Source organism: Streptomyces vulcanius, assembly GCF_042653945.1.
Taxonomy (GTDB): domain Bacteria; phylum Actinomycetota; class Actinomycetes; order Streptomycetales; family Streptomycetaceae; genus Streptomyces; species Streptomyces mangrovi.
Genome location: NZ_JBHSFK010000001.1, coordinates 221,917 through 452,602, shown reverse-complemented (window position 1 = coordinate 452,602; position 230,686 = coordinate 221,917). Strand labels below are relative to the sequence as shown.

The following is a 230,686-nucleotide window of genomic DNA, read 5'->3' as shown; positions in this document are numbered from 1 at the left end:
CTCGACGCCGGACAGGGCGGCGCCGAGCCCCGAGAGGTCCGGGCAGGCCACGGGGTCGATCAGCGCGGTCCCGGCGCCCTCGCGGCGCAGCTGGACCAGATAGGCCCGCTGTCCGTAGCGGTAGCCGGAGGCACGCTCGGCGTCGACGGCGACCGGGCCGCGGCCGGCCGCGAAGGCGGCGATCACCGCGGCGAGGGAGGCTTCGTCGGCGACCACCGGCGGAATGCCCTCGCGCGGTTCGAGCAGCGGTGTGGGCTCGGGTACGGGCTCGGGTGTGGGCTCAAGCTCAGGTGTCGGCGCCCCGGGAACAGCAGAAGCAGTTGATCCGCCGTCGTCCGGAGGGGCGCCTCCGGTGGTTCGCAGTGAACTGGCTGCTGCGGTTTCTTGGGCGTCGGTCACCTGTCAAGGGTATCCGTGTATGGACGACACCCGCCGACGGAACGTTCCGTCGGCGGGTGCGCCAGGGGCGTAAACCAGTCACGCAGGTCAGGCCGATTGACGCGGACCGGGCAACCGGTTTCTCGAAGGGTTCATCGAAGGGTTCGGCGGACTCGGGAGATTGAGGGGATCGTGGGGTGATTCAGCGGATTTGGCGGATCCGGCGGATTCAGCAGATTGGGCGGATCCGGCGGATTCAGTGGATGATGCCGGTCCGCAGGGCGACGGCGACCATGCCGGCGCGGTCTCCGGTGCCGAGCTTGCGGGCGATGCGGGCGAGGTGGCTCTTGACGGTCAGCGCGGACAGGCCCATCGAGACGCCGATCGCCTTGTTGGACTGGCCTTCGGCGACGAGCCGCAGCACCTCGACCTCGCGGCCGGAGAGCTCGCGGTAGCCGCCCGGGTGGCTCGGGGCACCCGGGGGGCGGCGGTGGAGACGGGCGGCGGCGGCGCCGATGGGGGCGGCGCCGGGGCGGGTGGGGAGCCCGACGTTGGTGCGGGTGCCGGTGACGACGTAGCCCTTGACACCGCCTGCGAGGGCGTTGCGGACGGCGCCGATGTCGTCGGCCGCGGAGAGGGCGAGGCCGTTGGGCCAGCCCGCGGCGCGGGTCTCCGACAGGAGGGTGAGGCCGGAGCCGTCGGGGAGATGGACGTCGGCGACGCAGATGTCGCGGGGGTTGCCGATGCGGGGACGAGCCTCCGCGATGGACGAGGCCTCGATGACATCGCGCACACCGAGCGCCCATAGATGGCGGGTGACGGTGGAACGCACGCGCGGGTCGGCCACGACCACCATGGCGGTGGGCTTGTTCGGGCGGTAGGCGACCAGGCTTGCGGGCTGCTCGAGGAGAACGGACACCAGGCCTCCTGGGTGCGGGGCGGGGGGCCGGTTCGAGGGGCTCGTGGGGAAGAAGCCGGGACGAACCGTGCTTTGAAGGTCACAGTCGTCTTCGGCAGCGGGTCGGTGGTCCTTTAGAAAATGATCACGATCTAGTGAGTAACATTACGTGCAATTCGGACACGCGATCGATCATCCGAAGATCGAATCGGTTTGGGTGGGTGCGGTACGGGATCGAAAGTGGCCGTATCGACAAAGAGATGGTCAATGTGGACGGCCGAATGGGTTGGACGGCTTGCCCGACCGGCGGGTTGTGAGCTGTGAGCTGTGAGCTGTGAGCTGTCGGTTGTCGACTGTCGGTTGTCCGCTCAGCGCGACTGCGGCCCGCGGCGCTGCGGCAGCGTCACCACCGAGGCGTCCCCTGGGCCGGCCGGCGGCAGCCCCGCCACCTGCGCCAGCAGGTCGCACCAGGACGCCAGGTGCGCCCCCGTGTCCGGCACCCCGCCCAGCCCCTCACGGGGCGTCCAGGAGGCCCGGATCTCGATCTGCGAGGCCGCGGGGCGCTCGGCGAGACCGCCGAAGTAGTGAGAGCTCGCCCGGGTGACCGTGCCGCTCGGTTCGCCGTACGTCAGTCCGCGCGCCTGGAGCGCACCGGTCAGCCAGGACCAGCACACCTCCGGCAGCAGCGGGTCGGCCGCCATCTCCGGCTCCAGCTCGGCCCGGATCAGGGTCACCAGCCGGAAGGTGCCGCGCCAGGCGTCGTGCCCGGCCGGGTCGTGCAGCAGCACCAGCCGGCCGTCGGCGAGATCCTGCTCGCCGTCCACGACCGCCGCTTCCAGGGCGTACGCGAAGGGGGCGAGCCGTTTGGGGGCCGGCACCGGCTCGATCTCGATCTGCGGCCTCAGCCGCGCGGTCCTCAGCGCGTCGACGGCGGACCGGAAGGGCAGCGGTACCGGCGGTGCCGACCCGCCCGCATCCCGCTCCCCCTCGTTCGCCTCGTCCATCCCGCCAGTGCCGTCCGACAGTCGTCCCTGAGCCGCAGCCATGCGGGGAAGATTAAGGGGAACGGGCCGCTCGCGCAGGGCAAGACACCCGCGCGGGCCCACCGGGCAACTGCGCGCTGGGCGAACACCCGCCCCCGACAGGCCCGCAGAACCCCCAGAACCCCCAGAACCTCCACCGCTCCCCCCCCCCGTGCGCCCAGGCTCCGCAACCCCCGCCGGCCTCCCGGACCTCGGCCGTGCCCCGGGCCCCACGCCCCCACTGGTCCACCGCCCCAGGGCGCCACCGACCCCCAGGCCCCCTCCGGAGCCCGGCGGCGTGGAGGGGCGACTGCGCGCGCTGGGTGAACAGCCAGCCGACGCCAACAGGGCCCCGCAGGGCCCCAGAACCTCTGCCCCTGGCGGGCCTGCCCCCTGCGCGTCCGGCTCCGCAACCCCCGCCGGCCTCCAGACCGCCCCCAACCTCCAGGCCCCCCGCCACCCCCAGGCCCCCCGCCACCCCCAGGCCTCCACCGGCTCAGGCCTCCACCGGCTCAGGCCTCCACCGGCTCAGGCTCCCGCCGGTCCCAGGCACCCACCGCACCCCCGGCCCCCCACCGCGCCACCCAGGCCCCGGAGTCCGGGGGATTCGGGGCGTGGGAGACTGGGGCTTGTGAGTGCGAACGAGGGGCCTGCGGGCCGGCAGCCGACAGCGACGTACGACAGTGCCTTTCTGAAGGCGTGCAGGCGGGAACCCGTGCCGCACACGCCGGTGTGGTTCATGCGACAGGCCGGCCGCTCCCTGCCGGAGTACCGCAAGGTCCGCGAGGGCATCCCGATGCTCGAGTCCTGTACGCGCCCCGAACTGGTCACCGAGATCACCCTCCAGCCGGTCCGCCGGCACGACGTGGACGCGGCGATCTACTACAGCGACATCGTCGTCCCGCTCAAGGCGATCGGCGTCGACCTCGACATCAAGCCCGGCGTCGGCCCGGTCGTCGAGAAGCCGATCCGCACCCGCGCCGACCTCGCCCAGCTCCGCGACCTCACCCCCGAGGACGTCTCCTACGTCACCGAGGCCATCGGCCTGCTGACCGCGGAACTCGGCGCCACCCCGCTCATCGGATTCGCGGGCGCGCCCTTCACCCTCGCGAGTTACCTCGTCGAGGGCGGCCCGTCACGCACGTACGAGAACGCCAAGGCGATGATGTTCGGCGACCCGGAACTCTGGGCCGACCTGCTCGACCGCCTCGCGGAGATCACCGCCGCCTTCCTGAAGGTCCAGATCGAGGCGGGCGCCAGCGCCGTCCAGCTGTTCGACTCCTGGGCCGGCGCCCTCGCCCCCGCGGACTACCGCCGCTCCGTCCTGCCCGCCTCCACGAAGGTCTTCGACGCCGTCGCCGGATACGGCGTTCCGCGCATCCACTTCGGCGTCGGCACCGGCGAGCTGCTGAAGCTCACGAGCGAGACCGGCGCGGACGTCATCGGCGTCGACTGGCGCGTCCCGCTCGACGAGGCCGTCCGCCGGATCGGCCCCGGCAAGGCGCTCCAGGGCAACCTCGACCCGACCGTCCTGTTCGCCGGCCCCGAGGCCGTGGAGGCCAAGACCCGCGAGGTCCTGGAGGCGGCCGCCGGGCTGGAGGGCCACGTCTTCAACCTCGGCCACGGCGTGATGCCGACCACCGACCCGGACGCCCTCACCCGCCTCGTCGAGTACGTCCACACCCGGACCGGCCGCTAGAACGGACGGAACGCGCTCACCACGTGTGCCGGGGCCGCGCCCGTCTGCCGAACAGCAGCCCGCGCGGCTCCGGAGGCGCGGGCGTGCCCGCCTTGAGGGGCCAGGCCAGCAGCATGCCCGCCAGGAAGCCGACGACGTGCGCCGCGTACGCCACCGTGCCCGCGTCGGCGGAGACGCCCTCGCCGGAGGAGTACACCGCCTGGAGCACGAACCAGAAGCCCAGCACCAGCCAGGCCGGCAGCCGCAACGGCAGGAAGATCAGGAAGGGCACCAGGACCCAGACCCTGGCCTTCGGATACAGCACCAGGTAGGCGCCCAGCACGCCCGCGATGGCCCCGGAGGCGCCGATCAGCGGGTCGGTGGAGTCGGCGTTCACCAGGGCGAAGCCGTACGACGCCGCATAGCCGCAGACGACGTAGAACAGCGCGAAGCGGACGTGGCCCATACGGTCCTCGATGTTGTTCCCGAAGATCAGCAGGAACAGCATGTTGCCCAGCAGGTGCAGCCAGCCGCCGTGCAGGAACATCGCGGTGAACACGCTCACCACCGGGTTCTTGTCGTACGTCGGCGGGCCCAGCTGACAGCCCGCTCCGCGCACCTCCCCGGTCGGGACCATCTGCGGCAGCTGATGATGGATCAACTCGCTGGGCACGGCCGCGAAGTGCTCCAGGAAGGCGTGCAGATGGCAGCTCTGGGCCAGAGCGCTGTCACCGGCCACCGAGCCGGACAGACCTGGCATGAACCAGAACACGAGAACGTTCGCCGCGATCAGCGTGTACGTGACGACAGGGGTACGGCGTACCGGGTTCACGTCATGGACGGGGATGACCACAAGGAATTAGTGCCCCCGATCCGTTCGGTGAATCGGTGAACGCCCTTCTGTGGCAGTGCGTATGAGTCGGCAACCGCCCGTGACCCGGGGAAGGCGGGTCACGGGGACGACGTGAGGACCAGACGATGAACGACCGAGTTTCCGCTCCGATGCACGCCACGCCGGACGGCGAGGCGGAGATCGCCCTTGTGGTGCGCATCCCCTGGGAGGACGTGGCACGACTCGGCCAGGAGGCCGGGCGGCTCGCCGCGCAGATGCAGCGGCCGGTAACGCTGGACGAGGCCGTCAGCCACCGGCTGCGGTCGCGGCCGGCGCCCGCCGCGCACGCGAAGCCGATGGAGCAGCCTGCGGCTGTTTCCGCCCTGCCGAGGCTCAGCGGGACTGCCTAGGAGCGTTGCGGAGTGCGGGTGAGCGGGGGGCTGGTCGCGCCCACGCGGCGGAGCCGCAGGTCGACACAGCCCCGCGCCCCCGGGTCAGCGACCGCGGCGCCTGCCTACAGGTTCCGCACCTTCGCCGCCGCCTTTCGTGCCGCGACCAGCACCGGGTCCCACACCGGCGAGAACGGCGGCGCGTAGCCCAGGTCCAGGGCCGTCATCTGTTCCACCGTCATTCCGGCCGTCAGGGCGACCGCCGCGATGTCGACCCTCTTGGCCGCGCCCTCCCGCCCGACGATCTGCACACCCAGCAGGCGGCCCGTGCGGCGCTCGGCGAGCATCTTCACCGTCATGGGGGAGGCGCCGGGGTAGTAGCCCGCGCGGCTGGTGGACTCGATGGTGACCGACTCGTAGCGCAGGCCCGCCCTGCGCGCGTCCTTCTCGCGCAGGCCCGTGCGGGCGATCTCCAGGTCGCACACCTTGCTCACGGCCGTCCCGACGACGCCCGGGAAGGTCGCGTACCCGCCGCCCACGTTCGCACCGATGACCTGGCCGTGCTTGTTGGCGTGCGTGCCCAGCGGAACGTACCGCTCCTGGCCCGAGACCAGGTCGAGGACCTCCACGCAGTCGCCGCCCGCCCAGATCTCCTCATGGCCGCGGACCCGCATCGCCAGGTCCGTGAGCAGCCCGCCGTGCCCGCCGAGCGGCAGCCCCGCGGCCCGCGCGAGGGCGGTCTCCGGGCGGACGCCGATGCCGAGGACCACCACGTCCGCCGGGTACTCGGTGTCCTTCGCGACCACCGCCCGCACCCGGCCGTCCTCGCCGGCGAGCAGCTCCGTGACCTCGACGTCGTTCACCATCGTGATGCCGAGGCCCGTCATGGCGTCATGGACCAGTCGGCCCATGTCCGGGTCCAGGGTCGACATCGGTTCGCCGCCCCGGTTGAGGACGGTCACCTCGTAGCCGCGGTTGATGAGCGCCTCGGCCATCTCCACGCCGATGTAGCCCGCCCCCACCACCACGGCCCGCCGCCCACGCGCGCGTGAGAGCGTGTCGAGCAGGGCCTGGCCGTCGTCCAGCGTCTGCACCCCGTGCACGCCCCGCGCGTCCATGCCCGGCATGTCGGGCCGCACCGGCCGCGCCCCGGTCGCGACGACGAGCTTGTCGTACGACGTCCAGTACGCCGACCCGGCCCCCGAATCGACGTCACGCGCGCGTACCCGCCGCCCGGCCACATCGATCTCCGTGACCTCGGTACGCAGCCGCAGGTCGATCCCGCGCGCCCGGTGCTCCTCTGGGGTGCGGGCGATCAGCTCGTCCGGGCCGGCGACGTCGCCGCCCACCCAGTACGGGATGCCGCACGCCGAGTACGACGTGAAGTGGCCGCGTTCGAAGGCCACGATCTCCAGTTCCCCGGGACCCCTCAGCCGGCGGGCCTGGGACGCCGCGGACATGCCCGCGGCGTCCCCGCCGATCACCACCAGTCGCTCCATGCTCATGCGAACACGCTACGGGGCAGCCGCATTTCAGTCCTGCTCGGGCTCGCCCGCAGGGGCCGTCCGGCGCCGCACCCGCAGCAGCCAGGCCAGGACGAGCACGACGGCCAGCGCGAGGAACGGCAGCACCGCGCCGAAGGCGACGGAGATCCAGCGCAGCATCGTCACGAACGCGTCCCAGCCGCCCGCCAGCGCGTCCATGAACCCCGGGTCGTCGTCCGCGGCCACTGCACGCTGGACCGGCTTCTCGGACAGGCTCAGCGTGACGGTCGCCAGGCCGGTGCGGTCCTTCAGGGACGCCTGCTGGGCGAGCAGCGCCTCCAGGTCGGCCTCCCGAGTGCTCAACTCGCCCTCCAGGGCGACCACGTCGCTCAGTCTGACGGCCCGGTCCATCAGCGCGCGGACCCGGGCGACGCTGGCCCGCTGCGACTTGATGCGGCTGTCGACGTCCACGACCTGGTCGGTGACGTCCTGGGCCTTCGCCGTGCGCTTCAGGAGCTTGCCCGCGCCCTGGAGGTCGGCGAGGACGTCGTCGTACCGCTCGACGGGTACGCGCAGGACGACCCGGGTGCGCTCGGTGCCGTCCTCGCCCCGGGTGGTGGTCTCGTCGCCGACGTAGCCGCCCGCGTTCTCGGTGGACGTACGGGCCTCGTCGAGGGCCTCCGGGACGTCCTTGACCTGAACGGTCAGGGAGGCGGTACGGATGATGTGGCCGGCGGTGGGGAGCTTCGGGGCGGAGGAGGAGGCCTTGGACCCGCTCGGGCCCGCGCCCTCCACGGCGCTGTCGGCGCTGTCGGCGCCGTCGGCCCGGCCGACGGCGGGCTTGCCATCGGCTTTGGAGGCCGAGTCCGCCGAGTCGGCGCCGCCGCATCCGGTGAGCGCGAGAGCGGCGGCGAGCAGGAGACCGGCCACGGTGTGGACCGGCCGTACGGAACGACGTCGTGTGCGCATGTGGGTGTCCCCCCGAGGGTCGTGACGACTGTCACTTCTTCGACGCCGGGGCGGTGCGGGACGTTTGACGCGGACGGTTCCGAAGCGGTCACGGTCGGGACTCGGCCGGGCCACACGCCCCCGGGCGGGGATGTCAGTGGGGTCTGAGAGAGTGGACGGCATGAGCGCAACGGGTGCGGGCACAGGGCATGTCGTCGTCATCGGGGCCGGCATCGCGGGGCTGGCCGCCGCCCACCGGCTGCTGGCGCGCGGCGCGAGAGTGACCGTCCTCGAGGCGTCCGGGCGGGTCGGCGGCAAGCTGCTGCCGGGTGACATCGCGGGTGTGCGCGTCGACTTCGGCGCCGAGTCGATGCTGGCCCGCCGCCCGGAGGCGGTCGCCCTCGCGCGTGAGGCGGGCCTCACCGATCGCCTCCGGTCGCCGGCCACCGCGACCGCCTCGATCTGGACCCGCGGCGCCCTGCGCCCCATGCCCAAGGGCCATGTCATGGGCGTCCCCGGCACCGCCGCCGCGCTGACCGGCGTCCTGTCCGAGGAGGGCCTCGCCCGTATCGAGCGGGATGCCGACCTGCCCCGCACCGAGGTCGGCGAGGACGTCGCGGTCGGTGAGTACGTGGCGGCCCGCCTGGGCCGCGAGGTCGTCGACCGCCTGGTCGAGCCGCTGCTCGGCGGGGTGTACGCCGGCGACGCCTACCGCATCTCGATGCGCTCGGCCGTCCCGCAGCTCTACCAGGCGGCCCGCACCCACACCTCGCTGACGGAGGCCGTCCGCGAGATCCAGGCGAAGGCCGCCGCCAACCAGCAGACCGGCCCGGTGTTCATGGGCATCGAGGGGGGCGTGGGCTCCCTGCCGCTCGCGGTCGCGGAGTCCGTCCGCGCGCGGGGCGGCGAGATCCACACGCGTGTGCCGGTGAGCGAGCTGCGGCGGGAGCCCTCGGGTGGCTGGCGGGTGACCGCCGGGGAGCGCGTCCTGTCCGCCGACGCCGTGGTCGTCGCCGTCCCCGCGCCCGTGGCGGCCGGGCTGCTGGCCGCCGAGGTACCGGCAGCCGCCGCCGAGCTGCGGGCCGTCGAGTACGCCTCGATGGCCCTGGTGACCCTGGCCTACCGCCGCTCCGGGACCGTCCTGCCCGACGGCAGCGGCTTCCTCGTCCCGCCTGTCGACGGCCGCACCATCAAGGCGTCCACGTTCGCCTCCCAGAAATGGGCCTGGATCGCCGACGAGGACCCCGATGTGATCGTCCTGCGCACCTCCGTCGGGCGGCACGGCGAGACGGAGATCCTCCAGAAGGACGACGCGGACCTCGTCGAGGTCTCCCGCCACGACCTGCGCGAGGCCACCGGACTCGACGCCGTGCCCCTGGAGACCCGCGTCACCCGCTGGACCGACGGCCTGCCCCAGTACCCGGTCGGCCACCACGCGCGCGTGGCCCGCGTCCGCGAGCATGTCGCCAAGCTCCCCGGGCTCGCCGTCTGCGGCGCCCAGTACGACGGCGTGGGCATCCCGGCCTGCATCGCGAGCGCGTACGCGGCGGTGGACCAGATCGGCGGCGACCCGCGCGCCGCGGCGTACCTCACGGCGAACCCGGTGCAGAGTCTGCACGGCGGAGCGGGAGAATGAGTCCCATGAGTGACGACGCCCCCACCACCGAGGCCGGCAGGATCCCGAACAAGGGCAAGCTGGCCAAGGACCTCAACGAGGTCATCCGCTACACGCTGTGGTCCGTCTTCAAGCTGAAGGACGTGCTCCCCGACGACGCCACGCGCGCGGGCCTCGCGGACGAGGTCCAGGAGCTGTTCGACCAGCTCGCCGCCAAGGACGTGACGATCCGCGGCACCTACGACGTGTCCGGGCTGCGCGCCGACGCCGATCTCATGATCTGGTGGCACGCCGAGACCGCCGACCAGCTCCAGGAGGCGTACAACCTCTTCCGCCGTACGAAGCTGGGCCGTGCCCTGGAGCCGGTCTGGTCGAACATGGCACTGCACCGCCCCGCCGAGTTCAACCGCTCGCACGTCCCGGCGTTCCTCGCCGACGAGACGCCGCGCAACTACGTCAGCGTCTACCCGTTCGTGCGCTCCTACGACTGGTACCTGCTGCCCGACGAGGACCGCCGACGCATGCTCGCCGACCACGGCAAGATGGCCCGCGGCTACCCGGACGTCCGCGCCAACACCGTCGCCTCGTTCTCGCTCGGCGACTACGAGTGGATCCTGGCCTTCGAGGCCGACGAGCTGTACCGCATCGTCGACCTCATGCGCCACCTGCGCGCCTCGGAGGCCCGCATGCACGTCCGCGAAGAGGTCCCGTTCTTCACGGGCCGCCGCAAGTCCGTGGCCGACCTGGTGGCAGGGTTGGCCTAGGTGGGACCCCCGCGTCCCCAAGGGGGCGCGGGGCTGTATTCGATGTGCGGCTCCGCCACGTGGGCGCGACCAGCCACAACGGCGCCGCAGTTCCCCACAACCTCACTTCTTCTTCTTGGCAGCGCCCGGCTCCGCATGCCCCGCACACGCGGCTCGCCGCACCGGTGTCCTGTCCTGCAACAGATACGCGTCCAGGTGCCCGTTGACGCACCGGTTCAGCCCCCCGGCGATGCCATGCGTCCCGGAGTCCCGCTCCGTCACCAGCACCGACCCGGACAACCGCCGCTGCAACTCCAGCGCCCCGTCATAAGGCGCGGCGGCGTCCCGCTCGGAGGCGAGGATCAGCGTCGGCGGCAGCTCACCGGTTCCGGCCCGCACATCGAGCGGCTGCTGACGCGGCGCGGTCCAGTACGCGCACGGCAGGTTCGCCCACACGTTGTCCCAGGTCTCGAACGGTGCCACGCGCGCGAGCCGGGTGTTGTCCCGGTCCCACACCTTCCAGTCCGTCGGCCAGGGCGCGTCGTTGCACTCCACGGCCGTGTAGACGGCGGCCGAGTTCTCCGCCTCCACCGCGGCCTCCTTGACCGGCCCGGCCTGCGCGATCAGCTGCCGAGGGTCGCCCGAGAGATAGTCCGACAGCGCCTGCGCCCGGTGCGGCCAGTAGTCGTCGTAGTACCCGGCCTGCAGGAACGCGCCCTGCAACTGCCCCGGACCGACCTTGCCGCCGGCCGGCTCCGCGGCCAGCCTGGCCCGCGCCCGTTCGTAGCTGCGCAGCACCTTCTCCGCCGTGTCGCCGAGGCCGTACACGTCGTCGTGCCGGGCGATCCACTCCCGGAAGTCCGCCCAGCGGCTCTCGAAGGCCACCGACTGGTCGAGGTTGTTGCGGTACCAGATCTTCGCCGGGTCCGGGTTCACCGCCGCGTCGAACACCATCCGGCGCACATGGGAGGGGAACAGCGTCGCGTACACGGCGCCGAAGTAGGTCCCGTACGAGGCCCCCATGAAGTTGAGCTTCTCCTCGCCCAGCGCGGCCCGCAGCACGTCCAGGTCCCGGGCGTTGTTGAGGGAGTTGTAGTGCCGCAGCGCGCCGCCCGCCCGCTTGGCACAGCCCCGCGCGTACGCCTTCGCCTCCGCGATCCGCTCCTTCTTGTACGACTCGGAGGGGTGCGTCGGCGCGGGGGAGGGGCCCTTGAAGAAACGTGCCGGGTCCTGGCAGGACAGCGGGGCCGAGCTGCCGACGCCGCGCGGGTCGTAGCCGACGAGGTCGTAGGCGGCGCCGATGCGCTTCCACTCGGGGACCAGGCCGATCAGCGGGAAGTGCAGGCCGGAGCCGCCCGGACCGCCGGGGTTGAAGACCAGCGCGCCCTTGCCGGGCACCCGGAGCTTGCTGTTGTGCGGGTCGCGGTGGGTGGCCTCGACCCGGCTGACGGTCAGCTCGATCTGCTTGCCGTTCGGCCGTGTGTAGTCGAGCGGGACCCTGACGGTGCCGCACTTCAGGCTGGCCGGCAGGTCCTCGGCGGCGGGGCACTTCCCGAAGTCCACGCCCCTCGCGGCGGCCCGCGCGGCGGCGAGCGCGACACCGGTGGGAGCGGCGGCGGCTCCCGGTGTGCCGCCCGCCGGGGCGGCGGTGAGGGTGGTCAGGAGCAGGGCTCCCGTGGCCGAGTAGAGGGCGGCGGCTCTCATTCGCGTGTCCCTTCGGTGCGCGGCGGCGACAAAAGGGATGTTTCGTTCGGTGGTGGGGTAAGGCAAGCACCGCTCGCGGGTGTCGGCGCCAATGCTTCCTGTGCGCCCCCTGCCGGCCGTACGCGCCGTGACGCGGTGGGGTCAGAAGTGCTCGTTCTCTTTCTCGTGCGCCTCGCGGTGGGCGAACGCCGCCCGCAGGTCCGGCTCACCGACCGCGCGGATGCCGAGCACGGCGACGGAGGTCAGGTACGACCGGTCGTCCCCCGGGCCGCCGGGACCCCCGGGGCCGCGGGTACGCCGGGCCAGGGCCCCCAGCAGCCGCTGCCCGGCCGGGGAGGCCCAGCGCGAGTACGGGTGCACCTCGACCCGCGCTATCGCCAGACAGCTCAGGGTGAGCGCGAGGGGCAGCGCGAACCACACCGCGACCAGGTCACGGGGCATGTCGCTGGCGTGGCCGGCCGGTACGGGCATCAGCAGCGCGACCGCGCCCACGGCCAGGACGAAAACGGCGGCGAGCCGCACCTGCCGTACCCCCGCCGCCACCGTCGTACGGGCCCCGTCGGGCACCGCGAGGCCCGCGCTGACCAGCCGGTCGGCGAGACCGCGCACCGCGTCCGCGGCCGCCGCGGCGGTCCGCACCGGCGCGATCCGGGACTGCCCCTCGGGCCCGATCGCCCCGATCACCGACTGCTCCATCTCGTCGCGCCCGCGCGGGTCGACGACGGTCGCCCAGCCGGTGCGGGCGAGCAGCAGCCGCCGCTGGCGCGCCATCGACACCATGGTCAGATCGGCGACCCGGCCGGGACCCCCGGACAGGAACGCGGCCTCGTACAGCGTGAGGCGATGTCCGTCGGCCGTGCTCTTTCCGGTCTCCTCTACGGCCGCGGCGCGCACGGCGGCCAGACACAGCCGTGTGCAGGTCGCGCCCGCGACGGCCCAGGCCAGCAGCAGGAGAAGCACCCAGAACATGACGTGTTTCTATGCCATGTACACGGGAATGCGCCATGCCCTTTCCACGATCCGGACGGAGCGTTGTCGGTCTGTGACGTTCCGCTTCAGCCCACGGTCGGCGGCGGGCTGGCCGCGGCGGACGGCAGCGTGTAGGTCGGGGACGGCGAGGGGGACAGCGGCACCACGGTCCCGGGGTCGCTCGTGGGGCCCGGCGGGCCGGGCGAGAAGGTCAGCGGCGGCGTGCTGGCCGCTGCCAGGTCCTGGGCCAGGGCGTCGAAATTGACGTACCCGGTGGCCTCCAGGATCTTGATGTGGTCCAGGACGGTGGTGTTGGCGTCGTCGGCGAGCGTGCGCACCAGCGAGTTGCGGGTGGCGGCCCGGACCTGCGCGACGAGGGAGAACACCCGGCCGTGCGCGAGCCGCAGGATGTTGGCGAACTTCACGTCGTACTGCACGCCCTGCGCCGCGCTCAGCTCCGCCAGCCAGCCCTGCTGCTGGTCGTTGGGCTCGTTCGGCAGGGCGAGGCCCAGCTTCGCCGCCACGTCGCGCACCTGTTGGTCCAGGAAGGTGTGCCCCTCGACCAGGTGCTGCCCGGCGGTCCGTACGGCCTGGGTCGTGCCCTTCTGCTCCGCCTGCTGACCGGCCGGCAGCTCCCACAGCCCGGCCAGCCGCACCTTCGTGATGAACTCGCGGTCCAGCGCGGACAGCGGCCCGTACCGCGTCGACACGGTCTCCGCGTTCAGCACGGCGACACCGGTCCCCGCGCGGTCGGCATACGACCACACCGGGAAGACCAGCGCCGCGAGGGTCGCCGCCAGGCCCGTGATGATGAGCCCGGTACCACTGAAAATACCTCTGCCCGGTACGGGCGGTCGCGGTCGCATGCTGCCTCCCGCGTCGGGGATGGGACTCGCATGCTACTGCGCCCGCTGCGTCAAGTTCCGTATGGGGGCGAAGGGTTGCATCCTGGGCATCAAGGACGAATGGGGGAGCCGTACGTGACGGCATAGCGGTCGCAACATGAATCAAACGGGCGGTGAACTGGCTTCATGGGGCACCGGTGTTAAACCGGGCACATTCCGGGGTGACCCGGGCTGTCGTCCTTATCGCCGAGCCAGTTGGAGTCCCCTGCGCAGCCAGTGCGGCCGGGGCCGTGGCGCGGGTCCGGAGCGGTCCAGCCACCAGCGGCGCAGCTCGCGGCGGGCCCGGCCCTCCTCCAACCGGCCGTCCAGGAGGAGGTGTTCGGCGAAGTCCAGGGCATCGCGACGGTAGCCACCGCGCATCGGGTGGTGCTGGGCGTACCCGAGGAACCCGGCCCGGTATCCGCCGCCGAGGATCAGCGGCAGCTCCGGCGCCACCTTCGCCACCACGTCCGCCCGCTTCGCCGCGAGCGAGCGCGCCTGCACACCCAGCCGCACCCGGTCGAACCCCTCCGGCACGGGCGTCCCCGCGACCAGCGCGGACAGCAACGAGGCCTGAGCGAGCCCGAGCCGCTGCCGGCTCTCACCGAGCCCTGCCGACTCCGGTTCCCTGACAGCCGGAGCGGGTTCGCCTCCCGCCGGGCCCGCGACGCCGGTCCCGGCGCTGGTGTCCCGCACCCGCGCCCCGGCAGTCACCGCCTCCCGTATCGCCCTCAACTCCCCCTCCAGCTCGGCCGGTTCGGGGAAGTTCTCGTCGCGTTCCAGGAGCACCCCGGGTGGGGACACCCGGGAGGTGAGGTCGGTCAGGATGTCGAGGACCGGGCGGGGGACGGGGTGGGCGTGGCTGTCGTGCCAGACGCCGTCCCGTTCGAAGCCGCCCGCGACATGGACGTAGGCGATGGCCTCCAGAGGCAGTTCGGCGAGCGCCTTCGCCGGGTCCTCACCACGGTTGACGTGGTTGGTGTGCAGGTTGGCGACGTCGATGAGGAGTCGTACGCCCGTCCGGTCGGCCAGCTCGTACAGGAACTGCCCCTCCGTCAGCTCCTCGCCGGGCCAGGCGATGAGCGCGGCGATGTTCTCCACGGCGAGCGGCACGGGCAGCGCCTCCTGCGCGATGCGCACATTGGCGCAGAGCACGTCGAGGGCGTCGCGGGTGCGCGGCACGGGCAGCAGATGCCCGGCCTCCAGACCCGGCGACGCGGTCAGCGCCCCGCCCGCGCGGACGAACGCGATGTGCTCGGTGACCAGCGGCGCGCCCAGCGCCTCCGCACGCTCGGCGAGGGCCGCCAGCCGGGCCTCGTCGGGCCGCTCCGCGCCGCCGAGGCCGAGCGAGACCCCGTGCGGGACGACCGTGACCCCCCGGTCGAGCAGCCGCAGCAGGGACTCGGGGAGATGGCCCGGGCAGGTGTTCTCCGCCACGACCTCGACCCAGTCGATGCCCGGCATCCGCTCCACGGCGTCCGCGATCTCCGGCCGCCAGCCGATGCCCGTTCCCAGTACCGTCGCCGTTCCTGGTCGTGTCATGGCCCCGCCTCCTCCGTGCCGTGCCCCCTCGGTGGTGTCGGGGGTATGACCCCGCCGCGTTCCCCCGAACCACCCGCCGCACACCTTCAGAGCAACATTTGAGGTTCGCGGCCGGGACGGCTCACCTCAGGGCGGGATGGTCCGCGACCACCGTGCAGCTGCCCGGCGCGATCTCGGTGAAGCCGGCGTCCCGCACCAACGGCAGCCCGCTCACCGTCAGCTCACGCCACCGCTCGGGCCCCGCCGTCCGAACGGCGAGCGGGAAACCGGCCTCGCGCCAGGCGGCCCGCTCCTCCTCCGACAGCTCCCACCAGGCCAGCTGGGCGCCGTGCCCGGCCTGCGCCATCGCCTTGCCCGCGGACATGTCGAGGTCGGGGTTGAGCCAGATCACCGGGGCCGTCGGATCGGCGCCGAGGGGCGGTTCCGGGTCGTCGAGGTCGGTGCCGGACACCTGGAGCCGCGCCAGGTCCTTCGGCCAGCCGTCCAGCGGGACGGGCGGGAAGACCCGTACCTCGGCCGTCTTGCCGGTGACCGTGACGCCGGGCAGCGCCTCCGCGCGCCGCCACTCGGCGCCCCGCGCCCGCCGCACCACCTTGCGGATCCGCGCGTCCTGCCAGTCCCGCATCACCTGCGCCCACTCCCCGTCCGCCACCGACCGCTCGTCGCTCAGCACGACGAGCACGGCTCGGGCGGCCGTCTCCAGGGCGTCGGTACGGGCGGGCGGTGCGGCCTTCTCCACCCGGACCACCAGGGGCAGCACGAACTGCGGCGCCTGGTCACGGGGGTTCGGCTCGGTCTGGAAGGGGCTCTCACTCACAGGCGCAGGCTACTGGACCCGCCCGGGAGGCCGGATCCCGCACGCCCCGCACCCGCGGTGGGAGAGGGTGGCCCCATGGAACGCGCGCTCCGTCTGACCGCGGTGGGCCGACGCTACGGCGTCCGCGGGCCCTGGGTTCTCCGCGACGTCCACCTGGACCTGCCGCCCGCCGCCCTCACCCGCGTCGAGGGCCCCAACGGCACCGGCAAGTCCACCCTGCTCCGCCTCCTGGCCCGCGTCGACGCCCCCACGGAGGGCACGGTCACCGGCCGCCCCCGCACCGCCTACGTCCCGGAGCGCTTCCCGTCGGCGCTCCCCTTCACCGCCCTCGACTACCTCACCCACCTCGGCACCGTCCACGGCCTGACCCGCAAAGCGGCACGACGCGCCGCGGGCGACCGGCTGGACCGCTTCGGCGCCGCGGCCCACGCCCTCACCCCTATGAGCAGCCTCTCCAAGGGCGGCAGCCAGAAGGTCGCCGTCGCCCAGGCGCTCCTCGCCGAACCGGAGCTGCTGATCCTGGACGAGGCCTGGACCGGCCTCGACACCGAGGCGCGCGCCGAACTGGAACGGGCCGTCGCCGAGCGCACCGCGGCCGGGTCGGCCGTCGTCTTCGTGGACCACGACCCCCGCCGTCTCGCCGGCGCGGCGGACGCCGTCCACACGGTCCGCGACGGCACCCTCCACCGCCGTACCGGGGAACCGGCCGTCGCCGACGGCCCGGGGGCGGACGGCCCCCGGACGGTCGTCGTGGTGCGCGGTCCGGCGCCGCTCCCGCCGGAGGCGCTGCGCCTCGCCACCGCCGAGGAGACGGCCGACGGCGCCCACCGCCTCACCGTCCGCGCCTCCCACTCCGACGTCGTGCTGCGCGCCCTTCTGTCCGCGCACCGGCCGTACCACGTGGTGAGCGTGAATCCCCTCGACGTGAACCCCGCCGACCCGGAAGGCCGCGGATGACCGCCAGGACTGCCCCGACGGTGCGCTACCAGACCGCGCTGCTCCTGCGCTCCCAGCGCTGGCTGCCGCCGTTCCTGCTGTACGCCGCGTTCCTCGGGATCGGGGTGCAGGGCGGCCAGCCGCTGCTGGACTCGCTGGGCTACTCGGCCGCCGCGCTGCTGCCGGTCGCCGCCTGGCTGGTGCGGATCTGCGTCGGCAACGAGCCCCCGGCGGCCCGTACCGTCGTCGCGGCGGCGGTCGGCCCCGCGCGGGCGCATCTGGCCTGCGTCCTCGTCGCACTGGGCACCGCCACGGTCTTCGGTACGGCGGCGACGGCGCTCGTCGGCTTCATCAGCGACCCCGTGGGCGCCGACCACCAGCGGCGCGTCCCCGTCCTCGCCGCCACCGCGGCCGGCCTGCTCGCCGCCCTGACCTGCGCCCTGCTCGGCACGGCCGTCGGCGTTCTCACCTCCCGGCCGGTGCTGCGCACGACCGGCCGGGCGGTCCCGGCGCTGCTCATCGCCGCCCTGCTGGCGCTGGTGGTGTCCGGTTCCCCGGCGCACGCGGCGGTCAGCGGCCTGGTCGGCGGCTCGCACTCGGCGACGGTGCGGCTGCCGGTCCTGCCCCTGGCCGCCGCCGCCCTCGTCACGGCCGCCGCGACGGCGGCGGCCTGCGCGCTCACCTCCCGCAGGTCACCCTGAACAGCAGGTCACCCTGAACAGGCGGTCCGCTGCGCCTCCTGCCACTCGCAGACCGGGCACAGCGTGATCCCCTTGTACGACTCCGGGTACTCCGTGGGCTTCCGGCACAGCACGCACTCGGCGTACGGCGGCCCCTCCGCCTTCGGCGGCTTCGTCGCGTCGATCAGACAGTACGAGTCCTCGCTCATACCTCCAGCGTACGAGCCTCAGCGCCGTCCGCCGGCGGCCCCGATCAGCTCCGACACCTTCACGAACCGGTAGCCCCGGCGGCGCAGTTCCGGTACGGCCTTGCGCACCGCCCGCTCGGTCGTCGGGGCGGCGCTGCGGGTGCAGTGCATGACGACGACCGACCCGGGCCGCACCCCGTCCAGCACCTCCTGGGCCACCGCGTCCGCGTCCGTGGCGAAGGCGTCCCCGCTCACCACGTCCCACTGCACCGCGGTCACCCCGAGGCCGCTCACCGCGCGCAGCGCCGCGCGGTCGTAACAGCCGCCGGGGAAGCGGAAGTACGGCATCGGATCCGGCACGCCCGCCCGGCGGAACGCCGTGTACGCCCGCTCCACGTCCGCCCGCATCCGGTCCTCGGGAAGGTCCGGCAGGCCGTAGCAGTCGCCGGTGAACGCGTAGTGGCTGTAGGAGTGGTTGGCCACCTCGAACCCCGGGTCGCGCCCGATCGAGCGAGCCTGGTCCGGGTACTGCTCCGCCCACCGCCCGGTCATGAACACGGTGGCCGGCACCTTCAGCTCGCGCAGCGCCGCGATCAGCCCCGGATTGTCGAAACGCTCACCGGACGCGGCCCGCGGCCCCTGGTCGGCGGTCATGTCGGCGTCGAAGGTGAGCGCGACCACCCTGCCGTCCGTACGGGCGCCGTTCTCGAAGACGGGGGTGAGCCCGGCGGGGCCCGGCGCGAGGGTCGGGGGCCGGGAGGGAGTGACGGACGGCGGGATCGAGGGCGACATGGAGACGGTCGGCCGGGAGGGCGCCCGAGTGGTGCCGCAGGCCGTGAGGGCGGCGCCGAGGGCACAGAGAGCGGCAAGACGACGTACGGAAATGATCACCGTACGAACGTAGAAGGTGAAGGAAGGGTTCTACGACGGTACGACCGCGTCCCTCCGGCGGGTCACCCGTCCGGGCCCTCCACCTGGGGCGGGGGCGGCTGTGGTGGGCCCTTCTCCGGCTGTGGGTCCTTCTCCGGCGGTGGGCCCTTCTCCGGCTGTGGGTCCTTCTCCGGCGGTGGGCCCTTCTCCGGCTGTGGGCCCTTCTCCAGGAAGCGCAGGAGTTCCACCGGGATCGGCAGGACCAGGGTGGAGTTCTTCTCGGCCGCCACCGCCATCACCGTCTGGAGCAGCCGGAGCTGGAGGGCGGAGGGGGTGGCCTCCATCTGCTGGGCCGCCTCGGCCAGCTTCTTCGACGCCTGGAGTTCGGCGTCCGCGTTGATGATGCGGGCGCGGCGCTCCCGGTCGGCCTCGGCCTGGCGGGCCATGGAGCGCTTCATCGTGTCCGGCAGGGACACGTCCTTGATCTCGACCCGGTCGATCTGCACACCCCAGCCCACGGCCGGGCTGTCGATCATCAGCTCCAGGCCCTGGTTGAGCTTCTCGCGGTTCGACAGCAGGTCGTCCAGCTCGCTCTTGCCGATGATCGACCGGAGCGAGGTCTGGGCCATCTGGGAGACCGCGAAACGGTAGTCCTCGACGTTGATCAGCGCCGCCGAGGGGTCCACGACCCGGAAGTAGACGACGGCGTCGACCCGGACCGTCACGTTGTCGCGGGTGATGCCCTCCTGGGCCGGGATGGGCATCGTCACGATCTGCATGTTGACCTTGCGCAGCCGGTCCACACCGGGGATCACCATGGTGAATCCCGGCGTTCGCACGGTCCCGCGCAGCCGGCCCAGCCTGAGGACCACCCCGCGCTCGTACTGCTTGACGACCCGCGCCGCCACCCCGACATACACGAGGCCGGCGGCGCCGACCCCCGCTGCCACGCCCAGCAGCTCCTGGAGCATGACGACCTCCTAGGAAAGAAAGCCGTGCCGTCTGCTCCTGCAACGATATGCCCGTCGCCCGGCCCGGGGCCACGTCCCGGACCCCGGGCCGGACGACGAGGCTCGCCGGCTAGGCGGTGACCTTCACCGGCTCCGTGCCGACCGCGCTGTGCCGTTCCACCCAGGTTTCCAGGGCCGTACGGCAGGCGTGGTCGAGGTGGTGCAGACCGGAGAGGTCCAGCTCCACCGGGCGGTCCTGCGGAAGGGACTCCAGACTGTCGAGGATCTTCGGCAGCTTCAGGAAGGTCGCGTTGCCCGACAGGTACGCCTGGATGGGACCCGCGCCCTTGTCGACGACCTCCAGCCTGAGGTGCGATGCCTCCCACGCCGTCTTCGCGACGGCGAGCGCCAGACCGACGAGGACGCCCTCGAACATGCTGACCGCGACGATCGACACGGCCGTGACGACCAGGATCAGCGCCTCGCCGCGGTGCTCGCGCCACAGGGACACGATCGAGCGGACCGGGACCAGCTTGGCGCCGGCGTGGACGAGGATGCCCGCGAGCGCCGGGATCGGGATGTAGGCCAGCACACCGGGCAGCAGTGCCGCGAACAGCAGCAGCCACACGCCGTGCAGCACCCGGGACGCCTTCGTCCGGGCGCCTGCCTGGACGTTGGCCGCGCTGCGCACGATCACCGCGGTCATCGGCAGCGCGCCGAGCAGCCCGCAGAGGGCGTTGCCCGCGCCCTGCGCGACGAGTTCCCTGTCGTACTCGGTGCGCGGACCGTCGTGCAGCCGGTCCACGGCCGCCGCGCTGAACAGGGACTCGGCGGACGCGATCAGGGTGAACGCGACGATCGTGCCGAGGAGTCCGATGTTCGCCAGCTCACCGAACGCGGACAGCGACGGCGGCTGGATCGAGCCGAGCAGGCCGTGCACCTCGACGGTGGCCACCGGCAGGTCGAGCAGCAGCGCGGCCAGGGTCGCCAGGCCCACCGCGGCGAGCGGTCCCGGCACGGTACGCACCTTCGCCGGCAGCCGCTTCCACAGCACCAGCACCGCCACGGTGCCGGCGCCGAGTGCGAGCGAGGCCGACGCGGCGCCGGACACCGCGTCCACGAGCGCCCCGGGCAGCCCGGCGATCTTCCCCAGGCCCGACTCCGGGGCCTTGGCGCCGAACATCGAGTACAGCTGACCGGCGATCAGGACCAGGCCGATTCCGGCCAGCATGCCCTCGACGACGGAGACCGAGATGGCCCGGAAGTAGCGGCCCAGCCTCAGGACGCCCATCGCGATCTGCAGGGCGCCGGTGGCGAGGACGATCACTCCGAGGGCGGGCAGGCCGAACTCCCGCACCGCCTCGAAGACCAGCACGGTCAGTCCGGCCGCCGGACCGGACACCTGCAGGGAACTGCCCCGCATGAGCCCGGTGACGAGGCCGCCGACGATGCCGGTGACGAGCCCGAGTTCGGCCGGCACGCCGGAGGCCACGGCCACGCCCACGCACAGCGGGAGCGCGACCAGGAAGACGACGAGCGAGGCGGCGAAGTCCTGCCTCAGGTGGGGATACTTGGCTATGCGCCGGGGGCCGCGGTCGGTCATCGGGGCGCTCACAGGGCTTCGAAGCCGTCGGTGGCCACGCGGTGTTCGAGCACCGCGCCCGTGTGCACCTCGTAGTACCAGCCGCGCACCCGCAGCCGGCCGTCCGCGAGCCGCTTCTCCACACAGGGGTAGGAGCGCAGCCGCAGCAGCTGGGCGAGGACGTGGTTCTGGACGGCGAGGGCGACCGTCGGATCGCTGGGGTCGGCGGCTCCCGGCTCGTCCGCGGCGTGCGCGAGCCAGTCGCGTACGGCGGGAACGGCGTCGAGGTCGTCGCCGCGCACCAGCGCGCCGACCGCGCCGCAGTGGGAGTGGCCGCAGACGACGATGTCGCTGACGCCGAGGACCTCCACCGCGTACTCGATGGTGGCCGCCTCGCCGGTGGGGCGGTCGGAGCCGTACGGGGGCACGATGTTGCCCGCGGTGCGCAGCTCGAAGAGCTCGCCGGGACGGGCGCCCGTGATCAGCGCGGGGACGACCCGCGAGTCGGAACAGGTGATGAACAGGACCTGTGGGGACTGGCCTTCGGCCAGCTTGGCGAACTCCTCAGGGCGCTGTCCGAACGTACGGGCGTTGTCGATGAGGGGCTGCATGACGTGGTGACTCCTCCTGGCGCGCTGTGGGGGCGCGTCGGACGTGCAAACACAGGACAGGTGGGGGAACTGCTGTTCTGTTCTGCTCACTCGGCGGTCGAGGAGCAGGGGAGAACTCTCAGCAGCGGAAGACCTGAAGTGCCGCCGGAGAGTGGGAGTGCGCTGTCGAGGGTCTCGACCCGTGGTCGTACGGTTCGGCCGGCCGGGCCGGCCGGTGTGTCGCGGCCGGGTCCAGCGCCAGCAGAGTGCGCTCGGGCTCCTGGGGAGCGGGGGCGGCGCAGAGGGCGGCGCGGTGGCGGTCGCGGGAGCGCAGTGGATCGGCGGGGCCGCCGGTGTGGTCGCAGCCGCGGATCACGACGAACTCGTCGCGTACGGGCTTGCCCGAGGGTTTGATTCCGGGCTGACCCTTGGCCTCGACCTGACGCATGGTGTGCGCGTGTGCGAAGGAAGACGTAGGTGCGAAGAACGGGAGGGCGAGCAGGACGGCGGCGAGGAGCGCGAGCGCGGTCTTGGCCGTCGTACCTCGGAACATGGGCCCCCTCCCGACAGTCCTCACCTCTAGTCCAGACCAACGATTGGTCAATGGCTGGTCAAGAAACACGGTAACCCTGCAAAGTTGTTTGCAGGGTTAACTGGACGTTGCCAAAAGAAGTGCGCCTCAAAAGCGTGGGTGATCTGGCGCGAACTAACTCTTGACGAGACGGCCGGCGTCACGGGCCAGCGCGGTGAGCCGGGAGATGGCCCGGAAGTACTTCTTGCGGTAGCCGCCGTTCAGCATCTCCTCGCTGAACAGCCGGTCGAAGGGGAGCCCGGCGGCCAGTACCGGGACCTCGCGGTCGTAGAGCCGGTCCGCCAGGACGACGAGCCGCAGGGCCGTCGACTGGTCGGGCACCGCCTGCACATCCGTCAGACAGACCGCCTTCAGGCCATCGGTGAGCGCTCCGTAGCGGCTGGGGTGGACCTTGGCGAGGTGCTCCAGCAGATGCGGGAAGTCGTCCAGCGAGGAACCCGGCGTGGCGTACGCCGCCTTCGTCACCGTCTCGTCGGAGTGCGGCGCCGGCGCCTGCGGAAGGCCGCGGTGGCGGTAGTCCTCGCCGTCGATGCGCAGCGCGCGGAAATGAGCCGACAGGCCCTGGATCTCGCGCAGGAAGTCGGCCGCGGCGAACCGGCCCTCACCGAGCTTGCCGGGCAGGGTGTTGGAGGTGGCGGCGAGTGCCACGCCGGCGTCGACCAGCTTGCCGAGCAGCGTGGACACCAGGACGGTGTCGCCGGGGTCGTCCAGCTCGAACTCGTCGATGCAGAGCAGCCGGTGGCCGGAGAGCGTGCGGACCGTCTGCTGGAAGCCCAGGGCGCCGACCAGATTGGTCAGCTCGACGAACGTGCCGAACGCCTTCAGCTCGGGCTCGGCCGGGGTGGCGTGCCACAGGGAGGCGAGCAGATGGGTCTTGCCGACGCCGTAGCCGCCGTCGAGGTAGACCCCGCGCGGCCCGGCCGGGACCCTGGCCGCCTTCGCCTTCCCGAACCCGAAGAACCCCCGCTTGGCGCCACCGACGGCATGCGCTCCGCCGAGCCCGCCCGCGAAGCCCGCCAGGACCCCGACGGCCTCGGTCTGGCTGGGCTGGTTCGGGTCCGGGAGGTACGTGCCGAAGCGGACGGAGTCGAAGCGCGGCGGCGGCACCATCTCGGCGACCAGCCGGTCCGCGGGGACGTACGGCTCACGGGCGCACAGGGACAGCGGGGCCGCGTCGGCTATCTCGTCGATACCGGCGGCGGGCGTGGAGGACGACACGGTTCCCCATGCTAATCGCCGTGCCAGACTGCCAGGCATGCGACGCCTGTTCCCTGTGACCGACCAGACACCGCCGAGTACCCCCGAAGGAGCGGCTCCGGGCGGGGACGCGCCGGGTGAGGACCACGAGTGGAGCCTCGGCGAACTGGCCGACGCCTACGCGTATCCCGAGGCCGGGGCGGGGGAGCCGCGGGCCTGGCTGCGGGCGAACATGGTGTCCACGCTCGACGGGGCCGCCCAGCACGACGGGCGGTCGCAGCCCATCTCCACCGCCACCGACATGCGGATCTTCGGCACCCTGCGGGCGCTCGCCGACGTGGTGGTCGTCGGTGCGGAAACGGTACGGCAGGAGGGATACCGCCCCGCACGCACGCGTGAGGAGTTCGCCGCGCGGCGGGAGGCCGCCGGACAGGGCCCCGCCCCGGCGATCGCGGTGGTCAGCGCGAGCCTCGCCCTGGACTTCTCGCTCCCGCTGTTCACCTCGCCCCTGGTGCCCACCCTGGTGCTCACCGGCGCCGCCGCCGCACCGGAGCGGATCGCCGCCGCCGAGAAGGCGGGTGCCCGGGTGCTGATCGCGGGGGACGGCGTCGGCGTGGAGCCCGCGCGGGCCGTACGGGAGCTCGCCGCGCTCGGCCACACCCGGCTGCTCACCGAGGGCGGCCCCCGGCTGCTGGGCCAGTTCATCGCCGCCGAGGTGCTGGACGAACTCTGTCTGACCGTCTCCCCGATGCTCACCGCGGGGGACGCGCAGCGGATCGCGGGCGGCCCGTCGGTCGCGGTCCCGCGGCGGTACGCCCTGGTGTCCCTGCTGGAGGAGGACGGGTTTCTCTTCGGCAGGTATGGGCGGCCCCGATGAGGGACAGATGAGGCACCGGGGTGCTGATCCGCATGGGTGTGCGACACCCCGAGCCCCCGAAAAGGCGGAATCTTCCGTTCCGGTTAGCTTGGGGTGGGCAGACTAGGACTCGCAGTTCCCGTGCTGGCACGGGGAAGGATGGTTTCCGCAGGAGAGCATGAGCGCAGGAGAGATGGGGCACTGGTGTTCACAAGCGTTCTGATGATCGAGAAAGCCCTTACGTCCGCCGACGTGGAGTTCGTCACCACCTTGCACGGGGACGAGCCGGTCTCCTTCCACGTGCTGCTGCAGCCGCGCGGCGACCAGGCGGACCGCCTGCTGCGCGCCATCGACGACGTGGCACTCGGGGAACTGGACGAGGCGGCCCGCGAGCGCGATACCCCGGAGGGGGAGGAGGCGAAGGGGTTCGGCGAGAGAGCTCTGGAGGTGTCCCTGGTGGCGCTGCACGCGGCCGGCAGCGAGGCGCGGGGCCGCCTCGTGGAGAACCATCCGCTGGACGCGCTGAAGGAACTGGTCGCCGAGACCGACGCGGACGAGGTGATCGTCCTGACCGATCCCCACTACGTGGAGGAGTTCTTCCACCGCGACTGGGCGTCCCGCGCCCGGCACAAGGTCGGCGTACCCGTGCTGAAGCTGTTCTCGCACAGCAAGGAGTAGGCGTTCGGCCGCTGTCGGACCCGCGCAATAAGGTGGAGCCGCACAGACCCTCGTACCGCACTCTGGGAGATCACGCATGGCACCCGGCCTTCCCACCGCCATGGACCGACCGCACTTCATCGGCATCGGCGGTGCCGGGATGTCCGGGATCGCGAAGATCCTCGCCCAGCGCGGCGCGAAGGTGGCCGGCAGCGACGCCAAGGAGTCCGAGACGGCCGCGGCGCTGCGCGCGCTCGGCGCCACCGTGCACATCGGGCACGCGGCGGAGCACCTAGCCGACGACGCGAGCTGTGTCGTCGTGTCCTCGGCGATCCGCGCGGACAACCCGGAACTGGCCCGCGCCGCCGAGCTGGGGATCCCCGTGGTGCACCGCTCCGACGCGCTCGCCGCGCTGATGGCGGGGCTGCGCCCGATCGCGGTCGCCGGCACGCACGGCAAGACCACCACCACGTCCATGCTGGCGGTCTCCCTGTCCGAGCTGGGCCTGCGCCCTTCCTACGCCATCGGCGGCGACCTGGACGTCCCCGGCTCCAACGCGCTGCACGGCGACGGCGAGATCTTCGTCGCCGAGGCGGACGAATCGGACCGCAGCTTCCACAAGTACGCCCCCGAGGTCGCGATCGTCCTCAACGTGGAACTCGACCACCACGCCAACTACGCGTCGATGGACGAGATCTACGAGTCCTTCGAGACCTTCGCCGGACGGATCGTGCCCGGCGGCACCCTGGTGATCTCCGCCGACCAGGAGGGCGCCCGCGAGCTGGCCCGGCGGCTCGAAGGCGTCCGGGTGATGACGTACGGCGAGGCCGAGGACGCCGACGTACGGGTGCTGTCGGTCGTACCGCAGGGCCTGAAGAGCCTGGTGAGCGTGGTGCTGGACGGACAGGAGCTCACCTTCACGGTCTCCGTGCCCGGCCGGCACTACGCGCTCAACGCCGTCGCCGCGCTGACCGCGGGCGCCGCCCTCGGCGTCCCGGCCGACGAGCTCGCCCCCGCCCTCGCCGCGTACACCGGCGTCAAGCGGCGCCTCCAGCTCAAGGGCGAGGCGGCCGGCGTCCAGGTGATCGACTCCTACGCCCACCACCCCACCGAGATGACGGCCGACCTGGAGGCCATGCGCGCGGCGGCCGGCGACGCCCGCATCCTCGTCGTCTTCCAGCCGCACCTGTTCTCCCGGACGCAGGAGCTCGGCAAGGAGATGGGCGCGTCCCTGGCCCTGGCCGACGCCTCCGTCGTCCTCGACATCTACCCGGCCCGCGAGGACCCGCTCCCGGGTGTGACGAGCGCGCTGATCGTCGACGCGGCACGGGCGGCGGGCGCGGACGTGACACCCGTGCACGACAAGGCCCGGGTGCCGGCCGTGGTCGCGGGAATGGCGAAGCCGGGTGATCTCGTTCTCACCATGGGCGCGGGTGACGTGACGGACCTGGGCCCGCTGATTCTGGACCGTCTTTCGCAGTAGCGTCTTTCGCAGTAAGGGGCTGAGGATCGTGTCGTACGACGTCGAGAAGCCGGACGAGCAGTGGCGGGCGGAGCTGACCCCGGCCGAGTACGCCGTGCTGCGGCAGGCCGGGACGGAACCGGCGTTCCGCGGTGAGTACACCGACACCAAGACCAGGGGCGTCTACTCCTGCCGCGCCTGCGGTGCCGAACTCTTCACCTCCGAGACCAAGTTCGAGTCGCACTGCGGCTGGCCGTCCTTCTACGACCCGAAGGACACCGACGCCGTCGAAATCATCGAGGACCGCTCGCACGGCATGGTCCGCACCGAGGTGCGCTGCGCCCGCTGCGGGTCCCACCTCGGGCATGTCTTCGCGGGCGAGGGCTACGCGACGCCGACCGACCAGCGGTACTGCATCAACTCGATCTCGCTGCGCCTGGAGCCCGGCGAGGAGTAGTCCCGGTCGTCCTCACCCCTGGGGGCCGTGAGTCGTCTTCGGGGCTGCTCCTCCGAGGCCGTCGAGCCGGCTCGCCACGTCGTCGGCCTCCCGGGCACCGATCCGCCGGAAGATCGCGAGAGATCCGCCGAGGTGCTCGCGGGCCGCGTCGGGTTCGCCGTCCTGGCGTGCGGTGTCGCCGAGCCCCAGCAGCGCGGCGGCCTCCTCCAGCGGGTTCTTGATCTCCCGCGCGATGCCCAGGGCCGTGCCGTGCGCGGCCCTGGCGGCGGCCGTGTCTCCCGCCGCGAGCTCCAGGCGCCCGAAGGCGTTCCACACGGCGGCGGTGCCCATGCGCTCGTCGAGCCGCTCGTTGACGTCGAGGGCTTCCCGCAGCCGGGCGCGGCCCTCGCCGAGCCGGCCGGTGGCCACCAGCACCTCGCCGGACTCCTTCAGCGCACAGGCCCGCCCGATGTCCTCGCCGATCTCCGTGTAGAGGGTGAGGGAGTCGTCGAAGGCCCGCGTCGCCTCGTCGTCGCGGCCGAGCCGGTGCAGCGCGACCGCGAGGTCGATGAGCAGTTCGGCCTCCAGGGAGCGGTCCGCCAGCCGGCGGGCGAGGCCGCGTGCCTCCTCCAGGCGCAGTACCGCTTCCTCGTGGTCGCCCCTGAGCCGGGACACACTGCCGAGCTTGGTCAGCGCCTGGGCCTCCACGAGGGCGTCTCCCAGGTCCCGGGCCATCGTCAGGGCCTGCCCCAGCGCCCACTCGGCGTCGTCGTAGCGGTCCATGAAGTACCAGGTGTTGCCCAGGTTCTTCAGGACCCTGATCCGGCTGTGCGGCCGGCCGAGTTCCTCGTAGATCCGCAGGGCGGCGCCGAGGCGTTGTTCGGCGTCCTCGTACCGGTCGCAGAAGTAGTCCAGGGTGCCCAGCTCGACCAGGACGCTCGCCTCGCCCTCGCGGTCGTCGACCGACCTGCTGAGCTCCAGGGCCTGGTGCAGGAGGGCCTCGGAGCTGTCGTAGGAGCCGGTGAGCCAGTCCACGGACGCCTTCTCCACGAGCGCGGCCACCGTCCCGGGGTCGTCCCCCAGGGCGGTCGACGCCCCGAGTGCCTCGTCGGCGCAGCGGGCGGCGGTCGGGTAGTCGCCGTGGTTGCGGTGGGCGGAGGCCAGTTCCAGAAGGGCTCGCGCCTCCGCGTGCCGGTCGTGCGTCGCCTGCGCGGCCCCGCGGGCCCGCCCGTGCAGCTCGGCCGCCACGTCCCAGGGGCCGGACAGCCTCAGGTGCCGGGTCATGGCGGTGGTCAGGGCGAGGAGGCGGGCCGGGTCCTCGGCGGACACCCGGAGGCAGGCCAGCAGATTGGCCCGCTCGTCGGACAGCCAGGTCAGCGCGTGCGAGCGGGCGTCCAGGTCGGGCAGGGGGCCGTCGTAGGCGGCGGCGTAGGCGGCGTCGGCCGGCCCCAGGAGGCGGTCGGCCATGAAGGCCGCGTCCTGGTAGTAGTCCAGCAGCCGGGGCAGGGACCGCCGCAGCGCGTCGGGGTCGACGGTGGCGACCAGGTCACGGACGTACTCGGCAATCAGGTCGTGCAGTTTGAACCGTCCGTAGACGTGCTCGTCCACCAGGTTGACGTCGAACAGGCCCTCCAGCTGACGCTTGGCCTCCCGCAGTGACGTCGCCGTGAGCGCGGCGTAGGCGTAGGCATCGGTGTCGGGCCCCGGATGCAGGCCGACCGCGCGGAAGAAGGCCTGCCGGTGGGACGACAGCGCACGGTAGGACAGTTCGAACGCGGCGGCGACGTGGTGGTTGCGGACGCGCAGGGACGCGAGCCGGTTCACGCCGTCGCGCAGTTCCCGCACGAGACGTTCGACCGTGAGGTTCCGCCGGGTGCGCAGCCGGCCGGCCACCAGATGGATCGCCAGCGGCAGATACCCGCACAGGGCGACCAGTTCACCGGTGGGACTGTCCTCGGACAGGTCCCGGCGCGCGGCGGCCCGGAGCATCCGCTCGGCGTCGTCGGGCGACAGCACGTCGAGCGCGATCGTGACCGGTGCCGGGCTCAGCCCGGACAGCCGGCGCCTGCTGGTGATCAGGACCAGACAGCCGGGTGCCTGCGGCAGCAGCGGCCCGACCTGGTGTTCGTCGGCGGCGTTGTCCAGGATCAGCAGTGCCGACTGGTCGGCCATCCGCCGCCGCCACATCGCCGACCGCTCCTCCTCGGACGCGGGAATGTCCCGGCCCGGGACGCCCACGGCCTTGAGCAGGGTCGCCAGCGCCTCGGACGGCGGCGTCGGAGCCTGGGTGGCGCTGTGGCCATGAAGGTCGATGAACAGCTGACCGTCCGGGAACCGGCCCGCCAGCCGGTGCGCGGCGTGCGTGACGAACGCCGACTTGCCCACGCCTGGCCGGCCGTCGATCGCGTGGACGGCGATCACGGTCGCGGCGCCGGCCGCCCGGGCCACGTGCGAGCGCAGTAACGCGAGTTCGTCGTCGCGGCCGGTGAACGTGTCGATGTCCCTGGGCAGTTGGTTGGCGGCCGGAGGCCTGCGCGCCGTGTCGGCGAGCGCTTCGAGGGCCGTGAACAGGCCGAGCAGATGGGTCCGGCGGCGCTTCTTCTCGTCCCGCGTGGCATCGAGGAACGCGAGGCAGTGCTCGACGTACCCGCTGATCAGCTGTCCGTCCGGAACGTCGGCCCACTCGCCCCGCTCGATCTGCGAGATCCGTCCGACCGACCTGCCGAGTTCCCTGCCGACGTCCGTCTGGGTCAGCCCGGCGTCCTTGCGCAGACGCGCCAGCTCCTGCCCCACCGCGAAGTGGTTGTCCTGTGCCACGGCTCCCCCGGGGTGTGGTCGCGCTGTTCGCCGGAAATTCCAGCGCGAAGCGGTGCGAAGACGTCCAACATACGGCCCTCAACTGGGCCAACGGGCCGGTTCCAGCGGCGAATTCAAGTGATCAAGAGGGATCGGCCCGACCGGTTCGATGCTGTCCCTGCCAGGAACTCAGGACCGTGGGAAGAGGAGCACGACCCGTGAAGGCGAGCGAAGAGCAGCGGCCCTTGTTGGTGAACACCACCTGGTCGCCCCTCCAGGGCGGCGTGCCGACCTGGAACCGAAGTCTGGCCATCGCGCTGGTCGAGGCCGGTTACCCGACCGCGTGCCTCGTCGAGCGGGCCACCGAGGCGGAACACGAGGACGCGCGCCGTCACGGAGTCACCTTGTTCACCGCTGCCCGGACCCCCGCGGGCCCGTCGCTCCTGCTGCCCGCGCGGCCCGTGCTCGATCTGGACCCGAACCTCGTCATCGGCCACGACCGCTTCAGCGGGCCGGCCGCGTGGGCCTACGCCCGGCACTTCGCGCACGCCCGGCTCGTCCACATCGTGCACACCGCGCCGCCCGAGATCGAGCCCTACAAGAACTCCGGCCGGGCCGGCCTGCTGATCGCGGAACGCGAGCAGATCACCCTGCGGATGGCCGCGAGCGCCGATGTCGTCGCCGCGGTCGGACCCCGGCTGCGCCGCTATGCCGCCGACCTGCTGTCCGACGAGAGCGGTCCCGGTCAGGTCCTGCGTCTCGACCCGGGGCTGACCGCCGCGGCGGATCCGGCGCCGGTGCGCAGGCCCCCGGCGAAACACCACGTCCTGGTGCTGGGCCGCACCGATGACGTCGTGCTCAAGGGCCTGGACATCGCCGCCCGCGCCGTGGCGGTCGTCGCCACCCGTGACAGCACGGTGGGCCTGCGGGTGCGCGGTGCCCCGCAGGAACAGTGCGACGCCCTGCACCGCAAGCTGGTCCGGCTCTCCGGCCTGGCCCGGGAACGCATCGACGTCCGCGCCTACACCGTCGACCCCGCCGAACTCCGCCGGGACCTGGTGCGCTCGGCCGTCTGTGTGATGCCCTCCCGGGCCGAGGGGCTCGGCCTGGTCGCGCTGGAGGCGATCGCCGCGGGGACGCCGGTCCTGGTGAGCGCCAAGAGCGGAGCCGCCGAGCTCCTGCTGGAGCTGCTGGGCCGCCTCGCCGAACCGATGATCGTGGACATCCACGACGACGGCCCCCGCGACGCCACCGCATGGGCCGCGGCCATCGAGCACATCCTGCGCGACCTGCCCGCCGCGCTCCGCTACGCGGGCCAGGTCCGCGAACTGCTGGCCGGCCGGCTGACGTGGGGCGACACGGTGGCCACGTTGATGCGCGCGCTGACGACCTCCCCCGCCACGACGCCGAGTTGAGGCGGGGAACTGCCGTGGCAGGGAGCGGTCAGCGGTTACAGCAGCTTGCGCTGGACCATCGCCGACAGCACCAGCGTCCCCGGCAGCAGGGGCAGCCAGACCGTCAGGGTGCGGTAGCCGATGACCGTCGCCGTGGCGAGGGAGAGCGGGGTGCCGTAGCCCGCCAGGGTGAGGACCAGGGCCGCGTCGACCGGGCCGATGCCGCCCGGCGCCGGGACGGCTCCCGCGGCGGTGCTGGCCGCCAGGAACGCGAACAGCAACTGCGGCCAGGACAGGGGCAGATCGAGCGCCTTCCCCACCGAGGCGACCACGCTCGCCTGGAGCAGCGGCGCAGCGGCGGCGCCCAGCCACAGGGGCAGGAACCGGGACGGGTGCGTGTGCAGATACCGCACGTCGGTGAGCGCCGCACGCACGGACTCCAGGACCGGGCCGCGAAACGCGCGCACCACGACGAGGACCGCCCCGGCAGCCGCCGGGATCAGGAGGATGCCGGCCGCGGCCACCAGCATCGTCCGGCTGTCCGGGACGAGCGCGGCCGGGCGTACGGCGCTGGGGGCGAGGAGCAGGAACGCGAGCACCACGGGGGGCTTCGCCAACGCCCTGACCAGGGAGTACAGCGCGATGGAGGCGGTGGCCCGGGGGAGCGCGACGCCCTGGCGCCGGAGGAAGCGGACGGTGACCGCGTGGGCGCCGATGCTGGCCGGCAGGACGTGGTTGGCGGCGCCGGCGGCCAGCTGGGAGGCCACCAGTTTCCCCGGCGGCAGCCGGTCCGGGACCGCGCCCTGGCGGACGCAGGCGGCGGCGACGCAGTTCAGGGCGACGAAGAGGAGGCCGGCCAGCAGCCACCAGGGATCGGCCTCGGCGAGGTGGACGGCGCCCTCGTGCACGGTGTCCCAGTCGACCGCCGCCCACACCGCGAGGTACAGCAGCGGGAGCAGGCTTATGGTGCGGCGGGCGGTGGTGGCCGAGACCAGCGGGCGGCGGGCGGCCACGGGTTGGGGCTGCGGCTGCGGCTGCGGCTGGGGGAGGGGCTGGGGGGGGGGAGGGGAGGCGGGGGTGTCGAGCGGCAGCAGGGTCACGGCGCACGTCGTCCTTCCGCGGCGCCTTGCCGGCGCCGTACAGGCCCTGGGCGGGGAGCGGTGAGCGGGGGCGGAACGGGGAGAGCGGGGAGGGGACGCGGGTGAGTTTCCCCTCCGGTGTGACGACGCGGTGTCCGGCAGCCGACGACGCGCGGGCGGAGTGGCGACCGCGGCGGGCTGAACTGTTGCGACGGGGTGAACTGTGAGAGTTCTGCCCGCAGCCGCCTCCACTCATCCCGTCCGGCCTCCCTGGCCCGGCCCCGCTCGTCCCCACGCCATCCCTGCCCACCCGGCAGGAAGCGGCTCCCGGCACTGCCATGCCGCTGACATCCCGGCGAATCCGCTCTCGGCGCCGACACCCGCCTGACATCCCGGCCAAGCCGCTGTTCCGCACCCGCGCGGTCCGGAAGGGCGCGCGGTCTGGAAGGGCGCGCGGTCTGGAAGGGCCGCCCGCCCGAGGCCCGCCTGTTGCGAAGGCCCGCTCGTCGCGGGGGTGCGCCTGTTCCGGAGGTCTGCCGGTGGCGAGGGCCGCCCGCCCGAGGTCCGCCTGTTGCGAAGGCCCGCCCGTCGCGAGGGCGCGCCGTCCCGAGGAACCGCCCGCTCCGAGGACCCGTCCCGAGGATCCGCCCGCTCCGAGGCCCCGTCCCGAGGATCCTTCCGCCCCGAGGACCCCGTCCCGACGTGCTCGGCCGCGGTGGGCCTACCCCGAAACCGGGCCCCGGGGCAGCGTCAGTGTGAACTCCGTCGCTCCCGGGCCCTCGCCCAGTCGTAGGGTGCCGCCGTGGGCGCGGGCCAGGGAGCGGGCCACCGAGAGGCCGAGGCCGCTGCCGCCGCGGTCGCGGCTGCGGGCCTTGTCGATGCGGTAGAAGCGGTCGAAGACCCGGTCGCGGTCGCCGGGCGGGATGCCGGGCCCCCGGTCGGCGACGCGGACGAGCGCCGTGGACGCGGAGACGGCCACCTCGACCGACACCGGAGTGCCGGGCGGCGTGTGCACGGCCGCGTTGGTGAGGAGGTTGTCCAGAACCTGCCGGATGCGGTGCGGGTCCATGCGCAGCGGTACGGCCGCCGGACCCGGGGTCACCGTGAGCGGATGCCCGGGGTGGCTCGCCCGGAACGCGTCGGCGGCCTGGCCGGCCAGTTCCACCAGGTCGGCCGCCTCCATCCGCAGCGGTGCCTCCACCTCCGCCGCGTCCAGGCGGGCGAGCAGCAGCAGGTCGTCGAGGAGGACGCCCATCCGGGCCGCCTCGGCGCGCAGCCGGGCCAGGTGCTTGTCGCGCTCCTCGGGGGCGTTGGCGGCGGCGTACTGGAAGAGGTCCGCGTAACCGCGTACCGACATCAGCGGGGTGCGCAGCTCGTGCGAGGCGTCCGCGACGAAGCGCCGCAGCCGCTGCTCGGCCTTGGCACGGACGGCGAGGGAGTCGTCGATGTGCTCCAGCATCGTGTTGAAGGCCGTGCGCAGCTCCTCCACCTCCGGGCCGCCGCCCGGGCGGTCCGCGCGCAGCGGGAGCCGGGAGGCCGACTCGGTCAGGTCGTGGGAGGTGATGCCGTGCGCGGTGTGCGCCATGTCGCTCAGCGGTTTCAGACCGCGCCGCAGCATCGCCCGCCCGAACACCACCAGGGCCAGCAGCGCCAGGCCGAAGGCGACGACCTGGACCGTGATCAGCCGGGTGACCGTGTTCTCGATGTCGTCCATGGGCGCGCCGCTGACCAGGACCACACCGGGTTCCACCTCGCAGGCGCGCAGCCGGTAGGCGCCCTCGCCCGAGAGGTGGTCGGTGCGCAGGACCTCGGTGCCGGCGACGGTCTGCGCCCTGGCCAGGGCCGTGAGGTCGTCGACGTCCTCGGGGATGTCGGCGGGGTCCTCGGGCTTGCGCAGCACGGGCTTGCCGCCGCGCACGTCGTACACGGCGTAGTACCAGCGGAAGTACTTCTTGCCGGTCAGCGTGCCGGAGTCCGCGATGCTCTTGGACTGGGCGACCTGGGCGAGCGCGAGCTGGTCGTTGAGCTGGGCGGACAGATAGTCCCGCATGTAGGTCGTCAGGGCCGTGCCGACGACGGCGAACACCACCAGGGCCAGCACGCCGAGGCCCAGCGCCAGCCGGGTGCCCAGCCGCATCCTGCGGTAGGTCCCCCGCAGCCGGCGGCTCACTCGGCTCACTCGGCCGCCTGCCGGATGACGTATCCGAAGCCTCGTACGGTCTGGATCAGCGGGTCGTCGCCGGTCGGCTCCAGCTTGCGGCGCAGCCGGCTGACCACCAGCTCCACGACGTTCGACCGGCCGCCGAACCCGTACTCCCACACATGATCGAGGATCTGCGCCTTGGTGAGCACGGTCGGTGACTTGCGCATCAGATAGCGCAGCACCTCGTACTCGGTCGGGGTGAGCGTGAGCAGCTTCCCGGCGCGGCGCACCTCCCGGGTGTCCTCGTCCATGGTGAGGTCCGCGACCCGCAGCACCGAGCGCTGGAAACCGGGGCCGGTGCTGCGCCGCAGCACGGTCCGCAGCCGAGCCATCAGCTCCTCCACGGCGAACGGCTTCACCAGGTAGTCGTCCCCGCCGCGGGTCAGCCCCGCCACCCGGTCGGCGACCCCGTCACGGGCCGTGAGGAACACCACGGGCACCATGGTCCCGGACTGCCGCAGCCGGTCCAGCACCCCGAAACCGTCGATGTCGGGCAGCATCAGGTCGAGCACCACGATGTCCGGATGGAAGTCGGCGGCGCGGCGCAGCGCCTCCTCACCGGAGTTCGCGGTGACCGCGTCCCAGCCCTCGTACTTGGCGACCGTCGCCACGAGATCGGCGATCGGCGGGTCGTCGTCCACGACGAGGAGGCGAACTTTTTCCACTCGCCCATAGTGCGTCACCCGGCTCCCGGCGCCAGACCCGCGTCTACTCCCGTGCACAGATCGATAAGCTCTTGAAAGTTGTACGACAGGAAATCGACAGCGCGGCACGGAGAAGCTCTGTGTTCTGAGGAACCGATCTAGGAGTTTCCGTCCGTGACGACCGTCCAATCGCCTCCCGTACCCCCCACGGCGATACGTCCCAAAGTAGTGGCCCGCACCGGCCTGTACGCCGTGCTGGCCGCGAACGCGGCCGTCGTGACCCTCTTCGCAGTCCAGGCGGGCTTCGCCTCCAACGCGCTCGTCGTGATCGGCCGCTTCGCCGGTCTGTACGGCGCGCTGCTCATGGCGTTCCAGCTGCTGCTGGTGGCCCGGCTGCCCTGGCTGGACCGCCGTATCGGCATGGACCGGCTGACCAACTGGCACCGCTGGACCGGCTTCGGCCTGCTGTGGACGCTGGTCGGACATGTGGTGTTCATCACCCTCGGTTATGCCGACTCCTCGTCCATGGACCCGGTCAGCCAGCTCGTCGACCTCGCCGAGACCGTCGAGGGCGTGCTGCGCGCAGCCGTCGCCCTGGTGCTGATCCTGGTCATCGGCGGCGTCTCCGCCCGCTGGGCCCGCCGCCGGCTCGCCTACGAGACCTGGCACTTCATCCACCTGTACACGTACGTCGCCGTGGTGCTGGCCTTCACCCACCAGGTCGCCGTCGGTACGACGTTCACCGCGTCCTCCGCCGCGACCGCCTACTGGTACGCGGTCTGGGGCGTCGCCCTCGGCTCGGTGGTCCTGGGCCGCATGGTGCTGCCGCTGTGGCGCAACTGGCGTCACCAGCTGCGCGTCGAGGCGGTCGTCCCCGAGTCGGACAACGTCGTGTCCGTCTACATCACCGGCCGTGACCTGGACCGGCTGCCCGCCCGGGCCGGCCAGTTCTTCCTGTGGCGGTTCCTCACCAAGGACCGCTGGTGGCAGGCGAATCCTTTCTCCCTGTCCGCCGCTCCCGACGGCACCCGGCTCCGTCTGACCGCCAAGGCGGCCGGCGACGGCTCGGCCGGCCTGCGTCACATCAAGCCCGGCACCCGTGTCTTCGCCGAGGGCCCCTACGGCGCCTTCACCGCGATGCACCGCACCCGCCCCGAGTCCCTGCTCATCGCCGGCGGCGTCGGCGTCACCCCCATCCGGGCACTCCTGGAGGAGATCCACGGCCACGCGGTCGTCGTCTACCGGGTCGGCGGCGAACGCGACGCCGTCCTCTACGACGAGCTGCGCGAACTGGCCGTCGCCAAGGGCGCCGAGCTGCACCTGGTGACCGGACCGCCGGTGCCGGACCGGCTGGCGCCGCGCGAACTGGCCGCCCTCGTGCCGGACATCGCCGAGCGGGACGTCTTCCTGTGCGGGCCGCCGCCGATGATGAACGCGGTGCTGGGCACCCTGAGCGAGCTGGACGTGCCCAAGCAGCAGATCCACTTCGAACGCTTCAGCCTGGCGGGATGAGAGAGACATGAAGCGAGCCATACCCGTCCTGGTCCTGAGCGTGGTGGGCCTGATCCCCGTCTGGCGCTACGAGCCCTCCACGGGCTCCACGTCCACCACGACGCCCGCCGCCGAGTCGACGACGCCTTCCACCTCCTCCTCCGGGACGAGCACGTTCACCGGTACGACCGTGAACACCGAGAAGGGCGACGTCCAGGTCCGGATCACCTACGACGGCGACAAGATCTCGGCCGTGAAGATGCTGAAGCAGCCGAACCATCCGCAGACGACGGCGGCGGTGCCGAAGCTGATCGCGGAGACGCTGGAGGCGCAGAGCGCGGACATCGACACGGTGTCCGGCGCGACCATCACGAGCGACGGCTACCGGGAGTCCCTCCAGGCGGCCATCGACCAGGAGGCGGCTGCCGCGTCGGCGTCCCCCTCGGCCAGTACGTCCCAGACGGTCGCCGGTTCCACCGTGAACACGGAGAAGGGCGACGTCCAGGTCCAGGTGACCTTCGACGGCGACAAGATCTCGGCCGTGAAGATGCTGAAGCAGCCCAACCATCCGCAGACGACGGCGGCGGTGCCGAAGCTGATCGCGGAGACGCTGGAGGCGCAGAGCGCGGACATCGACACGGTGTCCGGCGCGACCATCACGAGCGACGGCTACAAGGAGTCGCTCCAGGCCGCGATCGACGCGAAGGGCGCCTGACATGCACAGGGTCGAGCACGTCATGGGCTTCCCGGTGTCGCTGCGCATCGACGACGAGCGGGTCCCCGAGGGGGCCGCGGACGCCGTCTTCGCGTGGCTGCGGGAGGTGGACGAGCGGTTCAGTCCGTTCAAGTCCGGCAGCGAGGTGTCCCGGCTCGACCGGGGCGAGCTGTCGCTCGCCGAGGTCGGTACCGACCTCGCCGAGGTGCTCGACCTGTGCGAGGAGTACCGCGTCGCCACCGGCGGCGCCTTCGACGTACGGCTGCCCGGCCGGGGCCTGGACCCCTGCGCGGTCGTCAAGGGCTGGTCGGTGCAGCGGGCGGCGCGGCTGCTGACGGACGCCGGGCTGCGCCGGTTCTGCCTCAACGCCGGCGGCGACGTGGTCGTCTCCGGCGGACCCTGGCGGGTCGGCGTACGGCACCCCGAGTTCGCCGACAAGCTCTGCGCCGTCCTCGACCTCACCGACGCGGCGGTCGCCACCTCCGCCCGCTACGAGCGCGGCGACCACATCCTCGACGGCCGCACCGGCCGCCCGGCCACCGGGCTCACCAGCCTCACCGTCGTCGCCCCGACCCTCACCCTGGCGGACACGGTCGCCACCGCCGCGTTCGCGCTGGGCGCGGAGGGCGTGGAGTGGGCGGCGTCGCGGGCGGGCTGCGAGGTGTACGCCGTCGTCACGGGCGGCGGGGTCCTGCGCACGCCGGGCTTCCCGACGGCCGGGGCGGGGGCGGTGGCCGCGTAACCGGTTACCGCACACGACAGCACCCCCGGCCGCTCATGGCCGGGGGTGCTGTGCGTCGTCGTACGGTCAGCCGACGTCGGAGGCGTCCAGGCGGTACAGGCCGCTGTAGTCCGAGACGGCCGTGCCGTTCTTCTTCACCCAGGTGGAGATCTCGGAGTTCGAGGAGCCCTGACCGCTGTCGCTGATCACGATGTAGTGCAGCTTGCCCGCCTTCACCAGGCTCTTCAGCTTGGCGAGGGTCATCGCGTCGTCGCTGCCCGACCAGCCGCCCATGGAGATGACCGGCTGACCCGACTCCAGGATGATCGAGGACGCGGTCTGGTCGGTGGCGACCGCGACCAGCCAGGTGGCGCCGTCCTGGTTCTTCTCCAGATAGCTGATCATCGCGGAGCTGACCTGGGTGCCACCGCCCATGCCACCGCCGCCGCCCGTCTGCCCGCCGTCGGTCTCGGACGCGGTGCCGTTCTCGGACGCGGTGCCGTTCTCGGACGCGGTGCCGTTCTCGGAAGTGGTGCCGTTCTCGGACGTGGACTCGGAGCCGCTGCCCGACGGCGGCCGGCCCGTCGACTGGCCGTCGGAGGTGCTCGAGCTGCCGGAGGAGCTGCTCGTGCCCGGGCCGCCGTCACCGCTGGGCCGCTGGCCGCCGCCCATTCCGCCACCGCCGCCCATGCCGCCCATCCCACCGGTGCCGGGGCCGGCCGTCGGGTTGGTGCCGTTGGTGCTGGAGGTCGCCGCGGAGACCGAGTAGGCGGCCGGGCCGGCCAGCAGGGCGACGACCGCCGCGAGGGCCGCGACGCCCATCAGCCGGTGCCGCCGGGTGAACCGGCCGACCAGCAGACCGAGCACGGCGACCGCACCGGCGACCGCCACCAGGATCTCGGCGACTGTATACAGCATCCCGGATCCGGAGACCCGCTGGAGCAGGACGACCGCCCAGACCGCGCTCGCCGCGACGGCGGCCGGCAGCACCCAGCCCCACTTCGCCGCCGCACGCTCACGGAAGGCGCCGTACAGCATGACCCCGCCCGCGCCGGCCAGGGCCGCGATACCGGGGGCCATGGCGGTGACGTAGTACGGGTGGAAGGTGCCCTCGGCGAGGGCGAAGGTCAGGTAGTGCAGGACGAACCAGCCGCCCCAGAGCAGCAGGGCCGCCCGCTTCGCGTCGGTGCGCGGGGCCCGGCCGCGCAGGACCAGACCGCCGATCAGGGCGATCAGCGCGAACGGGATCAGCCAGGAGATCTGGCCGCCCATGATCTCGTTGAACATGCGGTACAGGCCCGCCTCGCCGCCGAAGCTCGCGCCGTTGCCGGCCGAGCCCACCGACGAACTCGCCCCGAAGATACGGCCGAAGCCGTTGTAGCCGATGACCAGGTCCCAGACCGTGTTGTCGGTCGAGCCGCCGATGTAGGGGCGGGAGGAGGCCGGGATCAGGTCGACGACCACCATCCACCAGGCGCTGGAGACGACCAGCGCGACCGTGCCGACGGCCAGGTTGCGGATACGGCGGCCGAGGGAGGCGTTCGCGGCCCACAAATAGACCAGGAAGAACACGGGCAGGACGACGTACGCCTGCATCATCTTGGTGTTGAACGCGAAGCCGATGGCGACCCCGGACCACACCAGCGGCATCGTGCGGCCGGTGCGCACGGCCTTCAGCAGCGCGGCGGCGCCCAGCAGCATCAGCAGGACGAGGATCGGGTCGGGGTTGGTGTCGCGGGTGATGGCGACCGTGATCGGGGTGAGGGTCAGGGTGAGCGCCGCGACCGTCGCCGCGACCACGCCGAAGTCGCGCTTCACCAGGCGGTACAGGAGCGCCACCGAGCCGACGCCGGTCGCGACCATCGGCAGCATCAACTGCCAGGTGCCGTAACCGAATACGCGGGCGGACAGGCCCATCACCCACAGGGCGAACGGTGGTTTGTCGACCGTGATGAAGCTGCCGGCGTCCAGCGCGCCGAAGAAGAACGCCTTCCAGCTCTTGGTGCCGGAGTAGACGGCCGCGTCGTAGAAGGTGTTCCCGGTGATGGAGGACAGGTTCCAGGCGTACAGGGCGGTGGCCAGGACGAGGATCGCCCACAGGGCCGGGCGGGCCCAGCGCGGGTCGTCCGGGGCGCCGGTGAACAGGCGCCGGACGAGGCCGCTCCTGGAGGGCGGCGCGGACCGGTGGCGGGGACCGTCCTCCTGGACGGCGGCGGGCGGCGGGGCGAGGGTCGTCATGACGCGTACTCCAGGTGAGCGGACGGGACGGCGACGGGGGCGAGGGCGGGGGCGGTGCGCGCGGCGGGCACCAGCGGGGTGCTTCTGCGGCGGGGGACGGCGGGGATCCGGGTGCGGCCGGTGAGGGTGGAACGGAGCATGCGGCCCATGCCCCGGAGGTCGTCGACGGCCGTGCGGACGATGTCGACCCGGCTGTCGGGGTCGTCGGTCCAGTCGACCGGCACCTCGTGGACGCGCAGCCTGTTGCGCTGCGCCAGGACCAGCAGTTCGGTGTCGAAGAACCAGGCGGTGTCCTCGATGTGCGGGGCCAGCGCCCGGAAGACGTCGGTGCGCACGGCCTTGAAACCGCACTGCGCGTCCGAGAAGCGGGCGCCGAGACCGGCTTTGAGCAGGAGGTTGTAGGAACGCGAGACGAACTCCCGCTTGGCGCCCCGGGTCACGGCCGACTGGTGGTGCAGCCGGGTGCCGATGGCGAGGTCGCTGTGGCCGGACAGCAGCGGGGCGACCAGCGGCAGGAACGCCTCCAGGCCGGTGGACAGGTCGACGTCCATGTACGCGACGACGTCGGCCGTGGAACGGGACCACACGTGGTTCAGGGCGCGTCCGCGGCCCTTCTCCTCCAGACGCCGGGCGTGGACGTGGGGGAGCCGCAGGGTCAGGCCGGTCGCCACGCTCCAGGTGGCGTCCGTGCTGGCGTTGTCCGCGACCGTGATGCGGAACGGGAACGGGAAGGACTCTTCGAGGTGTGCGTGGAGACGGCCGATGCTGTCGGCGAGGACGTGTGCCTCGTTGTACACCGGCACCACGATCTCGACCGACCGGCGCCGGACGCCTCCCGCGTTCGTTTCGTTCATGGCCCTGACGATCCGGGGCCTGTCTGGGGGATCCCTTAGCCGCTTCTGAGCGGAAAGTGAGAATCAGCGGACTCACAGGTCACGCACAGAGGTAACGGGGGAAGCACAGGTCGCGCCCGTCAAAACAGCCGCAACACGACCGGTCTAGACTCTTCCCGCAACGACCCGAACTCGCGCGGTCGAGAGCGGGCAGAAATTGCCAGACCCGAAGGGTATTCGGCGCTTTGATACGGATAGATTCAGTCACCAAGCGGTACCCGGACGGCACGGTGGCGGTCGACCGGCTGTCCCTGGACATACCGGACCGCGCGATCACCGTCCTGGTCGGCCCCTCGGGATGCGGCAAGACGACCACGCTGCGGATGATCAACCGGATGGTGGAGCTCAGCGAGGGCACTATCTCCATCGACGGCAAGGACACCCGGCAGGAGCCGGTCAACACCCTGCGCCGTTCCATGGGTTACGTCATCCAGAACGCCGGGCTCTTCCAGCACCGCACGATCATCGACAACATCGCCACCGTGCCCCGGCTGCTCGGCTGGAGCAAGGACAAGGCACGGGCGCGGGCACGGGAGCTGATGGAGCGCGTCGGGCTCGACGCCTCGCTCGCGAAGCGCTACCCCTACCAGCTCTCCGGCGGTCAGCAGCAGCGTGTCGGTGTGGCCCGCGCGCTCGCCTCCGACCCGCCCGTGCTGCTGATGGACGAGCCGTTCTCCGCCGTCGACCCCGTCGTCCGCAAGGGCCTCCAGGACGAACTCCTGCGCATCCAGGGCGAGTTGGGCAAGACCATCGTCTTCGTCACGCATGACATCGACGAGGCCGTCAAGCTCGGCACCATGGTCGCCGTACTGCGCACCGGCGGCAAGCTGGCCCAATTCGCGCCGCCCGCCGAGCTGTTGTCCGACCCCGCCGACGCGTTCGTCGAGGACTTCCTGGGCGCCGACCGCGGCATCCGGAGGCTTTCCTTCTTCTCCGCCGCCGGGCTCGACCTGCTCACCGCGCCGATCGTCGCCGTCGACGCCACCGCCGAGCAGATCGCCCGTGCCACCACCGGCACCCCGTACGTCCTCGTCACCGGCCTGGACGGCAAGCCGCTCGGCTGGAGCCCGCCGGAGGAGCTCACCGCGGGGAGCGTCGACACCGCCCGGCTCCTCCCGTACGGACGGCCGTTCGTGGCCGGCGAGGACTCGCTGCGCGCCGCCCTCGACTGCGCCGTACTGTCACCCACCGGCTGGGCCGTCGCCGTGGACGGCGAGGGCCGCGCCACCGGCGTCATCTCGCAGACCGCCATCGGCGAGGCGATCCGCGGCGCGCACGAGGCCGGTGCGGGCGCGAGCGGCGCGAGCGAGTCGAAGGCCCTTCGATGAACCGCTTCTTCGACATCCCCAGCGACCTCCAGCACGACTGGTTCGGTCTCATCGTGCTGCATCTGCGCGAGGCCCTGCTGCCGGTCCTGGGGGGCCTGGTGCTCGCACTGCCGATCGCCCAGCTGTGCGTGCGGCTGCGCTGGCTGTACCCGCCCGTGCTGTGGGTGACGACCGTGCTGTACGCCGTTCCGTCGCTCGCCTTCTTCGTCGTCCTCATCGACTACACCGGCCAGACCGAACTCACGGTGATGATCCCGCTCACCGTCTACAGCCTGGTCGTCCTGGTCCCGGCGATCGTCGACGGCGTGCGCTCGGTGCCGCAGGAGACGCTCGCCGCCGCGACCGCGATGGGCTTCGGACCCGTACGCCGTTACATCCAGGTCCAGTTGCCGATCGCGGTTCCCGCGATCATCGCCGGGCTGCGGGTGGCCACGGTCTCCAGCATCAGCCTGGTCAGCGTCGGCATGCTGATCGGCAACCAGGGCGCGCTCGGCAACCTGCTGCACGACGCGCAGATCTACAACCGACCGGAACTCGCCTGGAACTCCGTGATCACCACGGCGGTCCTGGCGGTCCTCCTGGACGCCTTGCTGGTCGGCGTGCGCCTCCTGCTGACCCCCTGGATGCCGAGCGGGTCGGGCACCACTCGTACCCGCAAGGAGGCCGCGGCCCGGTGAACGTCCTCAACTACGTCAACGACTTCTTCAGCGACAGCGCCCACTGGCAGGGCTACGACGGCATCCCCACCCGGCTCCTCGAACACCTCGGGTACTCCCTGGAGGCACTCGGCCTCGCCGCCCTGATCGGACTGCCGATCGGCCTGGTCACCGGGCACTACGGACGCGGCGGAAACGTCCTCTCCCTGATCGCCACCGCGGGCCGGGCGCTGCCCACCTTCGGCCTGCTGGTGCTCATCGTCATGATCGAGGGCTTCGGCCTGCTGCCCGTGATGATCCCGCTGGTCGTCCTCGCCGTCCCGCCGATCCTGGTCACCACCTACGAGGCGGTGCGCTCCGTCGACCCGTCCCCGGTGGACGCGGCGCGGGGCATCGGCATGGCGGAACCGAGGATCCTGCTCCAGGTGGAACTCCCGGTCGCACTCCCGCTGATCCTCGGCGGTCTGCGCTCGGCGGCCATCCAGATCGTCTCCACGGCCACCATCGCCGCGTACGTCGGCCTCGGCGGCCTCGGCCGCTACATCGTCGACGGCCTCTACCAGCGCAACTACGAGAAGGTCGTCGGCGGCGCCACCCTGGTCGCCCTCATGGCCCTCGCCACCCTCGGACTGTTCTGGGCGGCGGCCCGGGCGGCGGTGTCACCGGGGGTACGCCGCAGCAACTAGCCTGCCGCACCTACCGAGAAGGCCCTCCCGCGTCACGTGTCACATGACGCGGGAGGGCCTTCTCGTGTCACTTCTCCGTGCGGGCCAGCGCCTGTTCGAGGACGACCAGCAGCGCGTCCCGCACCGAGCCGCGCTCACGCGCGTCGAAGACCAGGACCGGGACACCCTCGGAGACGTCGAGGGCCCAGCGGACCTCCTCCAGCGTGTGCGCGACCGAACCGTCGAAGGCGTTCACGGCGACGGCGAACGGGATCTGCTTGTGCTCGAAGTAGTCGACGGCGGCGTAGCAGTCGTCGAGCCGGCGGGTGTCGACGATGACGAGACCGCCGACCGCGCCCTCCACGAGGTCGTCCCACATGAAACCGAAGCGCTCCTGCCCGGGCGTGCCGAACAGATACAGCTTCAGGGTCGGGTCGATGGTGATGCAGCCGAAGTCCATCGCGACCGTGGTGGTGGTCTTGCGCGGGGTGTGGCTGAGGTCGTCCACCCCCGCCGCGACCTCGGTGATGGCCGCCTCGGTGGTCAGCGGCTCGATCTCGGAGATCGAGCCGACGGCGGTGGTCTTGCCCACGCCGAAGCCGCCCGCGATCACCAGCTTCACCGGCAGCGGCGGGCGTACGGCGGCCTGCCCGGCCGGATGATGCCGGACGAGCGGTTCAGTCGGAGTCACGGAGTACCCCCCGGGAGTCGGGGATGGCCCTGAGGCCATCGATAACCCTGCGCAGGACGGACGCGTCATGGGTGACGCCGGAGTCGGGCACGTGCACCGACAACTGCCCCGCCGACCGCAGGTCCTCGGCGAGAACACGCACCACGTTGAGGTGCAGCCGCAGCCTGGCCGCGATCTCCGCGATGGACTGCGGCACCCGGCAGGCGGCGACGATGTCGTGCTGCTCGAACGCGAGCCGGTCGAGCGCGGCGAGCCCGCCGGTGGTGGCCACCAGCTGGGTCTCGACGGGCATCGTCCGGCCGGACGCGGTCTCGCCCGCGCCCGCGACCCTGCCGGCGGTCACCAGGAAGGGCCGGACGGCGGGTGCGGGGCTGACCGGGCCGGCCCGGACGAGGGGATCGTCCTCGTCGGCGCCGCTCGGGGTGCGGCCGTCCGCCATCGATGTTCGCTTCCTCTGCAGTCGCCGGCGGTCAGCGCGTCCTGGTGACGCCGACGCTGTTCTTCAGCTCCAGTACGAGCTGCGGACTCAGCGCGGCGCCGGCGCGGTTGGCGAACACCGTCATCTCGTAGGCGATGTTGCCCAGCTTGGCCTCCTTGTCGGTGACCACGCCGAGCACGGCGCCGCTGCCGATCGCGGAGACCAGCACATGGCCGCCCTCCAGATCGATGATGACCTTGTTCAGACCGCCCAGGCCGTAGTTGCCGGAGGCGCCCGCGGCCAGGCTGGTGATGCCGGACACGATGGCGGCCAGCCGCTCGGAGTCGGCGTGCTCACGCAGTTCCGACACGGCGATCAGCAGACCGTCGGAGGACACCGCGATGGCGTCCACGACGCCCGCCGTCTCGGTCGCGAAACGGTTGAGCAGCCACGTGAAGTCGGCTGCGGCGGTCCGCAGGTCGGTCGGCGTGGCGTCTGAGGTGGGGGTCTCACCTGTCGACGTGCTCACTGCTCGGCTCCTTCCGGAAGGTGGTTCTGGTGGTGCGGGGGGTTCCGGTGGTCGTCCGGGACCCGTCGGTCGTTACCGTCGTGCCGGTCGTGTCCGTCGAACTGGTCGTGCTGCTGCCCGCCGTTCCCGTCATGACGCTCACGCCGGTCGTACGGGGCGCTCGGACGATCGCCGGGGCTCGGGTGCTCGCCCGTGTCGAGATGGGCGCGTCGCACGGCCGCCTCGAACTCCTCGAGCTCGCTGCGCACCTCGTCCGCGTCGGCGGGCTTGGCGGGCTGCCGGGCGGCCTGGGCGGAGGCGTCCACGGTCGTCCGCAGCGTGGCTCCCCGGACCCGGCGCCGCAGCGGACGGGGACCGTCGTCGCCCGAGGCGAAAACAGCCGCCGGGCCGCCCGCGCGGGCGCCGGACGCGGTCTCTCCGACACGGGTACGCGGGACGGACGGCGCGGTACCGGGCTGTACGGTTCCGGGCCGCGCCGCTTCCGCGCCGGGCGCCGGAGCGGGGGTCGTGCGCGCCGGGGGCTGCGGTGCGCCGCCGGTGCGGCGGGGGAGCGTCGGGGGCTCGGGCGTACGGCTGTGGGCCGAACGCTCCGCCGCCGCGCGGTCGCCGTTCGCGGTGGACCCCGCAGCTCCGTAGCCGGTGTCCGCCGAGGCGCCGGCGGACGTGGCCGAGTGGTCCTGGGAGTGGTCATGGGAAGCGGCGACGATCGTACGGTCGTACGAAACCGTTTCCGAGCCTGTTCCCGAGCCCGTTGCCGCGCCGACCGCGTCCGCCGTCGCCGCCGGTACCGGTGCCGGCTCGTCGGGCTCGGCCCAGGACGGCTGGTCGCGGCGCGGCACCCGGCGGGGCAGCGAGGCGTCGTCCTCGGCCGTGCCCACCGGGACGGAGGACGCGCGGGAGGGACCGGCGGCCGGAGCCGACGGGGCGGGGAGCGGTCCACCGGCGGTGTGCGGGGCACCGGACGCCGCACCGATCCCGCTGAGGGTCAGCAGCAGCGTGGCCGGGATCCGCACCTCGGAGGTGACACCGCCGCCCGGTGTACGGGACAGGGTGACGTCGATGCGCCAGCGGCGGGCCAGCGCGCCGACCACGAACAGGCCGAGCACCTTCGTCGGGACCAGGTCGAGGCGTTCGCGGCGCACCAGGCGGGCGTTCTCCTCGGTGAGGCGCTCGGCGCTCATGCCCAGGCCGTGGTCGGAGACGGTGATCGACGCGCCGTCCGGGTCGGAGCCGACCCGGACCTCGACGGGGCTGCCCTCGGGCGAGAACGACACGGCGTTCTCGAGGAGTTCGGCGATCATCAGCGTCAGGTCGCCGATGATGTCGGGCTCGATCATGGTCTCGGTGCCGGCGTGCAGCCGTACCCGCTGGAAGCCCTCGATCTGGCCGAGCGCCGCGCGCACCACGTTGGTGAGTTCGGTCGGGCCGGAGTCCAGGACGGTCTCGCGGATGCCGGCCAGCAGCATCAGGCTGTCGGCGTTGCGGCGCAGCCGGACCGCGATGTGGTCGATGGAGTAGAGACGCGCGAGCAGCGCCGGGTCGGTCTCGCCGCGCTCCACCGCGTCGATCAACGCGAGCTGGCGGGTCGTCAGGTTGGAGACACGGCGGCCGACGTTGCCGAACATCTCGGCGACGTTGCGACGGCTGAGCACCTGGCGTTCCAGCAGCGCCGCCGCGGTGGTCTGCACGTTGTTGAACGCCTCGGCCAGCTCACCGATCTCGTCGTCCGCGGTGACCGGCAGCTCGCGCAGCCGGGGTGAACCGCTTTCCTCGGCGTCGTCGTCGGCGACCCGGGCGAGCTCGCGCCCGGCGATGTCGGCGACCTCCTGCGCGGCCCCGGTCAGCGCCAGCACCGGCCGGACCACGGAACGGCGCACCAGCACGGCGAACGTGATCCACATCGTGAAGCAGAACAGCGCCAGGCTGAGCAGCAGGACCGCGCGCCACTGCGCGCTGCGGGCGGCGTCGTCGGCCCGGTCGGCGATCTGGTCGATGAGCGAGGTGGTGATCTTCAGCCGGGTCTTCGCCTGCGCGCTGAAGTCGGGGTACGAGTCGAGCGCCTCGCGGAACGCGGCACGGATATCCGCCTGGGAGTCGGCCTGCAACGCGCTCGGGTCGACGGCCAGTTCGGCGTAGTACTGGCTGATGGCGGCCTGCGAGGTGTTGTGCTCGATACCGCCGAGCCGCTCGGACTGCGCGTCACTGGCGAACCGGTCGAAGCGCTCGGCCTGGTAGGTGAACAGCTCGTAGGAGCCGACCGCGCCGGTGAACTCGATGAGCGCGTTGCTGTCGCCGGTGCGGGCGGAGAACACGCCGGTCTCGTAGGCGCCGTGGGCGGCGTCGGCCCGCAGCAGCGAGTCGAGCAGGTTGCCGGTGAAGGTGCTGGCCAGCGAGGAGTTGCGGTCCAGGCCCAGTCCGTCGATGAGGGCCTTGGAGGCGCCGGTGTAGGCCGGGTCGATGTTGTCGGCGGGCAGATAGCCCTGCTCGATGGTCTCCCGCAGGCCGGTCAGGCCCTCGACCTCCCGCAGCGCCTGCGCCTCGGTGTCCGGCAGCCGGCCGCCGAACGCGTCGACCACCTTCTTGACCTGCGCGTCCACGGCGCGTTGCGTCTGCCGGTAGCCGTCGGTCGAGGGGGTGCCGCCGTCGAAGGACGCCTCGTGCCGCACCGAGAGCAGGATCGCCTGCTGGTGCTCGTCCTGGAGGTCGGCGACCAGCTTCGCCACCTGGGCGCTGTCACGCACCAGCTGGGCGGCCTCGCGGGCATTGTTCGACTCCTGCACCAGGTCGACGATCAGGTACGTCAGCAGCAGCGCGATGACCGACAGCGGGATACCGACGAGGATGTTCAGCTTGCGCTGGAAGGGCCATCGGTCGGCGAATCCCCGCAGCCCCCCGCGCGCGGAAGGCGGTGGCGGTGCCGGGGTTGCCGACCGGGCAGGCGCGTCCACTTGTTTCGTGGACACCGGGCCTCCTTCAAGGGGGTGTTGCGGGCGTGCCGCTGCACGCGTGTGGCCGAATGTGAACGAAACGGCACCTCGGCGGCCCCCGCACACCGCCGTGGCCGACGCCAACTCCGGCGACGATATCGCTTCTTTGATCGACCGGGCACGTTGCCCAGTGTCAAGAATCCATTACGAAGCGCCCGCGAAAACCCCAGGAAGCGCTTCCAAACAATGCACAAGTGACCATGAATCGAATCCAATCGGTAACAGGTCTGCACTTGACTGATGAAGAACCGGGTGGATTGGATCAGGCCATGGAGTTTCGGCGTCTCGCCGGCCGTACCGCGGCCTCGGACCGCCTCGGCAACCTCGGCGGACGACCCCGACGTCTCCACCACCTCGCTTCCACATCTCCACATCTCCACCTCGCCAGTTCCTCATCGCCCCCAGAGCTCGGAACGGAACAACGGAACCGTGACTTCCAACGCCCACAGCAGCAGGTCCAGGTCCCTCAGGAACACCGGTGCGGCGGTCGTCGCGCTCGCCGCGACGACCGCTCTGCTGGCGGGATGTTCCTCCTCCTCGGACGACAACTCCGACCCGCTCGCCGGAGACAAGGCGGACGGCGGCACCGTCGTCGTCGGCTCCAACAACTTCGCCGAGAGCATCCTGATCGCCGACATCTACGGCGAGGCCCTGAAGGCCAAGGGCATCAAGGTGTCCTACAAGCCCAACATCGGCAGCCGCGAGACCACGTACGGCCTGCTCAAGAACGGTTCCATCACCGTTCTGCCGGAGTACAACGGCTCGCTGCTCGCCTACCTCGACCCGAAGGCCGAGCAGAAGTCCCTCGCGACCGTGAACGCCGCCGCGAAGGCCAAGCTCGACTCCAAGCTGACGCTGCTGGAGTCGTCCCCGGCCGAGGACAAGGACTCCGTCACGGTCAACAAGGCGACCGCCGACAAGTACAAGCTCACCTCCGAGTCCTCCCTCGCCGACCTCAAGGACATCGCCAAGGACCTGGTCCTCGGCGGCTCGCCCGAGTTCCAGACCAGGCAGCAGGGCATGCTGGGCCTGAAGTCGGTGTACGGCCTGGACTTCAAGTCCTTCAAGGCGCTCGACGCCGGCGGCCCGCTGACCCAGGCCGCGCTGAAGCAGAACACCGTGCAGGCCGCGGACATCTTCACCACGGACCCGACGATCACCAAGGAGAAGTTCGTCGTCCTCCAGGACCCGGAGAACCTCTTCGGCTTCGCGAACGTGACGCCCCTCGTCTACAAGAGCGGGCTCTCCGAGGAGGGCGTCGCCGCGCTCAACGCGGTCTCCGCCAAGCTCGACACGACGACGCTCCTCGACCTGGACTCCCAGGTGCAGCTGGAGAGCAAGGACCCGCTGGACGTCGCCAAGGCCTGGCTGAAGTCGGCTGGCCTGGACTGACCCGCCCGCCCTCACCGTCGCCGGGCCGATCACGTCCGCCGACGGTGAGGCGGTGTCCGCCGGGCCCCTCCCGGACACGGCACCCGCATCAGGCGGCTCGTCCTGACCGCCACCCCCTCACCGTCGCCGGGCCGGCCGCGCCCGACGACGGTGAGTCTGTGTTCTCCGGGACCGTCCCGGGTACGGCACCCGCGCCACGCGGTCGTCCTGACCGCCGATGCCCATGACCGTCGTCGGGCTGATCGCGCCCGCCGACGCCGGGGCCGTGCCCGCGGTGGCCTCCGCACGCATCCCAGGAGCCTGGGCGCACCGCCCGGTGTTTCGCGCCCGGGGCGGCCCCACGGCGGCGGCGAGATGCCCGGCCGACGCGCAGCGCCCGGCGCCCGCCGCTCCGGACGCGTCCCCCCGGCCTTCTGGCCGCCCCCGGTGATCGACGAGGGCGGTGGCGGTTCAGTAGCCGACGTAGAACGTGGCGTCCTGGAGTTCCGTGGAGGTCGAGACCGGGTCGATGCGCAGGACGTAGTTCGAGTGCCGGATGTACCGGGTCGGGTTGTTGTACGACCGGAACGACGACCAGCCCGAGTCCGCCAGCCCCGCCGTACGGTAGAAGGTCGCGTCCGCCGCGAACGTCGACGTGCCGTCGTTGACGTCGAGTTGGAGCTGGTAGTTGTAGTGCCGCAGGTAGCGGGTCGGGTAGTTGACGGACTGGAAGGAGATCCCGGTGCTGTCGGCGAGGCCGGGGACCAGCTTCCACTCCGAGTCGGTGTACCGGTCGAACGGGTAGGTGTCGATGCGGCCGACGTAGTTGGCGTGCCGGACGTAACGGTCCGGGTAGTTGTACGACTTGAGCCGGTTCCAGGCCGGCGCACCCCAGTAGGCGACGAGGTTGCTGTACTGGGCCGAGGTGATCGTCGTGATGCCGCAGTGCTTGGAGTTGACCGGCTGGGTGTACGTCTTCTGGTCGAGCGCGGTCCAGGTGCCCGCGGAGAGGTCGGTGGACTGCCACGCGTAGAAGACGCCGTTCGGCGTGTACGTGTCCCCCCAGAGCCACCAGGTGCTGGAGGCAAGGGACTTGACCAGCGTCGGGGCCTCGGTGCCGCCGTGCGCGACGCCCGTCGTGAAGGGCGTGAAGCTGCCCGGGTCGAGCGAGGTGGACCGCGCGCCCACCAGCGTCTGGTCCTTCTTGAAGTAGAGGTAGTTGACGCCGTTCACGCCCACCGCCATGTCGCCGTCGATCACGTCGTAGCCGGGGTCGAAGAAGACCTGGGGGGCCGAGGCGGTGACGAAGTCGGTGGTGTAGTTCGCCATGATGACGTTGTGTCCGCTGTCGTTGACGGCGGAGTAGATCAGCGCGTACTGCCCCCGGCCCGCGTCCCAGAAGGCCTCCGGCGCCCAGCTGTGGGTGTTCATGTCGTGCAGCTTCAGCCGGTGGTACCCGGTGAACGTGCGCAGGTCGGTGGAGTTCCACACGTGCACGTACTGGCTGACGTACGACCAGTCGGTGCCCTTGAGGTCGGTGGCGAGCACCACGTACGTACCGTCCTGCTTGCGCAGGATGAACGGGTCGCGCAGCCCCAGCGCGCCCTCGGTCGGCGTGACCACCGGGTTGTTCTGGTTGAGCGGCATCCAGCGCAGCCCGTCCGTGCTCACGGCGAGATGGAGGCCGTAGTCGGTGCCCTCACCGAGGGAGGTCGACTCGGTGAAGTAGCCCATCACGTACGCCGAGTCGGCCGCGTGGGCCGCCGGGGTGCCGAGGGTCAGGGCCAGGGGGACGGCCGCCGCCGCGCCGAGGATCAGGCGGCGGGAGGGGTTGGGGGTCATGTGCTCTCCACGGGTGCGAGCGCGAGTGCGAGTGCGCGAGTACGAATACCTGCGGTCGATATTTCGAACCTGGTTCGATGAGCCGGTCAGAAAGTAGGGGCGCAGGAGGAACAGGTCAATCACTGGGACAGCCTTGGCGGGTTTCCGCCTTCCGGTTGTGTACGCCCCATGAAAAAATCCGGCGATTCCAGGAGAGAACCGGCCTAGTCTCGGTGGCTGTGAACAGAAGACACCGCAAGAAACTGACGAAACGCCTTTTCACGGCGGTGTACGACGACGACGGCGCCGGCGTCGACCGGCTGCTGCGGGCCGGGGCCGACCCGGCGGCCACCGACCGCGACGGCACAACTGCCCTGTACCTGGCCTCCGTTCAGGGCGCCGCCGGCATCGCCCGGCGCCTGCTCGCGGCCGGCGCCCCGCCCGACGCGGAGAGCGCGGGCCCCGGTGCCGAGGGAACTCCCCTGTGCGCGGCGGCCTGTTGGGGCCACACGGAGACGGTCCGCGCCCTGCTCGCCCACGGCGCCGACCCCGGCCTGAGGGAGGACCACGGAACCGGACGGACCCCGCTGGGCTGGGCCACCGACGGACCGCACCCCGAGACGGCCGCGGTACTGCGGGCGGCCGGAGCCCGCTGAGGGGTGTGTGCCGGCCAGTCAGGCGCAGCGCGCGGTCGCGGTCGGCGGTGAGGTCGAGCGTCCGGGGGAGCTGTGCGACGTACGCCCGGAAGCCGCGGTCGCGGGGGTGCAACTCCATGAGCCGCTCGATGACGAGACAGAACCCGCGCCACGGGTCTTCCTGCGCTCCCTCGGCGCGGAGCCGACGACCTACGGAACGGGGCTCGTCGAACGGGTCCGCGCGCCGGCACCCGACGGGGTGGACGCGGTGTTCGACTGCGCGGGAGGGGCGCTGCCCGATCTGATCGCCATCGCCGGGGACCCGGCGCGCGTGGTGACGATCGCCGGCTTCGGCGCGGCGGCCCACGGCGTGCACATCTCGTCCAGGAGTAGGAGACGGGAGCCTGCTACGGGGGCGGGACTCAGCGGGCCGGGCTGGGGCGGTGCCCGACGTCGGCGATCAGCCGGTCGAGCAGCGCGATCAGCACGTCCCGGCACGAGTCCCGCTCCCGCGCGTCGCACAGCAGCACGGGGACGTGCTCGGGCAGCGCCAGCGACTCCCTGATGTCCTCCGCGGGATAAGGGTGTTCACCGTGGAAACCGTTCACACCCACCACGAACGTGATCCGCCGGCGCTCGAAGAAGTCGATCGCCGCGAAGCTCGACTCAGGCCTGCGCACGTCGACCAGGACCACCGCTCCCAGCGCCCCGATCGCCAGGTCGTTCCACATGAACCAGAACCGCTGCTGACCGGGGGTGCCGAAGAGATACAGCACCAGGTCCTCGCCGATGGTGATCCGGCCGAAGTCGAGGGCCACGGTGGTGGACCGTTTCGCCTCGATGCCCCTCAGGTCGTCGACGTCCAGACCGGCGACGGTCAGCGGCTCCTCCGTGCGCAGCGGCGCGATCTCGCTGACCGCCCCGACCATGGTGGTCTTGCCGACGCCGAAGCCACCGGCGATGAGGATCTTCACCGTGTCGGGAGCCGCGACCGCCCCGGCGGTGGAATCAGATCCGGCCAAGGCCGTCCCTCACTTTCTGCAGCAGGTCCAGGTCCGCGGCGCCGGAGACGGGACGTGGCGGCCGGGCCGTGATCAGGCTCGCCTCCAGCAGGTCGCAGAGCATGATGACGACCACGCTCACCGGCAGGTCGAGATGGGCCGCGAGCTCCGCCACGGCCATCGGCCGGGCGCACAGCCGCAGGATCCGGCCGTGCTCGGGCTGCGGCCGAACGGCCCGCTCCGGCGGCGGGTCCACCGCGGTCACCGTCGTGATCAGGGTGAAGTCGGCGCGGCTGGGCCGCGTTCGTCCACCGGTCAGGGTGAACGGCCGGACAAGCCGGCCCGCCTCGTCGCCTCCGCTCACCTCACCCGCCGTGGCGCACAGCCGGACCGACGCCGGTCCGCGGTGCCGCGCTCAGGTGCTCGCCGATCTTCTTCACCAGCATGTTCATCTGGTACGCCACCACGCCGACGTCCGCGTTCGAGCCCGCCAGCACGACGAGGTGGGCCCCGGGGCCGGCCGACGTGAGGATCAGGAAACTGTTGGCCATCTCGATCAGCGCCTGGCGCACCGGGCCGCCCCGGAAGTCCATGCTGACGCCCTTGCTGAGGCTCATCAGGCCCGACGCGGTCGCCGCCAGCCGTTCGGCGTCCTCGCGCAGGAATCCGGTGGACTTGCTCACCACCAGTCCGTCCTCGGAGAGCACCACGGCCTGGTTCACGTCGGCGACCCGGTCCACGAGACCGGTGAGCAACTGGTCGAGCTGGGTGTTCGTGGCGGGGAGCGAGCTTGTCATCGCGGCTTCCTTCATGAGCGGTCGGCAGGGGGTGTCGGGGTCTGGGCGGCACCGGCGGCGGTCACGGGGGGCCGGGAGCCTGCGCGGCAGCCGTCTGAGCGGTGGACGGCTGCTCCGGGACGTCCGGAACATCCGGGACGTCGGGGACGGACGGGTCGGACGGGTCGGACGGCGGCGTGTCGTCGTCGCGTGCCCGCAGGGTGCCGCGCTGGAATCCGGCGAGGGAAGAGGCCGCGCGCTCCGCGCTGAAGTCGTCGGGGAAACCGTCTTCCTCCACGGGCCCGCACTCCTCGCGCAACTCGGCGGCGAGACTGGTCTGCGGCACCCGCCGGGGCAACGGGGTGAGACCACCGGCACGCGCCCGTCCGGTCCCGTTCCGAGGCGTTACCGCCACGGCCGCGGGCACCTGGCCATCCGCCTCGGCACCGTCACGGGCTTCACCCGCACCGCCGGGGTCGCGGGTCTCGTCGGCGTCGGCCGCGTCGGCAGCAGGGGTGCGTGCCGGGGCCGGCGCCGACGGACGTCGTACGGGGAGAGCGGGCCGTTCGGAGTCGGACCCGCCGGGTCCCGGGGACGGGGCGGCCGAGGCGGCGGCCGTCTCCCGTGCCGCGTCGGATGCCTGCCGCGCACCCTCCGCCGGCTCGGACGCCGGCACAGCCGTATCCGATATCCCGTCGGCGGTATCCCGCGGACCGTCGGCCGTATCCCGCAGGCGGTCCGCAGTATCTCGCGGACCGTCCGCCATCCCCCGTAGACCGTCCGCCGTCGCCCGCAGCACGTCGGACGTGACCTCCATCGGCGGCGGGGCGGCCGTGGGCCTCGGCCTGCCGGTGCGGGCGTTCTCCGGGGAGCCGGCGTCGGGTGCCTCCGGGACCACGATGTCGTGCGGGACCAGGACGATCGCGGTGGTGCCGCCGTACGGCGAGGAGCGCAGGGTCACGGCGATGCCGTGCCGCGTGGCGAGCCGGGCGATCACGAACATGCCGAGGCGCAGGTCGTCGGCGAGCGCCACCACGTCGAACTTCGACTCCACCGCCAACTGCGCGTTGAACGAGGCGTAGTCATCCTCGGACATGCCGAGCCCGCGGTCCTCGACCTCGATCGCGAGGCCCTTGGCCACGAGTGAGGCCCGTACCCCGACCGGGCTCGGCGCCGGCGAGTAGGCGGTGGCGTTGTCGATGAGCTCGGCCAGCAGATGGATCACGTCCGCCACGGCGGGCGGCGCGATGCACACCTCCTCCTCGGTGTGCACCTCCACCCGCCGGTACTCGGCGACCTCGCCGACGGCACTGCGCAGGATGTCGATCAGCGCCACCGGCTCGGACCAGCTGCGCCCCGGCCGGCCGCCGCTGATGATGACGAGGTTCTCCTCGTAGCGGCGCAACTGGCTTGCCGTGGAGTCGAGTTCGTACAGGCCGTTGAGGACGTCCGGGTCCTGGTGCCGGCGTTCCAGCGCGTCGAGCTTGCTCAGCTGGAGGTTGACCAGGTTCTGGCTCTGCCGGGCGATACCGAGGATGACCTTCTGGAAACCCCTTCGGGTGTCGGCGAGTTCGACCGCAGTGTGCACGGCGGTGCGCTGCGCCGTGTTGAACGCCGCGGCCACCTGGCCGAGTTCGTCACCGCCGTAGTCCAGCGGCGGAGTCGCCGAGTCCACGTCGACAGTCTCTCCCCGGTCGAGCCTCGCCACCACCTCCGGGAGCCTTTCGTGCGCGAGACTCAGTGTGGCCATCCGCAGTCCGTGCAGCCGCCGGGACAGCGAGCGGGTGATCCGCCAGGACATGCCCACGCACAGCAGCAGGGCGACCAGGCCGCCGGCACTCAGCACACCGGCCTTGAACAGCAGGCCCCGCGCGTCCTGCGCACTGCTGGTCAGCAGGGCCTCGGTCTGCTGCCGGATGAGCGCCGAGTACTGGTCGGAGACATCGACGAGCGCGGCCCGCCACTGCTTCTGCACGTCCGGCAGCGGGACGTCGCCGTTCCCGGTCTGGTTCGACCGCGCCGCGAGCACCTTGTCCTCGACGGCCTGAAGGTTCTGCCACTGGTAGCTCGTGAGGATCTTCTCGGTCTCCTCCTTCGCGCGGCCGGTGAGCGAGGGCACGATCTGGTCCTGCACCAGCCAGCGGCGGGTGTTCACCAGCTGGGCGAACGTCGCCCACGCCTTCTCGTCCATCCGTCCCTTGGGCCCCGCCAGCGTGAGGTGCAGATCCTCCTCGGAGACCAGTTCGGCCGCGTGCTCAAGGGAGACGAGCGGACCGGCCTGCGAGGTGAGGTCGCCGTCGTCGACCTGGGACAGCTCCTGGAAGCCGTGGATCTGGTCGTCGATGATCGAGGTGTACTGGTCCAGCGCCTGCGCGGCGGTGATGTCCGTGGGGTCGTCGACCTGGCCCCGGTAGTACTCCAGGCTGCCCACCGAGGCGACGACCGAGTAGAGCCGGTCCCGGACGCGGCCGGGGGCCTGCTGGATGTCGTCCGCCCGGCTGACCAGTTTGGCGACGGCCGCGTCGGTCTTCCCGCGCTGTGCGTCCAGCGCTGCCCGCGAGCCCTCGGGCCGCGAGGCCAGCCACACGGCCGACAGACTTCGCTCCTGCTGCAGCGCGAGTGTCGCCTCGGTACCCATCGCGCCGGTCGACCGGCTCAGTTCGGTCTGGGTGCGCAGCCGCAGCCCCTCCGAGAACATCTGGATCGTCGTCACGCCCCACATGGCGGCGAGGGTGACGCTGGGCACCAGTGCCAGCAGGATCAGGGAGAGACGGATCGAGCCGAGGCGGCGGGCACCTGTCCGTGGAGACATAGTCGTCCTTGGGCGGTCAACGGGGGGAAGGGGAGTGGGCGGATCAGGGGAACTGCCAGGTCAGCGGGTGCCGTTGGCGGCGAATCGGGCGATGTCGGCGACGTTGGTCTTCGTGACGAAGGCCGGACCCGTCAGGACGGGTGACACCCCGCCGCCGCTGATGTTGCCGTTGGTCTTGTAGAGCCAGAGCGAGTCCACGGCCAGATAGCCCTGGAGATAAGGCTGTTGGTCCACCGCGAACTGCACCTTGCCGTCGCGGACGGCCCCCACCAGGTCCTTGTTGAGGTCGAAGGTGGCGACCTTGGCCTTGCTGGCGGCCTGTCCGGCCGCCTTTACCGCCGCGAGCGCGAACTGCGCCCCGTTGGCGATGACTTCGTCGACGTCGGGCTCCTGCTGGAGGCGGGCCGTCACGACGGCGGTCATCGCGTCCATGTCCGTCCCGTCGACGTAGAGGATGTCGGTCTCGCCGGTGAACGTCTTCTTCACGCCCGCGCAGCGCGCCTCCAGGGCGATGTTGCCCCGCTCGTGGATGACGCACAGCGCGTGCTTCGCGCCGAGTTGGTCGAGCCGCTCGCCCACGGCGCGGCCGGCGACGCTCTCGTCCTGGCCGAAGTACTCCAGCAGGCCCGTCGACTGCCAGGCGTCGATGCCGGAGTTGAGGCCGACCACAGGTATGCCGGCCGCCTTGGCCTCCGCCACCGGAGCCTTCATCGCCGCCGGTTTGGCCAGGGTCAGCGCGATGCCGTCGACCCGTTCCCGGACCGCGTCCCGCACCAGCGAGACCTGCGCGGCGGCGTCGGCGTCGCTCGCGTAGCTCAGATCGACGCCGTCCTTCGCGGCTGCCGCCTCGGCGCCCTTGCGCACCAACTCCCAGAAGGCGTCACCCTTGGCGCCGTGGGTGACCAGAGCGATCTTGAGCGGGCCGCCCGAGCGGCCCGCGGTGCCCTTGTCCGAGCCGGACGCCGTGCCGCCGGAGCAGCCGACGAGCAGAAGGCAGCAGACGGTGGCCAGGGCCGTCAGGGCCGTGGGGACGGCCGGGCGCCCGGATCTGGGGGATCCGGGGGAGCCCGGGACGGGGAGGGGAGTGGTCATGGGGGGCTGCACCTCGCTGTGCGGCAGAGCAATCTTTGGCTCGGAGCCAACCGTGTGTGACCGCCGGTAGTCAAGTAAACAACCACATGGGGTGAGGCGCTGCTGCCGCATCGTGATGTGTGAGAGCGTCAAGGTAACGATCGGCCAAAATCCCTGACGACGGCTCAGGGCTTGCGTGCCACCGCTCCGTACATCGCGATGTCCTCGTCCCGGACCACCTCGGTGCCGGTGCCGTCGGGACGCCAGCGGTGGACCTGGACGATCCCGGGGTCGACGAGGTCGAGACCCGCGAAGAACTCCGCCGCCTCCGCGTGGGTACGCAGCCGCATCGGCATCCCCCGGGCCGCGTACTCCCGGGCCACCCGGCCCACCTCGTCGGGCGCGAATTCCGCGGTACCCACGGACATCGCCAGATAACTGCCCGGGGGCAGCGGGTCGAGGAGACGGCGGACGATGCCCACGGCGTCGTGCTCGTCCAGCAGGAAGTGGACGATCGCGATCACGGTGAGGGCGACCGGCCGGCCCAGGTCCAGCGTCCTGCGGAACTCGGGCGCGGCCAGGATCGCCGCCGGGTCACGCATGTCCGCCTCCAGGTACGCCGTGCGGCCCTCGTCCGTGCCGCCCAGCAGATTCCGCGAGAGCGAGAGGACGAGCGGGTCGTTGTCGACGTACACCACCCGTGCGTCGGGCGCCTCGGCCTGGACGATCTCGTGGATGTTGGGGGAGGTGGGGATGCCGCTGCCGATGTCGAGGAACTGGCGTATCCCGGCCTCCCGCGCGAGATGGCCCACCGCGCGGTTCATGAAGTCGCGGTTGGCGCGCATGTGGACGGGGAGCGCGGGCCACTCCCGCACCATCGCGTCGCCCGCCTCGCGGTCCGCCGGGAAGTTGTCCGTGCCGCCGATGATGTAGTCGTAGATCCGCGCGGAGTGTGCCGTCTCCGTATCGATGTTCAGCTCCATGGGCCCCAACTTTCCACCGCTGGGCGGTTGTTGAACCCCGAAGCGCTAATTCTTCACCAACAGCCGTCGCCGGTCCGGGTGTCCGTCCTCGCGGATGCCGGGCCGGCGGCCGGCGGCCGGCGGGCACCCGCGAGGACAGCCCCCGGGTCTCAGAGGTCGAACTCGTGCGGCGGCAGGTCGAGGGTGAAGCAGGCCTCGCGCACGACGCCCTGCTCGGTCTTGTCGAAGTCGCCGTCCGCGCCACCGATCACGATGCCGATCTGGATGACCGCCCGCGCCTCGGCCGGCTTCTTCTTCGCCTTGGCGATCTCCTGCAGCACGCTCACCTTGCCGAACTCGAAGTCGGTCGTGAGCTTGTTCAGGTTCTCCTCGAAACGGCGGCGCAGATCGTCGGCCGGGAAGTTCTTCAGCACCTCGTTGGTGGCGATCAGCTGCGCGACACGCTGCCGCTCGGCCGGGTCGATGGTGCCGTCCGCCGCCGCGACCAGGGCGCACATGGCCATGCTCGCGTCACGGAAGGCCCCGCTCTTCAGGTCGTTCTTCTTCGACTCCAACTGTGTCTGCATCGTCGACGCGGACTCCTTGATGCGGTCCCACAGGGCCATGCGCACTCCAGATGTAGTTGCTTCTACAGCAACGTAGAAACTATCGGGCCGACGGGGAAGTTCCCGCTCGGTTTCCGCGTCCTAGAATGAACCGCTTCCGCCGGACCGCGCAGAGGGGGGTAGGCCACCGTGGCGTTCGAGGATCCCTCCGCCGAGGTGCTCGCACACGCGGCCGAGACCTTCGGGCTGCTCGCCTCCCCGGCCCGGCTGCACATCGTGTGGGCGCTCGCCCAGGGCGAGAGCGACGTGAGCGGACTCGCCGAACGCGTCGGCGGCGCGCTCCCCGCCGTCAGCCAGCACCTCACCAAGCTCAAGCTGGCCGGCCTCGTCCGCTCCCGCCGCGAGGGCCGCCGACAGGTCTACTTCGTCGACGACCCCGACGTCGTCGATGTCGTACGCCTCGCCGTGGGCCGCCTGACCGACCGCGCCGACCGCCCGGGTGCCCGCCTCCGTGGTCTCTGACGGTGGCCCGGTCGACGGCTCTGACGACGGCTCGGCCGACGGCACGGCCCTGCAGGTGCTCCGCCGCCTGGAGAGCGGCCCGCGCGGCCTGACCGACGCCGAGGCGACCGCCCGGCTCACGGAAACCGGCGAGAACACGGTTCCGGAAGCCCGTCCGGCCTCCTGGCCCCGGCTCCTGCTGCGCGGACCGCGCGACCCCTTCACCGCCGTACTGCTCTGTCTCGGCCTCGTCTCCGCCCTCGTCGCCTCCTGGGGCACCGCCACCGTGATCCTCGCCCTCGTCGCGGTCAGCTGCGCGCTGCGCGCGAGCGGCGAGCACCGCGCCGGCCGCTCCCTGGCCGGGCTGCGCGAACTGGTCGCGGGCACGGCCACCGTGCTGCGCCGTACGTCCGACGGCACGCCGCCCCGGTCCCGCGAGATCCCGGTCGCCGACCTGGTGCCGGGCGACGTGATCCGGCTCGGCCCCGGCGACCTCGTCCCGGCGGACGTACGGCTGCTGCGCGCCCGCGGCCTCACCGTGCACCAGGCCGCCCTCACCGGGGAGTCGGCACCGGTGGCGAAGTCCGCCGCGGACCCCGTGGGCGGCTCCGGCGCCGAGTCCCCTCTCTGCTTCCAGGGCAGCGACGTCGCCTCGGGCAGCGCCACCGCCGTCGTCCTCGCCACCGGGGCGCGGACCCGCTTCGCCGTCGCGCTCGCCGGGCCGGTACGGCGGGGGCCGAGCGCCTTCGACCGGTCCGTGCACGGGATCTCCTGGGCGCTGATCCGGTTCATGCTGCTCACCCCGCCGCTCGTCCTCATGGCGAACGCCGCGCTGCGCGGCCGGGGTCTGGAGACCCTGCCCTTCGCCGTCGCGGTGGCCGTCGGCCTCACCCCCGAGATGCTCCCGGTGATCGTCACCACCTGTCTGGCCCGGGGCGCGGCCCTCCTCGCCCGCGACCACGGGGTGATCGTCCGGCGGCTGCCCGCCCTGCACGACCTCGGCGCGATCGATGTCCTCTGCGTCGACAAGACCGGCACTCTCACCCGGGACCGCCCGGTCGTCGACCGCTCCCTCGGCCCCGACGGCCGCGCCGGCCCCGAACCGCTGCGCTGGGCCGCCGTCAACGCCTGGTGGACCCTCCAACTCGCCGAACTCCCCGCACCGGACACCCTCGACGAGGCCCTGCTGGAGGCGGTGGCCGAGCCCGAGGCGTACGACGGTGTGGACGTCGTCCCGTTCGACGCCACCCGGCGCCTCTCCACCGCCGTGGTCCGAGGGCGCCGCCCCGGTACCCACGTCCTGGTCGTCAAGGGCGCCGTGGAGGACGTACTGGACCGGTGCGTCCTGGAGCCCGGCGAGCGGACCCGGCTGGACGCGCTCGCCGCCCGGGAGGCGGACGACGGGCTGCGGCTGCTGGCCGTGGCCACCGCCGAACTCCCCGCCCGCGCCCGCCCCTACACCCCCGCCGACGAACGCGGCCTCACCTTCCGCGGCCTGGTCGCCTTCCGCGACGCCCTCGCCCCGGACGCCGCCGAGGCCCTGAGCGGCCTCGCCGCCCGCGGCGTCGCCATCCGCGTCCTGACCGGCGACCACCCGGCCACGGCAACCCGCGCCTGCCACGAACTGGGCCTGACCCCACACCTGGCCCCGGACCTGCCCCCGGACCTGGAGCCGCGCCGGAATCGACACCGGGACCCGGGCCTGGACCCGCGCCCGGACCCGGGCGGCCCGGACCCGCGCCCGGATTCAGGCCGTCAGGCTGCCACCGCCACCGCCACCGCCACCGCCACCGCCACCGCCACCGCCACCGCCACCGTCCACGCCCGTTGCACCCCCGCCGACAAGGCACGTGTCGTCGCCGAGTTGCGGGCCGCCGGGCATACCGTCGGCTTTCTCGGGGACGGGGTCAACGACGCCCCCGCGCTGCGCGCCGCCGACGTGGGCATCGCGCCGCGCGCCGCCTGCGCCGTGGCCCGGGAGAGCGCCGATGTCGTCCTCGGCGAGAAGGACCTCGGCGCCGTCGGCCACGCGATCACCGCCGGCCGGTACAGCAGCGCCAACATCGCTTCCTACCTGCGCGTCACCCTCTCCTCCAACCTCGGCAACGTCCTGGCGATGCTCGCCGCAGGCCTGCTGCTGCCGTTCCTGCCGATGCTCCCGGCCCAGGTGCTCGTGCAGAACCTCTGCTTCGACGCCGCCCAGCTCGCCTTCGCGTACGACCGTCCCGGCGCCGCCGCGCTGCACCGTCCGACCGAGCTGCGACCGCGGGCGTTCCTGCGGTTCCTCACCGGTTTCGGGGCGCTCAACGCGGTCGCCGACCTCGCCACCTTCGCCGTTCTGGCGCTCGCGCTGAACGGCCCGGACGCCGTCGACGACCGGGCCGTCTTCCACTCGGCCTGGTTCACCGAGAACCTGCTGACCCAGGCCCTGGTGATGGTGCTGCTGCGCACCCGCCGCGGCGCCCCGGGGACCGGACCCGTCGCCCGGGCCGCCGCCCTCCTCGGCGCCGTGGGCCTGCTGCTGCCGCCGAGCCCGCTCGGCGCACGGCTCGGCATGACCGCGCTGGCGCCGCCCTACTACCTCCTGCTCACCGCCGTCCTCGCCCTTTACGCCCTGTCCCTCCGCCTGCTGACGCGCCGCCGCCGTCAGCCGTAGGCCAGGTTCGAGCAGGGGTTGTCGTCGGCCGAGCGTGCCCCGTCGGCGACCTCGGTGGGCAGCGCGGTCGGTGTCGCCGCCGCGGACGAGGTGGTGGACGCGGCCGTGTCGGCGTACGACTGCCCGAGGACGACGCTGATCCCGGCCGAGGTGACCAGCTCCAGCTCGGCGCCCGGGAACACCTTGGCGACCGTCTCCGCCCGGCTCTCCTCGCCCGCGCCGTACTCGACCAGCGTGGCCGTGTGGTCCTGGGCGGTCGCCGTCGCCGTACCGGTGACCGTGAAGCCGTCGGCGGTGAGCTCCGCCGCGCCGCGCGCGCCGAGGCCGGTGACGGTGGTGCCGTTGTAGACGGCGACGTCGACGCCCGCGCCGGAGACGGCGGCAGGGGTGCTCGAAGGGGAGGGCGAGGGGCCGGGAGAGGTGGTCTTCTTCCCGCTCGCGTTCTTGCCGTCGATCGTGCGGTCGGCCCTGAGCGCGGCGAACAACTCGTCGGCGTCGGGCTGCACGACTGCGACGCGCGCACCCTCGTAACGCCAGGGGAGCGTCACGAACTTCGTGTTGTGCAGGTCGATGTCCTTCAGCGACATCGCGAAGGAGATCAGCTTCTCGGCGGAGCCGAGGCCGGCGTCGACGGTCAGGGACCTCGTGGCGGCCTCGGCGAGCGGGAGCAGCTTCGTCGGTGTCAGGCCGTTGCTCTTGACCTCCTTCAACAGGCTTGCCACAAATGCCTGTTGGCGCTTGATACGGCCTATGTCGGAGCCGTCGCCGATGCCGTGCCGGATACGGACGTAGTCCAGTGCCTTCTTCCCGGAGACGGTCTGCTCGCCCTTCCTGAACAGCAGTTGGCCCCGGGTGGCGCGGCCCGGGCTGAGGTCCTTCTCGTAGATGTCGTTCGGCAGGCACACCTTCACCCCGCCGACCACCTGGGTGAGGGAGGCGAAACCCTTGAAGTCGACGACGACCGTGTGGTCGACGCGCATGCCGGTGAGTTTCTCGACGGTGTTCTGGGTGCACGCGGGGTTGCCCTTGTCGGTCGAGCCCACGGAGAACGCCGCGTTGAACATGGTGTCCTGCTGTGTCCCGGTCCAACTGCCGTTCGGCAGCTTGCAGGGCGGGATGGTGACCAGGGTGTCGCGCGGGATGGAGACGGCCAGGGCGTGCCGGTGGTCGGCGTAGACGTGCAGCAGGAACGTGGTGTCCGAGCGGCCGACCGCGTTCTTGTCGCCGCCGCCGAGGGCCGCGTTGCCGTCGGTGCGTGAGTCGGAGCCGATGACGAGAACGTTCTCGCCCTTCGAGGAGCCGGCCGCGGGCCGGTTGTCGGAGAGCCCGCCCGAGTCGAACGTCGTGATGCTGCCGTCGAGCCGCAGATAGAGCCAGCCCGCTCCGGCCGCCGCGAGCACCAGCAGGGACAGGCACAACGTGAACCCGAGGCGGATCCGGCGAGCGCGTCTGCGCCGGCGGTCGCGCGCGGTGGGACGCGGGCCGGTGCCTCTGCTCCCGTCCCCGCCGGCCGTGCCGCCCCTGGCGCGGCGCCTCGGGGGCGCTGCCCTGCGGTTGCTGGTGACGGTCATCGGCGGCCCCTCTTCGCATCGCGCCATGGGTTGTACAGTTGCGCAATGTAGCAACCATCGCTGATGGAGCCGATTGAGAGGTCGTGACCATGCTTCGCAACGGACTGGAGCCCTGGCACCTGCTGCTGGTGGGGCTCGTGGTCATCCTGGTGTTCGGCTCGAAGAAGCTGCCGGACACGGCACGCGCCCTCGGCAAGTCGATGCGCATCCTCAAGAGCGAGGCCAAGGCGATGAAGGAGGAGGGTGCCCCGGCCGCCCCGGCGGAGCCGCCCGCGCCCGCGGACTGACCCCCGCCCGCCGACAACCGGTGGGGCCGGGCGCCCCGCTCTTCGCGGGTCGTCCCGGCCCCACCGGTGTCGTTCGGCCGTGTCGGCCGTGTCTCAGGCGGGCTCGCCCGCTCCCGGCAGCGGGGGGCGCAGTGCCTCCGCCGCCCGGGCCGCCTTGCGCCGCTTACGGCGGCTCACCCGCGGGTCCTGGTCGGGCAGCCACCCGAAGGTCAGACAACTGCCCACGATGCCCAGCAGCAGGCCCACCATGAAGCCGCCGAGGTTCGAGGTGACCCAGGTGCCCAGGGAGAGCAGCACGGCGATCACCGAGTAGAACAGCCGCTGTCCCGGGTTGAAGAGGGTCAGCAGGCCGCAGACGATCATCAGGGTCGGCAGGAGGTAGCCCGCCAGACCCTGCATACCGATGTGCAGAATGACCGGAAGGGGTGCCTTCATGGTCACCAGGATCTCGGCGCCGCCCAGCGTGAGGAGCAGACCGCCCGGGAAGGGTCTGCGCCCCCGCCACGTGCGGAAGCTGCTCCGCCACCGTTGCGGCCGGTTCATCGCGGGCAGCCGCCGCTGCCGAACCGCATGTGCAGGTCGGGCAGCTTGAAGACGCCGGCGGTGGCAGCGTAGTTGTGCTGGTACAGGTTGTTGATGACGACCGTGTCGGCCTGTTGGCCGTAGACACCCTCAGGGCCCTTCACGCCGCCCTTGTTGAAGGTGCTGGCGTCGCCGCCGATCTCGATCCCGTGGAACTCGGCGTCACCCTTGATCACGTCGGAGTCGATGGCCAGGTGCTCCACGTGCACCGGCGTGCCCTCGCCACCGGCGGTGAGGACGAGCTGGATGCCGCCGAGGTCGACGCTCTGGCACATGTTGGTGATGTCGCCGTCTTTGACGATCGAGGTGACCACCAGGACACTGCCGTCGGTGTCGCCCTGGTTGGGGCTGCCCGGGATCATGTTGTCCAGGGCTCCGAACTGCTCGAAGCCGTCTCCGTCGAGCTTGTCGGCGGTGACCACGAACGGCATGCCGGAGATGGAGAACTGCACCCCCAGCGCGCCTTCGGCGGTCAGGACCGCCAGTGTGGCGGCGACCGCGGCGGCCGGCACCGCCATGACTGCGGCCCGGCGCAGCCGGACCCGGCCGCGTCTGCCTGAGGAACCGTTTTCCGGGTTCCCGGGTGTGTTGTCGGCGGACGACGTGACGTCCGGGGACGAGGCCATGTCTGCTCCCATGCGCTTGAAGTGGTGCGGGTCGGGCTTCAGTGGCGCGTTGTCCTGGCGCGGACAGCGGCTGCCGCGCACGCCTCCTCGCAACTCCCGGAAGCCGCGAGGGCTTTCTCGTTACGCAGCAGTAGCCGTCGAGGAAGTTACCGATGGTTACACCAACGGGTCAAGGGAGATGTGGAAAAACAGTGTTCATTATGTACCGCCTGTGGATCAAGTCCGCCGTGCAGTCCCCCGCATATATCTGTCATACCGTCAACTTGCGTGCGGTGTCTTGACGTTGACTGACGAGTAGGTCTAGAAATCTCCCTGGCTCAGCCCGGATCCGCGGCTCGGCCCGGATCCGTGGCGCCGGATCCGTAGCGCGGCGACCGCCGCGCTCCCGGACCTCCAAGTACACAACGGGCGCATCCGCCCGAGTCCGATCCCTCTTACGGCACCGGCACGGCCGCTTCCCCCCGCGGGCCGCGTCCGGTCGCCCCTTCCGTCCGGCCCGGCCGTAGTCACCTCCCAGTGCCTCCGGCCGGTCACCGGTCGGCTGCCGTTGTCGGTCCGTCACGTACGGAGAAGGCGTAACGGGCCGGCAGCGGCGGACGCCGCTCCCGCGTCGCCCCACGCCTGAACGGCACCTCTCGATCGATCGACTCCCCCGAAAAGCACTGCACTCACCTGCACTGCACATGAGAAAGAGGCACCCGCATGCGCATTCGCTCCCTCCTCGCCGTCGCCGGAACCGCCGTCGCCCTCACCCTCCCGGCGGTCACCCCGGCCTCCGCGGCCGGCGCGGTCCTGACCACCGCCAACGGCGACATCGCCGTCGGTGACGTCCTCAACGCGTCGCTGGCCAGCGGCACCACCGCCACGCTGTACTCCAGCGCGACCGGCACCAGCGGCCTCTCCTGCGCCACCTCGGCGTTCAGCGCCACGGTCACCGACAACCCGGCCGCGCCCGGCACCGCCACCGAGTCGCTCACCGCGCACTCGTTCAGCAGCTGCACCTCGAACGTCCTCGGCGTGACCGCCGTCACCAGCATCACCGTCAACAACCTGCCGTACACCACCGCGGTGGGCTCCGACGGCACCGTCACCGTGACCCCGGCGAGCGGTTCCACCATCCAGACCACGGTCGTGCTGCGCACCCTGCTGGGCAGCATCACCTGTGTCTACCAGGCCCCCAGCCTGTCCGGCACGGCCAGCAACACCGACAACAGCATCACCTTCACCAACCAGGCGTTCACCAGGACGTCCGGCTCGTCGCTCTGCTTCGCGGCCGGCTACTTCACCGCCAAGTACGCCCCGGTGACGGACGGCACCGACGCGGTCGTCGTCAACTAGTCAGCCCAGCCGGGTCAGTTCAGCAAGGCAGTTCAAGCAAGGCAGTTCAGCGCCTGCGCAGACGCAGCGCGAGGGCGGCGCCGCCGGTGAGCACCAACACCGCCGCGGCGCCGCCCGCCAGCATGGACGAGGACGGCCCGGAATCGGCCCCGGTGGCCTCGGCCACCGGGCTGCTCGCCGGAGTGGCCGCGGCGGAGGCCGACGGGGACGCCGGGGCGGTGGCGGGTGTCGGCTCGGCCGACGGGGAGGACGTCTCTCCCCTGCCCGTGCCCGTGCTGTTCGCCGTGCTCTCCTCCGTGATCTTCTCGGGCTCCTTCGTGGTGCCGCTGCCCGCCCCCGCCGCCTGCTTGGGCTCCGGGAACACCACGTCCGAGCACGAGTAGTAGGTGTCCGACGTACTGCTGTTCTGCCAGATCGTGTACAGCAGTTGACGGCCCGTCCGGTCGGCGGGCAGCTTCGCACTGAACCGGTAGGCGCCGTTCGTCAGCGCCGGGTCCTTCACCTCGGCGAACGGACGCTCCGGCAGCTCGCTCCAAGTGAGCGGCTTCGACGGGTCGTAGCCCGGTTTCGTCAGGAACAGCTTGAACGTGCCGGTGTGCGGGATCGTCGAGACGTACGTCATCCGCAGCGTCCCGCCCGGAGTCAGCCGGGTCGACGGCCAGTCGGCGCGGGCCAGGTCGAGGCCCTTGTAAGCGGCCAGGCCGCCGCTGCACAGCTTCCCGTCCGGGATCGTCTGCCGGTCCCGGCCGTTCACGTCGGCCACGCGCAGGTTGTCCCAGGCGGCGAAGGACGTCCCGTTGGCGGCGACGGCCGCCTTGCAGGCCGCGGACCCCGACTGGGCCCCCTCGGGCGAGCATCCGTACACCCGGCTCACCGGGTCCGTGGGCGCCCCGTGCGCCTGCGCGGGCGCCGCGGCCCACAGGCCCAGCAGGAACGGGCTCAGGGCGGCAGCCGCCAGACGGGCGGTGCGGTGTGCGGTCATCCGGGACATCGGGGACGTCTCCTCGGCCGGCGTGGGAACGGTCTGTCCGGTCCAGTACGGGAATCGCCCCCGGCGCGTTCAGCGCGCGACCGCGCGGCCGGTTCACGTCCCTCAACGGAGTCAAGGGTGGGTTTTCGGCCGGATCGAGGGTTTCCCCTGTATCCGGACAACCATTCCTTTGCCTATCGTTCCACCACAGCTGACCCACAGGTAACCCCTGGTGGAGTCGGCTTCCCCGCCTGGCCGGCCCTCGCGATGAACCCCCCGCCGCTTCGACGCCGAAGCGATTCGACCGCCGCTCCGCCCTGCCCGGAGCGAGCCACGAAAGGCACCCGCCCATGCGCACCTCGCCTGCTCTGCGGCGCAAGCTGATATCCGCCGCGGCAGTCTCCGCGGCGCTGCTCACCGCCGCGTCCACCGCCTCCGCCGTCGCCGCCGACTCCGCGGAAACCGTCTCCCCGGCCTCCGCCGTGCCCGCCGCCCAGACCGAGGCCGCGCCCGGCACCCCGGCCGAGCGGCTCATCGTCGGCTACAAGTCCGGTGCCACCGAGGCCACTTCGAACTCGGCCGCCGAGGCCGACGCCGCAGCCAAGGGCAAGGAGGCCGGCGAGGACGTCGACTTCCAGCGGCGCCTCGGCACCGGCGCCGCCCTGGTCGACCTGGGCGCGGACCTCACCAGGGCGGACGTCGCCGACGTCGTGGCGCACTACCAGGCGGACCCTCAGGTCGCCTACGTCGTCCCGGACCGCCTCAACAAGCCCAAGGCCGACCCGAACGACACCGAGTACGCCAAGCAGTGGGACCTCTACGAGTCCACCGCCGGCATGAACGTCCCGGGTGCCTGGACCACGTCGACCGGCACCGGTGTCACCGTCGCCGTCATCGACACCGGCTACGTCGCCCACACCGACCTCGCCGCGAACATCGTCGGCGGCTACGACTTCATCGCCGACACCGCCGTGTCGGTGGACGGCAACGGCCGTGACAGCAACCCGGCGGACCCGGGCGACTACTACGCCGCCAACGAGTGCGGCTCGGGCATCCCGGCCTCCAACTCCTCCTGGCACGGCACCCATGTGGCCGGCACCATCGCCGCCGTCACGAACAACAACAAGGGTGTCGCGGGCATCGCCTACGGCGCGAAGATCTCCCCGGTGCGCGTCCTCGGCAAGTGCGGCGGCTACGACTCCGACATCATCGACGCCATCACCTGGGCGTCCGGCGGCACCGTCTCCGGTGTGCCCGCCAACTCCAACGTCGCCAAGGTCATCAACATGAGCCTGGGCGGCGACGGCGCCTGCACCTCGGCCACCCAGAGCGCGATCACCGCGGCCGTGAACCGGGGCACGACCGTCGTCGTGGCCGCGGGCAACGAGAGCGACAACGTCGCGAACCACTCGCCGGGCAACTGCAGCAACGTCATCTCGGTCGCCGCGACCAACCGCGCAGGCGCCAAGGCGTCCTACTCCAACTACGGTTCCCTGGTGGACATCTCGGCGCCCGGCGGCCAGACCAGCACCGGCACCGCCAACGGCATCCTGTCCACGCTGAACTCCGGCACCAAGACGGCGTCCAGCGAGTCGTACGCCTACTACCAGGGCACCAGCATGGCCACCCCGCACATCGCGGGCCTGGTCGCGCTGATGAAGTCGGCGAACTCCGCGCTGACCCCGGCCCAGATCGAGTCGGCGATCAAGACCAACGCCCGTGCCCTGCCCGGCGCCTGCTCGGGCGGCTGCGGCGCGGGCCTGGCCGACGCGGCGAAGACCGTGGCGGCGGTGAGAGGTTCCGGCGGCGGATCGACCGGCGGCACCACCTTCTCCAGCACCACCGCGGTCGCCGTCCCGGACAACGGCGCGGCGATCGAGTCCTCCATCGCCGTCAGCGGCCGCAGCGGCAGCGCCCCGAGCGCCCTGGCGGTCGGCGTGAACATCACGCACACCTACCGCGGCGACCTGGTGATCGGCCTCGTCGCCCCCGACGGAACGGTCTACCCCCTGAAGGCCGCGAGCTCCTCCGACTCCGCGGACAACGTCAACACCACCTACACGGTGGACGCCTCCGGCGAGACCGCCAACGGCACCTGGAAGCTGCGCGTCCAGGACACGGCCGCGCAGGACACCGGCACCCTCAACAGCTGGCAGCTGACCTTCTGAGCGAACGGGCGGGCGGGCCGGCCGGTGTGGGTACACACCGGCCGGCCCGCCCGTTCCTCGTTCCCGGAATCAGGAGGCCGCCCGCTCCTCCAGTGAGGCCAGCACCCGCGCACCCCGGTCGGCCCGGGCGTCGAGGCCCGGCAGCAGTCCGGGCACCGCGATGCTCGGCAGGATGTGCGCCCACATCACCGCCAGCCGGTCGGCGAGGTCCGCGCGGTCCGTCAGCGCCCGGGACATCAACTGGATGCCGGTGAAGGACCCCACCAGCAGTTCCACCGTCTCCGAGGGCTTCACGGTCGGCAGCAGCTCGCCCCGGTCGCGGGCCAGTTCGAGCAGTCTGGTGAGCGCCTGCGCCCACTGCCGGAACGGCGCGCCGTGGTCGATGCCGGACGGCGTCTCCTGGTCCACCGCCAGCCGGACACTGCCTCTCAACAGGCTGTTGTACAGCAGCCGTTGGCCCACCACGAACGTCATGTCGACGATCTCCTGCAGCTTGCACGGCTGCGGCGGCACCGCGCCGAACGGGACCTGCTCGTCGAGCACCGCCCGGGCGAGGGCTTCCTTCGACGCGAAGTGGAAGTACAGGGCGCCCTTGGTGACTTCGGCGCGCTCCAGGACCATGGCGATGGTGGTCGACATGTAGCCGTGCTCGTCGAAGACCGCGCCGGCCGCCTCCAGGATCGCCCTGCGCGTCCTGATGGCGCGCTCCTGTTTTGCCATAAGAGCCCCTTAACGGCACCGAGTTGGCCGATTCCGCGATCGCCCCGCGGCTTCGGTCCGATCATAGGATGCCGTCGACTGATCTCATTGAAAACAAACCGGTCGCCTCGTACTCTAACGCTTACCGGAGCGGACGGTTCGCCGTCTGCCGTGGCCTTCGGGGGACCGTAGGGAGAGACATGACTCGACCTCGGCAGCTTGCCGACGCTCCGTCCTTCACCGCAACCGTGCCGTGCCAACTGGTGCATCGCGCGGCCGTCGCGGAGACCCTCCTCACCGGCTGGCGGAGCACCGGCGCCGACCGGTTCACCGTCTCGGCGCAATGGCCCAGGGCGCATGGATTACACGTGTCCCCGGACTGGTCCGCGTACGACCCGCTGCTGGTCGTGGAGACGATCCGGCAGGCGGGCACGCTCGTCTCGCACACCGAGTACGGAGTGCCCCTGGACCACCAGTTCGTCCTCCAGGAGTTCCAGGTCGGCACGGTCGCCGGGCAGTTGGCGGTCGGCCCGCTGCCCGCCGAGCCGGAGGTGGAACTGGTCTTCACCGACGTCCAGTACCGGGGCAGGCGCCTCGCCGGGGCCCGCTACACCGCGCGCGTGCTGCGGGACAGCGAGGTCGTGGGCGCCGCGGACGTCGCCTTCACCTGTGTCGCCGTGCCGGTCTACCGCAGGCTGCGCGGCGGCCGTACCGCCGGCGCGGTGACCGTCGTACCGCTCCCGCCCGGCCTCGCGCCGGAGGCCGTGGACCGCGCGCTGCCGACCGACGTGGTCCTCGCTCCGGCGGACGGGACGGGGCGCCGGCAGCTGCGAGTAGATACCGCACACCCCGTTTTCTTCGATCACCCGCTTGATCATGTGCCCGGCATGCTCCTGCTGGAGGCCGCCCGCCAGGCCGCCCGCCTCCGAAGACCCGACGGCCCGTCACCGGTGGCGTACCGCGCCGTCTTCCACCGGTACGCCGAGCTGGACGTACCCATCTGGATCGGGGCCACGGGCGAACCCGGATCCGATGTGCAAGTCGTGGGAACGCAGGGGGAGTCGACCGTCTTCGAATGCCTGGTGGGTACCGGCACACCGTGAGCTATTGTGTACGAGGGGTAAGAAACAAACGGCGTGACCTGTTCTTTACCGGCCCGGGAGAGTCCACTCGATGGCGAGGCAGTTACGCGCGGAGCAGACCCGCGCGACGATCATCACGGCCGCTGCCGATCTGTTCGACCAGCGGGGCTACGAGTCGACCAGCCTCAGTGAGATCGTCGAGCACGCCCGGGTCACCAAGGGCGCTCTCTACTTCCACTTCGCGGCCAAGGAGGATCTGGCCCACGCCATCATGGAGTTGCAGTCCCAGGCCTCGCGCCGGGTCGCGGTCGAGATCGACGACCGCGGCTACCCGGCGCTGGAAGCACTGATCCGCCTCACGTTCGGCCTCGCGCGGCTTTCGGTCGAGGGCCCGATCGCCCGCGCGGGGCTCCGGCTCGCCACCGGGGGAGTCCCGGTGAAACCGCCGCTGCGCCATCCCTTCGCGGAATGGCTGGAGTTGATGAGCCGTCGGCTCGTCGGCGCGGTCAGGGAGTCCGACATCCACTCGGACGTCGACATCGACGCCATCGCGCACTCGCTGGTGTGTTTCTTCGTCGGCACGCGCGTGGTGGGCCGCTCCCGCGAACCCGCGACCCGGCTCCCGCGCCGCATGGCCGAGATGTGGTACGTCCTCATCCGCGGTCTGGTCCCGGTCCCGCGCCGCCCCCGCTATCTGAGCCTGGCGGCCCGCCTGGAGCGGGAGATCATGATGGGCTGACCGGTACGGCGGTGGGAGAAGGGGTGCCTCGGGACCCGCGATACGGTGATCCGTATGCCCGACACCCCCGCCCCGCCGCCCGAGATCCTCGGCGACGAGCCCGGCTCGTTCCCCCGCAGTGTCCTCGCCGAACGGCACCCGGCGATCATCCGGCAGGTACGGGACGCCTTCCCCTACGACCCCGGAGTGCACCGCGCCCTGGACGCGCTGCTGGCGAGCTGCCTCGAGGGCGTACTGGAACCGCTTCCCGCGGACGCCCACGACGGGAGGCTCTGGCGGGCGTGGGGACTGGACGACTGGTCGGGCCGGCCCTGGTTCGACGCGCCGTGGCTGTGGTCGGAGAGCTACTTCTACCGCCGGCTCCTCGAAGCCGTCGGCTACTTCGGCCCCGGCCCCTGGCAGGGCATCGACCCCTTCCGCCCCTCCAAGCTCGCCGAGCTCGACGCGCCCGAGACCGGTGAGGAACTGGCCGTACTCGATCGCCTCGAAGCACGGCCGGCCGAGGAGCGGGCCCACGCCCTGCTGCACGGCTCGCTCTGGGGCAACCGCGCGGACCTCGGCTTCCGCCTCTCGGACGCAGACGCCGAGGAGCGGGCCGCCGTACCGGCACTGGTCGCCGACGACAGCGAGACGCTGTGGTCACTGCTGCCGGCCGCGGACAACGCCTCGTCGACCGTATGCATCGTCGCGGACAACGCCGGCCGCGAGCTGATCCCCGACCTCCTGCTCGCCGCCCACCTCCTCGCCCACGGCCGGGCCTCCCGGGTCGTCCTGTACGTGAAGCCGTACCCGTACTACGTCTCCGACGCCACGCCCGCCGACGTGGTCGACGCGCTCCGGAAGCTGACGGGCGCGCCGGGCGCCGCCGCCGGGTACGGGAGGCGGCTCTGGGCCGCGCTCGCCGACGGCACCCTCACGGTGCGCGTCCACCCCTTCGCCGCCGCCCCGCTGCCGTTCGAGCGGATGCCGGACGACCTGCGGACGGAGTTCGCCGCGGCGACCCTGACCCTCGTCAAGGGCGACCTCAACTACCGCCGTCTGGTGGGCGACCGGCGATGGCCCGCGACCACCCCCTTCGCCGACGTCACCGCCCACTTCCCCGGCCCGGTCGCGGCCCTGCGCACCCTCAAGTCCGAGGTCGTCGTCGGCCTGTCCGCGGACACCGAGGCCGCACTGGACGCCGCGGAGGGCCGGCGCTGGCGCACCGGCGGCACCCACGCGCTGATCCAGGTGCGGGGGTGAGCGCGGCAGCTCCTGGGCAAGTCCTCGTTTCGCGCCCGATTCACGCGATGGTGTGATCATGTGCGGCCGGGTGGATGGCCGTCCGAGGCCCCGGGTAGGGGCCCGGCCATGACTCAGCCGTTCGAACTCCCGCACTTCTACCTGCCGCACCCCGCGCGGCTGAACCCGCATGTCGAACAGGCGCGGGCCCACTCGACGGAGTGGGCGCGCGACATGGGCATGCTGGAGGGGTCCGGGATCTGGGACCAGGCCGATCTGGAGGCGCACGACTACGGCCTGCTCTGCGCCTACACTCACCCCGACTGCGACGGCCCCGCGCTGTCGCTGATCACCGACTGGTACGTGTGGGTGTTCTTCTTCGACGACCACTTCCTCGACATGTACAAGCGCACCCCCGACCGCGCCGCGGGCAAGGCCCATCTGGACCGCCTCCCGCTGTTCATGCCGCTGGACCTGGCGACGCCCGTGCCCGAACCGCTCAACCCGGTCGAGGCGGGCCTGCGGGACCTGTGGGCGCGCACCGTGCCGGCCATGTCGCAGGACTGGCGGCGCCGTTTCGCCGTGGCGACGGAACATCTGCTCAACGAGTCGATGTGGGAGCTGTCCAACATCGACGAGGGGCGGATCGCCAACCCCGTCGAGTACATCGAGATGCGCCGCAAGGTGGGCGGCGCCCCCTGGTCGGCGGGGCTCGTGGAGTACGCCACCGCCGAGGTCCCCGCGGCCGTCGCCGGCACGAGGCCGCTGCGGGTGCTGATGGAGACCTTCTCCGACGGCGTGCACCTGCGCAACGACCTGTTCTCCTACCAGCGCGAGGTCCAGGACGAGGGCGAGAACAGCAACGGCGTGCTCGTCCTGGAGACCTTCTTCGGCTGCACCACCCAGGAGGCCGCCGACACCGTCAACGACATCCTCACCTCCCGGCTGCACCAGTTCGAGCACACGGCGTTCACCGAGGTGCCCGCGCTGGCGGTCGAGAAGGGGCTGCGCCCGGACGAGGTGGCCGCCGTGGCCGCGTACACCAAGGGCCTGCAGGACTGGCAGTCCGGCGGCCACGAGTGGCACATGCGCTCCAGCCGCTACATGAACGACCGGGCCGTTTCCGTCGCCCCCTGGCAGAAGCTGACCGGCCCCGGCACCTCCGCCGCCGACGTGGTGGCACTGCTCGCCTCGGCCGCCGCCGAGCGTCTTCGCGGGTACGCGCACGTGCCCTTCCAGAAGGTCGGCCCGTCCCTGCTGCCCGACTTCCACATGCCCTTCGCCGTCGAGCTCTGCCCGCACCTGGAGGCGTCCAGGCCGCGGCTGACCGCCTGGATGCACGCCATGGGCATGCTGGAGGAGGGCGTCTGGGACGAGGACAGGCTCGCCGCGGCCGACCTCCCCCTCTGCTCCGCCGGCCTCGACCCGGACGCCACCCCCGAGGCCCTCGACCTCAGCGCCGCGTGGCTCGCCTGGGGCACCTACGGCGACGACTACTACCCGTTGTACTTCGGCGCCCGCCGCGACCTGGCCGCCGCCCGCGTCACCACGGCCCGGCTGTCGGCCTGCATGCCCGTGGACGGCGAGCCGGTGCCCCTCGTCCCCGTCAACGGCATGGAACGCGGCCTGATCGACCTGTGGGCCCGCACCACCACCGGTATGACCCCCGACCAGCGGCGCACCCTGCGCGCGGCGGTCGACAAGATGACCGAGGCCTGGGTGTGGGAGCTGTCCAACCAGCTCCAGAACCGGGTTCCCGACCCGATCGACTACCTGGAGATGCGCCGCGCCACCTTCGGCTCCGACCTCACCCTGAGCATGTGCCGGATGGGCGCGGGACCCGCGATCCCGCCCGAGATCTACCGCACCGGCCCCGTCCAGGCGCTGGAGAACGCCGCCATCGACTACGGCTGGCTCATCAACGACGTCTTCTCGTACCAGAAGGAGATCGAGTACGAGGGCGAGATGCACAACGCGATCCTCGTCGTGCAGACCTTCTTCGGCTGCGACTACCCGACCGCGCTCGGTATCGTCGACGACCTGATGACCCAGCGGATGCGGCAGTTCCAGCACATCGTGGCCCACGAGCTGCCCGTCCTCTACGACGACCTCGGCCTCTCCGCCGGTGCCCGCGAGGCCATGGGGCACTATGTGACCGACCTCCAGAACTGGATGGCGGGCATCCTGCACTGGCACCGCGAGGTCGACCGCTACAAGCCTGCCCACCTGGCCCGCCGCACCCACGGCTTCCTCCCGGACCGCGCCCCGGCCGCACCGGTCCGCGTCGCCTAGCGCGCCGCCACGGCGGACTCCGCCACGGCCCGCACCGGCTCCGGCACGTCCGTGCGCCGGCGCGGGCCGCCCAGGTCCCCGGGCAAACCGGCTCGCGCCGCCCGCGCCGTCCGGGCAGGATGCTCCCGTAGTCACCGTGAACTTCAGGTGGACAGTCAGAGAGGGAGACCCGGATGACCGGCACCGCGCCCGCGCCCTTCACCACCGACGACTACCGGGCCCGTATGGCACGGGCCGCGCGCGAGGCCGCCGACGCCGGACTCGCCGGACTCCTCGTGGCACCCGGCCCCGACCTGGTCTGGCTCACCGGCTACACACCCCCCGCGGCCACCGAACGGCTCACCCTGCTGGTCCTCGCCCCCGGCCGGGACCCCGTACTCGTCGTCCCGACCCTGGAGGCCCCCGACGCCGCCAAGGCCACCGGGGCCCCCGCCCTGACCCTGCGGGACTGGACCGACGGCAGGGACCCGTACGCGGTCACCGCCGGCCTTCTCGACACCGACGGGCGCTTCGGGGTCAGCGACAACGCCTGGGCGATGCACCTGCTGGGCCTCCAGCGGGCCCTGCCCGGCACCTCGTACGCCTCCCTCACCGAGGCCCTGCCCATGCTGCGGGCCGTCAAGGACGCGGCCGAACTGGAGCTGATGGCAGCCGCGGGAGCGGCGGCCGACCGGGCGTTCGAGGAGATCCGGAAGGTGCCCTTCGCCGGCCGCCGGGAGCGGGAGGTCGGCGCGGACCTCGCCGGCCTGCTGCGCCGGTTCGGGCACTCGCAGGTCGACTTCACCATCGTCGCCTCCGGGCCCAACGGCGCCAACCCGCACCACGAGGTCGGCGACCGCGTCATCGAACGCGGCGACATGGTCGTCCTCGACTTCGGCGGGCTCAAGGACGGCTACGGCTCCGACACCTCACGCACCGTGCACGTGGGCGAGCCCACCGACGAGGAGCGGCGGGTCCACGACCTGGTCCGCGCGGCCCAGGAGGCCGGCTTCCGGGCCGTACGGCCCGGCGTCGCCTGCCAGGAGGTCGACCGGGCCGCCCGCGCGGTCATCGCCGACGCCGGGTACGGCGAGTACTTCGTCCACCGCACCGGCCACGGCATCGGCGTCACCACGCACGAGCCGCCGTACATGATCGAGGGCGAGGAACAGCCCCTGGTGCCCGGAATGTGCTTCTCCGTGGAGCCCGGCGTGTACCTTCCCGGGCGGTTCGGGGTGCGTATCGAGGACATCGTCACCGTCACCGAGGACGGCGGCCGGCGCCTCAACGACACCACCCGCGAGCTGGTGACCGTGGACTGACTCCCCCGACCCGAACGGCAACGGCGCGACCATGACCCAGGCACCGACACCCACCGCGGACACCGTCCGCCGGATCGTCCGCGCGCTCCTCGAGCAGGGCGCCCCCGGCGGCCCGGGCCCCGATGTGCGGCCCGTCGCCGACGACGGCGGGCCCTGGACCTGGTGGGTCGGCACCCGCCATGTGCTGCGCCTCGCCCGCGACCGCGAGGCGGACCTGCGCCGGCGCCGCGAGCTGCGGCTGCGCGACCTCGTACGGCCGCATGTGCCGGTCGCCGTGCCGACCAGCGTGGCGCACGGCGAATGGTCGCCCGGGCTGGTCTACACCCTGGACGCCTTGGTGCCCGGCGGCACCGCCGAGGAGCACGACGTGTCGGCCGTCGGCGAGGCCGACCTCGCCGGACTGCTAGGCGGACTAAGGGAAGTGACGTCCCGTCAGGCCGAGACGCTCGGGGTGCCACGAGCCGCTCCGCGCTCCCTCGACGCGCTGCGCCGCATGGCCGTGGCGGCGGCACAACGTCTCGCCCGCGCCGACGAGTTCGACCCCCCTCGCCTCGACCAGCTCACCCCGCCCGGCGCGGTCCAACTCGCCGCGCAGCCCGCCATCGCCGTGCTCGTCCACCACCAACTCCGCGGCGAGCACCTGGTGGTGAGCGCCGACGGCCGGGTGCGCGGCGTCCTCGACTGGACGGACGCGGTGCTCGGGGACCCCGCCGAGGACATCGCCGGGCTCGCCCTCGCCGTCGGCTCCGGCGCCGCCGTCCGTGCCGCCACCCTCGCCGGCTACGGCGCCCGCCCCTGTCTGCGCGGCCTGTGGCTCGCCCGCTGCGACACCGTCGTCCACCTCGCGGACCGCCTCGAAGGCCACGGCACCGAGCCGCTGCCCCTCCTGCGCGACCGACTGCGCCGGGCCTGGGAGGCGATCCTGCTGGAACGGGTCACGGAGCTGCGAGAGGACGACCAGTAGCGCGTAGCGCGGGTCAGTCCTGTTCCAGCACCACGCACGACTCCGCGGGCACGCGCAGCAGGCCGTCCCCGCCCGGCGCCCGGACCGGCTCCCACGCCGCCAGGACCCGGGCCGGACGGGGGCCCAGCGGGATCGCCGCGGGCTCCTTGCCCAGGTTCACGGCCACCCGTACGTCCCCGCGCCGGAACGCCAGCCAGCGGGCCGAGGCGTCGTGGGCGACCTTGATGTCGGAGAGGTCGGGATCCGTGAGATCGGGCTGGCCGTGCCGCAGGGCGATCAGCTCGCGGTACCAGGCCAGCACGCGCGCGTGGGGCTCGCGTTCCGGCTCCGACCAGTCCAGGCAGGAGCGGTCGCGGGTCGCCGGGTCCTGCGGATCGGGTACGTCCTCCTCGGCCCAGCCGTGCGCCGCGAACTCCCGCCGTCTGCCCCGCCGTACGGCCTCGGCGAGCTCCGGGTCGGTGTGGTCGGTGAAGTACTGCCAGGGCGTGCCCGCCGCCCACTCCTCGCCCATGAACAGCATCGGCGTGAACGGCCCCGTGAGCGTCAGGGCCGCCGCGCAGGCGAGCAGCCCGGGGGAGAGGGCCGCCGCGAGGCGGTCGCCCTGGGCCCGGTTGCCGACCTGGTCGTGGGTCTGGGAGTAGCCGAGGAGGCGGTGCGCGGGCACCCGCGACCGGTCCAGCGCCCTTCCGTGGCGGCGGCCCCGGAAGGCCGAGTACGTGCCGTCGTGGAAGTAGCCGCCGGTGAGGGTCCTGGCGAGGGCGGCGAACGGGTCCCGCGCGAAGTCGGCGTAGTAGCCCTGGGACTCGCCGGTGAGCGCGGTGTGCAGGGCGTGGTGGAAGTCGTCGTTCCACTGCGCGTGCAGCCCGAGCCCGCCCTCCTTGCGGGACGTCACCAGGCGGGGGTCGTTGAGGTCCGCCTCGGCGATCAGGAACAGCGGCCGGCCCGTCTCCGCGGCGAGGGCGTCCACCGCCGCCGACAGCTCCTCCAGGAAGTGGTACGCGCGTGTGTCCGCCAGCTCGTGCACCGCGTCGAGCCGCAGCCCGTCCAGCCGGAAGTCCCGCAGCCACGCCAGCGCGCTGCCCACGAAGTACGCCCGCACCTCGTCCGAACCGGGCGCGTCCAGGTTCACGGCCGCACCCCACGGCGTGTGGTGGCGCTCCGTGAAGTACGGCCCGAACTCCGGCAGGTAGTTCCCGGACGGCCCCAGATGGTTGTGTACGACGTCCAGGACCACGCCGAGCCCCAGTTCGTGCGCCCGGTCCACGAACCGCTTCAGCGCCTCGGGCCCGCCGTACGGCTCGTGCACCGCCCACGGGCCGACCCCGTCGTACCCCCAGCCGTGCCGGCCCGGGAACGGACACAGCGGCATCAGCTCGACGTGCGTGACGCCGAGCCCGGCGAGATGCTCCAGGCGCCCGGCCGCCGCGTCCAGGGTGCCCTCGGGGGTGTAGGTGCCCACGTGCAGCTCGTACAGGACCGCCCCCGGCAGCGGCCGTCCCGGCCACGGCACGCGCCACGCGTACCGGCTCTGGTCGACGACCGCGCTCAACTCGTCGGGCCCTTCCGGCTGGCGGCGCGAGCGCGGGTCCGGGCGGACCGGGCCGTCGTCCACCGCGAAGCCGTACCGCGAACCGTCCGCGGCCTCCGCCTCGCCGGTCCACCACCCCGCCCGCCCCGGATCGCGCTCCAACGCGCGCGCGACGCCGTCGCACGTCAGCGTCACCCGCTCTGCCTGCGGTGCCCACACCTCGAACTGCACGGACGCGTCCCCTTCGTCTGCTCACCGTGAGGTAGCCCGACCATCGTGCTCCAAACGGGGGCCGGCCGCCTCGGAACACCCCCATCGTGCGGGGTGTCGTGGGCCACGCGCGCGGGGTGCGCGTCCCGGCCGTCCTGCCTTGGGCGTTTTCCCGTTTTCTGGACACCCGGGGTTCACTGACCGACAATCACCTGCGTGACGTCGTCATTCGAGTTCAACACGTACCCCGCGCGGCTCTCCGACGCGGAGCGCGACAAGGCGCTGAAGGTGCTCCGGGACGGCGTCGCCATGGGCCGCCTCTCGCACGACACCTTCGTACGCCGTATGGAACTCGCGCTCGTCGCCCGCCGCTCCGACGAACTGGTCGCGCTCACCGCCGACCTGCCCAAGGAGAGCCGCCTCTCCCGCGTGGTCTTCGGCACCGTCGAGGCCGTCTCCGGGTTCACGATCCGGCTGCGCCTGGCCTGGCAGGCCGAGCGGCTGCCCAAGCTGCTGCTGCCGCACCCCGGCACCGAACAGGTGCTGCGCATCGGCCGCGACCCGGCGAGCGGCCTGCGGCTGACCCACGAGAGCGTCTCGCGCGTCCACGCCGAACTCAGCCGCCAGGGCGGCATGTGGGTGCTGCGCGACCTCGGCTCCACCAACGGCACCACCGTCAACGGACGCCGTGTCACCGGCGCGGCCGTGGTCCGCGAGGGCGACCAGGTCGCCTTCGGGAGGATGGCGTTCCGCCTCTCGGCGAACTGAAGCCGCGCGGCACCCATGGGTCGCGGTGTTGACGTACCCCCGCACCATGACTCACTGTCGTACACCAGACACGCCCGGTGAACCGACGGCGCCGCCCTGTGGAGGTGTGCCCTGCCGCCCCTCCTGCGCTACCCGACCGTGGACGAACTCGCGGCCCGCGCCGCCACGCTCGCCGCCCGCCGACCCGGGGACGCCCGGCTGCGCCGCGTCGGGGAGTCCCGCGCGGGCACACCCATGTGGCTGCTCTCCGTCGGCCGGGGCGACCGCCAGGTGCTCGTCGTCGCCGGACCGCACGCCAACGAGCCCGTCGGCGGCGCCACCGTCCTCAGACTGGCCGAACGGCTCCTCGCCGACCCCCGGCTCACCGAGGGTGCCGACGCCACCTGGAACCTGCTGCTCTGCCTGGACCCCGACGGCCTGCGCCGCAACGAGGGCTGGCTGTCCGGCCCCTACAGCCTCGGGCGCTACTTCCGGCACTTCTTCCGGCCCGGCTTCCTGGAACAGCCCGAGTGGCTGCCCGACGGCGCGGCCGGTGCCGCGCTGCCGGAGACCCGGGCACTGCTCCGCCTCCAGGACGAACTGAAACCTTTCTTCCAGTGCTCGCTGCACGGCGTCGACGTCGGCGGCGGCTTCGTCGAACTCACCCGCGACCTGCCCGGCCTCGACCGCCGCATGGCCCACGCCGCCGCCCGGCTCGGCATCCCGCGCGAACTCGGGGCGTACGACACCCTCTACTGGCCGGGGCTCGGCCCCGCCGTCTACCGGATCCCGCCGCCGCACCCGCGCGACCTCGCCGCCGCCATCACCGAGGCCGCCGTCGAGTCCACCTGGTACCACCCGCACCGGCACGGCACCGTCACCGCGGTCGTCGAGGCGCCCATGTGGGGTGTCGCCGCCGTCGAGGACGGCTCCCCGCCCGCAGACCGGGACGGGGTGCTGCACGCCGTCAGCGACGCGCTGCGCCGCGACGGACAGGTGCTGGAACGTATCCTCGCCCGGGTCGGACCGCACACCGCGGACACCCCCGAGGCGGCCCGGCTGCTCGCGCCCGTCGACGACTACCTGCTGGTCTGCCCCGGCCTCGCCGACGCCTGGGACCCCGACACCGCCGACCCCGCCCGGCCGCTGCCGCCGCTCAGCACCGCCCATCTGACCGCCCTGCGCATCGCGGGCCGGCGCATCGCCGTGCGCACCGCGGGACTGCTGCACCAGCTCGTCACCGGAGCGGGACGCGACCCGGCCGGCGTACTGCCCGAGCTGGACGCGCTGATCGACGGCTGGTGCGCCGACTACCAGGACGACTGCCAGGCACGCTGGATCCCGGTGGCGCGCCAGGCCGAGTACCAGACGCGCGTGGTGCTCGCCGCGTTCGAACTCGCCGGGCGGCACGGGGTTTCCGCGCGATCGGGTGACTCGGACTGGGGGACCCAGGCCGCCGTGCCGATGCACCGGGAATGAACCACTTCCTCGCCACGTCCCTCCGCGCGGCCCGCGTCGCCGTCGCCACCGTCCTCCTCGCCGCCGCCGGCGCCGCCCCGGCCACGGCGCTCTCCCGGGACTCCTCGCTCCCCGGCAACTGGCTCCAGCTCACGCTCACCCATGGAACCTCCCAGTCCAGAGAAACCAACAGCACCCTGCTCCTCTGCGATCCGCCGCAGGGCCACTCCCGCGCCGTCGAGGCCTGCGCCGACCTCGCGCGGGCGGGCGGCGACGTGGGCGCGGTCCCGGGGAACCCGGGCGCGATCTGCGCGATGCTGTACGCCCCGGTGACCGCCCGCGCGGAGGGCCTGTGGAACGGCCGGTCCGTGCGGTACACCAGAACCTTCGCCAACGACTGCGAGCTGGCCGCGCTGACGGGCGCGGTGTTCGCCCTGGACGAGACGGAGGTCGAGGAGGTGCCGGAGATCCGGGGCTGAGCACGGGAAAGCCGCGTAGGACACGCGCGCGTGTCCTACGCCGACCCCTCGCGCGCGTGCAGGGCCGCCGCGACGACCGTGCGGGACTGGTGCTCGACCTGGTCCTCCAGGGGCACCCAGCGGGCGTGGAAGCGCTCGGCGAAGGCGTCGCTCCAGGTCTCCACGAGCTGCTCCAGACGCGGCGCCGCGTGGTCGTCGCTCTCCTGAAGGACCCGCCGCAGCATCGCCGCGGCCCGCAGCGGCAGCCGCCGGGCGAAGGCGTCCACACTGCCGACGTACGCCATCGTCGTGTCGGCCGGCGGGGTGTGCGTCCAGTCCGCGGCCAGCCCCGGCACCAGCTCCAGCGCCCACTTGGCCGCCCTCAGCAGGGGCCCGTCGACGCCTTCCAGCCGCGGCAGCGCCTCCGCCAGGACCCGCTGCACCTGCCCGGTGTCCCGCAGCAGCCGACCCGCCAGCCGCCGGATCTCCGCGGCCGGCGCGGGATGCGGGGCGGGATCGTCCACCAGGTCGCTCGCCCACATCGGCACCTCCACGACCGCGGTCAGACCGCCGTAGCGGTGCGCGTGGTACCAGGTGCTGTGCCGCGCGTCGTCGGGCATGCTCGGGTACGCCACCCCGGCCGCCGCGTCCGGCATCACATGCACGCCCGGCCCCGAGGACGGCCAGCCCGCCGCGTCCGAGGCGCCCGTCTCCACCGGGATGCGCAACTGCGCCGCGGACTTCCCGAACGGCTCGGCGAGCCCCGGGATGTCCTTCGTCAACTGCACCCAGCTGCCGCCCAGATCCGTGCCGTGCAGGGTCACCTGGAGGTAGGGCCGCAGCTCGTCGATGACCCGGGTCAGCGCCCGCGTCTCCGGCGGCAGCCGGTCGGGCGGCAGCACGGCGGGCGACCACTCCGGCTGCTCCGGGCCCGCGGGCCGGAAGAACCCCAGGTGGTACTCCAGCAGACTGCGCGGCGCCGGGGTGACGTGCAGACTCGCCCCGTCCGGGTCCGCGCACAGCAGGAAGTGCCACGAGGTGCCGCTGCGCAGAACCCGGTCCTGCAGCACCCGGTCGGCCAGCGCCAGCAGGGTCGAACCGCCCGTCGGCTCGTTGGCGTGGGCGCCCGCGACGACCAGCACGGCACGCCGCGCGTGTCCCACGGACAGCAGGTACAGGGGCCGTCCCGCGCGGGAGAGCCCCACCTGGCGCACCGCGCACAGACCGGGCCGGCGCGCGGCCAGCGCCCGGGCGAAGGAGTTCAGTTCGGTCACCGTCGGATAGCTCAGCACCGGCAGGAGACTCACCCCCGTCACTTCCGCCCGGCTTCGCCCTCCGCAGTACCCCACGGAGCCTCTGAACTGTCAAGAATCCCTCGGGGGAGGCTCCAGAAGCCCTTGAGGGGCGCTCGGAAGCGCACTCCGGCGGTACGGCCGTCCCCGCGCCCCCTACGCTCCGGGCACCGTCCCCGCCCGCTCCAGCAGCGCCACCGGCAACCGCGCGAACAGGTCCGCCACGCGCGCGTGCCCGGTGAACTCCCGCTCCGGAGCCAGTACGTCGCGCCAGGTGCCCGGCGGCAGCGGCAGCCGGGTGTCCCGCCAGCCCCCCGCCTCCGCCAGCCGCAGCGACAGACGCGTCACGGCCGTCACGACCTCGCCCGAGCGCGCGAACGCCAGACAGTGCCCGGCGGCCGGTCCCGCCGCCGTCAGCGGCTCGTACGTCGCCGCCGTCCCGAAGACCTCCGGTCGCCGACCGCGCAGCCGCAGCGCCGCCGCGGTCACCGCGCCCTTGTCGCCCGGATCGTCGGGCGGGAACCGTACGGGGCGCCGGTTGTCCGGGTCCACCAGCGCCCGGTACTCGGCCTCCGTGCCCTGGTAGACGTCGGGCACGCCCGGCATCGTCAGGTGCACCAGCGCGGTACCGAGCACATTGGCCCGCACCTGCGGCTGAAGCGCCTCCCGCAGCGCGGCCACCCGCTCGCCCGGCCCCCCGCACGGCCCCGCCGCCACGAACGCGGCCACCGCCTCCTCGTACGGCGGCTCCTGCTCGGTCCAGCTCGTGTACAGGCTCGCCTCGCGCGCGTGCTTCAGCAGCGCCTCCTGGACGCGCTCCGGGGCCGCCGGACCGAGCCCGAAGACCGTCTGCCAGGCGGCCCAGGCCAGCTGCCCGTCCGCCACTTCCTCCTCCGCGCACGTGACCTGCTCCAGGACGTCCGCCCAGCGGTCCGGGCACTCGGTGAGCACGGCCAGCGCGGCCCGTACGTCGGCGCTGCGCTTGGTGTCGTGCGTCGTCACGACCGTCCCGCCGGCCGGCCAGTCGCGCTGCACGCGCGCGCAGTACGCGTGGAACTCCTGCGGCGACACCCCCGGCCTGCCCGGCTCACCGCCCACCTCGGTCGCCGCGAGCAGCGGGACGTACCGGTAGAACGCCGTGTCCTCCACCGACTTGGCCCGCAGCGCGGACGCCGTCTGCGCGAACCGGACCCGGAACTCCACCTCCGCGGCACGTTCGCCCTCTCCGACCACCAGCCCCCGCACCACGTCCACCGCGCCGGCCTCCTCCGCCACCGCGAAGGCGCCGCGGGCCTCTTCCGCCGCCCGCTCGGTGACCAGGGCCGCCGCGTCGCCCGAGACGTACGGCCGGTAGACCTCCATGCGCACCAGGAGCTCCTCCAGGGCCGTGCGCAGCGCCCAGGGCGCCCGGTCGCGCAGGGCGGGGTCCGGGGACGTCGCGCAGGCCCGGGACGCCACCCGGACCAGCCGGTCCAGCTCGGTCGCCAGCTCGTGCGAGAGCACCCCGTACGCCGCCCGCCGCACGGTCGCCGCCCAGTCGCCCCCACGGTCCGTCTGCGGGGCCGCGAAGCGCCGGTAGAGGTCCAGGAGCTCCCGGGCGCCCGCGGGGTCCGTGAAGAGGCCGTCGACGCGGCGCAGGGCGTCGTAGCCCGTGGTCCCGGCGACGGGCCAGGAGGCCGGCAGCGGTTCCTCGTCCGCGAGGATCTTCTCCACGACCGTCCACCGGCCGCCGGTGGCCCCGTGCAGCCGCGCCAGGTACGCGTCGGGGTCGGCGAGCCCGTCGGGGTGGTCGACCCGCAGCCCGTCGAGCACGCCCTCGTTCAGCAGCCGCAGCACGGTGGCGTGCGTGGCCTCGAAGACCTCCGGGTCCTCCACCCGCACCCCGATCAGCTCCGAGATGCTGAAGAAGCGCCGGTAGTTCAGCTCGGTGCGGGCCAGCCGCCACCACACCGGCCGGTACCACTGGGCGTCGAGCAGCTTCGGCAGCGGCAGCCCCTCGGTGCCCCCGCGCAGCGGCAGGACATGGTCGTAGTAGCGCAGCACGTCACCGTCGACACGCAGGTGCTCCAGCTCCGTGCCGACGGGCCCGCCGAGCACCGGCACGAGCAGCTGTCCGCCGCCCGCCTCCCAGTCGATGTCGAACCAGCGCGCGTACGGCGACGCCGGCCCGTCCCGCAGCACCTCCCACAGGGCGCGGTTGTGGCGCGGGGCCATCGCCATGTGGTTCGGCACGATGTCCACGACCAGGCCGAGCCCGTGCTCCCGCGCGATGGCCGACAGCGCCCGCAGCCCCTCCTCGCCGCCCAGCTCCGCCCGTACGCGCGCGTGGTCGACGACGTCGTAGCCGTGCGGGGACCCCGGTACGGCCTCCAGGACCGGGGACAGATGCAGATGCGAGACCCCGAGCGAGGCCAGGTACGGCACGGCCGCACCCGCCGCCGCGAACGGGAACTCGGGCTGCAGCTGAAGCCGGTAGGTGGCCGTGGGCGGGACGGGAGCCGGGCGCGCAGGGGTCATGACCTCCTACGTACCCGCCCCGCCGCGTTAAGTCCCGCAACACGCGCTAGGCGGGCCTCTGCAGCACCGCCATGCTCCGGTCCACCAGGGTCAGCCGGTCGCCCGCCTGCACCTTGCGCCCCGCCCCCTGGGCCGTTGCCGCCGGGTCCGCGGTGTCCACGACCACCTGCCACTGCCGCCCGTGGTCGACCGGCACCACGAACTCCAGCGCTCTCGGCGAGGCGTTGAACATCAGCAGGAAGGAGTCGTCGCTGATCCGCTCCCCGCGCGGGCCGGGCTCCGAGATCGCGTTGCCGTTGAGGAACACCGACAACGCCGACGCCTGCGCCCGGTCCCAGTCCCGCTGGACCATCTCGCCGCCCTCGGGCGTGAACCAGACGATGTCCGACAGCTCGTCGTGGGTGCCCTCCACCGGCCGTCCGTGGAAGAAGCGGCGCCGCCGGAACACCGGGTGCTCCTTGCGCAGCCACACCAACGCGCGCGTGAAGTCCAGCAACTCGCTGCCGGCCTCCTCGGAGTCCGGCCAGCGGACCCAGGCCAGCTCGCTGTCCAGGCAGTACGCGTTGTTGTTGCCCTGCTGGGTGCGCCCGAACTCGTCCCCGTGGCTGATCATGGGAACGCCCTGGGACAGCATCAGGGTCGCCATGAAGTTGCGCATCTGGCGGGCCCGCAGCGCCAGCACGTCCGGGTCGTCGGTGTCGCCCTCCGCGCCGCAGTTCCACGACCGGTTGTGGCTCTCGCCGTCCCGGTTGTCCTCGCCGTTCGCCTCGTTGTGCTTGTCGTTGTACGAGACGAGGTCGTGCAGTGTGAAGCCGTCGTGGCAGGTCACGAAGTTGATCGAGGCGAGCGGCCGGCGGCCGTCGTCCTGGTAGAGGTCGGAGGAGCCGGTCAGCCGGGAGGCGAACTCCGCGAGCGTGCGCTGCTCGCCCCGCCACAGGTCGCGCACGGTGTCCCGGTACTTGCCGTTCCACTCCGTCCACAGCGGCGGGAAGTTGCCCACCTGGTAGCCGCCCTCGCCCACGTCCCACGGCTCGGCGATCAGCTTCACCTGGGAGACGACCGGATCCTGCTGCACCAGGTCGAAGAACGACGACAGCCGGTCCACCTCGTGGAACTGCCGGGCCAGCGTCGCCGCGAGATCGAAACGGAAGCCGTCCACATGCATCTCGGTCACCCAGTACCGCAGCGAGTCCATGATCATCTGGAGGACGTGCGGGGACCGCATGAGCAGCGAGTTCCCGGTTCCGGTGGTGTCCGTGTAGTAGCGGGCGTCCTCCGCCAGCCGGTAGTACTTCTCGTTGTCGATGCCCCGGAAGGACAGCGTCGGCCCCAGGTGGTTGCCCTCGGCCGTGTGGTTGTAGACCACGTCGAGGATCACCTCGATCCCCGCCTCGTGCAGCGCCCGCACCGCCGACTTGAACTCCAGCACCTGCTGCCCGCGGTCGCCCCAGGAGGCGTACGCGTTGTGCGGCGAGAAGAAACCGATCGTGTTGTAGCCCCAGTAGTTGTTCAGGCCCATGTCGACCAGCCGGTGGTCGTTGACGAACTGGTGCACCGGCATCAGCTCCAGCGCCGTCACCCCGAGCCCGGTCAGATGCTCGATCACCGCCGGGTGCGCGAGGGCCGCGTAGGTGCCGCGCAGCTCCTCCGGCAGCCCCGGATGGCGCATCGTGAGCCCCTTCACATGGGCCTCGTAGATCACCGTGCGGTGGTACTCGGTGCGCGGCAGCCGGTCGTCGCCCCAGTCGAAGTAGGGGTTCACCACGACCGACGTCATGGTGTGCGGCGCCGAGTCGAGGTCGTTGCGCTTGTCGGGGGAGCCGAAGGGATAGCCGTACACCTCCTCGCCCCAGCGGATCGCGCCGCTGACCGCCTTCGCGTACGGGTCCAGGAGCAGCTTCGCCGAATTGCAGCGCAGCCCGCGCGCGGGCTCGTACGGGCCGTGCGCGCGGAAGCCGTAGCGCTGCCCGGGCATGATGCCCGGCACGTACGCGTGCCGCACGAAACCGTCGCTCTCGCGCAGCTCCACCGCCGTCTCCGAGCCGTCGTCGTGCAGCAGACACAGCTCTACTCGGTCCGCGGCCTCCGTGAAGACCGCGAAGTTCGTGCCGGCGCCGTCGTACGTCGCACCGAGGGGATACGCCTCTCCAGGCCAGACCTGCATGAAACGACTCTTTCAGGTGTGCCGTCGCGCCGCAGGCGCCTTGACGTCGAGTCTCCCCGAAAGTGAGGGAACCACCTGTGACTTACATCCCTCTTACCAAACGACAGACGCACCGGCCGATATGCGGACCGTGCGGGACCACTGGGGCAAAGACACGTACTCCCGGGCAACAGGGGGAGTAGGGGGAAGATGTGCGCACGACAGTTCGGCGTCACCTGGGCAAGGTGGTGGCGGGTACGGGCATCGCGGTCGCCGCGACGGCCGTGATGATCGGGATCACCCTGCCGGGCACGGCCGGGGCGGACGACACGGGAGGCGGCAAGACCGGACAGGCCGGACAGACCACGGGGCAGGCGGCGGCCGACGGCCAGGGCGGCGCCGCCGTGCAGCCCGGAGTCGTCGAGCAGGCCCCGGACGAGGGCGAGAAGGGCACGGGCAGCGACCCGCTCACCGACGACGAGACGAAGCGCGCCGCGCGTGTCGCGCTCAGCCGGCAGATGTTCAGCGCCGGCAAGGACGTCGAGGGCGACCGCGGCCCGCAGCTCCTCGGTGTGGACCTCGCCGCGCCCGACGCGGACGAGGTGGACTCCTCCGACGCCCCCCGGCGCGCCGACGTGACGTACTACGACTACAAGAGCGACACGGTCGTCACCCGGACCGTCAACCTGGACACCGGCAAGGTCGAGAACACCGGCACCCAGCGCGGCGTACAGCCGCCGCTCAGCCGTGACGAACAGACCGAGGCGGCCCGGGTCCTCATCGCCGACCCGCTCGGCGCCGGTCTGAAGGCCGACTACAAGGACGCCACCGGCAGCGAGCTCACCTCCGCCGGCCAGTTGCAGCTCGCCAGCATGGTCTACCACTCGGTGCCCGGCGCCCAGCCCGCGGCGCTCGACAAGTGCGGCGAACACCGCTGCGTACGGCTGCTGCCGAAGGTGAAGAACGGTCCCTGGATCGACGCCCGGTCCCTGGTGATCGACCTCAGCGCCGGCACGGTCTCGAAGCTCCAGGGCTGAGCCCGCCCCCGTCCACCCTTCCCACCTCCTGCCGAGGAGTCATGCCCACATGCACGTGAACAGCCTCAGCCGTACCCGCAAGGGAGCGGCCGTCGGCCTGTCCCTCGCCGCGCTCGCCGCCGGGGCGACCGCCGGGGCCGGCCCCGCCGCCGCCCAGCCGAAGGCGGCCGCCGCCGCTGCCGCCGACTGCAGCGCGGCCTACCGCATCGAACAGAAGCTCTCCACCGGCACCACCTGGCGCATGTGCTGGCGCTACGAGGCCAAGTCCGGGCTCGTCCTGGAGAAGGTCAGCTACCAGCCGCCCGGCGAGGCCAAGCCGATCCGCGTCCTCACCAGCGCCAAGATCGCCCAGATCCACGTGCCCTACGACGACGGCAAGAACGAGTACAACGACGTCACCGACTACAACTTCGGCGGCGGCCTGCTGAACCTGGCACCCGCCGAGTGCCCCGGCGGCACCATCAAGACGGTGAAGGTCCCCGAGTCCTTCAACCCGAACCCGAACGTCAAGGGCCTGTGCACCACGACCCGTTCACGTGGCCACGCCTACCGCATGCAGGCCGACACGGGCAACAAGGTCTACCAGGCCCAGGGCAAGGACCTCCTCGTCTACACGGTCAACCAGGTCGGCTGGTACGAGTACATGACCGAGTGGCGTTTCTCCGACGACGGCACCATCAACATGAACGTCGGCGCCACCGGCAGCCTCTCGCCCTACGACTACGACGCCGGCGACGGCCGCGGCTGGCCCATAGGGAAGGGTGCCAAGGCCAAGGCCACCAGCCACAGCCACAACGTGTTCTGGCGGCTCGACTTCGGCCTGGACGCCAACTCCGGCAACAAGATCGAGCAGTACGACTCCGTGGTCAGCGCGCCCGCGAGCGGACAGCAGGGCCCGACGGCCAAGACCACCCGCACCGCCGTCACCAAGGAACTCGCGGGCGACGCGAAGAACATGCGCTGGTGGCGGGTCGTCAGCAAGACCGGCAAGAACAAGGACGGGCACGCGCGCAGCTACGAACTCGTCCCGGGCGCCACCACCAAGTACCCCGGACGCAGCTTCACCAAGCACGACGTCTACTTCACCGAGTACAACAAGTGCGAGATGTACGCCACCAACAACCCCCTCAACTGCGGTACGGGACACCCGAAGACCGTGGACAAGTGGGTCAACGGCCAGACCCTCAAGCACCCCGTGGCCTGGGTGAACGTGGGCTTCCACCACATCGCCCGCGACGAGGACCAGCAGCCCATGCCGGTCCACTGGCAGGGCTTCTCCATCGCCCCCAGGGACGTCACCGCGATGAACCCGCTCACCCCGCCCGCGCTCGCCAATCAGAACGGACGCCCGCCGGCCGACGGAAGTTGAGAACGACCTGTCCATCCGGCTGCACCACCTACCGCTCCCGGAGTACCCTTCCTTGATCGTTGGGACGGGGAGAGCTCGGGGGAGCGGAAGGCGGTACTTGGGTGGGCGCGGGAGGGCTGGAGCTGCCCCCTGGTGACGAGGGTCACGAGGGGAGCTCCACAGAGGTCCCGCCCGGAACGGTGTCCCTGGCCCGCCCGATGGAGACGAACTCCATCGGGCCGGAGCTGGACTGGGACGCCGACGCCTGGCGCGAGGTACGCACCCGCGCCCAGCGGGCCGGCCGGGCCTACATCTGGCTGAACCTGGTCGAACAGCGGCTGCGCGCCGTGGTCGCGGCCGTCCTGCGGCCCATCTACGAACCCGTCCACGGCGACGAATGGGTGGTCGCCGCGGCCGGCCCCGCCGGACAGGAGTGGGTCCAGCGCGCGGTCGCCGTCCGCGAAGTCAGCCGCCGCAAGGGCTACTTGCTCGACCCGGCCGACGACAACGTCATCTCCTTCCTCACCCTGCCCCAGCTGCGCGAGCTCATGGTGCAGCACTGGCCGTGCTTCGAGCCGTACCTCGACGACCGCCGCGACGTCGAACTCGCCCTGGACGAACTGGAGGTGACGCGCAACGTCGTCTCCCGCAACCGGGCCCTGTCCGAGACCGTCCTGGCCCAGGCCGAACGGGCCTCCGCACGCCTCCTGGAGATGCTCGGCACCGGCGGCGACGTGCCCTCCGCGCGCCGGCTGCCCGTCGACGCGGTCGAGGACCTCGTCGGCGACCGCTACGCCGACGTGGTGGCCGTCCACTCCGACCGGGTGCGGCTGCTGCGGCAGTTCCCCGCCGAGGACATCTTCGACGGCTCCCGCCGCATCGACGCCATCGGCATCGGCCTCAACCTGATCGTGCAGAACTTCTCCGGCCGCCGGCTGATCCGCCTCGCCGAGGCCGGCGCCCGTATCCGGCTGCTCTTCCTCAACCCCGCCTCCAGCGCCGTCAAGCGCCGCGAACGCGAACTCGGAATGAAACGGGGCGAACTGAGCCGCGCGGTGGAGATGAACATCCTCCACATGCGCCGCGTCCGCTCCCGGCTGCGCGACCCGGACGCCTTCCAGATCCAGGTGTACGACGAGACGCCCCGGTTCACCGCCTACCTCGTCGACGGCGACGGCACCGACGGCATCGCGGTGATCCAGTCGTATCTGCGGCGCATGCGCGGCATGGAGGCGCCGGTGCTGGTGCTGCGCGGCGGCCACCGGGTGGTCAAGCCGGGCGAGGTGGACGAAGCGGGGCTCTTCGCGGCATACCGTGAGGAGTTCGAGCTCGCCTGGGCGGATTCGCGGCCTGTGTCCTGAAGCGCCCGCACCCGGCATCCGGAGGGTGCTCCTCCGATTGTCAGTGGTGCATGCGAAGGTGGAGACCACTGGGGGAAAGCACCACCGAGAAGGGGGACCACCATGGCCTGGTACCGGGAGCTGCTGATCGGCTTCGACCTGGAGACGACCGGGACGGACCCGCGTGAGGCACGCATCGTCACAGGCGCCGTGATCGAGGTCAGGGACGGACAGGTCCTGGGACGCAAGGAGTGGCTGGCCGACCCGGGCGTGGAGATCCCCGCGGACGCCGTCGCCGTCCACGGGATCAGCAACGAACGGGCCACGGCCGAGGGCCACCCCGCCGACCGGGTCGCGGACGCCATCGCCGACGCCCTGACCGGCTACTGGAGCACCGGCGTCCCGGTCGTCGCCTACAACGCGGCCTTCGACCTCACCCTGCTCTCCGCCGAACTGCGCCGCCACGGCCTGCCCTCGCTGCGCGACCGCATGGGCGGCCAGGAGCCGGCGCCGGTCGTCGACCCGTACACCATCGACCGCTGGGCCGACCGCTACCGCCGCGGCAAGCGCAACCTGGAAGCGGTCTGCGCCGAGTACGGCGTCACGCTCGACTCCGCGCACGACGCCACCGCCGACGCCCTCGCCGCCGCCCGCCTCGCCCGCGCGATAGCGGTCCGCCATCCGAAGGTCGCCGGCCTCGGCCCGGCCGAGCTGCACCGCCGTCAGATCGAGTGGTACGCCGAATGGGCGGCGGACTTCCAGGACTTCCTGCGCCGCAAGGGCGAGACGGACGCGGTGGTGGACGGCGCCTGGCCGGTCCGGGAACCGGCGGACAGCCCCAGCCTGTAGAGCCTGTAGGACGGCGTCTTCAGAAGGGGTACCAGCGCACCGACGCGTCCCCGTCCCGCAGGGACGCCACGCGGCGCTCGAACTCCGCCAGCGCCTTCGGGTTCACGGGCGCGTGCTGGGCGACCCAGGCGCAGCTCGCGGTCTCCCGGGCCCCGCGCAGCACACCGCAGCCCTCCCACTCGCGCACGTCCCAGCCGTAGACCGCGGTGAAGGATTCGTAGGCGTCGGCGGGCAGGCCGTAGCGGTCGCGGGAGAGGGCCATCACCACCAGGTCGTGCTCACGCAGATCGGCGGAGACGGTCTCCAGGTCGACCAGGACCGGACCGTCGGGCCCGATGTGCACATTGCGCGGCAGCGCGTCACCGTGGATCGGGCCGGGCGGCAACCGGGGGACGAGCGCGGCGGCTGCCGTCGCGAAGCCGTCGCGGCGCTCGCGCAGAAACGCCGCGTCCGCCGGGTCGATCGCGTCGCCCGCGAGCCGCAGCCAGCGCTCCACCCCGGAGAGCAGGTCGCGCGGCGGCAGCCCGAAGGACGGCACCGGCAGGGCGTGCACCAGGCGCAGCAGTTCGGCCAGATCCCGGGGCTCGGCGGCCCGTACCGGATCGGGCAGCCGGTGCCACACCGTCACCGGGTGGCCCTCGACGAGCAGTGCCTCGGGCCCGGCCGCCCGCACCGCCGGGACCCCCGCCTCCACCAGCCAGGCGGCGACGGTCAGTTCGCGCCGCGCCCGGTCCAGGAGCGCGGCGTCGCGGCCCACCTTCACCACCAGGTCACCGGCGGCGAACACCGCGTTCTCGCCCAGGGAGAGAAGCCGCGCCTCCCCGGCCGGGCCGGGCAGCACCCCCGCCCCGGCCAGTACGTCCCGCGCCCTCGTCTCGTCCATCGCCCGCCTCCGCACCGCCGCCCCGGGATGGCGCAGGGATTCGGCCATCCGCCGGTCAGTCTCGCATTCGTCCAGGTGGCGCCGTGTGCGAGGGGCCTTGACGGGGCACACCGCCGTCACGACCATGACGGGTGCTCGCCGACCACGACGGGCGCGCCCGCGCCCCGGAGCCGCCGGTGGCCGCGCCGGGCCGCCCGGCACCGCCGCGGGAAAGGGGCCGTTCCGTGTCGCTGGCGACCGAGAGCAGACGGAGCGTCCGCCGCGCGTCCGGCGCCGGCCCACCGCGCCGCGCCCCCACCGGACACGGCGCGTGGTTCCTCGTCCTGCCCGCGCTGATCCCCGTGCTCGTCCTGAGCGTCGGCCCGCTGCTGTACGGGATCCTGCTGGCGTTCACCGACGCCCAGTCGGGCCGCACCGCACCCACCCGGTGGATCGGCGGCCTCAACTTCTCCGACCTGCTGCACGACACCCTGTTCCTGGAGTCGTTCCGGATCGGACTGGTCTGGGCGGTCGCCGTGACCGTCCCCCAGTTCCTGCTCGCCCTCGGCCTCGCCCTGCTCCTCGACCAGGACCTGCGGCTGCGCGGACTCGCCCGCGCCCTCGCGATCGTCCCCTGGGCGATGCCGGAGGTCGTGGTCGGCATCATGTGGCGGCTCGTCTACAACCCGGACGCCGGCATCCTCAACGAGACCCTGCGCGACCTCGGCCTCGGCGACGGCCGGGACTGGCTCGGCGGCCTCGCGACCGCCCTGCCCGCGGTGGTCGTGGTCGGCGTGTGGGCGGGCCTGCCGCAGACCACGGTCACCCTGCTCGCCGGCCTGCAGAACACCCCGCGCGAACTCCACGAGGCCGCCGCCGTCGACGGCGCGGGCGCCTGGCGCCGCTTCCGCACGGTCACCTGGCCCGCCCTCAGACCCGTCGCCCTCGCGATCACCGCCCTCAACTTCATCTGGAACCTCAACTCCTTCGCCCTGGTCTACGTCCTGACCAACGGCGGCCCCGGCGGACGCACCCGACTGCCCATGCTCTTCGCCTACGAAGAGGCCTTCCGCTACGGCCAGTTCGGCTACGCGGCGGCGATGGGCTGCGTGCTGGTCGCGGTGGTCTCCGTCTTCCTGGCCCTCTTCCTGGTGGGCCGCATCAAGGGAGGTTCCGTGGGCGGTTCCAAGCGAGGCTCCATGCGAGGTTCCGTGGGAGGTGACGACGCGTGAGAACCCGCCCCGCGGCCCGCGCCGCCCAGTACGCGGCCCTGCTGGCCTACCTGGTCTTCCTCGCCTTCCCCCTGCTCTGGCTGCTGTCCACCGCGTTCAAACCGCCCCGCGAACTGGCCGACCTGCACCCCACCTGGATCCCGCGCGACCCCACCCTCGCCAACTTCCGCCAGGCCTTCGACGAACAGCCCCTGCTCCGGGCGGGGTTCAACTCCCTGCTCGCCGCGCTCGCCGCCGCCCTGATCGCCGTGTGCGTCGCCACCCCGACCGCGTACGTCATGGCCCGGCACCGCACCCGCCTCGCCCGCGCCGCGTCCGGCTGGGTGGTGGTCAGCCAGGCGTTCCCCTTCGTGCTGGTGATCATCCCGCTGTTCCTGGTGCTGAAGAACCTGCGCCTGATCGACTCACTCGCCGGCCTGGTCATGGTGTACGTCGTGTGGGCGCTGCCGTTCGCTCTGTGGATGCTCGTCGGATACGTCCGTGCCGTCCCCGTCGAACTGGAGGAGGCGGCGGCGGTCGACGGCGCCGGACGGCTGCGCACCCTGGTCTCGGTGACCGCGCCGCTGCTCGCACCGGGGATCGCGGCGACGGCGATGTTCGCCTTCGTCACCGCGTGGAACGAGTTCTTCTTCGCGCTGGTGCTGCTGAAGACGCCGGAGAACCAGACACTGCCGGTCGTCCTGACCCACTTCATCGGCGCGGAGGGCGTCGCCGACCTCGGCCCGCTGGCCGCCGCCGCGTTCCTCGCCACGCTTCCCTCACTGCTCCTCTTCGTGGTCCTCCAGCGGCGGATCACGGGCGGACTGCTCGCCGGGGCGGTGAAGAGCTGATGCGCAAACTGGCTCTCCTCCTGTCCGTGCTCCTCCTGGCGGGCTGCTCGTCCGGCGGCGGTACCCGTGACGACGGCCGGATCACCCTCCGCTTCCAGTCCCTGGCCTGGCAGGAGGAGTCCGTCGCGGTCAACAAGGAACTGGTGAAGGAGTGGAACGCCACCCACCCGGGCGTCAAGGTCGAGTACGTACAGGGAAGTTGGGACAGCGTCCACGACCAGCTGCTCACCTCCTTCGAGGGCGGCGAGGCACCCGACATCATCCACGACGCCTCCGACGACCTCGCCGACTTCGCGTACGGCGGCTACCTCGCCGATCTGACCGACCTGCTGCCCGCCCGCCTCACGTCCGACATCCCGCGGCGCAGTTGGGACACGACGACGTTCGGCGGGGGTGTCTACGGCGTGCCCTTCCTCCAGGAACCGCGGGTGCTCGTCGCCAACGCGACCTGGCTGAAGCGGTCCGGGGTGCGCATCCCGACCCCCGAACACCCCTGGACATGGGCGGAGTTCGCCGCGGTCACCAAACAGCTCAGCGGCGACGGCAGGTACGGCGTCGCCTGGCCGCTGAAGGAGCCGGTCTCCGCCACGCTCAACCTCTCCCTCTCGGCGGGCGGCGGGCTCTTCCACCGGGGCGCGGACGGCAGGGTGACCGTCCGCTTCGAGGCCGGCGACGAGGTCGTACCGCGCACGATCCACGAGCAGGTCGGCAGAGACCGCAGCGCCTCGCCCACCACGCTCGGCAGCGGCGGCTCGGACACCCTGCCCGGCTTCTTCGGCGGCCGGTACGCGATGGTCCCGCTCGGCTTCTCCTACCGGCAGCAGATCGTCCAGCAGGCCCCGAAGGGCTTCGACTGGCAGGTGCTGCCCGCCCCGGCCGGCGCCGGCGGACTCGCCCAGGGCGTCAGCCCCCAGACCCTGTCCGTCGCCGAGGACAGCCCCCACAAGAAGGAGGCGGTCGCCTTCGTCGACCACCTGCTCCGGCCGCGGAACATGGTCCGGCTGGCGCTCGGCGACTGGATGCTGCCCACCGGCACGGCGGCCCTGAAGGACCCCGCCCTGCACACCGCGAAGGACGACTGGGCCACCGGCACCGCCCTCGCCGCCGAGTTGCGCCCGGCCCCCGCGCAGTCCGTCCGCGGCTACCCGGAGTGGAAGGACAAGGTGGCCACCCCCGCCTTCCAGGAGTACTACAGCGGCGCCATCGGCCTGGCCGAGCTGCGCACCCGCCTGGAACGGGACGGAAACCTGGTGCTGGCCCGCTACCAGCGCTGACCCGGTCACGTCTTAATCAGTTGAACGAGACGTCTCGTCTCGCTTACGGTCGGGGCATGACCAGTCGCGCGCACATCGCCATGTTCTCCATCGCCGCCCACGGCCATGTGAACCCCAGCCTGGAGGTGATCCGCGAACTCGTCGCGCGTGGACACCGCGTCACCTACGCCGTCCCGCCCGTCTTCGCCGAGAAGGTCGCCCGCACCGGCGCCGAGGTCAAGCCGTGGCACTCCACCCTGCCCTCGCCCGACGACGACCCCTCCGCCTGGGGCAGCACCCTCCTCGACAACGTGGAGCCCTTCCTCGCCGACGCGATCCAGGCGCTGCCCCAGCTGATCGAGGCCTACGACGGGGACGAACCCGACCTCGTCCTGCACGACATCACCTCCTACCCGGCCCGCGTCCTCGCCCACCGCTGGGGCGTCCCCGCGATCTCCCTCTCACCCAACCTCGTCGCCTGGGAGGGCTACGAGGAGGAGGTCGCCGAGCCCATGTGGGCGGAGCCCAGGGAAACACCCCGGGGGAAGGCCTACTACGCCCGTTTCCACGCCTGGCTGGAGGAGAACGGCATCACCCTGCACCCGGACCCCTTCGTCGGCCGGCCCGACCGCTCGATCGTCCTGATCCCCAGAGCCCTCCAGCCGCACGCCGACCGGGTCGACGACACGGTGTACAGCTTCGTCGGCGCCTGCCAGGGCGACCGCTCGGCCGAGGGGGAGTGGACCCGGCCCGCCGGTGCCGAGAAGGTCGTCCTCGTGTCGCTGGGCTCGTCCTTCACCAAGCAGCCCCGCTTCTACCGGGAGTGCGTCCGGGCCTTCGGTGAGCTGCCCGGCTGGCACACGGTGCTCCAGGTCGGCAGGCACGTGGGTGCCGACGAGCTGGGCGCCGTACCCGACAACGTCGAAGTGCGGTCCTGGGTACCGCAGTTGGCGATCCTGAAGCAGACCGACCTGTTCGTCACGCACGCCGGCGCCGGCGGCAGCCAGGAGGGGCTGGCCACGGCGACGCCGATGATCGCCGTACCGCAGGCCGTGGACCAGTTCGGCAACGCGGACATCCTGGCCGGACTCGGCGTCGCCCGGCGCCTGGACACGGAGGACGCGACCGCCGGAGCGCTGCGGGAGGCAGCCCTCGCGCTCGTCGACGATCCCGAGGTGGCCCGCCGACTCACCGCCCTCCAGGCGGACATGGCGAAGGAGGGCGGCACTCAGCGGGCAGCCGACCTGATCGAGGCCGAACTGCCCAAGTAGGGAGACAAGGTCGAGGGCCCGTTGACTCCCCCGGAAGTCAACGGGCCCTCGGTACAAGGCGGGTCAGACCCGCAGCGGCGCGCCCTCGTCGTTCTGTGCGGTCGCGGCCTTCGCCGGCGCGATCGCCTCCGGCGACTCGTCGTGCGTCATGTCCGGGAGCCAGCCGAGCCACTTCGGCAGGTACCAGTTGCGCTCACCGAGCAGCGCCATCACCGCCGGGAGCAGCACGCCCCGGATGATCGTCGCGTCGATCAGCACCGCGGCTGCCAGGCCCACGCCCATCTGCTTCATGGACTGCATGGACAGCGTCCCGAAGATCGCGAAGACGGCGACCATGATGACGGCGGCACTGGTCACGACACCGGCCGTGGTGACCACACCGTGCTTGACGGCCTCGTTCGTCGACAGGCCCCGCACGTGCGCCTCGCGGATCCGAGAGACCACGAACACGTGGTAGTCCATCGACAGGCCGAACAGGATCACGAAGAGGAACAGCGGCAGCCAGGTGACGATCGCGCCGACGCCCTCCGCGCCCACCAGTGAGGCGCCCCAGCCGTGCTGGAAGACGGCGACCAGGATGCCGTAGGCCGCGCCCACCGACAGCAGGTTGAGCACGATCGAGGTGATCGCGATCGTCAGCGAGCGGAACGACAGCAGCATCAGCAGGAAGGCGAACACCACCACGAAGGCGAAGACCGGGGCGACCGAGCCGAGCAACTGGTCGTTGAAGTCCTTGTTGCCCGCGACCTCACCGGTGATGGGCGCCTGGACCCCGTCGACCTTGCCGAGTGTCGCCGGCCGCACCTCGTCGCGCAGCTTCTCCAGGCTCGCGCCCGCCTTGTCCTGGTCGGAGCCGCCGACCAGCGGGACGTAGACGAAGGCGACGTTCTGCGCGTCGTGCAGCTTGATCTCGACCGGGCCGCGCGAGGCGCCCGAGCTGACGGCCTCCTCCTTGAACCGCTGCAACGCGTCGCGCACGTCGGAGGCGTTGATGTCGTCGGCCTTGACGACGACCGTGGCCGGCCCGGTACCGCCCGGGAAGGCCTCGTTGACCCGGTCGTACGTCTGCACGATGGGCAGCGAGTCGCCGAACTCCTGGTCCAGGGTGAGGTTCTGGGTCTTCATGCCGACCGCGGGCGCGGCGACGGCGAGCAGCGCGCCGGCCGCGACCAGCACGGAGACCCACGGCTTGGCGAGCACGCCCTTCAGGACCGCCGACCAGAACCGGCTGCCGTTGTCGCCGCTCTTCCGCCGCCTGTTCAGGAACGGGATACGGCCCTTCTCCACCCGGTGGCCGAGCAGCGACAGCAGCGCGGGGAGCACGGTCACCGAACCGACCATGGCGACCGCGACCACCATCAGGGAGGCCAGGCCCATCGCCTCGAAGGTGGCGAGCCCGGTGAACAGCATGCCCGCCATCGCCACGCACACGGTGACACCGGAGACGATCACGGCCCGGCCGCTGGTCGCGGCGGCGATCCGCAGAGCGGTCTCCGGGTCCCGGCCCGCCTCCCGCTCCTCGCGCTCACGGCGCAGGTAGAACAGGCAGTAGTCGACGCCCACGGCCAGTCCGACCAGCAGCATCACGGAGCTGGCGGTGTCGTCCATCGGCTGGAAGTGGCTGACGATCGCCATCAGACCCGTGGTCGCGATGATCGCGGTGAGCGCGAGCGCCACCGGCAGCAGCGCCGCCACCAGCGCGCCGAAGGCGATCAGCAGGATGCCCAGCGCCACCGGCACCGCGGAGAGCTCGGCCTGCTGGAAGTCGTCGCCGAACGCGTCGTCGTACTGCTTCATCATGCTGGCGCCGCCGATCTCCTCGATCCGCAGCGACGAGTGCTCCTTCTGCACCCCCTCGACGGCCTTCAGGACCGGTTCGACCCGCTCGCCGGCGGTGTCGGAGTCGCCGCGCATGTCGAACTGCACGAGCGCGCTGCGGCCGTCCCTGGAAATCGTCTTCGTGTCGTACGGCGAGGTCACGTCGGTGACCTTGCCGGTCCCCTCGACGGCCTTCACGACCGCGCCGACGGCGGCCCGGAACTCGGCGTCGGTGGCCTTGACCGAGCCGTCCTTCGCCTGGACGAGCACGGTCTCCCCGGCCGGCTCCTCGATCCCGGCGTCCTCGATGATCCTCGCGGCGGTGTGGGTCTCGCCCCCGAGCTGGTCGCTCTCCTTGACCTCGACCGTGCCCACCGCCGAGCCGATCCCCATGGCCAGGACGACGAACAGCACCCAGATGCCGACGGCGGCCCATCGATGGCGTGCGCTCCAGCCGCCGGCCCGGGCCGCCAGGCCCCGTACCCGCGTGTCTTGGTTCCCCATGACGGGCTTGCCCCCTACGTACCGCGGTGACAGCCCCCTGCCGCCACCTTCCTCTTCGAAGGTATGGGCGGCGTAAGCCGGTCTCGTCCTGCTCCCCGGTGAGGTCCGGGCGGCCCGACTCCTCCCCTCGGAGCGGTCCCGCCTCACCGCTGGGGAGGACGTGGCCCCTTACATCTATTCTGTGATCTAGGGGCGCCCTCTCGGGGTGGTGCCCCTCCACGCACGGCCGTCGTGCCCACCCCCACGGGGCACGACGGCCGCCTATGGTGATCGGATGACGACGAAGTACGCGGCCCTGCTGCGCGGCATCAACGTGGGCGGCAGCCGGAAGCTCCCGATGGCCGAGCTCCGCACCCTGCTCGAGGGGCTCGGACACGGCGACGTGCGCAGCTACCTGCAGAGCGGGCAGGCCGTCTTCTCCTGCGACCACGGCGACGAGGAGAGCCTCGGCGCCGAGCTCACCGCGGCGATCGAGAAGCAGTTCGGCTTCGCGGTCGATGTGATCGTGCGCGACCACGCCTACCTGAAAGCCGTCGCCGAGGACTGTCCGTTCCCGGCCGCCGACCTGGAGGCCAAGCAGCTCCACGTCACCTACTTCTCCGTGCCCGTCGAGGCCGGGCGCTACGCGGAGATCGACCGGGCCGCCTTCCTGCCGGAGGAGTTCCGGCTCGGCGACCGCGCGCTGTACCTGTACGCCCCGGACGGCCTCGGCCGCTCCAAGCTCGCCGAACTGCTGTCCCGGCCCCGGCTGAACCGGGGGCTAGTCGCCACCACGCGGAACTGGAACACCGTGGCCAAGCTGGTCGAGTTGACCGGGCCCTGAGCGGGGGCGCCACACGCGTGTGCGAGGCTCGGGGGATGCGCTACGTCATCATCGGGGCAGGGGCGGTCGGCGGCACCGTCGGAGGGCGGCTGGCCGAGTCCGGACAGGAGGTCGTCCTCGTCGCGCGCGGCGCGCACGGGGCGGCGCTCAGGGCGCGCGGGCTGCGGCTGCGGGTGCCGCAGGGCGAGCTGTCCTACCGCCTGCCCGTGGTGGCCGGACCGGACGAGCTGGGCGCGCTGCGCGCCGACGACGTCCTCGTGCTCGCCGTGAAGACACAGGACAGCGAGGCGGCCCTCGACATCTGGGGCCCGGCCCCGGTCGAGGGCGGCGGCACCGCCGCCGAGCGGCTGCCGCTGGTCTGCGCGCAGAACGGCGTGGAAGGCCCGCGCCTGGCGCTGCGCCGCTTCCGGCACGTGTACGCCGTCTGTGTCTGGCTGCCCTCCACCCATGTCGAACCCGGCGTCGTCTCCGCCGCCGGCGCCCCGCTCACCGGCATCCTCCACCTCGGCCGCTACCCCCACGGCACCGACGACACCGCCCGCCGGATCGCCGCCGACCTGGAGAAGGCGCACTTCGAGGCACCGGTCGTACCCGACGTGGCGCGCTGGCAGTACGCAAAGCTGCTGTCCAACCTGGGCAACGCGCTGGAAGCGGTGAGCGGACTGGGTGGCGATCCGCAGGCCGAGGCGCTCTTCCGGCGGGTCCGGGCGGAGGGCGAAGCCGTGCTCGACGCGGCCGGGATACCGTATACAGGCGCCGAGGAACAGCGGGCCGTACGCGGCGACAAGGTCACCCTCGTCCCCCTGGACGGTGTCACGCACGGCGGCGGCTCCTCCTGGCAGTCGCTGAGCCGGGGCGCCGGCACCATCGAGGCCGACTACCTCAACGGCGAGATCGCCCTCCTCGGCCGGCTGCACGGCGTACCGACCCCGCTGAACGAGCTGCTGCAACGGCTCGCCAACGAGTTCGCGCGAGAAGGGCGGGCGCCCGGATCCCTGCCGGTGGCCGAGTTGGAGCGGCTCGCCGACGCGGCTGTCGCGTTTGTTCAAGAGACCTGAGGGGCCGCTCCCTAGCGTGAGGGGCATGAGCCAGGAAACGTTCGAAACGACCGAGACACACCGCCACATGACCGAATGCGCCGCCGAGGCGTCACGCGTCGGGCGCGGTGTACCGGCGGCCCGGCTGGGCGACCCGACGCACTGCCCCGACTGGGACGTCCGCGCCCTGGTCAACCACTGGGTCCTGTACACCTCCCACGGCCTGGAGCACCGCGCCCTGCGCAAGCCGCTCCCGGACGAACTGACCGCCCGCGACTTCACCGCCGACCCCGACTGGGCCCAGGCGTACGCCGATCAGCTGGACCGTGCGGTCGCCGCCTGGGCGGACCCCGCGGTGTGGGAGGGCGAGGTCGACCTCGGCGGGGCCGCGATGCCGGCCGCCGAACTCGCCTCGATGATCGTCAAGGAGATGGCGGTGCACGGCTGGGACGTGGCCGTCTCCACGGGCCAGGAGTACCACGTCTCCGAGGGCGCGGCCCGACTCGTCCTCGACGTCGTCGAACGCCACGGCGACCTCTACCGGCAGTACGACGGTTTCGCCGCGCCCGTACCGGTGGGGGAGAACGCCACCGTGTTCGAGCGGGCGTTGGCGGCCAGCGGACGCAACCCGAAGCTCGGGAAGCAGGACTGACGGTACGTCAGTAGCGCATACGGGGGTTTCACACGGCCGCGAGCACCGGCATACGCGCCGCGTCGTACCGCTCCAGCAGCACCCGGGCCACCTCCGGCGCCGGACCCAGCACACCGGCCAGCACATCCGCCTCGGCCGCGCCCCGCGCGATGCGGTCCGGCAGGAAGCCCGGGGCCAGGACGTACGGCGCCACCGCGACCCGCGCACAGCCGAGAGCCCGCAGTTCCCGCACCGCGTCCTCGGTGCGCGGCAGGGCCGCCGAGGCGAACGCGGGCCGCACGGCCAACCAGCCGGTGCGCCGCCACTCCCGCGCGATGCCCGCGATCACCGCGGTCGCCTCCGGGTCCGTGGACCCCGCCGAGGCCAGCACGACCCCGGTCGAGGACCTGTCGCCGAACGTCAACCCCGCCTCGTACAAACGCCGTTCGAGCGCCGACACCAGCAGCGGCGACGGGCCCAGCACCTCCGCCTGCCGGATCCGCAGCCGCGGCGGCGCGTCCGCGAGAACCGCGGGGATGTCCGCCTTCGCGTGGAACGCCCGGGTCAGCAGCAGCGGCAGCGCCACGACGTCCCGCACACCCTGGGCCGCCAGTGACTCCAACACCCCGTGCACGGAGGGGACGTTGAAGTCCAGGAAGCCGGTCTCCACCCGCACCTCCGGCCGCAGCGACCGTACCCGGCGCACCAGCGCGCGCACGGTCGCGGCGTGCCGCGGATCGCGGCTGCCGTGGGCGATGACGAGAAGGACCGGCCGGTTGCGCATGGGCGTCAGCTCTTCACCAGCAGGCCGCGGCTGCGCAGCACCCACCGCTCCAGCGGACTGAAGATCAGCAGGTCGATCGCGATGCCGACGAACAGGATGAGCAGGATCGCCTCGAACACCATGGCCATGTCGCTGGCGGTGCGGCCGTTCTCCAGCAGCTGGCCGAGGCCGACGCCGAGGTCGGGGAACTGGGCGATGATCTCCGCGGCCATCAGCGAGCGCCACGAGAAGGCCCAGCCCTGCTTCAGACCCGCCACATAACCGGGCATGGCCGCCGGCAGCGTGACGTGCCAGATGCCCTTGAGGCCCGTCGCGCCCATCGTGCGGCCCGCGCGCAGAAACAGCGGCGGCACCTGGTCCACGCCGGACACCAGTCCGTTGGCGATGGAGGGAACCGCGCCGAGCAGGATCACCGCGTACATCATGGAGTTGTTCAGGCCCAGCCAGATCACGGCCGGCGGCACCCACGCCACCGACGGCAGCGACTGCAGACCGGACAGGATCGGGCCGATGGCCGCGCGCACGAACTTCACCCGCGCCACCAGCAGACCCAGCGGGGTGCCGATGAGCAGGGCGAAGAAGAAGCCCAGCAGACCGCGCGAGACACTGGTCCAGATGTAGCCGAGCAGATCGCCCTTCAGCCAGGCGTCCTGGAAAGCGCTCCCCACGGCGCCCGGCGAGGGCAGCTTCGTCGGGTCGTCGACGATCGGGTAGAGGATGAACCACACCACGAGGACCACCGCGAGCGCGATGATCGGCGGCAGGATCTTGTTGACGAAGGTGTGGCGGAACGGCGGACGGCCGGTGGCGGTCGTCTCCAGCGCGTCGAGGCCCGCCTCGACGCTCCCGGAGTCCTGAGCCGGTGTCGTCGTCTCAGTGCTGGCCATGACGGCGGATCTCCCCACGCAGTACATCGGTGATCTCAAGGGACAGTTCGGCCACGGGCGCGTCCTCGATCCGGCGCGGCTGCGGAATGCCGACCGTCCACTCCTGGGCGATCCGTCCCGGCCGGGACGAGAGCAGGATGACCCGCTGCGCGAGCCGCACCGCCTCGCGCACGTTGTGCGTGACGAAGAGGACGGAGACTCCGGTCTCCCCCCAGATGCGGGTCAGCTCGTCGTGCAGCACGTCCCGGGTGATGGCGTCGAGCGCCGAGAACGGCTCGTCCATCAACAGCAGGTTGCTCTCCTGGGCGAGCGCGCGGGCCAGCGCGGCGCGCTGCCGCATACCGCCGGACAGCTCGTGCACGCGCTTGCCGTGCGCGCCCTTCAGCCGGACCAGTTCGAGCAGCTCCTCGGCCTTGTCGCGCCGCTCGGGCTTGGGAACCCCCCTGAGTTTCAGGGCGAGTTCGATGTTCTTGCCCGCGGTCAGCCACGGGAACAGGGCGTGCTCCTGGAACATCAGGGCAGGCCGGCCCTCCGTGGTGATGGACCCGGCGCTGGGCTCGTCCAGCCCCGCCACCAGGTTCAGCAGTGTGGACTTGCCACAGCCCGAGGCCCCCAGGAGGGTGACGAACTCGCCCGGCGCGACATCGATGCTGATGTCGTCCAGGACGAGCTGCTGCCCGGCCGGGGTCGCGAAGGACTTCGAGACGTGCTCAAGCCGTGCCGCGTACTCGACCGACTCGGCGGCCTTGGCGAGAGTCGTGGCCATGGTCGTCACCTCCTGGGAACTAGTCGGGATCTACGTCAGCTGCCGAGACCGGCGTCGCTGACCGTGCTCTCGCCCTCGGCCTTGAGGACCTTGTTGAGGATCGTGAGGTCGTAGATGCCCTTCAGGTCGGGCTTCTCCAGCAGGCCGGCCTTGACCGCGTGCTCCGCCTCGGTGTTGAGGGTGGAGGCCAGCGGGTCGTTGATGAACTGGATCGACTTCCACGCCGGGTCCAGGACGGCCGCCGGCAGCGCCTTGCCGGAGTCCGCCTCCAGCTGCTTGTTCGCCGCCGCCTTCGCCTCGTCAGGGTTGGCGTTGATCCACTTGTTCGCCTCGACCGAGCCCTTCAGCACGGCCTCGACGACCTTCGGGTGCTCCTTGAGGAACTTCTGCGACACGATGATGTTCGTGATCACGAACTTCTTGTCGGGCCACAGCGTCGACTCGTCGAGCAGCACCTTGCCGCCCTCGGCGACCAGCTTCGACGCGGTCGGCTCCGGCACCCAGGCGCCGTCGATGGAGCCCGCCTTGTAGGCGTCCGGGGTGATCTTGTTGTCCGTACGGACGACCGTGACATCGCCCTTGCCGCTCTGCGCGTCGACCTTCCAGCCCTGGTCCGCGATCCAGTTGAGGAACGCCACGTCCTGCGTGTTGCCGAGCTGCGGCGTGGCGATCTTCTTGCCCTTGACGTCGGCGAGGGACTTGATCTTCTTCGGGTTGACGACCAGCTTCACACCGCCCGACGCCGAACCGCCGATGATCTTCAGGCTCTTGCCGTCGGACTTGGTGTAGCCGTTGACCGCAGGGGAGGGGCCGATCCAGCCGATGTCGATGGAGCCCGCGTTGAGCGCCTCGATCTCGGAGGGGCCCGCGTTGAAGGTCGCGTACGACGCCTTGGTGGCGCCCAGTGCCTTCTGGAAGATGCCCTGCTCACGGCCGACGAGCGCGGTCCCGTGGGTCAGGTTGCCGAAGTAGCCGATCTTGACGGTGTCGAGACCCTCGATCTTCTCGGATCCCGCGGCGACCTTCTCGTTGGCGTTGTCGTCCTTGGAGTCGGACCCGTAGCCGCAGGCGGCGAGCGTGAGCAGGGGAAGAGCAGCGACGACGGCTATGCCGCGGCGAAGGAGAGTGGAGCGGTTGGCAGGCACGGGAGGTGTTCCTCTCGTTGGCCCGGCGGTCACGGCCTTTCAGGTCGTGGCCGGGAAATCGGCAAAGGGTCTTCGTCGCTTCCGGGACGTCGGGTGGGGGGACAGGGCGCGCAGGCGGTGCGCGTACGTCACACCGCACATCGGGCCACCCCGCCCTGCCCGCTGCCGAGGGCGCCGCTGCCGACGCGGCCGCCCTCCTTCGCGAACGTGGAGTAGAAATCGGTTGGCGTCATTGCTCAGAAGTCCCAACTGTCGTCGTCGGACTCGTCCTTGACCGGCTCCGGGGAGGCGAACGACTCGCCGACCATGCCCGCGGTGAGCGTGGTGCCGTCGGCCGGGTCGATCAGGATGAACGAGCCCGTGCGGCGCGAGTCCGCGTAGGAGTCCACCGGAAGCGGTTCCGCCGTACGGATCTTCACCCGGCCGATGTCGTTGGCGACGAGCTGTCCCGGGTGCGGGTGCAGGGACAGGTCGTCGAGCGTGAGACGGGACGGTATGTCCTTGACGATCGCCTTGACCGTGCGGGTCCCGTGCTTGATCAGCACCCGGTGCCCGACCGTCAGCGGCGCGTCGGCGACATGGCAGACGGTCGCCTCCACGTCCTGGGTGGTCGCGGGCGCGTCCTTGGTCGGCACGATCAGGTCACCGCGCGAGACGTCGATGTCGTCCGTGAGCAGCACGGTCACCGACTGCGTCGTCCACGCCGCCTCGACCGGCTCGCCCAGCAGGTCGATCCCGGAGATCGTCGACGTACGCCCGGACGGCAGGACGGTCACCGCCTCACCGACGCGGAAGGTGCCGGCGGCGATCTGGCCCGCGTAGCCCCGGTAGTCCGGGTGCTCGGCGGTCTGCGGCCGGATCACGTACTGCACCGGCAGCCGCGCGTGGCAGTGCGCCAGGTCGTGACTCACGGGCACGGTTTCCAGGTGTTCCAGAACGGTCGGGCCGCCGTACCAGTCCATGTTCGCGGACGGCTCCACCACGTTGTCACCGGCGAGCGCCGAGATCGGGATCGCGGTGACCTCCGGGACGCCCAGCTCGAGCGCGTACGCCGTGAACTCCTCGGCGATCGCGGCGAACACCGACTCCCGGTACTCGACCAGGTCCATCTTGTTGACCGCGAGGACGACGTGCGGCACCCGCAGCAGGGCCGCGATGGCCGCGTGCCGGCGGGTCTGCTCGACGACACCGTTGCGCGCGTCGACCAGGATCACCGTCAGTTCGGCGGTGGAGGCGCCGGTGACCATGTTCCGCGTGTACTGCACATGCCCCGGGGTGTCGGCGAGGATGAACCGGCGGCGGGACGTGGCGAAGTAACGGTACGCCACGTCGATCGTGATGCCCTGCTCGCGTTCGGCCCGCAGGCCGTCCGTGAGGAGCGCGAGGTCCGGCGCCTCCTGGCCACGGCTCGCCGAGACGCGCTCCACGGCCTCCAGCTGGTCCGTGAGGATCGACTTGGAGTCGTGCAGCAGCCGCCCGACCAGGGTGGACTTGCCGTCGTCGACGGAACCGGCGGTGGCGAACCGCAGCAGGGTCGTGGCCGAGAGCTCCTCGGCGGTGATCGTGCTCATGCTTAGAAGTACCCCTCGCGCTTGCGGTCTTCCATCGCGGCCTCGGACATCTTGTCGTCGGCGCGGGTGGCGCCCCGCTCGGTGAGCCGGGAGGCGGCGATCTCGGTGATGACATCGGCGAGCGTCACCGCGTCGGAGTCGACCGCGCCGGTGCAGGACATGTCACCGACGGTCCGATACCTGACCTGGCGCTTCTCGACCGTCTCCCCGTCCTTCGGCCCGCCCCACTCGCCGGCCGTCAGCCACATCCCGCCCCGCTTGAACACTTCGCGCTCATGGGCGAAGTAGATCTCGGGCAGCTCGATTCCCTCACGGGCGATGTACTGCCAGATGTCGAGTTCGGTCCAGTTGGAGAGCGGGAAGACGCGGACGTGTTCGCCGGGTGCGTGGCGGCCGTTGTAGAGGTTCCACAGTTCGGGCCGCTGGCGGCGCGGGTCCCACTGGGAGAACTCGTCCCGGAGGGAGAACACGCGCTCTTTCGCCCGCGCCTTCTCCTCGTCGCGTCGTCCGCCGCCGAAGACGGCGTCGAACTTCTCGGCCTGGATCTTCTCGGTGAGCGGGAGGGTCTGGAGGGGGTTGCGGGTGCCGTCGGGGCGTTCGCGCAGCACACCGCGGTCGATGTAGTCCTGCACGGACGCGACGTGCAGGCGCAGTTGGTGCCGTTCGGCCGTGCGGTCGCGGTAGTCGATGACCTCGGGGAAGTTGTGCCCGGTGTCGACGTGCAGGAGCGAGAACGGTACCGACGCGGGCGCGAAGGCCTTGAGCGCCAGGTGCAGCATGACGATGGAGTCCTTGCCGCCGGAGAACAGGATCACCGGGTTCTCGAACTCGCCCGCGACCTCGCGGAAGATGTGCACCCCCTCGGACTCCAGCGCGTCCAGGTGGCTGAGGGTGTACGGACTCGCCGTGCCCTCCTGCGCCGTTGCGACGGTCGTCACACCAGTCCCCTCTCGCTGAGCAGGGCGTACAAGGACGCCGCGGACTCCTGCACGGTCTGGTTCTGCGACTCGATCCGCAGATCCGGCGACTCGGGTACCTCGTACGGGTCGTCGACACCCGTCAGCCCGGTCAGCTCACCCGCCGCCTGCTTGGCGTACAGGCCCTTGACGTCCCGGACCGAGCACACCTCGACCGGGGTCGCCACATGCACCTCCAGATACGCCGAACCACCCTCCTGGTGCCGCTTGCGCACCGCCTCCCGGCTGTCCGCGTACGGCGCGATCACCGGGACGAGCGCCTTCACACCGTTACGGGCGAGCAGCTCGGCGAGGAAACCGACGCGCTGCACATTGACGTGCCGGTCCTCGCGGCTGAAGCCGAGACCCGCCGAGATGAACTCGCGGATCTCGTCGCCGTCGAGCACCTCGACGCGGTGTCCCTCCGCGCGCAGCCGGCCGGCCAGCTCGTACGCGATGGTGGTCTTGCCGGCACTCGGCAGACCCGTGAGCCAGACGGTGGCTCCGGTGGTCACGTGGTTCTCCAATGTCGTGGGCGATGGGGGCGTGGTGCGCGGGGTGGGCGTCGTGGGCACGGTCATGGGGCTCAGCCGTGCAGTCCGCACTCGGTCTTGGCCCGCCCGGCCCAGCGGCCGGCGCGTGCGTCCTCGCCTTCGAGGACCCGACGGGTGCAGGGAGCGCAGCCGACGGACGCGTAACCGTCCATCAGCAGGGGGTTGGACAGTACGCCGTGCTCGGTGATGTACGCGTCGACGTCGTCCTGCGTCCAGCGGGCGATCGGCGAGATCTTGACCTTCTGCCGCTTCTCGTCCCAGCCGACGACCGGGGTGTTGGCCCGGGTGGGGGACTCGTCGCGCCGCAGGCCGGTGGCCCAGGCCCGGTACCCCTTGAGCCCCTCCTCCAACGGCTGCACCTTGCGCAGCTTGCAGCACAGGTCGGGGTCGCGGTCGTGCAACTTCGGCCCGAACTCGGCGTCCTGCTCGGCGACCGTCTGCCGCGGGGTGAGCGTGATGACGTTGACGTCCATCACGGCCTCCACCGCGTCCCGGGTGCCGATGGTCTCGGGGAAGTGGTAGCCGGTGTCGAGGAACACCACGTCCACACCCTTGAGGACCCGGGAGGCCAGATGGGCGACGACCGCGTCCTCCATGGAGGAGGTCACGCAGAAACCCTTGCCGAAGGTGTCCACCGCCCACTGGAGGATCTCCAGGGCGGAGGCGTCCTCCAGGTGGCGGCCCGCCTGCTCGGCGAGTGCCTTTAGTTCGTCGGTCGTACGGTCTTCCCGAACCGTCGTCATATCCGGTCCCCTCCCGTTTCGGTGTGCTGAACGCCCCGGGCGAGCAGCCCGAGGAACTTCAGCTGGAATGCGCGGTTGCATGCCGCGCATTCCCAGGCGCCGTGACCCTGTTCGTTCGGACGCAGGTCCTCGTCACCGCAGTAGGGGCAGTAGAAGGGGGCGGCCCGCTCGCTCATGAGAGGGCCTCCTCACTGGCGCGCGAGGCCCAGACGGCGAACCGCTCGCCGTCCTCGCGCTCGTCCTGGAACCGCTTCAGCACCCGCTCCACGTAGTCCGGCAGCTCGTCCGAAGTGACCTTCAGACCACGGACCTTGCGGCCGAAACCGGCCTCCAGGCCGAGCGCGCCGCCGAGATGCACCTGGAAGCCCTCGACCTGCTCACCCTCGTCGTTCAGGACGAGCTGGCCCTTGAGACCGATGTCCGCGACCTGGATCCTGGCGCAGGCGTTGGGGCAGCCGTTGATGTTGATGGTGATCGGCTCGTCGAACTCCGGGATACGGCGCTCCAGTTCGTCGATCAGCGAGGCGCCGCGCGCCTTGGTCTCGACGATGGCGAGCTTGCAGTACTCGATACCGGTGCAGGCCATGGTGCCGCGCCGGAACGGCGACGGCTTCGCGGTCAGGTCCAGCGCCTCCAGGGCCTCGACCAGCGACTCGACCTGCGCCTCCTCGACATCCAGGACGATCATCTTCTGCTCGACCGTGGTGCGTACCCGGCCGGAGCCGTGCGCCTCGGCGAGGTCGGCGATCTTCGACAGCGTGGTGCCGTCCACCCGGCCGACACGCGGGGCGAAACCGACGTAGAACCGGCCGTCCTGCTGGCGGTGCACGCCCACGTGGTCGCGCCAGCGCTCGACGGGCTGGGCCGGGGCCGGACCGTCGGTCAGCTTGCGCTTGAGGTACTCGTCCTCGAGGACCTGACGGAACTTCTCCGGGCCCCAGTCGGCGACGAGGAACTTCAGGCGGGCACGCGTGCGCAGCCGCCGGTAGCCGTAGTCACGGAAGATCGAGATGACGCCCTCGTAGACGTCCGCGACCTCGTCCAGCGGGACCCAGGCGCCGAGCCGGACGCCGATCTTGGGGTTGGTGGACAGACCGCCGCCGACCCAGAGGTCGAAGCCGGGACCGTGCTCGGGGTGGTTCACCCCGACGAACGCGATGTCGTTGATCTCGTGCGCCACGTCCAGCAGCGGCGAGCCGGAGATCGCGGACTTGAACTTGCGGGGAAGGTTCGAGAACGCCTTGTTGCCGATGATCCGCCGCTGGATCTCCTCGACGGCGGGGGAGCCGTCGATGATCTCGTCCTCGGCGATACCGGCCACCGGCGAGCCGAGGATCACCCGCGGCGTGTCGCCGCAGGCCTCGGTGGTCGACAGGCCGACCGCCTCCAGCCGGTCCCAGATCTCGGGCACGTCCTCGATGCGGATCCAGTGGTACTGCACGTTCTGCCGGTCCGTGAGGTCCGCGGTGCCGCGCGCGAACTCCTGCGAGATCTCGCCGATCACCCGCAGCTGCTCGGTGGTGAGCCGGCCGCCGTCGATGCGCACGCGCAGCATGAAGTACTTGTCGTCCAGCTCCTCCGGCTCCAGGATCGCGGTCTTGCCGCCGTCGATGCCGGGCTTGCGCTGGGTGTACAGGCCCCACCAGCGCATACGTCCGCGCAGGTCGTTGGGGTCGATCGAGTCGAAGCCACGCTTGGAGTAGATCGTCTCAATGCGTGTCCGCACATTGAGACCGTCGTCGTCCTTTTTGAACTGTTCGTTGCCGTTGAGCGGGGTGAAGTGACCCACGGCCCACTGACCCTCACCGCGGTGACGGCTCACCTTGCGGCGGGGCGCTGAGGCGGCAGGGTTCTGCGGGGTGGCGGCCATGGTGAATACGTCCTTCGGGACAGGCGGAAATCGGCTCTGACCTGCGCGTACGGGCGCACGGGGGCATAGCTGCGCGTCGTTGCGCGGGAAACGAGAGGGATGTCGGTGTCGCTGGGGCTCTCAGCTCACCGGACAGATGGCGCTGGACATGCGGCCGAGGTCGACGTGCCGCCGACTCACCAAGGCAATTCCAGTTCCAGACATGACGGAAGCGTGTCACGGCGATCTGGACACAGTCCAGCTTTATCCGCTATGTGGACACCCTTGTCCCGAGATGTGAGACAAGCGTGTCGTCGATCACATGGTCCGCGCGACCCCTTGTCCGTGCAGGTCAGGACGGCTGTGCGGGCGCCGTGGAGCGGTACTGCGCACCTGGCCAGGGGCCTGGCGCGGACACCTCGGCCTTCTCCTCGACCTTCGTGTCGAAGAGCTTGAAACCTCGTCGCTGATAGTTCGCCATCGCGTGCTCGCCGTCCAGGCTGCAGGTGTGCAGCCACACCCGCTTGGTCTCCGGCAGGCCCGGCCAGCGGCCCGCGAGATCCCAGGCGCGGGCGGCCCCATGCGACAGCAGATGGCCGCCGATCCGCCGTCCGCGGAAGGCCGGGAGCAGACCGAAGTAGACGATTTCGACGACCCCGTCGTCCTGCGGCTCCAGCTCCACGTATCCGGCGGGCGTGCCCCGGTCGTACGCCACCCAGGTCTCCACCCCCGGACGCGCCAGGTGCTCCTCCCACCGTGCGTACGGCCAGCCCAGCCGGTCGATCCAGCGGACGTCCCCGCCCACGGAGGCGTACAGGAACCGGCTGAACTCGGGCGAGGGCACCTCGCAGCGGACGACCCGGACGTCGCCGTCGGGCGCGGCGGCCGGCAGGAGGTCGGTCGGCGCGGTCTGCTCCAGGGACCAGGTGGTCACGGGGATGTTGGTCATGCGGTCAGGGAATCATCGGGGGCGGGGGTCTGTCGATCGGCGTTCTCGCCGGAGGGGCGACTGTATACACTCGACTGCCGACTGGGGTGGTATGCCCTTTACTGGGCGGATTTGTCGAGCGAGGCCAGCGCGGTCGCGAACAGCATGCGGCCCGACTGCGTCCAGACCTCGCCGCTCTCCGCCCAGTAGGAGAGGGACTCGGTACGGCCGCTCCAGCACAGGTGCGACCCGGAGCTACCGCACTCCGCGGCCCCGGAGCCGTCCGCCTTGTCCGTGGTCTGCCGCCACAGCGTGCCGTGCCGCTCCCGGGCCCCGGCCGCACGGCTCACGTACCACTCGTCCTGGTACGCCAGCACGCCCCGCATGTCGGTGACCTTCGTCTCGTACGCCTCCGACGCCCGGGCGTGTCCGTACGTGTCCGTGGCGAGCAAGCCCTGGTGGCCCTGGGCCCTGCTGAACGGGTACCGCCACAGCCGGGCGCCCCGGTCGGCGCCGTCGAGGGTCCACTCGCCGGCGACCAGGGTGTCGGGCGCCGTACTGCGGTCGAGGGAGACCGTCGTGGGATGCGGGGCGTCCTGGGCGTCGTCGAGCCGGTAGGAGCCGACGGCCGGGAGGACGAAACGGTTGCCGTGTGCCGACCAGCCGCCGGCCACCCGGCCCACCGCGTCGTCGGTGACCGTGGCGCGCTGGACGCGGTTCATGTCGTAGACGTACAGCGCGGTGCTGTCTCCGTCGTCGGCCGTCACCAGGAGCTTGTCCTGGTACCAGACCATTCCGGAGACGTGGGAGACCAGTCCCCGGTAGTCACGCCCGCCGTCCACGGGGACGGCCAGCAGTACCCAGGTGTACGACAGGTGGCCCAGGTCGTTGGCGTCGACGAAGGCGACCCGGGCCAGGCCCCGGTCGGCCGTCGCTCCGCCGGTGCGCGACCAGCCGGAGAGGATCACCCGGTTGGTGCCCCAGACGCCGTCGTCGTCGGCGTCCCCGGAGGTGGTGACGGCGCCCGGCTGCCAGCCCTCGGTGTCGTCGGCGTCCCAGCAGTACGCGCGGGCGGCGACGGGGGAGACGGGCAGGGCACCGCGCTCGGCGGTCGAGCAGCCGGTCGTGTTCCGCAGGGTGCGGTCGGCGGTGGCCAGCACGGCGCTCACCCCGACCGGTCTGCCCATCGCGGCGGCGAGCCGGTTCAGGTCGGCCTGTGGGACCAGTTCCTCCGTCAGGCCCAGCTTCGCCTTCTCGGCGGAGGCCGTGAGCGGTTTCAGGGCACCGGGACCCTCGTCGGTGACCGTGGCCTGGGAAGCGCTGATCATGGTGGCGGCAGCGGTGAGCGCGAGAGCGGTTCCGGTCAGGAACGCACGAAGTGCCCTGCCCCGCCTGCGCCGACGGTGTCGACCGCGATGTCTCATTCGTCCTCCCGAGGCGGGCCAACTGCGCCTGATGATCCGTACGTTGATCGAGGAGCAGGTGGGGTGACCCGTAGAGGGATGCTACGGCAGCCGACCGGCCTTGGGGACGAAGACCTCGCAAATATGCGGAAGATGCCACCAGGTGCACCGGTATCACCAGGTCGGCGCACCACTGTCACTGCGCCGGCGCACCGGTATCACCACGGTGGGAGCCCCGGTTCGCCGTGGTCCGTGCTTCACCGGGTCGCCGAGGTCCGGAAGCGTACGAGAGCGGGAGCCGTCGAATGGGGCAGCAGGTCGGCGCGGTCGGCGGGGCTCAGTATCTCGACGTCCGCCTCCTCGCAGAAACGATACGGCCGATGTTCCAGGAACGCCCCGAGATACCGCCGCACCCTCGACATCTCGGCGCGTACCGTCACCGTGCGGGCCGGGTCCCCGAACATGTCCTCGGCCAGCCCCGACGCGCTGCGCCCACCCCGGTGCACCGCCAGCAGACAGAGCAACTCTGCGTGCCGGGGGCTGAGTTCGTGACTCCAGGTGCCCGCGCCGCCCGCCACCGTCACCGACCAGCGCCGCGGCCTGGACAGGTCCAGCACGATCCGGGTCGCGTCGCGCGGCACCCCCGCGGCCGCCTCGTCCCCGGCCCGCAACAGCCAGCCCCCGGACAGCGGCTCCACCGTGCACAGCCCCAGCGCAGGAAGCCACCGGCGGCCCGCCGAGGGCGACTTGGGCAGCGCGATCCGGCTGACGTACGGCATCCCGGTCACCGCCGCCGTCCAGCCGTCCCGGTCCACCACCAGTGCCCGGCCGCCCATCCTGGCCAGCACCGGCGCCGCCACCGCACGCAGGCGCTCCAGCGAACCCATGTGCAACTCCCGCAGCCTGGCCTCGGCGAGCTTCGCCACCGAGTCGACCCAGGCCAGCGTGGCCGGGTGCATCGTCTCCAACGGGCCGCTGACGTCGACCACCCCGAGCAGCCGGCCGTCACGCGGATCCGTGATCGGAGCGCCCGCGCAGGTCCAGGAGGCGTGCGACCGCACGAAGTGCTCGGCGGCGAACACCTGTACAGGACGACGCACCACGGCCGGCGTGCCCACCCCGTTGGTGCCGACGACCGTCTCGCCCAGATCCGCGCCCACCTCGAAACCGATCCCGTCGGCCTTGCGCAGCACCGGAGAGCAGCCCTCGCGCCACAGCACCCGGCCCTCCTCGTCGGCGACGACCATGATGTGGTGCGCCACGTCCGCGACCGACAACAGCCCCTCGCGCAGCACGGGAAGCGCCTCCCGCAGCGGTGACTCCGCGCGGCGGCGCCGTACTTCGTCGGCGTCGAGCACCCCCGGCCGGATACCGTGATCGGGGTCCACGCCGCTGCGCAGCATCCGTTCCCAGGACTGCTCGATCACCGGGCGCGGCGCGACCGCCGTCCGCCGGCCGGCCAGCCGTGCGTCACGCACCTCGTTCAGCACCCGCGCCGCCCGCGCGGCGTCGACCGCCGCCAGCTGCGGCACGTTCATCGGCGAGTGGGCCACACGAGCCTCCCGGGAGAACACGGACGAAACGACGCGATGTCAAGTTTTCCCAGCGACTGTTTCCGGTCGCGTGGAAGGCCCCCATCTTGCCGCCCGCACGGGGCGGAGGGGCCCACTCCGGTCGCAGCCGCCGACAAGTTGCAACCCTGTGCAACCCTGGTGAACATCCACACCGTGTCCGAAACTTGAGCCACGCCGCCCCGAGCGGCGATGTTGGCCTCGCAGGGCCAAGGCTGCGGGGGTGGTGCCGTGTCGGCGCAGCACCACCCCCGCGATCTGTATCCACAACTCGCATACGGGTTCCCGTCGCTCGGATCCGGGATTCCGCAGACCGCATACGGGCTACTGCGGCCGGTATCCAGGTCTCCGCAGATCGCATACAGGCTTTCGCCACGTGTATCCGGGTTTCCGTAGATCACATACAGGCTGGCTTTGGCCACGTGTATCCAGGTTCCCGCGGTTCACACCCGAGGCGCCGCGCGCTCCACGATCGCCGCCAGGTCCAGGCTGTGGGGCAGCGTCCCGAAGGCCGCGCCCCCGTCCCCGCCCAGCCGCGCCGCACAGAACGCGTCGGCAACCTCCGGCGGCGCGAACCGCACGAGCAGCGCCCCCTGGAGCACCAGTGCGAACCGCTCCGCGAGCCGCCGCGCCCGCCCCTCGACCCCGTCCAGATCGGCCAGTTCCGTCAGCAGCCCCTTGATCGCCGCGTCCAGCCGGTGATCGGCACCGCGCGCCTTCCCCACCTCCCGGAGATACGCGTCGAGCGCCTGCGGTTCCCGCCGCAACACCCGCAGCACGTCCAGCGCCTGTACGTTGCCGGCGCCCTCCCAGATCGAGTTCAGCGGCGACTCGCGCACCAGCCGGGGCAGCCCCGACTCCTCGACGTAACCGTTTCCGCCCAGGCACTCGGCGGCCTCCACCACCAACGGCGTACACCGTTTGGTCACCCAGTACTTGGCCGCCGGCAGCGCGATCCGCAACAGCGCCCGCTCCTGCTCGCCGCCGTCGTCACAGGCAGCCGCGAGCCGCAGCGCCAGGGTCGTCGCCGCCTCCGACTCCAGCGCCAGATCGGCCAGTACGTTGCGCATCAGCGGCTTGTCGACGAGCGCCCCGCCGAACGCCGTACGGTGCGTGCAGTGGTGGACCGCCTGCGCGACCGCCTGCCGCATCAGCCCCGCCGACCCCAGCACACAGTCCAACCGGGTCGCCGCGACCATGTCGATGATGGTGCGCACCCCGCGCCCCTCCGCACCCACCCGGCGCGCCCAGGTCCCGTCGAACTCCACCTCGCCCGACGCGTTGGACCGGTTCCCGAGCTTCTCCTTCAGCCGCTGCAGCCGGAACACGTTGCGGGAACCGTCCTCCAGCACACGCGGCACGAGGAAACACGTCAGGCCGCCCTCTCCCTCGGCAGAGGCCGCTTGGGCGAGCACCAGGAACCCGTCCGACATCGGTGCCGAACAGAACCACTTGTGCCCGGTCAGCGTGTACGTGCCGGCCTCGGCCAGCGGGGTGGCCACCGTCGTGTTCGCGCGTACGTCGCTGCCGCCCTGCTTCTCCGTCATTCCCATCCCGAACAGCGCCCCCGCCTTCAGCCGGGCGGGCCGCAGCTCGCGGTCGTAGATCGTCGACGTCAGCCGGGGCTCCCACTCGGCGGCCAGCTCCGGATCGGCGCGCAGCGCGGGCACCGCCGCGTGGGTCATCGACAGCGGGCAGCAGTTGCCCGCGTCCACCTGCGTCCACACCACGAACCCCGCGGCCCGCCGCACATGCCCGCCAGGCCGCGTCCAGGCCGCCGTCAGACCGGCCCCGACGCCCTTGCCGAGCAGCCGGTGCCACGCCGGATGGAAGTCGACCTCGTCGACCCGGTTTCCGTACCGGTCGTGCGTGTGCAGCCTCGGCGGATTCTCTTCCGCCTGCACCGCCCACTCCTGCACCTGCGCCGACCCGGCGGCCCGGCCCAGCCCCGACAACTCGGCCCGCGCCTCGTCGAGCAGCTCCGGATCGAGGTGCCGTGCCACGGCGTCGGCCAGGGCCTGATCGGTACCGAAGACGTCGTACCCGGTCAGAGGAGGGGGCTGGTTGGTCACGGTGTGCGTACTGCCTGCCATACCGCGAACCTACCTCCGGGTACACCCCCGATGGCCACTCGGAGCCACGTGCCGCTCCCCGACCTGGTGACGCCGCCTTGCCGGAGGTGAGTGCAGACCCGAACGGCGGATACCTTTAGGACGTGCAGCCAGCAAGCCAGTCACCCGAGCAACCTGGAGGCCCCTCAGGGCGTCTCCACCGGGCGCGTGCCCTCTACCGGAACGTCTCGAAGCGCAGGACCGCCTGGCTGCTGCTGAAGGACACCGTCAACTCCTGCATCGAGTACCGCATCCTCGGCCTCGCCGCGGAAGCCGCCTTCTTCACGCTGCTGTCCGTGCCGCCCCTTCTGGTCAGCCTCATCGGCCTGCTCGGCTACGTCGACGACTGGACCGGCACCGACTCCATCAGCAGTCTGGAGGCCAACATCCTGGAGGCCTCACGTACCGTCCTGTCCGACAAGGGCGTCTCACAGATCGCGCAGCCGATCCTGGACGACGTGATGAAGGGCGGTCGTCCCGACGTCATCTCCATAGGGTTCCTGTTCGCCCTGTGGTCCGGGTCGCGCGCCGTGAACGTCTTCATCGACACGATCACGGTGATGTACGGCCTCGACGGCGTACGCGGCATCGTCAGGACCCGGCTGGTGGCGTTCCTGCTGTTCATCGCGGCCCTGCTGATCGGCTCGATCGCGCTGCCCCTGATGGTCGCCGGCCCCGACGCCGTCGTAGGGATCCTGCCCTGGTCGACAACGGTCGTCCAGGTCCTGTACTGGCCGGTCGTGATCGTCCTCTCGATCGCGTTCCTGACCACCCTGTACCACGTGTCCGTGCCCGTGCGCTCCCCGTGGATCGAGGACGTCCCCGGCGCCCTCGTCGCCCTCGCCATGTGGGTCCTCGGCAGCTTCCTGCTGCGTATCTACCTCACCAACACCATCGAGGGCGCCTCGATCTACGGCTCCCTCGCCGCCGCCGTCGCCGTCATGCTGTGGATCGGGGTGTCCGCCTTCGCCGTCCTGGTCGGCGCCGCCGTCAACGCGGCCATCGACCGCGTCTGGCCTGCCGCCGCGACCGCCGCCGCCCGCGCCGCGAACGAACGGGTGCGCCAGGAGGAGGCCGCCGAGTACGTCGCCCGCATGACCGCGGCCCGCTCCTACGAGGACGACGACCCCGACGACCCGGACATGCCGTCCGAGTTCCCCGAGCGCTGGTCGCGCTTCCTGCCGCCCGACGACGTCACCGGACGCCTGCGCTCCCACGCCAAGGCCTCCCCGAAGCCGAACGGCCTGCAGAACGGCACACACGACGACCGCGGGGAGGACGGCCCCCCGTCCGGGAAATGAGATCGGTAAGCGCTTACTGTTGCTTGCTTGCTTGCTTGCTTGCTTGCTGCTGCGGGCGTCACGCCTTCCAGACGCCCGCCCCCGCCGCCTCCCTCGCGAACTCCCCGAAGTCCCGCGCCGGGCGACCGAGCACCTCCCGCACCCCGGCCGTGACCGACGCGTTCCTGCCGTCGAGCAGCGACTCGAACACCGCCACCAGGAGCTCGACCTCCTGAGCCGGCACCCCGAACCCGGCCAGCCGCTCCCCGTACGCACGCGCCGGCACCGGCGTGTACACCAGCTCCCGCCCGGCTGCCCGCCCGACCTCGGCAACCGCTTCCCCGAACGTCAGCAGCCGCGGCCCGGTCACCTCCAGCGTGCTCCCCACATACCGGTCGCCCCGGGTCAGCGCTGCCACCACCACCTCGGCCACGTCCCGCAGGTCGATGAACGGCTCCCGGACCTCCCCACCCGGAAACACCAGCTCACCGGCCTGCCGCAACTCCTCCACCAGCGGACCCTCGCTGAAGTTCTGCGCGAACCACGCGGCCCGTACGACTGTCCAGTCCGCACCCGAGTCGCGCAGTGCCTCCTCGGCCGGCAGGGCCCGCTCCTCGCCCCGCGCCGAGAGCAGCACCAACCGCCGCACCCCGAGCGACACGGCTTCCCGCGCGACCAGCCCGACCGCCCGGGCCGCCTCCGGCGAGCCGACGTCCGTCGGAAACGCCAGGTACGCCGCGTCCGCACCACGCAGGGTGTCCGCCCACGTCGAACGGTCCCGCCAGTCGAAACCCCGGGCGCGCGAGACCGCCCGCACCGTGAGCCCGGCCGCCTCGGCGGCCCGCGCCACCCGGCTACCGGTACGACCGGTCGCGCCGGTCACCACCACCGTCGTCGTCGTACCTGGTGGCTGTGCCGTGTCCGCCGTGTCTGCCGTGTCTGCCGTGTCTGTCGCGGTCTTCGTGTTCGTCGCGGTCTTCGTGTCTGCCGTGGTTTGCGTGTCCGCCGTGGTTTTCGTGTTCTCCGTCATGCCGACCAGTGACCTCGCGCCCGCCGCACGGGCCCATCGCCGAACGGCTCATTCCCATAAGCGCGCGTCTACGCTTTCGTCATGGACGCACTCGCAGGCCTCCTGGAGGGCCCACGCGCGCGTGGCGCCCTCATGATCCGCGCGTGTTTCGACCCGCCCTGGGGTGTCCGGGTCGAGGACCGAGCCCCGCTGACGGTGATGCTCATGGTGCGCGGCGAGGGGTGGGTCGTACCGGACGACGGGGAGCGGGTCCTGCTGCGGGCCGGCGACCTCGCCGTCGCGCGCGGCCCCGGCGCGTACACCTGCGCCGACGACCCCGCCACGACCCCGCAGGCCCTGATCCTGCCGGGCGGCGAATGCGCCTACCCGGACGGACGCCTCCTCAACGGTTCCATGGACCTGGGCGTACGCGCCTGGGGCGACCGCCTCGACGGCGCCACCGTCGTCCTGATCGGCACCTACCTGATGCAGGGCGAGATCAGCGGCCGACTGCTGGACGCACTGCCGCCACTGCTCTCCCTGACCTCCGAGGAGTGGCCCTGCCCGCTCACACCGCTGCTCATGGAGGAGATCGGACGCGACGAACCCGGCCAGGAGGTCGTCCTGGACCGGATGTTGGACCTGCTGGTCATCGCCGCCCTGCGGGCCTGGTTCTCCCGCCCCGAGGCGGCGGCTCCCGCCTGGTACCGGGCGCTCGCCGACCCGGTCGTCGGCCGCGTGCTGCGGCTCGTCCAGGACGACCCCGCCCACCCCTGGACGGTGGCCTCCCTCGCCGCGAAGGCGGGTGTCTCCCGAGCCGCTCTGGCCCGCCGCTTCACCGGGCTCGTCGGCGAGCCCCCGATGGCCTACCTCACCGGCTGGCGTCTCGCGCTCGCCGCCGACCGTCTGCGGGATACCGACGACACTCTCGACGCGATCGCCCGCCAGGTCGGTTATGGCAGCGCTTTCGCCCTCTCCAGTGCGTTCAAGCGGGTGTACGGGGTCAGCCCGCAGGAACACCGGGCGGGGCGGGCGGCTTGGGAGTCGGGGGGCGGGGCGGTGGGGCGCGTGGTGTAGCCGCCCTGGGGCATCGGGCGCTGGGTACTGGGCGCTGGGGTGCGGTATGCGGTATGCGGTATGTGTATGCCGTCGCCGGTCGCCGGTCGCCGGTCGCCGGTCGCCGGTCGCCGGTCGCCGGTCGCCGGTCGCCGGTCGCCGGTCGCCGGTCGCCGGTCGCCGGTCGCCGGTCGCCGGTCGACCGTCGGCTGCACGGCGTAGCCTGTTCTACGTGTACGAAGAGCGCCCCTCCCGGCTGGCCGGCGCGGTGGTCTGGACGAACACCCCGTCGCCGGTGTCCGGGATACAGCCCGTGCTGCCCGACGGCTGCATGGACCTGATGTGGAGCGACGGCAGGCTGCTCGTCGCGGGCCCGGACACCCGCGCCCACATCCCCGACAGGCCGCCCACCACCTGGGCCGGCATCCGCTTCTTCCCGGGCACCGCCCCCGCTCTCCTCGGCGTGCCGGCACACGAACTGCGCGACCGTCGCGTCGAGTTGGCCGATCTCTGGCCTGCGGGCGAGGTGAGCCGTCTGACCGGCCGGCTCGCCGCCGCGCGCCACCCGGCGACGGCACTGGAGGAACTCGCCCTGGAGCGGGCCGCCCCGCCCGTCCCGGAGCTGCGCCGTCTGGTCACCGCGCTCGCGGACGGCCGCCCGGTCGCCGTGACGGCGGACGAACTCGGCCTCGGCGCACGCCAGTTGCACCGACGCTCCCTCGCCGCCTTCGGATACGGTCCCAAGACACTGGCCCGGATCCTGCGGTTGCAGAGCGCCCTGCGGCTGGCCCGCGGGGGAGTGCCGTACGCGGACACGGCGACCCGTACCGGATACGCCGACCAGGCCCATCTCTCCCGTGACGTCAGGGAGTTCACCGGTACGACGCTCGGTGACCTGCTGAAGCGGTAGGCGGCCTACTGCGGCGGAAGCGGCGCGAACAGGTCGACGCCGTTGCCGTCCGGATCGAGCACGACGGCGTACCGCTGGCCCCAGAAGGCGTCCCACGGCTTGAGTTCGCCCTGATGGCCGGCCCCCACCAACTCCTCGTACACCGCGTCGACCTCGCCCGGCTCCTCGCAGCGCAGCGCGAGCGAGGCCCGGCCGCCCCCGGACGGCGCGCGCCACTGCGGATAGAAGGAACGGACGGTGTCCTCGGTGTCCAGCAACAGCCGCAACCCGCCCGGCAGTTCGGTCTCGACGTGCGGCTCGTGCTCGGCGCCCTCGGGGAACGCGAACCCGAGCCGACGGTAGAAGGCGACGGAGGCGGCCATGTCGGAGACGACCAGCCCGATGGCATCGAATCGTGGACTCATGCCGCCACGCTAGGCCGCGCCTGGGCCGCCCGTCTTGAAGGAAACGGACACGCCCTCCGAGCCGGCGGCCGTGCGCTCAGAGGAACGTCACAGGCCCGTTCGGGCTGTCCACCGTGAAGCGGAAGGCCGCCGGGCCCTCGGTGAGGGCGAGATCGGTGCCGAGGGTGGTCAGCAGCGGGCGGAGTCCGTCGGGGTCGGGGGCCGTGGCCGTCAGCTCCCGCAGCGGGGTGACGGGCAGACCGGAGGCCGAGGGGTGGGGTGTGGCACCCCAGTCGATGAGAAAGGGCACCAGACCGGAAGGGTGCGGGGAACCGCCGTCGGTCAGCCGCCACCGCAGCAGGGTGCCGTCGGGGTGACGCCGGCTCATGTCCCGTACGTCACCCGGGTCGTAGCCCCGGGCGCGGGCCGCCGCGACCGTCGCGTCCAGGTCGGGCGGGCTGATCGCCCAGGTGACGGTCCGGGGAGCGTCGAGGCCGTCCACGCCGAAGGGGCGCGGTGCCGCCGGGGCGAGCTGCTCCGGGTCCGGGCCGAGGATCTCCAGATAGGCGCAACTCCCCAGCCCCACCAGGTGGTTGCGGGTGCCGTGCCCGAGGTGCACCCCGCCCGGTGCCGGGGCCACTCCCGTGCGCCGGGTGAACTCGGCGACCGTCGACGCCAGATCGGGGGTTGCGAGAACGATGTGGTCGAGCCGTGCGGGAATGGTGTTCATCCCACCGGAGCCTACGCGCCCCCCGGCCCGAAATGCCGCCTCTGTGGAACGCCTGCGCCGACCAACGGGAATACCGTCGGCAGGCGGGGAACGACACAGAGCGTGCGGCCGAAACTTTCGCCGCACCGAGCTTCCTGGGGTGCGGCCGGTACCCGGCCGTAGGCTCGGCTGCATGGCCGCAGCCCGTCTGCTCGTGTACACCCGCACCACCGCCTACCGCCACGACTCCATCCCGGACGCGGTCGCCGCCGTCCGCGCGTCGGCCGGATTCGCCGTGGACCACACCGAGGACCCGGCGGCCCTCGAGAGCCCGCTGGACGGCTACGCGGCAGTGGTCTTCCTCTCCACCAGCGGAGAGGTGCTGACACCCGCCGGGCGCGAACGCCTCGCCGGGTACGTAGCTTCCGGCGGTGGCTTCGCCGGCATCCACTCGGCGGCCTGCACCGAGTACGACTGGCCGTACTACGGCGACCTCCTCGCCGCCCGGTTCGACCGCCACCCCGCGTACCAGCCCGGCAAGGCGGTGATCGAGGACCACGACCATCCAGCCACCCGACACCTGCCCACCGTCTGGGACTTCACCGACGAGTGGTACGACTTCCGCACCAACCCGCGCGGCCGGGTCCGCGTTCTCGCCACCGCCGACGAGTCCTCGTACGAGGGTGGCGGCATGGGTGCCGACCACCCCTTGGTGTGGTGCCGCGAGGAGGGCGCGGGCCGCGTCTTCTACACCGCCCTCGGACACGCGTCGGGTGCCTACCGCGACCCGGACTTCCTGTCCCATCTGCGCGGCGGGATCGCCTGGGCGGCCCGGGCGGGTTCCTGAGCCCACGGAGTCAGGCGCATGGCCTGGGCGGGCCGTGTCCCACCTCCGTGGCCGGGTGTCTCACCTTCGAGGCGGCGCCGTACTCGCCCGCTCCACCAGGCGTGTCGACAACTCCGTCCGCTCTCCGTCCGGGTGCTCCCCGTCCATCATCCGCACCAGCAGCCGCAGCGCCGTGGCCGCCATCTCCGCCAGCGGCTGACGGACGGTGGTCAGGGCGGGGGTGGTCCAGCGGGACTCGGGCAGATCGTCGAAACCGACCACGCTGACGTCGTACGGAATGCTCAACCCCCGTTCCAGCACCGCCTGGTGGACACCGAGGGCCATGCGGTCGGAGCAGACGAAGACGGCCGTCGGCGGTGCGGGCAGATCGAGGAGTTCACTCATGCGGCGGTGGGCGACAGCCTCGTCGAAGCCGCCGTTGCGCACGTACTCCGGTCGATGCGGCAGCCCCGCCGCCGCCAGCGCCGAGCGGTAACCGGAGACCCGGGCGCTGCTGCACAACTTGCGGCGCGGGCCGGCGATCACGGCGATGCGTTCGTGGCCGAGTGCCAACAGGTGCTCGGTCGCGGTCACTCCGCCCTGCCAGTTCGCCGCGCCCACGGACACGACCCCGGCCGGCGGTTCGACCACCGGGTCGATCATCACGAACGGCGTGCGATGCTGCTCCAGCCAGGCGAACTGAGAGGCCGTCAACTCGGCCAGATTGAACAGGACTCCGGCCGATCCGCGCACCGTCAGCTTGTCCAGCCAGCCCCGTTGGGGACGGCCGACCCGGGTGCGGGACAGGGCTGCGGAGACCACGACGTCCAGGCCCGCGTCGTGCGCCGCCTCCTCCACGCCGTGCAGGACCGCCCCGGACCACGAACTCTCCAGCGAGTGCACGACGAGGTCGACCAGCCGGGGCGGCTTCGTCGCGTCGAAACGCGGTCTGCGTACGTATCCCAGCCGGTCGAGCGCCTCTGTCACCCGACGTCTGGTCTCAGGGGCGACGTCCTCCCGGCCGTTGACCACCTTCGAAGCGGTCGGTACGGACACGCCCGCCTCTCTGGCCACGACCGCCAGTGTCGGCCCTGCCGTCGCGCTCGCGCTCGCCGTGCGCACCATGGGGAACCACCTCTCCGGCCCGCCCGAGGGCCAGCGAAAGCTCGACCAGCGCCCTTTCGGAGCCCTTCCGAACAGCCGGCTCACAGAAAGCGCTTGCTATCCTAGGTGTGCCTCACCGCGACGTGAAGACATCAGGAAACACGGGATCTTGAACGGCTGAACTTTCGAAAACCGTGCGGGCCGTTTGCGGTGTCCTTCGTATACACCGAACAGCCCTGTGGAAGGCTCGTCCGTCGGAATACCGGGCGTCCGTGTGGTGCTCTGTTGTTACCTGTGCAGGAGCGCGGCGAAGGGCTGGTGGGCGGATGACGGCGGACCAGGCGAACCTCCCGGCCGAGGACCACCAGGTCCCCGACCCCGTCGCCCCGACCCCCTACGGGGCGGTACGGGGCCGCTCCGAGCAGGGCATCGCGGTCTTCCGGGGAATCCCCTACGCGGCACCCCCCTTCGGAGCCCGGAGGTTCAGGCCACCGGAGCCGCCCGAGCCCTGGGACGGGGTGCGTGACGCGGGCGCCTTCGGGCCGACGCCGCCGAAACCGCCGTACTCCGAAGCCTTCGCCCAGTACCTGTCGGATCCCGTCGTGCCCGGCGACGACTGTCTCAACCTCAACGTGTGGACGCCCGAGCCCGCCCAGGGCGCCCGCCTTCCCGTCCTGGTGTGGCTGCACGGCGGCGCTCTGACCAGGGGATCCTCGGCTGTTCCGGTGTACGACGGACATCACTTCGCCCAGGACGGAATCGTCTTCGTATCGATCAACTACCGGCTCGGGGTGGAGGGCTACGGGCTGTTCCCGGACGCCCCCGCCAACCCCGGTCTGCGTGATCAGCTCGCCGCGCTGGAGTGGGTCCACCGGTCCATCAGGGACTTCGGTGGCGACCCCGACAGGGTCACCCTGGCCGGACAGTCAGCCGGCGCCATCAGCATCGGCGCGCTGATCGCGGCCCCTCAGGCGCAGGGACTCTTCCGGCGGGCCGTCCTGCAGAGCGGTGCGCCGGAGGCGTCGGAACGCGACAAAGTACGGCGCATGGTGCGCAGAATGGCGACCCGGCTGAAGATCCCCGCCACCGCCGAGGCCTTCGCAGCCGTCGACCGCGATCTGCTGCTGCGCACCCAGGCCGACGTCGGCAGACTCAGCAGCCCCGTCCTGGGCGGGCCGACCTTCGGCATCGTCGTCGACGGCGACCTGGTCCCCCGCGACCCGCTGGACGCCCTCGTCGACGGCGCCGCCCCCGGCATCGACCTGCTCCTCGGCTGGACCCGCGACGAGTACCGGCTCTGGCTCGTCCCCGGCGGCCTGCTCGAACGCGTCGACCGGCTCGGTGCCGTGGCCCTCGCGGGCGCCATGGCCCGCTGCCACTGCGGCCACGAGGTACCGCGCGGCTACCGTGCGCTGCACCCCGGCGCCGGCACCGCCGAGATCGTCGGCCAGATGGTCACCGACCATCTGTTGCGGCTGCCCCTGCACCGCCTTGCCGACGCCCGCCCCGGGACGTCGCACATGTACGAGTTCGCCTGGCCCTCGCTCCGCCCCGGCCTCGGCGCCTGCCACTCCCTGGAACTCGGCTTCGTCTTCGACACCGGTGACACACCCGAGTCCGCGAAGCTGGCGGGGGAGGGCACCCCGCAGGAACTGGCCGACGCCATGCACACGGCGTGGGTACGGTTCGTGGCGACGGGCGATCCCGGGTGGGAGCCATGGGACGTACGGCACCCCGTGCGGATCTTCGGTGCCGGTGCCGGTGCCGGTGCCGACGCTGGTGCGGGCGGGGGCGCGGGCGACGGTATGCAATATGTGGTGGATGGTGTGCTTCATGAAGGCGACGGCATGCTGTATGCAGTCGTCGGCCGATCACATACCGACGGCCGCGGACCGTATACCGCATACGGACCACGCGACCAAGAGCTCGCCCTGTGGGCGCTCGACGCCCGCACCCGCGCCGCCGAGGCACCCGCGCCGACCACCGACGCCCCGGCCGACGGCCGGCCCATCCGCACTACGGAGCTCAGGTCGGTCGTGCGCCGGCTGCGCCGCGCCGGGGGAGTGCGACGCGACTGACTCCGCCCCGCGCCGTCCGGGCAAGGCGGACGCGCCGGCGGAGGGCTACGGCGTTCCCAGTGTCCGCGCGATGGACGCCACCGCCTCCGGACCCACCCGGCAGCAGCCGCCGATCAACCGGGCGCCCGACTCGCGCCAGACCAGAACCTGTTCGGGGGTGAACGTGGAGCTGCCCTTCCACGCGCGAGCCCCGGCGTCCCAGCTCTCGCCGCTGTTGGGATAGACGACGACCGGCTTGCCCGTCACCCGCGCCGCCGTCGCCACCGCCGCGTCGACATCGTCGGGGGCGCAGCAGTTCACCCCGACCGCGATCACCTCGTCCGCGTCGGCGGCCAGGGCGAACGCCTCCTCCAGCGGCTGCCCGGCGCGCGTGCGGTCGCCGTCCACCGTGTACGACAGCCAGGCCGGCACCCCGAGCCCGCGCACCGCGCGCAGCAGTGCTTGGGCCTCTTCGGCGTCCGGCACCGTCTCCAGGGCCAGCACGTCGGGAGCGGCGGCGGCCAGGACCTCCAGCCGGGGCCGGTGGAAACGCTCCAGCTGTTCGACGCTCAGCCCGTAGCGGCCCCGGTACTCGGAACCGTCGGCGAGCATCGCCCCGTACGGACCGACCGACGCGGCCACCCACAGCGGCCGTGTCACCCCCTTGCCCCGGGCCTGACGGGCGGCCTCCCGGGCCAGTTCCACGCTCAGCGCCAACAGCCGGGCCGCCTCCTCGTGGGCGATGCCCCGCTTGGCGAAGCCCTCGAACGTCGCCTGGTAGCTGGCGGTGATCGCCACGTTCGCGCCCGCCTCGAAGTAGGCGAGGTGAGCCTCGGTGATCGCCTCGGGCCGCTCGGCGAGCAGTCGTGCGGACCACAGTTCGTCGCTCAGATCGTGCCCGGCGGACGCGAGCTGGTTGGACATGCCGCCGTCGAGGACGACGGCGGAGGCGGCGAGGGCTTCGGCCAGACTGCCTACGGGCGAGGAAGGGGTGTCGCTGGTCATGCCACGACGCTAGTCGAAGGACCGGCCGACGGCCGGACGTGTCCAGACCATGAGCAGCTCGTCCACCATCCGGGACGCCACCCGGCACGGAGACACCTCCCGGGCCCCCTCTCCACCTCCCGCGCCCCGGCCGCACTCGCCACCGGCGTGCCGTTCCGTACCGGCCGCCCTACGCCGCGTGCCGCCCGCCACCGCGTCGGGGTCGGGCCTGCCGGCGCAGTCTCATCGGCATGCCGAGTCCGGCGAGCAGCCCCGCCGCGAGCACATACGGCCACCACCCCATCCCGCTGCTCGCTCCGCTGCCCGCGTTCTGTGCCTTGGTATCCACGTCCGTGTCCGCGTCCACGACCCCGGACGAGCCCGACCGCCGGGCGGACGGCGACGCACTCGCGGTGTCGGCGGTGAGGACCACGTCGTTGCCGTCACCGCCCCGGTAACTGATGCGGTACACGGTGTCGGCGAGTTTCACCGGGGCGCCCTCCCGCAGTCCGTCGAAGGTGCCGGAAACCGCGCCGCGCCCGGTGTGGTCGAGGACGGTGATCTCCTTCGCCGGCCTGTTCCCCTCACTGCCACCGTCACTGTCATCATCACCCGCAGCGCCGGCCGCGCCGACCGCCGACATATCGAGGCCGCCGTCCAGCCGTACCTTCCCGGCCACCTTCAACGGCGTCCCGCCCACCACGAGCTGGCCGTGGACGTCCTGGGTGTAGTCGCCGCTCACCGTCAACCCGCCTGTGACCACACCCTCGTTGGTCACCGCGCCTCGCACGGCACCCTTGCCGCTGAGTGAACTCGTCACCCGCAGGGCCGAGTTGCCCGTGTCCAGCTTCGTTCCGGCGGAGGTGAGCCGAACGGCCCGGCTGTTGGCGAGAGTTGCTCCGCCGCGCAGCGCCAGGGTTCCCTTGCGGACCGTCGTCGTGCCGGTGTACGTCACCGCGGACCCCGTGAGGGTCGTCGTCGCGGCACCGGACTGGACGAGAGAACCGCTTCCGCCGATCCGCGACAGGGACACCGGTGTTCTGGTGTTGCGCACGACGAGCGTCCCGTCGTTCACGATCCGCCGCCGTGTCGTCCCGGTGAGCAGCGAGCCGTCGCCGCCCGCCGTTCCCGAACCGAGCCGCAGCACCGCTCCCTTCTCCACGGTCGTGGAGCCGTCGTAGTACTGCGCGGCGGCGAAGGTCACGTCGTTGCCCTTCGTGCCGGCGACGACGACGTCCCCGGCTCCGGGTGCGGCCAGGGTGTCGTGGTACCTGCCGCCGCCGATCGGTGCGCCGAGGGTGACCGGTCCGTTGTAGTCGAACGTCAACAGAGAGCGTCGGCCGCTGCGTTCGTGGAGGTTGATGTAGACGGTCTCGCTCGTTCCCGGCATGAAGATGCGGTGCGTGGTGCCGTCGCCCCACTGCACGTCCGCCCCCTCGACGTTGGTGCCGCGCTTGTTCAACTGATGAGCGATAGAACGCCAGTTGAGCCCGGGATCGCTCAGCGAAGGATCGGTGTCCCCGCCCCGGTCGCTGTAGCTGTACTGGCCCGTGAGGACGACCTTGCTGCCCGGCCGGGTGTGGACGTTGACGTCACTGCCGTACTCGCGCTGGTAGAAGTCCTGACGCAGGGTGATGGTCTGGTACAGCGGGGTGTCGATGATCCAGGAGCCCTGGTTGAGGATGGCGCGGGCATTGGGCAGTGACACCGGGAACTCGGGCCGGCCGGCGGCCGTGCCGGTGCCGTTGTCGATGACCCCGGAGAAGGGGTGGGTGCCCGCCAGGTCGAGCGTGCCCCACATGTTGCGGGGCTGTGTGACCAGGCCCGACCCGCTGATCGTGCCGATGTTGAAGGTGGTGGTGAGCGAGAGCCGGAGCGTGCCGTCGACGCGGACGTTGAGCTGGTTGAGCCGGTAGCCGGGGGTGTCGTACGGGAAGTGGCCGATGAGACCGGCCGCGCCGCCCGTGCCGTACTGCAGGGTGGTGCCGCGCTCGACGGTGACGGCGGGCGGGTCGGGGTTGGCGACCGTCGTGTACGGATGGTTGCCGCCCTGCGTGCGCACCACCTGCCGCCGCAGCGCCTTCGGCAGGGTGAAGTCGCTGTCCCTGGTGAGGATCAGGGTTCCGCCGCCGCGTACGGTGAGCGTCCCCTGGCCGCGGAAGACGCCGTCGTACGTCGTCGTCCCCGACGGCACGGTGACCACGGTGTCGCCGGCGAGGGTCACGTCCCGGTTCGCGAGGACGTCGGCGGTGACGTCCCGGACGCCGGCGGCCACCGCCGGGGGAGCCGTGGCCAGGAGGGCGGCGACGGCGACGAGGGCACCGGTGGCCGCTGCTGGGATGTGGAGAGGGCTGCGCACGGATCGGAGACGGTCCGGGCCCGCGGCGATAACAGAAACTCGCCTGCGCGCCGGACTTCTCCGAGCCCCGCAGGAACCTTCCGGAAAAGGCTTTCTATCAAGTCACGTCCGACCCGTTGACCTGCCCGTAACACACCCTTACCTTTTCGGCGTTCGGCATTCCACATCTCGTTCGCATTCTCGAACGCCCCTCTCGGTGACCCACCCGGACTACGACATGAATGGAGAGTGCCTGAGATGAGACGTGTGTACGCCACCCTGCTCGCCCTCTGTCTGGCGCTGATCGGCGCCCTGGCCACCGCCGGACCGGCCCAGGCGGCGGCCGTGAGCGTCCCCAACGGCGTTCAGTTCACCGACACTTCGGGTGCCGTCGTGCACGCCCACGGCGGCGGCGTCATCAAGGTCGGCAGCTACTACTACTGGTTCGGCGAGGACCGTAACGCAGACAACACCTTCCGCTATGTGGACGCCTACCGCTCCACCGACCTGAAGAACTGGGAGTTCAGGAACCATGTCCTGACCCAGTCCAGCGCCTCCGAACTCGGCACCGCCTACATCGAGCGGCCCAAGGTCGTCTACAACGCGTCCACCGGCAAGTTCGTGATGTGGATGCACAAGGAGAACGGCACCGACTACAGCGAGGCGCGCGCCGCCGTCGCCGTCTCCGACACCGTCGACGGCAGTTACGCGTATCAGGGCAGTTTCCGTCCGCTCGGCCAGTACATGTCCCGTGACATCACCACGTTCGTCGACACCGACGGAACCGCGTACATGGTGTCGGCCGCCAACGAGAACTACGACCTGCACATCTACAGGCTGACCGCCGACTACACGGCCATCGACAGCCTGCTCGCCAACCCCTGGGCCGGCGGGCACCGCGAGGCACCGGCCCTCTTCAAGCGGAACGGCGTCTACTTCATGCTGACGTCGGGCGCGACCGGCTGGAGCCCCAACCAGCAGCAGTACGCCACCGCGACCAGCCTGTCCGGCCCCTGGACGTCGATGACGAACGTCGGGGACTCCACCGCATACGGTTCGCAGACCGCATACGTTCTCCCGGTCCAGGGCACCTCGGGCACCTCGTACCTGTACATGGGCGACCGCTGGGGCAACTCCTTCAGCGGCACCGTCAACGACTCGCGGTACGTGTGGCTGCCGCTGACGTTCCCGTCCTCGACCTCCCTGTCGATGTCCTGGTATCCCGAGGTCACCGTGGACACGGCCGCCGGGACGGTGAGCGGTACCAGCGCCACGTACAACACGCTGATCGCCCGGCACAGCTCCAAGTGCGCCGACGTGACCAGCCAGTCGCTGTGGCAGGGCGCCCAGATCAAGCAGTACGACTGCAACGGCGGCAACAACCAGAAGTACTGGTTCAAGTCCCTCGGCAGCGGCTACTACCAGTTGGCGGTCCGCAACAGCTCCCTCTGCGTGCAGGAGAACGCGAGCACCGTGACCCAGGAGAACTGCGCCTCCGCGGCCACCACCCAGCAGTGGTCCCTCACCACTACCGGCAGCTATGTGAACGTCGTCTCCCGGGCGAGCGGTGAGTGCCTGGACGTGAACGGCGCGTCCACCGCCAACTCCGCCGCGATCATCACGTACACGTGCAACGGCGGCACGAACCAGCAGTGGACGCGCGGAACCTGACGTGAGGTCAGGCGAGCAGGTCGATCGCGTCGATCGACGTGCCCGCGCTGAGGAAGGACGTCGTTCCCGAGCCGCTCGCCACGTAGATCTTCAGCTGGTTGTAGGCGCCGGTGTCCGTCAGCCAGGCGGACGCCGGCACGCTGTAGGTGAACGTGTTGTTGTTGCCCCGGTACGAGCCCACGGTCAGCGAACGGGTGCTCGGCTGGGAGGGCGGGGAGGGGACGGCGGACGTCCAGGTGTCGTTGACGACGATCTGCGGGCGGCCGTTGGCGTAGGCCGTCGTCACGCCGATGCGCAGGGTGTGCGCCGCGGCGGCCTGGGCGGCGGTCAGCTTGAAGTAGACGATGATGCCGCTGTTGACGTCCTTCCAGAGGTAGCAGGGAAAGGCGGACGTCTCGGTGCCGCTGCCGATGACGACGTTCCCGGTCCAGGACGCGGCGCGGACGTCGGAGGGATGCGCGTACGTCATGAGGTCGGCGTTCTTGAAACCGCTCGGCGTGCCGTTCCAGTCACCGATCCGCCAGACCGCGCTCGCGTTGCTCGGGTCGTTCGAGGACGGGATCGCGATGGTGTTGAGGGTGGTCGTCCCGCCTGCGGATACGGTCACCTGTGTACTGTATACAGCCAACTCGCCCTTGTGGACCGTCAGCGTGTACGTCCCCGGCAGCACCCCGCCGATGGAGAAGTAACCGTCCGAGGCCCGCGCCGACCCCCAGTACTGGGCGGCGGAGTTGGCGAGCCCGACCGTGTACGCGTACGCCGTGTTCCGCCCCGTGATGCCGACCCCCGCGACTCTGCCGCGGCCGCTGGCGGCGACGTACCCGGAGATGCCGAGCGAGTCCGCCCAGGATGTGGTGAGGGTGCCCGGGAAGAGGGCCGAGGAGGGCGCGCCGCCGTCCGTGAAGCCGATGACGTAGGGGCCCTGGAGGCCGAAGCGCTGGGCCTCGGTCTGGTTCTCGCCGTAGTAGAGGATCTCGTACAGGCCGCCGCCGTCGGCGCTCTGGTGGCGCAGGAGGGAGCGGTAGAAGGGGCCTCCGGAGGCCTTCTCGTGGTTGCTGCGTACGATCCACAGTCCGACGGATCCCGTCGTCCAGCCGATGTAGTTGTAGTCGATGACCCGCACCTTCGCGTAGTGCTTGGAGCGGGTCTGCCCGTCGGACTTCGCGAACACGTCCGAGGCCTCGATGGTGGAGGACGTGTACGTGTAGGAGTCGGGCTCGTCGTTGAGGAAGAGGCCCTTCTTCACGCGCACGATGTAGCGGGTCGCCGAGACCGAGGTGTCTGCCTTGTTGGTCCACAGGTAGACGTTGTTCTCGCCGCTGCGGGCCGCGTAGTAGTGCTTGAGCGTGCCGTACGTGACGGAGATCAGGATCGTCGATCCGGACTGACCGATCGTCACCGTCGAGGTGCCGAGGCCGGATTCGATGTGCGAGTTCTTGCCGTCGTAGCCCTGGTACTCGGTGCCCTTGTAGACCAGGGAGGTCAGGTCGCCGTTGGTCTTGCTGACCTTGAACACCAGGCTCGCGCCGGTGTCCACGACGTAGTTGGAGCCGTCGTCGGTGTAGCCGAAGGCCGCGGCGGCCGCGGGGACGGCGAGTGGGCCGGCGAGGGCGGCCGAGCCGGCGGCGGCCGCCGTGCCGAGCACGAAGGTGCGGCGTCGGACCGGGTGGCGGTCGGATCCGGACATGGGGGTGCCTCCTTCGGAGGTGTGGGGCGTGCGGGTGTGGGAGAGAGTGACAGTTGAATCGATTTCGCGAAAGGGCTTTCGTCGCCGGGAAGTTGGCAATCTTGTGAAAACGGTTCAGGGTCTAGAAAGCGCTTGCCAGAGGCGGTACGGTCCACCGCCAGGACTGCCGACGTGACGGAGGAGCCGAGAGTGAGACGTTTCAACATCGCCCTGCCGGCGGCGCTGGCCCTGACCGCCGTCCTGAGCGCCGTCCCCGCCACCGCACAGGCACACACCGGCCACGCATCGCTGGGCATCGACAACTGCACCGCCACCGCCTGCCACTTCGACGTCCCGCCCGGCACCTACGATGTCGAGATCCTCCTCGGCGGCGACGCCGACTCGAGCACGAGCCTCGGCGGCGAGACCCGGCGGGCCCTCCTTCCGGAGACCGCGGTCCCGGCCGGTGAGCGCACCGCCCGCGGCTTCACCGTGAACGTCCGTACCCCCGAGGGCGAACCGACGGGCGCCGAGGGAACCCCCGGACTGGACCTCGTCCTCGGCGGCTCGGCACCCGCCCTGGCCGACATCAGGGTCACGCCCGCACGGCACGCCCGGCAGATCTTCCTCATCGGCGACTCCACCGTCTGCGACCAGCCGGGCGACCCCTACACCGGCTGGGGCCAGGAACTGCCGCAGTACCTGCGCAAGGGCGTCTCGGTCGCCAACTACGCGGATTCCGGGGAGAGTACGGTCACCTACCTGAGCGACCCACGGCTCTGGACCACCGTCCAGCCGCTGATCCGCCCCGGAGACCTGGTCCTCATCCAGCTCGCGCACAATGACAAGACGACCGACGAGGTCACCTACCGCACGAACCTGGAGACACTGGTGGCCGGCGTTCGCGAACAGGGCGGGAAACCGGTCCTCGTCACTCCCATCGTGCGCCGCTGGTTCAACGCCGACGGCACGTTGAACAACGGAACCGCCCTGCTGGTCAACGGACTTGGCGTCGACCATCCGGCGGTGATCCGCTCGGTCGCCGCCGCGCAGGGCGTCCCGCTGATCGACCTCACCGCCAGGACCAAGGAACTGGTGGAGTCCCTGGGCGTAGAGGGTTCCAAGGCGCTCTACCTGTACAACGAGAAACGCGACAACACGCACACCTCCGTGCACGGAGCCGCGGTCTACGCGAGCCTGGTCCGAGACGAACTCGTCGCCCGGCACCTGGTGCCCCCGCGCACCGTGCGGGCGGGATGAACTCCTGGGGGCGCCCCGACCGGAACCGGGACGCCCCCAGGTCCTGACTCCCACGGGACCAGGGTGTTCCCGGGCCCGACCCCGCCGCCAAGGAAAGAAACACCGATGCACCTGCCCCCACCGGACCCCGCCCTCAGCCCCGTGACCGGCTGCACCCGCGCCCACTGGGAGGCGGCGGCCGACACCCTGCTGGCAGCGGTCGAGCCGTACGCGAGCGACGACCACGCTCTCTACCACCTCCCCGGCGACCGCGAGAGCTGGTCGGGCCGTCTCTCCGACGGCCTGGAGGGCTACGCCCGTACCCTGCTCCTCGCCGCCTTCCGCCGCGACGAGACGGCACTGGAGCGCTACGCGGACGGCCTCGCGGCGGGCGTGTCCTGGGTCTGGCCCCGCATCGAGGACCGCAGCCAGCCACTGGTCGAGGCCGCGTCCATCGCCCTCGCCCTCCGGCTGACCAGGCCCCTGCTCTGGGACCGCCTGGACGACGCCGTACGGCAGCGCGCAGCGGCCTGGCTCGGCGACGCCCTGACCGCCGAACCCTGGCCCTGCAACTGGGAGTTGTTCCCGGTCACGGTCGGCGGGTTCCTCGAATCGGTCGGCCATGAGCCGGAGGCCTCCCGCAAGGCGGCCGAGCGTGGCCTGGAACGCATCGAGCAGTGGTACGTCGGCGACGGCTGGTACACGGACGGCGAAGGCCGCGCCTTCGACTACTACAACGGCTGGGCGATGCACCTGTACCCGGTCCTGCACGCCTGGCTGGCCGGTGACCAGGACCTGCTCGCCCGCTACGGCGGCCGACTGAAGGCCCATCTCGCCGACTACGCCCGCCTGTTCGGCGGCGACGGCGCCCCCATGCACCAGGGCCGCTCCCTCACCTACCGCTTCGCGACGACCGCTCCACTGTGGCTGGGCGCCCTGACCGGCCACACCCCGCTGCCCGCCGGCGAGACCCGCCGACTGGCCTCCGGCGCGCTGAAGTACTTCCTGGACCGGGGCGCCGTGGACGACCGCGGTCTGCTCACCCTCGGCTGGCACGGCCCCGACCCCGCCGTCCTCCAGGGCTACTCGGGCCCGGCGTCGCCCTATTGGGCCAGCAAGGGATTCCTCGGTCTGCTGCTGCCTCCGGACCACGAGGTGTGGACGGCGGTGGAACAACCCGGCCCGGCGGAACGGGCGGACACGGTGACACCGCTGGCCGCGCCCAACTGGCTTCTCCAGTCGACGCGTTCGGACGGCCTGGTCCGACTGCACAACCACGGCAGCGAGGACGTCCGTTACGACCCGTACTACACCCGGCTCGCCTACTCGACGGCGACCACGCCGTCGCCGTCGTACGACAACAGCGTGATCCTCGGGGGCGATCCGAGCCGTACGGGCATCGAGCCGCTCGGGACCGGGGACGGCTGGGCGGCCTCGCGGCACACCGCCGGCGGGGGAGCGAGGGTCACCAGCGTCGTGCTCGCCCACGGGGCGACGGAGGTACGGGCCCATCTGGTGAGCGGGGCGCAACCCGGCACCCCGGTACGGGTGACGGGGTGGGCGGCGCGGGACGGAGCGCGAGCCGAACTCGCCCCGGTCCTGGGCCTCGACGGCACTCTCAGCGGTACGACGGGACAGGGGACCACTCTTTTCGTCGCGCTCGCCCGACTCACGGCCGAGCCGGAGCCCGTACCCCTCGAGGACACGGTTTCCGTGCGGATGGCGGGAGCGGACGCAATCCACGTCCGCTGGAACGCAGGCCCGGAGGACCGGGTGGAGCTCGACGGGGACACCGTACGGGTCACGAGGCTCCCCGCCGAGGCGGATGGCTGACCGCCGCGGACGCCACCGCGGCGGTCTCGTCGCGGCGGGGCTCAGGGCTTCAGGCGGGCGATGCGCAGGGTCGTCGTGGTCGGTGAAGCGCCGGTGAGGGGCTTGCCGTAGGTCGGGGTGACGGGGGCGTACGCCCAGGTCAGGGCGCCGTCCTTCAGGACCGCCACGTCGCCGGTGACACGGGTGCCCACCACCTTGTCCGCGCTCTGGAACTTGCCGTTCCAGTCGATGAGACGGAAGTGGGTGCCGGTGAAGGTGCCCGTGCAGGTGCCGGCGGAGCACTTCACGTTCTTGAGGGACTCCCAGGACAGCAGGAGCCGGTTCTTGCCGTACGGCGCCACGTGGACGTTGACGTGCTCCGTGCCGGCGGCGGCGGTGAGGTACACGGCCTTCCCGGGCCCGGAGTTGCGGTTCTTCATGAAGGCGACGGCGACCTGGTGGGTGCTGGTCTTCGGCTTCACCGTCCAGCCACGGCCGCTGGAGTCGTCCGGGTTCTTCTTGGCGGACGCGGCGCCGCGCGAGGCGAAAGCGGTCGCGTAACGGCCGGCGGAGGACTTCACGAGGTCGCCCGTGCGCCCGGGGAAGGTGCCGCCGCAGTAACCGGCCCAGCACTGCTCGCGCTGCACCACGGGAGCGTTGTCCGGGGCGCCTATCCCAGTGGAGACGAACAGCCCGGAGCGCCAGTCGTCGAAGCAGACGGACGTGAAGGCACCGGAAGTCTCCGCGTGCAGGGCGATGCCCTCGTTGTGGCTGCACCCCCAGCCCCAACCCCCGCTGAGCTTCGCTCCCTTGGCGCTGACATAGGTCAACTTGTCGCCGTAGTGCCCGTCGGCGAAGCCGCCCGCGCCGTGCACGACGAAGTACGCGCCGTACTTGGTGCCGTTCCAGGTGAGTTGGCCGTCGAGCAGCGGGGCCGTGTCGTGCGAGGCGGTGCCCGTGAGCTTGGTGCGGAAGGTCTGCTTGCCGCCTGTGTAGCGGACGATCGCGGCAGCCGTCTCCTTCCACTTGTTGGTGTCGGCGACACGGGTCAGCAGCGCGAATCCGTCGTTGTGCGCCACCAGACCGCCGACCTCCTTGGCGCCCTTGACGACCGTGTCCGCACCCGAGCGCTTCCCGGCCGCGGTGAGCGGGGTGACGTGGACACCGTCCGTGGCGGGCCAGGCGACCCGCAGCGTGCCGTTGGGAGCCACCGCGGTCGTCGTCCGGGTCCACTCGCGCGTGTTGTTGTAGCCCGCTGAGAGGTACGGGAACTTGGCCGCCAGGGTCACCGCGGTGGTGGTGGGGACGAGGTTCGGGGCAGCCGTCGTCGCCGCCCCGGCGGTGGCGTACCACGCTCCGGCGAACACCCCGGCGGCGGCGAGGGCGCCGATCGCGGGCTTGCGGGCCGCGCGGATGCGGCGGTGGCGCGTGGTGCCTGTCGTGCGTCGTGCAGATCTCATGGCCTGTGGTTGCCGCTGGGGCTGGAGAGGTTGCCGTGACGCGGGAGAACGCCTCGCCGTTCTGCGGATCGACCCGCACGGGCGCTGCGGGTAATCGAGTGGATACTGCATTCGATGTGCACGACAATCCCCGCTATGACTTCTGCCATCCGTCACGTGACCATCGACTCTGCCGACGCCTACGCCCTGGGCAGCTTCTGGTCCGCGGTTCTCGGCCTGCCGCTCCACGACGACGACAAGCCCGGCGACCCGGAGGCGCTGATCGAGGGTGCGGGGCTGCTCTTCGTCACCGTCCCGGAGGCGAAGACCGTGAAGAACCGCGTCCACCTCGATCTGCAGCCGCAGGACCGTACGCGTGAGGAGGAGGTCGAGCGCCTGCTCGCCCTCGGCGCCACGCTCGTCGACGACCACCGCCGCCCCGACGGCACGGGGTGGGCCCTACTCGCGGACCCGGAGGGGAACGAGTTCTGTGTGGAGCGCAGCAAGGGGGAGCGGGAGGCCGCGGAAAACGGTTGAGAGACGGCGGCCGGTCGTCGACAGTTCGGCCGGTGCCGAAGGAATCGGGCTCTAGCGTGCACGTATGAGTGCAGCGAGCCGAGCGTGCCCCGTGACCCCCTTCGCCGCCCTCCACCACACGGAGGTACCGCTGCTCCTGCCCAACGCGTGGGACCACGCCTCCGCACGGGCACTGGCCGGGCAGGGGTTTCCGGCGATCGGCACGACGAGTCTGGCCGTCGCCGCAGCCGCCGGTCTGCCCGACGGGACCGCGGCGACCCGTGACGAGACGCTCGGACTCGCTCTCGTCCTCGGTTCGCAGTCGTTTCTCCTCTCCGTGGACGCGGAGGACGGGTTCAGCCAAGGCCCGGACGAGGTGGGGGAGTTCGCGCGTCGGCTGGCCGACGTGGGCGCGGTCGGTATCAACCTGGAGGACCGACTGGGCGATATCGACCGGCACGCCGCGAAGATCGCCGCCGTCAAGCGGGCCGCACCCGGCCTGTTCGTCAACGCCCGTACGGACACGTACTGGTTGGGCGACGGAGCGGACGGAGACGCGGGCGGCGATCCGACCATGTCCCGTCTCGACGCCTATCAACAGGCCGGTGCCGACGCCGTGTTCGTCCCCGGCCTGACCGATCCCGGACGCATCGCCGAGCTCGTCCACCGCCTCGACGTCCCGCTCAACGTCCTCTACTCGCCGGCCGGCCCCACCGTCCCCCAGCTCACCGACCTCGGCGTGGGCAGGATCAGCCTCGGCTCCCTGCTGTACCGGCGTGCGCTGGGCGCCGCCCTGGAGACGATGGCCGAGATCCGGGCGGGCGGAACACCCCGGGGCAGGACACCGTCGTACGACGATGTCCAGGCGCTGGGCGCCCGTTAGCCGGGGCCGGGACGCGGACGCGGTCCGTCACCCGGACCGTCCGTCCTCCCGGGGCCAGTGCGTCAGGGCCATGTGCAGGGCGTCGATCGCCTTCTCCCACGACCGCTGTACGTCCCTGGGCGCGCCGAACGAGCCGCCGGCCTCCAGGGCGCAGTACCCGTGGAAGGTGCTGCGCAGCAGGCGGACGGCGTCGGTGAGGTCGGGTTCGTCGAGGCCGTAGGCACGGAGCATGCCGTGCGTGATCTCAGCCGTGCGGCGCAGGGCGTCGGAGTCGACCGCGATGTCCTGGTCGATGCGGATCTGGCCGGCCGCGTACCGTCCCGGATGCTGGAGCGCATACGCCCGGTATGCGTCGGCGAAGGCGGTGAGTGCGTCCTTGCCCGCGAGTCCGGCGACGGCCACCGCGATACGGTCGATCATCTCGCCGCCGACGAACAGGGCGAGCCGGACGCGCAGATCCCTGAGGTTCTTGACGTGCGAATACAGGCTCGCGTCCTTCACACCGAAGCGCCGGGCCAGCGCCGAGATGGTGACGCCCTCCGCCCCGGCCTCGTCGGCCAGCTCGGCCGCCGCCACGACGAGACGGTCCACGGTGAGCCCGGCTCGGGGCATGGGGGACCGCCTAGGAACGTAGGAACTTGGGAACGTATGGGGGGTTGTGCTGGTACTCGGGCTCGATGGCCCAGGGGGAATCCTAGGGGTAATCGGATTGAGAAAAGGGAACGGCCCGCAGGGGAGCGGGCCGTCCTCGGTGCCGTTCTTCTGGTGTCTCGTCGTGTCTGGTCGTGTCTGGTCGTGTCTCTTCGGGAGCGGTTCGGCGGGAGTCAGCCGATGGGCGCGTACAGGACGCCCAGCTTGTCCACCTCGTCACCCGAGCGGCCGGTGAAGCCGACGATCTGCCAGCCGGAAGGGGCGGTGAAGGTCGTGGCGTCCGTCGTCGCCGTTCCGGCGGCGAGGGTGCGGCCCTTGTCCGTCGTGAACGCGGCCGAGAAGATCCGTGTCTGACCGTCCCTCTGACCCTGCGTCAGCTTGACTGAGGTGAGGTGCTCAGCCGCCGCCAGGGTGAGCGAGGCCGCCGTTCCGCCCGTGCCGCCGTGGGTGAGGGTCCTCCCGCCGTCGTGCGTCAGCGTCACCGCGTCCAGGCGGGATGAGCCCCGCAGGGTCAGGGTGCGTGGGGCCGGGGTGGCCGGCAGGTCGTCCGCGTCGTTGAACGCCGTGCCGTGCGGGCCGCCGAAGAAGTTGCTCGCCCGCAGGGAGGAGTTGAGCGTGTAGGAGAAGTCGACCGTGTGTGGGAAGTGGTCCGACAGGTTGCCGCCCGCGGAGTCCAGGAACGAGGCCCACTCGTCGTTGTAACGGGTCGCCGTGAGCGACAGCAGCTTGCTGCCCCGGTAGAAGACCTTGTCGACGACCTCGCAGGCGTTGGTCGGCGCGCTCGTCGGGCACAGCAGCGCGTCGGCGCCCTGTGTCGGCCGCGTACCGCCCTTCACCAGCTTCACCCACGCGTCGGTCAGGCCGTTCTCGTCCGCGAGGGTGCGGATGTTGTCGCCGGCGCGGGTGTAGCGCGTGTTGGTGTCGCCCATGACGATCACCGCGTTGCCCGAGGAGTTCGCCTGGATGAAGTCCGACAACTGCTCGATGTTGGCGCGGCGCGCGGCGAGCGCGTCGTCGCTGTCGTCGGCGTTGGTGTGGACGTTGTACAGGTCGATGTAGACACCGTCGGCCAACTTCACCCGTGCCAGCGTGAAGCCCTTCGGGGTCAGGCAGTTGGTGCCGGTGCAGGCGTTCCAGCGGACCCGCTCGAAGTCCTCGAACGGATGGTCCGAGAGGGTGTTCAGACCGTCGCCGATGCCGGCGCCACCGCTGGTCGCCGTGCGGTAGGCGTGGTTGTCCCCGGCGTAGAGGGCCGCGTGGTAGTTGAAGTCCTCCTGGACGTTGACGATGTCGTAAGCCGCCAACCGCGGGGAGATCAACGGCGTGTTGGTCGCCGGGTGCCCGGAGCTCAGGCCTTCGGGCAGGCCCGCGACGTTGTACGTCAGGACGTTGAAGGAGCCCGTAGTGGCTGCGGCGGTGGCCGCCTGGGCGGGGGCGGTCGCGGTCGCGGCGAGGCCCGTGAAGGCCAGGACGCCGGCCGCCAGGGTGCCGATGAGTCGTCTCATGTGGGGGTGTCTCCGGTCGAGGGGCGCAAGAGAGCTGAACAACGTTCAGATTGCGGTCGACTGGTGTGGCGGGCAAGGGGTGTTGGGGAAACTAGTGAGTGCTGGGCGGAAAACGCTTGCTATCGCCGCCTTCCGCCTACTGCCTTCCGTCTGCTGCCTTCCGTCTGCTGCCTTCTGCATCCCACATCTCGCATACCGCATACCGCATACCGCATCCCACATCTCGCATACCGCATACGCCTATTGGCCTTGGCTCCGCCTTCTCTGTCCGCGTTCCTTGCGCCGCACGCTCCGCGGGCGATACGTCGCCTCCACCTTGCCGATCGACGCCCCCACGTGCTTCGTGTCCCGTGGGTCGCGCCCGCCCGCGCACCACCACACCGGGCGGCCGTCCTCCTTGCCCGGATGCATTCCGAGCCGGTGCTCGATGCAGACCGGCCACACCTGCCACAGGAGTTCCAGCACCGTGTCCTGCGCCGCCTCGGCGACCGCGACGAGGGCGTCGGCGGGCGTGGCGCGCGAGTTCCGGGGGATGTCATTGCCGTGCCAGGTCCCGTCGGGCAGGCCCACGTGGACGCACTCCCCCGCCTCCTCCGCCTCCCCCGCCTCCTCCGCCTCTTCCTCCGGCCAGTACGGCAGTGCCAGCAGGCACAGGGGATCCCGCTCCGGGAGCTGGGCCGACAGGTCGCGGTTGACGAGAGCCAGGGCTTCGTCCCACTCCGGGTACTCGCCCGGCTGGACCTCGCGGGGGCGGTGCGTGCCGAAAGAGTCGTACATGTGGGTCATCGTGCCCGTACGGCCTTTCGACCGCACCTTGATTCCACTGGGCCTTCAAGTCCCCTGCGCCTTGATGCCGCCGCGCCTGGATCCTCCCTCCCCGGTGGCGGTCAAGCGTTGGGGTTGAGCCCGTTCGACAGGCCGGTGTAAGCGGGCTTCGCCGCGTAGCTCTCGTTGTACGGCAGCGCTGCTCCGTAGCCGCTGAACGTGCCCGGCACCCACGAGTACTTGTCGGTGACGCCCCACAGGGTGATCCCGGCGCAGCGCGGCACGCCGAGGCAGTTCTCGCTCGCGGTCTTGAAGTCGGTCGACTGCTGGGCGAGTTCGGCGGCCGAGGCGGGCAGCGGAATGCGGACGTCGAGCTCGGTGACCGACACCTCGAGGCCGAGGTCGGAGAAGCGTTGCAGGTTCGCCTTCATCGACGCCGGGAGTTTGCCCACCTCGAAGTGAGCTTGGAAACCGATGCCGTGCAACGGCACGCCCTGTGCCAGGAGTTGGCGGGCGAGCGCGTACAGGGCGTCGCTCTTGGCGTTGTCCGCCTCGATGTTGTAGTCGTTGATGTAGAGCCTGGCGTTCGGGTCGGCGGCGTGTGCCCAGGTCAGGGCGTTGGCGATGTAACCGGTTCCGAGCTTGTCCTGCCACAGCGAACTGCGCATCGAGCCGTCCTCGTTGAACGCCTCGTTGACCACGTCCCAGGCGTACACCTTGCCCTTGTAGCGGCCGACCTCCGTGTCGATGTGGCTCTTGAGGATGGTGTTCAGCTCGCTCGCGGAGAAGTTGCCGTTCTTCAGCCAGGACGGCAACTGCGCGTACCAGACGAGGGTGTGGCCGCGCACGCCCTGGTTGTGGGCGGCGGCGTGGGCCACCAGCCGGTCGGCGGCGGCCCAGTTGAAGCTGCCGCGGCTCGGTTCGACGGCGTCCCACTTCATGGCGTTCTCCGCCGTCACCGAGTTGAACTCGCGGTCCAGGACGGTGGTGTACGACGAGTCGGAGGTCAGCGGGCTGTCGCCGACCGCGGCGCCGATCCGTACGCCGCGTCCGTCGGCGTACCCCCGCAGGGTGGTGGCGGCCGAGGCGTCGGGCACGAGATGCGGCAGCGCCACGGTGGCCGTGGCCACGAGAGCGCCCACGACGGCGAGCGGGACGGGACGCAGGACGCGACGCCGGCGGCGGTGGGACAGCGGGGTGTGGGGCACGGCTGCTCCTCGGGAGGGGGGAGTGGGAATGCGGGTGCTTCACCGTCCTGTCGCCGCCGACGGCCGTAAGGTTGCCGGGAGTTGGAGGGGGACGAGTGGTGTACAGGGCGCGCAGCGACCGGTCCGGAGAAACCGCTTTCGAAGGCGGTCGGCGGCCCCTCTGGCGGCAGCGGGACTTCGGGATCTTCTGGGCCGCGCAGACCCTCTCCTTCCTCGGCGACTCCTTCGCGCTGATCGCCCTGCCGCTGCTGGTCCTCGATGCGACCGGATCGCTCGCCCGGATGGGGCTGCTGACGGCGGTGGGCGGCGCGGCCTCGGTCGTCGCGGCGGTGTTCGCGGGCACGGTGGTGGACCGGGTCGACCGTCGCCGGCTTCTCATCGCCTGCGACCTGGTCCGGATGCTGCTGTACGGACTGATCCCGCTGGTGTGGCTCTTCGGGCCGCAGATCTGGATGCTGTATACCGTGCTGCCGCTGTGCGAGGCCGTCGGCATGCTGTTCGCGGTGGGTTATGTGACCGTCGTCCGCAGCCTGGTCGGCACCGAGCAGCTCACCGAGGCCAACGGGCGGCTCAACGCGACCGCAGCCGCCGCCGGCGTCCTCGGACCGCTGTGCGCCGGACTGCTCGCCGCCTGGACCGGCCCGGCCACTGCCGTGGGCGTGGACGCGGCGAGCTTCGGCGTCTCGGCCGTCTGTCTGAGTGTGGTCAGGATCCGCAGCCGCCCGCCGGACGACCGGACCGACGTGCCCAAGAGCGAGCGCCCCGGACTCTGGCGGGACCTGCGGGCCGGGGTGGCGTTCCTGTACGGCCATCCCGTGCTCCGCGCTCTGACCGCACTGCTCTTCGTGTTCAGCTTCCTCACGCTCGGCCTGAACGACCTGGTCATCTACCACCTCAAGCACGACCTCGGCCACGACGACGGCACGGTCGGCACCGTCATGGCGGTCGGCGCGCTCGGCACCATCGCGGGGTCTCTGCTGGTCGCCCGGGTGCGGCGCCGGCTGGGCTTCGGCCGGACCTGGACGGCGGCGGTCGCCGTGAGCGGGTTCGCCGTCGCGGGACTGGGGTGGGCACAGGAGGTGCCGGTCGTCGGCGCTCTCGCGGCCGTATTCCTGTCCTGCGTGGCCGTCGCCGGCACGTGTTCGATGTCCCTGCGCCAGGAGGTGACCCCGGAGCCGATGCTCGGCCGGGTCACCTCCGCCTTCTGGACGCTTCAGTACTCGGCCGCCCCGATCGGCGCCGCCGTCCTGACCTGGACCGCGGAGCGGCGGGGGACCGCCCCGGTGGCGCTGGTCGCGGGCGGCGCCTGTGTCCTGGTGGCCGGGGTCGCCCTGCTGACACCGGTACGGCGCGCGGGGCGGGGGTGACGGACCGGCCCCGTGGCGGTCATCCGTTCACCCCGGTGTAGTGCCGCAGGCCCCATCGCCACAGCAGCCGGGAGCCCAGGTATGCCAGCGCGCCCAGAAGAGGGGAGGCCGCGGCCAGCCAGTACGGGACGCCGGTGTCGTGGCCGTGGCCGGTGAGGACGGCGGCCGGGAAGTAGGCGACGAACGCGAGGGGGAGACCGTAGGTCAGAAAGCCGCCGACGGCCTTGGGGAGTACGTTCAGCGGGTAGCTGCCGAAGGTGCCGAGGAGTTCCTCCAGCCAGCGGGCCCAGTAGTCGGCGGCCGGGAATCGCAGCGAGGCGGAGGCGAGCGCGGTGAACAGGGCGGCCTCCAGCAGCATGCCGCCGAGCACGGCCGCGATCAGGTACGACACCTGGCCCGCCGTCCACTCCAGCCGGCTGCGGCTCAGCGCCCCGGCCATGAGGCCGACGGCGACGGTGAGATCGCCGATGGCGTTGGTGGGGAACATACGCAGCTGGACCTGGCGGTGGACCGGCATGGGCCGCACCAGACAGACGTCGATGCCGCCTTCCTGGATGAAGTATCCGATGCCGAACATGCGGCCGAGGAAGAGGACCATCAGACCATGGGCGAGCATCCGGGTCGCGGGGATGAGAAGGACGTCCGAGGTGTCCCAGCCGCCCATTCCGGTGAACCGGGTCAGCAGCACGGTCGCGAACACGATCACCGAGACCTGCCAGACGGCACCGATGGCGACCATCATCATGAACTCGGCGCGGTACTCTAGCTGGGCGCGGAAGTTGAGACGGGTGATCCGCCACACGAGGCGAACGGCTTTCAAGGCGTCAGCCTCCCTGAGAGATGACCTGTCGGGCGGCGAGCCGCCACACCAGCCGGGTGAACAGGGCCAGCGCCACCACCCAGGCGGCCTGTACCAGCAGGGCGGAACCCGCGTCGGACAGCGGTATACGGCCCACATACAGCGACAGCGGCACGCTCAGCGTCGCCTGGAACGGCAGGAAACCGCTCAGCGTGACGAACCAGTCGGGGAAGAACCACAACGGCGCGTACACCCCGGACAGCAGGTTCTGCGCGAAGATGAGGATCAACATCGCCGCGTTGTTGCGCAGGGTGAAGAAGCAGAGCTGGTCGATGACGAGCATGACGTAGTACAGGACCCACTGGCCGAGCAGCAGGCTCAGCGCGAACACCCCCGCGACGGCGGCCGATCGGGGCGGTTCCACCACTCCGGCCGCGAGGCAGACGGCGTATCCGGCCAGTGCCCAGGCGAGTCCGTAGATCTGTTCGCCCAACGCGCGCAGGGCGTAGTACCGCTGGGGCGGCAGCGGGCGCAGGTACCAGTAGACGATCGTGCCGAAGTGCATGTGCTGGATCACGGTGTCCCGGCCCGTGTACTGGTCCAACTCCCGTAGCCGGGACGCCAGTACGGCCAGCACGGCGTACGTCACCGCCTGGTCGCGGGTCAGTCCGGCGGTGGTGGAGGTGTGGGCGTACAGGCCGCGCCACAGGGACGCCACCAGGACCACCTGGACGGCCAGCCGCAGCAGCGCCGCCGTCATCCGGGGCGGGTTGTGGAGCTCGCCGAGCGGGGTGACCCGGGCGGCGCGCCACGCGGTCAGAACAGCCATCACGCGTCCCCCGCCTGCACGTAGGCGGCCCGCATCACGTCCTCCAGGTCCGCCTCGTCGAGGGCGATGTCCGTCACCTCGTACCGCTCGATGACCGACTTCAGCGCCTGGTGCACGGTCGGCGCGGTCGGTCCGTCCGGTCCTTCCGACCCGTCCGGGCCGAACACCACCCGCGCGCCCTCGTGCCGGAGGAGCGCGATGCCCGGCAGCGCGGTGACCTCGGTGTGCGGATCGGCGAGCGTGGCCCGGACCTGCCAGGTGGAGCCGAACTTGCGGCGGATCTCGTCGAGGGTGCCGTCCAGCACCAGACGGCCGTGGTTGATCAACACCACGCGCTCCGCGAGGCGTTCGACCTCCGTCATGTCGTGCGTGGTCAACAGGACGGTACGGCCGCGCTGTTCGACCTGGTGCCGCAGGAACTCGCGGACCTGCTCCTTGACCACGACGTCCATGCCGATGGTCGGTTCGTCGAGGAAGACCACGGGCGGGTCGTGCAGCAGTGCCGCCGCCAGGTCGCAGCGCACGCGCTGGCCGAGGGAGAGATGGCGGACCCGGGTGTCCCAGAAGGAGGAGAGGTCGAGCAGTTCGTCGAACTCCTTGAGCCGCGCCGCGTGTTCGGCCTTCGGGACCTCGTAGATGTCCCTGAGGATCGCGAACGACTCGCGTGCCGGCAGGTCCCACCACAGCTGGGTGCGCTGCCCGAACACCGCGCCGATGTTACGGGCGTTGCGCTCCCGCTCCCGGTACGGCACCACGCCCGCCACGCGTGCCTCGCCGGACGTGGGGGTGAGGATGCCGGTGAGTATCTTGATGGTGGTGGACTTGCCGGCCCCGTTCGGGCCGAGCAGCGCGAGGAGTTCGCCCGCGCCCACGTCGAAGGTGATGTCCGACACCGCGTGCTTGGCGACCCGCTCCGGGTTGACCAGGGAACGCAGGGCCCCCGTGAAGCCGGGGCGGCGGACGGTCGTGTGGAAGGTGCGGGACAGACCGCGCACCTCGATGCTGCCGATCACTCGTTCAACCTCCAGTGAGACGCGGCCGGCCGTTGGAGCCGGCCGGCCGCGGGAGACGTGCTCACGGTGTCGGAATGTCGATCAAATGGTCAATCGATTAATCGACCTGGAGGCGATCGGTCCGCGGACTGTTCCTCAAACGTTTTCCCTATCGGTCGCCGTGAACACGAAAGAGAACTCGGCAGGCGCCACGTTCAGGAAATACTGCGGCAGCGGGCCCGGACCGCAGGACTGGGAACCGATTCCGTGCTGGCCGTGGTCGAGGTTGACCCAGACCGTCCCGCCCGGCACCAGGTCGGTGCGGTGCGCGGCGGCGTCCAGCTGCTCGTTGGTCCAGCGCCGGGCGCTGAACCAGAACTCCGGGTCGCCTTCGACGCGCAGTCCGCCCAGTTCCGCCCAGCGGACGTCGGCGCGGGCGCCGTTCTCCTGCGGACGGACGTAGGGCGTCTGCATACGGTCGACCGTCGACTGCCAGCGGCCGACCGTCGACGCCGTCCTGCTGTCCGGATACGCCTCACCCGGACCGCCGCCGAACCATGTCACCCGGTCCGCGCCGGACAGCCCGAAGCGGATGCCGAGCCGGGGGAGCGGCACGGTCCAGTCACCCTCCGGTGTGACGGATACGGCCAACCGCAGACGGGATCCGTCCGACATCCACCGGTATACCGTCGACAGGCCCACGTCCCCGGCGGCGGGCGCCACCCGGGTCCGTACCGTCAGACCGTCGTCGGCCGCCTCCACCGCGTCCAGACGGTGCCGCATCCGGTGCAGGCCCAGCTTGCGCCAGCGCTCGCCGTAGCGGGCGTCCGTCTGCCACTCGGCGCCGTCGTCGTTGTCGGTGGTCGCCCGCCACACATCCAGGCGCAGACCCGTGACCTCCACCGGGCCGATGGCGCGCAGCGCGCCGGTGCGGGCGTCGAAGGCGGCCGGGCCCAGGGTGATCAGCCCGCCGTCCGCGACCGCTCCGGCGGTCGCGGCGAGGGACAGCAACGCCCTTGCCGAGACCGGCACCTGGCCCCACGCCACCACATGGCCCGCGGGCGCCCACGAGGTGTCCCCGGCGAGTACGGCCCGCACGGTCCAGCCCGTCTCGGCACCGGCGGGTGCGTCGGCCGGCGGTTCGGGCAGCTTCACGTCGGCCGACTCGCCCGCCGCGAGGGCCGGCACCGGCAGGGTGCCGGACGCGACCGTCTCGCCGTCGGCCTGGAACGACCAGGTGAAGGCCAGCGCCGAAAGGCCGGCGAAGTCCTGCTTGTTGGTGATACGGACCGTGCCGTCGCCGCAGCCCTCGACGGCGACCGGTTCGATCACCTTCTTGAACTCGACAAGGCCGGGGGAGGGGGTGCGGTCGGGCATGACCAGGCCGTCGCAGACGAAGTTCCCGTCGTGCAGTTCCTCGCCGAAGTCGCCGCCGTAGGCGTAGCCCAGCTCCGGATGGCGGATGCCGTGGTCGATCCACTCCCAGACGAAGCCGCCCTGGAGCCGCTCGTGCGCCTCGAAGATCCGCTGGTAGTCGGCGAGCCCGCCGGGCCCGTTGCCCATGGCGTGCGCGTACTCGCAGAGGATGAAGGGGAGTTCGCGCCGCTTGAGGGTGCCGCCGTCGAGCTGCCGGCCGATCCGGTCGACCTCCTCGTGGAAGGCGTACATGCGCGAGTACATGTCGGTGTCCCGGCAGTTCCAGTCGCCCTCGTAGTGCACGAGCCGGGAGGTGTCGCGGGCGTGGATCCACTCGGCCATCGCGGTCAGGCCGCGGCCGGTGCCGGCCTCGTTGCCGAGGGACCAGATCACCACCGAGGGGTGGTTCTTGTCGCGTTCGACCATACGGGCGGCGCGGTCGAGGAGCGCCGGGGTCCAGCGGTCGTCGTCGACGGGGTTGTCGCGCCAGGCCTGCTCCACGAAGCCGTGGGTCTCCAGGTCGCACTCGTCGATCACCCACAGCCCGTACTCGTCGCACAGGTCGAGGAAGGCAGGGTGGGGTGGGTAGTGCGAGGTGCGGACGGCGTTGACGTTGTGCCGCTTCATCAGCAGCACGTCCTCGCGCATCGTCTCCAGGTCCAGGGCGCGGCCCCGCTCCGGATGCCACTCGTGCCGGTTGACGCCCTTGAACAGGATCGGCTTCCCGTTGACCTTGATCAGGCCGTCCGCCAGTTCCACCGTACGGAAGCCGATGCGCAGCGGGATGCTCTCGCCGGCGGTGGCGAGGACGCCGTCGTAGAGCTGGGGGGTCTCGGCCGTCCACGGCCGGACGGGGACCGTGACCGCCTCCCCGGTCCTGACATCGATGTCCAGGGCGGGCACGATCACCCGGCCGTCGACGTCGGAGTCGACGCGCAGGGTGCCCTCGCCCGTGACGTGGTCGTAGGAGGCGTGCGTGAAGAAGTCGAGCGCGCTGCCCGGCGGGCGGTGCAGCAGGGTCACGTCACGGAAGATGCCCGGCAGCCACCACTGGTCCTGGTCCTCCAGGTAGGAGCCCGCCGACCACTGGTGGACGCGCACCGCCAGTACATTGCCTACAGTCTTCAGCAGATGGCCGACCGCGAACTCGTGTGCCAGCCGTGAGCCCTTGAACTCGCCGATGTCCGTGCCGTTCAGCCACACCCGGGCGCAGGACTCGACGCCGTCGAAGCGCAGTACGGTGCCCCCGTCGGCGGGCCAGTCCGGCGGGAGGTCGAAGAGCCGCAGGTGGTCGCCGGTCGGGTTCTCGGTGGGGACGCGGGGCGGGTCGACCGGGAACGGGTAGAGGTGGTTGGTGTAGATCGGCGACCCGAAGGCGCCGTCCCCCTGCAGGACCCAGTGGCCGGGGACCGTGACGGCGGCCCAGTCCCCGGCGTCGTAACCGTCCTCGGCGAACGAGTCGTCCTCGGCGTCGGCCGTCGCCGACAGTCGGAAACGCCACCGTCCGTTCAGCGACAGCGACTTCGCGTCCGAGGACGCGTACCAGGCGCGGGGCGGGAGCGCCCCGCTGCCCGGTGACACGTCCTCGACGTAGTCGACGGCTGTACCGACGGCTGTCGTGCTGCTGGTGGTGCGGAAGGACATCTGTCTCCTAGCTCAGCCCTTGATGCCGGTCTGTGCGATCCCCTGTACCAGCCAGCGCTGGAGGAAGAGGAAGACGAACAGCAGGGGCAGGATGGAAATGGCGGTGGCCATGAAGATCTGGTGGAACACGACGGTCTGGGCGGTGGTGTAGTTGGAGAGCGCCACCTGGACGGTCCACGCGTTGGGGTCCTGCCCGATGACCAGCGGCCACAGGAAGGAGTTCCAGCCACTGATGAAGGTGATGGTCGCGATCGCCGCGAAGAAATTCAGCGAGTTGGGCACGACGACGCGCCAGTACGCGCCCCAGTAACCGAGCCCGTCCACGCGTGCCGCCTCCTCCAGCTCCTTGGGGAACCCCAGGAAGTACTGCCGGAAGAGGAAGCAGGTGAAACCACTGAACAGGCCCGGAATGATGAGACCTCGGTAACTGTCCACCCAGCCGAGCGACGAGACCAGCACGAAGCTGGGGACGAAGGTGACGGCGGTCGGGACCATCAGGGTGCCCAGGACGGCGTAGAAGATCTTGTTGGAGTGCTTGTAAGGGATACGGGCCAGGGCGTACCCCGCGAGGGAGCACACCAGCAGGACGCCGGTGGTGTGCAGGACGGCGACGACCGCGGAGTTCCACATCGACCGGGCGAACGGCACCGACGTGTCGTTCCAGACGTCGCCGACGTTGCTCCACTGGATGTCGGTGGGGAAGAGCTTCCAGTGCTCGCCGGTGATCTCGGCGTCGGTGGAGAGGGCGTTGCGGACGATCAGGTAGAAGGGGATCAGGAAGAGGAAGGCGGCGACACCGGTGGCGATGTAGAGGCCGGCGCTGCCCATCACGCCGCGGTTGCGGCGCTCCTTGGTCTCGCGTATCTCGGGCGTTGTGGTGGTCACTTGGACTCCTCCCCCCTTCCGAAGCCCATGAGCCTGCCCTGGAACAGGGTGATGACACAGATCAGTACGGTCAGGATGACGGCACCCGCGCTGCCGGCGCCGTAGTCCTGGTTCTCGCCCAGGGCGGTGTAGTACAGCTCGACGAGCGGCGGGCGGCCCCAGGTCGTCTTGGACAGCAGGTTGTAGAACTCGTCGAACGCCTGGTAGGCGGCGATGAGCAGCAGGAGGACCACCGCGGTCGAGGTGGCCCGCAGCTGGGGCAGTGTGATGTGCCGGAAGGTCTGCCAGCCCGGCTTGGCGCCGTCGATGGCGGCGGCCTCGTACAGCTCCCCCGGGATGTTCTGCAGCGCCGCGAGGAAAAGGATCATGTAGAAGCCGGACTGGAGCCACAGCCGGGCCGTGACGATGACCAGCCAGTACCAGGGCGGGTCGGGATTGACCAGCCAGGCGATGTTCTCGATCCCGAACCAGCCGAGGACCGTGTTCGCGAGGCCGAAGCGGACCCCGTTGAAGATGGACATCTTCCAGATGAGGGCCGCGGCGACGTAGGAGCACGCGGTCGGCAGGAAGAAGACCGAGCGGAAGAACGCCCGCATGAACCGCAGCCGGTTCACCAGCAGGGCGAGGCCCAGCGACAGGGCCCAGGTGGTGGGCACGATGAAGGCGGCGAACACGGTGAAGGTGCCGAGCGAGCCGACGAAGTCGGAGTTCGTCAGCATGTACGTGTAGTTGTCGAAGCCGATGAACTTGTCCGGCGTGACGGTGAAGCGCGCGTCGAAGAAGCTGAGCCAGATGCTCCAGCCGATGGGCACGTAGATGAAGATCAGCAGCCCGACGAGGAACGGTCCGCAGAACAGCCAGAAGTTGAAGGTGCTGCTGCCCCACAGCCCCCGCCGCGGCTTGGCCGGGGAGGCCTTCGCCGGGGCGGGGCTCGTGAGGTCGAGTTTCGTGGTCGTCGACATGTCGTGGTCCGTCCGCCGGCCTATCCGAAGAGCTTCTTGAGCTCGCGGTTGACCGCCGTGTCTGCCTTGTCGAGGGACGCCTCCGGGTCACCGCCCTTGCGGACCGAGTTGGCGAAGACGTCCTCCAGCGCGGTGATCATCGCCTGGGTCCAGCCGATGTTGTCGAAGTGCCCGAACTCGTTGAAGAGCTTGACGCCCTCGGCCGGCAGGCCCGACTTGAGCTTGGTGGCGGACTGGGCGATGGAGGTGCGCGGCGGGATGTGGAAGCCGTAGGAGGTGGCCCAGTCCTCCTGGTACTTCTTCTGCTCGATCCAGAGCCACTTGACGTATTCCTTGGCCGCGTCGACGTTCTTGCCCTTGGCGTTGACGAACATCGACCAGCCGCCGTTGTAGACCGACTGCTTGCCGGAGTCGATGGTCTTCGGGAAGGGGAAGATCCCGATGTCGTCGCCGAGCGTCTGCTGGAACTGCGGCATCGCCCACATGCCGCAGAACTGGATCGCGGTCAGGCCCTGGTTGAGCGCGGAGGGGTCCCAGTAGTCGGTCGGGGCGCCGAGGAGAAGGTGGCCGCTGGTGAACAGCTTGCGCATCTTCTTGATGCCCTCGGCGACGCCCTCCGTGTGGTAGGCGATCTCGTTCTTGTCGTCGAGGGTGTCGGCGCCCGCCGACCAGATCATCGGGTTGATGACCGCGTGCAGGTCGTTGCCGAGGTAGAGGCCCTTGACCTTGCCGGTGGTGAGCTTGGCGGCGGCCTCGATCAGCTCGTCGAGGGTCTCCGGCACCTTCACACCGGCCTTCTCCAGCAGTGACGGCCGGTAGAAGAAGAACTGCGGGTCGTCGATCATCCGTACGCCGTAGGTCTTCCCGTCGACCGTGTGCGAGGCGATGTCGGCCGGGTTGAAGTCGTCCTTGACCGGGGCGATGATGTCGGTCAGGTCCGCCACCTGACCGCTCTTGACCATCTGGATCTGCGGGTGGAACTCGAACAGGTCGGGCGCCTTGTCGGTGAGCAGCGTCGCGAAGAGCTTGTTCTCGAAGTCGGCGGCGGTGATCCACTGCGTGGTCACGTTCGCGTCCTTGTACGCCTTCGCGTACCGCTTGATGGCCTGCTCGGTTCCTTCCTCGCCGTAGGCGTGGAAGTACTGGGTCAGGTTCGTGCCGGAACCGCCGCTCGCTCTGCCGTTGTTGCCGCCGCACGCGGCGAGCGTGCCCGCCGCGGCCATGCCCGCGGCCGCCCGGAAGATGGATCGGCGGGACCAGTTGCTGTTGCTCATTGCCGACATGATGACGTCCTTGTCTCGAAGTGCGGCTACGGCTCTATGGCTCAGCGCAGGTGGCTCAATTCCTGTCGCGGAGCGGGACGTTAACCTTCGACTAAGGCTTCGGCAAGGGGTTGGACGAAGTCTGTTCGAAGCGTTGTGATCCGTTCGGCATCGCGAACAGACGGGGCTGGAGTGGGTGGTGTGGAGCACCGGAGAACGGGGAACGCGGGCGCGGTACAGCGGTACGGGGGAGTCGGGCCGTACCCGGGAAGCGGCCCTGTGGAGAAGGAGGCGGGGTCAGGGCGTTGCCGCCGTCACCCCGGTGTCATGACGACTGGGCGGTACGACTCCTCGCCGCGGGCGGGCGTTTGACGCTGCGCTGCCCGACCGACTGCAGCGCCCCTTCGAGCGCGAACGTCGCCGCGCCCAGGGACACCGGGTCGGTGGGGATCGGGGAGAGGACGATGCGGTTGGCCGCCAGCGGCCGCTTCAGCGCGTGCCGCGCGACGGCCTCACGCACCTCCTCCAGGAGCGGCTCGCCGAGCCGGGCCGCGACCCAGCTGCTCAGTACGACCACCTCCGGGTTGAGCAGATTGACCAGGACGGCGATGCCGGCCCCGAGGTAACGGGCGGTGTCCCGGACGACCTTGAGCGCCACCGGCTCCTTCGCGGCGACCCCGGCGGCCAGCGCGTCGATGGTGGCGGTCTGGTCCCCCGGATGCAACAGGGCGCTCTGCGGGCTGAGTTCACGCAGGTTCTGCATGATCCCGAGCGCGCCGACATACGCCTCCACACAGCCGTGGTTGCCGCAGCGGCACAGCCTTCCGTCGAGCACCAGCGTGGTGTGCCCCCACTCGCCGGCGCTGTTGCTGACCCCCCGGTGCAGCCCGCCGCCCAGGACGAGCCCGGCGCCCACCCCCGTCCCGAGGTTGACCACGACCGCGTCCCCGTGTCCTCGCACGGCCCCGAACCACAGCTCGGCGACCGCGCAGGCACGCAGCGGATTGTCCAAGTACAGGGGATACGCGATGTGTTCGGAGAGCAGGTCGAGCAACGGCACGTCGTGCCAGTCCCAGTTGGGCGCGTACTCGGAGATCCCGGTGTCCCGGTCCACCTGCCCCGGCACGCTCACCCCGACGCCGAGCACCCGGGCCGCCTCGATCCCGGCCTGCGCGACCACCGAACCGGCGGCCGCGGCGACATGGCTGACCACCTGCTCCGGCAGGCTCTCGCCGGGGCGCATGTCCTCCTCGGCGCGGGCCAGGACGTTCAGCGCCAGGTCGAACAGCTCGACATGGACGTAGGTCTCCGCGATGTCCACGCCGATCAACGCGCCCCCCGACGCGTTGACGGCCACGAGGCCCCGGGGGCGACCGCCCGCCGAGTCCTCGAACCCGACCTCCGTGATCATGCGGAGGTCGAGCAGTTCGCCGACCAGGGTGGCGACGGTCGCGAGGGAGAGGCCGGTGGCCGCCGCGAGCTCCTGCCGGGAGGTGGGCGAGGAGGCGATGATCTGGCGCAGCACCTCGTAGCGGTTCGCGGTGCGGATGTCACGTGATGTGCCGCGCTTCATCGAACTCCCTTCGCTGCCCGACACCGGGGGCAGGCAACTGCGACGGCATCGGCGCCGCGTCAGGCTATGGGCTGCCAGGACGTTCGACAAGGGGTTAGGAAAGGGGCTTTATTAAGTCCGGCAGAGGCTGACGGCATCCGTCGCCAACCCGTCGGGAATCAGCCACGCGTCAGCCGCGCATCAGTCTCCCAGAACGTCACGCACGAAGTCGTTGGTGAACTTCCCGGCGGGATCCAGCACCCGCGCGAGCGCCGCGAAGTCCCTGATCCGGGGATACCGTCCGCGCACCTCGGCGGCCGGCATCTCGAACACCTTGCCCCAGTGCGGCCGGGGGTCGTACGGCTCCAGCACGGCCTCCAGCCGCCGTACCACCGGCAGGACGGCCGGTGTGTCCGCGATCCAGGTGAAGTGCAGCGCCACGGTGTCGCGGCCGTGGGCGGGACTCAGCCACTGCTCGTCGGCGGCGACTGTCCGCACCTCGCAGGTCTGCAGTACACCGGCGACCGTCTCCCGGATCCCGTCGATCGCATACAGCGCCTCCGTCGCGTGCTCCCGCGGCAGCAGGTACTCGCTCTGCAACTCCTCACCGTTGCTCGGCGTGAACTCCGCCCGGAAGTGCGGCAGCCGCTCGTGCCACGGCCCCGGCACCCCGAACTGCTCGGTGCAGTTGCCGGCCGGCATCCCCGGCACCGGATGCAGCGGCTCGGTGGCGGGCGCGGCCCACGGGAAGTCGGCCAGGGGCTGGTCGGTGCGGCGCTTCAGCCAGACCTGCCGGAAGCCGGGCGCGGTCCAGTCGGTGAACAGGCTCACGCTGTAGGCGGCCCCCGCCACCGTCTCGAAGTCCAGCCCCTCCAGGGGCAGTTCGGTGAACAGGTGCTGTTCGACCTGGTAGTCCGGCTCCAGGTCCAGGGTGAGCGCGGTGACCACGCCGAGCGCGCCCAGGGAGGTCACGGCCCCGCCGAACCGCCGGTCGCCGCGTCCGACGACGACCGTCGAGCCGTCCGCCGTGACGATCTCCACCTCCCGCACGGCGGAGGCGAGCGATCCGTTGCGCACCCCCGACCCGTGGGTACCGGTCGCCACCGAGCCGGCCACGGAGATGTGCGGCAGGGACGCCATGTTCGGCAGCGCGAGCCCGTGCGCGTGCACCCGTCCGGCGAGTTCCGCATACCGCATACCGCCGACGACCCGCACTGTCCGTGCCGTCGTGTCCACGTCGACCTCGGCCGGCAGGGCGTCCAGCGACAGCAGTACGCCGTCGGCGCCCGGCTCGGCGATCAGGTTGAACGAGTGGCCGCTGCCCAGCACCCGCACCCGGGTGCTCCGGGCGACCAGTGAGCGCAGTTCCCCGGGCGTGCGCGGGCGGTGCAGCTCGTTCGCGGCGAACGTGACGTTGCCCGCCCAGTTCGTTCCCGTCCAGTTCGTTTCCGCCGTCTGCGGCGCGGTCTCGGTCATCCGACTGCTGCCCCTCCCGAGAAGATCGGGAACCCGGAGTTCCCAGGTGGAACCTACCTTGCCCGCAACACGAGGCCCCCGCCCCCGCCCCCGCGCCACCGGGGGCATACCGTGAGGAGTCGTACGCCTGAGCCGGGAGGAGAGTCGGATGGGCAGCCGTACCGCGCTGGTCGAGGATCTGATGGAGCGGTTTCCGCATGTTCCGCGGGAGGCCGTCTTCAAGGAGGACCTGCTGCGCGGGGGAGTGGCCTTCGACGCCTCCGCCCTCAGCGACAACGAGTCGGGCGAGGTGAAACCGAAGTCGTACTTCATCTTCTCCTTCGACCACGGCACCCTGCCCGAGCTCGGCGAGGCCGCGCTGCGGCGCCCGCCGGAGGAGATCATCCTCACCGGCGGGCCGTACGACCTGCGGCGCACGGTCGTGTCGGTCCGGGTGAACCCGTCCTCGCCGTACCGCGTGGCGGCGGACGACGAGGGGGTGCTCGGGCTCTACCTCGACGGGGCGCGCATCGCGGACGTCGGGGTGCCGCCCATGCCGGAGTACTACCGGCACACACTCTCCAACGGGAAGTCCGTGATGGAGGTGGCCCCGACCATCCAGTGGGGCTATCTGATCTACCTCACCGTTTTCCGGGTGTGCCAGTACTTCGGCGCCAAGGAGGAGTGCCAGTACTGCGACATCAACCACAACTGGCGACAGCACAAGGCCGCCGGTCGACCGTATACCGGAGTCAAGGACGTCGAGGAGGTCCTCGAGGCCCTGGAGATCATCGACCGCTACGACACCGCGAAGACGTCGACCGCCTACACGCTCACCGGCGGCGCCATCACCAAGACGGTCGCCGGGCGCGACGAGGCCGACTTCTACGGCCACTACGCCAAGGCCATCGAGGAGCGGTTCCCCGGCCGCTGGATCGGCAAGGTCGTCGCCCAGGCGCTGCCGCGTGACGACGTACAGCGGTTCAAGGACTACGGCGTGCAGATCTACCACCCCAACTACGAGGTGTGGGACCGCCGGCTGTTCGAGCTGTACTGCCCGGGCAAGGAGCGGTACGTCGGCCGCGACGAGTGGCACAGGCGCATCCTCGACTCCGCCGAGGTGTTCGGGGCACGCAACGTGATCCCCAACTTCGTGGCGGGTGTGGAGATGGCCGAGCCGTTCGGCTTCACGACGGTCGACGAGGCGATCGCGTCCACCACCGAGGGGCTGCGGTTCTTCATGTCGCACGGCATCACGCCCCGCTTCACCACCTGGTGCCCGGAGCCGACGACCCCGCTCGGCAAGGCCAACCCGCAGAGCGCGCCGCTGGAGTACCACATCCGGCTGCTGGAGGCCTACCGGGCCACGATGGACGACTTCGGACTCTCCTCGCCCCCCGGCTACGGCCCGCCCGGACCCGGCCGTGCGGTGTTCTCGGTGAGTTCCTTCATGGACAGCCTTCCGGCCCTTCCGGCGCAGGACGCGGCGGCCGTATAGTCCCGTAGGCCCTCGGCACAGTCCCTTGGGCCCTCGGCCCCGGATCCGGCTCTCAGCCGGTTCCGGGTCGCTTTCGGGAAGCGGTCGCGGGCAATACGCCCTGGTCCGGAAGCCGTTGCCGGACGTTCCCGGGGGCGCCCGAAACATTTCCCGTTCCGCGTTGAGTCGCGGAGCGGTCCGCGTCCGTATCAGGGGCCGGAGTAGTGGGTGCGGTTGCCTGTCCGGACGTCCTTACATGACATCTGAACAGGACGCTTGTCAGTTGTGTGAGGAACGTGAAAAGCTCGGTTCCTGCCGCGAGGTTCCCCCCAACTCCATCCCCCTCATGGTGAGTTGACCTCGCTTTGGATGCAGGAGACCCATGCCCGACCTGCCGACCCCGAAGGACGCCGCCGAGGCCGCGCTGTTCTCCGAGTGTTGGGACGCCGTCCTGTCGTACGCGGACCTGTGCACGTCCGGCTCGACCGCGGCCAACCAACTGGCCCGCGAGGCGTTCGCGCTCGGCATTCGCGAGGCCCGTGCCGCCGAGGAGGCCGCCGCGCGCGGCGCCGGCCGCCGCCTGTCGCGGCTGCCCCGGATTCCCATGCTGCTGACCGCCGTACGCTCCACGGCCGCCGCCTGGGAGGCCGAGGGGCACGGCCACAAACTCGACCCCGATCTGCGCCTCTGGCTGAACTCGGACAAAGCCTGGCGCTACACCGGGCCGCCGCTGAGCCGACCGATCGCCCTGCGCGGACTGCGCGACATGCAGGAGGCGGACGCCAACCTGCTGTGGCTGGCGGAGGTCGAGGCGCTGCCGCTGCGTTCCGTGGTCCGCCGCCAGGGCCTCGACCCGGACGCCGCGGTCGAGGAACTCAACCAGGTCCGCGGCCTGTTCCGGGACCGCTGCCACCGCAACCACCTCGACACGCCGATGGACGCGGAGTGCCGCTCCTATGTGCGGCTGCTCGACGCGGTGACCCGTTCGCCCGGCGCCGAGACCCCGCACGACCTGTCCCGGCACCTCGCGACCTGCGTGGAGTGCGCCGAGGCCGCGGCCTGTCTGCGACTGCACGGCGGTGGACTGCCCGCCGCCCTCGCGGGCGGGGTCATCGGCTGGGGCGGCCTCGCCTATCTGGAACGCCGCCGGCGGGCCGCCGAGGTGCGCCTGGGCGCCCGCCCCGACACGCCGGACCCGGAGGGCCGGGCCGAGCGTGCGGCGGCGCGCCGGGCGCGCGTGCGGCGCAACGGGCTGCTCCTCGCCGCCGTCCTGGTCTCCGGCGCCGCGCTCACCGCGTCGCTGATGCCGTTCGGCGACGGCGCGATGGACGCCGGCGCGCAAGGTGTCCCCACGGACAGCACCCCGGTGGCCGGCACCGGATCCGCCCTGCCGTCCGCGGCGCCCTCCGCCGCGATCTCGGCCCTGCCGCCGATCACCGCCTCCCCGGCACCCTCCGGTAGGGGCAAGTCGAGTGCGGCCGACGGCGACAGCCCCGACACCGAACCCCAGGGCACCTCCTCGGCCACCGCGAGTACCGGCGAGAGCGCGGGCGCGCGCGGCTGCGAGGTCGACTACGACCTCGTCAACGAGTGGCCCGACGGCTTCCAGGCCACCATCACCGTCACCTCCGCCAACGCCCTGCAGTCCTGGCGGATCGCCTGGACCTTCGAGGACGGCCAGCACGTCGACCAGATGTGGGACGCGACCGTCGCGCAGAACGGCACCCGGGTCACCGCGACCGCCGCCGACTACAACCGGTCCGTCGCCGCGGGTGGTTCCCTCACCTTCGGCTTCCTCGCCACCTGGCAGGACAAGAACTCCGCGCCGACCCATGTCACACTCAACGGCGTGGAGTGCGGCACGTCCTGACGAGGCGTCACCCCGAAGGGGCGAGGGCCGTGCGGTCCCGTCGGACCGTTGTCGGATTCGTCGCCCCTTCGCCCGAGGAGGCGTTCGGCAGGGGAGGCGTTCGGCAGGGGCCGGTGCTCCCGGCCGCGAGCGCGGGCTGCGACGGCTGAGGAGCCGCAAGTCCGCCACCGGCCGGGGACACGCTTCCCACATCCGGACGAAGAACGCCGAGGCGATCCCGCGACGTTTCACCCCATATCTTGATCGAATTCCGGCCACAGGACACTAAAATGGGGTGATGGGCACTCCCACCTCGCTGTTGCGGGCCTTTCGACCCCAAGTCCAAGAGCGTCTCTACGACTTCTACGAAGAACTGAGGAGCGCCGACGACTTCTTCTGGGACCGCACCCTGAGCGCGTGGATCGCGACCGGGCACGCAGTGGTCAGCAAAGCCGCGAGTGACCCGGGGCTGTCCTCGGTGCGCTATCCCGACATCGAGGCCGTACCCGAGGAACTGCGGCCGCTGGCCCGGGTCCTGAGCCGGCAGATGCTCTACAGCGACGCCCCCGACCATGCCCGGCTGCGGGCCCTGATCAGCAGGGCCTTCACTCCTCGGGCAGTGGAGACACTCCGCGGCCGGATCTTCGAAGCCGTCGACCGGATCATCACCCACGCGGCGCCGACCGGGCGGATGGACATCGTCGCGGACCTCGCCCGACCCCTGCCGCTCACCATCATCTGCGACCTCCTCGACGTACCGCAGCAGGACCGCCCCGCCCTCGCCGCCTGGTCCGAGCCGATCGCCGAAGCCATAGGCAACTCCCGGCTCGACGCCGACCGCAACCGCGAGGCCTCGCAGAGCATGACGGACATGCTCGCCTACTTCCGCGAACTCCTCACCCGCCACGACGCGCCGCCGGCCCCCCACACCCTGCGCGCACTGGTGAGCGCACAGGCCGAGAACACCGACCAGGACCTCGACGAACTCCTCGCCAACTGCGCCCTGCTCCTGATCGCCGGCCACGAGACCACCACCCACTTCATCGGCAACGCCACGCTCGCCCTGCTCCGCCACCCGCACGCGGCCGACCAACTGCGCAGCCGGCCCGATCTGATGCCCGCAGCGGTCGAGGAACTCCTGCGCTACGACGCCCCGGTACAGCTGATGCTGCGCCGCGCGCGGCACGACCTGGACGTGGCGGGCCGCACCATCGCCGAAGGGCAGACGGTGCTCCTGGTGTGCGGCGCCGCCAACCGGGATCCGGCCGTGTTCCCCGATCCCCATGTGCTGGACTTCGAGCGGCCCGGCGGACGGCACATGGCGTTCGGGCACGGTCCGCACTTCTGCCTCGGCGCCGCGCTGGCCCGGCTGGAAGGCGCGATCGTCCTGGAAGCACTCCTCACCCGGCTCCCCGGCCTGCGGCTCGACAGCACCGCACCGCCGCAGTGGCAGCGCAGCCTCAACTTCCGCGGGCTCACCCGCCTGGACGTCGCCTTCACCCCGCCTTCGGACGATCACGACAGCGGTACGCGGGCCATGCCGACCGACGGGCTCCAAGGCGGCCCCGGCCGCGTGACGCCTGCCGGCGCCTGCCCCGTCGCCCCGGGGCCCGGCGGTGTCGCGGGCGTTTGACCACGGCCCGGCGCGCAACGCCGTGCAGCTCGCCGACGGCCGCATGATCGGCTGACAGGTTCTTCAAAGGTTCTTCATCGTCTCCGCCCTACGGTCGGCCTGCCCGTCGCATTCGCGGACGGTCCGACAGGGGAGTGGGAGAACCAATGAGGACTCATCAGGTATTACTGGCCGCGGCGTCCTCGATCGTGGCGTTCGCACTGACCGGCTGCGGCGGTGACGACGGTGGCTCGAAGGTGCCGACGGCCGGCGGTGGCGACTCGTCCGCCTCGTCCACGACGGCGGGCGAGCAGGGCGGCGGGAACGAAGTGGCCGCGTATGTGAAGGCGCAGCGGGACTGGGTGCGGTGTCTGCGGGACAACGGCGTCGACGCGCCGGACCCGGACGAGAAGGGCGAGATCGACTTCGGCAGCGGCGACGGAGTGCGTGCCCTGAAGAGGAATCCGAAGTTCCTCAAGGCGTCGCAGAAGTGCGCCGACAAGAAGGCCACCGTTCCCGAGAGCATCGAGGATGCCAACCGGCCCGAACTCACTGCCGCGCAGATCAAGGTCGCGCGGGACTTCGCCGCCTGCATGCAGAAGAACGGTGCCCCCGACTACCCCGACCCCGGCCCCGACGGTTACCAGAGGAACAACAACTCGGGCATCCCCGAGTGGGACCAGAGCTCGGCCGGTGCGCGGCGCGCGACGCGCGTCTGCGCACCGATCTCCGGCAACCCGACGAACCAGCCCCCGGCCAAGGGCTGAAGATGACGGAGACAGTGACGCGGATCGATGACGCGGACGGGACGGCTCCCGCGCCGCCTGCGCCTCGCGGCCGACGCGGGAGGCGTACGGTGCTGATCGCCTCGGCCGTCGTCGTCGTGACGGCGGTCGCCGTGGTCGGCGCGCTCGGGCTTGGCGGCGACGGGGACAAGGGGCCGAGTGTCCCGCCCCGGACCGGCTCCGTCGTATCGGTGACGCGGGAGACGCTGACCGAACGCACCACGGTGGAAGGCCAGTTGGGCTACGGCACGGAACTGCCGCTGCCGGTCAAGGCGACCGGGACCGTGACCTGGCTGCCCGGGCAGGGTGCGACGGTGGAGCGCGGCGAGGAGTTGCTCCGGGTCGACGACCGGCCGGTGATCCTCATGTACGGATCGATGCCGATGTACCGGAGCCTGGGGCCGACCCCTCAGGAGGACGACCAGGACTCGGGCGAGCAGCAACTGAGCGCCGGGGACGGCAAATCCCCGAGCCCCTCCGGTTCACCGGCGCCGGAGGGCACCGGAACCGGAGGGGACACCGGCACCTCCCGGGCACCGAGCGAACTGTGGGGCATGGATGTCATGCAGTTCGAGACCAACCTGGCCGCCCTGGGTTACACCGGCTTCACGGTGGACGAGCGCTTCACCACCGGCACCGCCGCGGCGGTCAGGCGCTGGCAGAAGTCGCTCGGACTGGCCGAGACCGGCAACGTCGGGGTGGGCGACGTCATCTACTCCGCCGGAAAGGTACGGATCGGCTCGGCCGGCGCCCGGCTCGGCTCGGCGGTCGGCGAGAACACCCTCACGTACACCGGTACCGCCCGGAAGGTGATCGTCAACGCCTCAGCCGCGGACGCCTCCTGGGCCGTACGCGGGTCTGCCGTCACGGTCGGACTGCCCGACGGGACACCCGTGAAGGGCGAGGTGGCGTCGGTGGGCAAGCAGGCGACCGCGCCCGAGGGCGGCGAGGGCGGCTCGGCCCAGCCCGCCACGATTCCCGTGACCGTCACCATCGAGGACCAGAAGACCACAGGGCGGTTCGAGAGCGGCCCGGTGACGGTCGAGTACGTGGGCGACGAGGTCAAGGACGTGCTGGCCGTCCCGGTCGCCGCGCTGGTCGCCCTCGCCGAGGGCGGGCACGGTCTGGAGACCGCGGACGGCCGGTTCGTCGCCGTGAAGACCGGACTCTTCGCCGACGGCGACGTGGAGGTCAGCGGTCCCACGGTCCGCGAGGGCATGAAGGTGAGGATCCCGGAGTGACGGCGGTCGTGGAGTTCGACGCGGTCTCCAAGACCTACCCCGGAGGCGTGGCGGCGGTACGGGACGTGAGTCTGCGCATCGGACGGGGCGAACTGGTCGCGATCGTCGGCCCGTCGGGCTCCGGGAAGTCGAGCATGCTCAACCTCATGGGCAGCCTCGACCACCCCTCCGCCGGCCGGGTCCTGGTCGACGGCCACGACGTGGCGAGCCTGTCGGACCGGGAGGTCTCCGCACTGCGGGCCACCCGGATCGGCTTCGTCTTCCAGCAGTTCCACCTCTCGGTCGGCGTCTGCGTACTGGACTCGGTGGCGGACGGCCTGCTCTACGCGGGCGTGCCGATACGCCGCCGCCGTGCCAGGGCGGCGGCCGCGCTGGCACGGGTCGGGCTCAGCCACCGCGTGCACCACCTGCCGCACCAGCTGTCCGGCGGCGAGCGCCAGCGCGTCGCGGTCGCCCGGGCGGTGGTCGGCGGACCCTCGGTGCTGCTGGCGGACGAGCCGACCGGAAACCTCGACTCGGCGTCGGGCACGACCGTCCTCACCCTGCTGCGGGAGTTGAACGCCGCCGGCACGACCGTCGTCGTCATCACCCACGACCGGGACATCGCGGCCGGGCTGCCGCGCCGCATCGAGCTGCGCGACGGCCGCCTGGTCGCCGACACGGCACAGAGCACGACGATCGGGGCGCCTCGGTGACGGACCGCACGACGAACTCCTCCGGGCAGGACCGGCACTCCCGTCCTACGACGGCGGCCGGGGTCCCGGACGCGAAGACCCTGGAGTTCCGCGCCCCGCCGCCCACGACCTCGGACACCACCGCTCCGGAGTCGGACCCGGAACCGGCGCGGCCGCGGGCCGCGCGGCTCGGTCCCGTGGACGTCGTACGGCTCGGCGGCACCGGCCTGCGGACTCGTCCGCTGCGGGTCTTCCTCTCCGCGCTCGGCATCGCCATCGGTGTCGCCGCGATGATCGCGGTGGTCGGCATCTCCGGCTCCGGGCGGGCGGAGGTCGACCGTCGGCTCGACGCCCTCGGCACGAATCTGCTGCGGATCGCCCCTGGCCAGACCCTCACCGGCGACGAGGCCGAACTTCCCCCGGAGTCCGTGGCGATGATCCGCCGTGTTCCCCCGGTGCAACGGGTCGCCGCCACCGGCGAGACCGGTGCCAACATCTACCGCAACGAACGCATCGCCATCGGCCGCACCGGCTCCCTGCACGTCCTGGCGGCCGGCGCCGATCTGCTGCCGGCCGTCGGCGGACAGCTCCGCAAGGGGCGCTGGCTGGACTCCGCGACGGAGGAGTACCCGGCGGTGGTGCTCGGCTCGACCGCCGCCCGGCGGCTCGACGTGTACACCCCCGGCACCCGGGTCTGGCTCGGCGAGCGCTGGTTCTCGCTGATCGGCGTCCTCGATCCGGTTCCGCTCGCACCGGAGATCGACAGTGCCGCTCTGGTCGGCTGGTCGGCAGCCGAGAGGTACCTCCGCTTCGACGGCCATCCCTCGACGGTGTACGTCCGTGCCGAGGACAGCCAGGTCACGTCCGTAAGGGCGGTGCTGGCGGCCACGGCGTACCCCGAGAAGCCCGGCGAGGTGCAGGTCTCCCGCCCCTCGGACGCTCTCGCGGCCCGCGAGGCCGCCGAGTCGGCGCTGACCGGCCTGCTGCTCGGCCTCGGCGGCGTGGCACTCCTGGTCGGAGGGGTCGGTGTCGGCAACACCATGGTCATCTCGGTCCTGGAACGCCGCTCCGAGATCGGCCTGCGCCGTGCCCTGGGAGCGACGCGGGGGCAGATCCGCACGCAGTTCGTCACGGAGTCCCTGCTGCTGTCGCTGATCGGCGGGCTCGGCGGAACGGCGCTCGGGACGCTGATCACGGCCGGATACGCCCTCGGCCGCGACTGGCCGACGGTCGTCCCGGCGTGGGCGAGCGCGGCGGGCATCGGTTCGACACTCGTCATCGGCATGATCGCCGGCCTGTACCCGGCGGTCCGGGCCAGCAGGCTGTCACCGACGGAGGCGCTGTCCGGTACATGAGCCGACCAGAACCGGTGGCGTTCCGTACGGTCGTCTTCCGTACGGTGGCCCTCCGTACGGTGGCCCTCCGTACGGACCAGGGGGCGGCCTCGACCGAGACCGCCCCCGACCCGGTACCACTCGAAGGAGTCCCGTGCGATGAGTTTCCGGCTCCGGGTCCTCGCCCTGCTCATGCTGGTCGCGATGGCCGCCACCGCCGCCACCGCCTGGCTGACCCTGCGCCAGGCGAACCGCCAGGTGCAGGAGACCGTCACGGCCGGTCGGCAGGAGGTCTCCCGGATCACCGGCGAACTCCGCGCGTACGGGTTTGCGCACGGCACCTGGGACGGACTCTCCTCGACGGTGGCCGAGCTCGCGAAGAACACCGGCCAGCGCGTCCGGGTGGCCACGGATTCCGACGTACTGCTCGCCGACTCCGACGCCCTCGCCGGTCGTGATCCCCGCGCGCCGAGCAGCCAGCCCCCGGTCCTGGTCGACCCGCGTCCCGTCCTGCGGTTCCCCGCGGGCCAGGTACCGCGGCTCTCGCTGAAGCAGGCCGCCCTGGCGATCGCCGACTACCGCGCCGCAGTGACGTACGCGGCCTGCCTCACGCGGGCGGGGGCCGAGCTGACGGCCCGGCCGGACGTGCGGGGTGTCCCCCGGATCAGCACGGACCGCCGACCCACGCGGTGCGAGGAGCCGGACGGGGCAGTGGATCCGCGCATTCAGCAGGATCTCGACGCACTGCGGGTATGCGAGTCCGAGCCGCGGTTCACCACCTGTGTGCAGCAGGTGTTCAACGAGCGGGTCGGTTCCATCGCCCCCGCACGCCTGTCGATCCGCCTCGGTGTCCGCGACGAGTCGCCGCCCACCCTGGCCGCCGCGCCCACCGTGGCCGTCGCGGTGGGGGTCGCCCTCGGGGTCGTCCTCGGCGCTCTGCTCCTGAGCAGGGCCGTACTGCGCCCCGTCCGTGCCATGACGCACGCCGCGAAGGGGCTGGGCGAGGGCGACCTGGGGCGGCGGGTCCCCGTCTCCGGCCGTGACGAGATCGCGCAGCTCGGCGGCGCCTTCAACCGGATGGCCGACTCCATCCAGGCGGGCGAGGAACGCCAGCGCCGCCTCACCAGCGACATCGCACACGAACTGCGCACCCCGCTGGCCAATCTGCGCGGCTATCTGGAGGCCCTGCGGGACGGGGTCGTCGAGCCGACCCCCGACCTGCTCGCCTCCCTCCACGACGAGGCGCTGCTGCAGCAGCGGATCGTGGACGACCTCCAGGACCTCGCCATGGCAGAGGCCGGCGCGCTCACCTACCACCGCTGCGAGGTCGACCTGCGCGAGCTCCTGGAGACCAGCCGCAGGGTCCACCGAACCCAGGCCGAGGCGGCGGGCATCGCACTCGAGGTGGAGGCGCCACGGCCCGTGTACGTGACCGCCGACCCGGACCGGCTGCGCCAGGTCGTCGGCAACCTGGTCCGCAACGCGCTGCGGGCCACGGCCCCGGGCGGCACCGTGACCCTGGCGCTGATCCCGAACGGCGAGCCGGCCGTCGTGGAAGTACGGGACACCGGCAAGGGGATACCGGCAAAGGACCTGCCGCATCTCTTCGACCGCTTCTGGCGGGCGGACGCCTCACGGGGCCGCGCGACCGGCGGCAGCGGCCTGGGCCTGTCCATCGCCCGCCAGATCGTCACCGACCACAGGGGGACGATCGATGTGCGCAGCTCGGTCGGGGCAGGCACGACGTTCACCGTCGCACTGCCCACGGCTCCAGGAGGCGGCGCCTCAGGAGAGCGCTGAGCCCGAACCGTCCGCGAGGCGGTAGCCCCGCCCGTACACCGTCTCCAGGTGGCCGGCCCGGCCCGGATCCGCCTCCAGCTTCCGTCGCAGATTCATCACGTGCGCATCGACGGTCCGCTCCTGCACGTCCCGGTCGAACCCGAAGACGCGCTCGATGATCTGCGCCCGGGTGAAGACCCTGCCCGGTTCACGGGCCAGTGCCTCCAGGATGGAGAACTCCTTGGCGGTCAGCGCCACCGGCCGCCCCTCCACCCGGACTTCGAAGCGTGCGGTGTCCAGCTCCACCGCGCCGACCCGCAGCACAGCGGGCTCCGCCGCGCCGCCGGCCTTCCCGGACCTGCGCAGCAACGCCCGCACCCGCGCGGTCAGTTCGCGGGGGCTGTACGGCTTGGTGAGGTAGTCGTCGGCGCCGAGGTCGAGGCCGAGGAGCATGTCCTCCTCGGTCGTGCGGGCTGTGAGCAGCAGAATCGGGACGTCCGACTCGGTGCGCAGAATGCGGCACACATCGAGCCCGTCGACCAACGGCAGCATCACATCGAGAACGATGAGATCCGGCTTCGCCGAACGTGCCCGTTCCAGCGCCGCGCGGCCGTCGGCCACGACCTGCACCGCATTTCCTTCTCGCTCCAGATAAATCCGGATCAGTCGAGCCTGTTTCTCGTCATCCTCGGCGACCAGAATCCGAGCGCTCAACGATTCTCCCCCAGCAAGGTCCTGCGCATCCCAGAACCGTAATACAGAAGGCGCGTGACGTCCGGTGCGCCGAGGACCGTTCCCCAGGGGACCCGTATTCCGTGGCGCCCGAGGGCGTACCTCTTCTTCCCGCGCCAGTGAGCGCGGTGCCGGGGCGTGGGACAAGGGCTGGGCGGCCGAGTTCGCACCCCACGCCGAGCGGGGTTTCCTGCCCGGCAGGGTCGTGCGGGTCGACCGTGGCCTGTGCGATGTCGTCACCCCGGCGGGCACCGTGCGCGCCGACACCGAGTTCGTCGTCCCCCGCGACCCGATGAAGGTCGTCTGCACGGGCGACTGGGTCGCCGTCGACGCCGAGGACGCCGATCCGCGGTACGTCCGGACGCTGCTGCCGCGCCGAACCGCCTTCGTCCGCTCCACCTCCTCCAAGCGGTCCGAGGGGCAGATCCTCGCCGCCAACGTCGACCACGCCGTGGTCGCGATGTCCCTGGCCGTCGAACTCGACCCGGGCCGCGTGGAACGGTTCCTGGCGCTCGCCTGGGAGTCCGGCGCGACTGGGCAGCGGTGAAGCAGGGGTGAGCCGACATCGCGACGCCGGACGGGCGCGCAGGAGTGCGCTCCTGTTCTGCCGTTGCGGCGCCAAGCCCCACTGCCAGGGGCGAGTTCCAGGAGTACGCGCAGCGACCTCCACGGGACCGTGTGCTCAAGGCCGTCCACGGCTGGTGGTGCGCCGATGCCCCCGTCGCTCGGCATGCTTCCTCCGTCACTTTCCAGGCTCGCTCGGATCCGCCCAGATCTGTCCGGCGCTCGGCCTCCGAGGGCTTGACGTCGTGGCACGCCTGGGGCGACCGGTCCGCACGGGATCGAATTTCGGCCAAGTAAAGGACTGTTTAAGGACTCTTGCGCACCCTTGACGTTCCCGAAACGCCTAGGTCAGGCTGCGGGGCACTGGTCTACACCAATGCTGTGCCACTGCCCTGGGGAGGGTGCTGTGAAGCGCAAGCTGACTGCCGCCATAGGCGTCGCTGCAATGATCGCGGGCGTTGCGGCCTGCGGTGCGGACAAGGGTTCCGACAAGTCCGCGGCCCCCGCGGACCGCACCGGTACGGTGACGGTCTGGCTCATGAACGACGCCCAGACGAGCTGGCCCGAACTGGTCAAGGACGTCACCGCGCAGTTCAAGAAGAAGTACCCGAAGGTCACCCTCAAGGTGCAGTTCCAGCAGTGGAGCGACAAGGTACAGAAACTGGACGCCGCGCTCTCCGGCTCCAGCGCCCCCGATGTCGTCGAACTCGGCAACACCGAGACCATGACGTACATCCTCAACGGCGCGCTCGCCGAGGTCGACGCCAAGCAGTTCGACAACTCCGACACCTGGATCAAGGGCCTCACGGACACCTGTAGCTACCAGGGCAAGCTCTACTGCGTTCCCTACTACGCGGGTGCCCGGGTCGCGATCTACAACGCCGACATGTTCAAGAAGGCCACCGGCTCCGACGCCCTGCCGACGACCGAGACCGCTCTGACGGCCGCCCTGGACAAGCTGGAGACGACCTACGGCAGCAAGGACGACGCGTACTCGCCGCTCTACCTGCCGGGCCGCTACTGGTACGCCGCCATGTCGTACGTCGCCGCCTACGGGGGCAAGATCGCCACCTACGACAAGGGGTCGGACAAGTGGACCGGCACCCTCGAATCGAGCCAGGCGCAGCAGGGCATCCAGCACTACATCGACCTGGTCAAGAAGTACAACCACGGTGACCAGACCAAGGACGAGACGGACCACGCCAACGTCGAGGCCAAGGAGAAGACGGCGCTGATCTACGGCAACGGCTGGGAGTCCGGCGTCGTCATCACCCCGCCGAACGGCAACAAGAAGCTCACCAAGGCCATCAAGACCGCCGCGATGCCCGGTCCGAACGGCAAGACGCTGCCCTCCTTCATCGGCGGCTCCGACCTCGCGGTGGTCGGCAAGTCCAAGAACCAGGACCTCGCCAAGTACTGGATCCAGCTCTTCACCGACGAGAAGTCCGAAGCGGTCCTCGCCTCGAAGAACATCCTGCCCAACAACGCGAAGCAGCTCGCACCGCTCAAGACCAACCCCGCCACCGCGCCGATCGCCAACGCCGTGCCGGACGCCTGGTTCACCCCGATCGCGCCCGGCTGGGGCGCCGTCGAGAAGCAGAACATCCTGCCGAACATGCTGGTCTCCATCCTCAAGGGCACCTCGGTGGCGGACGCCACCAAGGCCGCCGACCAGAAGATCGACTCGCTGATCAACAGCGCCTCCTGACCCGGAACCGGAGGGATCGGACGAACGAGAGGAAGGGCCGGCCCAGATGAGCGCCGCCGACACGCTGCAGAGCGTCACCAAGGGTGCACCACCGGACCGTACGGGAGCGTCGGCCCGCCCACCTCGCCGCCGCAAAGGTGCACTGCTGCCCTATCTGCTGATCGCCCCGGCGATCATCGTGCTCGCCGGCGTACTGGGCTGGCCACTGATCGACACCGTGCTGCTGTCCTTCCAGGACGAGCGGCGCAACAACCTCTGGGCGGGCACCTCGCCGCCCTGGGTCGGCCTCGACCAGTACACCGCGATCCTCGGGGACAGCGAGTTCTGGCAGGTCACCCTGCGGACCGTGGTCTTCGTCGTGGTGTGCGTGGTCCTCACGATGCTGCTCGGGCTCCTCATGGCGATGCTGCTCCAGCGGGTCTCCACCTGGGTACGGCTGCTGATGACGGCCGCACTGGTCGCGGTCTGGTCCATGCCGCTGCTGGTGGCCACCTCGATCTTCCGCTGGCTCTTCGACTCCGACTACGGCCTGGCCAACAGCCTGCTCAGCAAGCTCCCCGGCGTCGGCCTCCGGGGCCACAACTGGTTCCTCGACCCGGTGCAGGGCCTGGCGATCATCGTCGGAGTGGTCGTCTGGGGCGCCATCCCCTTCATCGCCATCAGCCTCCACTCGGCCCTCACCCAGGTCCCCCAGGAGCTGGAGGAGGCCGCCAGGATCGACGGAGCCCGGGGCTTCGGGATCTTCCGGTACGTCATCTTCCCGGTCATCAAACCGGTCTTCGTGATGACCACCACGCTCAATGTGATCTGGGACTTCGGCGTCTTCGGCCAGGTCTTCCTGATGCGCAACGCACACCCCGAGCCCGAGTACCAACTGCTCGGCATCTACTCGTACTCCAAGGCGTTCGAGAGCAACTCCTTCAGCCAGGGCGCCGCCATCTCGGTCATCACCGTGCTGATGCTGGCCGGTGTGTCCGTCTACTACCTCCGCCAGCTGATGAAGATCGGAGAGGTCGAGTGAGCGCCTCCGTCGGCAGGACCGGCAGGACCCGGAAGAAGAGCCGCCTCGGCTACAACATCCTCGGGCTGATCACCTTCGTGGTCATGGGTTTTCCGGTCTACTGGATGGTGATCACCGCGCTCCGCCCGAGCAGCGAGATCCTCAGCTACGACCAGAAGGTCTGGCCGACCTCCGTCACCCTCGGCCAGTTCCGACGGGCGATGGACAGCCCCAACTTCTGGGACAACACGAAGAGCAGCATCATCATCTCGGCCGGTACCGTCGTGCTCTCCATCGCCATCGGACTGATCGCCGCCTTCGCCGTCGGACGGTTCCGTTTCTGGGGCCGCAAACCGCTGATGGTCGTGCTGCTGCTGGTCCAGATGATCCCCGCGACCTCGATGCTGATCCCCATCTACATACAGCTCAACGACATGGGCGCGCTCAACCAGTACTGGGGCGTCATCCTCGTCTACGCCGCCTCCACGCTGCCCTTCACCATCTGGATGCTGCGCGGGTTCATCATCAACATCCCCCAGGAGCTGGAGGAGGCCGCCATGGTCGACGGCAACAGCCGGATGGGAGCCTTCTGGCGCGTCATCTTCCCGCTGCTCGCGCCGGGCCTCGTCGCCACCTCCATCTACGCCCTGATCACCGCGTGGAACGAGTACCTCTTCGCGTACGTCCTGCTGCAGGACAACGACAAATACCCGCTCGGTGTGTGGTTGCTGAACTTCACCACCTCGCGCGGCACCGACTACGGCGCGCTGATGGCAGGTTCCATCCTCACCGCGCTCCCCGTGGTGATCTTCTTCCTGATCGTGCAGCGCAAGGTTGCCGCCGGCCTCACCGCCGGGGCGGTGAAGGGATGACGGTGACCGGGACCGGGACAGGGACCGGCGCGACGACAGGTACGACAACAGGTACGACAACAGTGACGACGACGGGCAAAGGGCCGACTGCCAAGTGACGACCGTGACCGACACCCTCACCCGTAACGCGCTGGCCGTCCTGCAGCCGGGCTTCCACGGCACCACCGCCCCCGACTGGCTGCTGCGCCGGCTCGCCGAAGGACTCGGCTCGGTGGCGTTGTTCGCCCGCAACATCGAATCGCCCGAGCAACTGGCGGCGCTCACGGCCGAGTTCCGCGCGGAGCGCCCCGAGGTGCTGGTCGTCGCCGACGAGGAGGGCGGCGACGTCACCCGGCTCGAAGCCCACCGAGGCTCCTCCTTCCCCGGCAACCTCGCCCTCGGCGCGGTCGACGACCCGGCCCTCACCAGCGAGGTCGCCGCCGAACTCGGCCGCCGCCTCGCCGTCTGCGGCGTCAACCTCAACTGGGCGCCGTCGGCCGACGTCAACTCCGACCCGGCCAACCCGGTCGTCGGCGTGCGGTCCTTCGGCGCCGACCCGCTGCTCGTCGCCCGGCACACCGCCGCGTACGTCGAGGGGCTGCAGGGCGCCGGGGTCGCCGCCTGCGTCAAGCACTTCCCCGGCCATGGCGACACCGCGGTCGACTCCCACCACGCGCTGCCGAGCATCGGTGTCGGCCTGGACACCCTGCACGCCCGCGAGCTGGCGCCTTTCCGCGCCGCGCTCGCCGCGGGGACCAAAGCCGTGATGAGCGCGCACATCCTGGTGCCCGCCCTGGACCCCGGCCGCCCGGCCACCCTCAGCCCGGCCACACTGACCGGCCTGCTGCGCGGGGAGCTGGGCTACCAGGGCCTGATCGTCACCGACGGCATCGACATGCAGGCCATCGCCGGTACGTATGGCATGGAACGCGGCACGGTGCTCGCCCTGGCCGCCGGTGCCGACGCGATCTGTGTCGGCGGAGGGCCGGCCGACGACGAGACCGTGGTCGCGCTGCGCGACGCCATCGTGCGCGCGGTCCACGACGGTGACCTGCCCGCGGAGCGCCTCGCCGACGCCGCGGCCCGGGTCGGCGCGCTGGCCACCTGGACCACCGACCGGATCGGCGCGGCCCGGGAGGCGATGCCCGATCTCGACGTCGGTCTCACCGCGGCACGGCGCGCGCTGCGGGTGACGCGCACCGAGGGGCACGTCCCGATCTCCGAGGCCCCCTATGTCGCCACCTTCACTCCGGTCGCGAACATGGCGGCCGGTGACGCGACGCCGTGGGGGGTCGCGGCCGAGCTGGACCGCTTCTTCCCGGGCACGCTCACCGGTAGCTTCCGGGACGGCGACGCCTCGACCGCAGAGCTGATCCGATCGGCGGCCGGCCGAAGGATCGTTGCGGTGGTCCGTGATGTGCACCGCCACCCGTGGATGGCCAACGCCCTCGGCGAACTGCTCGCCGCCCGGCCCGACACGACCGTGGTGGAGATGGGCGTACCGCAGGCCCCGTCGGCCGGCGCGCTGTACATCGCCACCCATGGCGCCGCCCGGGCGTGCGGGCGCGCGGCGGCGGAGATCATCGCGGGCAAGGACGCCGGTCACTAGCCTCGCGCTTCGACCGGACTCGGCGTCCGAGGGGTGACCGAACAAGAGGAGAGGGCCGCGGAGCCGGCGAGACAGGACTGGTCGAAGGCTCTGCCAACCGTAGTTGAAATAATGCGATGGCGTGGCCGCTCAGGTACCTCTAGGGTTGTTTCTGCTGGAGCGGCAACTTGGCGTTGGCGCGGGTGATTTGGCTTGTGTTGTGGGAGGTGTGACCGATGGCTGTCTCTGTGATGGGCGCTGCCCGCATTCGGAAGTTCATCAAGTCCACTCCCGTGGTCTCCGGCTGACCTCATTCTCTTCTCCCGCGCCTGTGAGCGCGGTGCCGGGGCCACCCTTGTGAAGGGTCACCCCTTGTCTCTGTCTTCTCTCCCGGGTTCGTTCTCGTCTTCCTCGCATCCGCTCGTGCCGTACGGCTGGGATGCGGACTGGGAGTCCGAGTTCGCCCCGTATGCCGAGCAGGGTCTCCTGCCCGGTCGTGTCGTGCGGGTCGATCGCGGCCAGTGCGACGTCATCACCCCGGTCGGCACCGTGCGTGCCGACACCGAGTTCGTCGTCCCCCGCGACCCGATGAAGGTCGTGTGCACTGGGGACTGGGTCGCCGTCGACCCCGAAGGCAACGACCCGCGGTACGTACGGACGCTGCTGCCGCGCCGAACCGCCTTCGTCCGCTCCACCTCCTCCAAGCGGTCCGAGGGGCAGATCCTCGCCGCCAACGTCGACCACGCCGTGGTCGCGATGTCCCTGGCCGTCGAGCTCGACCTGGGCCGCGTGGAACGGTTCCTGGCGCTCGCCTGGGAGTCCGGTGCCCAGCCCGTCGTCGTGCTCACCAAGGCCGACCTCGTGCCCGACCCGGCCGTGCTCGCGTACCTCGTGCAGGACGTCGAGACCGCCGCGCCCGGGGTCCCGGTGCTCACCGTCCGCGCCCGGGACGGCGAAGGCGTGGAGGAACTCGCCGCGCTCCTCGGACGGGGGACCACCGTGCTGCTCGGCGCGTCCGGCGCGGGCAAGTCCACGCTCGCGAACGCGCTCGTGGGCGAGGAGGTGATGACCGTGCAGGCCACCCGTGACATGGACGGCAAGGGCCGGCACACCACCACCACGCGCAACCTGCTGACCCGGCCCGGCGGCGGCGTCCTCATCGACACGCCGGGTCTGCGCGGCGTCGGTCTGTGGGACGCCGGAACAGGCGTCGGCCAGGTGTTCTCCGAGATCGAGGAGTTCGCCGAACGGTGCCGGTTCCACGACTGCGCCCACGAGCGCGAGCCCGGGTGCGCGGTGCTCGCCGCCGCCGAGGACGGGGAACTGCCCGTGCGACGGCTGGAGAGCTACCGCAAGCTCGTGCGGGAGAACCAGTGGATCGTCGCCAAGTCCGACGCGCGGGCACGGGCCGATGTCCGCCAGGACTGGAAGCGCAAGCAGGCCGAGGGCCGGGCGGCGGGGGAGGCGAAGCGGGGGCGTGGGCCCTGGCCCGGCGTACCCCGCTGAACAACTGGGCGTCCGATTTCCGCTAGCGGAGCCTGGGTTCCCGGCGAAGACTGGGACCCATGACGGATCAGGACACCAGGTACGAGGCGGTGCGCAGCCGGGACGCCCGGTTCGACGGCGAGTTCTTCTTCGCCGTCGAGACGACCGGCATCTACTGCCGGCCCAGCTGCCCCGCCGTCACACCGAAACGGCACAACGTGCGGTTCTTCACGACGGCCGCCGCCGCGCAGGGCTCCGGTTTCCGGGCCTGCCGGCGGTGCCGTCCGGACGCCGTCCCCGGCTCGGCCGACTGGAACGTGCGCGCCGATGTCGTGGGCCGTGCCATGCGGCTGATCGGCGACGGAGTCGTCGACCGGGAGGGCGTCGCCGGGCTCGCCGTACGGCTCGGCTACAGCGCCCGGCAGGTGCAGCGACAGCTCACCGCCGAACTCGGCGCGGGGCCCGTCGCCCTCGCCCGGGCGCAGCGCGCGCACACCGCGCGGGTGCTGCTGCAGACCACCGGCCTGCCCGTCACCGACATCGCCTTCGCGTCCGGCTTCGCCAGCGTGCGCCAGTTCAACGACACGATCCGCGCCGTGTACGCGGCGACCCCGACCGGGCTGCGCGCCGCCGTACGCACCTCCCGCCCCCCTACGGGTACCCCGGCCGCCGGGATCCCCCTGCGGCTCGCCCACCGCGGCCCCTACCACGCGGCGTACGTGTTCGACGTGCTGGAGCGGGAGGCCGTGGCGGGAGTGGAGGAGGTGAGCGGCCCGGCGGGCGGACGCACCTACCGCCGTACGCTCCGTCTCCCCTACGGCACCGGGATCGTCGCCGTCGACGAGCGCCCCGGCGCCGGGCCGCGCGAAAGGGGCACGGGCCGCGCCTCGGCCGTCCACCCCGGCGGCTGGCTCGACGCCCGGCTGCACCTCACCGACCCGCGCGACCTCACCACCGCCGTCCAGCGGCTGCGCCGGCTGTTCGACCTCGACGCCGACCCGTACGCCGTCGACGAGCGGCTCGGCGCGGATCCGCGGCTCGCCCCGCTGGTCGCCGCCCGGCCCGGCCTGCGCGCGCCCGGCGCGGCCGACCCCGAGGAGTACGCCGTACGGGCCGTGGTGGGTCGTACGGCGGCCGCGAGCCTCGTCCGCGCCCACGGGAAGGCCCTCGACGCGCCCTGCGGCACCCTCACCCATCTGTTCCCCGAGCCGGCCGCCCTGGCGGACGCCGTCGGCCCGCTCGCCGTCGCCCTCGCCGACGGCGCCGTACGCCTCGACCCCGGCGCCGACCGGGACGAAGCCGAGGCCGCGCTGCTCGCCGTACCCGGTCTGGACGGCCGTACCGTCGCGGCGATCCGGGCCCGCGCCCTCGGCGACCCGGACGTCGCCCCGCCCGGCGCGGACGTGCCCGACACCTGGCGTCCCTGGCGGACGTACGCCTTTCACCACCTGCACGCAACGGAGGAACCCCATGTCCGTGTACTGGACTAGCGTCGACAGCCCGCTCGGCCCCCTGCTCCTGACCGCCGGCGACGACGGCGCGCTGACCTCGCTCTCGGTGCCCGGCCAGAAGGGCGGACGCGCCGTCCAGGACGGCTGGCGGCACGACCCGGGCCCCTTCGGCGCCGCGCAGGAGCAGCTCGCCGCCTACTTCGCGGGTGAGCTGAAGGAGTTCCGGCTGGAACTGCGCGCCGAGGGCACCGCGTTCCGTGAGCGGGTGTGGAACGCGCTCGACACCGTCTCCTACGGGGCGACCACGACGTACGGCGAGATCGCCGCGCGGATCGGGGCCTCCCGGATGGCGGTGCGGGCCGTGGGTGGGGCGATCGGCGCGAACCCGTTGCTGATCCTCCGCCCCTGCCACCGCGTCATCGGCGCCGACGGCTCTCTGACGGGCTACGCCGGCGGGCTGGAACGCAAGATCCGGCTCCTCACCCTGGAGAAGTCCCCGTAGGGGGAGGGGTGGTCAGCCCCACAGTTCCGCGCCCAGCCACGCCCCCGCGATCAGCAGACAGGTGAACAGCTCCGCCAGCACGCTCCAGCCGCCCGAGCGCATCGCGGTGCGCAGGGCGGCCCGGGCCTCGCCGTGGCGGCCCAGACGGAGCCGTTCCGACAGGTAGACGCCGCCCATGAAGCCGGGGATCGCGCCGAGCACGGGCAGCAGGACGAAGCCGAGGAACGCGCCGGACCCGGCGTACACCGCCATCCGGCTCGTCGCGCCGCTCTCCCGCACCCGGCGGGGCGGCAGCGCCCAGCGCACCACCTGGGAGAGGAGCAGCGCGACCGTCGCCCCGACCAGGACCCACCAGGCGACCGCCCGTGGATCCTTCAGCGCCCACCACAGGACCGCGGCCCACACCAGCCACGACCCCGGCACACCGGGCACCAGCACCCCGCACAGACCGAGCAGGATCACCAGCCCGACCAGCAGGAGCTCCCACACGCCCATCTGCCCAGGGTGCCCGAGCCGCGATGAATACGCAGGTCAGAGCCACTGGCGCTCGCGCGTCACCCAGCCCCGTTCGGATGCCCGCCAGCCCAGTTGCAGACGGGTCGAGACGCCCGTCAGCTCCATCAGCCCCTTCACCCGGCGCTGTACGGTCCGCAGGCCCAGGTCGAGCTGTTTGGCCACGCTCGCGTCGGTGAGCCCGGCCAGCAGCAGGGAGAGGATCTCCAGATCGGTGGCGTCGGGGCCGTCGGTGCCCCGCTCCACCACGCCGTCCGAGCCCAGCCGCAGCGGCAGGGCGTCCCGCCACACCGACTCGAACAGGCCCGTCAGCAGCTCCAGCAGCCCGCTGGCGTGCACCACCAGTGCGGCGGGCTCCGCCGAGCGGCCGGTCAGCGGGACCAGGGCGAGCGCGCGGTCGGCCACCACCAGCTTCGTCGGCACCCGGTCCACCACCCGCACCTGCTCGTCCCGGCCCAGCGCGGCGGTCAGCTCCCGGACGCCGTGCGGCTGGTCCAGCACCTCCCGTTCCAGGACGACCCGGTAGCGCACCCCGCGCTCGGCCGCCCGCTCCTCCGCGTCGTTCTCCACCCCGGTCACCGCCACCGGGGTGCCGGTGACCAGCGCGCACACCTCGTCGGTCGCCCCGAGCTGGATCTGCAGAAAGCGCTGCGAGACGGCCGCGGCACCGGTCACCACCTCCACCAGGTCGTGCACCTCCGGTTCGGTGGCGGCGGCCCGGTACTCCTCCGCGAGCAGCGCCGCCGCCAGCTCCGCCTTCTCCAGCTCGTGCCGCTGCTGGGTGAGCAGCGCGCCCAGCGCGACGCCGGGCGGCGCGGCCACCCAGCGGCCGGGCCGGCCCGAGGACTGCGCCGCGAGACCGTGCAGCTCCAGCCGGCGCAGCGCGCGCTCGGTGTCGTACTCGCCCAGGGCGAGGCGGCGCGCGAGATCGGGTAGATCGGCGGCGCCCACGGACACCAGCGCCCGGTACGCCGACTCGTGCGTCTCGTCGAGCCCTATCGCTCCCAGCATCGGGTGCGGCCCTCCTTCTCGGTGGCGGGAAACTGCCACGGCGCAAACCCGCCGCCGCACATCATCGCCGTACGGCAAGCCACTCTGCCAAGGTGTGGAAACGGCGGAACGTGGTCCGGGCTCAGGGCGCGCAGGGGCGCACCGGGGAACTGAGTCCGGGTCACTCCCGGGTCGCCGGGCGGTTCGCCCGTGGGGGGTGGGACCGCCCGGCGACCCGTACGGGTATTCGACGGTGGCGCATTTTCCGGATGCTCCGTTTTCATCCGGCCCGCGCGGTGGACAATTAGGGGCATGAGCGAGCAGGGGGGAAGGCCCACCGGTCCCGAGGACGAGTGGTGGGGGCAGCTGTACGACGACTCCACCGCGGACACGGGCCCCACGCCCACCGCCGACTCCCTCGACGACCGCTTCGCCTCGGCCTCCGGAGCGGTGCGCTCCGCGGGGCCGGCGGACGAGGCGCCCGAGCGGGGGACGGAACGGCCCGAGCCGAACGAATGGTGGATGGACGACGACCCGGTGTCGGGGCCACCGACATCCCCGCCGCCGCCCGGGGTCGCCCCGGCTTCCCGGATCAACGGGGGCAGCGGGACCGCTGGGGCCAGCGGGGCCAGCGGGGCCGGCGGGACTCCTGGGGCCAGCGGGGCCGCTGGGGCCCCTGGGGCGAAGGTGCCGCCACCGCGCGGTGAGACGGCCATCGGTGCGGATCCCAGTGCCATCGGTGCGGACCCCAGTGCGGTCGGTGCGGACCCCCGTGCCGGCCGCGGCGCCGACGCCGCCGTCGTCGTGAGCACCGACCATCGCCCCCCGGAGCGTCCCCGCGCACCCTGGGAAGCGCCTCCCGAAACGCCCCCCGGCCCCACGACCTTCCCGGCCGGCCCGCTGCCCGTGGGTCTCTCCGGCACCGCAGGTCAGACACCTCCCGCGGTCCCCCGCGTGCCCCCTGTACCGGCCGTACCTCCCATGCCCGCCGCGCCCGCCGTGCCCCCCACGCCCGCTACGCCTCCCACACCTGCCGCGCCCGCCGTGCCTCCTGCACCCGCCACCCCGCCCCCACCGGCCTTCAAGCCCGCCGCCGCCTCCGCCGTCGGGACTCCCGTCGAGCGCACCCCCACCGCCCACGATCTCCCCCTCCCGAAAGCCGCGCCCAAGGCCTACGTCGGCTCCGGGCCACCCACCTACGATGCCGAGCCCACCGCGCTGCCGGCCGCCGATCCGGACGGGCTGGACGACCTGGTCGCCGACACCGTGCTGGACGGCGCCCGGTACGGGGTCTGCGCGCTGAGGGCGGCGTCCGTGCGCGGGGACTCCGCGCGGTACCGGGGCGAGCCGCGCCGCGACGCGCTGCTCACCGCGCGGTTCGGCACCGGCGAGCAGGCGTTGCTCCTGGTCGCGATGGCCACCGGCGCGCGGGCGACACCGGGCGCGCACCGGGCCGCCGCCGAGGCGTGCCGTTGGATCGGGCGGGCGGTCGGCCGCAGTCACGTACGGCTCGCGCAGGACCTCAGGGCCGCCCGGCGCGGCGATCTGAAGTCCGGCCTGCACCGTCTCACCGACCGCAGTCTCGGCCGCCTTCGCGCGGGCGCCGCCGAGCAGGGCCTGGAGCCCGACGAGTACACGGCTTTCCTGCGCTGTCTGCTGCTGCCCGCCGACCCCGAGTGCCGGACCCGGGTGTTCTTCGGCGTCGGCCCCGGCGGACTGTTCCGGCTGCGGGGAGGGGAGTGGCAGGACATCGAACCGGGAGCCGGTGAGATCACCGGGGAACCGGTCGTCGGGTTCGGCTCCCTGCCCGCCGAGACGCCCGAGGGCGACCGGCTCACCATGGATCTCGGCATCCCGACCCCGCCCAGCCCCTACGACCCCGCGCCCGAGCCGCCCCGCGAACCCTTCCGCTTCCGCGCCTCCGTGGCCCGTCCGGGTGACGTCCTGCTGATGTGCACCGGCGGCCTCGCCGACCCGCTGCGCGGCGAACCCGAACTCGCCCGGTATCTGACCGGACGGTGGGCGGACCCCGCCCCGCCCGGGCTCGCCACGTTCCTCGCCGACACCCAGGTGCGGGTGAAGGGTTACTCCGACGACCGTACGGCTGCGGCCATCTGGGAGGCGTGAGCCCGGCTCGACGGCCGGCGCCCCGGCCGTAGGAGCCGTAGACGGTCTTATGTATACGGGATCCACTCGCGTCGGCCGCCCTCCGTGCCGTACCAGTAGCGCGGCAGCCCGTTGATGCCGCTGGTGCGGAAGGGGCGGCCGTGGTCGTCGACGCGGACCGTGCCGGTACGGCCCTGGGAGGACCAGTCGAGCTCCAGGTACCAGGAGCAGTCGCAGGTCTCCGTGCGCGCCGTGACCAGCAGCACCTCCGGGTCCTCGGCGGAGACCCGGTAGGGCAGTTGGACCGCCGGGATCGCCGTGCCGGCGTCGTTGCCGGGAACCGAGTGGGCGATCGGGCGGTCCTTGTCGAGGTCGACCGAGAAGTAGCGCTTGGTGAGCGAGCCGCCGCAGCCCTGGTCCATCGCGTAGTCGTTGCCTGTCAGGGGCGTGTCACGGCCGACGACCCGCACGCGCAGCGCCGTCAGGACGACGGCCGTGGAGCTGCGGCCCTGCACCGAGACCTCCACGTTGGTCTCCCGCCCGTGCACGGCACCCTGCGCCGTGGCCCACGGGCCGGCGTCCTGCTCGGCCGGGGGCGGCGGCACCTTCGCCGGGGGCCGGTCGATGACGTAGTCGTGGCCGCAGTTTTGGGCCCAGGCGTGGGAGTCGACGGTCCACGCCAGGGGGACGGCGGGAGCGGCGGACGTCTCCGCGCCGCCCCTGGCGGGCGTACCGGGGGTGGGGGACGCGGGAGAGGCCGTACCGGAGGCGGCCGACCGCGTGGGGGTACCGCCGGTGGTGGGGCCGGGGGTCGGAGTGGCGTCCGGAGCGGGGCGCGGTGCCGCCCGGAGTGCCGGGCGGGAGGCGGACGCGGGGGACGCGCCGTCACCGGCGGGTGAGTCCCCGGACGCCGAGGGGCTCCCGCCTCCGCCTGGCAGCGCGGACAGCGTGCCCAGAGTGGCCAGCAGCGCACAGGCGACCCCGAGCAGAGCCGCGCTGCGCCGCCGCCGGTGCCAGGGCCGGGGCACGGCCGACGTCCCGCCCGGCACCGACCCATCCGCGGTGGCCGCCGGTTCCGCCGCGTCCGGTACGTCCAGCGCCGCAGAAGGCCCCGCCGCCGTACCGGCCGCCTCCGCCGTCGTACCGGGCCCGCCTGCCCTCGTACCCGGCGCCTGCGCCTGCGCACCGGGCGCCTGTGCCTCCGTACCGGCCGCCTTCGCTGTCGTGCCGTGCGCCTCCGCCCCCGCACCGTGCGCCTGCGCCTCCGTACCGGCCGCCTTCGCTGTCGCACCGTGCGCCTGTGCCTCCGCACCGTGCGCCTTCGCTGTCGTGCCGACCGCCCCCGCCCCCGCACCGGCCGCCGCCACCGCCGTGTCGGGCGATCCCTCCGCCGCCCCGGTGCCCACCGCCTGTCCTCCCGGTCGGCCCGCCGCCCGCTGTTGGCGGACCGCTGCCGCGCGTAACCACCGGCGGTGCAGTTCGAGGCGTTCCTCCGGGGTCGCGCCGCAGAACTCCGCGAGGCGTTCCACGGGGGCGAAGTCCTGCGGTACCGCGTCCCCGGCGCAGTAGCGGTGCAGAGTCGACGTGTTCATGCCTAACCGGCGCGCGAGGGAGCCGTAGCTGCGCTCCGTGCGTTCCTTTAGTTCCGTCAGCAGCGCCGCGAACTCCTCGACACCGATTTCCCCGTCGTCTGCGGACATCGCGCGCCTGACCCCGTCCTCGTCCCGGCCCGGGCGGTCATCCCAGGCACTCATATATCTGCACGTCAGATGGGCTGGGATGGTTCCATGGCGGCCGATCGGACGAAGAGCGTTGTCCCGGACCGCCCGGACGGCCGATGCTCTAGGTGTCGCCGACGGACACGGCCGGACCGACCATCCACCGTGACTGGCGACGTCTCACACCCATTCACCCACTCACGGGGGACACGCATGCCCAAGCACACCCGAGCCGGTGCCCTCACCACGCTCACCGCGCTCGCCGCCGCCGGAATCGCCGTCACGACCGTGCTCGCGCCGCCGGCGGGCGCCGCCCCGAGCGTGCCCGGCTTCCTGGCCGCCAAGGACCTTCCGCCGCACGCCACCTCCGCCTGGACGGCCGGCCCGGTCACCGCCGGCGCCTCCCCGGAGGTGGAGCAGGACCGCTGTCTGGGCATGGCCCTGGGCGGCGACGGCCGGCACTCCTGGTACCGCGGCTTCCGCACGGACCTCGACACGAGCGCCCGTCAGGTCACCGTCGAACAGCCGAGCGTCAGCGCGGCGAAGGGTCTCTTCTCGCGGGTGAACCGGGACATCAGGTCCTGCCCGGGGTGGATCGAGCAGGCCGACCCGGAGACCGAGGCCACCCTCAAGGACTACGGGACCCTCGACGTCGAGGAGGGCGCCCATGTCTACGGCCTGCACACCGAGACCTCCTGGGGCGCGACCGACATCCGTCTGCTGTCCGTCGGCCGGGACGGCCGCACCGTCACGGTCGTGGACTGGGGGCAACTGGGCGACTTCGGGGACGCCCCGGTGAAGGCCTTCAAGAAGACGACGACCACCGCGGTCAACAAGCTCCACTGAACGGAAACGGGGACCCGCACATGACCACCACGAAGGCCACCACGAAGGCCGGCAGGAAGACGCCTCGACGCCGCACCGCCCTGGCCGCCACCGGCCTCGCCCTCGCCCTGGGCCTCGGCGTCACCGCCCAGGCCTCCGCGGGCAGCCCGCGCAGCGTCAGCGGCAGGCCGTCCGACAACATCACCCGCATCGCCGACTTCTACGGCGCCTACATCGACGCGGTGACCGACGAGAACGCCGGCCGGCTCGGGGAGGAACTCCGCAGGCACTACCTGACGCCCGCCTTCCAGAAGGAGCTGAAGGCCTGGGAGGACACGAACCACGCGAACGGCGTGCTGCGCGCCCAGAACGTGCCGCTCGCCTGGAAGGTCACCGACAACGGCACGGCCGACCACACGGAGGCCGTCGTCACCCTCACCTGGAGCGAGGGCGAGACCAGCACGCTGATCGTCGACATGACCCGCGGTCACAAGATCTTCCACATCGGTGAGAAGGGCGTCGAGGGCAGCTGACGGACCGTCCGGTACCGCCGGATTCCGGCCAACTTCGCGCACGAGGGGACGCGAAGTCGGACGGGCGGCGGTCCGCGGGGCGCGCGGGCGCACACCCGGCAAGGGGTGCGTCCGCGTCGTCGTACCGCCTCCACTCCGCTCGGAATCCGGGTCGTGGGCCGGGGAACCGGCCGTGTCGCGGCTCGGGGGCACCCCGCCGCCCGCGTGTTGTGCGCCCCCTCGAACATGGCCGAACACCCGGGCGTCGGCGATTGGACATGACTGGCGCCGCGCCGACCGGGCAAGGATCCCCGTGAACGTGTTCGAGCAGGAGGGGAACCGACATCGGCACGCGGGCGGGGGTCATGAAGAGGCAGGCACGGGGCAGTGGTCGTACGGCGACCGCGGACCCCTCGGTGGCACGGCGGAGCGTGGAGACCGCGGAGGGGGACGAGCACGGGGACGAGCACGGCGACGCGCGGCTCAGTCGCAGACTCGGACGGGCGGATCTGCGGGCGGTGCCCGAGGCGCGCCGGGCGTTGCGCGAACTGTTGGAGGGCTGGGGCAGACCGGGCCGTTCGGAGACGGCGGAGCTGCTCACCAGCGAGCTCGTCACCAACGCGCTCGTGCACACCGACGACGACGCGGTGCTGACGGCAACGGTGTCACCGGACGGTCTGCGGGTGGAGGTTCGGGACTCCGAGCCCGGCCGCCCGCGCCCCGGCACGCCGGCCGCCGACGAGGCCACGAACGGCCGGGGCCTGGTCCTGGTGGAGTCACTCGCGGACGCCTGGGGGGTGCGGACGCAGGACGCCGGGAAGGTCGTCTGGTTCGAACTGGCCGCCGGAGCGGCGTGACACCAACGGGAGAGCAAGGGGCGGCACCGGGAAACGGGAAGGGGGCGCAGCCCCGAAGGCCGCGCCCCCTTTCCGGGGTGTTACGGGCTGACCGTCAGCCGAACTGCTGCTCCATCTCCTTGAGCTTGCGCTCCAGGGAGTCGAGGCGCGGCAGGGCCATCGTGTCGTCCTCCGCGGTGAGGTCGACGCTGTAGTCGGAACTCTGGCGAACGGGCTGCAGGGAGGGCCGGGAACGTACGGGGAGCTGCTCCGCCGAGTTCGCTATGGCAGGCTCCGCGGAGACCCGCTCGGCGGTGGCCCGCTCCAGGGCCGCCTGAGCCGCCTGGGCCTCCACCTGGCGACCGCCGCCGCCACCGCCACCACGGCCGGGGAAGCGGCCGTGACCTCGGCTGATCGCCTTCAGCTGGGCGCGCTCGATACGCTGCTGGTCACGGCGGCGCCTCTTGGTCTCCTCCTTGCGCGCCTTGTCGTCACGCACCTCCTCGACGGCCTCGTCCAGGCTGCGCACGCCCTCCAGGAGCATCAGCGACCAGGCCCTGTACGTCTCACGGGGGGCCCGCATCCAGCGCACCACGCGGATCTGCGGCAGCGGACGGGGTACCAGGCCCTGCTCGCGCAGCGCCGAGCGGCGGGTCTGCTTCAGGGCGCGGTCGAAGAGCACCGCGGCGGACAGGGACATGCCCGAGAAGAACTGCGGAGCGCCGTCGTGTCCGATGCCCCTGGGCGCGTGCACCCAGTTGAACCAGGCGGCGGCACCGGCGAAGGTCCACACGAGTATCCGGGAGCCGAGGGCCGCGTCACCGTGGCTGGCCTCGCGCACCGCGAGCACGGAGCAGAACATCGCCGCGCCGTCGAGGCCGAAGGGCACCAGGTATTCCCAGCCGCCGGAGAGGCTCAGGTTCTCCCGGCCGAAGCCCACGAGGCCCCGGTAGGAGAGCGCCGCCGCCACGGCGGCACAGCAGAACAACAGGACGTACGAAGCTATGCCGTAGATGGCTTCCTTGCGCCTGCGGCGCTCCTCGCTCCGCTCCCACGAGTCGTCCGAACCCGTGTCCTTCCCCGAGGAGTTCTTGCCGCGCCGGAGCACCATTACCGCCACCAGCATGCCCAGGAGCAGGACGGCACCCGGAAGCAACCAGTCCAGCGATATGTCGGTCAGTCTCATCTAGGGGTCCCTTGCATTGGGATAGGGCGTAACGCCCGCCATATTGACCCAATCCCGCCGTTCCTCAGGGGGTTTCGGGGCAAGAGGCCGCCAAGGAGGTGCAAGGGGCTGCCCAGGGCGACGATCTGCTCGAACTGCCGCTTGAGGGGCGGGAGTTGAGTTCGAATAAGACTACCCGTACGGATGGTTCCACGGAAAGTTCCCGAGGCACGTGAGGAAAATGTGAAACACCTGTAACCCGAGGGGCGGTCTCGTCCGGGTGATCCTAGGGGACGCCCCTGAACGCCCGGTGCCCGGGGGGTGCCTGAAGACGCCTCAGCCGGCCGCCGCCGCCACGAGCTTGCTGACGCGGTCCGACTCGCAGACGCGCGGGCAGGCGGCGCAGGCGTCGTCCGGGTCCAGCGTGTAGTACATGCAGCAGCTCGCCCGGTCCCGGGTGGGCAGCGGCTCGCCGCCCGGACCGGTCAGCTCGCGAAAGGCCGCCGAACCGACGTAGGGCCTGGTCGCGCCCGGCAGCAGCAGCTCCAGCTCGCGCCGGGCCCGGTCCTGCTCGCCCTCGCCGAACAGCGAGGCGACGTACCACAGGCCCTCCACGACCTCGTCCGTCACCATGCCCCACAGGGCGCGCCCGCGCCGCCGGGCCCGTGGCCCGAACCCGGCGAGCAGCGGCTCGTGGTGCTCGGCGACCGCGGCCCGCACCTCCGCCCGCAGCGCCTCCTCGTCCCGGACGACCCGGGCGCCCGGCAGCAGGGCCGCCGGGTCACCGGGCAGACACGCGAACGAGTCCGGCGTACGGACCGCCATCCGCATCGTGCCGTCGGTGCGGTCGTACGACACGTGCGTCACCGGGTAGCGCGGCACCCGGCGGTGCAGGAACCAGGGCACGGTGATCAGCAGACAGGCCGGCCAGGAGTACCGGTGCAGCCCGAAGGTCGCTATGACGTCCGGGCGGGCCCGCGTCCCGTGGTCCCGTACGACCTGGTCCTCGTCCCAGGCCAGGAAGGCGTCCAGGGCCGCGCCGCCCGCCGCGAGGTCCGCCGCCGCGACCCAGCCGCCACCCCGGGGGGCCGGTTCGCCGGGGCCCAGCTCCCTGACGGTCAGCTCCGGGAAGACCTCGGTGAGACGGGTGTGCGCCTCCGCTGCGACCGACGGGGCTGTGGGCATGCCGGGACCACCGTTCCGAAGAGTGGCTAAAGGTAAGCCTTACCTTAGTCAGTATCGTCGGGATTTGAACTGGCGGCCAGTACGCCTAAGGTGCTTGACGGGCGAGTAACAACCCGCCGTAATGACCCCAAGTACCGACACGTCCGCCAGGAGGACCCGTGAAGCAGGGCACGCAGGGCTTTGCCGGAACGGGGACCGGACAGGACGATCCCGCCATGGCGCGGGTGCCGGCCCAGCAGCGGGGCGCCGGTGCCGAGCGGAACGACGAGCGGACGGACGAGCGGGAGCACTGCGGACCGCGCGGTGCCGCGCGTGGTGAGCACACCCACAGCGAATCCCCCATTGCCCCGCCCCGTCCCGTTCCGCCGCCGCCCCGGCTCGTGCAGCGGGCCTCCGTGCGCGGCCAGATCCTCGACGCGCTGCGCACCGCGCTGGTCTCCGGTGAACTGCGGCCGGGCGAGGTGTACTCGGCGCCGGTACTGGGCGAGCGCTTCGGGGTCTCGGCGACACCGGTGCGCGAGGCGATGCAGCAGCTCGCGCTGGAGGGCGCCGTCGAGGTCGTGCCCAACCGGGGGTTCCGGGTGATCGTGCGGGGCGCGCGGGAACTCGCCGAACTCGCCGAGGTGCGCGCCCTGATCGAGGTACCGGTGATGCTGCGGCTGGCCCGCACGGTGCCCGCCGAGCGATGGGCGGAGCTGTGGCCGCTGGCGGAGGCGACGGTGCGGGCGGCGAGCACCGGGTGCCGGGCGACGTACGCCGAGGCGGACCGCGGCTTCCACCGGGCGGTGCTTGCCCTTTCGGGCAACGAGCAGCTCCTCGGCATCGCGGAGGACCTGCACCGGCGGACCCAATGGCCGCTGACCGGCGGGCAGTCCTTCCGCGCCCGCACGGACCTCGCCGCCGACGCGGCGGAACACACGGCCCTCCTCCATGCCCTGACCGCCGGGGAACTGGACGTCGTCCAGACCCTGGTACGAGGGCACTTCACGGGCACGGCGTGAGCAGGGTTCTTCGGTAACCCCTACGCCGTGGCGGCAGGCGGTGCCAACTGGCGGGCCAGCCACGTCGGTACGCCGCCCAGGAGGCGGAACAGCCGCCGAGCCTCCTCGCGCAGGCGGGACGCCTCCGGCTCCGTCTCGGTGTCCGCGAGGGACGCCAGCGCGGGGGCCGTGCCGACCAGATAGCCCAACTCCTCGCGGATCCGCAGGGATTCGGCGAAGCCGTGCCGGGCCTCCGCCAACTCGCCTTCCCGCAGGGCGAGTCCGGCGAGATGACGCCAGGTGAACGACAGCAGCAGGGAGTCGGAGTGCGCCGCGGCGGCCGTGTGGGCGCGCCGGTACGCCGCCCGGGCGGCCTGCGGGGAGTGCGCGATGTTCTCCGCGATCAGCCCCCGCCGGAAGTCCAGCAGCCCCCGCCCCACCGCGTCCGGCGGGATCAGCGCCGCCGCCCGCCCGAGCGCGGCCCGCGCCTCGTCCACCCGGTCCCGCACGCCGTGCAGGGTGGCCGCGTAGGCGAGCTGGCCGCGTTCGCAGGCGGCGGCACCCCGCTCCTCGTCGCTGTGGGCCAGGGCCTCCGCCGTACGCAGCGCGTCCTCCGCGTCCTGCCAGCCCTGCTCGGTGTACATGCACCGCTCGACGAGCAGCCCCACCCGCTGGATCGAGCCCGCCGCGGTGTCGGTCGGCAGCAGTGCCGCCGCGTCGGCCCAGCAGGCCCGCGAGCGCAACCGCCAGACCGCGGTCTGCACGGGATCCTCGCCTGAGGTCGTACCGGTGCCGGACATGGCGGAATACGCCACGTTGCCCTCCCCGAGCGCGCCGTCGAGCTTTGAGTGGTGGCCGCATCTCAGCACGAATTCCAGCACCGGGCCAAGGGGGCGGGTGAAGGATTTCACAAAGTCGTGGGACTCGGCGCCCTCACAGGTTTCGGTGTACGCGCCCGCCGTCAGCTCATACGCAGCGCCAGGAAGAAGTCCAGCTTGTCCTCGAGCCGCGACAGATCACGGCTCGTCAACTGCTCGATCCGGCCGACCCGGTAGCGCAGCGTGTTGACGTGGAGGTGCAGCCGGGAGGCACACCGCGTCCAGGAACCGTCGCAGTCCAGGAACGCCTCGAGGGTCGGGACCAGCTCGGCGCGATGCCGCCGGTCGTACTCCCGCAGCGGGTCGAGCAGCCGGGCCGTGAACGCCCTGCGCACGTCGTCCGGGACGAACGGCAGCAGCAGCACGTGCGAGGCCAGCTCCTGATGGCCCGCCGCGCACACCCGCCCCGTCCGGGCCGCCGCCACCCGCCGCGCGTGCCGGGCCTCCTCCAGCGCCCCGCGCAGCCCCTCCGCGGAGTGCACCGCGGCGCTCACCCCCAGCGTCAGCCGCCCGTCGCCGTCGAGCCCGGCCGACAGCGGCTCCCGTACGGCGGCCAGCAGCGCGTCGGCCATGATGCCCGCCTCGGACCCGTCGTGCTCGCTGGACACCGACGGCAGGGGGACCAGGGCGACGGCCTCGTCGCCGGTGTGGGCGACGGCGATGCGGTCGGAGTGCTCGGGGCCGGTCGCGAGGGGATCGACCAGGATCTCCTCCAGCAGCGCCTGGGCGAGCGGACCGGCCGCCGGCGCACGGACGCTCTCACGACCATCGCGGCTATCACGGCCATCGCGACCATCACGGCCGTCAGGGCCATGACCGCCGGCGCCTTCACCGCCGTCCCACTCGACCCGGGCGACGACCACCTGCCAGTGCGGGGCGGCCCCGAGGCCGGGCAGCAGTACCGGCGCGGCGACCCGCAGCCGCGCCGCGATCTCCGCGGGCGGCGCGCCCGTGCGGACCAGTTCGAGGACCTCCTGGGCGAGCCGTCTGCGCACCGTGCGCGCCGCGTCCCGCCGGTCCCGCTCGACGGCGATGAGCTGGGTGACCCCCCGGAGCAGTTCCAGGCGCTCCTCCGGCCACTCCCCGGCGTCCGCCTCGACGGCCAGCAGCCAGTCCGACAGCACGCTCTCGCGTACGTCCCGCGTGCCCCGCGCCCCGCGGCCACCGCTGCCGCGGACCGGGAACAGCGAGTACGTCACGCCGTCCAGCAGCACCCGGTGCGGTCCCGGGCGGCCGGTGCGGACGGCGGCCAGGTGCTCGGCGGCGAGCCGCGCGCACGGCTCGGAGGGCAACGCCGGATCCGCCGCGCTCGGGCCCACCGGGCCTGGCGCGCTCGGGCCCGTTGCCTTCGGGCCTGGCGCGCTCGGGCCCGTCGCCCTCGGGCCCGCCGCCTTTGCGTCCGCTGCTGCTCCTGCTGCCGCCGTCGCCGTCGCGTCCGGCGTCTTGGGGCCCGCCGCTCCCGGGCGTGCCGCTCCCGGGCGTGCCGCTCCCGGGCGTGCCGCTCCCGGGCTGCCCGCCGCCTTCGGGCCCGCGATGAGGCGGCCGGTGGGTGAGAGGACCCAGGCGCGCAGGTCCAGGTCGGAGCCGAGCAGGTCCAGGACCACGTCCGGGCCGCCGCCCGCCGGGCCCGAGGTCATCATCCGCCGGTGCCGGTCGACCACCGCCGCCAGATCCCCGGCGCGCTCGCCGCTGACCTGCCGTACGACATGCTCGGTGATCGTCGCGAACGCCACCGACTCGTGCACCGCGAACAGTGGCAGCCGGTGCCGGGCGCAGGCCACGACCAGGTCCTCCGGGACGTCGCCCAGCTCGGCCTCGCCGGCCGCCAGCGCGGTCACCCCGGCCTGCACCAGGATCCGTACGAACGGCTCGGAGTCGGCCGTGTGCCGGCGCCAGGCCAGGCCCGTCAGCACCAGCTCGCCGCCGGAGAGGTAGCGGCTCGGATCCCGCAGGTCGGTGGTCATGACCCCGCGCACCGTGCGGTCCAGCTCCTCCTCGCCGCCGAGCAGCCTGAGGCCCAGCGCGTCGGTGTCCAGCAGTGCGCGCAGCCGCATCTCGTCGCCGCCGTTTCTGTGTCTCGAAATCTACGATGACCACATGGTCGCTTCCTACGTTTCCACAGGAAAACGAGGAGGTTTCCGATGGCGTCCGTTCATATGAATCTACAAGATGACCGCGCCGACCAGCCAACTCCTTCATGGTTTCGGTGACTCACACGGTCGGAGTACAACGCGGTGTACTGAGACCGATCCGTGTGAACACCACATGAACGAGCCGATGCCGCCGCACCGGATTCTGGCTCGAACCGAACACCCCCGATGTCGAAGAAGAGAGCCGGTCATGGACTTCCTTCGCCCCGCCAGCTGGGAGGAGGCGCTCGCCGCTAAGGCCGAGCACCCCGCCGCTGTGCCGATCGCGGGCGGCACCGACGTGATGGTCGAGATCAACTTCGACCACCGGCGACCCGAGTACCTCCTCGACCTCACCCGGATCGGCGACCTGTACGAGTGGGAGGTCGGCGAGGACAGCGTGCGGCTCGGCGCCTCGGTGCCCTACACGGGGATCATGGAGAACCTGCGCGCCGAGCTCCCGGGCCTGGCCCTCGCCTCGCACACGGTGGCCTCCCCGCAGATCCGCAACCGCGGCGGCGTCGGCGGAAACCTCGGCACCGCCTCCCCGGCGGGCGACGCCCACCCCGCCCTCCTCGCGGCCGGCGCCGAGGTCGAGGCCCAGTCCGTACGCGGCACCCGGCTCATCCCGATCGACGACTTCTACACCGGTGTGAAACGCAACGCGCTCGCCCCCGACGAGCTGATCCGCGCCGTGCACATCAAGAAGGCCGACGGCCCCCAGCAGTTCTCCAAGGTCGGCACCCGCAACGCCATGGTCATCGCCGTCTGCGCCTTCGGCCTCGCCCTGCACCCCGCGACCCGGACCGTCCGCACCGGCATCGGCTCGGCCGCGCCCACCCCCGTCCGGGCGAGGACCGCCGAGGAGTTCCTGAACGCGGCGCTCGAGGACGGCGGCTTCTGGGACAACGGAAAGATCATCACCCCGTCGGTCGCCAAACAGTTCGCGGACCTGTGCGCCGCCGCCTGCAACCCCATCGACGACGTCCGGGGCACCGCGAGCTACCGCCGCCACGCGGTCGGTGTCATGGCCCGCCGCACCCTGACCTGGACCTGGGAGTCGTACCGCGGCAGTCGCCGTATCACCGAGGGAGCTGCGTGATGCGCGTCAACTTCACCGTCAACGGACGCCCGCAGGAGGCCGACGACGTCTGGGAGGGCGAGAGCCTGCTCTACGTCCTGCGCGAGCGGCTGGGCCTGCCCGGCTCCAAGAACGCCTGCGAACAGGGCGAGTGCGGCTCCTGCACGGTCCGCCTCGACGGCGTGCCGGTGTGCGCGTGTCTGGTCGCGGCCGGCCAGGCCGAGGGCCGGGAGGTCGTCACGGTCGAGGGCCTCGCGGAGTACGCGCGCCAGCGGTCCCGCGGAGACTCCCACGACACCCCGGAACTCTCCCCGATCCAGCAGGCGTTCATCGACGCCGGCGCCGTGCAGTGCGGCTTCTGCACGCCCGGCCTGCTGGTCGCCGCCGACGAGATGCTGGAGCGCAACCCCACCCCCACCGACGCGGACATCCGCGAGGCACTCTCGGGCAACCTGTGCCGCTGCACCGGCTACGAGAAGATCATGGACGCGGTACGCCTGGCGGCCGCCCGGCAGGGAGAGGCGGTCTGACCCCATGCCGACCAACGGCGTTCCCACCAAGATCACCCAGGGGTCGCGGACGAAGGGCGGCATCGGTGAGTCCACCCTCCGCCCGGACGGCACCCTGAAGGTCACCGGCGAGTTCGCGTACTCGTCCGACATGTGGCACGAGGACATGCTCTGGGGTCAGATCCTGCGCTCCCCGGTCGCGCACGCCGAGATCGTCTCCATCGACACCTCCGAGGCCCTCGCCACCCCCGGCGTGTACGCCGTCATGACCTACGACGACCTGCCGACCGACGTACGCCACTACGGACTGGAGATCCAGGACACCCCCGTTCTCGCCCACGGCAGGGTGCGCCACCACGGGGAGCCGGTCGCGATCGTCGCCGCCGACCACCCCGAGACCGCCCGCCGTGCCGCCGCGAAGATCAAGGTCGACTACCGCGAACTGCCCGTGATCACCGACGAGGCCTCCGCGACCGCCCCGGACGCGATCCTGCTCCACGAGCACCGCACCGACCGCCACAGCGGCCACGTCCCGCACCCGAACATCGTCCACCGCCAGCCCGTCGTCCGCGGCGACGCGGCCGGGGCAGCCGGGCGGGCCGACGTGATCGTCCGGGGCGAGTACACCTTCGGCATGCAGGACCAGGCGTTCCTCGGCCCCGAGTCCGGTCTCGCCGTGCCGGAGGAGGACGGCGGCGTCCACCTCTACATCGCCACCCAGTGGCTCCACGCCGACCTGCGCCAGATGGCGCCCGTCCTCGGCCTGCCCGAGAGCAAGGTGCGGATGACGCTGGCCGGCGTCGGCGGCGCGTTCGGCGGTCGCGAGGACCTGTCGATGCAGATCCACGCCTGTCTGCTGGCCCTGCGCACCGGCAAACCCGTCAAAATCGTCTACAACCGGTTCGAGTCCTTCTTCGGGCACGTCCACCGCCACCCCGCCAAGCTCTTCTACGAGCACGGCGCGACCCGCGACGGCAAACTCACCCATGTGAAGTGCCGGATCGTGCTCGACGGCGGCGCGTACGCCTCCACCTCCGCGGCCGTCGTCGGAAACGCCGCCTCGCTCGGCATCGGCCCGTACGTCGTCGACGACGTCGACATCGAGGGCATCGCCCTCTACACCAACAACCCGCCCTGCGGCGCGATGCGCGGCTTCGGCGCGGTCCAGGCGTGCTTCGCCTACGAGGCGCAGATGGACAAGGTGGCGAAGGAACTCGGCCTGGACCCGGTGGAGTTCCGGCGGCTCAACGCGATGGAACAGGGCACCCTGCTGCCGACGGGCCAGCCCGTCGACTCCCCGGCGCCGGTCGCCGAACTCCTGCGCCGCGTCAAGGCGATGCCGCTGCCGCCGGAGCGCCAGTGGGAGAGCAGCGAGGGCGCCGACGTACGGCAGCTGCCCGGCGGTCTGTCCAACACCAGCCACGGCGAGGGCGTCGTACGCGGCATCGGTTACGCGGTCGGCATCAAGAACGTCGGCTTCTCCGAGGGCTTCGACGACTACTCGACGGCGCGCGTCCGCATGGAGGTGATCGCCGGCGAGCCGGTCGCGACCGTGCACACGGCGATGGCGGAGGTCGGCCAGGGCGGGGTCACCGTCCACGCGCAGATCGCCCGCACCGAACTCGGCGTCACCCAGGTCACCATCCACCCGGCGGACACCAGGGTCGGCAGCGCCGGCTCCACCTCGGCCTCCCGGCAGACGTACGTCACCGGCGGCGCCGTGAAGAACTCCTGCGAACTGGTCCGGGAGAAGGTCCTGGAGATCGGGCGCCGCAGGTTCGGCTCGTACCACCCCGCCTGGGCCACCGCCGAACTGCTGCTGGAGGGCGGCAAGGTCGTCACCGACGGCGGTGAGGTCCTCGCCCATCTGGTCGACGTGCTCGGCGAGGAGACGGTGGAGGTCGAGGCGGAGTGGCGGCACCGGCCGACCGAGCCCTTCGACCTGCGCACCGGACAGGGCAACGGACACGTCCAGTACTCCTTCGCCGCGCACCGCGCCGTCGTCGAGGTCGACACCGAGCTCGGCCTGGTGAAGGTGATCGAGCTGGCCTGCGCCCAGGACGTCGGCAAGGCACTCAACCCGCTGTCCGTCCTCGGCCAGATCCAGGGCGGCACCACCCAGGGACTGGGCGTGGCCGTCATGGAGGAGATCGTCGTCGACCCGAAGACCGCGAAGGTGCGCAACCCCTCCTTCACGGACTACCTCATCCCCACCATCCTCGACACGCCGACCATCCCCGTCGACATGCTCGAACTCGCCGACGACCACGCCCCGTACGGGCTGCGCGGCATCGGTGAGGCCCCCACCCTGTCGTCGACTCCCGCCGTCCTCGCGGCGATCCGCGACGCGACCGGACTGGAGCTGAACAGGACGCCGGTGCGTCCGGAACACCTCACGGGCACGAGTCTCTGAGGCATCCTTCCGGGCTGTTTCGCCCTCCATCCCTGTGAGAAGAACCGGCTGGGCGTGCACCGACCCGCTCCCGACCGTCTAGGAGACCGAGACATGCTGGACATCGCCGAGGAACTGGGCCGGTGGGTGGAGCAGGGCCGCGACTTCGCCGTCGCCACCGTGGTGGCCGTCGGCGGCAGCGCGCCCCGGCAGCCGGGCGCCGCCCTCGCGGTGGCCGCCGACGGCACCGCGATCGGCTCGGTCTCCGGCGGCTGTGTGGAGGGCGCGGTCTACGAACTGTGCCAACAGGCGCTGTCCGACGGGGAGTCGGTGCTCGAACGCTTCGGCTACAGCGACGACGACGCCTTCGCCGTCGGCCTCAGCTGCGGCGGGATCATCGACATCCTCGTCACACCGGTACGGTCCCGCGACCCCGTCCGCCCGCTGGTCGAGGCCGCGCTCGCCACCGCCACCAGCGGCGGGGCGGCGGCCCTGGCCCGGATCGTCACCGGCCCGGCCGAACTCGTCGGCCGCGCACTGCTCGTCCACCCCGACGGCACCTGGGACGGCACCTACGACGGCGGCTACGGCGGCGGCTACGACGACGGCGGCTACGGCGGTGGCTTCGGTGCGCATCCCGAACTGGACCGCACGGTCGCCGCCGAGGCCCGCGCGCTGCTCGACGCGGGCCGTACCGGCGTCCTGGAGATCGGCGCCCAGGGCTCCCGCTGCGGAACCCCGCTGGCCGTCCTCGTCGAGTCGTCCGTCCCGCCGCCCCGGATGATCGTCTTCGGCGCGATCGACTTCGCGTCGGCGCTGGTCCGGGTCGGCAGGTTCCTGGGCTACCACGTGACCGTGTGCGACGCCCGCCCGGTGTTCGCGACGCGGGCGCGCTTCCCGGAGGCCGACGAGATCGTCGTCGACTGGCCGCACCGGTACCTGGAGCGCACCGAGGTCGACGGCCGCACCGTCCTGTGCGTCCTCACCCACGACGCCAAGTTCGACGTACCCCTGCTCCGGCTGGCGCTGCGCCTGCCCGTCGCCTACGTCGGCGCCATGGGCTCCCGCCGGACGCACCTGGACCGCAACGAGCGACTGCGCGAAGTCGGCGTCACCGAACTGGAGTTGGCGCGCCTGCGGTCACCCATCGGCCTCGACCTCGGCGCCCGTACCCCCGAGGAGACCGCCCTGGCCATCGCCGCGGAGATCGTCGCCGACCGGCGCGGCGGCACCGGTGTCCCCCTCACCGGCGCCCACACCCCGATCCACCACGACACGACATCGGCACCGCAGCTGAGCATCGGATCGGTGGCCTGAACCGCGTACCTCTGACCGCGTACTTCTGACCGCCCACCTGACCGCCTACCTGAGCGCGTACCTCTGGAGTACCTCTGGAGTGCCTTCTCACGCCCGCCGCAGCAGACGGTTCACCGCGCGGCCGAAGACCCGGCGGGCCGTGGACCCGACGAGCGGGTCGAGGAAGGAGGGGACGAACCGGAAGCGCAGTTCCTCCCGCCAGACCACCCTGGCCCGGCCGCCGGGGCCGTGACGGACCTCGATCTCGGCCCAGCCGCGCACCGCCCGGCCGAGCTTCTCCAGCCGGCACAGACCGGGCTCGTCCTCGGCCGGCGGCTGCCACACGGTGACCTCCATCCGGTCCTCGAAGGCGAACGGACCGAGGCCCGTACGGGCCACGACCACCGCGCCCGCTCCGTACGGCGGGGGAGTGACCACGATGACGCGGGTCAGCGGGACCACGTCACCGTGCCGGCGCCACTCGGTGAGCCGGCGCCACGCCTCGTCGGGGGACAGGGGCGCCGTGCGTTCGAGCTGGAAGATGACCACGCAGTGATCGTAGGGAGTCGGAGGCCCCCGGCGGCGCGTTCCCCGACGGGTCACACGCTTGGCCCAGTCCCGTATGTCCCCTACCCACCCGTACGCCCGTACGGCAGCATGAACGCGGACTCCCACCACCGGCCGGAAGGACGCCCCGTGGACGGCGAAGGGCTAGGCAGACTCGACCAGTTGCAGCGGGATCCGTATCCGCTCTACGCCCGGGCGCAGCGCGCCGACGGGCTCCTGCACGTCCCCGAACTCGACGCCTGGCTGGTGGCCCGCGACGCCGACGTCCGCGAAGTACTGCGCAGGCCCGTGGACTTCTCCTCCGCGGGGGCGCTCAGGCCCGACGTCCTGCCCTCGCCCGCCGCGTTCGCCGTCCTCGGCGGCGGCTTCGGCGGGCGCCCGGTGGTCGTCGGCTCCGACGGAGAGGCGCACCAGCGGCTGCGCGCGCCGATCGTGCGCGGCCTCTCCCCGGCCCGCGTCGCCGCCGTCCTGCCCTACGCCGCCGAGCGTGCCGCCGCCCTCGTCGAGGAGTTCGCCGGCGCCGGGCATGTGGAGCTGATGGCGGCGTACGCCGGGAAGCTCCCCGGCGAGGTCGTCGGGCGGATCGTCGGCCTCGACCCCGCCGACGTGCCGGCGGTCGTGCACGGCGGACACCGCGCCGAGGAACTGCTGTTCCGGCCGCTGCCGGAGGACGAGCAGATCGCCGCCGCCGAGGACGTCGTCGCCGCGCAGCACATCCTCGACCGGTACGCCCGGGAACGCCATGCCGACCCGCGCGAGGACCTCTGCACGGAGATCGTCGCCTCGGTGGCCGCCACGCCCGGCGAACTCACCCTGGAGGAACGGCACGAGGCCGTCTCGGCCCTCCAGAACCTGCTGCTCGCCGGGCACCTGACCACCACCGCGCTGATCGGCACCACCGTCCTGCACCTGCTGCGCCACCCGCAGCAGTGGGAGCTGCTGTGCGCGGAGCCCGAGGACCGGATCCCGGCGGCGGTCGAGGAGGCCGCCCGTCACGACACCGCGCTCCAGGGCTTCCGCCGGGTCACCACCCGCCCTGTGACCCTCGCCGGTACCGAACTCCCCGCCGGTGCCTCGCTGTTCGTCGGCTTCGGCGCGGCGGGCCGGGACGGCTCACGGCATCCGCGCCCGGACGAGTTCGACATCACCCGTCCGCCCGCCCGCCACCTCGCCTTCGGCCTCGGCCCGCACGCCTGCCCCGGCGCCCAGCTGGCCCGCGAACAACTCCGCATCACCCTGCGGGAGCTGACGAGCCGTCTGCCGAAACTGCGGCTCGCCGAGGGCCAACCCGTCCGGATGCGGCCCACGTTGATCCACCGCGCGCCGGCCGAGCTGCACCTGACCTGGTGAGCCCGCGGTGGACCGTCAGCGGTAGACCCTGCCCGGTTCCGCCGTCCCGGGCGCCAGCAGCTGCGGCACGGTCACGAACACGAACCCGCGTTCCTTCAGCGCGTCGATGATCCCGGGCACGGCCGGCACGGTCCCGTCGTAGATGTCGTGCAGCAGGATGATGCCGTCCCGGCCGGCCTGGGCGAGGACGCGCCGGGTGATCAGCGCGGGGTCGGTCGTCGTGTAGTCCTTGGCGGTCACCGTCCACAGCACCTCCGCGAGGCCCAGCTCGCGGGAGATCTTGTGCACGGTGTCGTTCGTGCGGCCCTGCGGCGGGCGCATCAGGGTGGGCGCCCGCCCGGTGAGGCGCTCTATCTCGTCGTTGGGGCGCTTGAGTTCCTCACGTATCTCGTCCGGCCGGATACGGGTGAGGATCCTGTGGTCCCAGGTGTGGCTGGCCACCTCGTGGCCCTCGTCGGCCATGCGTCTGACGAGTTCCGGGTACTTCTCGATGTGCCGTTTCCCCAGCAGGAAGAAGGTCGCCGGGACCTGTTTCTCCTTGAGGATGTCCAGCAGACGGGCGGAGTTCTCGCTGGGCCCCGCGTCGAAGGTGAGCGCGATGCACTTCACCTCGCGGCAGTCGACGGTGCCGAAGCGGGCGGCGGCCTGGGTGGTGGCCGCGGGACGGGCCCGGGCGGCGCTCGGGGCGGTGGTGTCGAGACCGCCGCAGCCGGTCAGGGCCGCTGCCAGTGAGGCGGCCGCCGCCGACATGGCGACGGGACGCAACCAGGCCCCCGTGTTCTTCATCTTCCTGGTCAGAAAACGCATGTCGAGACTATACATAGAGCGTATACACTCTATGTATAGCCTCGTCGATGTGCGTCCCTCACGCCCCTACTGGGCGTAGAAAGTGGCGTCTCCCTTGTCCGTGGTCGTGCTCGGAGTCTGCACGTACAGCAGGTAGTTGTAGTGCCGGACGTAGCGGCCCGCGTAGTTGTACGACTCGTACGAGACGCCCGCCGAGTCGGCGAGTCCGGCGCGCCGGTAGAAGCTGGCGTCGGAGGCGAACGTCGACGTGCCGTCGTTCTTCTCCAGCCAGACCTCGAAGTTCTTGTGCCGCAGGTAGTAGCCGGGGAAGTTCGCCGACTCCAGGGACACCGTGCCGGTGCCCGTCAGACCGGTGACCGCCCGGAACTGCGAGTCGGCCAGCGGGCTGACGTTCGCCTCGATCCTGGCGCGGTACTCCCAGTGGCGTACGAAACGGTCCGGGTAGTTGTAGGAGGAGAACCGCTGCGGGGTGACCCCGTCGGCCACCGGGATGCCGAAGTCGGGCGTGCCGTCGGCCTTCCAGTACACCTTCTGCACCCGGGTGCGCCGGTTGGGGTCGTTCAGCGGGTCACCGGTGATGTCCTTGTAGCTGCGGTCGTGGTAGACGAGGATGTCGGACTTGCCGTCCTCGGAGACGGTGAACGAGTTGTGGCCGGGACCGTACTGCGAGGTCGCCGCACTCGACTGGAAGACCGGCGACGAACCCTTCGACCAGGACGCCGGGTCGGTGAGGTCGGCCGTCGCGGACGCGGTCAGCATCCCCATGCAGTAGTTGGCGTCGGTCGCGCTCGCCGAGTAGGTCAGGAAGACCTTGTCGCCGTGCTGGATCAGCGCCGGGCCCTCGTTGACCTTGTAACCGACGGTCTCCCAGGAGAGCGTCGGCTGCGAGATCTCCGCCGGAGTGCCGGAGACCGTCCAGGGATTGGCCATCTTCGCGATGAACAGGCTGGTGTTGTTGTCCTCGGACGGGTTGCGCTGCGCCCAGGCGAGATAACGGACACCGTTCACCACGAAGGTGGTGGCGTCCAGCGAGAAGCTCTCCCAGGTGGTCGTGATCTGGCCCTTCTCGGTCCAGGTCGCGGTCAGCGGGTTGGCACCGGTGCCTTCGAGGACGTACATCCGGATGGCCCACACGTCCGACGTCGACCCGGCCGCGAAGTACACGTACCACTTGCCGTCGATGAAGTGGATCTCCGGCGCCCAGATGTGCGCGCCCATGATCCCGCTGGTGTGCTTGGTCCAGATGGTGACCTCCTGGGCCGTCGACAGGCCCTGGATGGTCGTCGCCCGGCGCAGCACGATGCGGTCGTACTCGGGGACCGTGGCGGTGAAGTAGTAGTAGCCGTCGGTGTGTTTGAAGATGTGCGGGTCGGCGCGCTGCGCGGCGATCGGGTTGGTGTACGTCACGGCGGGGGAGTCCGGCACGGCCGCCTGCGCGGGGGCGCCGACGCCGGTGAGGACGGCCGCGAGGGCGACGAGGACGGCCAGCAGCAGCCGAACGGCGTTGCGTCTCAAGGGGGTTCTCCAAAAAAGGGGGGAGTTGACGGGGTCAGGTGGTGGGCACGAGGCGCCACTGCTGGCAGTTGTTGTTCAGCCAGGTCCACTGCCGTACGTCGGTGCCGTTCGCCGTTCCGCAGTCCGCGACGTCGGCGACCTTGCCGCTGTTCTCGTTCACCAGCCGGACGTAGTCGCCGGCGCTGGTGAAGACCAGCCGGAAACGCTGGCACTTGTTGTTGAGCCAGGACCACTGGCGCAGGTCGGCGCCGTCGGCGGTGGAACAGTCGGCGGTGTCCAGCACCCCGCCGGTGGCCACGTTCACCAGCCGGCTGGTGTCGTCGCCGAGGTCCTCCACCTTCCACTTCTGGTTGGCCCCGCCGGTGCAGGTCCACTGCAGGACGTTCGTACCGTTGGCGCTGGAACTCCCCTCCAGGTCAAGGCACTTGCCACTGTTGCGGTTCACGAGCGTGTACGACGTCGGGGTCGCCGCAGTCTCCCCGGAGGGCCCGGGGAGTGTCGTGCCGAGCGCCACCGGGGTGCCGAAGTTCGGGGTGCCGTCGGCGTTCCAGGTGAACTTCTGTGCCCGCGTCGTACGGCCGTTGCCGCAGCCCCCGCCGGAGGAGGAGTTGGCGTGGTAGACGATCCAGTTCTCGGTTCCGTCGGGCGAGCTGAAGAAGCCGTTGTGACCGGGCCCGTAGACGCCGTTCGCGTCACTGCGCTGGAAGACGGGGGTCTGCGTCTTCGTCCAGGAGGCCGCGCTGAGCGGATCGGAGCCGGTCAGTTCGAGCAGGCCGAGTTTGTAGTCGGCGGTCTGGCAGTAGCTCGCGGAGAAGGTGAGGAACGTACGGCCGTCGTGGTACAGCGGCTCGGGGCCCTCGTTGACCGGCGCGCCCGAGGTCTCCCAGCTCAGGGTGGGGCTGGAGATGACCGTGAAGGTGCTGCTGGACAGGGTGTACGGGTTGCTCATCGGCGCGATGACCAGGCTCTGCCTGCTGCCGTTCACGGAGCCGCTGCCGACGAGATACAGCCTGCCGTTCGCCTGCACCACGCTCGCGTCGATCAGCCAGCCGCCCGGATCGAGGTTGGAGCCGGTGAGCGAGCCCTTGTAGGTGTACGGGCCCAGCGGGTCGGTGCCGGCGCTCTCCAGGACATGGGTGCGCTGGGAGTCGCAGCAGGCGACACCCGCCGGGGCGGCCGAGTAGTACAGGTACCAGTGCCCGTTGAACTGGTGGATCTCCGGTGCCCAGATGTTGTTGTTGCGGGTCGAGGTGGTGTCCGACCACACCTGCACGCTGGGCGCGGTGGCGAGGCCCGCCAGGGTCGGCGACTTGCGGATGCCGAGGACGCCCGTGAACGTCGTGGTGATCAGGTAGTAGTTGCCGTCGTAGTACTCCAGCCAGGGGTCGGCGCCCTTGGCCGATTTCAGCGGGTTGGTGTACGGGCGGCCGTCCGCCGCGGACACCGGCTGCGTGGCCGCCACCAGGGCGACCAGCAGGGCGAGCACACAGACGAGCAGGGGTCTGCGGCGTGCGGGCAGGTGCTCCCGAGACATCCGAGGCATACGAGACCGTCCCTTGTCCGTAATTTCGAACGTAGTTCGTAACTTCGGCCAGAACATAAGGGGCTTGCATGTCCTCGTCAATGGTTTCGACAGGCCCGGACGGGAGCGGATCGTGTCGGCCGACGGTTCTTTCCCCATGAATTACACGGAGCGTGCAGCATGCAAATGGTCCGTGTCCGGCCCGACTCCCACCCCGGACCGGCCACGCTGGCCGGAACCCGCCGTTTTTCCCCGGGGTGCTTACCCTTATGGGTGACGGGCCAGGTCTCGGCTTGGTTTCGGCCCCCTTTGCTCGGTTAGTCTGACTCGCGTTCGCACATGAAAAAAGAAGGGGTACGCGTCATGCCTCCCGTAGTTCCCCCGTTCCTCATCGGCCTCATCGCAGCCCCCCTCGCCAAAAGGGTCGTCAAACCGCTGATGCGAGGTCTGGTGAAGACCTCGGTGAGCCTGGTCCTGGAAGTGAAACGCGCCGCCCACGAGGCGGGCGAGGGGCTTCAGGATCTCGCCGCGGAAGTCACCGCCGAAGTCGTCGCGGCCCAGATGGCGAGCGGTGGCGGGAACGCCGAGCCCGCGTCGGCGACCGACGGCGCGAAGCCCGCCGCGTCCGACGGCCAACCCAAGACGGCCCCCAAGGGGCGCACCCCCGCCGTCGCCACGGGCAAGGCGAACTGACCACCCACGCACCGCACCCTGCACGGAAACATCTCGGGGATCTGCTGAAATGACATCGCTGGTGAGAATGTGCTCCGCCGTTCCCGGGCGGCAGCGCTGGAAGATTCCCGAAATGGCGGGCAGGAAACATCTCGCAGAAGTCTTCGCGGATGTTCTTGAAAAGGTTCCGGGCATCAAATCGGCAAGAGTCAGCGAAGTCACCGGAGGCGTGCTCGTCCTCCACGACGCACGCCTGGGAACCCCTCAGATCGGCGAAATCATCAGGAATTCCCTGGCCGCCGTCATGCGCTGTGCGCCACCCCGTACGGCCGCTGAATCCGAGCCGGCGGAGGAGAGCGAAAACAGTCCGGTTCCCGCGGCCCTCCAGCTCACCGGCGGCGCCGCCCTCGCCGCGCTCGCCCTCGGCCCCGGCAAGCTCCTGCGCAGGCCCCTCGTCGTGCTCGGCGCCGTCGTCACCGCCACGGCCGTCGTCGTCCGCCGGGCCGTACGCACCGTCGCCGAGCCGGCCACCCACGAACCGACCGCCGACGAGACGTCCCCCTCCACCGGCACGACCGCCCCGCCCCCCGGCACCTCGGGCCTGCGGTCCCTCCTCGACCTCGTCGGACCGCACAGACCCCGGCTCGTCCTCGCCTCCGGGCTCTCCGCCCTGTGCCAGCTCGCCGAGGTGTCGCTCGGCCTCTTCCTCGGCTGGGTCGCACTCGTCCTCATCAAGGGCGAGGCCGCACCGCTCCTCGCCCTCGGACTGACCGGCGCCTCCGCCCAGTTGTGGTTCCTCGCGGCAGCGGCGGCCGTGTCCTGCGCCGCCGTCGCCGGACTGTCGTACGCGGCGAACGTCGCGTGGCGGGAGCTCGGCCAGGCCGTACAGCACGACTGGCTCAACGCCACCTACACCCAGGTGCAGCAGCTCGAACTGCGCCATCTCGAAGGCGAGCGCACCACCCGGGTCGCGGGCGTCCTGACCGAGGACGTCGGCCAACTCGGCGCGTTCTTCGCCACATCCGCCAACGACGTGGTCCAACTCGCCACCAGCTTCCTGGTTCTGGTCCCCGCCTTCCTCCTCCTCGCGCCCGGCATCGCCTGGATCGCCTTCCTGCCGATGCCGATCGTCGCCTGGCTGTCCTTCCACCAACGGGACCGCGTCGCCGCCGACTACGCCGAAGCCGGCGAGCAACGAGCCCGACTGCACAGCCAGTTGGTCAACAGCCTGGAGGCCGGCGCCACCGTCAAGAGCTTCTGCACCGAGGAGTACGAGGCGCGGCGCGTCGCCGACCTCGGCGAGGTGTGCCGCAAGAGCAACGGACGCACCGACCGCTCGACCGTCCGCCACGCCGAGACGATCCGCGCCGTCACCACCGCCTCGATGACCGCCACCCTGCTCCTCGGCGGTCTTTCGGTCCTCGACGGCAGCATCCCCTTCGAGGTGTTCAGCCCACTCATCGGACTGCCCCAGCAGGTCCTGCTGCGGCTCACCCGGCTCGGCACGATCGTCGACCAGTACCAGCGCACCCTCTCCGCCCACGACCGCGTCCGCCGACTGCACGCCCTGCCCACCGAACCCGTGGGGCACGCACAGCCCGTGGACCCGGCGGAGGTCAGGGGAGCGGTCACCCTCGACCGCGTCACCTTCGCCTACCCCGGCCGCCCACCCGTCCTCAACCGGCTCTCCCTGCGGATCGCTCCCGGCCGCGTCACCGGCATCGTCGGCCCCACCGGCTCCGGCAAGACCACCATCGCCAAACTCCTCATGCGCTTCCAGGACACCGACTCCGGGCAGATCCTGCTCGACGGCCGCGACGTACGCGACCTCTCCCGGCAGGGGCTGCGCGGCGCGGTCGGCTTCGTCGCCCAGGACCCGTTCCTCTTCGACGGCACCATCGCCGACAACATCCGCTACGGCAGCTTCGACGCGCCCCCGGAACACCTGGAGCGCGCCGCCCGCATGGCCGAGGCGCACCCCTTCATCGAAGCCCTGCCCGACGGCTACGACACCCTGATCGGGGAACGCGGCGCGGCGCTGTCCGGCGGGCAGCGCCAACGCCTCGCCCTCGCCCGCGCCATCCTCAAGGACCCGCCGCTCGTCGTCCTCGACGAGGCCACCTCCGCGGTGGACAACGAGACCGAGGCGGCCATCCAGCGCACCCTGCGCACCTTCGCCGAGAACCGCACCCTCGTCGTCATCGCCCACCGTCTGTCCACCATCCGCAACGCCGACTGGATCCACGTCCTCGACAAGGGCGGCCTCGTCGCCGAACAGGGCAACCACACCGAACTCCTCGCCCGCGGCGGCCTCTACGCCTCCCTCTGGAAACTACAGGCGGGCGAACAGGCGGCGTGACAGGCGCCGCGACGCGCGACGCGACCGGACGAGTCGCGGATCCGCGCCGCGGGGCGGTGTGCGCGGCGGGGGCGCGGTTCGGGGTCCGGGTCGGGGTGGGGCACGGACCAGGTGCGTGCGCCGAGCCCTGCGGACCGAACCCCGCGGACCCAGTGGCCGACCGCGAGATCCTGAGCCGGCCGATCGGATCGACAGCCAGGCAGACCAGCCGGTTCGGAAGCCCAGCCGGCTCCGGAAACCCCAACCGGCCCGGAACGGGCGATGCCGCCCAGGCCCACCCCACCACCGCACCCTCCGCCCACCGGCCGGTCCCGTCCCACGGCTGACCGTCGTCCCTCGCTCCCACCGGCCGACGGCGGCGCCGAACCCGTACAGCATCTCTGGAGGTACCCCCATGTCTGCTCGCGATGACGTCGCCCTGCCCCTGACGGCGGCTCAGCGCGAACTCTGGCTCGCCGAACAGCGGACCGACGGAGTGATCCCGACGTACCGCATCGGTGAGTACCTGGACATCGCAGGCCCCCTCGACACCGACCTGTTGCACACCGCGCTGCGCACGGTCGTCGCCGAGAACGAGGCCCTGCACGTGGGGTTCACCGACGGCGACGACGGTCCGCGCCAGATCCTGAGGCGGTCGGACACGCACGGCGAACACACCGTCCGCCACCTCGAGTTCGGCTCGCGCGCCGCCGCCCTGGAGTGGATGGCCGCCGACCGGCTCCGTCCCCTCGACCTCACCCGTGACCGCCTCTTCAGCCTGGCCCTGATCAGGCTCGCCGACGACCACCACCTCTGGTACCACAGCTACCACCACCTCCTCTCCGACGGCCTCGGCTACGCGCTGATCGCCCGCCGCGTCGCCGCCGTCCACACGGCGCTCGCGGCGGGCCGTACGCCGGACCCGACGCCGTTCCCGCCGCTGCGAGCCGTCGTCGACAGCGACGCCGCCTACCGGTCCTCCGACCGCTGCACCGCGGACCGCGCGCACTGGACCGAGCGCCTCGCCGGCCTCCCCGAACCCGCCCGCATCGGCCGTTCCGCAGGGCAACTCACCGCCGGCCCGCGCCACACCCCGCTGCCCGCCGAACCCGTACGCCACGCCCTGCGCACCCTGGCCGCCCGCGCCGGAACCCGCTGGTCGCGCGTGCTGATCGCGGCCACCGCGCTGTATGTGCAGCGCCGCACCGGCGCGCAGGACCTGCTCCTCGGGCTGCCCGTCACCGGCCGCGACCCCGGCGACCCGGTCCTGACCGCCACCCCGGGCGTGGTGTCCAACATGGTGCCGCTGCGGCTGACCGTCCGGCCCGCGACGCCGTGGTCGGAACTGGTGGGCCAGGTCGAGGCCGAGGTCCGGGCCGCCCTGCGCCACCAGCGCTACCGCGGCGAGGACCTGCACCGCGACCTCGGCCTGCCCGGCATCCCCGGCTCGGCCTACTCCGCCGTCGTCAACATCATGTCCTTCGACAGCGACCTGGACTTCGCAGGGCTACGGGCCACCGCGCACAGTCTCGCCGAGGGCCCCGCCACCGAACTCGCCGTCTGGGCGCTGGACCGGCACGACGGCACCGGCCCGCACCTCAAGCTCCAGGCCGCCGCCGACGCCTGGGACGAGGACGAACGCCTGGCCCACCGCGACGGCCTGACCGCCCTCCTGAAGAGCCTCGCCGAGAGCGACCCCGACCGGCCCCTCGGCCGCGTCCCCCTCCCGGGGCGCACCCGGGAGACGACCGCCCCGGCCCCCGGCGCGCACCTCGCCGACCTTTTCGAGGAGCAGGCACGCCGTACCCCGGACGCCGTCGCCGTCGTCGGCACCGACGCCACCACCCTGACGTACGCCGAACTCGACTGCCACGCAAGCCGGTTGGCGCATGTCCTCGCCGCGCACGGCGCCGCCCCGGAGCGCCGGGTCGCCCTCGCGCTGCCCCGCTCGAACGAACTGGTCGTCGCGGTCCTCGCCGTGCTGAAGACCGGTGCGGCCTACGTCCCCCTCGACCCGGACCACCCGGCCGCCCGCCTGGCCGGCCTCCTCGACGACACCCGCCCGGTCGTCCTGGTGACGGACACGGCCACCCGGCCCCGGCTGCCCGAGGATTCTCCCTCCAGGACGGTCGTCGTCCTCGACGCCCCCGACACGGCCGCCCGGCTCGCCGCCCACCCGCCGACCGCCCCGTCCGCGCCGCGCGACCCCCGCCACCCGGCGTACGTCATCCACACCTCGGGCACCACCGGCCGCCCCAAGGGCGTCGTCACCCCGCACTCGGCCGTCGCGAACCTGGTCCGCCACCAGCTCGGCACCCTCTACGCCACGCCCAGGATGCGGGTGGCGCTGACCACCTCCCTCTCCTTCGACGCCTCCTGGGACCAGCTCGCCTGCCTCTTCGGCGGGCACGAACTGCACGTCCTCGACCGCGCCACCTGGACCGACCCGGACGCCTTCCTCGCGCATCTCGACCGCCACCGCCTCGACCTCCTCAACGCCACCCCCTCCTACCTGCGCGTTCTCCTCGACCACGGCCTGCTGACCGACGACCACCGGCGGCCGTCCGTGATCGTCGCCGGCGGCGAGGCCGTACCCGAGGACCTCTGGCGCCGACTGCGCGCCGCCGACGGCGTACACGTCCACAACTTCTACGGCCCCACCGAGTGCACCGTCGACGCCACCACCGCCGACCTCGCCGCCACCCCCCGCCCGGCGATCGGGCACCCGGTCGCCGGCGTACGCGTCCACGTCCTCGACAGCGCCCTGCAACCGGTCACGGACGGTGTCTCCGGCGAGCTGTACCTCGCGGGCACCGGCCTGGCCCGCGGCTACCTCGACCGGCCGGTCCCGACCGCCTCCCGCTTCGTCGCCGACCCCTACGGGCCGCCCGGCGCCCGTATGTACCGCACCGGTGACATCGTCCGCCGTACCTCCGGGGGCGCCCTCGAACATCTCGGCCGGGCCGACGACCAGGTCAAGATCCGTGGCTTCCGGGTCGAACCCGCGGAGATCGAGGCCCGGTTGACCGACCACCCGGCGGTGGTCCGGGCGACCGTAGTCGCCCGCCACGACGGCGACGAACCGGTCCTGGTCGCGTACGTCGTCCCGGTGGCCGGCGCCGGAACCGGAACCGCCGGAATCGGCGGCCTGCGGGAGTACCTGCGCGACCGCCTCCCCGACCACATGGTCCCGGCCGCCTTCGTCCCGCTCGACGCCCTGCCCCTCACCCCGACCGGGAAACTCGACCACCGCGCCCTGCCCGCCCCGGCCCCGGCCACCGCCCCGGTGACCCAAGCCCCCCGCACCCCTTACGAGGAACTCCTATGCGGACTCTTCGCCGACGTCCTCGGTGTGCCGCACGTCGGCGTCCACGACGACTTCTTCGCACTCGGCGGCCACTCCCTGCTCGCCCTGCGCCTCCTCGCCCGCATCCGCACCGCCCTCGGCACCGGACCACGCCTCGGTGACCTGTTCGACGCACCGACCCCGGGCGGCGTGGCCGCGGCCCTGGACACCGCCGACTCCGGCCACACCCGGCCCGCGCTGCGCCCCCACGAGCGCCCGGACGCCGTACCGCTGTCCTCCGCCCAGCGCCGCCTGTGGTTCCTGCAACGCGTCGAGGGCACCGGCGCCACCTACCACATCCCGCTCGCCCTGCGCCTGACCGGCACCCTCGACCGCCCCGCCCTCCAGGCGGCCCTGCGGGACGTCGTCGCCCGTCACGAGAGCCTGCGCACGGTCTTCCCCGACGAGCACGGCGTGCCCGTCCAGCGGATCCTGGACACCGAGACCGCCGTCCCACCCCTCCCCGTCACCGACACCACCGAGGCCGACCTCCCGGACCGGCTCACCCAAGCCTCCCGCCGCCCCTTCGACCTCTCCGCCGAACTTCCCCTGCACGCACGGCTGTTCGCCCTCGCACCCGACGAACACGTCCTCCTCCTCGTCGTCCACCACATCGTCGGAGACGGCTGGTCCCTGGGTCCGCTGGCCGCCGACGTCACCCGCGCCTACGCGGCCCGCTGCCAGGGCGAGCAGCCCAACTGGCCCCCGCTGCCGGTCCAGTACGCCGACTACACGCTCTGGCAGCACCGCCTCCTCGGCGACGCCACCGACCCGGACAGCCTGTCGGCACGTCAACTCGCCTACTGGAGCGAGCAGCTGGCCGGACTCCCCGAGCGCCTCGACCTCCCCTTCGACCGCCCCCGCCCGGCCGCCACCACCCATGCCGGCGCCCAGCTGGCACTCCATCTGGAGGCCGACCTGCACGCCGGCCTCGTCGGCCTGGCCCGGAGGCACGGCGCGAGCCTCTTCATGGTGCTCCAGGCCGGCCTCGCCGCCCTCCTCGGCAAACTCGGCGCCGGTACCGACATCCCCCTCGGCGCGCCCGTCGCAGGGCGTACCGACGAGGCCGCCGACGACCTGGTCGGCTTCTTCGTCAACACGCTCGTCCTGCGCACGGACCTGACCGGCGACCCCACCTTCGGCGAACTCCTCGCCCGCGTCCGCCGGGGCGCCCTGGCCGCCTACGCCCACCAGGATCTGCCCTTCGAGCATCTGGTGGAGGAGCTCAACCCGACCCGCTCCCTCGCCCACCACCCCCTCTTCCAGACGATGCTCGCCCTGCAGAACGCCCCGCTCGGCGAGTTCGACCTGCCCGGCCTGCACGTCACGACCGGCCTGGTCCCCACCGGCACCGCCAAGTGCGACCTCACCTTCAACCTCGCCGAACGCACGACCCCCGACGGCAGCCCCGCCGGACTCCTCGGCACCGTGGAATACAGCACCGACCTCTTCGACCCGGAGACGGTCCGGTCGCTGTGTGAGCGGTGGGTGCGGCTGCTGAGGTCGGCGGTGGATGAGCCGGGGCGGCGGCTGAGCCGGTTCGATGTCCTGACGGTGGCTGAGCGGCGGCTGGCGCTGCCCGCTTCCGTGGAGTCGGTGGTCGAGGGCACTCTTGTGGGGTTGTTCGAGGCGCGGGTGCGGGAGGCGCCGGAGGCGGTTGCCGTGACGTCGGGTGAAGTCTGGCTGACGTACGGGGAGTTGAACCGGCGTGCCAACCGTGTGGCTCATGCGCTGATCGGGCGTGGTGTGGGCCCCGAGGACGTCGTCGCTCTGGCGTTGCCGCGTTCGGCGGACCTCGTGGTCGCGGTGCTCGGTGTCATGAAGGCCGGTGCCGCCTATCTGCCGCTCGACCCGGACTATCCGGCGGCGCGGCGTGAGTTCATGGTCGAGGACGCCCGCCCGGTGCTGGTCGTCGACGACTTGGTGGCGCTGGACATGGACGGCCTCGCGGACGGCGACCCCGGAGTGCGGTTGTCCGCCCAGCACCCGGCCTATGTCATCTACACGTCGGGGTCGACCGGTCGTCCGAAGGGTGTGGTCGTTCCGCACGGGAACGTGGTGCGGTTGTTCGCGGCGACGAGGCGGTGGTTCGCGTTCGGCGCGGACGACGTGTGGACGCTCTTCCATTCCTACGCCTTCGACTTCTCGGTGTGGGAGTTGTGGGGTCCGTTGCTGCATGGTGGGCGGCTGGTGGTGGTGCCGTTCGGGACGTCTCGGTCTCCGGAGGCGTTCTTGCGGCTGTTGGCCGAGGAGCGGGTGACGGTGCTGAACCAGACGCCGTCCGCTTTCTACCAGTTGATGCAGGTGGAGCGGGACGGCGCCGAACTGGCCCTGCGGACTGTCGTGTTCGGGGGTGAGGCGCTCGAACCTGCCCGGCTCGCGGACTGGTATGCCCGGCATGCGGACGATGCGCCCGTGCTGGTGAACATGTACGGCATCACCGAGACGACCGTCCATGTCACCCATACCGCCCTCGACGCCCGATCCGCCGAGGACCCCTCCAGCGTCATCGGCAAGGCGATCCCCGACCTGCGGACCTACGTCCTCGACGACCACCTGTGCCTGGTACCGCCCGGTGTGTCGGGGGAGTTGTACGTGGCAGGGCCCGGTCTCGCCCGGGGTTACCTGAATCAGCGGGCCCTGACCGCCTCGCGTTTCGTCGCCGACCCCTACGGTCCGCCGGGTACGCGTATGTACCGCACGGGTGACGTGGTCCGTCTGCGTGCCTACGGCACCCTGGAGTTCGTGGGTCGTGCCGACGACCAGGTGAAGGTGCGCGGTTTCCGGATCGAGCTGGGGGAGATCGAGGCGGCGTTGGCCGCGCATCCCGAGGTCGGTGATGTGGCGGTCGTCGCACGCCAGGACCGTACGGACGACACCCGGCTGGTCGCCTATGTCGTCGGCCCCACCGGCTCCCTGCGGGAGTACCTGCGGGAGCGGCTGCCGGAGTACATGGTCCCCTCGGCGTTCGTCGCGCTGGACGCGCTGCCGCTGACGGTCAACGGCAAGCTCGACCGACGCGCCCTGCCCGAACCCCAGGCCGGCACGCTGGGGGCGGGGCGTGCGCCGCGTACCCCGCAGGAGCAGATCCTGTGCGAGCTGTTCGCCGAGATCCTCGGGGTCGCCGAGGCCGGGGTGGACGACGGTTTCTTCGACCTGGGCGGTCACTCCCTGCTCGCGACCCGTCTGGTCGCCCGGGTACGGGCCACCCTCGGCGTGGAGCTGGAGCTGCGCACCCTGTTCGAGGTGCCGACCCCGGCCGGGCTGGCGGCGAGCCTCACGGGTGCCGGACAGGCCCGTCTCGCCCTCACCGCCTCCGAGGACCGGCCCGAGCTGATCCCGCTGTCCTTCGCGCAGCGCCGGCTCTGGTTCCTGCACCAGTTGGAGGGCGCGAGCGCCAACTACAACATCCCGCTCGCCTGGCGGCTGAACGGCTCCCTCGACCGGACCGCGCTGGAGGCCGCCCTGCGCGATGTCCTCGCCCGCCACGAGAGCCTGCGCACCCTGTACCCGCAGCTCGACGGCACGCCGTACCAGCGGATCCTCGGCCCGCAGACGGCCCGGATGCCGCTGCGTACCCATGCCACGACCGAGGCGGAACTGGACACGGTACTCGCCGACGCCCTGCGTCACCCCTTCGACCTCGCCACCGAACTGCCCCTGTACGCCGAGCTGTTCGCGCTCGCCCCGGACGAGCATGTGCTCCTGCTCGTCATCCACCACATCGCGGGCGACGGCTGGTCCCTCGGCCCGCTCGCGCAGAACCTCGCCGACGCCTACGCGGCCCGCTGCCGGGGTGAGGCACCCGACTGGGCGCCGCTGCCGGTCCAGTACGCCGACTACACGCTCTGGCAGCACCGCCTCCTCGGCGACGCCACCGACCCCGACAGCCTCTTCGCCCGCCAGGCCGCCCACTGGACGAGCGCGCTGCAGGGCCTCCCCGAGCAGATCCAACTGCCCACCGACCGGCCCCGCCCCGCTGTCGCCTCGCACCAGGGCGGATTCGTCAGGGTCCGGCTCGACGCCGAACTGCACCAGGAACTGAGGGACTTGGCCCGCAACCAGGGCACCAGCCTCTTCATGGTGCTCCAGGCCGGCCTCGCCGCCCTGCTCAACAAGCTCGGCGCCGGGGACGACATCCCCGTCGGCAGCCTCATCGCCGGCCGGACCGACCAGGCCCTCGACGATCTGATCGGCTACTTCGTCAACACGCTCGTCTTCCGCACCGACACCTCCGGCGACCCCACCTTCGCCGAACTCCTCGACCGCGTACGGGACGTGGCCCTCGCCGCCTACGCCCACCAGGACCTGCCCTTCGAGTACCTGGTCGAGGCCCTCAACCCGGCGCGCTCCCTGGCCCACCACCCGCTGTTCCAGGTCATGCTCGTCCTACAGAACGCCCCCCGCGCCGACTTCGCCCCGCCCGGCCTGCGCACCGACTCCGTACAGCTCACCACCACGACGTCCAAGCTCGACCTGATCTTCTCCATGTCCGAGCGGCACGGCGACGACGGCTCCCCGCAGGGCGTGGACGGTTTCGTCGAGTACGCCGGGGACCTGTACGACCCGGAGACGGTCCGGTCCCTGTGTGAGCGGTGGGTGCGGCTGCTGAGGTCGGCGGTGGATGAGCCGGGGCGGCGGCTGAGCCGGTTCGATGTCCTGACGGTGGCGGAACGGCGGCTGGCGCTGCCCGCTTCCGTGGAGTCGGTGGTCGAGGGCACTCTTGTGGGGTTGTTCGAGGCGCGGGTGCGGGAGGCGCCGGAGGCGGTTGCCGTGACGTCGGGTGAAGTCTCCTTGACGTACGGGGAGTTGAACCGGCGTGCCAATCGTGTGGCTCATGCGCTGATCGGGCGCGGTGTGGGCCCCGAGGACGTCGTCGCCCTGGCGTTGCCGCGTTCGGCGGAGCTGGTCGTGGCCGTGCTGGGCGTGCTCAAGGCGGGGGCCGCCTATCTGCCCCTGGACCCGGACTATCCGGCGGCGCGGCGGGAGTTCATGGTCGAGGACGCCCGCCCGGTGCTGGTCGTCGACGACTTGGCGGTGCTGGACACGGACGGCCTCGCGGACGGCGACCCCGGAGTGCGGTTGTCCGCCCAGCACCCGGCCTATGTCATCTACACGTCGGGGTCGACCGGTCGTCCGAAGGGTGTGGTCGTTCCGCACGGGAATGTGGTGCGGTTGTTCGCGGCGACGAGGCGGTGGTTCGCGTTCGGCGCGGACGACGTGTGGACGCTCTTCCATTCCTACGCCTTCGACTTCTCGGTGTGGGAGTTGTGGGGTCCGTTGCTGCATGGTGGGCGGCTGGTGGTGGTGCCGTTCGGGACGTCGCGGTCTCCTGAGGCGTTCTTGCGGTTGCTGGCCGAGGAGCGGGTGACGGTGTTGAACCAGACGCCGTCCGCTTTCTACCAGTTGATGCAGGCGGAGCGGGACGGCGCCGAACTGGCGTTGCGGACTGTCGTGTTCGGGGGTGAGGCGCTCGAACCTGCCCGGCTGGCCGACTGGTATGCCCGGCATGCGGATGACGCGCCCGTGCTGGTGAACATGTACGGCATCACCGAGACGACCGTCCATGTCACCCACACCACCCTCGACGCCCGATCCGCCGACGACCCCTCCAGCGTCATCGGCAAGGCGATCCCGGATCTCCGCACCTACGTCCTCGACCGGTGGCTGCGGCCCGTCCCCACGGGAGTGGTCGGCGAGCTGTACGTCGGGGGACCCGGCCTTGCCCGGGGCTATCTGAACCAGCGGGCCCTGACCGCCTCGCGTTTCGTCGCCGACCCCTACGGTCCGCCGGGTACGCGTATGTACCGCACGGGTGACGTGGTCCGGATGCGTGCCGACGGCACCCTGGAGTTCGTGGGTCGTGCCGACGACCAGGTGAAGGTGCGCGGTTTCCGGATCGAGCTGGGGGAGATCGAGGCGGCGTTGGCCGCGCATCCCGAGGTCGGTGATGTGGCGGTCGTCGCACGCCAGGACCGTACGGACGACACCCGGCTGGTCGCCTATGTCGTCGGTGCCACCGGCTCCCTGCGGGAGTACCTGCGGGAGCGGCTGCCGGAGTACATGGTCCCCTCGGCGTTCGTCGCGCTGGAGACGCTGCCGCTGACCGTCAACGGCAAGCTCGACCGACGCGCCCTGCCCGAACCGGAGTTCACCCCCACATCGGTCGGACGGGCGCCGCGCACCCCGCAGGAGCAGGTGCTCGCCGAGCTGTTCGCGGAGGTGCTGGGGGTCGAACGAGTCGGTGTCGACGACGACTTCTTCGGGCTGGGCGGCCATTCCCTGCTGGCCACCCGGCTCGTCGCCCGCCTGCGGGCCGCCCTCGGGGCGGAGCTCGAACTGCGGGCCCTCTTCGAGACGCCGACCGTCGGCGGGCTGGCCGAGGGCCTGACCGGTGCCGGGGAGGCACGGCCCGCGCTGGTGCCGGCCGCACGGCCGGAGCGGTTGCCGCTGTCGCCGGCGCAGCGCCGGCTGTGGTTCCTGCACCAGTTGGACTCCACCGGCTCCGCCTACCACATTCCGCTGGCGTGGCGGCTGGACGGTCCGCTCGACCGCACCGCCCTCGCCACCGCCCTGGCGGACGTCGTCGCCCGGCACGAAGTCCTGCGCACCCTCTACCCGCAGCACGACGGCACCCCGTACCAACGCGTGCTCGACGCCGAACGGGCCCGCCCCGCGCTTCCCGTCACCGAGACCGACGACTCCGGGCTGCCCGCGCTCCTGGAGCGTGCCGTACGCCGGACCTTCGACCTCGCCACCGAACCCCCGGTGCGCGCGGAGCTGTTGGCGACCGCGGCCGACCGGCACGTCCTCGTGGTGGTGGTGCACCACATCGCGGGCGACGGCTGGTCGTTGGGCCCGCTGTCCAGGGACCTGGCCGGTGCCTACGCGGCGCGGCTCGCGGGGGAGGAGCCCACGTGGGCGCCGCTGCCGGTGCAGTACGCCGACTACACCCTCTGGCAGCGTGAACTGCTCGGCGAACCGGACGCCCCCGACAGCCTGTTCGCCCGCCAGGCCGCCCACTGGACGGGGGCGCTGCGAGGACTGCCCGAGCAGATCCAGCTGCCCACCGACCGTCCGCGCCCCGTCGCGCCCTCCTTCGCCGGCGGACAGCTGCCCGTGGCGCTCGACGCCGACCTGCACACCGGTCTCCTCGGCCTGGCCAGGCAGCACGGCGCCAGTCTCTTCATGGTGCTCCAGGCCGGCCTCGCCGCCCTGCTCAACAAGCTCGGCGCCGGGGACGACATCCCCGTCGGCAGCCTCATCGCGGGCCGGACCGATCAGGCGCTGGACGATCTGGTCGGGTTCTTCGTGAACACGCTGGTGCTGCGCACGGACACCTCCGGCGACCCGACCTTCGCCGAACTCCTGGGCCGCGCCCGGGAGTCCGCGCTGGGCGCCTACGCCCACCAGGAACTGCCCTTCGACCATCTGGTGGAGGCGCTCAACCCGGCCCGGTCGCTGTCGCGGCAACCGCTGTTCCAGGTGCTGCTCGCGCTGCAGAACGTACCGCGCGGCGGCTTCGAACTGCCCGGCCTGCGCGCCGAGATCCTGCCCGTGCACTCCACCACGGCCATGTTCGACCTGTCCTTCCACCTCCTGGAACGCGCGAGTGGCGGTGAGGAGGGCGGCATCCGCGGCTATGTCGAGTACGCCACCGACCTCTTCGACACCGCCACCGTCGAACGGCTCCTCACCCGCTGGACCGCTCTGCTGCGGCAGGCGGTCGAGTCCCCCGGGCAGCCGCTCAGCCGGTTCGACGTCCTTCTCGACGACGAGCGCGAGCAGCTTCTCGCCGGGAGCGAGGGGCCCACGGAGGAATCCGCCGGGCTGCCCGAGCTGTTCCGGGCCCAGGTGCGGGCCACTCCGGACGCGCCCGCCGTCGTCTTCGAGGACACCGTCCTGACCTACGCCGGGCTCGACGCCCGCGCCAACCGGCTCGCGCACGCCCTCCTCGGCCGGGGCATCGGAGCCGAGGACATCGTCGCGCTCACCCTCCCGCGCGGCCCCGAACTCGTCGTCGCCGTCCTCGCCGTCCTCAAGACCGGTGCCGCCTACCTGCCGGTCGACCCCGAATACCCGGCCGCCCGGCGCGCGTTCATGCTGGAGGACGCGCAACCCGCCCTGGTGCTGGACGACTTGTCCATGGCCGCCGGGCAGCCGGACACCGACCCCGAGGTGGCCGTGGACGGACGTCACCCCGCCTACGTCATCTACACCTCGGGCTCCACCGGCGTCCCCAAGGCCGTCGTCATGCCGTCGGCCGCGCTCGTCAACCTGCTGCGCTGGCACCACCGCAGCGTGGGCGGCGGGCCCGGGACCCGCACCGCGCAGTTCACCGCCGCCGGGTTCGACGTCTCCGTGCAGGAGACGCTGTCCGCGCTGCTGTTCGGCAAGACCCTCGTGGTCCCCACCGAGGAGCAGCGGCGCAGCGCCGAACTCCTCACCGCCTGGCTCGAACGGCACCGCGTCGAGGAGCTGTTCGCGCCGACCCTGGTCCTGGAGGCCGTCGCCGAGGCCGCCGAGGAACACGGCCGCCCGCTGCCCGACCTGCGCACGATCGCCCAGGCAGGGGAGGCGATGCGGCTGGGCGGGGCCCTGCGCCGCCTCGCCGCCCGCCGCCCCGACCGACGGCTGCACAACCACTACGGGCCCGCCGAGACGCATGTCGTCACCGCGTACGCCCTGCCCGCCGACCTCGACGACTGCCCGCTGCCGGTGCCCGTCGGCCGGCCCGTCGACCACACCCGCGCCCTGGTCCTCGACGCCGCGCTGCGCCCCGTACCGCCCGGCGTGCCCGGCGAGCTGTACCTGGCCGGGGTCTGCCTGGCCCGCGGCTACCTCCACCGGCCCGCCCTCACCGCCGAGCGCTTCGTCGCCGACCCCTACGGGCCACCCGGCGCGCGCATGTACCGCACCGGCGACCTGGCGCGGTGGCGCACGGACGGCGAGCTGGAGTTCCTGGGCCGCGCCGACCACCAGGTGAAGGTACGCGGCTTCCGCATCGAGCCGGCCGAGATCGAGGTGGCCCTCGCCGCCCATCCGGCCGTCGCCCGGGCCGCGGTCGTGTCCCGCGCGGACCGCCTCGTCGCCTACGTCGTCCCCGCGCCGGGCGGGAGCGCCGTACCCGCCGCCCTCCTGGGCCATCTGCGCGACCGCCTCCCCGACCACATGGTGCCCGGCACGGTCGTCGTCCTCGACGCCCTGCCTCTCACCCCCAACGGCAAGCTCGACCGCGCCGCCCTGCCCGCCCCCACCGCACCCGACGCCCGAGGGAGCCGGGCCCCGCGCACTCCGCGCGAGGAGATCCTCTGCGACCTGTTCGCCGAGGTGCTGGGCGTCGAACGCGCCGGTACCGACGACGACTTCTTCGACCTGGGCGGCCACTCCCTGCTCGCCACCCGGCTCGTCTCCCGCGTCCGCGCCACCCTGGGCGTCGAACTGCCCCTGCGCAGCCTCTTCGAGGCCCCGACCCCCGCCGGACTCGCCGTGTGCCTCGCGGATGCCGCCGACGCCCGCCCGGCCCTGGCCCCCGCCACGCGCCCCGAGCCACTGCCCTTGTCGTACGCGCAGCGCCGACTGTGGTTCCTGCACCGGCTGGAGGGCGCGGGCGCCGGCTACCACATGCCCCTCGCCCTACGGCTGCGCGGCCCGCTCGACCGGCCCGCCCTGGCCGCCGCCCTGACGGACGTCGTGGCCCGGCACGAGACGCTGCGCACGGTGTTCCCGCACACGGACGGCGTACCGCGGCAGCGCGTTCTGCCCGCGACGCAGATCACCCTGTGCACCACCCGGACCACCGAGGAGGAACTGCCCGGCCTGCTCGACGGGGCGGCCCGCCGCCCCTTCGACCTCTCGGCCGAACTCCCTCTGCGCGCCCACCTGTTCACCACCGGCGACGACGAGAACGTACTCCTCCTCGCCCTGCACCACATCGCCGCCGACGGGTGGTCCCTGCGCCCCCTGTCGACGGACCTGGCGAGCGCCTACGCGGCCCGCCGCGCGGGGGAGGAGCCCACGTGGGCGCCGCTGCCGGTGCAGTACGCCGACTACACCCTGTGGCAACGCGACCTGCTGGGCGACGAGTCGGCCCCGGACAGCACCTACGCACGCCAACTCGCCCACTGGACCGACACACTGGCCGGGCTACCGGACCGCCTCCACCTCCCCGCCGACCGGCCGCGCCCGCTCCAGACCACCCATCGCGGCGGCACACTCACGACCTCCGTCGACGCCTCCCTGCACGGCGCGCTCACCGCCCTCGCCCGCCGCAACGGCGCCAGCCTCTTCATGGTCCTCCAGACCGGCCTCGCGGCCCTCTACACCCGGCTCGGCGCGGGTACCGACATCCCGGTCGGCAGCCCGGTCGCGGGCCGGACCGATCAGGCGCTGGACGATCTGGTCGGGTTCTTCGTGAACACGCTGGTGCTGCGCACGGACACCTCGGGCGATCCGACCTTCACCGAACTCCTCACCCGGGTAAGGGAGTCGGCGCTCGCCGCCTACGCCCACCAGGACGTGCCGTTCGAGCACCTTGTCGAGAAACTGAACCCGGTCCGCTCCCTCTCCCACCATCCGCTCTTCCAGACCCTGCTCACCGTCCAGAACGTCCCGGACACCGCGTTCGGCCTCGAAGGGCTGGACACCTCCTCCCAGCCCGTGCGCACCGGCAGCGCCCGCCTCGACCTCGCCTTCGCCCTCACCGAGCGCCGCCACCCCGACGGCACGCCCGCCGGCCTTGACGCGATCGTCGAGTACAGCGCCGACCTCTTCGACCAGGACACCGTCCGCACCCTCTTCGACCGATGGGTACGGCTGCTCGGCGCCGCGGTCGCCACCCCCGACCGCCCGATCGGCACCCTCGACGTCCTCCACCCCGACGAAGTCCGGACCCACGTCACCGTCCCGGTGCCCGACGCGTCGTTCACCGAACTCTTCCGGCGCCAGGTGGCCCGCCGCCCGGACGCGGTCGCTGTGTCCGCCGGTGCCACGGAGCTGACCTACGCCGAACTCGACGCGTGTGCCAACCGGTTCGCGCACGCCCTGCTCGGGCGGGGGGTTGGGGCTGAGGATGTGGTGGCCTTGGTGCTGCCGCGTTCGGTGGATCTGGTCGTGGGGATCCTGGGGACGATGAAGGCGGGGGCCGCCTATCTGCCCGTCGACCCGGACTACCCGGTGGCGCGGCGTGAGTTCATGCTCGCGGATGCCCGTCCGGCGCTGGTGGTCGAGGAGTTGGCGTTCGCGGCCGGTTGTCCGGTCACTGATCCCGGGGTGGCGGTGGACGTTCGGCATCCGGCCTACGTCATCTACACCTCGGGCTCGACCGGCCGTCCCAAGGGCGTCGTCGTCACCCACGGCGGCCTGCCCAGCCTCGTCGCGGCCCAGACCGAGCGGCTCGCCCTCGACGACACCAGCCGCGTGCTGCAACTCGGTTCGCCCAGCTTCGACGCCTCCTTCTGGGACCTGTGCGCCGCGCTCCTGACCGGCGCCCGCCTGGTCCTGGCACCGGCGGACGACCCGGTGGCGGGTCTGACGGCGGACATCACGCATGTGACGTTGCCGCCGTCGGTGCTGGCGGCGGTGGAGTCGTTGTCGGTGTCGACGCTGGTCGTGGCCGGGGAGGCGTGCCCGGCTGAGCTGGTGGCGCGGTGGGCTCCGGGTCGGCAGATGATCAATGCGTACGGTCCGACGGAGACGACCGTGTGCGCCACGATGAGTGTGCCGCTGGAGCCGTCGGGTGCTGTGCCGCCGATCGGGCGTGCGATCACCAACTCCCGCGTGTACGTCGTGGACGAGCGGCTCCAGCCCGTACCCCCGGGTGTGGTGGGTGAGTTGTACGTGGCGGGGCCCGGTCTGGCGCGGGGGTATCTGCGTCAACCCGCCCTGACCGCAGGCCGGTTCGTGCCCGACCTGTTCGGTGAGCCCGGCGGTCGGATGTACCGCACCGGTGACCTCGTCCGTCAACGCCGGGACGGGGAGCTGGAGTTCGTCGGGCGTGCCGACGACCAGGTCAAGCTCCGCGGCTTCCGTGTCGAGCCCGCCGAGATCGAGAGCGTGCTCGCCGCGCACCCCGGCGTAGCCCACGCCGTCGTGGCCGTACGCGAGGAACGGCTCGTCGGATACCTCGTGCCCGAACCCGGTGCCGGACCCCGGCCCGCGGTCCTGTCCGCGTTCCTGCGGGAGCGGCTGCCGGAGCACCTGGTGCCGAGCGCGTTCGTCACGCTCGACGCCCTGCCGCTGACCCCCAACGGCAAGCTCGACAAACCAGCTCTGCCGGCCCCCGAGTTCGTGTCCGACGGGCCCGGGCGGGCGCCGCGCACCCCGCGTGAGCAGATCCTGTGCGACCTGTTCGCCGAGGTGCTGGGAGCGGAACGCGTCGGCGTCGACGACGGCTTCTTCGACCTGGGCGGCCACTCGCTGCTCGCCACCCGTCTCGTCTCCCGCGTACGGGCCGTGCTCGGTGTCGAACTCGCCCTGCGCACACTGTTCGAAACGCCCACGGCGGCCGGGCTCGCCGGGGCGCTCGACGGTGCCGGGCGTGCCCGGCCCGCGCTCACAGCCGCCGACCGTCCCGAGCGGACGCCCCTGTCGTTCGCACAGCGCCGGCTGTGGTTCCTCCAGCAGATGGAGGGGCCCGGCGCCGGCTACAACATCCCGCTCGCCCTGCGCCTGTCGGGGCGGCTCGACGAACGGGCGCTCACCGAGGCGCTCGGAGACGTCGTCGCCCGGCACGAGACCCTGCGCACGGTCTTCCCCGAGGCGCACGGCACCCCCCACCAGAAGGTGCTCGACGCCGACGCCGCCCGGCCGCGCATCGCCGTGACCCACACCGACCAGGCCCGGCTGTCCCAGGCGCTCTCCGCAGCCGCCCGGCTGCCCTTCGACCTCGCCGACGAAGTCCCCTTGCGTGTCCACCTGTTCACGACCGACGCGGACGAGCACGTGCTGCTGCTCGTCATGCACCACATCGCCGGCGACGGCTGGTCCACCGGGCCGCTCTCCCGCGACCTGGCCGACGCCTACGCGGCCCGTGGCGCAGGCCGCAAGCCCGAGTGGACGCCGCTGCCCGCGCAGTACACCGACTACACCCTCTGGCAGCGCGAACTGCTCGGCGATCCGGCCGACCCGGACAGCACGTTCGCCTCGCAACTCGCTTACTGGAAAGACCGGTTGGCCGACCTGCCGGAGCAGCTCCGGCTGCCCGCCGACCGGCCGCGGCCCGCCGTCGCCTCCTACCGGGGCGAACATCTGCTCGTCGACTTCAACGCGGACCTGCACACCGCCCTCGCCCGGCTCGCCCGGCGTTCGGGAGCAAGCCTGTTCATGGTGCTCCGGGCCGCCCTCGCCGCCCTGTTCACCCGGCTTGGCGCGGGTACCGACATCCCGGTCGGCAGCCCGGTCGCGGGCCGGACCGATCAGGCGCTGGACGATCTGGTCGGGTTCTTCGTGAACACGCTGGTGCTGCGCACGGACACCTCGGGCGATCCGACGTTCACCGAACTCCTCGGCCGGGTACGCGAGTCGGCGCTCGGCGCCTACGCCCACCAGGACCTCCCCTTCGAGAACCTCGTCGAAGAGCTCAACCCGGCCCGCTCCCTCTCCCACCACCCGCTCTTCCAGGTGATGTTCGCCCTCCAGAACGCGCCGATGGGCGAGTTCGACCTGCCCGGCCTGAAGGTCGCCCCGATGGCCGTACCCACCGGGACCGCCAAGTTCGACCTGGGCTTCAACCTCTACGAGCGGTACGACGGCGACGGCACCCCCGCGGGCATCGCCGGCGCGGTCGAGTACGCCACCGACCTCTACGACCGCGCCACGGTCGCCGACCTCGTCGACCGCTGGACCCGGCTGCTGCACGCCGTCACCGCCGACCCCGACCGGCCCCTCGGCGGAATCGACCTCCTGTCCGCCGACGAACGCCGCCGACTCCTCCACGACGTCGACGACACCGCTGCCCCCGTCGACCCCGTCCCGCTGCCGGTCGCGTTCGGGCGGCAAGCACGGACCACACCGGACGCGGTCGCCCTCGCCTCCGACGCCGGCGAGCTGACGTATGCGGAACTCGACGCGCGTGCCAATCAGTTCGCGCATGCGTTGCTGGAGCGGGGGGTTGGGGCTGAGGATGTGGTGGCCTTGGTGCTGCCGCGTTCGGTGGATCTGGTCGTGGGGATCCTGGGGACGATGAAGGCGGGGGCCGCCTATCTGCCCATTGACCCGGATTACCCTGTCGCGCGGCGTGAGTTCATGCTCGCGGATGCCCGTCCGGCACTGGTGGTCGAGGAGTTGGTGTTCGCGGCCGGTTGTCCGGTGACTGATCCCGGGGTGGCGGTGGACGTTCGGCATCCGGCCTACGTCATCTACACCTCGGGCTCGACCGGCCGTCCCAAGGGCGTCGTCGTCAGCCACGCGGGCATCGCGCACCTCGTGGCCGCGCAGGTCGAGCGGTTCGCGATCGACGCGAGCAGCAGGGTGCTCCAGTTCGCCTCGCCCAGCTTCGACGCGTCGGTGTCCGAGCTGTACACGGCCCTGCTGACCGGCGCCACCCTCGTCCTCCCGCCCGCCGCTGATCCGGTGGCGGGTCTGACGGCGGACATCACGCATGTGACGTTGCCGCCGTCGGTGCTGGCGGCGGTGGAGTCGTTGTCGGTGTCGACGCTGGTCGTGGCCGGGGAGGCGTGCCCGGCTGAGCTGGTGGCGCGGTGGGCTCCGGGTCGGCGGATGATCAATGCGTACGGTCCGACGGAGACGACCGTGTGCGCCATGATGAGTGTGCCGCTGGAGCCGTCGGGTGCTGTGCCGCCGATCGGGCGGGCGATCACCAACTCCCGCGTGTACGTCGTGGACGAGCGGCTCCAGCCCGTACCGCCCGGTGTGGTGGGTGAGTTGTACGTGGCGGGACCCGGTCTGGCGCGGGGTTATCTGCGTCAACCCGCCCTGACCGCAGGCCGGTTCGTGCCCGACCCGTTCGGTGAGCCCGGCGGTCGGATGTACCGCACCGGTGACCTCGTCCGTCAACGCCGGTACGGGGAGCTGGAGTTCGTCGGGCGTGCCGACGACCAGGTGAAGGTGCGCGGCTTCCGTGTCGAGCCCGCCGAGATCGAGAGCGTGCTCGCCGCGCACCCCGGCGTAGCCCACGCCGTCGTGGCCGTACGCGAGGAACGGCTCGTCGGATACGTCGTCCCCGGGCGCCGCGACGAGCGGGACCGAGGGCGCGAGGAGGACCACATCTCCGGCTGGCGGGAGATCTACGACGCGCTGCCGGTGGCCTCCGCACGGGCCGCCCTCGGGGAGAACTTCACCGGCTGGAACAGCAGTTACGACGGCGCACCCATCCCCGAGGAGGAGATGCGGGAGTGGCGGGACGCCACCGTGGACCGCATCCGCGCGCTGAATCCCCGCCGGATCCTGGAGGTCGGCGTCGGCACCGGGCTGCTCCTTGCCCGGCTCGCGCCGCACTGCGAGACGTACTGGGCCACCGACTTCTCCGCCACAGCCATCGACGCCCTCGCCGAACGCGTACGCGAGCAGGCCGAGTTGGCGGAGCGGGTCGTGCTGCGCACCCAACCCGCGCACGACATCCGTGCGCTGCCCGCCGGCTTCGACACCATCGTGCTCAACTCGGTCGTCCAGTACTTCCCGAGCGCCGACTATCTGCTCGACGTCGTCCGCAAGCTGACCTCGCTCCTCGCACCCGGCGGCGCGCTGTTCGTCGGTGACGTGCGCAACCTGCGGCTCCAACGACCGCTCGCCACTGCGGTACAGGCCCGCAGGACCGACGGCGGGCCGGCGGAGTTGAGGGGGGCCGTCGAGCAGGCGCTGCGCGCCGAGGAGGAACTCCTCGTCGACCCCGACTTCTTCGCCGGGCTGCGACACCGGATCGACGGGATCGGCGCGGTCGCCGTCGAGCTCAAGCGCGGCCGGCACCACAACGAACTCACCCGACACCGCTACGACGTCACCCTGCACACCCGGCCCGCCGGGACCTGCGCCGCCTTCGCGGAGGCCGCCTGGGGCCGGGCCGTGTCCACCCCGGACCAGGTGCGCGACCTGCTGGTCTCGGCCGACCCGCCCGTCCTGCGGATCATGGGCGTCCCCAACGCCCGGGTGACCGGAGAGGTCGCCGCGGACCGGGCGCTGCACGAGGGCGGCGCCACGCCGGAGCTCGGCGTCGACCCCGAGGAGTGGCACGCCCTGGGCGCCGCCACGGGACGCCGCGTGCACCTCACCTGGGCGCCCGGGGAGCCGGACGCGCTGGACGTCGTCTTCATCGACCCGGCACGGGCGGCCGAGCCGGACGCTCCCGTCGAGACCTACCGGGCCGGGCGCGCCGAGCCGCTCACGAACACCCCCGCCACGGGACGGGCGCCCGCCTCCCTCGTCCGTGACCTGCGCGACCATGCGCGGGCCCGACTGCCCGAGCACCTCGTGCCGGCCGCGTTCGTCGTGCTCGACGGACTCCCGCTCACCGGCAACGGCAAGCTCGACCGGGCCGCCCTGCCCACGCCCGCCGCACCGGGGACCAGGGGCAGCCGGGCGCCGCGCACCCCGCAGGAGGAACTGCTCGCCCACCTGTTCGCCGAGGTGCTCGGCGTGGGCCGGGTCGGGGCCGACGACAGCTTCTTCGACCTGGGCGGCCACTCGCTGCTCGCCACCCGGCTGGTCTCCCGCGTACGGGCCGCCCTCGGCGCCGAACTCGACGTCCGCGCCCTGTTCGAGGCACCCACCCCGGCACTGCTGGCCGCCCGCCTCGACCGGGCCGGCGAGGCCCGCTCCCCGCTCACGGCCCGCGCCGACCGCCCCGAGCGCGTCCCGCTGTCCTACGCCCAGCGCAGGCTGTGGTTCCTGCACCGGATGGAAGGGCCGGACGCGGCCACGTACGTCATGCCGCTGGCGCTGCGGCTGACCGGCCCCCTCGACCGGACGGCACTGCGGCAGGCCCTCAAGGATGTGACGGACCGTCACGAGAGTCTGCGGACGGTGTTCCCGGAGGCCGACGGCACGCCGTTCCAGCGGGTCCTCCCGCACATCCCGCCGGAGCTGCCGGTCACCGGGACCGACGCGGGCCGGCTGCCGGAGCTGCTCGCCGCCGAGGCCGGCCGGGGATTCGACCTCGCCGCCGAACCGCCCCTGCGGGCCCGGCTGTTCGCGCTCGCGCCCGACCAGCACGTCCTTCTCCTCGCCGTCCACCACATCGCCGGGGACGGCTGGTCCATGGGCCCGCTCTCGGCCGACCTGGCCTGCGCCTACGCCGCCCGCCGCGCGGGCGAGGAACCCGACTGGGCGCCACTGCCCGTGCAGTACGCCGACTACGCCCTCTGGCAGCGCGAACTGCTCGGCGAGGCGTCCGACACGGACAGTCGACTGGCATCCCAACTCGCCTACTGGCAACAGACATTGACGGGGCTGCCGGAGCGGATCGCGCTCCCGGCGGACCGGCCCCGCCCGGCCGTCGCCAGTCAGCGCGGCGCCACCCTGCCCCTACGCGTCGACGCCCGACTGCACGGCGCCCTGCGGGACTTCGCGGCCGAGCACGGTTCCAGCCTCTTCATGGCCCTCCAGGCCGGTCTCGCCGCGCTGCTCACCCGGCTCGGCGCGGGCACCGACATCGCCGTCGGCAGCCCGGTCGCCGGTCGCACCGATCAGGCGCTGGACGATCTGGTCGGGTTCTTCGTGAACACGCTGGTGCTGCGCACGGACACCTCGGGCGACCCGACCTTCACCGAACTCCTCACCCGGGTAAGGGAGTCGGCGCTCGCCGCCTACGCCCACCAGGACGTGCCCTTCGAGCATCTGGTGGAGGTCCTCAACCCGGCCCGCTCCCTCTCCCACCACCCCCTCTTCCAGGTGATGCTGGCCCTGCAGAACGCCCCCGGCGGCGACTTCGCACTGCCGGACCTGGCCGTCGAGCCGGTCGCCGTGCCGACCGGCACCGCCCGCTGCGACCTCACCCTCAGCCTGGCCGAGCGGTACGCCGACGACGGCACCCCCGAGGGGCTCACCGGCGCCGTCGAGTACGCCACCGACCTGTTCGACGCGCCCACCGTCGCCACCCTCGTCGCCCGCTGGCTCCGGCTGCTCGAAGCCGCCGTCGCCCGGCCCGACGCACCCCTCGGCGCCATCGACCTGGCCACGGCCGAGGAACGGCACCGCCTCCTGGTCGAGCACAACGACGGCTCCCGGGAACTCCCCGCCGCCCGTTCCCTGCCCGAGCTGTTCGCCGAGCGGGTGCGGGCCACACCGGACGCGGTCGCGGTGACGGCCGACGACGGCGTCGTGCTGACGTACGCCGAACTCGATTCCCGCACCAGCCGGTTGGCGCGTGCCCTCGCCGGACAGGGAGTCCGGGCGGAGACCCCGGTGGCGGTGCTCATGGACCGCTCGGCCGACCTGGTCGTGGCGGTCCTCGGCGTCCTCAAGGCGGGCGGCGCGTACGTTCCGCTGGACCCCGGCTTCCCGCCCGCCCGCATCGACCTCGTCGTCCGCGAGACCGGGGCGGCACTCGTCCTCACCGAGGACGTGCTCACCGCGCTCCTGGCCGCCGAGCCGTGCGGCGACGCCCCTGAAGTCGACTGTCACGCCGACCAGTTGGCGTACGTGATGTACACCTCCGGGTCGACCGGGCGGCCCAAGGGCGTCGCCGTCACCCACGCGGACGTGGCAGGGCTGGCACTGGCACCCTGCTGGGACGCGCACAAGCGGGTGCTGCTGCACTCGCCGACCGCGTTCGACGCGTCCACCTACGAGCTGTGGGTGCCGCTGCTCGGCGGCGGCACGGTCGTGGTCGCGCCCCAAGGGCGGCTCGGCGTACGCGAGTTGTGCGACGTGATCGCCCGGCACCGGGTGACCGGACTGTGGCTGACGGCCGGACTGTTCCGGCTGCTGGCCGACGAGGAGCCCGCCGGGCTCGCCGGGGTGCGCGAGGTGTGGACCGGCGGGGACGTCGTGCCGGCGGTCGCGGTCGGCCGGGCGCTCGCCGCCTGCCCGGGCATCCGGGTCGTCGACGGCTACGGGCCGACGGAGACCACCACCTTCGCCGCCCACCACGCCATGGACACCCCGCCCGACCCCGCCCGGCCGGTGCCGATCGGCCGACCGATGGCCGGGATGCGGCTGTACGTCCTGGACGAGCGGCTGCGGCCCGCCCCGTCCGGTGTGGTCGGCGAGCTGTACCTCGCCGGAACCGGTGTCGCCCGGGGGTACGCCGGCCGTCCCGGCGCCACCGCCGAACGGTTCACCGCCGACCCGTACGGCCCGCCCGGCGCCCGTATGTACCGCTCCGGCGACCTCGCCCGATGGCTCGACGACGGCACCCTGGAGTTCGCGGGCCGCGCCGACGAGCAGGTGAAGGTACGCGGCTTCCGCGTCGAACCCGCCGAGGTCGAGGCCGCGCTCGCCCGCTGCCCCGGAGTCGCCCGGTCCGCGGTCGTGGCCCGCGGGGACCGGATCGTCGCGTACGTGGTGCCAGGCGCCGGGTCCGAAACCGGTGCCGCCGCTGGGGCGATGCGCGAAACCGCCCCCGGAGCCGTCGCCCCCGCCTTCGACCCCCGAGCCGCCGCCGACCTGCTCCGGCGTGAGCTGCCCGCGTATCTCGTCCCCGCCGCCTTCGTCACCCTGGACGCCCTGCCGCTCACCGGCAACGGCAAGCTCGACCGGGCCGCCCTGCCCGACCCCGACTACGGTTCCGCCGCCGACGGCACCGGACGCGGCCCGCGCACCCCGCACGAGCAGGTGCTGTGCGATCTGTTCGCCGAGGTGCTGGGCGTGGAGCGGGTCGGTGTCGACGACGGCTTCTTCGACCTGGGCGGCCACTCTCTGCTCGCCGCCCGGCTGGTCGCCCGCGTCCGCGACACCCTGGGCGCGCGGCTCGGACTGCGCACCCTGTTCCAGACCCCGACCGTCGCCGGACTCGCCGAACGCCTCGCCCTGCGCGACACCGACGACTCCCTCGACGTCCTGCTGCCCCTGCGGGCGGAGGGCACCGCCACCCCGCTGTTCTGCGTCCACCCCGGCGGCGGCATCAGCTGGTGCTACAGCGGCCTGCTGAGCCACCTCGCCCCCGAGCACCCCGTCCACGCCCTCCAGGCCCGCAGCCTCGGCCGCGACGAACCCCGGCCCACCTCCTACGAGGAGATGGCCGCCGACTACACGGAACAGATCCGCAAGGTCCAGCCCGAGGGCCCCTACCTCCTCCTCGGCTGGTCGGCCGGCGGGCTGATCGCGCACGCCGTCGCCACGGAACTCCAGCGCCAGGGGCAGCGCACCGCCCTGCTCGCGATCCTCGACGCCTACCCGGTCGCCGACCTCACCTTCGACGAACCGCCCGTACCCGCCGAACGGGACGTCCTGGTCGGCATGCTCGACTGCGACCCCGAAGAGGTGGGCGAGGAACCGCTGACGCACGACCAGGTCGTCGAGGTACTGCGCCGCCGCGGCAGCGCCCTGGCCGGACTGACCGAACGGCACATCCAGGCCGTCGTCGCCATCATGATCAACAACGCGACTCTGGCGCTCACCTTCGAACCGGCCGTGTTCGACGGGGACATGCTCCTGTTCAACTCCACCATCGACCGCGACCGCGACTCCCCGGGCGCCGACGTCTGGCGCCCCTACGTCACCGGGTCCATCGACTCGTACGACATCACCGCCCGCCACGACCGTATGACCCAGCCGGGCTCGCTCGCCCAGATCGGCCCGCTGCTCGCCGCCCGGATCACCGGGATCCAGCGGCAGTTGACCAGCCCCTCCCGACAGACCCAGGAGAACCCGTCGTGACCAACCCCTTCGAGGACCAGGACGCCCCCTACCTCGTGCTCGTCAACGACGAGGCCCAGTA

179 protein-coding genes and 3 pseudogenes (2 of these 182 running past the window's edge) are annotated in these 230,686 nt (G+C 71.8%); 86 read left to right on the top strand and 96 right to left on the bottom strand.

Annotation, left to right across the window (positions count from 1 at the left end):
* The 3 genes from ACFPIH_RS01980 to ACFPIH_RS01970 form a co-directional block, all read right to left on the bottom strand.
* Positions 1–399 carry the 5' end (the start) of a ribonuclease D gene (locus ACFPIH_RS01980; protein ID WP_381166575.1) on the bottom strand. It extends 933 nt beyond the left edge of the window, so only the first 399 of its 1,332 coding nucleotides appear in the window; it begins with the start codon at positions 397–399; the stop codon falls past the left edge of the window.
* A 235-nt stretch (positions 400–634) separates the two neighbouring features.
* Positions 635–1,297: a response regulator transcription factor gene (locus ACFPIH_RS01975; protein ID WP_003993737.1), complete on the bottom strand. Its 663-nt coding sequence runs from the start codon at positions 1,295–1,297 to the stop codon at positions 635–637.
* A gap of 347 nt (positions 1,298–1,644) precedes the next feature.
* Positions 1,645–2,322, bottom strand: a complete 678-nt coding sequence (locus tag ACFPIH_RS01970) for a DUF3000 domain-containing protein (RefSeq protein ID WP_381166573.1) — start codon at positions 2,320–2,322, stop codon at positions 1,645–1,647.
* A gap of 607 nt (positions 2,323–2,929) precedes the next feature.
* On the opposite strand from ACFPIH_RS01970, the gene hemE reads away from it, so the two are divergent.
* Positions 2,930–3,997: a uroporphyrinogen decarboxylase gene (gene hemE / locus ACFPIH_RS01965; protein ID WP_381166571.1), complete on the top strand. Its 1,068-nt coding sequence runs from the start codon at positions 2,930–2,932 to the stop codon at positions 3,995–3,997.
* 16 nt (positions 3,998–4,013) lie between these two features.
* Here hemE and ACFPIH_RS01960 read toward each other — a convergent pair whose 3' ends face one another.
* A complete protein-coding gene (locus ACFPIH_RS01960; protein ID WP_381166569.1) occupies positions 4,014–4,829 on the bottom strand; it encodes a rhomboid family intramembrane serine protease in 816 nt (271 codons plus the stop codon).
* A gap of 125 nt (positions 4,830–4,954) precedes the next feature.
* On the opposite strand from ACFPIH_RS01960, the gene ACFPIH_RS01955 reads away from it, so the two are divergent.
* Positions 4,955–5,218, top strand: a complete 264-nt coding sequence (locus ACFPIH_RS01955) for a hypothetical protein (RefSeq protein ID WP_381166567.1) — start codon at positions 4,955–4,957, stop codon at positions 5,216–5,218.
* Positions 5,219–5,322: 104 nt separating this feature from the next.
* Here ACFPIH_RS01955 and ACFPIH_RS01950 read toward each other — a convergent pair whose 3' ends face one another.
* Together ACFPIH_RS01950 and ACFPIH_RS01945 are read right to left on the bottom strand one after the other, a co-directional pair.
* Positions 5,323–6,702 (bottom strand): FAD-dependent oxidoreductase, encoded by a 1,380-nt coding sequence (locus ACFPIH_RS01950; protein WP_381166565.1) that lies wholly within the window; start codon positions 6,700–6,702, stop codon positions 5,323–5,325.
* A gap of 27 nt (positions 6,703–6,729) precedes the next feature.
* Positions 6,730–7,650, bottom strand: coding sequence for a DUF4349 domain-containing protein (locus ACFPIH_RS01945; RefSeq protein ID WP_381166563.1), 921 nt, complete (start codon positions 7,648–7,650; stop codon positions 6,730–6,732).
* Between the two features lie 160 nt (positions 7,651–7,810).
* Between ACFPIH_RS01945 and hemG the strand changes: the two genes are divergently transcribed.
* The gene (gene hemG, locus ACFPIH_RS01940) at positions 7,811–9,265 is read left to right on the top strand and encodes a protoporphyrinogen oxidase (protein ID WP_381166561.1); all 1,455 of its coding nucleotides are present in this window, start codon (positions 7,811–7,813) and stop codon (positions 9,263–9,265) included.
* 5 nt (positions 9,266–9,270) lie between these two features.
* Positions 9,271–10,008, top strand: a complete 738-nt coding sequence (hemQ, locus tag ACFPIH_RS01935) for a hydrogen peroxide-dependent heme synthase (protein WP_381166559.1) — start codon at positions 9,271–9,273, stop codon at positions 10,006–10,008.
* A 102-nt stretch (positions 10,009–10,110) separates the two neighbouring features.
* Here hemQ and ACFPIH_RS01930 read toward each other — a convergent pair whose 3' ends face one another.
* The 5 genes from ACFPIH_RS01930 to ACFPIH_RS01910 all read right to left on the bottom strand — a co-directional run bounded on the left by ACFPIH_RS01930 (position 10,111) and on the right by ACFPIH_RS01910 (position 15,903).
* Positions 10,111–11,691, bottom strand: a complete 1,581-nt coding sequence (locus ACFPIH_RS01930; protein ID WP_381166557.1) for an alpha/beta hydrolase — start codon at positions 11,689–11,691, stop codon at positions 10,111–10,113.
* Between the two features lie 141 nt (positions 11,692–11,832).
* A complete protein-coding gene (locus ACFPIH_RS01925; RefSeq protein ID WP_381166555.1) occupies positions 11,833–12,660 on the bottom strand; it encodes a TIGR04222 domain-containing membrane protein in 828 nt (275 codons plus the stop codon).
* An 86-nt stretch (positions 12,661–12,746) separates the two neighbouring features.
* Positions 12,747–13,526 (bottom strand): DUF4142 domain-containing protein, encoded by a 780-nt coding sequence (locus tag ACFPIH_RS01920; protein ID WP_381166553.1) that lies wholly within the window; start codon positions 13,524–13,526, stop codon positions 12,747–12,749.
* A 219-nt stretch (positions 13,527–13,745) separates the two neighbouring features.
* The gene (locus ACFPIH_RS01915; RefSeq protein WP_381166551.1) at positions 13,746–15,086 is read right to left on the bottom strand and encodes an MbnB/TglH/ChrH family RiPP precursor modification enzyme; all 1,341 of its coding nucleotides are present in this window, start codon (positions 15,084–15,086) and stop codon (positions 13,746–13,748) included.
* Between the two features lie 121 nt (positions 15,087–15,207).
* Positions 15,208–15,903 carry a peptidyl-tRNA hydrolase gene (locus ACFPIH_RS01910; RefSeq protein ID WP_381166549.1) on the bottom strand — a complete coding sequence of 232 codons (696 nt, stop codon included), beginning with the start codon at positions 15,901–15,903 and terminating at the stop codon, positions 15,208–15,210.
* A 75-nt stretch (positions 15,904–15,978) separates the two neighbouring features.
* On the opposite strand from ACFPIH_RS01910, the gene ACFPIH_RS01905 reads away from it, so the two are divergent.
* Both ACFPIH_RS01905 and ACFPIH_RS01900 read left to right on the top strand, forming a co-directional pair.
* Positions 15,979–16,860 (top strand): ATP-binding cassette domain-containing protein, encoded by an 882-nt coding sequence (locus ACFPIH_RS01905; protein WP_381166547.1) that lies wholly within the window; start codon positions 15,979–15,981, stop codon positions 16,858–16,860.
* Complete coding sequence (locus ACFPIH_RS01900; protein WP_381166545.1) at positions 16,857–17,540, top strand: ABC transporter; 684 nt, start codon at positions 16,857–16,859, stop codon at positions 17,538–17,540. The genes ACFPIH_RS01905 and ACFPIH_RS01900 overlap by 4 nt, the downstream gene beginning before the upstream one ends.
* An 8-nt stretch (positions 17,541–17,548) precedes the next feature.
* Here the strand turns inward: ACFPIH_RS01900 and ACFPIH_RS01895 are convergent, their stop codons facing one another.
* From ACFPIH_RS01895 to zapE, 7 genes are all read right to left on the bottom strand, one after another.
* Entirely contained in the window at positions 17,549–17,728 is a 180-nt protein-coding gene (locus tag ACFPIH_RS01895; RefSeq protein ID WP_381166543.1) for a hypothetical protein, read from the bottom strand.
* An 18-nt stretch (positions 17,729–17,746) separates the two neighbouring features.
* Positions 17,747–18,598 (bottom strand): polysaccharide deacetylase family protein, encoded by an 852-nt coding sequence (locus tag ACFPIH_RS01890; protein ID WP_381166541.1) that lies wholly within the window; start codon positions 18,596–18,598, stop codon positions 17,747–17,749.
* A gap of 62 nt (positions 18,599–18,660) precedes the next feature.
* Positions 18,661–19,548 carry a slipin family protein gene (locus tag ACFPIH_RS01885; RefSeq protein ID WP_381166539.1) on the bottom strand — a complete coding sequence of 296 codons (888 nt, stop codon included), beginning with the start codon at positions 19,546–19,548 and terminating at the stop codon, positions 18,661–18,663.
* 109 nt (positions 19,549–19,657) lie between these two features.
* Entirely contained in the window at positions 19,658–21,130 is a 1,473-nt protein-coding gene (locus ACFPIH_RS01880; protein ID WP_381166537.1) for a SulP family inorganic anion transporter, read from the bottom strand.
* Positions 21,131–21,138: 8 nt separating this feature from the next.
* Complete coding sequence (locus ACFPIH_RS01875) at positions 21,139–21,720, bottom strand: carbonic anhydrase (protein WP_381166535.1); 582 nt, start codon at positions 21,718–21,720, stop codon at positions 21,139–21,141.
* Between the two features lie 118 nt (positions 21,721–21,838).
* Complete coding sequence (locus tag ACFPIH_RS01870) at positions 21,839–22,252, bottom strand: hypothetical protein (RefSeq protein ID WP_381166533.1); 414 nt, start codon at positions 22,250–22,252, stop codon at positions 21,839–21,841.
* Positions 22,253–22,405: 153 nt separating this feature from the next.
* The gene (gene zapE, locus ACFPIH_RS01865; RefSeq protein WP_381166531.1) at positions 22,406–23,548 is read right to left on the bottom strand and encodes a cell division protein ZapE; all 1,143 of its coding nucleotides are present in this window, start codon (positions 23,546–23,548) and stop codon (positions 22,406–22,408) included.
* Here zapE and ACFPIH_RS01860 point away from each other — a divergent pair.
* From ACFPIH_RS01860 to msrB, 4 genes are all read left to right on the top strand, one after another.
* Positions 23,547–24,365 (top strand): pyrimidine reductase family protein, encoded by an 819-nt coding sequence (locus ACFPIH_RS01860; RefSeq protein ID WP_381166529.1) that lies wholly within the window; start codon positions 23,547–23,549, stop codon positions 24,363–24,365. The two genes, zapE and ACFPIH_RS01860, sit on opposite strands and share 2 nt — an antisense overlap.
* 201 nt (positions 24,366–24,566) lie before the next feature.
* Positions 24,567–25,022, top strand: a complete 456-nt coding sequence (locus ACFPIH_RS01855; protein ID WP_381166527.1) for an indole-3-glycerol phosphate synthase — start codon at positions 24,567–24,569, stop codon at positions 25,020–25,022.
* 76 nt (positions 25,023–25,098) lie between these two features.
* The gene (gene murC / locus ACFPIH_RS01850; protein WP_381166525.1) at positions 25,099–26,484 is read left to right on the top strand and encodes a UDP-N-acetylmuramate--L-alanine ligase; all 1,386 of its coding nucleotides are present in this window, start codon (positions 25,099–25,101) and stop codon (positions 26,482–26,484) included.
* Between the two features lie 28 nt (positions 26,485–26,512).
* Complete coding sequence (gene msrB, locus ACFPIH_RS01845) at positions 26,513–26,920, top strand: peptide-methionine (R)-S-oxide reductase MsrB (RefSeq protein ID WP_381166523.1); 408 nt, start codon at positions 26,513–26,515, stop codon at positions 26,918–26,920.
* 12 nt (positions 26,921–26,932) lie between these two features.
* Here msrB and ACFPIH_RS01840 read toward each other — a convergent pair whose 3' ends face one another.
* Entirely contained in the window at positions 26,933–29,716 is a 2,784-nt protein-coding gene (locus ACFPIH_RS01840; RefSeq protein WP_381166521.1) for an ATP-binding protein, read from the bottom strand.
* A gap of 197 nt (positions 29,717–29,913) precedes the next feature.
* Between ACFPIH_RS01840 and ACFPIH_RS01835 the strand changes: the two genes are divergently transcribed.
* The gene (locus ACFPIH_RS01835) at positions 29,914–31,110 is read left to right on the top strand and encodes a glycosyltransferase family 4 protein (RefSeq protein ID WP_381166519.1); all 1,197 of its coding nucleotides are present in this window, start codon (positions 29,914–29,916) and stop codon (positions 31,108–31,110) included.
* Positions 31,111–31,145: 35 nt separating this feature from the next.
* On the opposite strand, the gene ACFPIH_RS01830 is transcribed toward ACFPIH_RS01835, so the two are convergent.
* The 3 genes from ACFPIH_RS01830 to ACFPIH_RS01820 all read right to left on the bottom strand — a co-directional run bounded on the left by ACFPIH_RS01830 (position 31,146) and on the right by ACFPIH_RS01820 (position 35,036).
* Complete coding sequence (locus ACFPIH_RS01830; RefSeq protein WP_385876060.1) at positions 31,146–32,189, bottom strand: lysylphosphatidylglycerol synthase transmembrane domain-containing protein; 1,044 nt, start codon at positions 32,187–32,189, stop codon at positions 31,146–31,148.
* 700 nt (positions 32,190–32,889) lie between these two features.
* Complete coding sequence (locus ACFPIH_RS01825) at positions 32,890–34,338, bottom strand: sensor histidine kinase (protein ID WP_381166679.1); 1,449 nt, start codon at positions 34,336–34,338, stop codon at positions 32,890–32,892.
* A 5-nt stretch (positions 34,339–34,343) separates the two neighbouring features.
* Positions 34,344–35,036 carry a response regulator transcription factor gene (locus ACFPIH_RS01820; RefSeq protein WP_381166515.1) on the bottom strand — a complete coding sequence of 231 codons (693 nt, stop codon included), beginning with the start codon at positions 35,034–35,036 and terminating at the stop codon, positions 34,344–34,346.
* A 153-nt stretch (positions 35,037–35,189) separates the two neighbouring features.
* Here ACFPIH_RS01820 and ACFPIH_RS01815 point away from each other — a divergent pair, with 153 nt between their 5' ends.
* Genes ACFPIH_RS01815 through ACFPIH_RS01805 form a run of 3 tightly spaced genes read left to right on the top strand, consistent with a single transcriptional unit; the run spans position 35,190 to position 37,963 of the window.
* Positions 35,190–36,527 carry a ferredoxin reductase family protein gene (locus tag ACFPIH_RS01815; protein WP_381166513.1) on the top strand — a complete coding sequence of 446 codons (1,338 nt, stop codon included), beginning with the start codon at positions 35,190–35,192 and terminating at the stop codon, positions 36,525–36,527.
* Between the two features lie 7 nt (positions 36,528–36,534).
* A complete protein-coding gene (locus ACFPIH_RS01810; protein WP_381166511.1) occupies positions 36,535–37,221 on the top strand; it encodes an FMN-binding protein in 687 nt (228 codons plus the stop codon).
* A gap of 1 nt (position 37,222) precedes the next feature.
* Positions 37,223–37,963 carry an FAD:protein FMN transferase gene (locus ACFPIH_RS01805; protein WP_381166509.1) on the top strand — a complete coding sequence of 247 codons (741 nt, stop codon included), beginning with the start codon at positions 37,223–37,225 and terminating at the stop codon, positions 37,961–37,963.
* A gap of 66 nt (positions 37,964–38,029) precedes the next feature.
* On the opposite strand, the gene ACFPIH_RS01800 is transcribed toward ACFPIH_RS01805, so the two are convergent.
* Both ACFPIH_RS01800 and ACFPIH_RS01795 read right to left on the bottom strand, forming a co-directional pair.
* On the bottom strand, positions 38,030–40,180 hold the full coding sequence (locus ACFPIH_RS01800; RefSeq protein ID WP_381166507.1) for an ArnT family glycosyltransferase: 2,151 nt from the start codon (positions 40,178–40,180) through the stop codon (positions 38,030–38,032).
* Complete coding sequence (locus ACFPIH_RS01795) at positions 40,177–41,034, bottom strand: dolichyl-phosphate beta-glucosyltransferase (RefSeq protein WP_381166505.1); 858 nt, start codon at positions 41,032–41,034, stop codon at positions 40,177–40,179. The genes ACFPIH_RS01800 and ACFPIH_RS01795 overlap by 4 nt, the downstream gene beginning before the upstream one ends.
* A gap of 224 nt (positions 41,035–41,258) precedes the next feature.
* Here ACFPIH_RS01795 and ACFPIH_RS01790 point away from each other — a divergent pair, with 224 nt between their 5' ends.
* Genes ACFPIH_RS01790 through ACFPIH_RS01780 form a run of 3 tightly spaced genes read left to right on the top strand, consistent with a single transcriptional unit; the run spans position 41,259 to position 43,743 of the window.
* Positions 41,259–42,401, top strand: coding sequence for an ABC transporter ATP-binding protein (locus tag ACFPIH_RS01790; protein ID WP_381166503.1), 1,143 nt, complete (start codon positions 41,259–41,261; stop codon positions 42,399–42,401).
* Positions 42,398–43,078, top strand: a complete 681-nt coding sequence (locus tag ACFPIH_RS01785) for an ABC transporter permease (RefSeq protein WP_381166501.1) — start codon at positions 42,398–42,400, stop codon at positions 43,076–43,078. The genes ACFPIH_RS01790 and ACFPIH_RS01785 overlap by 4 nt, the downstream gene beginning before the upstream one ends.
* Positions 43,075–43,743 carry an ABC transporter permease gene (locus tag ACFPIH_RS01780; RefSeq protein WP_381166499.1) on the top strand — a complete coding sequence of 223 codons (669 nt, stop codon included), beginning with the start codon at positions 43,075–43,077 and terminating at the stop codon, positions 43,741–43,743. The genes ACFPIH_RS01785 and ACFPIH_RS01780 overlap by 4 nt, the downstream gene beginning before the upstream one ends.
* A gap of 67 nt (positions 43,744–43,810) precedes the next feature.
* Here the strand turns inward: ACFPIH_RS01780 and ACFPIH_RS01775 are convergent, their stop codons facing one another.
* From ACFPIH_RS01775 to ACFPIH_RS01760, 4 genes are read right to left on the bottom strand one after another with little or no spacing between them, the layout of a single operon-like run.
* Positions 43,811–44,413, bottom strand: a complete 603-nt coding sequence (locus ACFPIH_RS01775; RefSeq protein ID WP_381166497.1) for a GTP-binding protein — start codon at positions 44,411–44,413, stop codon at positions 43,811–43,813.
* Complete coding sequence (locus ACFPIH_RS01770) at positions 44,400–44,852, bottom strand: DUF742 domain-containing protein (protein ID WP_381166495.1); 453 nt, start codon at positions 44,850–44,852, stop codon at positions 44,400–44,402. Before ACFPIH_RS01770 ends, ACFPIH_RS01775 begins: the two co-directional genes overlap by 14 nt.
* A gap of 31 nt (positions 44,853–44,883) precedes the next feature.
* A complete protein-coding gene (locus ACFPIH_RS01765) occupies positions 44,884–45,360 on the bottom strand; it encodes a roadblock/LC7 domain-containing protein (protein WP_381166493.1) in 477 nt (158 codons plus the stop codon).
* Positions 45,357–48,323 (bottom strand): ATP-binding protein, encoded by a 2,967-nt coding sequence (locus ACFPIH_RS01760; protein ID WP_381166491.1) that lies wholly within the window; start codon positions 48,321–48,323, stop codon positions 45,357–45,359. Before ACFPIH_RS01760 ends, ACFPIH_RS01765 begins: the two co-directional genes overlap by 4 nt.
* Before the next feature lie 453 nt (positions 48,324–48,776).
* Between ACFPIH_RS01760 and ACFPIH_RS01755 the strand changes: the two genes are divergently transcribed.
* On the top strand, positions 48,777–49,739 hold the full coding sequence (locus ACFPIH_RS01755; RefSeq protein WP_381166489.1) for an ABC transporter substrate-binding protein: 963 nt from the start codon (positions 48,777–48,779) through the stop codon (positions 49,737–49,739).
* A 450-nt stretch (positions 49,740–50,189) separates the two neighbouring features.
* Here the strand turns inward: ACFPIH_RS01755 and ACFPIH_RS01750 are convergent, their stop codons facing one another.
* Entirely contained in the window at positions 50,190–51,560 is a 1,371-nt protein-coding gene (locus tag ACFPIH_RS01750) for an AbfB domain-containing protein (RefSeq protein ID WP_381166487.1), read from the bottom strand.
* Between the two features lie 218 nt (positions 51,561–51,778).
* Between ACFPIH_RS01750 and ACFPIH_RS01745 the strand changes: the two genes are divergently transcribed.
* A complete protein-coding gene (locus ACFPIH_RS01745; protein WP_381166485.1) occupies positions 51,779–52,195 on the top strand; it encodes an ankyrin repeat domain-containing protein in 417 nt (138 codons plus the stop codon).
* A 157-nt stretch (positions 52,196–52,352) separates the two neighbouring features.
* Positions 52,353–52,556 (top strand): annotated as a pseudogene (locus ACFPIH_RS01740) (NADP-dependent oxidoreductase); the annotation flags it as partial.
* 40 nt (positions 52,557–52,596) lie between these two features.
* Here ACFPIH_RS01740 and ACFPIH_RS01735 read toward each other — a convergent pair.
* The 7 genes from ACFPIH_RS01735 to ACFPIH_RS01705 all read right to left on the bottom strand — a co-directional run bounded on the left by ACFPIH_RS01735 (position 52,597) and on the right by ACFPIH_RS01705 (position 59,422).
* Positions 52,597–53,196, bottom strand: a complete 600-nt coding sequence (locus tag ACFPIH_RS01735) for a GTP-binding protein (protein WP_381166483.1) — start codon at positions 53,194–53,196, stop codon at positions 52,597–52,599.
* Positions 53,183–53,539, bottom strand: coding sequence for a DUF742 domain-containing protein (locus ACFPIH_RS01730; protein WP_381166481.1), 357 nt, complete (start codon positions 53,537–53,539; stop codon positions 53,183–53,185). Before ACFPIH_RS01730 ends, ACFPIH_RS01735 begins: the two co-directional genes overlap by 14 nt.
* Position 53,540: 1 nt before the next feature.
* Entirely contained in the window at positions 53,541–53,972 is a 432-nt protein-coding gene (locus ACFPIH_RS01725) for a roadblock/LC7 domain-containing protein (RefSeq protein ID WP_381166479.1), read from the bottom strand.
* Between the two features lie 61 nt (positions 53,973–54,033).
* A complete protein-coding gene (locus ACFPIH_RS01720; protein WP_381166477.1) occupies positions 54,034–56,763 on the bottom strand; it encodes a sensor histidine kinase in 2,730 nt (909 codons plus the stop codon).
* 60 nt (positions 56,764–56,823) lie between these two features.
* Entirely contained in the window at positions 56,824–57,855 is a 1,032-nt protein-coding gene (locus tag ACFPIH_RS01715; protein ID WP_381166475.1) for a substrate-binding domain-containing protein, read from the bottom strand.
* A 164-nt stretch (positions 57,856–58,019) separates the two neighbouring features.
* Positions 58,020–58,817: an SAM-dependent methyltransferase gene (locus tag ACFPIH_RS01710; RefSeq protein ID WP_381166473.1), complete on the bottom strand. Its 798-nt coding sequence runs from the start codon at positions 58,815–58,817 to the stop codon at positions 58,020–58,022.
* 149 nt (positions 58,818–58,966) lie between these two features.
* A complete protein-coding gene (locus tag ACFPIH_RS01705; RefSeq protein WP_381166471.1) occupies positions 58,967–59,422 on the bottom strand; it encodes a tellurite resistance TerB family protein in 456 nt (151 codons plus the stop codon).
* A gap of 129 nt (positions 59,423–59,551) precedes the next feature.
* On the opposite strand from ACFPIH_RS01705, the gene ACFPIH_RS01700 reads away from it, so the two are divergent.
* On the top strand, positions 59,552–59,884 hold the full coding sequence (locus ACFPIH_RS01700) for an ArsR/SmtB family transcription factor (RefSeq protein WP_381166469.1): 333 nt from the start codon (positions 59,552–59,554) through the stop codon (positions 59,882–59,884).
* Positions 59,874–62,519, top strand: a complete 2,646-nt coding sequence (locus tag ACFPIH_RS01695) for an HAD-IC family P-type ATPase (protein ID WP_385876050.1) — start codon at positions 59,874–59,876, stop codon at positions 62,517–62,519. The genes ACFPIH_RS01700 and ACFPIH_RS01695 overlap by 11 nt, the downstream gene beginning before the upstream one ends.
* Here the strand turns inward: ACFPIH_RS01695 and ACFPIH_RS01690 are convergent.
* On the bottom strand, positions 62,510–64,090 hold the full coding sequence (locus ACFPIH_RS01690; RefSeq protein WP_381166465.1) for an LCP family protein: 1,581 nt from the start codon (positions 64,088–64,090) through the stop codon (positions 62,510–62,512). The genes ACFPIH_RS01695 and ACFPIH_RS01690 overlap by 10 nt on opposite strands.
* An 89-nt stretch (positions 64,091–64,179) precedes the next feature.
* On the opposite strand from ACFPIH_RS01690, the gene tatA reads away from it, so the two are divergent.
* Positions 64,180–64,377, top strand: coding sequence for a Sec-independent protein translocase subunit TatA (tatA, locus tag ACFPIH_RS01685; RefSeq protein WP_381166463.1), 198 nt, complete (start codon positions 64,180–64,182; stop codon positions 64,375–64,377).
* Between the two features lie 93 nt (positions 64,378–64,470).
* Here tatA and ACFPIH_RS01680 read toward each other — a convergent pair whose 3' ends face one another.
* Together ACFPIH_RS01680 and ACFPIH_RS01675 are read right to left on the bottom strand one after the other, a co-directional pair.
* Positions 64,471–64,920: a DUF6114 domain-containing protein gene (locus ACFPIH_RS01680; RefSeq protein WP_381166461.1), complete on the bottom strand. Its 450-nt coding sequence runs from the start codon at positions 64,918–64,920 to the stop codon at positions 64,471–64,473.
* Entirely contained in the window at positions 64,917–65,585 is a 669-nt protein-coding gene (locus ACFPIH_RS01675) for a DUF6230 family protein (protein ID WP_381166677.1), read from the bottom strand. Before ACFPIH_RS01675 ends, ACFPIH_RS01680 begins: the two co-directional genes overlap by 4 nt.
* Before the next feature lie 702 nt (positions 65,586–66,287).
* On the opposite strand from ACFPIH_RS01675, the gene ACFPIH_RS01670 reads away from it, so the two are divergent.
* Entirely contained in the window at positions 66,288–66,923 is a 636-nt protein-coding gene (locus ACFPIH_RS01670) for a Tat pathway signal sequence domain protein (RefSeq protein WP_381166459.1), read from the top strand.
* Between the two features lie 46 nt (positions 66,924–66,969).
* Here the strand turns inward: ACFPIH_RS01670 and ACFPIH_RS01665 are convergent, their stop codons facing one another.
* Positions 66,970–67,914, bottom strand: a complete 945-nt coding sequence (locus ACFPIH_RS01665) for a lytic polysaccharide monooxygenase (protein ID WP_381166457.1) — start codon at positions 67,912–67,914, stop codon at positions 66,970–66,972.
* A 329-nt stretch (positions 67,915–68,243) separates the two neighbouring features.
* Here ACFPIH_RS01665 and ACFPIH_RS01660 point away from each other — a divergent pair, with 329 nt between their 5' ends.
* On the top strand, positions 68,244–70,061 hold the full coding sequence (locus ACFPIH_RS01660) for a S8 family peptidase (protein ID WP_381166455.1): 1,818 nt from the start codon (positions 68,244–68,246) through the stop codon (positions 70,059–70,061).
* 69 nt (positions 70,062–70,130) lie between these two features.
* On the opposite strand, the gene ACFPIH_RS01655 is transcribed toward ACFPIH_RS01660, so the two are convergent.
* A complete protein-coding gene (locus ACFPIH_RS01655) occupies positions 70,131–70,781 on the bottom strand; it encodes a ScbR family autoregulator-binding transcription factor (RefSeq protein ID WP_381166453.1) in 651 nt (216 codons plus the stop codon).
* A 179-nt stretch (positions 70,782–70,960) separates the two neighbouring features.
* Between ACFPIH_RS01655 and ACFPIH_RS01650 the strand changes: the two genes are divergently transcribed.
* The 6 genes from ACFPIH_RS01650 to ACFPIH_RS01625 all read left to right on the top strand — a co-directional run bounded on the left by ACFPIH_RS01650 (position 70,961) and on the right by ACFPIH_RS01625 (position 78,359).
* Entirely contained in the window at positions 70,961–71,863 is a 903-nt protein-coding gene (locus ACFPIH_RS01650; RefSeq protein WP_381166451.1) for a ScbA/BarX family gamma-butyrolactone biosynthesis protein, read from the top strand.
* 70 nt (positions 71,864–71,933) lie between these two features.
* Positions 71,934–72,581: a ScbR family autoregulator-binding transcription factor gene (locus tag ACFPIH_RS01645; RefSeq protein ID WP_381166449.1), complete on the top strand. Its 648-nt coding sequence runs from the start codon at positions 71,934–71,936 to the stop codon at positions 72,579–72,581.
* A gap of 54 nt (positions 72,582–72,635) precedes the next feature.
* The gene (locus tag ACFPIH_RS01640; protein ID WP_381166447.1) at positions 72,636–73,823 is read left to right on the top strand and encodes a damage-control phosphatase ARMT1 family protein; all 1,188 of its coding nucleotides are present in this window, start codon (positions 72,636–72,638) and stop codon (positions 73,821–73,823) included.
* A gap of 108 nt (positions 73,824–73,931) precedes the next feature.
* Positions 73,932–76,094 (top strand): germacradienol/geosmin synthase Cyc2, encoded by a 2,163-nt coding sequence (gene cyc2 / locus ACFPIH_RS01635; protein WP_381166445.1) that lies wholly within the window; start codon positions 73,932–73,934, stop codon positions 76,092–76,094.
* A gap of 173 nt (positions 76,095–76,267) precedes the next feature.
* Positions 76,268–77,395, top strand: coding sequence for an aminopeptidase P family protein (locus ACFPIH_RS01630; protein ID WP_381166443.1), 1,128 nt, complete (start codon positions 76,268–76,270; stop codon positions 77,393–77,395).
* A gap of 31 nt (positions 77,396–77,426) precedes the next feature.
* A complete protein-coding gene (locus ACFPIH_RS01625; protein WP_381166441.1) occupies positions 77,427–78,359 on the top strand; it encodes an aminoglycoside phosphotransferase family protein in 933 nt (310 codons plus the stop codon).
* A gap of 13 nt (positions 78,360–78,372) precedes the next feature.
* Here the strand turns inward: ACFPIH_RS01625 and treZ are convergent, their stop codons facing one another.
* Complete coding sequence (treZ, locus tag ACFPIH_RS01620) at positions 78,373–80,118, bottom strand: malto-oligosyltrehalose trehalohydrolase (RefSeq protein ID WP_381166439.1); 1,746 nt, start codon at positions 80,116–80,118, stop codon at positions 78,373–78,375.
* 195 nt (positions 80,119–80,313) lie between these two features.
* Here treZ and ACFPIH_RS01615 point away from each other — a divergent pair, with 195 nt between their 5' ends.
* From ACFPIH_RS01615 to ACFPIH_RS01605, 3 genes are all read left to right on the top strand, one after another.
* A complete protein-coding gene (locus tag ACFPIH_RS01615; protein WP_381166437.1) occupies positions 80,314–80,865 on the top strand; it encodes an FHA domain-containing protein in 552 nt (183 codons plus the stop codon).
* Positions 80,866–81,003: 138 nt separating this feature from the next.
* Positions 81,004–82,323, top strand: coding sequence for a M14 family zinc carboxypeptidase (locus ACFPIH_RS01610; protein ID WP_381166435.1), 1,320 nt, complete (start codon positions 81,004–81,006; stop codon positions 82,321–82,323).
* A complete protein-coding gene (locus ACFPIH_RS01605; RefSeq protein ID WP_381166433.1) occupies positions 82,320–82,781 on the top strand; it encodes an SSI family serine proteinase inhibitor in 462 nt (153 codons plus the stop codon). The genes ACFPIH_RS01610 and ACFPIH_RS01605 overlap by 4 nt, the downstream gene beginning before the upstream one ends.
* A gap of 35 nt (positions 82,782–82,816) precedes the next feature.
* Here the strand turns inward: ACFPIH_RS01605 and ACFPIH_RS01600 are convergent, their stop codons facing one another.
* From ACFPIH_RS01600 to glgX, 3 genes are all read right to left on the bottom strand, one after another.
* The gene (locus ACFPIH_RS01600; RefSeq protein WP_381166431.1) at positions 82,817–84,067 is read right to left on the bottom strand and encodes a M14 family zinc carboxypeptidase; all 1,251 of its coding nucleotides are present in this window, start codon (positions 84,065–84,067) and stop codon (positions 82,817–82,819) included.
* A gap of 141 nt (positions 84,068–84,208) precedes the next feature.
* Entirely contained in the window at positions 84,209–86,569 is a 2,361-nt protein-coding gene (gene treY, locus ACFPIH_RS01595) for a malto-oligosyltrehalose synthase (RefSeq protein WP_381166429.1), read from the bottom strand.
* 46 nt (positions 86,570–86,615) lie between these two features.
* Complete coding sequence (glgX, locus tag ACFPIH_RS01590) at positions 86,616–88,733, bottom strand: glycogen debranching protein GlgX (RefSeq protein ID WP_381166427.1); 2,118 nt, start codon at positions 88,731–88,733, stop codon at positions 86,616–86,618.
* A 191-nt stretch (positions 88,734–88,924) separates the two neighbouring features.
* On the opposite strand from glgX, the gene ACFPIH_RS01585 reads away from it, so the two are divergent.
* From ACFPIH_RS01585 to ACFPIH_RS01570, 4 genes are all read left to right on the top strand, one after another.
* Positions 88,925–89,749, top strand: a complete 825-nt coding sequence (locus ACFPIH_RS01585) for a Tat pathway signal sequence domain protein (RefSeq protein WP_381166425.1) — start codon at positions 88,925–88,927, stop codon at positions 89,747–89,749.
* A 49-nt stretch (positions 89,750–89,798) separates the two neighbouring features.
* Positions 89,799–91,118, top strand: a complete 1,320-nt coding sequence (locus ACFPIH_RS01580) for a copper amine oxidase (protein WP_381166423.1) — start codon at positions 89,799–89,801, stop codon at positions 91,116–91,118.
* A 101-nt stretch (positions 91,119–91,219) separates the two neighbouring features.
* Positions 91,220–92,458, top strand: coding sequence for an SAV2148 family HEPN domain-containing protein (locus tag ACFPIH_RS01575; protein WP_381166421.1), 1,239 nt, complete (start codon positions 91,220–91,222; stop codon positions 92,456–92,458).
* 102 nt (positions 92,459–92,560) lie between these two features.
* Complete coding sequence (locus tag ACFPIH_RS01570; protein WP_381166419.1) at positions 92,561–93,286, top strand: 3'-5' exonuclease; 726 nt, start codon at positions 92,561–92,563, stop codon at positions 93,284–93,286.
* A gap of 19 nt (positions 93,287–93,305) precedes the next feature.
* On the opposite strand, the gene ACFPIH_RS01565 is transcribed toward ACFPIH_RS01570, so the two are convergent.
* The gene (locus ACFPIH_RS01565; RefSeq protein WP_381166417.1) at positions 93,306–94,169 is read right to left on the bottom strand and encodes a phosphotransferase enzyme family protein; all 864 of its coding nucleotides are present in this window, start codon (positions 94,167–94,169) and stop codon (positions 93,306–93,308) included.
* 224 nt (positions 94,170–94,393) lie between these two features.
* On the opposite strand from ACFPIH_RS01565, the gene ACFPIH_RS01560 reads away from it, so the two are divergent.
* The 4 genes from ACFPIH_RS01560 to mgt are packed head-to-tail and all read left to right on the top strand — an operon-like array spanning position 94,394 to position 98,734.
* On the top strand, positions 94,394–95,380 hold the full coding sequence (locus ACFPIH_RS01560; RefSeq protein WP_381166415.1) for a carbohydrate ABC transporter permease: 987 nt from the start codon (positions 94,394–94,396) through the stop codon (positions 95,378–95,380).
* Positions 95,377–96,210, top strand: coding sequence for a carbohydrate ABC transporter permease (locus ACFPIH_RS01555; RefSeq protein ID WP_381166412.1), 834 nt, complete (start codon positions 95,377–95,379; stop codon positions 96,208–96,210). Before ACFPIH_RS01560 ends, ACFPIH_RS01555 begins: the two co-directional genes overlap by 4 nt.
* Positions 96,210–97,484 (top strand): ABC transporter substrate-binding protein, encoded by a 1,275-nt coding sequence (locus ACFPIH_RS01550; protein WP_381166410.1) that lies wholly within the window; start codon positions 96,210–96,212, stop codon positions 97,482–97,484. The genes ACFPIH_RS01555 and ACFPIH_RS01550 overlap by 1 nt, the downstream gene beginning before the upstream one ends.
* 56 nt (positions 97,485–97,540) lie before the next feature.
* Positions 97,541–98,734: a macrolide-inactivating glycosyltransferase gene (gene mgt / locus ACFPIH_RS01545; RefSeq protein ID WP_381166408.1), complete on the top strand. Its 1,194-nt coding sequence runs from the start codon at positions 97,541–97,543 to the stop codon at positions 98,732–98,734.
* A gap of 63 nt (positions 98,735–98,797) precedes the next feature.
* On the opposite strand, the gene ACFPIH_RS01540 is transcribed toward mgt, so the two are convergent.
* Positions 98,798–101,056, bottom strand: coding sequence for an MMPL family transporter (locus ACFPIH_RS01540; protein WP_381166406.1), 2,259 nt, complete (start codon positions 101,054–101,056; stop codon positions 98,798–98,800).
* Between the two features lie 274 nt (positions 101,057–101,330).
* Here ACFPIH_RS01540 and ACFPIH_RS01535 point away from each other — a divergent pair, with 274 nt between their 5' ends.
* From ACFPIH_RS01535 to ACFPIH_RS01525, 3 genes are read left to right on the top strand one after another with little or no spacing between them, the layout of a single operon-like run.
* Entirely contained in the window at positions 101,331–101,879 is a 549-nt protein-coding gene (locus ACFPIH_RS01535) for a DUF1697 domain-containing protein (protein ID WP_381166404.1), read from the top strand.
* Between the two features lie 35 nt (positions 101,880–101,914).
* Positions 101,915–102,937 (top strand): ketopantoate reductase family protein, encoded by a 1,023-nt coding sequence (locus ACFPIH_RS01530; protein WP_381166402.1) that lies wholly within the window; start codon positions 101,915–101,917, stop codon positions 102,935–102,937.
* Between the two features lie 25 nt (positions 102,938–102,962).
* On the top strand, positions 102,963–103,568 hold the full coding sequence (locus tag ACFPIH_RS01525) for a TIGR03086 family metal-binding protein (RefSeq protein WP_381166400.1): 606 nt from the start codon (positions 102,963–102,965) through the stop codon (positions 103,566–103,568).
* Between the two features lie 28 nt (positions 103,569–103,596).
* Here the strand turns inward: ACFPIH_RS01525 and ACFPIH_RS01520 are convergent, their stop codons facing one another.
* The 15 genes from ACFPIH_RS01520 to ACFPIH_RS01450 form a co-directional block, all read right to left on the bottom strand.
* Entirely contained in the window at positions 103,597–104,331 is a 735-nt protein-coding gene (locus ACFPIH_RS01520) for a sirohydrochlorin chelatase (RefSeq protein WP_381166398.1), read from the bottom strand.
* 5 nt (positions 104,332–104,336) lie between these two features.
* Positions 104,337–105,218 carry an ABC transporter permease gene (locus ACFPIH_RS01515; protein WP_381166396.1) on the bottom strand — a complete coding sequence of 294 codons (882 nt, stop codon included), beginning with the start codon at positions 105,216–105,218 and terminating at the stop codon, positions 104,337–104,339.
* On the bottom strand, positions 105,205–105,984 hold the full coding sequence (locus ACFPIH_RS01510) for an ABC transporter ATP-binding protein (protein WP_381166394.1): 780 nt from the start codon (positions 105,982–105,984) through the stop codon (positions 105,205–105,207). The genes ACFPIH_RS01515 and ACFPIH_RS01510 overlap by 14 nt, the downstream gene beginning before the upstream one ends.
* A 35-nt stretch (positions 105,985–106,019) precedes the next feature.
* Positions 106,020–107,129, bottom strand: coding sequence for an aliphatic sulfonate ABC transporter substrate-binding protein (locus ACFPIH_RS01505; RefSeq protein ID WP_381166392.1), 1,110 nt, complete (start codon positions 107,127–107,129; stop codon positions 106,020–106,022).
* 236 nt (positions 107,130–107,365) lie between these two features.
* Entirely contained in the window at positions 107,366–108,700 is a 1,335-nt protein-coding gene (locus ACFPIH_RS01500) for a sulfate adenylyltransferase subunit 1 (protein ID WP_381166390.1), read from the bottom strand.
* 2 nt (positions 108,701–108,702) lie between these two features.
* Positions 108,703–109,638 carry a sulfate adenylyltransferase subunit CysD gene (gene cysD / locus ACFPIH_RS01495; RefSeq protein ID WP_381166388.1) on the bottom strand — a complete coding sequence of 312 codons (936 nt, stop codon included), beginning with the start codon at positions 109,636–109,638 and terminating at the stop codon, positions 108,703–108,705.
* Entirely contained in the window at positions 109,635–110,171 is a 537-nt protein-coding gene (gene cysC, locus ACFPIH_RS01490; RefSeq protein WP_381166386.1) for an adenylyl-sulfate kinase, read from the bottom strand. The genes cysD and cysC overlap by 4 nt, the downstream gene beginning before the upstream one ends.
* 71 nt (positions 110,172–110,242) lie before the next feature.
* Positions 110,243–110,953, bottom strand: a complete 711-nt coding sequence (locus ACFPIH_RS01485) for a phosphoadenylyl-sulfate reductase (protein ID WP_381166384.1) — start codon at positions 110,951–110,953, stop codon at positions 110,243–110,245.
* A complete protein-coding gene (locus tag ACFPIH_RS01480; protein ID WP_381166382.1) occupies positions 110,950–111,129 on the bottom strand; it encodes a hypothetical protein in 180 nt (59 codons plus the stop codon). Before ACFPIH_RS01480 ends, ACFPIH_RS01485 begins: the two co-directional genes overlap by 4 nt.
* Positions 111,126–112,823 (bottom strand): nitrite/sulfite reductase, encoded by a 1,698-nt coding sequence (locus ACFPIH_RS01475; protein WP_381166380.1) that lies wholly within the window; start codon positions 112,821–112,823, stop codon positions 111,126–111,128. Before ACFPIH_RS01475 ends, ACFPIH_RS01480 begins: the two co-directional genes overlap by 4 nt.
* Positions 112,824–112,943: 120 nt before the next feature.
* On the bottom strand, positions 112,944–113,027 hold the full coding sequence (locus ACFPIH_RS01470; protein ID WP_309474722.1) for a putative leader peptide: 84 nt from the start codon (positions 113,025–113,027) through the stop codon (positions 112,944–112,946).
* 127 nt (positions 113,028–113,154) lie between these two features.
* Entirely contained in the window at positions 113,155–113,751 is a 597-nt protein-coding gene (locus tag ACFPIH_RS01465) for a GNAT family N-acetyltransferase (RefSeq protein ID WP_381166378.1), read from the bottom strand.
* A 98-nt stretch (positions 113,752–113,849) separates the two neighbouring features.
* On the bottom strand, positions 113,850–115,154 hold the full coding sequence (locus ACFPIH_RS01460) for a hypothetical protein (RefSeq protein WP_381166376.1): 1,305 nt from the start codon (positions 115,152–115,154) through the stop codon (positions 113,850–113,852).
* Between the two features lie 236 nt (positions 115,155–115,390).
* Positions 115,391–116,686, bottom strand: a complete 1,296-nt coding sequence (locus tag ACFPIH_RS01455; RefSeq protein ID WP_381166374.1) for a GAF domain-containing protein — start codon at positions 116,684–116,686, stop codon at positions 115,391–115,393.
* A 461-nt stretch (positions 116,687–117,147) separates the two neighbouring features.
* Entirely contained in the window at positions 117,148–118,797 is a 1,650-nt protein-coding gene (locus ACFPIH_RS01450) for an acyl-CoA dehydrogenase family protein (RefSeq protein ID WP_381166372.1), read from the bottom strand.
* Between the two features lie 122 nt (positions 118,798–118,919).
* Between ACFPIH_RS01450 and ACFPIH_RS01445 the strand changes: the two genes are divergently transcribed.
* A complete protein-coding gene (locus ACFPIH_RS01445) occupies positions 118,920–120,116 on the top strand; it encodes a YihY/virulence factor BrkB family protein (RefSeq protein WP_381166370.1) in 1,197 nt (398 codons plus the stop codon).
* Positions 120,117–120,174: 58 nt separating this feature from the next.
* On the opposite strand, the gene ACFPIH_RS01440 is transcribed toward ACFPIH_RS01445, so the two are convergent.
* Positions 120,175–121,125, bottom strand: coding sequence for an NmrA family NAD(P)-binding protein (locus ACFPIH_RS01440; protein ID WP_381166368.1), 951 nt, complete (start codon positions 121,123–121,125; stop codon positions 120,175–120,177).
* An 81-nt stretch (positions 121,126–121,206) separates the two neighbouring features.
* Between ACFPIH_RS01440 and ACFPIH_RS01435 the strand changes: the two genes are divergently transcribed.
* Together ACFPIH_RS01435 and ACFPIH_RS01430 are read left to right on the top strand one after the other, a co-directional pair.
* Positions 121,207–122,181, top strand: coding sequence for an AraC family transcriptional regulator (locus ACFPIH_RS01435; RefSeq protein WP_381166366.1), 975 nt, complete (start codon positions 121,207–121,209; stop codon positions 122,179–122,181).
* 211 nt (positions 122,182–122,392) lie between these two features.
* Positions 122,393–123,070, top strand: coding sequence for a helix-turn-helix domain-containing protein (locus tag ACFPIH_RS01430; protein ID WP_381166364.1), 678 nt, complete (start codon positions 122,393–122,395; stop codon positions 123,068–123,070).
* Positions 123,071–123,075: 5 nt separating this feature from the next.
* Here ACFPIH_RS01430 and ACFPIH_RS01425 read toward each other — a convergent pair whose 3' ends face one another.
* On the bottom strand, positions 123,076–123,474 hold the full coding sequence (locus ACFPIH_RS01425) for a VOC family protein (RefSeq protein ID WP_381166362.1): 399 nt from the start codon (positions 123,472–123,474) through the stop codon (positions 123,076–123,078).
* 76 nt (positions 123,475–123,550) lie between these two features.
* A complete protein-coding gene (locus ACFPIH_RS01420) occupies positions 123,551–124,183 on the bottom strand; it encodes a VOC family protein (protein WP_381166360.1) in 633 nt (210 codons plus the stop codon).
* A 172-nt stretch (positions 124,184–124,355) separates the two neighbouring features.
* Between ACFPIH_RS01420 and ACFPIH_RS01415 the strand changes: the two genes are divergently transcribed.
* Entirely contained in the window at positions 124,356–125,009 is a 654-nt protein-coding gene (locus ACFPIH_RS01415; RefSeq protein ID WP_381166358.1) for a ThuA domain-containing protein, read from the top strand.
* Positions 125,010–125,069: 60 nt separating this feature from the next.
* On the opposite strand, the gene ACFPIH_RS01410 is transcribed toward ACFPIH_RS01415, so the two are convergent.
* Positions 125,070–126,113: a LacI family DNA-binding transcriptional regulator gene (locus ACFPIH_RS01410; protein ID WP_381166356.1), complete on the bottom strand. Its 1,044-nt coding sequence runs from the start codon at positions 126,111–126,113 to the stop codon at positions 125,070–125,072.
* 305 nt (positions 126,114–126,418) lie between these two features.
* Here ACFPIH_RS01410 and ACFPIH_RS01405 point away from each other — a divergent pair, with 305 nt between their 5' ends.
* A complete protein-coding gene (locus ACFPIH_RS01405; RefSeq protein ID WP_381166354.1) occupies positions 126,419–128,170 on the top strand; it encodes a carboxylesterase/lipase family protein in 1,752 nt (583 codons plus the stop codon).
* A 45-nt stretch (positions 128,171–128,215) separates the two neighbouring features.
* Here the strand turns inward: ACFPIH_RS01405 and mmuM are convergent, their stop codons facing one another.
* Together mmuM and ACFPIH_RS01395 are read right to left on the bottom strand one after the other, a co-directional pair.
* Positions 128,216–129,154 (bottom strand): homocysteine S-methyltransferase, encoded by a 939-nt coding sequence (gene mmuM, locus ACFPIH_RS01400; protein WP_381166352.1) that lies wholly within the window; start codon positions 129,152–129,154, stop codon positions 128,216–128,218.
* A 169-nt stretch (positions 129,155–129,323) separates the two neighbouring features.
* On the bottom strand, positions 129,324–131,492 hold the full coding sequence (locus ACFPIH_RS01395) for an autotransporter (protein ID WP_381166350.1): 2,169 nt from the start codon (positions 131,490–131,492) through the stop codon (positions 129,324–129,326).
* Between the two features lie 237 nt (positions 131,493–131,729).
* On the opposite strand from ACFPIH_RS01395, the gene ACFPIH_RS01390 reads away from it, so the two are divergent.
* Positions 131,730–133,142 carry an RICIN domain-containing protein gene (locus tag ACFPIH_RS01390; RefSeq protein ID WP_381166348.1) on the top strand — a complete coding sequence of 471 codons (1,413 nt, stop codon included), beginning with the start codon at positions 131,730–131,732 and terminating at the stop codon, positions 133,140–133,142.
* A 7-nt stretch (positions 133,143–133,149) separates the two neighbouring features.
* Here the strand turns inward: ACFPIH_RS01390 and ACFPIH_RS01385 are convergent, their stop codons facing one another.
* Complete coding sequence (locus ACFPIH_RS01385) at positions 133,150–134,829, bottom strand: rhamnogalacturonan lyase B N-terminal domain-containing protein (RefSeq protein ID WP_381166346.1); 1,680 nt, start codon at positions 134,827–134,829, stop codon at positions 133,150–133,152.
* A gap of 189 nt (positions 134,830–135,018) precedes the next feature.
* Between ACFPIH_RS01385 and ACFPIH_RS01380 the strand changes: the two genes are divergently transcribed.
* Both ACFPIH_RS01380 and ACFPIH_RS01375 read left to right on the top strand, forming a co-directional pair.
* Positions 135,019–136,068, top strand: coding sequence for a rhamnogalacturonan acetylesterase (locus ACFPIH_RS01380; protein WP_381166344.1), 1,050 nt, complete (start codon positions 135,019–135,021; stop codon positions 136,066–136,068).
* A 105-nt stretch (positions 136,069–136,173) separates the two neighbouring features.
* Positions 136,174–137,880: a DUF2264 domain-containing protein gene (locus ACFPIH_RS01375; RefSeq protein ID WP_381166342.1), complete on the top strand. Its 1,707-nt coding sequence runs from the start codon at positions 136,174–136,176 to the stop codon at positions 137,878–137,880.
* A 41-nt stretch (positions 137,881–137,921) separates the two neighbouring features.
* On the opposite strand, the gene ACFPIH_RS01370 is transcribed toward ACFPIH_RS01375, so the two are convergent.
* Positions 137,922–139,319 carry a hypothetical protein gene (locus ACFPIH_RS01370; RefSeq protein ID WP_381166340.1) on the bottom strand — a complete coding sequence of 466 codons (1,398 nt, stop codon included), beginning with the start codon at positions 139,317–139,319 and terminating at the stop codon, positions 137,922–137,924.
* 135 nt (positions 139,320–139,454) lie between these two features.
* On the opposite strand from ACFPIH_RS01370, the gene ACFPIH_RS01365 reads away from it, so the two are divergent.
* Both ACFPIH_RS01365 and ACFPIH_RS01360 read left to right on the top strand, forming a co-directional pair.
* Positions 139,455–139,835 carry a VOC family protein gene (locus tag ACFPIH_RS01365; protein WP_381166338.1) on the top strand — a complete coding sequence of 127 codons (381 nt, stop codon included), beginning with the start codon at positions 139,455–139,457 and terminating at the stop codon, positions 139,833–139,835.
* 64 nt (positions 139,836–139,899) lie between these two features.
* Positions 139,900–140,697 (top strand): isocitrate lyase/PEP mutase family protein, encoded by a 798-nt coding sequence (locus ACFPIH_RS01360; protein ID WP_381166336.1) that lies wholly within the window; start codon positions 139,900–139,902, stop codon positions 140,695–140,697.
* 27 nt (positions 140,698–140,724) lie between these two features.
* Here the strand turns inward: ACFPIH_RS01360 and ACFPIH_RS01355 are convergent, their stop codons facing one another.
* From ACFPIH_RS01355 to ACFPIH_RS01340, 4 genes are all read right to left on the bottom strand, one after another.
* Positions 140,725–141,309, bottom strand: a complete 585-nt coding sequence (locus tag ACFPIH_RS01355; protein WP_381166334.1) for a TetR/AcrR family transcriptional regulator — start codon at positions 141,307–141,309, stop codon at positions 140,725–140,727.
* A 212-nt stretch (positions 141,310–141,521) separates the two neighbouring features.
* Positions 141,522–142,853, bottom strand: coding sequence for a jacalin-like lectin (locus ACFPIH_RS01350; protein ID WP_381166332.1), 1,332 nt, complete (start codon positions 142,851–142,853; stop codon positions 141,522–141,524).
* 240 nt (positions 142,854–143,093) lie between these two features.
* Positions 143,094–143,630: a hypothetical protein gene (locus tag ACFPIH_RS01345; RefSeq protein WP_381166330.1), complete on the bottom strand. Its 537-nt coding sequence runs from the start codon at positions 143,628–143,630 to the stop codon at positions 143,094–143,096.
* Positions 143,631–143,740: 110 nt separating this feature from the next.
* Complete coding sequence (locus ACFPIH_RS01340) at positions 143,741–144,826, bottom strand: glycoside hydrolase family 10 protein (protein ID WP_381166328.1); 1,086 nt, start codon at positions 144,824–144,826, stop codon at positions 143,741–143,743.
* A 95-nt stretch (positions 144,827–144,921) separates the two neighbouring features.
* Between ACFPIH_RS01340 and ACFPIH_RS01335 the strand changes: the two genes are divergently transcribed.
* On the top strand, positions 144,922–146,193 hold the full coding sequence (locus ACFPIH_RS01335; RefSeq protein WP_381166326.1) for an MFS transporter: 1,272 nt from the start codon (positions 144,922–144,924) through the stop codon (positions 146,191–146,193).
* Between the two features lie 19 nt (positions 146,194–146,212).
* Here the strand turns inward: ACFPIH_RS01335 and ACFPIH_RS01330 are convergent, their stop codons facing one another.
* The 9 genes from ACFPIH_RS01330 to ACFPIH_RS01290 all read right to left on the bottom strand — a co-directional run bounded on the left by ACFPIH_RS01330 (position 146,213) and on the right by ACFPIH_RS01290 (position 158,010).
* The gene (locus ACFPIH_RS01330) at positions 146,213–147,013 is read right to left on the bottom strand and encodes an ABC transporter permease (protein ID WP_381166324.1); all 801 of its coding nucleotides are present in this window, start codon (positions 147,011–147,013) and stop codon (positions 146,213–146,215) included.
* 4 nt (positions 147,014–147,017) lie between these two features.
* Positions 147,018–147,821, bottom strand: a complete 804-nt coding sequence (locus ACFPIH_RS01325; protein ID WP_381166322.1) for an ABC transporter permease — start codon at positions 147,819–147,821, stop codon at positions 147,018–147,020.
* Complete coding sequence (locus ACFPIH_RS01320) at positions 147,821–148,834, bottom strand: ABC transporter ATP-binding protein (RefSeq protein WP_381166320.1); 1,014 nt, start codon at positions 148,832–148,834, stop codon at positions 147,821–147,823. Before ACFPIH_RS01320 ends, ACFPIH_RS01325 begins: the two co-directional genes overlap by 1 nt.
* Positions 148,835–148,969: 135 nt before the next feature.
* Positions 148,970–151,873: a glycoside hydrolase family 2 TIM barrel-domain containing protein gene (locus tag ACFPIH_RS01315; protein WP_381166318.1), complete on the bottom strand. Its 2,904-nt coding sequence runs from the start codon at positions 151,871–151,873 to the stop codon at positions 148,970–148,972.
* A 12-nt stretch (positions 151,874–151,885) separates the two neighbouring features.
* On the bottom strand, positions 151,886–152,758 hold the full coding sequence (locus ACFPIH_RS01310; RefSeq protein WP_381166316.1) for a carbohydrate ABC transporter permease: 873 nt from the start codon (positions 152,756–152,758) through the stop codon (positions 151,886–151,888).
* A complete protein-coding gene (locus ACFPIH_RS01305; protein WP_381166314.1) occupies positions 152,755–153,720 on the bottom strand; it encodes a carbohydrate ABC transporter permease in 966 nt (321 codons plus the stop codon). The genes ACFPIH_RS01310 and ACFPIH_RS01305 overlap by 4 nt, the downstream gene beginning before the upstream one ends.
* Positions 153,721–153,740: 20 nt before the next feature.
* Positions 153,741–155,003 carry an ABC transporter substrate-binding protein gene (locus ACFPIH_RS01300; RefSeq protein ID WP_381166312.1) on the bottom strand — a complete coding sequence of 421 codons (1,263 nt, stop codon included), beginning with the start codon at positions 155,001–155,003 and terminating at the stop codon, positions 153,741–153,743.
* A 304-nt stretch (positions 155,004–155,307) separates the two neighbouring features.
* Positions 155,308–156,555: an ROK family protein gene (locus ACFPIH_RS01295; protein WP_381166310.1), complete on the bottom strand. Its 1,248-nt coding sequence runs from the start codon at positions 156,553–156,555 to the stop codon at positions 155,308–155,310.
* Between the two features lie 180 nt (positions 156,556–156,735).
* A complete protein-coding gene (locus tag ACFPIH_RS01290; protein WP_381166308.1) occupies positions 156,736–158,010 on the bottom strand; it encodes a D-arabinono-1,4-lactone oxidase in 1,275 nt (424 codons plus the stop codon).
* A 148-nt stretch (positions 158,011–158,158) separates the two neighbouring features.
* Between ACFPIH_RS01290 and ACFPIH_RS01285 the strand changes: the two genes are divergently transcribed.
* From ACFPIH_RS01285 to ACFPIH_RS01250, 8 genes are all read left to right on the top strand, one after another.
* Complete coding sequence (locus ACFPIH_RS01285) at positions 158,159–159,487, top strand: radical SAM protein (RefSeq protein ID WP_381166306.1); 1,329 nt, start codon at positions 158,159–158,161, stop codon at positions 159,485–159,487.
* A 361-nt stretch (positions 159,488–159,848) separates the two neighbouring features.
* Positions 159,849–161,336 (top strand): cellulose binding domain-containing protein, encoded by a 1,488-nt coding sequence (locus ACFPIH_RS01280; RefSeq protein ID WP_381166304.1) that lies wholly within the window; start codon positions 159,849–159,851, stop codon positions 161,334–161,336.
* A 277-nt stretch (positions 161,337–161,613) separates the two neighbouring features.
* Positions 161,614–162,948, top strand: coding sequence for a cytochrome P450 (locus tag ACFPIH_RS01275; RefSeq protein WP_381166302.1), 1,335 nt, complete (start codon positions 161,614–161,616; stop codon positions 162,946–162,948).
* 146 nt (positions 162,949–163,094) lie between these two features.
* Complete coding sequence (locus ACFPIH_RS01270; RefSeq protein ID WP_381166300.1) at positions 163,095–163,694, top strand: hypothetical protein; 600 nt, start codon at positions 163,095–163,097, stop codon at positions 163,692–163,694.
* A gap of 2 nt (positions 163,695–163,696) precedes the next feature.
* Positions 163,697–164,953 carry a peptidoglycan-binding protein gene (locus tag ACFPIH_RS01265; RefSeq protein ID WP_381166298.1) on the top strand — a complete coding sequence of 419 codons (1,257 nt, stop codon included), beginning with the start codon at positions 163,697–163,699 and terminating at the stop codon, positions 164,951–164,953.
* Positions 164,950–165,648 carry an ABC transporter ATP-binding protein gene (locus ACFPIH_RS01260; RefSeq protein ID WP_381166296.1) on the top strand — a complete coding sequence of 233 codons (699 nt, stop codon included), beginning with the start codon at positions 164,950–164,952 and terminating at the stop codon, positions 165,646–165,648. The genes ACFPIH_RS01265 and ACFPIH_RS01260 overlap by 4 nt, the downstream gene beginning before the upstream one ends.
* A 176-nt stretch (positions 165,649–165,824) precedes the next feature.
* Positions 165,825–166,982, top strand: a complete 1,158-nt coding sequence (locus tag ACFPIH_RS01255; RefSeq protein WP_381166675.1) for an ABC transporter permease — start codon at positions 165,825–165,827, stop codon at positions 166,980–166,982.
* Between the two features lie 138 nt (positions 166,983–167,120).
* Positions 167,121–168,761 carry a sensor histidine kinase gene (locus ACFPIH_RS01250; RefSeq protein WP_381166294.1) on the top strand — a complete coding sequence of 547 codons (1,641 nt, stop codon included), beginning with the start codon at positions 167,121–167,123 and terminating at the stop codon, positions 168,759–168,761.
* Here the strand turns inward: ACFPIH_RS01250 and ACFPIH_RS01245 are convergent.
* Positions 168,747–169,454 carry a response regulator transcription factor gene (locus tag ACFPIH_RS01245; protein ID WP_381166292.1) on the bottom strand — a complete coding sequence of 236 codons (708 nt, stop codon included), beginning with the start codon at positions 169,452–169,454 and terminating at the stop codon, positions 168,747–168,749. The genes ACFPIH_RS01250 and ACFPIH_RS01245 overlap by 15 nt on opposite strands.
* A 64-nt stretch (positions 169,455–169,518) precedes the next feature.
* Here ACFPIH_RS01245 and rsgA (ACFPIH_RS01240) point away from each other — a divergent pair.
* The 8 genes and pseudogenes from rsgA (ACFPIH_RS01240) to ACFPIH_RS01205 form a co-directional block, all read left to right on the top strand.
* Positions 169,519–170,004: pseudogene (gene rsgA, locus ACFPIH_RS01240) on the top strand (GTPase RsgA); the annotation flags it as partial.
* 438 nt (positions 170,005–170,442) lie between these two features.
* A complete protein-coding gene (locus ACFPIH_RS01235; protein WP_381166290.1) occupies positions 170,443–171,744 on the top strand; it encodes an extracellular solute-binding protein in 1,302 nt (433 codons plus the stop codon).
* Between the two features lie 46 nt (positions 171,745–171,790).
* On the top strand, positions 171,791–172,765 hold the full coding sequence (locus tag ACFPIH_RS01230) for a carbohydrate ABC transporter permease (RefSeq protein ID WP_381166288.1): 975 nt from the start codon (positions 171,791–171,793) through the stop codon (positions 172,763–172,765).
* The gene (locus ACFPIH_RS01225; protein ID WP_381166286.1) at positions 172,762–173,616 is read left to right on the top strand and encodes a carbohydrate ABC transporter permease; all 855 of its coding nucleotides are present in this window, start codon (positions 172,762–172,764) and stop codon (positions 173,614–173,616) included. Before ACFPIH_RS01230 ends, ACFPIH_RS01225 begins: the two co-directional genes overlap by 4 nt.
* 94 nt (positions 173,617–173,710) lie before the next feature.
* A complete protein-coding gene (locus tag ACFPIH_RS01220; protein ID WP_381166284.1) occupies positions 173,711–175,204 on the top strand; it encodes a glycoside hydrolase family 3 protein in 1,494 nt (497 codons plus the stop codon).
* A 351-nt stretch (positions 175,205–175,555) separates the two neighbouring features.
* Entirely contained in the window at positions 175,556–176,689 is a 1,134-nt protein-coding gene (rsgA, locus tag ACFPIH_RS01215; protein WP_381166282.1) for a ribosome small subunit-dependent GTPase A, read from the top strand.
* Between the two features lie 59 nt (positions 176,690–176,748).
* A complete protein-coding gene (locus ACFPIH_RS01210; RefSeq protein WP_381166280.1) occupies positions 176,749–178,158 on the top strand; it encodes a bifunctional transcriptional activator/DNA repair enzyme AdaA in 1,410 nt (469 codons plus the stop codon).
* Entirely contained in the window at positions 178,139–178,621 is a 483-nt protein-coding gene (locus ACFPIH_RS01205; protein WP_381166278.1) for a methylated-DNA--[protein]-cysteine S-methyltransferase, read from the top strand. Before ACFPIH_RS01210 ends, ACFPIH_RS01205 begins: the two co-directional genes overlap by 20 nt.
* A gap of 12 nt (positions 178,622–178,633) precedes the next feature.
* On the opposite strand, the gene ACFPIH_RS01200 is transcribed toward ACFPIH_RS01205, so the two are convergent.
* Together ACFPIH_RS01200 and ACFPIH_RS01195 are read right to left on the bottom strand one after the other, a co-directional pair.
* On the bottom strand, positions 178,634–179,116 hold the full coding sequence (locus ACFPIH_RS01200; RefSeq protein ID WP_381166276.1) for a DUF456 domain-containing protein: 483 nt from the start codon (positions 179,114–179,116) through the stop codon (positions 178,634–178,636).
* A gap of 36 nt (positions 179,117–179,152) precedes the next feature.
* Complete coding sequence (locus ACFPIH_RS01195) at positions 179,153–180,145, bottom strand: helix-turn-helix transcriptional regulator (protein ID WP_381166274.1); 993 nt, start codon at positions 180,143–180,145, stop codon at positions 179,153–179,155.
* 291 nt (positions 180,146–180,436) lie between these two features.
* Here ACFPIH_RS01195 and ACFPIH_RS01190 point away from each other — a divergent pair, with 291 nt between their 5' ends.
* The gene (locus ACFPIH_RS01190; protein WP_381166272.1) at positions 180,437–182,251 is read left to right on the top strand and encodes a protein phosphatase 2C domain-containing protein; all 1,815 of its coding nucleotides are present in this window, start codon (positions 180,437–180,439) and stop codon (positions 182,249–182,251) included.
* Positions 182,252–182,298: 47 nt separating this feature from the next.
* Here ACFPIH_RS01190 and ACFPIH_RS01185 read toward each other — a convergent pair whose 3' ends face one another.
* The gene (locus ACFPIH_RS01185) at positions 182,299–183,984 is read right to left on the bottom strand and encodes a helix-turn-helix domain-containing protein (RefSeq protein ID WP_417801364.1); all 1,686 of its coding nucleotides are present in this window, start codon (positions 183,982–183,984) and stop codon (positions 182,299–182,301) included.
* 177 nt (positions 183,985–184,161) lie between these two features.
* On the opposite strand from ACFPIH_RS01185, the gene ACFPIH_RS01180 reads away from it, so the two are divergent.
* The 3 genes from ACFPIH_RS01180 (at position 184,162) to ACFPIH_RS01170 (ending at position 186,142) form a co-directional block, all read left to right on the top strand.
* Positions 184,162–184,794 (top strand): hypothetical protein, encoded by a 633-nt coding sequence (locus tag ACFPIH_RS01180; RefSeq protein ID WP_381166270.1) that lies wholly within the window; start codon positions 184,162–184,164, stop codon positions 184,792–184,794.
* Between the two features lie 20 nt (positions 184,795–184,814).
* Entirely contained in the window at positions 184,815–185,306 is a 492-nt protein-coding gene (locus ACFPIH_RS01175) for a hypothetical protein (RefSeq protein WP_381166268.1), read from the top strand.
* Between the two features lie 344 nt (positions 185,307–185,650).
* Positions 185,651–186,142, top strand: a complete 492-nt coding sequence (locus ACFPIH_RS01170) for an ATP-binding protein (protein WP_381166266.1) — start codon at positions 185,651–185,653, stop codon at positions 186,140–186,142.
* A gap of 94 nt (positions 186,143–186,236) precedes the next feature.
* Here the strand turns inward: ACFPIH_RS01170 and ACFPIH_RS01165 are convergent, their stop codons facing one another.
* Both ACFPIH_RS01165 and ACFPIH_RS01160 read right to left on the bottom strand, forming a co-directional pair.
* Entirely contained in the window at positions 186,237–187,307 is a 1,071-nt protein-coding gene (locus ACFPIH_RS01165; protein WP_381166264.1) for a DUF2637 domain-containing protein, read from the bottom strand.
* Positions 187,308–187,622: 315 nt separating this feature from the next.
* The gene (locus ACFPIH_RS01160) at positions 187,623–188,471 is read right to left on the bottom strand and encodes a (2Fe-2S)-binding protein (RefSeq protein ID WP_381166262.1); all 849 of its coding nucleotides are present in this window, start codon (positions 188,469–188,471) and stop codon (positions 187,623–187,625) included.
* Positions 188,472–188,629: 158 nt separating this feature from the next.
* On the opposite strand from ACFPIH_RS01160, the gene ACFPIH_RS01155 reads away from it, so the two are divergent.
* Positions 188,630–189,472 (top strand): GntR family transcriptional regulator, encoded by an 843-nt coding sequence (locus ACFPIH_RS01155; RefSeq protein ID WP_381166260.1) that lies wholly within the window; start codon positions 188,630–188,632, stop codon positions 189,470–189,472.
* 20 nt (positions 189,473–189,492) lie between these two features.
* On the opposite strand, the gene ACFPIH_RS01150 is transcribed toward ACFPIH_RS01155, so the two are convergent.
* The 3 genes and pseudogenes from ACFPIH_RS01150 to ACFPIH_RS01140 all read right to left on the bottom strand — a co-directional run.
* Complete coding sequence (locus tag ACFPIH_RS01150; RefSeq protein WP_381166258.1) at positions 189,493–190,266, bottom strand: hypothetical protein; 774 nt, start codon at positions 190,264–190,266, stop codon at positions 189,493–189,495.
* A 146-nt stretch (positions 190,267–190,412) separates the two neighbouring features.
* The gene (locus ACFPIH_RS01145; protein WP_381166671.1) at positions 190,413–191,033 is read right to left on the bottom strand and encodes a PucR family transcriptional regulator; all 621 of its coding nucleotides are present in this window, start codon (positions 191,031–191,033) and stop codon (positions 190,413–190,415) included.
* 128 nt (positions 191,034–191,161) lie between these two features.
* Positions 191,162–192,383 (bottom strand): annotated as a pseudogene (locus ACFPIH_RS01140) (PucR family transcriptional regulator ligand-binding domain-containing protein); the annotation flags it as partial.
* A 286-nt stretch (positions 192,384–192,669) separates the two neighbouring features.
* Here ACFPIH_RS01140 and ACFPIH_RS01135 point away from each other — a divergent pair.
* From ACFPIH_RS01135 to ACFPIH_RS01120, 4 genes are all read left to right on the top strand, one after another.
* On the top strand, positions 192,670–193,560 hold the full coding sequence (locus tag ACFPIH_RS01135) for an FAD binding domain-containing protein (protein ID WP_381166256.1): 891 nt from the start codon (positions 192,670–192,672) through the stop codon (positions 193,558–193,560).
* Positions 193,560–194,069 carry a (2Fe-2S)-binding protein gene (locus ACFPIH_RS01130; protein WP_381166254.1) on the top strand — a complete coding sequence of 170 codons (510 nt, stop codon included), beginning with the start codon at positions 193,560–193,562 and terminating at the stop codon, positions 194,067–194,069. The genes ACFPIH_RS01135 and ACFPIH_RS01130 overlap by 1 nt, the downstream gene beginning before the upstream one ends.
* 4 nt (positions 194,070–194,073) lie before the next feature.
* Entirely contained in the window at positions 194,074–196,461 is a 2,388-nt protein-coding gene (locus ACFPIH_RS01125) for a xanthine dehydrogenase family protein molybdopterin-binding subunit (protein ID WP_381166252.1), read from the top strand.
* Between the two features lie 93 nt (positions 196,462–196,554).
* The gene (locus tag ACFPIH_RS01120; protein ID WP_381166250.1) at positions 196,555–197,757 is read left to right on the top strand and encodes an XdhC family protein; all 1,203 of its coding nucleotides are present in this window, start codon (positions 196,555–196,557) and stop codon (positions 197,755–197,757) included.
* Positions 197,758–197,844: 87 nt separating this feature from the next.
* Here the strand turns inward: ACFPIH_RS01120 and ACFPIH_RS01115 are convergent, their stop codons facing one another.
* Positions 197,845–198,285 carry an SRPBCC family protein gene (locus ACFPIH_RS01115; protein WP_381166248.1) on the bottom strand — a complete coding sequence of 147 codons (441 nt, stop codon included), beginning with the start codon at positions 198,283–198,285 and terminating at the stop codon, positions 197,845–197,847.
* A gap of 147 nt (positions 198,286–198,432) precedes the next feature.
* Between ACFPIH_RS01115 and ACFPIH_RS01110 the strand changes: the two genes are divergently transcribed.
* Positions 198,433–199,653 (top strand): cytochrome P450, encoded by a 1,221-nt coding sequence (locus ACFPIH_RS01110; protein WP_381166246.1) that lies wholly within the window; start codon positions 198,433–198,435, stop codon positions 199,651–199,653.
* A gap of 15 nt (positions 199,654–199,668) precedes the next feature.
* On the opposite strand, the gene ACFPIH_RS01105 is transcribed toward ACFPIH_RS01110, so the two are convergent.
* The 3 genes from ACFPIH_RS01105 to ACFPIH_RS01095 all read right to left on the bottom strand — a co-directional run bounded on the left by ACFPIH_RS01105 (position 199,669) and on the right by ACFPIH_RS01095 (position 203,518).
* Positions 199,669–200,460, bottom strand: coding sequence for a polysaccharide deacetylase family protein (locus ACFPIH_RS01105; RefSeq protein WP_381166244.1), 792 nt, complete (start codon positions 200,458–200,460; stop codon positions 199,669–199,671).
* 66 nt (positions 200,461–200,526) lie between these two features.
* Entirely contained in the window at positions 200,527–201,975 is a 1,449-nt protein-coding gene (locus tag ACFPIH_RS01100) for a family 43 glycosylhydrolase (RefSeq protein ID WP_381166242.1), read from the bottom strand.
* Between the two features lie 34 nt (positions 201,976–202,009).
* Entirely contained in the window at positions 202,010–203,518 is a 1,509-nt protein-coding gene (locus ACFPIH_RS01095; RefSeq protein ID WP_385875989.1) for a family 43 glycosylhydrolase, read from the bottom strand.
* 342 nt (positions 203,519–203,860) lie between these two features.
* Here ACFPIH_RS01095 and ACFPIH_RS01090 point away from each other — a divergent pair, with 342 nt between their 5' ends.
* The 4 genes from ACFPIH_RS01090 to ACFPIH_RS01075 form a co-directional block, all read left to right on the top strand.
* Positions 203,861–204,190, top strand: a complete 330-nt coding sequence (locus ACFPIH_RS01090) for a DUF5132 domain-containing protein (protein WP_381166238.1) — start codon at positions 203,861–203,863, stop codon at positions 204,188–204,190.
* Positions 204,191–204,239: 49 nt separating this feature from the next.
* Positions 204,240–206,528 (top strand): ABC transporter ATP-binding protein/permease, encoded by a 2,289-nt coding sequence (locus ACFPIH_RS01085; protein WP_381166236.1) that lies wholly within the window; start codon positions 204,240–204,242, stop codon positions 206,526–206,528.
* Between the two features lie 394 nt (positions 206,529–206,922).
* Positions 206,923–230,625, top strand: a complete 23,703-nt coding sequence (locus tag ACFPIH_RS01080) for a non-ribosomal peptide synthase/polyketide synthase (RefSeq protein WP_381166234.1) — start codon at positions 206,923–206,925, stop codon at positions 230,623–230,625.
* Positions 230,622–230,686, top strand: partial view of an MbtH family protein gene (locus tag ACFPIH_RS01075; protein WP_381166232.1) — the beginning only. It continues 151 nt past the right edge of the window; 65 of the gene's 216 nt are visible here — the first part of the coding sequence; the start codon lies at positions 230,622–230,624; its stop codon lies beyond the right edge, outside the window. The genes ACFPIH_RS01080 and ACFPIH_RS01075 overlap by 4 nt, the downstream gene beginning before the upstream one ends.

Bases quoted from the DNA above. Each gene is read 5' to 3' on its own strand.
- ACFPIH_RS01500 (WP_381166390.1), bottom strand. From the start codon at position 108,700: ATGAGCACGATCACCGCCGAGGAGCTCTCGGCCACGACCCTGCTGCGG.
- ACFPIH_RS01410 (WP_381166356.1), bottom strand. From the start codon at position 126,113: ATGGTGCGCACGGCGAGCGCGAGCGCGACGGCAGGGCCGACACTGGCG.
- glgX (WP_381166427.1), bottom strand. From the start codon at position 88,733: ATGCAGGTCTGGCCTGGAGAGGCGTATCCCCTCGGTGCGACGTACGAC.
- ACFPIH_RS01120 (WP_381166250.1), top strand. From the start codon at position 196,555: ATGCTGGACATCGCCGAGGAACTGGGCCGGTGGGTGGAGCAGGGCCGC.
- ACFPIH_RS01895 (WP_381166543.1), bottom strand. From the start codon at position 17,728: ATGAGCGAGGACTCGTACTGTCTGATCGACGCGACGAAGCCGCCGAAG.
- ACFPIH_RS01085 (WP_381166236.1), top strand. From the start codon at position 204,240: ATGACATCGCTGGTGAGAATGTGCTCCGCCGTTCCCGGGCGGCAGCGC.
- ACFPIH_RS01315 (WP_381166318.1), bottom strand. From the start codon at position 151,873: ATGTCCTTCCGCACCACCAGCAGCACGACAGCCGTCGGTACAGCCGTC.
- ACFPIH_RS01425 (WP_381166362.1), bottom strand. From the start codon at position 123,474: ATGAGTCCACGATTCGATGCCATCGGGCTGGTCGTCTCCGACATGGCC.
- ACFPIH_RS01195 (WP_381166274.1), bottom strand. From the start codon at position 180,145: ATGCTGGGAGCGATAGGGCTCGACGAGACGCACGAGTCGGCGTACCGG.
- ACFPIH_RS01675 (WP_381166677.1), bottom strand. From the start codon at position 65,585: ATGGCCTCGTCCCCGGACGTCACGTCGTCCGCCGACAACACACCCGGG.
- ACFPIH_RS01390 (WP_381166348.1), top strand. From the start codon at position 131,730: ATGAGACGTGTGTACGCCACCCTGCTCGCCCTCTGTCTGGCGCTGATC.
- ACFPIH_RS01690 (WP_381166465.1), bottom strand. From the start codon at position 64,090: ATGACCGTCACCAGCAACCGCAGGGCAGCGCCCCCGAGGCGCCGCGCC.
- ACFPIH_RS01210 (WP_381166280.1), top strand. From the start codon at position 176,749: ATGACGGATCAGGACACCAGGTACGAGGCGGTGCGCAGCCGGGACGCC.
- ACFPIH_RS01640 (WP_381166447.1), top strand. From the start codon at position 72,636: ATGCCCGACACCCCCGCCCCGCCGCCCGAGATCCTCGGCGACGAGCCC.
- ACFPIH_RS01580 (WP_381166423.1), top strand. From the start codon at position 89,799: ATGCACGTGAACAGCCTCAGCCGTACCCGCAAGGGAGCGGCCGTCGGC.
- ACFPIH_RS01205 (WP_381166278.1), top strand. From the start codon at position 178,139: ATGTCCGTGTACTGGACTAGCGTCGACAGCCCGCTCGGCCCCCTGCTC.
- ACFPIH_RS01300 (WP_381166312.1), bottom strand. From the start codon at position 155,003: ATGTCGGCAATGAGCAACAGCAACTGGTCCCGCCGATCCATCTTCCGG.
- ACFPIH_RS01515 (WP_381166396.1), bottom strand. From the start codon at position 105,218: ATGGCCAGCACTGAGACGACGACACCGGCTCAGGACTCCGGGAGCGTC.
- ACFPIH_RS01665 (WP_381166457.1), bottom strand. From the start codon at position 67,914: ATGTCCCGGATGACCGCACACCGCACCGCCCGTCTGGCGGCTGCCGCC.
- ACFPIH_RS01715 (WP_381166475.1), bottom strand. From the start codon at position 57,855: ATGACCACTCCCCTCCCCGTCCCGGGCTCCCCCGGATCCCCCAGATCC.
- ACFPIH_RS01375 (WP_381166342.1), top strand. From the start codon at position 136,174: ATGCACCTGCCCCCACCGGACCCCGCCCTCAGCCCCGTGACCGGCTGC.
- ACFPIH_RS01785 (WP_381166501.1), top strand. From the start codon at position 42,398: ATGAACCGCTTCTTCGACATCCCCAGCGACCTCCAGCACGACTGGTTC.
- ACFPIH_RS01710 (WP_381166473.1), bottom strand. From the start codon at position 58,817: ATGGAGCTGAACATCGATACGGAGACGGCACACTCCGCGCGGATCTAC.
- ACFPIH_RS01180 (WP_381166270.1), top strand. From the start codon at position 184,162: ATGCCCAAGCACACCCGAGCCGGTGCCCTCACCACGCTCACCGCGCTC.
- ACFPIH_RS01405 (WP_381166354.1), top strand. From the start codon at position 126,419: ATGACGGCGGACCAGGCGAACCTCCCGGCCGAGGACCACCAGGTCCCC.
- mgt (WP_381166408.1), top strand. From the start codon at position 97,541: ATGACCAGTCGCGCGCACATCGCCATGTTCTCCATCGCCGCCCACGGC.
- ACFPIH_RS01770 (WP_381166495.1), bottom strand. From the start codon at position 44,852: ATGGCGGACGGCCGCACCCCGAGCGGCGCCGACGAGGACGATCCCCTC.
- ACFPIH_RS01870 (WP_381166533.1), bottom strand. From the start codon at position 22,252: ATGTTCCGAGGTACGACGGCCAAGACCGCGCTCGCGCTCCTCGCCGCC.
- ACFPIH_RS01540 (WP_381166406.1), bottom strand. From the start codon at position 101,056: ATGGGGAACCAAGACACGCGGGTACGGGGCCTGGCGGCCCGGGCCGGC.
- ACFPIH_RS01655 (WP_381166453.1), bottom strand. From the start codon at position 70,781: ATGGCAAAACAGGAGCGCGCCATCAGGACGCGCAGGGCGATCCTGGAG.
- ACFPIH_RS01945 (WP_381166563.1), bottom strand. From the start codon at position 7,650: ATGCGCACACGACGTCGTTCCGTACGGCCGGTCCACACCGTGGCCGGT.
- ACFPIH_RS01345 (WP_381166330.1), bottom strand. From the start codon at position 143,630: ATGTACGACTCTTTCGGCACGCACCGCCCCCGCGAGGTCCAGCCGGGC.
- ACFPIH_RS01290 (WP_381166308.1), bottom strand. From the start codon at position 158,010: ATGACCGAGACCGCGCCGCAGACGGCGGAAACGAACTGGACGGGAACG.
- ACFPIH_RS01080 (WP_381166234.1), top strand. From the start codon at position 206,923: ATGTCTGCTCGCGATGACGTCGCCCTGCCCCTGACGGCGGCTCAGCGC.
- ACFPIH_RS01530 (WP_381166402.1), top strand. From the start codon at position 101,915: ATGCGCTACGTCATCATCGGGGCAGGGGCGGTCGGCGGCACCGTCGGA.
- ACFPIH_RS01105 (WP_381166244.1), bottom strand. From the start codon at position 200,460: ATGCGTTTTCTGACCAGGAAGATGAAGAACACGGGGGCCTGGTTGCGT.
- ACFPIH_RS01360 (WP_381166336.1), top strand. From the start codon at position 139,900: ATGAGTGCAGCGAGCCGAGCGTGCCCCGTGACCCCCTTCGCCGCCCTC.
- zapE (WP_381166531.1), bottom strand. From the start codon at position 23,548: ATGCCTGGCAGTCTGGCACGGCGATTAGCATGGGGAACCGTGTCGTCC.
- ACFPIH_RS01855 (WP_381166527.1), top strand. From the start codon at position 24,567: ATGATCGAGAAAGCCCTTACGTCCGCCGACGTGGAGTTCGTCACCACC.
- treY (WP_381166429.1), bottom strand. From the start codon at position 86,569: ATGACCCCTGCGCGCCCGGCTCCCGTCCCGCCCACGGCCACCTACCGG.
- ACFPIH_RS01660 (WP_381166455.1), top strand. From the start codon at position 68,244: ATGCGCACCTCGCCTGCTCTGCGGCGCAAGCTGATATCCGCCGCGGCA.
- ACFPIH_RS01605 (WP_381166433.1), top strand. From the start codon at position 82,320: ATGAACCACTTCCTCGCCACGTCCCTCCGCGCGGCCCGCGTCGCCGTC.
- ACFPIH_RS01090 (WP_381166238.1), top strand. From the start codon at position 203,861: ATGCCTCCCGTAGTTCCCCCGTTCCTCATCGGCCTCATCGCAGCCCCC.
- ACFPIH_RS01190 (WP_381166272.1), top strand. From the start codon at position 180,437: ATGAGCGAGCAGGGGGGAAGGCCCACCGGTCCCGAGGACGAGTGGTGG.
- ACFPIH_RS01170 (WP_381166266.1), top strand. From the start codon at position 185,651: ATGAAGAGGCAGGCACGGGGCAGTGGTCGTACGGCGACCGCGGACCCC.
- ACFPIH_RS01135 (WP_381166256.1), top strand. From the start codon at position 192,670: ATGGACTTCCTTCGCCCCGCCAGCTGGGAGGAGGCGCTCGCCGCTAAG.
- ACFPIH_RS01795 (WP_381166505.1), bottom strand. From the start codon at position 41,034: ATGAACGAAACGAACGCGGGAGGCGTCCGGCGCCGGTCGGTCGAGATC.
- ACFPIH_RS01355 (WP_381166334.1), bottom strand. From the start codon at position 141,309: ATGCCCCGAGCCGGGCTCACCGTGGACCGTCTCGTCGTGGCGGCGGCC.
- ACFPIH_RS01130 (WP_381166254.1), top strand. From the start codon at position 193,560: ATGCGCGTCAACTTCACCGTCAACGGACGCCCGCAGGAGGCCGACGAC.
- hemG (WP_381166561.1), top strand. From the start codon at position 7,811: ATGAGCGCAACGGGTGCGGGCACAGGGCATGTCGTCGTCATCGGGGCC.
- ACFPIH_RS01630 (WP_381166443.1), top strand. From the start codon at position 76,268: ATGACCGGCACCGCGCCCGCGCCCTTCACCACCGACGACTACCGGGCC.
- ACFPIH_RS01270 (WP_381166300.1), top strand. From the start codon at position 163,095: ATGAGGACTCATCAGGTATTACTGGCCGCGGCGTCCTCGATCGTGGCG.
- ACFPIH_RS01265 (WP_381166298.1), top strand. From the start codon at position 163,697: ATGACGGAGACAGTGACGCGGATCGATGACGCGGACGGGACGGCTCCC.
- ACFPIH_RS01325 (WP_381166322.1), bottom strand. From the start codon at position 147,821: ATGGCTGTTCTGACCGCGTGGCGCGCCGCCCGGGTCACCCCGCTCGGC.
- ACFPIH_RS01705 (WP_381166471.1), bottom strand. From the start codon at position 59,422: ATGGCCCTGTGGGACCGCATCAAGGAGTCCGCGTCGACGATGCAGACA.
- ACFPIH_RS01305 (WP_381166314.1), bottom strand. From the start codon at position 153,720: ATGTCGACGACCACGAAACTCGACCTCACGAGCCCCGCCCCGGCGAAG.
- ACFPIH_RS01915 (WP_381166551.1), bottom strand. From the start codon at position 15,086: ATGACACGACCAGGAACGGCGACGGTACTGGGAACGGGCATCGGCTGG.
- ACFPIH_RS01570 (WP_381166419.1), top strand. From the start codon at position 92,561: ATGGCCTGGTACCGGGAGCTGCTGATCGGCTTCGACCTGGAGACGACC.
- ACFPIH_RS01365 (WP_381166338.1), top strand. From the start codon at position 139,455: ATGACTTCTGCCATCCGTCACGTGACCATCGACTCTGCCGACGCCTAC.
- ACFPIH_RS01885 (WP_381166539.1), bottom strand. From the start codon at position 19,548: ATGCTCCAGGAGCTGCTGGGCGTGGCAGCGGGGGTCGGCGCCGCCGGC.
- ACFPIH_RS01720 (WP_381166477.1), bottom strand. From the start codon at position 56,763: ATGTCTCCACGGACAGGTGCCCGCCGCCTCGGCTCGATCCGTCTCTCC.
- ACFPIH_RS01510 (WP_381166394.1), bottom strand. From the start codon at position 105,984: ATGGCCACGACTCTCGCCAAGGCCGCCGAGTCGGTCGAGTACGCGGCA.
- ACFPIH_RS01550 (WP_381166410.1), top strand. From the start codon at position 96,210: ATGCGCAAACTGGCTCTCCTCCTGTCCGTGCTCCTCCTGGCGGGCTGC.
- ACFPIH_RS01535 (WP_381166404.1), top strand. From the start codon at position 101,331: ATGACGACGAAGTACGCGGCCCTGCTGCGCGGCATCAACGTGGGCGGC.
- ACFPIH_RS01900 (WP_381166545.1), top strand. From the start codon at position 16,857: ATGACCGCCAGGACTGCCCCGACGGTGCGCTACCAGACCGCGCTGCTC.
- ACFPIH_RS01440 (WP_381166368.1), bottom strand. From the start codon at position 121,125: ATGACGGAGAACACGAAAACCACGGCGGACACGCAAACCACGGCAGAC.
- ACFPIH_RS01800 (WP_381166507.1), bottom strand. From the start codon at position 40,180: ATGACGACCCTCGCCCCGCCGCCCGCCGCCGTCCAGGAGGACGGTCCC.
- ACFPIH_RS01095 (WP_385875989.1), bottom strand. From the start codon at position 203,518: ATGCCTCGGATGTCTCGGGAGCACCTGCCCGCACGCCGCAGACCCCTG.
- ACFPIH_RS01460 (WP_381166376.1), bottom strand. From the start codon at position 115,154: ATGAGACATCGCGGTCGACACCGTCGGCGCAGGCGGGGCAGGGCACTT.
- ACFPIH_RS01250 (WP_381166294.1), top strand. From the start codon at position 167,121: ATGAGTTTCCGGCTCCGGGTCCTCGCCCTGCTCATGCTGGTCGCGATG.
- ACFPIH_RS01875 (WP_381166535.1), bottom strand. From the start codon at position 21,720: ATGCAGCCCCTCATCGACAACGCCCGTACGTTCGGACAGCGCCCTGAG.
- ACFPIH_RS01415 (WP_381166358.1), top strand. From the start codon at position 124,356: ATGGCCGCAGCCCGTCTGCTCGTGTACACCCGCACCACCGCCTACCGC.
- ACFPIH_RS01970 (WP_381166573.1), bottom strand. From the start codon at position 2,322: ATGGCTGCGGCTCAGGGACGACTGTCGGACGGCACTGGCGGGATGGAC.
- ACFPIH_RS01525 (WP_381166400.1), top strand. From the start codon at position 102,963: ATGAGCCAGGAAACGTTCGAAACGACCGAGACACACCGCCACATGACC.
- ACFPIH_RS01650 (WP_381166451.1), top strand. From the start codon at position 70,961: ATGACTCGACCTCGGCAGCTTGCCGACGCTCCGTCCTTCACCGCAACC.
- ACFPIH_RS01275 (WP_381166302.1), top strand. From the start codon at position 161,614: ATGGGCACTCCCACCTCGCTGTTGCGGGCCTTTCGACCCCAAGTCCAA.
- ACFPIH_RS01465 (WP_381166378.1), bottom strand. From the start codon at position 113,751: ATGACCAACATCCCCGTGACCACCTGGTCCCTGGAGCAGACCGCGCCG.
- ACFPIH_RS01175 (WP_381166268.1), top strand. From the start codon at position 184,815: ATGACCACCACGAAGGCCACCACGAAGGCCGGCAGGAAGACGCCTCGA.
- murC (WP_381166525.1), top strand. From the start codon at position 25,099: ATGGCACCCGGCCTTCCCACCGCCATGGACCGACCGCACTTCATCGGC.
- ACFPIH_RS01125 (WP_381166252.1), top strand. From the start codon at position 194,074: ATGCCGACCAACGGCGTTCCCACCAAGATCACCCAGGGGTCGCGGACG.
- ACFPIH_RS01680 (WP_381166461.1), bottom strand. From the start codon at position 64,920: ATGAACCGGCCGCAACGGTGGCGGAGCAGCTTCCGCACGTGGCGGGGG.
- ACFPIH_RS01880 (WP_381166537.1), bottom strand. From the start codon at position 21,130: ATGACCGACCGCGGCCCCCGGCGCATAGCCAAGTATCCCCACCTGAGG.
- ACFPIH_RS01385 (WP_381166346.1), bottom strand. From the start codon at position 134,829: ATGTCCGGATCCGACCGCCACCCGGTCCGACGCCGCACCTTCGTGCTC.
- ACFPIH_RS01645 (WP_381166449.1), top strand. From the start codon at position 71,934: ATGGCGAGGCAGTTACGCGCGGAGCAGACCCGCGCGACGATCATCACG.
- ACFPIH_RS01810 (WP_381166511.1), top strand. From the start codon at position 36,535: ATGAAGCGAGCCATACCCGTCCTGGTCCTGAGCGTGGTGGGCCTGATC.
- ACFPIH_RS01200 (WP_381166276.1), bottom strand. From the start codon at position 179,116: ATGGGCGTGTGGGAGCTCCTGCTGGTCGGGCTGGTGATCCTGCTCGGT.
- hemQ (WP_381166559.1), top strand. From the start codon at position 9,271: ATGAGTGACGACGCCCCCACCACCGAGGCCGGCAGGATCCCGAACAAG.
- ACFPIH_RS01230 (WP_381166288.1), top strand. From the start codon at position 171,791: ATGAGCGCCGCCGACACGCTGCAGAGCGTCACCAAGGGTGCACCACCG.
- ACFPIH_RS01725 (WP_381166479.1), bottom strand. From the start codon at position 53,972: ATGACAAGCTCGCTCCCCGCCACGAACACCCAGCTCGACCAGTTGCTC.
- ACFPIH_RS01860 (WP_381166529.1), top strand. From the start codon at position 23,547: ATGCGACGCCTGTTCCCTGTGACCGACCAGACACCGCCGAGTACCCCC.
- ACFPIH_RS01955 (WP_381166567.1), top strand. From the start codon at position 4,955: ATGAACGACCGAGTTTCCGCTCCGATGCACGCCACGCCGGACGGCGAG.
- ACFPIH_RS01280 (WP_381166304.1), top strand. From the start codon at position 159,849: ATGCCCGACCTGCCGACCCCGAAGGACGCCGCCGAGGCCGCGCTGTTC.
- ACFPIH_RS01295 (WP_381166310.1), bottom strand. From the start codon at position 156,555: ATGAAGCGCGGCACATCACGTGACATCCGCACCGCGAACCGCTACGAG.
- ACFPIH_RS01565 (WP_381166417.1), bottom strand. From the start codon at position 94,169: ATGGACGAGACGAGGGCGCGGGACGTACTGGCCGGGGCGGGGGTGCTG.
- tatA (WP_381166463.1), top strand. From the start codon at position 64,180: ATGCTTCGCAACGGACTGGAGCCCTGGCACCTGCTGCTGGTGGGGCTC.
- ACFPIH_RS01285 (WP_381166306.1), top strand. From the start codon at position 158,159: ATGGGCAGCCGTACCGCGCTGGTCGAGGATCTGATGGAGCGGTTTCCG.
- ACFPIH_RS01750 (WP_381166487.1), bottom strand. From the start codon at position 51,560: ATGACCCCCAACCCCTCCCGCCGCCTGATCCTCGGCGCGGCGGCGGCC.
- ACFPIH_RS01905 (WP_381166547.1), top strand. From the start codon at position 15,979: ATGGAACGCGCGCTCCGTCTGACCGCGGTGGGCCGACGCTACGGCGTC.
- ACFPIH_RS01450 (WP_381166372.1), bottom strand. From the start codon at position 118,797: ATGGCAGGCAGTACGCACACCGTGACCAACCAGCCCCCTCCTCTGACC.
- ACFPIH_RS01350 (WP_381166332.1), bottom strand. From the start codon at position 142,853: ATGAGACGACTCATCGGCACCCTGGCGGCCGGCGTCCTGGCCTTCACG.
- mmuM (WP_381166352.1), bottom strand. From the start codon at position 129,154: ATGACCAGCGACACCCCTTCCTCGCCCGTAGGCAGTCTGGCCGAAGCC.
- ACFPIH_RS01435 (WP_381166366.1), top strand. From the start codon at position 121,207: ATGGACGCACTCGCAGGCCTCCTGGAGGGCCCACGCGCGCGTGGCGCC.
- ACFPIH_RS01920 (WP_381166553.1), bottom strand. From the start codon at position 13,526: ATGCGACCGCGACCGCCCGTACCGGGCAGAGGTATTTTCAGTGGTACC.
- ACFPIH_RS01930 (WP_381166557.1), bottom strand. From the start codon at position 11,691: ATGAGAGCCGCCGCCCTCTACTCGGCCACGGGAGCCCTGCTCCTGACC.
- ACFPIH_RS01520 (WP_381166398.1), bottom strand. From the start codon at position 104,331: ATGCGCAACCGGCCGGTCCTTCTCGTCATCGCCCACGGCAGCCGCGAT.
- ACFPIH_RS01185 (WP_417801364.1), bottom strand. From the start codon at position 183,984: ATGAGTGCCTGGGATGACCGCCCGGGCCGGGACGAGGACGGGGTCAGG.
- ACFPIH_RS01480 (WP_381166382.1), bottom strand. From the start codon at position 111,129: ATGAGCGAGCGGGCCGCCCCCTTCTACTGCCCCTACTGCGGTGACGAG.
- ACFPIH_RS01475 (WP_381166380.1), bottom strand. From the start codon at position 112,823: ATGGCCGCCACCCCGCAGAACCCTGCCGCCTCAGCGCCCCGCCGCAAG.
- ACFPIH_RS01160 (WP_381166262.1), bottom strand. From the start codon at position 188,471: ATGCCCACAGCCCCGTCGGTCGCAGCGGAGGCGCACACCCGTCTCACC.
- ACFPIH_RS01485 (WP_381166384.1), bottom strand. From the start codon at position 110,953: ATGACGACGGTTCGGGAAGACCGTACGACCGACGAACTAAAGGCACTC.
- ACFPIH_RS01370 (WP_381166340.1), bottom strand. From the start codon at position 139,319: ATGAGATCTGCACGACGCACGACAGGCACCACGCGCCACCGCCGCATC.
- ACFPIH_RS01670 (WP_381166459.1), top strand. From the start codon at position 66,288: ATGCGCATTCGCTCCCTCCTCGCCGTCGCCGGAACCGCCGTCGCCCTC.
- ACFPIH_RS01925 (WP_381166555.1), bottom strand. From the start codon at position 12,660: ATGTTCTGGGTGCTTCTCCTGCTGCTGGCCTGGGCCGTCGCGGGCGCG.
- ACFPIH_RS01165 (WP_381166264.1), bottom strand. From the start codon at position 187,307: ATGAGACTGACCGACATATCGCTGGACTGGTTGCTTCCGGGTGCCGTC.
- ACFPIH_RS01420 (WP_381166360.1), bottom strand. From the start codon at position 124,183: ATGAACACCATTCCCGCACGGCTCGACCACATCGTTCTCGCAACCCCC.
- ACFPIH_RS01950 (WP_381166565.1), bottom strand. From the start codon at position 6,702: ATGAGCATGGAGCGACTGGTGGTGATCGGCGGGGACGCCGCGGGCATG.
- ACFPIH_RS01625 (WP_381166441.1), top strand. From the start codon at position 77,427: ATGACCCAGGCACCGACACCCACCGCGGACACCGTCCGCCGGATCGTC.
- cyc2 (WP_381166445.1), top strand. From the start codon at position 73,932: ATGACTCAGCCGTTCGAACTCCCGCACTTCTACCTGCCGCACCCCGCG.
- ACFPIH_RS01805 (WP_381166509.1), top strand. From the start codon at position 37,223: ATGCACAGGGTCGAGCACGTCATGGGCTTCCCGGTGTCGCTGCGCATC.
- ACFPIH_RS01470 (WP_309474722.1), bottom strand. From the start codon at position 113,027: ATGTCTGGAACTGGAATTGCCTTGGTGAGTCGGCGGCACGTCGACCTC.